The 230686-nt window shown below is 31.7% G+C and carries 238 protein-coding genes, 5 tRNA genes, 1 pseudogene and 2 riboswitches (1 of these 246 cut by a window edge); of the genes and pseudogenes, 160 read left to right on the top strand and 84 right to left on the bottom strand.

Features of this window, described 5'->3' with window-relative positions; all coding sequences use genetic code 11:
* Positions 1-289, bottom strand: the start of a protein-coding gene (locus Q0516_RS05890; RefSeq protein ID WP_365945307.1) for a pyridoxal phosphate-dependent aminotransferase. Its footprint begins 848 nt before the window's first position; the window shows 289 of its 1137 coding nt (coding positions 1-289); the start codon lies at positions 287-289; its stop codon lies beyond the left edge, outside the window.
* 470 nt (positions 290-759) lie between these two features.
* Here Q0516_RS05890 and Q0516_RS05885 point away from each other — a divergent pair, with 470 nt between their 5' ends.
* The 5 genes from Q0516_RS05885 (at position 760) to Q0516_RS05865 (ending at position 5064) form a co-directional block, all read left to right on the top strand.
* Complete coding sequence (locus Q0516_RS05885; protein WP_294464288.1) at positions 760-1803, top strand: GTP-binding protein; 1044 nt, start codon at positions 760-762, stop codon at positions 1801-1803.
* Positions 1804-1811: 8 nt separating this feature from the next.
* Positions 1812-2759 (top strand): GTP-binding protein, encoded by a 948-nt coding sequence (locus Q0516_RS05880; RefSeq protein ID WP_294464286.1) that lies wholly within the window; start codon positions 1812-1814, stop codon positions 2757-2759.
* 149 nt (positions 2760-2908) lie between these two features.
* Positions 2909-4066, top strand: coding sequence for an endolytic transglycosylase MltG (gene mltG, locus Q0516_RS05875; protein WP_294464284.1), 1158 nt, complete (start codon positions 2909-2911; stop codon positions 4064-4066).
* A 2-nt stretch (positions 4067-4068) separates the two neighbouring features.
* A complete protein-coding gene (locus Q0516_RS05870) occupies positions 4069-4710 on the top strand; it encodes an O-methyltransferase (RefSeq protein ID WP_294464282.1) in 642 nt (213 codons plus the stop codon).
* 90 nt (positions 4711-4800) lie between these two features.
* Positions 4801-5064, top strand: a complete 264-nt coding sequence (locus Q0516_RS05865; RefSeq protein WP_007049934.1) for an HPr family phosphocarrier protein — start codon at positions 4801-4803, stop codon at positions 5062-5064.
* A gap of 453 nt (positions 5065-5517) precedes the next feature.
* Here Q0516_RS05865 and Q0516_RS05860 read toward each other — a convergent pair whose 3' ends face one another.
* Positions 5518-6429, bottom strand: a complete 912-nt coding sequence (locus Q0516_RS05860; RefSeq protein ID WP_294464279.1) for a LysR family transcriptional regulator — start codon at positions 6427-6429, stop codon at positions 5518-5520.
* 123 nt (positions 6430-6552) lie between these two features.
* Between Q0516_RS05860 and Q0516_RS05855 the strand changes: the two genes are divergently transcribed.
* Both Q0516_RS05855 and Q0516_RS05850 read left to right on the top strand, forming a co-directional pair.
* Positions 6553-7236, top strand: coding sequence for a DedA family protein (locus Q0516_RS05855; protein WP_294464275.1), 684 nt, complete (start codon positions 6553-6555; stop codon positions 7234-7236).
* A 273-nt stretch (positions 7237-7509) separates the two neighbouring features.
* Positions 7510-9048 (top strand): sodium/proline symporter, encoded by a 1539-nt coding sequence (locus tag Q0516_RS05850; RefSeq protein WP_294464272.1) that lies wholly within the window; start codon positions 7510-7512, stop codon positions 9046-9048.
* Between the two features lie 138 nt (positions 9049-9186).
* On the opposite strand, the gene Q0516_RS05845 is transcribed toward Q0516_RS05850, so the two are convergent.
* A complete protein-coding gene (locus Q0516_RS05845) occupies positions 9187-9621 on the bottom strand; it encodes a GTP pyrophosphokinase (protein ID WP_294464271.1) in 435 nt (144 codons plus the stop codon).
* 185 nt (positions 9622-9806) lie between these two features.
* Between Q0516_RS05845 and Q0516_RS05840 the strand changes: the two genes are divergently transcribed.
* From Q0516_RS05840 to Q0516_RS05790, 11 genes are all read left to right on the top strand, one after another.
* Positions 9807-10973 carry an aminotransferase class I/II-fold pyridoxal phosphate-dependent enzyme gene (locus Q0516_RS05840; RefSeq protein ID WP_294464268.1) on the top strand — a complete coding sequence of 389 codons (1167 nt, stop codon included), beginning with the start codon at positions 9807-9809 and terminating at the stop codon, positions 10971-10973.
* A 125-nt stretch (positions 10974-11098) separates the two neighbouring features.
* A complete protein-coding gene (locus Q0516_RS05835; RefSeq protein WP_257480613.1) occupies positions 11099-11947 on the top strand; it encodes a patatin family protein in 849 nt (282 codons plus the stop codon).
* 265 nt (positions 11948-12212) lie between these two features.
* Entirely contained in the window at positions 12213-13247 is a 1035-nt protein-coding gene (gene vanG, locus Q0516_RS05830; protein WP_294464266.1) for a D-alanine--D-serine ligase VanG, read from the top strand.
* Positions 13248-13249: 2 nt separating this feature from the next.
* The gene (locus tag Q0516_RS05825; protein ID WP_294464263.1) at positions 13250-14002 is read left to right on the top strand and encodes a M15 family metallopeptidase; all 753 of its coding nucleotides are present in this window, start codon (positions 13250-13252) and stop codon (positions 14000-14002) included.
* 1 nt (position 14003) lies between these two features.
* Positions 14004-14486 carry an acyltransferase family protein gene (locus tag Q0516_RS05820; RefSeq protein ID WP_294464261.1) on the top strand — a complete coding sequence of 161 codons (483 nt, stop codon included), beginning with the start codon at positions 14004-14006 and terminating at the stop codon, positions 14484-14486.
* Positions 14486-15025, top strand: a complete 540-nt coding sequence (locus Q0516_RS05815) for an acyltransferase family protein (protein ID WP_294464258.1) — start codon at positions 14486-14488, stop codon at positions 15023-15025. Before Q0516_RS05820 ends, Q0516_RS05815 begins: the two co-directional genes overlap by 1 nt.
* Complete coding sequence (gene vanT / locus Q0516_RS05810) at positions 15018-16139, top strand: serine racemase VanT catalytic subunit (protein WP_294464256.1); 1122 nt, start codon at positions 15018-15020, stop codon at positions 16137-16139. The genes Q0516_RS05815 and vanT overlap by 8 nt, the downstream gene beginning before the upstream one ends.
* Positions 16140-16262: 123 nt before the next feature.
* Positions 16263-17090 (top strand): Mrp/NBP35 family ATP-binding protein, encoded by an 828-nt coding sequence (locus tag Q0516_RS05805; protein WP_257480618.1) that lies wholly within the window; start codon positions 16263-16265, stop codon positions 17088-17090.
* Positions 17091-17100: 10 nt separating this feature from the next.
* On the top strand, positions 17101-17394 hold the full coding sequence (locus Q0516_RS05800; RefSeq protein WP_294464247.1) for a Dabb family protein: 294 nt from the start codon (positions 17101-17103) through the stop codon (positions 17392-17394).
* A gap of 95 nt (positions 17395-17489) precedes the next feature.
* The gene (locus tag Q0516_RS05795) at positions 17490-18191 is read left to right on the top strand and encodes a CBS domain-containing protein (protein WP_294464245.1); all 702 of its coding nucleotides are present in this window, start codon (positions 17490-17492) and stop codon (positions 18189-18191) included.
* Between the two features lie 8 nt (positions 18192-18199).
* On the top strand, positions 18200-18853 hold the full coding sequence (locus tag Q0516_RS05790; protein ID WP_294464240.1) for a trimeric intracellular cation channel family protein: 654 nt from the start codon (positions 18200-18202) through the stop codon (positions 18851-18853).
* Positions 18854-18908: 55 nt separating this feature from the next.
* On the opposite strand, the gene Q0516_RS05785 is transcribed toward Q0516_RS05790, so the two are convergent.
* Positions 18909-19364, bottom strand: coding sequence for a DUF1307 domain-containing protein (locus Q0516_RS05785; protein WP_257480622.1), 456 nt, complete (start codon positions 19362-19364; stop codon positions 18909-18911).
* A gap of 859 nt (positions 19365-20223) precedes the next feature.
* On the opposite strand from Q0516_RS05785, the gene Q0516_RS05780 reads away from it, so the two are divergent.
* The 9 genes from Q0516_RS05780 to Q0516_RS05740 all read left to right on the top strand — a co-directional run bounded on the left by Q0516_RS05780 (position 20224) and on the right by Q0516_RS05740 (position 26382).
* Positions 20224-21339, top strand: a complete 1116-nt coding sequence (locus Q0516_RS05780; RefSeq protein WP_294464236.1) for a helix-turn-helix transcriptional regulator — start codon at positions 20224-20226, stop codon at positions 21337-21339.
* Position 21340: 1 nt separating this feature from the next.
* Complete coding sequence (locus tag Q0516_RS05775) at positions 21341-21550, top strand: PLD nuclease N-terminal domain-containing protein (protein ID WP_257480624.1); 210 nt, start codon at positions 21341-21343, stop codon at positions 21548-21550.
* Positions 21551-22468 (top strand): ABC transporter ATP-binding protein, encoded by a 918-nt coding sequence (locus Q0516_RS05770; RefSeq protein WP_257480625.1) that lies wholly within the window; start codon positions 21551-21553, stop codon positions 22466-22468.
* Positions 22465-23223, top strand: a complete 759-nt coding sequence (locus tag Q0516_RS05765; RefSeq protein ID WP_257480626.1) for an ABC transporter permease — start codon at positions 22465-22467, stop codon at positions 23221-23223. Before Q0516_RS05770 ends, Q0516_RS05765 begins: the two co-directional genes overlap by 4 nt.
* A 97-nt stretch (positions 23224-23320) precedes the next feature.
* Positions 23321-23692 carry a GntR family transcriptional regulator gene (locus Q0516_RS05760; RefSeq protein ID WP_257480627.1) on the top strand — a complete coding sequence of 124 codons (372 nt, stop codon included), beginning with the start codon at positions 23321-23323 and terminating at the stop codon, positions 23690-23692.
* 2 nt (positions 23693-23694) lie between these two features.
* Positions 23695-24537, top strand: coding sequence for an ABC transporter ATP-binding protein (locus Q0516_RS05755; protein WP_294464221.1), 843 nt, complete (start codon positions 23695-23697; stop codon positions 24535-24537).
* The gene (locus tag Q0516_RS05750) at positions 24538-25176 is read left to right on the top strand and encodes an ABC-2 transporter permease (RefSeq protein WP_294464218.1); all 639 of its coding nucleotides are present in this window, start codon (positions 24538-24540) and stop codon (positions 25174-25176) included. It begins immediately after the preceding gene.
* Between the two features lie 152 nt (positions 25177-25328).
* Positions 25329-25691: a DUF4180 domain-containing protein gene (locus tag Q0516_RS05745; RefSeq protein WP_294464216.1), complete on the top strand. Its 363-nt coding sequence runs from the start codon at positions 25329-25331 to the stop codon at positions 25689-25691.
* A gap of 241 nt (positions 25692-25932) precedes the next feature.
* Complete coding sequence (locus Q0516_RS05740; RefSeq protein ID WP_294464214.1) at positions 25933-26382, top strand: Hsp20/alpha crystallin family protein; 450 nt, start codon at positions 25933-25935, stop codon at positions 26380-26382.
* 39 nt (positions 26383-26421) lie between these two features.
* Here the strand turns inward: Q0516_RS05740 and Q0516_RS05735 are convergent, their stop codons facing one another.
* Both Q0516_RS05735 and Q0516_RS05730 read right to left on the bottom strand, forming a co-directional pair.
* A complete protein-coding gene (locus Q0516_RS05735) occupies positions 26422-26823 on the bottom strand; it encodes a helix-turn-helix transcriptional regulator (protein WP_257480632.1) in 402 nt (133 codons plus the stop codon).
* 146 nt (positions 26824-26969) lie between these two features.
* Complete coding sequence (locus Q0516_RS05730; protein WP_294464207.1) at positions 26970-28262, bottom strand: NAD(P)H-dependent oxidoreductase; 1293 nt, start codon at positions 28260-28262, stop codon at positions 26970-26972.
* Between the two features lie 262 nt (positions 28263-28524).
* On the opposite strand from Q0516_RS05730, the gene Q0516_RS05725 reads away from it, so the two are divergent.
* From Q0516_RS05725 to Q0516_RS05715, 3 genes are read left to right on the top strand one after another with little or no spacing between them, the layout of a single operon-like run.
* A complete protein-coding gene (locus tag Q0516_RS05725; protein ID WP_294464205.1) occupies positions 28525-29742 on the top strand; it encodes a S41 family peptidase in 1218 nt (405 codons plus the stop codon).
* Positions 29743-29758: 16 nt separating this feature from the next.
* The gene (locus tag Q0516_RS05720; protein ID WP_294464202.1) at positions 29759-30406 is read left to right on the top strand and encodes an HAD-IA family hydrolase; all 648 of its coding nucleotides are present in this window, start codon (positions 29759-29761) and stop codon (positions 30404-30406) included.
* Between the two features lie 9 nt (positions 30407-30415).
* Positions 30416-31060: an HAD hydrolase-like protein gene (locus Q0516_RS05715; RefSeq protein ID WP_294464199.1), complete on the top strand. Its 645-nt coding sequence runs from the start codon at positions 30416-30418 to the stop codon at positions 31058-31060.
* 30 nt (positions 31061-31090) lie between these two features.
* Here the strand turns inward: Q0516_RS05715 and Q0516_RS05710 are convergent, their stop codons facing one another.
* Positions 31091-31459, bottom strand: a complete 369-nt coding sequence (locus Q0516_RS05710) for a Fur family transcriptional regulator (protein WP_117531622.1) — start codon at positions 31457-31459, stop codon at positions 31091-31093.
* Positions 31460-31675: 216 nt separating this feature from the next.
* On the opposite strand from Q0516_RS05710, the gene Q0516_RS05705 reads away from it, so the two are divergent.
* From Q0516_RS05705 to rpoN, 10 genes are all read left to right on the top strand, one after another.
* Entirely contained in the window at positions 31676-32674 is a 999-nt protein-coding gene (locus Q0516_RS05705) for a stage II sporulation protein P (RefSeq protein WP_294464196.1), read from the top strand.
* The gene (locus Q0516_RS05700) at positions 32674-32898 is read left to right on the top strand and encodes a hypothetical protein (RefSeq protein ID WP_007049994.1); all 225 of its coding nucleotides are present in this window, start codon (positions 32674-32676) and stop codon (positions 32896-32898) included. The genes Q0516_RS05705 and Q0516_RS05700 overlap by 1 nt, the downstream gene beginning before the upstream one ends.
* A 148-nt stretch (positions 32899-33046) precedes the next feature.
* On the top strand, positions 33047-33694 hold the full coding sequence (locus Q0516_RS05695) for a redox-sensing transcriptional repressor Rex (RefSeq protein ID WP_294464189.1): 648 nt from the start codon (positions 33047-33049) through the stop codon (positions 33692-33694).
* 224 nt (positions 33695-33918) lie between these two features.
* Positions 33919-35103 carry an acetyl-CoA C-acetyltransferase gene (locus Q0516_RS05690; RefSeq protein ID WP_294464187.1) on the top strand — a complete coding sequence of 395 codons (1185 nt, stop codon included), beginning with the start codon at positions 33919-33921 and terminating at the stop codon, positions 35101-35103.
* A gap of 37 nt (positions 35104-35140) precedes the next feature.
* A complete protein-coding gene (locus tag Q0516_RS05685; RefSeq protein ID WP_007049991.1) occupies positions 35141-35911 on the top strand; it encodes an enoyl-CoA hydratase-related protein in 771 nt (256 codons plus the stop codon).
* A gap of 70 nt (positions 35912-35981) precedes the next feature.
* Entirely contained in the window at positions 35982-36818 is an 837-nt protein-coding gene (locus Q0516_RS05680) for a 3-hydroxyacyl-CoA dehydrogenase NAD-binding domain-containing protein (protein WP_257480641.1), read from the top strand.
* Positions 36819-36833: 15 nt separating this feature from the next.
* Complete coding sequence (locus Q0516_RS05675) at positions 36834-37970, top strand: acyl-CoA dehydrogenase (RefSeq protein ID WP_257480642.1); 1137 nt, start codon at positions 36834-36836, stop codon at positions 37968-37970.
* Between the two features lie 24 nt (positions 37971-37994).
* The gene (locus Q0516_RS05670; RefSeq protein WP_007049988.1) at positions 37995-38777 is read left to right on the top strand and encodes an electron transfer flavoprotein subunit beta/FixA family protein; all 783 of its coding nucleotides are present in this window, start codon (positions 37995-37997) and stop codon (positions 38775-38777) included.
* A 25-nt stretch (positions 38778-38802) separates the two neighbouring features.
* Positions 38803-39837 carry an electron transfer flavoprotein subunit alpha/FixB family protein gene (locus Q0516_RS05665; protein WP_257480643.1) on the top strand — a complete coding sequence of 345 codons (1035 nt, stop codon included), beginning with the start codon at positions 38803-38805 and terminating at the stop codon, positions 39835-39837.
* A gap of 91 nt (positions 39838-39928) precedes the next feature.
* Positions 39929-41245, top strand: coding sequence for an RNA polymerase factor sigma-54 (gene rpoN, locus Q0516_RS05660; RefSeq protein WP_294464175.1), 1317 nt, complete (start codon positions 39929-39931; stop codon positions 41243-41245).
* Positions 41246-41284: 39 nt separating this feature from the next.
* Here the strand turns inward: rpoN and Q0516_RS05655 are convergent, their stop codons facing one another.
* From Q0516_RS05655 to Q0516_RS05640, 4 genes are all read right to left on the bottom strand, one after another.
* Positions 41285-41644: a heavy metal-associated domain-containing protein gene (locus Q0516_RS05655; RefSeq protein ID WP_294464139.1), complete on the bottom strand. Its 360-nt coding sequence runs from the start codon at positions 41642-41644 to the stop codon at positions 41285-41287.
* A 200-nt stretch (positions 41645-41844) separates the two neighbouring features.
* Entirely contained in the window at positions 41845-43143 is a 1299-nt protein-coding gene (locus Q0516_RS05650) for an acetyl-CoA hydrolase/transferase C-terminal domain-containing protein (protein WP_294464135.1), read from the bottom strand.
* A gap of 93 nt (positions 43144-43236) precedes the next feature.
* Positions 43237-44685, bottom strand: coding sequence for a 4-hydroxyphenylacetate 3-hydroxylase family protein (locus tag Q0516_RS05645; protein ID WP_294464130.1), 1449 nt, complete (start codon positions 44683-44685; stop codon positions 43237-43239).
* 275 nt (positions 44686-44960) lie between these two features.
* Entirely contained in the window at positions 44961-46373 is a 1413-nt protein-coding gene (locus tag Q0516_RS05640; RefSeq protein WP_294464125.1) for a sigma 54-interacting transcriptional regulator, read from the bottom strand.
* A 162-nt stretch (positions 46374-46535) separates the two neighbouring features.
* Between Q0516_RS05640 and Q0516_RS05635 the strand changes: the two genes are divergently transcribed.
* The 6 genes from Q0516_RS05635 to Q0516_RS05610 all read left to right on the top strand — a co-directional run bounded on the left by Q0516_RS05635 (position 46536) and on the right by Q0516_RS05610 (position 49459).
* Positions 46536-46808, top strand: a complete 273-nt coding sequence (locus tag Q0516_RS05635; RefSeq protein ID WP_294464121.1) for a NifU family protein — start codon at positions 46536-46538, stop codon at positions 46806-46808.
* An 8-nt stretch (positions 46809-46816) separates the two neighbouring features.
* Positions 46817-47059, top strand: a complete 243-nt coding sequence (locus tag Q0516_RS05630; RefSeq protein WP_257480908.1) for a hypothetical protein — start codon at positions 46817-46819, stop codon at positions 47057-47059.
* A gap of 74 nt (positions 47060-47133) precedes the next feature.
* On the top strand, positions 47134-47796 hold the full coding sequence (locus Q0516_RS05625; protein WP_294464117.1) for an isochorismatase family cysteine hydrolase: 663 nt from the start codon (positions 47134-47136) through the stop codon (positions 47794-47796).
* 4 nt (positions 47797-47800) lie between these two features.
* Positions 47801-48046, top strand: coding sequence for a helix-hairpin-helix domain-containing protein (locus Q0516_RS05620; RefSeq protein ID WP_257480910.1), 246 nt, complete (start codon positions 47801-47803; stop codon positions 48044-48046).
* A 57-nt stretch (positions 48047-48103) separates the two neighbouring features.
* A riboswitch (TPP riboswitch) is annotated at positions 48104-48202 on the top strand.
* A gap of 37 nt (positions 48203-48239) precedes the next feature.
* The gene (locus Q0516_RS05615; RefSeq protein WP_294464113.1) at positions 48240-48893 is read left to right on the top strand and encodes an energy-coupled thiamine transporter ThiT; all 654 of its coding nucleotides are present in this window, start codon (positions 48240-48242) and stop codon (positions 48891-48893) included.
* A 122-nt stretch (positions 48894-49015) separates the two neighbouring features.
* Positions 49016-49459, top strand: a complete 444-nt coding sequence (locus Q0516_RS05610; RefSeq protein ID WP_294464110.1) for a helix-turn-helix transcriptional regulator — start codon at positions 49016-49018, stop codon at positions 49457-49459.
* A gap of 22 nt (positions 49460-49481) precedes the next feature.
* On the opposite strand, the gene Q0516_RS05605 is transcribed toward Q0516_RS05610, so the two are convergent.
* The 4 genes from Q0516_RS05605 to Q0516_RS05590 all read right to left on the bottom strand — a co-directional run bounded on the left by Q0516_RS05605 (position 49482) and on the right by Q0516_RS05590 (position 53055).
* On the bottom strand, positions 49482-49661 hold the full coding sequence (locus Q0516_RS05605; protein WP_294464106.1) for a DUF6440 family protein: 180 nt from the start codon (positions 49659-49661) through the stop codon (positions 49482-49484).
* A gap of 8 nt (positions 49662-49669) precedes the next feature.
* On the bottom strand, positions 49670-51013 hold the full coding sequence (locus tag Q0516_RS05600; RefSeq protein WP_294464104.1) for a butyryl-CoA:acetate CoA-transferase: 1344 nt from the start codon (positions 51011-51013) through the stop codon (positions 49670-49672).
* A gap of 93 nt (positions 51014-51106) precedes the next feature.
* The gene (locus Q0516_RS05595; RefSeq protein WP_294464102.1) at positions 51107-52051 is read right to left on the bottom strand and encodes an ATP-binding protein; all 945 of its coding nucleotides are present in this window, start codon (positions 52049-52051) and stop codon (positions 51107-51109) included.
* Positions 52052-52053: 2 nt separating this feature from the next.
* Positions 52054-53055 (bottom strand): DnaD domain protein, encoded by a 1002-nt coding sequence (locus Q0516_RS05590; RefSeq protein WP_257480916.1) that lies wholly within the window; start codon positions 53053-53055, stop codon positions 52054-52056.
* A 99-nt stretch (positions 53056-53154) separates the two neighbouring features.
* Between Q0516_RS05590 and Q0516_RS05585 the strand changes: the two genes are divergently transcribed.
* Positions 53155-54108: an OB-fold nucleic acid binding domain-containing protein gene (locus Q0516_RS05585; protein ID WP_294464096.1), complete on the top strand. Its 954-nt coding sequence runs from the start codon at positions 53155-53157 to the stop codon at positions 54106-54108.
* A 2-nt stretch (positions 54109-54110) separates the two neighbouring features.
* Positions 54111-54704 (top strand): hypothetical protein, encoded by a 594-nt coding sequence (locus Q0516_RS05580; protein ID WP_294464092.1) that lies wholly within the window; start codon positions 54111-54113, stop codon positions 54702-54704.
* Between the two features lie 152 nt (positions 54705-54856).
* Here the strand turns inward: Q0516_RS05580 and Q0516_RS10835 are convergent.
* A pseudogene (locus Q0516_RS10835) lies at positions 54857-54946 on the bottom strand (DUF2716 domain-containing protein); the annotation flags it as partial.
* Between the two features lie 25 nt (positions 54947-54971).
* Positions 54972-55091, bottom strand: coding sequence for a DUF2716 domain-containing protein (locus Q0516_RS05575; protein WP_294464090.1), 120 nt, complete (start codon positions 55089-55091; stop codon positions 54972-54974).
* A gap of 472 nt (positions 55092-55563) precedes the next feature.
* On the opposite strand from Q0516_RS05575, the gene mnmE reads away from it, so the two are divergent.
* The 10 genes from mnmE to Q0516_RS05525 all read left to right on the top strand — a co-directional run bounded on the left by mnmE (position 55564) and on the right by Q0516_RS05525 (position 66212).
* Entirely contained in the window at positions 55564-56940 is a 1377-nt protein-coding gene (gene mnmE, locus Q0516_RS05570) for a tRNA uridine-5-carboxymethylaminomethyl(34) synthesis GTPase MnmE (protein ID WP_294464088.1), read from the top strand.
* A gap of 8 nt (positions 56941-56948) precedes the next feature.
* Positions 56949-58823 carry a tRNA uridine-5-carboxymethylaminomethyl(34) synthesis enzyme MnmG gene (gene mnmG, locus Q0516_RS05565; RefSeq protein ID WP_294464084.1) on the top strand — a complete coding sequence of 625 codons (1875 nt, stop codon included), beginning with the start codon at positions 56949-56951 and terminating at the stop codon, positions 58821-58823.
* A gap of 13 nt (positions 58824-58836) precedes the next feature.
* Positions 58837-59619, top strand: coding sequence for a ParB/RepB/Spo0J family partition protein (locus Q0516_RS05560; RefSeq protein ID WP_257479773.1), 783 nt, complete (start codon positions 58837-58839; stop codon positions 59617-59619).
* Positions 59620-59776: 157 nt separating this feature from the next.
* Positions 59777-61180 carry a polysaccharide deacetylase gene (locus Q0516_RS05555; protein ID WP_294464080.1) on the top strand — a complete coding sequence of 468 codons (1404 nt, stop codon included), beginning with the start codon at positions 59777-59779 and terminating at the stop codon, positions 61178-61180.
* A 296-nt stretch (positions 61181-61476) separates the two neighbouring features.
* A complete protein-coding gene (locus tag Q0516_RS05550; protein WP_294464077.1) occupies positions 61477-62421 on the top strand; it encodes a sugar-binding transcriptional regulator in 945 nt (314 codons plus the stop codon).
* On the top strand, positions 62387-62851 hold the full coding sequence (locus tag Q0516_RS05545; RefSeq protein WP_299237537.1) for a transcriptional regulator GutM: 465 nt from the start codon (positions 62387-62389) through the stop codon (positions 62849-62851). Before Q0516_RS05550 ends, Q0516_RS05545 begins: the two co-directional genes overlap by 35 nt.
* Positions 62852-62963: 112 nt before the next feature.
* On the top strand, positions 62964-63488 hold the full coding sequence (locus Q0516_RS05540) for a PTS glucitol/sorbitol transporter subunit IIC (protein ID WP_256146393.1): 525 nt from the start codon (positions 62964-62966) through the stop codon (positions 63486-63488).
* Between the two features lie 15 nt (positions 63489-63503).
* Positions 63504-64496 (top strand): PTS glucitol/sorbitol transporter subunit IIB, encoded by a 993-nt coding sequence (locus Q0516_RS05535; protein WP_256146392.1) that lies wholly within the window; start codon positions 63504-63506, stop codon positions 64494-64496.
* Positions 64497-64539: 43 nt separating this feature from the next.
* A complete protein-coding gene (locus Q0516_RS05530) occupies positions 64540-64911 on the top strand; it encodes a PTS glucitol/sorbitol transporter subunit IIA (RefSeq protein ID WP_256146391.1) in 372 nt (123 codons plus the stop codon).
* A 2-nt stretch (positions 64912-64913) separates the two neighbouring features.
* Positions 64914-66212, top strand: coding sequence for an SAF domain-containing protein (locus Q0516_RS05525; protein WP_257479779.1), 1299 nt, complete (start codon positions 64914-64916; stop codon positions 66210-66212).
* Positions 66213-66290: 78 nt separating this feature from the next.
* Here the strand turns inward: Q0516_RS05525 and Q0516_RS05520 are convergent, their stop codons facing one another.
* Entirely contained in the window at positions 66291-66713 is a 423-nt protein-coding gene (locus Q0516_RS05520) for a hypothetical protein (RefSeq protein WP_294464039.1), read from the bottom strand.
* 254 nt (positions 66714-66967) lie between these two features.
* Here Q0516_RS05520 and Q0516_RS05515 point away from each other — a divergent pair, with 254 nt between their 5' ends.
* Together Q0516_RS05515 and Q0516_RS05510 are read left to right on the top strand one after the other, a co-directional pair.
* On the top strand, positions 66968-68320 hold the full coding sequence (locus tag Q0516_RS05515; RefSeq protein ID WP_294464036.1) for a butyryl-CoA:acetate CoA-transferase: 1353 nt from the start codon (positions 66968-66970) through the stop codon (positions 68318-68320).
* A gap of 43 nt (positions 68321-68363) precedes the next feature.
* Positions 68364-69158, top strand: a complete 795-nt coding sequence (locus tag Q0516_RS05510) for an enoyl-CoA hydratase-related protein (RefSeq protein ID WP_294464033.1) — start codon at positions 68364-68366, stop codon at positions 69156-69158.
* Between the two features lie 53 nt (positions 69159-69211).
* On the opposite strand, the gene Q0516_RS05505 is transcribed toward Q0516_RS05510, so the two are convergent.
* Entirely contained in the window at positions 69212-73768 is a 4557-nt protein-coding gene (locus Q0516_RS05505; protein WP_294464030.1) for an InlB B-repeat-containing protein, read from the bottom strand.
* Between the two features lie 646 nt (positions 73769-74414).
* Positions 74415-74503, bottom strand: a tRNA-Leu gene (locus tag Q0516_RS05500).
* Positions 74504-74801: 298 nt separating this feature from the next.
* Here Q0516_RS05500 and Q0516_RS05495 point away from each other — a divergent pair.
* The 3 genes from Q0516_RS05495 (at position 74802) to Q0516_RS05485 (ending at position 76428) form a co-directional block, all read left to right on the top strand.
* Positions 74802-75341 (top strand): methylated-DNA--[protein]-cysteine S-methyltransferase, encoded by a 540-nt coding sequence (locus Q0516_RS05495; protein WP_294464026.1) that lies wholly within the window; start codon positions 74802-74804, stop codon positions 75339-75341.
* Positions 75341-75649: an MGMT family protein gene (locus Q0516_RS05490; RefSeq protein WP_294464023.1), complete on the top strand. Its 309-nt coding sequence runs from the start codon at positions 75341-75343 to the stop codon at positions 75647-75649. The genes Q0516_RS05495 and Q0516_RS05490 overlap by 1 nt, the downstream gene beginning before the upstream one ends.
* Positions 75650-76008: 359 nt before the next feature.
* A complete protein-coding gene (locus Q0516_RS05485) occupies positions 76009-76428 on the top strand; it encodes a DUF2000 domain-containing protein (protein ID WP_294464021.1) in 420 nt (139 codons plus the stop codon).
* Positions 76429-76727: 299 nt separating this feature from the next.
* Here Q0516_RS05485 and Q0516_RS05480 read toward each other — a convergent pair.
* The 5 genes from Q0516_RS05480 to Q0516_RS05460 form a co-directional block, all read right to left on the bottom strand.
* Positions 76728-76802, bottom strand: a tRNA-Gly gene (locus Q0516_RS05480).
* A gap of 5 nt (positions 76803-76807) precedes the next feature.
* Positions 76808-76883: transfer RNA gene (locus tag Q0516_RS05475), tRNA-Phe, on the bottom strand.
* A gap of 6 nt (positions 76884-76889) precedes the next feature.
* Positions 76890-76966: transfer RNA gene (locus Q0516_RS05470), tRNA-Asp, on the bottom strand.
* A 21-nt stretch (positions 76967-76987) separates the two neighbouring features.
* Positions 76988-77063: transfer RNA gene (locus Q0516_RS05465), tRNA-Val, on the bottom strand.
* Between the two features lie 96 nt (positions 77064-77159).
* Entirely contained in the window at positions 77160-78332 is a 1173-nt protein-coding gene (locus Q0516_RS05460; RefSeq protein WP_294464017.1) for a polysaccharide deacetylase family protein, read from the bottom strand.
* Between the two features lie 357 nt (positions 78333-78689).
* On the opposite strand from Q0516_RS05460, the gene Q0516_RS05455 reads away from it, so the two are divergent.
* From Q0516_RS05455 to Q0516_RS05420, 8 genes are all read left to right on the top strand, one after another.
* Positions 78690-80018 (top strand): RuBisCO large subunit C-terminal-like domain-containing protein, encoded by a 1329-nt coding sequence (locus Q0516_RS05455; RefSeq protein ID WP_294464013.1) that lies wholly within the window; start codon positions 78690-78692, stop codon positions 80016-80018.
* Between the two features lie 142 nt (positions 80019-80160).
* The gene (locus Q0516_RS05450) at positions 80161-80991 is read left to right on the top strand and encodes a GIY-YIG nuclease family protein (protein ID WP_294464009.1); all 831 of its coding nucleotides are present in this window, start codon (positions 80161-80163) and stop codon (positions 80989-80991) included.
* Between the two features lie 80 nt (positions 80992-81071).
* Entirely contained in the window at positions 81072-81386 is a 315-nt protein-coding gene (ylxM, locus tag Q0516_RS05445) for a YlxM family DNA-binding protein (protein WP_294464006.1), read from the top strand.
* Positions 81387-81399: 13 nt separating this feature from the next.
* The gene (gene ffh / locus Q0516_RS05440; RefSeq protein ID WP_257480928.1) at positions 81400-82722 is read left to right on the top strand and encodes a signal recognition particle protein; all 1323 of its coding nucleotides are present in this window, start codon (positions 81400-81402) and stop codon (positions 82720-82722) included.
* Positions 82723-82791: 69 nt separating this feature from the next.
* Positions 82792-83034 carry a 30S ribosomal protein S16 gene (gene rpsP / locus Q0516_RS05435; RefSeq protein WP_007051038.1) on the top strand — a complete coding sequence of 81 codons (243 nt, stop codon included), beginning with the start codon at positions 82792-82794 and terminating at the stop codon, positions 83032-83034.
* Between the two features lie 13 nt (positions 83035-83047).
* Complete coding sequence (locus tag Q0516_RS05430) at positions 83048-83278, top strand: KH domain-containing protein (RefSeq protein WP_007051039.1); 231 nt, start codon at positions 83048-83050, stop codon at positions 83276-83278.
* A 170-nt stretch (positions 83279-83448) separates the two neighbouring features.
* Positions 83449-84306: an AraC family transcriptional regulator gene (locus Q0516_RS05425; RefSeq protein ID WP_294463984.1), complete on the top strand. Its 858-nt coding sequence runs from the start codon at positions 83449-83451 to the stop codon at positions 84304-84306.
* Complete coding sequence (locus tag Q0516_RS05420; protein ID WP_294463980.1) at positions 84303-85637, top strand: MATE family efflux transporter; 1335 nt, start codon at positions 84303-84305, stop codon at positions 85635-85637. The genes Q0516_RS05425 and Q0516_RS05420 overlap by 4 nt, the downstream gene beginning before the upstream one ends.
* Positions 85638-85712: 75 nt before the next feature.
* Here Q0516_RS05420 and Q0516_RS05415 read toward each other — a convergent pair whose 3' ends face one another.
* The 5 genes from Q0516_RS05415 to Q0516_RS05395 all read right to left on the bottom strand — a co-directional run bounded on the left by Q0516_RS05415 (position 85713) and on the right by Q0516_RS05395 (position 89709).
* Complete coding sequence (locus tag Q0516_RS05415; RefSeq protein ID WP_294463977.1) at positions 85713-86090, bottom strand: DUF4186 domain-containing protein; 378 nt, start codon at positions 86088-86090, stop codon at positions 85713-85715.
* Positions 86091-86171: 81 nt separating this feature from the next.
* Complete coding sequence (locus Q0516_RS05410; RefSeq protein WP_294463974.1) at positions 86172-86522, bottom strand: metal-dependent transcriptional regulator; 351 nt, start codon at positions 86520-86522, stop codon at positions 86172-86174.
* Between the two features lie 10 nt (positions 86523-86532).
* The gene (locus tag Q0516_RS05405) at positions 86533-87519 is read right to left on the bottom strand and encodes a cation diffusion facilitator family transporter (protein ID WP_294463971.1); all 987 of its coding nucleotides are present in this window, start codon (positions 87517-87519) and stop codon (positions 86533-86535) included.
* Complete coding sequence (locus Q0516_RS05400) at positions 87428-87940, bottom strand: MarR family transcriptional regulator (protein ID WP_294463965.1); 513 nt, start codon at positions 87938-87940, stop codon at positions 87428-87430. The genes Q0516_RS05405 and Q0516_RS05400 overlap by 92 nt, the downstream gene beginning before the upstream one ends.
* A 179-nt stretch (positions 87941-88119) precedes the next feature.
* Entirely contained in the window at positions 88120-89709 is a 1590-nt protein-coding gene (locus Q0516_RS05395) for a VWA domain-containing protein (protein WP_294463961.1), read from the bottom strand.
* Positions 89710-90282: 573 nt separating this feature from the next.
* Here Q0516_RS05395 and glmS point away from each other — a divergent pair.
* The 3 genes from glmS to Q0516_RS05380 all read left to right on the top strand — a co-directional run bounded on the left by glmS (position 90283) and on the right by Q0516_RS05380 (position 93234).
* Positions 90283-92112, top strand: a complete 1830-nt coding sequence (gene glmS, locus Q0516_RS05390) for a glutamine--fructose-6-phosphate transaminase (isomerizing) (protein ID WP_294463959.1) — start codon at positions 90283-90285, stop codon at positions 92110-92112.
* Positions 92113-92317: 205 nt separating this feature from the next.
* Complete coding sequence (locus Q0516_RS05385; protein ID WP_257480937.1) at positions 92318-92797, top strand: QueT transporter family protein; 480 nt, start codon at positions 92318-92320, stop codon at positions 92795-92797.
* Complete coding sequence (locus Q0516_RS05380) at positions 92797-93234, top strand: nucleoside deaminase (protein ID WP_294463957.1); 438 nt, start codon at positions 92797-92799, stop codon at positions 93232-93234. Before Q0516_RS05385 ends, Q0516_RS05380 begins: the two co-directional genes overlap by 1 nt.
* 26 nt (positions 93235-93260) lie before the next feature.
* On the opposite strand, the gene Q0516_RS05375 is transcribed toward Q0516_RS05380, so the two are convergent.
* The 4 genes from Q0516_RS05375 to Q0516_RS05360 form a co-directional block, all read right to left on the bottom strand.
* On the bottom strand, positions 93261-94538 hold the full coding sequence (locus Q0516_RS05375) for a hypothetical protein (protein ID WP_294463955.1): 1278 nt from the start codon (positions 94536-94538) through the stop codon (positions 93261-93263).
* 104 nt (positions 94539-94642) lie between these two features.
* Positions 94643-94915 (bottom strand): HU family DNA-binding protein, encoded by a 273-nt coding sequence (locus tag Q0516_RS05370; RefSeq protein WP_257480940.1) that lies wholly within the window; start codon positions 94913-94915, stop codon positions 94643-94645.
* A gap of 75 nt (positions 94916-94990) precedes the next feature.
* The gene (gene mazG / locus Q0516_RS05365; RefSeq protein ID WP_294463951.1) at positions 94991-96340 is read right to left on the bottom strand and encodes a nucleoside triphosphate pyrophosphohydrolase; all 1350 of its coding nucleotides are present in this window, start codon (positions 96338-96340) and stop codon (positions 94991-94993) included.
* Positions 96341-97142: 802 nt separating this feature from the next.
* On the bottom strand, positions 97143-97916 hold the full coding sequence (locus Q0516_RS05360; RefSeq protein WP_294463948.1) for a ZIP family metal transporter: 774 nt from the start codon (positions 97914-97916) through the stop codon (positions 97143-97145).
* A 209-nt stretch (positions 97917-98125) separates the two neighbouring features.
* Here Q0516_RS05360 and Q0516_RS05355 point away from each other — a divergent pair, with 209 nt between their 5' ends.
* Positions 98126-98506, top strand: coding sequence for a VOC family protein (locus Q0516_RS05355; RefSeq protein WP_257480943.1), 381 nt, complete (start codon positions 98126-98128; stop codon positions 98504-98506).
* Between the two features lie 77 nt (positions 98507-98583).
* Here the strand turns inward: Q0516_RS05355 and Q0516_RS05350 are convergent, their stop codons facing one another.
* The 3 genes from Q0516_RS05350 to Q0516_RS05340 form a co-directional block, all read right to left on the bottom strand.
* A complete protein-coding gene (locus tag Q0516_RS05350; protein ID WP_294463942.1) occupies positions 98584-98997 on the bottom strand; it encodes a secondary thiamine-phosphate synthase enzyme YjbQ in 414 nt (137 codons plus the stop codon).
* Positions 98998-99088: 91 nt separating this feature from the next.
* Complete coding sequence (locus Q0516_RS05345) at positions 99089-99424, bottom strand: hypothetical protein (protein WP_294463940.1); 336 nt, start codon at positions 99422-99424, stop codon at positions 99089-99091.
* Positions 99417-100142 carry a PspC domain-containing protein gene (locus tag Q0516_RS05340; protein WP_294463937.1) on the bottom strand — a complete coding sequence of 242 codons (726 nt, stop codon included), beginning with the start codon at positions 100140-100142 and terminating at the stop codon, positions 99417-99419. The genes Q0516_RS05345 and Q0516_RS05340 overlap by 8 nt, the downstream gene beginning before the upstream one ends.
* A gap of 186 nt (positions 100143-100328) precedes the next feature.
* Between Q0516_RS05340 and Q0516_RS05335 the strand changes: the two genes are divergently transcribed.
* The 4 genes from Q0516_RS05335 to Q0516_RS05320 all read left to right on the top strand — a co-directional run bounded on the left by Q0516_RS05335 (position 100329) and on the right by Q0516_RS05320 (position 103083).
* Positions 100329-100787: a MarR family winged helix-turn-helix transcriptional regulator gene (locus Q0516_RS05335; protein ID WP_257480947.1), complete on the top strand. Its 459-nt coding sequence runs from the start codon at positions 100329-100331 to the stop codon at positions 100785-100787.
* Positions 100788-101633: a DegV family protein gene (locus tag Q0516_RS05330; RefSeq protein ID WP_294463934.1), complete on the top strand. Its 846-nt coding sequence runs from the start codon at positions 100788-100790 to the stop codon at positions 101631-101633.
* Positions 101634-101753: 120 nt separating this feature from the next.
* The gene (locus Q0516_RS05325) at positions 101754-102398 is read left to right on the top strand and encodes a D-Ala-D-Ala carboxypeptidase family metallohydrolase (RefSeq protein ID WP_294463932.1); all 645 of its coding nucleotides are present in this window, start codon (positions 101754-101756) and stop codon (positions 102396-102398) included.
* A 292-nt stretch (positions 102399-102690) separates the two neighbouring features.
* Positions 102691-103083 (top strand): Rrf2 family transcriptional regulator, encoded by a 393-nt coding sequence (locus Q0516_RS05320; RefSeq protein WP_294463930.1) that lies wholly within the window; start codon positions 102691-102693, stop codon positions 103081-103083.
* 26 nt (positions 103084-103109) lie between these two features.
* Here Q0516_RS05320 and Q0516_RS05315 read toward each other — a convergent pair whose 3' ends face one another.
* The gene (locus Q0516_RS05315; RefSeq protein ID WP_294463927.1) at positions 103110-104288 is read right to left on the bottom strand and encodes a glucosaminidase domain-containing protein; all 1179 of its coding nucleotides are present in this window, start codon (positions 104286-104288) and stop codon (positions 103110-103112) included.
* A 175-nt stretch (positions 104289-104463) separates the two neighbouring features.
* On the opposite strand from Q0516_RS05315, the gene Q0516_RS05310 reads away from it, so the two are divergent.
* Entirely contained in the window at positions 104464-105036 is a 573-nt protein-coding gene (locus Q0516_RS05310) for a hypothetical protein (protein WP_294463925.1), read from the top strand.
* Positions 105037-105407: 371 nt separating this feature from the next.
* Here Q0516_RS05310 and prfA read toward each other — a convergent pair whose 3' ends face one another.
* Complete coding sequence (gene prfA, locus Q0516_RS05305) at positions 105408-106475, bottom strand: peptide chain release factor 1 (RefSeq protein WP_294463923.1); 1068 nt, start codon at positions 106473-106475, stop codon at positions 105408-105410.
* A gap of 226 nt (positions 106476-106701) precedes the next feature.
* Here prfA and Q0516_RS05300 point away from each other — a divergent pair, with 226 nt between their 5' ends.
* From Q0516_RS05300 to Q0516_RS05285, 4 genes are all read left to right on the top strand, one after another.
* On the top strand, positions 106702-107928 hold the full coding sequence (locus Q0516_RS05300) for a M14 family zinc carboxypeptidase (protein ID WP_294463921.1): 1227 nt from the start codon (positions 106702-106704) through the stop codon (positions 107926-107928).
* A gap of 117 nt (positions 107929-108045) precedes the next feature.
* A complete protein-coding gene (locus tag Q0516_RS05295) occupies positions 108046-108306 on the top strand; it encodes a DUF3795 domain-containing protein (RefSeq protein ID WP_294463919.1) in 261 nt (86 codons plus the stop codon).
* 231 nt (positions 108307-108537) lie between these two features.
* Entirely contained in the window at positions 108538-109308 is a 771-nt protein-coding gene (locus tag Q0516_RS05290) for a M23 family metallopeptidase (protein WP_294463917.1), read from the top strand.
* A 142-nt stretch (positions 109309-109450) separates the two neighbouring features.
* Positions 109451-109903, top strand: coding sequence for a small multi-drug export protein (locus Q0516_RS05285; RefSeq protein ID WP_307983356.1), 453 nt, complete (start codon positions 109451-109453; stop codon positions 109901-109903).
* 26 nt (positions 109904-109929) lie between these two features.
* On the opposite strand, the gene Q0516_RS05280 is transcribed toward Q0516_RS05285, so the two are convergent.
* On the bottom strand, positions 109930-112692 hold the full coding sequence (locus Q0516_RS05280; protein WP_294463916.1) for a S8 family serine peptidase: 2763 nt from the start codon (positions 112690-112692) through the stop codon (positions 109930-109932).
* Between the two features lie 259 nt (positions 112693-112951).
* On the opposite strand from Q0516_RS05280, the gene Q0516_RS05275 reads away from it, so the two are divergent.
* The 8 genes from Q0516_RS05275 (at position 112952) to Q0516_RS05240 (ending at position 119307) form a co-directional block, all read left to right on the top strand.
* Positions 112952-113359 carry a transcriptional repressor gene (locus Q0516_RS05275; protein ID WP_257480495.1) on the top strand — a complete coding sequence of 136 codons (408 nt, stop codon included), beginning with the start codon at positions 112952-112954 and terminating at the stop codon, positions 113357-113359.
* Positions 113360-113442: 83 nt separating this feature from the next.
* Positions 113443-113985, top strand: coding sequence for an NADH peroxidase (locus Q0516_RS05270; RefSeq protein ID WP_294463912.1), 543 nt, complete (start codon positions 113443-113445; stop codon positions 113983-113985).
* Between the two features lie 180 nt (positions 113986-114165).
* The gene (locus Q0516_RS05265) at positions 114166-114990 is read left to right on the top strand and encodes an ABC transporter permease (RefSeq protein ID WP_294463910.1); all 825 of its coding nucleotides are present in this window, start codon (positions 114166-114168) and stop codon (positions 114988-114990) included.
* 10 nt (positions 114991-115000) lie between these two features.
* Positions 115001-116380 (top strand): ABC transporter ATP-binding protein, encoded by a 1380-nt coding sequence (locus Q0516_RS05260; protein WP_294463907.1) that lies wholly within the window; start codon positions 115001-115003, stop codon positions 116378-116380.
* On the top strand, positions 116380-117534 hold the full coding sequence (locus Q0516_RS05255; RefSeq protein WP_294463906.1) for a CDP-glycerol glycerophosphotransferase family protein: 1155 nt from the start codon (positions 116380-116382) through the stop codon (positions 117532-117534). The genes Q0516_RS05260 and Q0516_RS05255 overlap by 1 nt, the downstream gene beginning before the upstream one ends.
* Positions 117535-117556: 22 nt before the next feature.
* Positions 117557-118249, top strand: a complete 693-nt coding sequence (locus tag Q0516_RS05250; RefSeq protein WP_294463902.1) for an IspD/TarI family cytidylyltransferase — start codon at positions 117557-117559, stop codon at positions 118247-118249.
* A gap of 8 nt (positions 118250-118257) precedes the next feature.
* The gene (locus tag Q0516_RS05245; RefSeq protein ID WP_294463899.1) at positions 118258-118953 is read left to right on the top strand and encodes an SDR family oxidoreductase; all 696 of its coding nucleotides are present in this window, start codon (positions 118258-118260) and stop codon (positions 118951-118953) included.
* Positions 118954-118968: 15 nt separating this feature from the next.
* Positions 118969-119307 carry a histidine triad nucleotide-binding protein gene (locus tag Q0516_RS05240; RefSeq protein WP_294463898.1) on the top strand — a complete coding sequence of 113 codons (339 nt, stop codon included), beginning with the start codon at positions 118969-118971 and terminating at the stop codon, positions 119305-119307.
* 25 nt (positions 119308-119332) lie between these two features.
* Here the strand turns inward: Q0516_RS05240 and Q0516_RS05235 are convergent, their stop codons facing one another.
* From Q0516_RS05235 to Q0516_RS05210, 6 genes are all read right to left on the bottom strand, one after another.
* Positions 119333-119680, bottom strand: coding sequence for a DUF134 domain-containing protein (locus Q0516_RS05235; protein ID WP_294463895.1), 348 nt, complete (start codon positions 119678-119680; stop codon positions 119333-119335).
* A gap of 184 nt (positions 119681-119864) precedes the next feature.
* Positions 119865-120050, bottom strand: a complete 186-nt coding sequence (locus tag Q0516_RS05230) for a DUF378 domain-containing protein (RefSeq protein WP_007049671.1) — start codon at positions 120048-120050, stop codon at positions 119865-119867.
* A 334-nt stretch (positions 120051-120384) separates the two neighbouring features.
* Positions 120385-121305, bottom strand: a complete 921-nt coding sequence (locus tag Q0516_RS05225; RefSeq protein ID WP_294463891.1) for a serine acetyltransferase — start codon at positions 121303-121305, stop codon at positions 120385-120387.
* A gap of 18 nt (positions 121306-121323) precedes the next feature.
* Positions 121324-122763: a HAMP domain-containing sensor histidine kinase gene (locus tag Q0516_RS05220; protein ID WP_294463889.1), complete on the bottom strand. Its 1440-nt coding sequence runs from the start codon at positions 122761-122763 to the stop codon at positions 121324-121326.
* Positions 122747-123445, bottom strand: coding sequence for a response regulator transcription factor (locus Q0516_RS05215; RefSeq protein WP_257480505.1), 699 nt, complete (start codon positions 123443-123445; stop codon positions 122747-122749). The genes Q0516_RS05220 and Q0516_RS05215 overlap by 17 nt, the downstream gene beginning before the upstream one ends.
* A gap of 15 nt (positions 123446-123460) precedes the next feature.
* Positions 123461-123958 (bottom strand): hypothetical protein, encoded by a 498-nt coding sequence (locus Q0516_RS05210; RefSeq protein WP_294463885.1) that lies wholly within the window; start codon positions 123956-123958, stop codon positions 123461-123463.
* Positions 123959-124123: 165 nt separating this feature from the next.
* Here Q0516_RS05210 and Q0516_RS05205 point away from each other — a divergent pair, with 165 nt between their 5' ends.
* Positions 124124-124906 carry an MBL fold metallo-hydrolase gene (locus tag Q0516_RS05205; protein WP_257480507.1) on the top strand — a complete coding sequence of 261 codons (783 nt, stop codon included), beginning with the start codon at positions 124124-124126 and terminating at the stop codon, positions 124904-124906.
* Positions 124907-125028: 122 nt separating this feature from the next.
* On the opposite strand, the gene lepB is transcribed toward Q0516_RS05205, so the two are convergent.
* From lepB to Q0516_RS05170, 7 genes are all read right to left on the bottom strand, one after another.
* On the bottom strand, positions 125029-125547 hold the full coding sequence (gene lepB / locus Q0516_RS05200; RefSeq protein ID WP_294463883.1) for a signal peptidase I: 519 nt from the start codon (positions 125545-125547) through the stop codon (positions 125029-125031).
* A gap of 70 nt (positions 125548-125617) precedes the next feature.
* Entirely contained in the window at positions 125618-126289 is a 672-nt protein-coding gene (locus Q0516_RS05195; protein ID WP_294463880.1) for a uracil-DNA glycosylase, read from the bottom strand.
* An 11-nt stretch (positions 126290-126300) separates the two neighbouring features.
* Positions 126301-126975 carry a tRNA threonylcarbamoyladenosine dehydratase gene (locus Q0516_RS05190; protein WP_294463878.1) on the bottom strand — a complete coding sequence of 225 codons (675 nt, stop codon included), beginning with the start codon at positions 126973-126975 and terminating at the stop codon, positions 126301-126303.
* Between the two features lie 48 nt (positions 126976-127023).
* Complete coding sequence (locus Q0516_RS05185; RefSeq protein WP_294463877.1) at positions 127024-129357, bottom strand: DUF5317 family protein; 2334 nt, start codon at positions 129355-129357, stop codon at positions 127024-127026.
* Between the two features lie 181 nt (positions 129358-129538).
* Positions 129539-130060, bottom strand: a complete 522-nt coding sequence (locus Q0516_RS05180; RefSeq protein ID WP_007049661.1) for a sigma 54 modulation/S30EA ribosomal C-terminal domain-containing protein — start codon at positions 130058-130060, stop codon at positions 129539-129541.
* Between the two features lie 353 nt (positions 130061-130413).
* Positions 130414-131154 carry a ComF family protein gene (locus Q0516_RS05175; protein WP_294463875.1) on the bottom strand — a complete coding sequence of 247 codons (741 nt, stop codon included), beginning with the start codon at positions 131152-131154 and terminating at the stop codon, positions 130414-130416.
* A 13-nt stretch (positions 131155-131167) separates the two neighbouring features.
* Positions 131168-133381, bottom strand: coding sequence for an ATP-dependent RecD-like DNA helicase (locus Q0516_RS05170; protein WP_294463874.1), 2214 nt, complete (start codon positions 133379-133381; stop codon positions 131168-131170).
* A 117-nt stretch (positions 133382-133498) separates the two neighbouring features.
* On the opposite strand from Q0516_RS05170, the gene Q0516_RS05165 reads away from it, so the two are divergent.
* Positions 133499-133939 (top strand): hypothetical protein, encoded by a 441-nt coding sequence (locus tag Q0516_RS05165; protein ID WP_257480514.1) that lies wholly within the window; start codon positions 133499-133501, stop codon positions 133937-133939.
* A 41-nt stretch (positions 133940-133980) separates the two neighbouring features.
* Here the strand turns inward: Q0516_RS05165 and Q0516_RS05160 are convergent, their stop codons facing one another.
* The gene (locus tag Q0516_RS05160; RefSeq protein WP_294463870.1) at positions 133981-134124 is read right to left on the bottom strand and encodes a hypothetical protein; all 144 of its coding nucleotides are present in this window, start codon (positions 134122-134124) and stop codon (positions 133981-133983) included.
* Positions 134125-134429: 305 nt separating this feature from the next.
* Positions 134430-136133, bottom strand: coding sequence for a B12-binding domain-containing radical SAM protein (locus Q0516_RS05155; RefSeq protein ID WP_294463868.1), 1704 nt, complete (start codon positions 136131-136133; stop codon positions 134430-134432).
* A gap of 208 nt (positions 136134-136341) precedes the next feature.
* Between Q0516_RS05155 and Q0516_RS05150 the strand changes: the two genes are divergently transcribed.
* On the top strand, positions 136342-136725 hold the full coding sequence (locus Q0516_RS05150) for a hypothetical protein (RefSeq protein WP_294463867.1): 384 nt from the start codon (positions 136342-136344) through the stop codon (positions 136723-136725).
* 114 nt (positions 136726-136839) lie between these two features.
* On the opposite strand, the gene ychF is transcribed toward Q0516_RS05150, so the two are convergent.
* Both ychF and Q0516_RS05140 read right to left on the bottom strand, forming a co-directional pair.
* The gene (gene ychF, locus Q0516_RS05145; protein ID WP_294463865.1) at positions 136840-137934 is read right to left on the bottom strand and encodes a redox-regulated ATPase YchF; all 1095 of its coding nucleotides are present in this window, start codon (positions 137932-137934) and stop codon (positions 136840-136842) included.
* Positions 137935-138015: 81 nt separating this feature from the next.
* A complete protein-coding gene (locus Q0516_RS05140) occupies positions 138016-138342 on the bottom strand; it encodes a helix-turn-helix domain-containing protein (protein WP_294463863.1) in 327 nt (108 codons plus the stop codon).
* 157 nt (positions 138343-138499) lie between these two features.
* Between Q0516_RS05140 and Q0516_RS05135 the strand changes: the two genes are divergently transcribed.
* From Q0516_RS05135 to Q0516_RS05120, 4 genes are read left to right on the top strand one after another with little or no spacing between them, the layout of a single operon-like run.
* Entirely contained in the window at positions 138500-139108 is a 609-nt protein-coding gene (locus Q0516_RS05135; protein WP_294463860.1) for a 4Fe-4S binding protein, read from the top strand.
* Positions 139109-139111: 3 nt separating this feature from the next.
* A complete protein-coding gene (locus Q0516_RS05130; RefSeq protein ID WP_294463859.1) occupies positions 139112-140647 on the top strand; it encodes a glycine betaine ABC transporter substrate-binding protein in 1536 nt (511 codons plus the stop codon).
* Positions 140648-141394 (top strand): ABC transporter ATP-binding protein, encoded by a 747-nt coding sequence (locus Q0516_RS05125; protein ID WP_294463857.1) that lies wholly within the window; start codon positions 140648-140650, stop codon positions 141392-141394.
* Positions 141387-142247: a nitroreductase family protein gene (locus tag Q0516_RS05120; protein ID WP_294463855.1), complete on the top strand. Its 861-nt coding sequence runs from the start codon at positions 141387-141389 to the stop codon at positions 142245-142247. Before Q0516_RS05125 ends, Q0516_RS05120 begins: the two co-directional genes overlap by 8 nt.
* 28 nt (positions 142248-142275) lie before the next feature.
* On the opposite strand, the gene Q0516_RS05115 is transcribed toward Q0516_RS05120, so the two are convergent.
* From Q0516_RS05115 to pyrR, 3 genes are read right to left on the bottom strand one after another with little or no spacing between them, the layout of a single operon-like run.
* Positions 142276-143424, bottom strand: a complete 1149-nt coding sequence (locus Q0516_RS05115) for an HD domain-containing protein (protein ID WP_294463853.1) — start codon at positions 143422-143424, stop codon at positions 142276-142278.
* Positions 143425-143461: 37 nt separating this feature from the next.
* Positions 143462-144400, bottom strand: a complete 939-nt coding sequence (gene whiA / locus Q0516_RS05110; RefSeq protein WP_294463851.1) for a DNA-binding protein WhiA — start codon at positions 144398-144400, stop codon at positions 143462-143464.
* Positions 144401-144409: 9 nt separating this feature from the next.
* On the bottom strand, positions 144410-144910 hold the full coding sequence (gene pyrR, locus Q0516_RS05105; RefSeq protein ID WP_117531703.1) for a bifunctional pyr operon transcriptional regulator/uracil phosphoribosyltransferase PyrR: 501 nt from the start codon (positions 144908-144910) through the stop codon (positions 144410-144412).
* A 93-nt stretch (positions 144911-145003) separates the two neighbouring features.
* On the opposite strand from pyrR, the gene Q0516_RS05100 reads away from it, so the two are divergent.
* The 3 genes from Q0516_RS05100 to Q0516_RS05090 all read left to right on the top strand — a co-directional run bounded on the left by Q0516_RS05100 (position 145004) and on the right by Q0516_RS05090 (position 148181).
* The gene (locus Q0516_RS05100) at positions 145004-145843 is read left to right on the top strand and encodes a peptidoglycan-binding domain-containing protein (RefSeq protein WP_294463845.1); all 840 of its coding nucleotides are present in this window, start codon (positions 145004-145006) and stop codon (positions 145841-145843) included.
* A 342-nt stretch (positions 145844-146185) separates the two neighbouring features.
* Positions 146186-147037: an aldo/keto reductase gene (locus Q0516_RS05095; protein ID WP_294463844.1), complete on the top strand. Its 852-nt coding sequence runs from the start codon at positions 146186-146188 to the stop codon at positions 147035-147037.
* Between the two features lie 130 nt (positions 147038-147167).
* Positions 147168-148181 (top strand): C45 family autoproteolytic acyltransferase/hydolase, encoded by a 1014-nt coding sequence (locus Q0516_RS05090; protein ID WP_294463842.1) that lies wholly within the window; start codon positions 147168-147170, stop codon positions 148179-148181.
* A gap of 59 nt (positions 148182-148240) precedes the next feature.
* Here Q0516_RS05090 and Q0516_RS05085 read toward each other — a convergent pair whose 3' ends face one another.
* From Q0516_RS05085 to Q0516_RS05070, 4 genes are all read right to left on the bottom strand, one after another.
* Positions 148241-148570 carry a hypothetical protein gene (locus tag Q0516_RS05085; protein ID WP_294463840.1) on the bottom strand — a complete coding sequence of 110 codons (330 nt, stop codon included), beginning with the start codon at positions 148568-148570 and terminating at the stop codon, positions 148241-148243.
* Between the two features lie 135 nt (positions 148571-148705).
* The gene (locus tag Q0516_RS05080; RefSeq protein ID WP_294463838.1) at positions 148706-149431 is read right to left on the bottom strand and encodes a hypothetical protein; all 726 of its coding nucleotides are present in this window, start codon (positions 149429-149431) and stop codon (positions 148706-148708) included.
* 5 nt (positions 149432-149436) lie between these two features.
* Positions 149437-149832: a hypothetical protein gene (locus Q0516_RS05075; RefSeq protein WP_257480974.1), complete on the bottom strand. Its 396-nt coding sequence runs from the start codon at positions 149830-149832 to the stop codon at positions 149437-149439.
* The gene (locus tag Q0516_RS05070; protein WP_257480975.1) at positions 149783-149941 is read right to left on the bottom strand and encodes a hypothetical protein; all 159 of its coding nucleotides are present in this window, start codon (positions 149939-149941) and stop codon (positions 149783-149785) included. The genes Q0516_RS05075 and Q0516_RS05070 overlap by 50 nt, the downstream gene beginning before the upstream one ends.
* 169 nt (positions 149942-150110) lie before the next feature.
* Between Q0516_RS05070 and ylqF the strand changes: the two genes are divergently transcribed.
* The 16 genes from ylqF to rpmB all read left to right on the top strand — a co-directional run bounded on the left by ylqF (position 150111) and on the right by rpmB (position 166783).
* Positions 150111-150938: a ribosome biogenesis GTPase YlqF gene (gene ylqF, locus Q0516_RS05065; RefSeq protein ID WP_294463830.1), complete on the top strand. Its 828-nt coding sequence runs from the start codon at positions 150111-150113 to the stop codon at positions 150936-150938.
* Between the two features lie 9 nt (positions 150939-150947).
* Positions 150948-152087, top strand: coding sequence for a ribonuclease HII (locus Q0516_RS05060; protein WP_294463828.1), 1140 nt, complete (start codon positions 150948-150950; stop codon positions 152085-152087).
* A 107-nt stretch (positions 152088-152194) separates the two neighbouring features.
* On the top strand, positions 152195-152965 hold the full coding sequence (gene codY / locus Q0516_RS05055) for a GTP-sensing pleiotropic transcriptional regulator CodY (RefSeq protein WP_294463827.1): 771 nt from the start codon (positions 152195-152197) through the stop codon (positions 152963-152965).
* Between the two features lie 770 nt (positions 152966-153735).
* Complete coding sequence (locus tag Q0516_RS05050; protein WP_294463826.1) at positions 153736-154881, top strand: AI-2E family transporter; 1146 nt, start codon at positions 153736-153738, stop codon at positions 154879-154881.
* 70 nt (positions 154882-154951) lie between these two features.
* A complete protein-coding gene (rpoZ, locus tag Q0516_RS05045) occupies positions 154952-155221 on the top strand; it encodes a DNA-directed RNA polymerase subunit omega (protein ID WP_007049513.1) in 270 nt (89 codons plus the stop codon).
* A gap of 19 nt (positions 155222-155240) precedes the next feature.
* A complete protein-coding gene (priA, locus tag Q0516_RS05040; RefSeq protein ID WP_294463823.1) occupies positions 155241-157670 on the top strand; it encodes a primosomal protein N' in 2430 nt (809 codons plus the stop codon).
* 9 nt (positions 157671-157679) lie between these two features.
* Positions 157680-158204 carry a peptide deformylase gene (gene def, locus Q0516_RS05035; protein WP_294463820.1) on the top strand — a complete coding sequence of 175 codons (525 nt, stop codon included), beginning with the start codon at positions 157680-157682 and terminating at the stop codon, positions 158202-158204.
* The gene (gene fmt / locus Q0516_RS05030; RefSeq protein ID WP_294463818.1) at positions 158204-159142 is read left to right on the top strand and encodes a methionyl-tRNA formyltransferase; all 939 of its coding nucleotides are present in this window, start codon (positions 158204-158206) and stop codon (positions 159140-159142) included. Before def ends, fmt begins: the two co-directional genes overlap by 1 nt.
* A gap of 16 nt (positions 159143-159158) precedes the next feature.
* Entirely contained in the window at positions 159159-159839 is a 681-nt protein-coding gene (locus tag Q0516_RS05025; RefSeq protein WP_294463815.1) for a zinc metallopeptidase, read from the top strand.
* A 36-nt stretch (positions 159840-159875) separates the two neighbouring features.
* The gene (rsmB, locus tag Q0516_RS05020; RefSeq protein ID WP_294463814.1) at positions 159876-161228 is read left to right on the top strand and encodes a 16S rRNA (cytosine(967)-C(5))-methyltransferase RsmB; all 1353 of its coding nucleotides are present in this window, start codon (positions 159876-159878) and stop codon (positions 161226-161228) included.
* 28 nt (positions 161229-161256) lie between these two features.
* On the top strand, positions 161257-162285 hold the full coding sequence (gene rlmN, locus Q0516_RS05015) for a 23S rRNA (adenine(2503)-C(2))-methyltransferase RlmN (RefSeq protein ID WP_294463811.1): 1029 nt from the start codon (positions 161257-161259) through the stop codon (positions 162283-162285).
* A 2-nt stretch (positions 162286-162287) separates the two neighbouring features.
* The gene (locus Q0516_RS05010) at positions 162288-163019 is read left to right on the top strand and encodes a Stp1/IreP family PP2C-type Ser/Thr phosphatase (protein ID WP_007049520.1); all 732 of its coding nucleotides are present in this window, start codon (positions 162288-162290) and stop codon (positions 163017-163019) included.
* Positions 163019-164965 carry a Stk1 family PASTA domain-containing Ser/Thr kinase gene (gene pknB, locus Q0516_RS05005; protein WP_294463803.1) on the top strand — a complete coding sequence of 649 codons (1947 nt, stop codon included), beginning with the start codon at positions 163019-163021 and terminating at the stop codon, positions 164963-164965. The genes Q0516_RS05010 and pknB overlap by 1 nt, the downstream gene beginning before the upstream one ends.
* 1 nt (position 164966) lies before the next feature.
* Entirely contained in the window at positions 164967-165845 is an 879-nt protein-coding gene (gene rsgA, locus Q0516_RS05000) for a ribosome small subunit-dependent GTPase A (RefSeq protein ID WP_294463801.1), read from the top strand.
* Positions 165845-166477 (top strand): thiamine diphosphokinase, encoded by a 633-nt coding sequence (locus Q0516_RS04995; RefSeq protein ID WP_294463799.1) that lies wholly within the window; start codon positions 165845-165847, stop codon positions 166475-166477. Before rsgA ends, Q0516_RS04995 begins: the two co-directional genes overlap by 1 nt.
* 117 nt (positions 166478-166594) lie before the next feature.
* Complete coding sequence (rpmB, locus tag Q0516_RS04990; protein WP_117532399.1) at positions 166595-166783, top strand: 50S ribosomal protein L28; 189 nt, start codon at positions 166595-166597, stop codon at positions 166781-166783.
* A 657-nt stretch (positions 166784-167440) separates the two neighbouring features.
* On the opposite strand, the gene Q0516_RS04985 is transcribed toward rpmB, so the two are convergent.
* A complete protein-coding gene (locus Q0516_RS04985; protein WP_294463794.1) occupies positions 167441-168355 on the bottom strand; it encodes a ketopantoate reductase family protein in 915 nt (304 codons plus the stop codon).
* A gap of 163 nt (positions 168356-168518) precedes the next feature.
* Between Q0516_RS04985 and Q0516_RS04980 the strand changes: the two genes are divergently transcribed.
* The 5 genes from Q0516_RS04980 to Q0516_RS04960 all read left to right on the top strand — a co-directional run bounded on the left by Q0516_RS04980 (position 168519) and on the right by Q0516_RS04960 (position 174938).
* Positions 168519-169679: a DUF4430 domain-containing protein gene (locus Q0516_RS04980; RefSeq protein ID WP_294463790.1), complete on the top strand. Its 1161-nt coding sequence runs from the start codon at positions 168519-168521 to the stop codon at positions 169677-169679.
* An 8-nt stretch (positions 169680-169687) separates the two neighbouring features.
* Positions 169688-170581 (top strand): energy-coupling factor transporter transmembrane component T, encoded by an 894-nt coding sequence (locus tag Q0516_RS04975; RefSeq protein WP_294463788.1) that lies wholly within the window; start codon positions 169688-169690, stop codon positions 170579-170581.
* Complete coding sequence (locus Q0516_RS04970) at positions 170554-172122, top strand: ABC transporter ATP-binding protein (RefSeq protein ID WP_294463787.1); 1569 nt, start codon at positions 170554-170556, stop codon at positions 172120-172122. The genes Q0516_RS04975 and Q0516_RS04970 overlap by 28 nt, the downstream gene beginning before the upstream one ends.
* A complete protein-coding gene (locus tag Q0516_RS04965; RefSeq protein WP_294463785.1) occupies positions 172112-172816 on the top strand; it encodes an ECF transporter S component in 705 nt (234 codons plus the stop codon). The genes Q0516_RS04970 and Q0516_RS04965 overlap by 11 nt, the downstream gene beginning before the upstream one ends.
* Positions 172809-172989, top strand: a riboswitch (cobalamin riboswitch). It overlaps the preceding gene by 8 nt.
* Before the next feature lie 122 nt (positions 172990-173111).
* A complete protein-coding gene (locus Q0516_RS04960) occupies positions 173112-174938 on the top strand; it encodes an Ig-like domain-containing protein (RefSeq protein WP_294463784.1) in 1827 nt (608 codons plus the stop codon).
* A gap of 84 nt (positions 174939-175022) precedes the next feature.
* Here Q0516_RS04960 and Q0516_RS04955 read toward each other — a convergent pair whose 3' ends face one another.
* The gene (locus Q0516_RS04955; protein ID WP_294463782.1) at positions 175023-175439 is read right to left on the bottom strand and encodes a PaaI family thioesterase; all 417 of its coding nucleotides are present in this window, start codon (positions 175437-175439) and stop codon (positions 175023-175025) included.
* 290 nt (positions 175440-175729) lie between these two features.
* Between Q0516_RS04955 and gdhA the strand changes: the two genes are divergently transcribed.
* Together gdhA and Q0516_RS04945 are read left to right on the top strand one after the other, a co-directional pair.
* Positions 175730-177073: an NADP-specific glutamate dehydrogenase gene (gene gdhA / locus Q0516_RS04950; RefSeq protein ID WP_294463780.1), complete on the top strand. Its 1344-nt coding sequence runs from the start codon at positions 175730-175732 to the stop codon at positions 177071-177073.
* Positions 177074-177490: 417 nt separating this feature from the next.
* Positions 177491-177979, top strand: a complete 489-nt coding sequence (locus tag Q0516_RS04945; protein WP_294463778.1) for a putative immunity protein — start codon at positions 177491-177493, stop codon at positions 177977-177979.
* Positions 177980-178020: 41 nt separating this feature from the next.
* Here the strand turns inward: Q0516_RS04945 and deoC are convergent, their stop codons facing one another.
* Positions 178021-178713, bottom strand: a complete 693-nt coding sequence (gene deoC / locus Q0516_RS04940) for a deoxyribose-phosphate aldolase (protein ID WP_257480819.1) — start codon at positions 178711-178713, stop codon at positions 178021-178023.
* A 190-nt stretch (positions 178714-178903) separates the two neighbouring features.
* Between deoC and Q0516_RS04935 the strand changes: the two genes are divergently transcribed.
* The gene (locus Q0516_RS04935) at positions 178904-179254 is read left to right on the top strand and encodes a hypothetical protein (protein ID WP_257480818.1); all 351 of its coding nucleotides are present in this window, start codon (positions 178904-178906) and stop codon (positions 179252-179254) included.
* A 117-nt stretch (positions 179255-179371) separates the two neighbouring features.
* Positions 179372-179752 carry a helix-turn-helix transcriptional regulator gene (locus Q0516_RS04930; protein WP_294463775.1) on the top strand — a complete coding sequence of 127 codons (381 nt, stop codon included), beginning with the start codon at positions 179372-179374 and terminating at the stop codon, positions 179750-179752.
* 34 nt (positions 179753-179786) lie between these two features.
* Here the strand turns inward: Q0516_RS04930 and Q0516_RS04925 are convergent, their stop codons facing one another.
* The 4 genes from Q0516_RS04925 to larA all read right to left on the bottom strand — a co-directional run bounded on the left by Q0516_RS04925 (position 179787) and on the right by larA (position 182953).
* Positions 179787-180551 carry an EFR1 family ferrodoxin gene (locus Q0516_RS04925; RefSeq protein WP_294463773.1) on the bottom strand — a complete coding sequence of 255 codons (765 nt, stop codon included), beginning with the start codon at positions 180549-180551 and terminating at the stop codon, positions 179787-179789.
* Positions 180552-180562: 11 nt separating this feature from the next.
* On the bottom strand, positions 180563-181048 hold the full coding sequence (locus Q0516_RS04920; RefSeq protein ID WP_294463771.1) for a prolyl-tRNA synthetase associated domain-containing protein: 486 nt from the start codon (positions 181046-181048) through the stop codon (positions 180563-180565).
* Between the two features lie 18 nt (positions 181049-181066).
* Complete coding sequence (locus tag Q0516_RS04915; protein ID WP_294463769.1) at positions 181067-181552, bottom strand: GNAT family N-acetyltransferase; 486 nt, start codon at positions 181550-181552, stop codon at positions 181067-181069.
* A 105-nt stretch (positions 181553-181657) separates the two neighbouring features.
* Positions 181658-182953, bottom strand: a complete 1296-nt coding sequence (larA, locus tag Q0516_RS04910; protein WP_294463768.1) for a nickel-dependent lactate racemase — start codon at positions 182951-182953, stop codon at positions 181658-181660.
* 307 nt (positions 182954-183260) lie between these two features.
* On the opposite strand from larA, the gene Q0516_RS04905 reads away from it, so the two are divergent.
* From Q0516_RS04905 to hydF, 10 genes are all read left to right on the top strand, one after another.
* Complete coding sequence (locus Q0516_RS04905; RefSeq protein WP_294463766.1) at positions 183261-185423, top strand: BglG family transcription antiterminator; 2163 nt, start codon at positions 183261-183263, stop codon at positions 185421-185423.
* Positions 185416-187800, top strand: coding sequence for a formate C-acetyltransferase/glycerol dehydratase family glycyl radical enzyme (locus Q0516_RS04900; protein ID WP_294463765.1), 2385 nt, complete (start codon positions 185416-185418; stop codon positions 187798-187800). Before Q0516_RS04905 ends, Q0516_RS04900 begins: the two co-directional genes overlap by 8 nt.
* 12 nt (positions 187801-187812) lie before the next feature.
* Entirely contained in the window at positions 187813-188103 is a 291-nt protein-coding gene (locus Q0516_RS04895; RefSeq protein ID WP_294463762.1) for a PTS sugar transporter subunit IIB, read from the top strand.
* Between the two features lie 20 nt (positions 188104-188123).
* Positions 188124-189425, top strand: a complete 1302-nt coding sequence (locus Q0516_RS04890) for a PTS ascorbate transporter subunit IIC (protein WP_257480810.1) — start codon at positions 188124-188126, stop codon at positions 189423-189425.
* 123 nt (positions 189426-189548) lie between these two features.
* Positions 189549-190784 carry a DUF362 domain-containing protein gene (locus tag Q0516_RS04885; protein WP_294463757.1) on the top strand — a complete coding sequence of 412 codons (1236 nt, stop codon included), beginning with the start codon at positions 189549-189551 and terminating at the stop codon, positions 190782-190784.
* A gap of 5 nt (positions 190785-190789) precedes the next feature.
* Complete coding sequence (locus tag Q0516_RS04880; protein ID WP_294463755.1) at positions 190790-191701, top strand: glycyl-radical enzyme activating protein; 912 nt, start codon at positions 190790-190792, stop codon at positions 191699-191701.
* A gap of 2 nt (positions 191702-191703) precedes the next feature.
* Positions 191704-192231: a hypothetical protein gene (locus Q0516_RS04875; RefSeq protein WP_294463752.1), complete on the top strand. Its 528-nt coding sequence runs from the start codon at positions 191704-191706 to the stop codon at positions 192229-192231.
* A gap of 271 nt (positions 192232-192502) precedes the next feature.
* Complete coding sequence (hydE, locus tag Q0516_RS04870) at positions 192503-193603, top strand: [FeFe] hydrogenase H-cluster radical SAM maturase HydE (protein ID WP_294463751.1); 1101 nt, start codon at positions 192503-192505, stop codon at positions 193601-193603.
* Between the two features lie 131 nt (positions 193604-193734).
* Positions 193735-195162 carry a [FeFe] hydrogenase H-cluster radical SAM maturase HydG gene (hydG, locus tag Q0516_RS04865; RefSeq protein WP_294463749.1) on the top strand — a complete coding sequence of 476 codons (1428 nt, stop codon included), beginning with the start codon at positions 193735-193737 and terminating at the stop codon, positions 195160-195162.
* A gap of 9 nt (positions 195163-195171) precedes the next feature.
* Positions 195172-196356, top strand: a complete 1185-nt coding sequence (hydF, locus tag Q0516_RS04860) for a [FeFe] hydrogenase H-cluster maturation GTPase HydF (RefSeq protein ID WP_294463747.1) — start codon at positions 195172-195174, stop codon at positions 196354-196356.
* A 134-nt stretch (positions 196357-196490) separates the two neighbouring features.
* Here hydF and Q0516_RS04855 read toward each other — a convergent pair whose 3' ends face one another.
* Positions 196491-196880 (bottom strand): helix-turn-helix transcriptional regulator, encoded by a 390-nt coding sequence (locus Q0516_RS04855; RefSeq protein WP_257480802.1) that lies wholly within the window; start codon positions 196878-196880, stop codon positions 196491-196493.
* A gap of 208 nt (positions 196881-197088) precedes the next feature.
* Here Q0516_RS04855 and Q0516_RS04850 point away from each other — a divergent pair, with 208 nt between their 5' ends.
* The 7 genes from Q0516_RS04850 to Q0516_RS04820 all read left to right on the top strand — a co-directional run bounded on the left by Q0516_RS04850 (position 197089) and on the right by Q0516_RS04820 (position 204173).
* Positions 197089-197316 carry an LLM class flavin-dependent oxidoreductase gene (locus tag Q0516_RS04850; protein ID WP_257480801.1) on the top strand — a complete coding sequence of 76 codons (228 nt, stop codon included), beginning with the start codon at positions 197089-197091 and terminating at the stop codon, positions 197314-197316.
* Between the two features lie 174 nt (positions 197317-197490).
* Positions 197491-198681 (top strand): Xaa-Pro peptidase family protein, encoded by a 1191-nt coding sequence (locus Q0516_RS04845; RefSeq protein WP_294463741.1) that lies wholly within the window; start codon positions 197491-197493, stop codon positions 198679-198681.
* Between the two features lie 97 nt (positions 198682-198778).
* Positions 198779-199408, top strand: a complete 630-nt coding sequence (locus tag Q0516_RS04840; protein WP_294463739.1) for a CatA-like O-acetyltransferase — start codon at positions 198779-198781, stop codon at positions 199406-199408.
* A gap of 154 nt (positions 199409-199562) precedes the next feature.
* Positions 199563-199784: a PspC domain-containing protein gene (locus Q0516_RS04835; protein ID WP_257480798.1), complete on the top strand. Its 222-nt coding sequence runs from the start codon at positions 199563-199565 to the stop codon at positions 199782-199784.
* Positions 199785-199798: 14 nt separating this feature from the next.
* The gene (locus Q0516_RS04830; protein ID WP_257480797.1) at positions 199799-200020 is read left to right on the top strand and encodes a PspC domain-containing protein; all 222 of its coding nucleotides are present in this window, start codon (positions 199799-199801) and stop codon (positions 200018-200020) included.
* A 579-nt stretch (positions 200021-200599) separates the two neighbouring features.
* On the top strand, positions 200600-203005 hold the full coding sequence (leuS, locus tag Q0516_RS04825; protein WP_294463735.1) for a leucine--tRNA ligase: 2406 nt from the start codon (positions 200600-200602) through the stop codon (positions 203003-203005).
* Positions 203006-203399: 394 nt separating this feature from the next.
* On the top strand, positions 203400-204173 hold the full coding sequence (locus Q0516_RS04820) for a phosphatase (RefSeq protein ID WP_117532476.1): 774 nt from the start codon (positions 203400-203402) through the stop codon (positions 204171-204173).
* 205 nt (positions 204174-204378) lie between these two features.
* Here the strand turns inward: Q0516_RS04820 and Q0516_RS04815 are convergent, their stop codons facing one another.
* Positions 204379-204792, bottom strand: coding sequence for a hypothetical protein (locus tag Q0516_RS04815; RefSeq protein WP_294463729.1), 414 nt, complete (start codon positions 204790-204792; stop codon positions 204379-204381).
* A gap of 303 nt (positions 204793-205095) precedes the next feature.
* Here Q0516_RS04815 and glyA point away from each other — a divergent pair, with 303 nt between their 5' ends.
* From glyA to Q0516_RS04760, 11 genes are all read left to right on the top strand, one after another.
* The gene (glyA, locus tag Q0516_RS04810) at positions 205096-206343 is read left to right on the top strand and encodes a serine hydroxymethyltransferase (protein WP_294463728.1); all 1248 of its coding nucleotides are present in this window, start codon (positions 205096-205098) and stop codon (positions 206341-206343) included.
* 77 nt (positions 206344-206420) lie between these two features.
* Complete coding sequence (locus Q0516_RS04805) at positions 206421-206870, top strand: hypothetical protein (protein ID WP_294463726.1); 450 nt, start codon at positions 206421-206423, stop codon at positions 206868-206870.
* A 21-nt stretch (positions 206871-206891) separates the two neighbouring features.
* Complete coding sequence (locus Q0516_RS04800; RefSeq protein ID WP_294463725.1) at positions 206892-207329, top strand: hypothetical protein; 438 nt, start codon at positions 206892-206894, stop codon at positions 207327-207329.
* An 86-nt stretch (positions 207330-207415) separates the two neighbouring features.
* A complete protein-coding gene (locus tag Q0516_RS04795) occupies positions 207416-207874 on the top strand; it encodes a hypothetical protein (protein WP_294463723.1) in 459 nt (152 codons plus the stop codon).
* Positions 207875-208134: 260 nt separating this feature from the next.
* Positions 208135-208794, top strand: coding sequence for a hypothetical protein (locus Q0516_RS04790; RefSeq protein ID WP_294463721.1), 660 nt, complete (start codon positions 208135-208137; stop codon positions 208792-208794).
* 126 nt (positions 208795-208920) lie between these two features.
* Entirely contained in the window at positions 208921-209598 is a 678-nt protein-coding gene (locus Q0516_RS04785) for a TIGR00266 family protein (RefSeq protein ID WP_294463719.1), read from the top strand.
* 154 nt (positions 209599-209752) lie between these two features.
* A complete protein-coding gene (locus tag Q0516_RS04780; RefSeq protein ID WP_294463718.1) occupies positions 209753-210808 on the top strand; it encodes a helix-turn-helix transcriptional regulator in 1056 nt (351 codons plus the stop codon).
* Positions 210809-210825: 17 nt separating this feature from the next.
* The gene (locus tag Q0516_RS04775) at positions 210826-210972 is read left to right on the top strand and encodes a hypothetical protein (RefSeq protein ID WP_294463716.1); all 147 of its coding nucleotides are present in this window, start codon (positions 210826-210828) and stop codon (positions 210970-210972) included.
* A 133-nt stretch (positions 210973-211105) separates the two neighbouring features.
* On the top strand, positions 211106-211480 hold the full coding sequence (locus Q0516_RS04770) for a GntR family transcriptional regulator (protein WP_294463714.1): 375 nt from the start codon (positions 211106-211108) through the stop codon (positions 211478-211480).
* A gap of 1 nt (position 211481) precedes the next feature.
* Positions 211482-212345, top strand: a complete 864-nt coding sequence (locus Q0516_RS04765) for an ABC transporter ATP-binding protein (RefSeq protein ID WP_294463712.1) — start codon at positions 211482-211484, stop codon at positions 212343-212345.
* A complete protein-coding gene (locus tag Q0516_RS04760) occupies positions 212342-212989 on the top strand; it encodes an ABC-2 transporter permease (protein WP_294463710.1) in 648 nt (215 codons plus the stop codon). Before Q0516_RS04765 ends, Q0516_RS04760 begins: the two co-directional genes overlap by 4 nt.
* A 40-nt stretch (positions 212990-213029) precedes the next feature.
* On the opposite strand, the gene Q0516_RS04755 is transcribed toward Q0516_RS04760, so the two are convergent.
* Positions 213030-213281, bottom strand: a complete 252-nt coding sequence (locus tag Q0516_RS04755) for a kinase to dihydroxyacetone kinase (protein WP_294463709.1) — start codon at positions 213279-213281, stop codon at positions 213030-213032.
* A gap of 265 nt (positions 213282-213546) precedes the next feature.
* On the opposite strand from Q0516_RS04755, the gene Q0516_RS04750 reads away from it, so the two are divergent.
* Positions 213547-214707 carry a DUF3048 domain-containing protein gene (locus Q0516_RS04750; protein ID WP_294463707.1) on the top strand — a complete coding sequence of 387 codons (1161 nt, stop codon included), beginning with the start codon at positions 213547-213549 and terminating at the stop codon, positions 214705-214707.
* A gap of 355 nt (positions 214708-215062) precedes the next feature.
* Here Q0516_RS04750 and mscL read toward each other — a convergent pair whose 3' ends face one another.
* A complete protein-coding gene (gene mscL, locus Q0516_RS04745) occupies positions 215063-215476 on the bottom strand; it encodes a large conductance mechanosensitive channel protein MscL (RefSeq protein WP_294463705.1) in 414 nt (137 codons plus the stop codon).
* Positions 215477-215902: 426 nt separating this feature from the next.
* Between mscL and rny the strand changes: the two genes are divergently transcribed.
* Together rny and Q0516_RS04735 are read left to right on the top strand one after the other, a co-directional pair.
* Entirely contained in the window at positions 215903-217450 is a 1548-nt protein-coding gene (rny, locus tag Q0516_RS04740) for a ribonuclease Y (RefSeq protein WP_294463703.1), read from the top strand.
* A 15-nt stretch (positions 217451-217465) separates the two neighbouring features.
* Entirely contained in the window at positions 217466-218248 is a 783-nt protein-coding gene (locus tag Q0516_RS04735) for a TIGR00282 family metallophosphoesterase (RefSeq protein ID WP_294463701.1), read from the top strand.
* Between the two features lie 154 nt (positions 218249-218402).
* Here Q0516_RS04735 and Q0516_RS04730 read toward each other — a convergent pair whose 3' ends face one another.
* From Q0516_RS04730 to Q0516_RS04705, 6 genes are all read right to left on the bottom strand, one after another.
* On the bottom strand, positions 218403-219542 hold the full coding sequence (locus Q0516_RS04730) for a restriction endonuclease subunit S (RefSeq protein WP_294464930.1): 1140 nt from the start codon (positions 219540-219542) through the stop codon (positions 218403-218405).
* The gene (locus Q0516_RS04725) at positions 219539-221590 is read right to left on the bottom strand and encodes an N-6 DNA methylase (RefSeq protein WP_294463700.1); all 2052 of its coding nucleotides are present in this window, start codon (positions 221588-221590) and stop codon (positions 219539-219541) included. Before Q0516_RS04725 ends, Q0516_RS04730 begins: the two co-directional genes overlap by 4 nt.
* 401 nt (positions 221591-221991) lie before the next feature.
* Entirely contained in the window at positions 221992-222927 is a 936-nt protein-coding gene (locus tag Q0516_RS04720; RefSeq protein ID WP_294463697.1) for a thiamine pyrophosphate-dependent enzyme, read from the bottom strand.
* A 9-nt stretch (positions 222928-222936) separates the two neighbouring features.
* Positions 222937-224118, bottom strand: a complete 1182-nt coding sequence (porA, locus tag Q0516_RS04715) for a pyruvate ferredoxin oxidoreductase (RefSeq protein WP_294463695.1) — start codon at positions 224116-224118, stop codon at positions 222937-222939.
* Positions 224118-224417, bottom strand: a complete 300-nt coding sequence (locus tag Q0516_RS04710) for a 4Fe-4S binding protein (RefSeq protein WP_007049801.1) — start codon at positions 224415-224417, stop codon at positions 224118-224120. Before Q0516_RS04710 ends, porA begins: the two co-directional genes overlap by 1 nt.
* Position 224418: 1 nt before the next feature.
* The gene (locus Q0516_RS04705; RefSeq protein WP_294463691.1) at positions 224419-224991 is read right to left on the bottom strand and encodes a 2-oxoacid:acceptor oxidoreductase family protein; all 573 of its coding nucleotides are present in this window, start codon (positions 224989-224991) and stop codon (positions 224419-224421) included.
* Between the two features lie 352 nt (positions 224992-225343).
* Between Q0516_RS04705 and Q0516_RS04700 the strand changes: the two genes are divergently transcribed.
* Both Q0516_RS04700 and Q0516_RS04695 read left to right on the top strand, forming a co-directional pair.
* On the top strand, positions 225344-225604 hold the full coding sequence (locus tag Q0516_RS04700) for a stage V sporulation protein S (RefSeq protein WP_007049799.1): 261 nt from the start codon (positions 225344-225346) through the stop codon (positions 225602-225604).
* 951 nt (positions 225605-226555) lie between these two features.
* Complete coding sequence (locus Q0516_RS04695; RefSeq protein ID WP_294463681.1) at positions 226556-227326, top strand: TraX family protein; 771 nt, start codon at positions 226556-226558, stop codon at positions 227324-227326.
* A gap of 23 nt (positions 227327-227349) precedes the next feature.
* Here Q0516_RS04695 and Q0516_RS04690 read toward each other — a convergent pair whose 3' ends face one another.
* The 3 genes from Q0516_RS04690 to Q0516_RS04680 form a co-directional block, all read right to left on the bottom strand.
* Positions 227350-227826 carry a hypothetical protein gene (locus Q0516_RS04690; RefSeq protein WP_294463680.1) on the bottom strand — a complete coding sequence of 159 codons (477 nt, stop codon included), beginning with the start codon at positions 227824-227826 and terminating at the stop codon, positions 227350-227352.
* A gap of 20 nt (positions 227827-227846) precedes the next feature.
* Positions 227847-229118: an ArsB/NhaD family transporter gene (locus Q0516_RS04685; RefSeq protein ID WP_294463679.1), complete on the bottom strand. Its 1272-nt coding sequence runs from the start codon at positions 229116-229118 to the stop codon at positions 227847-227849.
* A 90-nt stretch (positions 229119-229208) separates the two neighbouring features.
* Complete coding sequence (locus tag Q0516_RS04680) at positions 229209-230117, bottom strand: hypothetical protein (protein WP_294463677.1); 909 nt, start codon at positions 230115-230117, stop codon at positions 229209-229211.
* Positions 230118-230686: the final 569 nt, after the last annotated feature.

The raw sequence follows: 230686 nt of genomic DNA, 5'->3' as shown, positions 1-230686 counted from the left end.
TGGAAACCATGTTTACTCCCGCCTGAGTTGCAAAGATATTGTAGTTTGTATAGTAAGGTTCGAATGCTATTATCTCATCATTTTCGTTGCACAGAGTTAAAAATGCAAATGAAATAGCTTCGCTCCCGCCGTTTGTAACTATCATATCTTCTTTGGTTAAATCGGTACCGATATCTTTATAATAATCTTCAAAAGCTTCCAAAAGAGAGGGTATACCTTTTGAATTGGTATAAGCAAGTATACTTTCATCGAAGTTATTTACCGCAGAGAAAAATTCCTTCGGGGTCACTATATCAGGCTGACCGATATTGAGCTGATAAACCTTCGTTCTTCTATTCTTTTTTCCTGAATCGGGGCAAATTCTCTGATTGGAGATTGTCCTATAGATGTTACTTTGTTTGAAAACATAACCTTCTCCTTGACTGTCTTTGATTTACTAGATATATACTATCATAAAATAAGGTATAATGCAAGTATTTATTTAGTAAATTAACTATAATTTATTACTTACATTATTATAATATGTAAAAATAAAAAATATGTTAATAAAATAAACAATAATAAAGTTATACCGATATATCCTTAAAATAATAAAGTAAATCATGAAAAAAATTTTATTTTAATCAGTTTATTGAAAAAGATTACAACAGATGATATACTATGTTAGTTAGAACTAACCTAAGTAAAATGTCTTAAATATTGAAATTTTGCTTTGATTGGTATAAAATAGTAATATTTTAAAAAGAAAGAAGGGTATATATGACAAACGTAGATATCATTTCAGGATTTTTGGGTGCAGGAAAGACGACCTTTATAAAAAAACTTATAAATGAAGTTTTTAAAGGCGAAAAAATCGTACTTATAGAAAATGAATTCGGAGAGATAGGTATAGACGGAGGTTTTCTAAAGGATGCTGGCATAGAGATAACGGAGATGAACTCCGGGTGTATCTGCTGTTCTTTGGTAGGGGACTTTAGCAAGTCTTTAAAAGAAGTAATAGAGAAATTTTCTCCCGACAGGATAATCATAGAACCGTCGGGGGTAGGTAAATTATCCGATGTGGAAAAGGCTATTTTGGATGTGAAAGATGAACTTGATATAGTTCTTGACAGCAAGATAACCGTAGTGGACGGAAAGAAAGCCAAGATGTATATGAAGAATTTCGGAGAGTTCTTCAACAATCAGGTGGAGAGTGCAAATGTGGTGGTAATGAGCAGGACTCAGGATATGACGGAAGAAAAGACAGAGGAATGTCTTGAGCTGTTAAAGGAACATAATAAGGAAGCTAACATTATAACCACACCTTGGGACGATCTTGAAAAGGATGCGGTATTAAATGCGGTGACTAAATTTGATGAAGAAAACGAACTTATGGAAGAAGTTTTAAAATCACAATATGAGCATGAACATCATCATAAGCATGAAGAAAAGTGTGATTGCGGACATGAACATCACCACGAACATCATCATGAACACGGTGAAGGGTGCAGCTGTGGGTGCGGGCACGACCACGGTCATGACCACGACGCGGACGAAGTATTTACAAGTTTCGGTGTGGAGACGGTTCATAAATTCAATAAAAGAGATTTAGAAGATGTACTTGAAATCTTATCCGACGGAAGTACGTACGGCGTAGTACTTAGGGCTAAGGGCGTAGTCGAAGGAGAAGATGATAAATGGTACGAATTCGATTTTGTTCCCGGAGAATACGAAATAAGGGAAAGAAAAGCGGATTATACCGGAAAAGTTTGTGTCATAGGCACAGAACTTAAAAAAGATAAACTGGAAAAAATATTTAAATAAGAGGTGAGATGATGAAGACTCCTGTATTTGTTATATCGGGACTTTTGGAAAGCGGGAAGACCACACTGATAAAGAACATGTTTCTTTCTCCCGAATTTAAAGCGGGCGGACCTACTCTTTTGATACTCTGCGAAGAGGGTGAAGAAGAATACGAAAGAGAGTTTTTAACAGAGGCTAATATAACCAAAGTCGTGGTAGAGGGAAGAGAAAAATTCACTCCTTCTTTACTAAAGAATTACGAGGCATTATATCACCCAAGACAAGTAGTGATAGAGTATAACGGTACATGGGAGATGAGTGTGCTTTTAGATACCGAGCCTCCGTCTAACTGGGAACTTGCGAGTATATATTCTCTCGTCAATTCAAAGACGGCAGAACTTTATTTGACGAATATGAGGTCTATGTTTATGGAGCAGATATCTCTCTCAAGCCTTATCATATTCAACAGGTGCGTTGATAATGTGAACAGAGGAATGCTCAGAAGAAACATAAAGGCACTGAATATGGGTGCACAGATAGTCTTTGAAAGGGAAGACGGGAGTATTGTGGAAGAGACTATAGAAGACCTTCCTTTTGATGTAAGTAAGAATGTGATAGAGATATCCGACGAAGACTACGGCGTATGGTTCATAGATACTCTTGACCACTCGGAAAACTACTCGGGAAAGAAAGTTAAGTTCAAGGCTCAGGTATTTTTGGACCCAAATCTTCCGAAGAAGACTTTTGTTCCGGGAAGATTTGCAATGACTTGCTGTGCGGACGATATCCAGTTTCTGGGTCATGACTGCAGATATGAAATGAAGAAGCTTGGTTTTAAGACGAAAGACTGGGTGGACGTGGAAGCGAGGATAGAGTATGAATTCAGCTCGGAATACGGAGAAGACGTACCTATACTTTACCTTGAAAACATTAAAAAGGCGATGAAAGCAAAGGACGAAATAGTATATTTTATGTAAAGATAAAGGGATATATAAGAAAATTATATGTCCTTTTTTAGTGATTTCCCTTGTCGAAATTATGATAAATTTCTTAAAAGAGGGTTAAAAATGTTGAGTTATTTCACAATACAAGATATAATTTAGTATATGTTAAAAGGAGAGGGCATATGGAGAAAAAGAAAAGAGCAGTAAAAGTAAAAAAGAGTATGAAAAAACCTAATATAAAAAAGACCAAAGTAAAGGAAGAAAAAAGCCCCAAGGATAATAAGCTGAAGGTAAGGAACAATAAAAAGAAGACTTTGTTTATGGTAATAGGTGGTATAGTCGTTGTACTCATAGCGGGTATGATACTTACTTATAATATAATGCTGGGAGCGGTGGATAAGTCTAACGGACAGACGAAAGAATTTCTTATAGAAGAGGGATCTTCACTTAGCGGTATAACCGATGCACTTAAGGAAAATAACCTTATAAAGAACGAGACCGCATTTAAGATATACGTTAAACTGACGGGTAAATCAAACGATTTGAAGGCGGGATATTATTCCCTTTCTCAAAAGCTTCCCGCAAGCGAGATAGTTAAATCTCTCGTTAAAGGCGGAACGAGCAAGACTACCTCGATAACGATAAAAGAGGGGCTTGACCTAAATAGGATAGGCAACGAATTTGAGAAAAAAGGTATATTCACAAAAGCCGAATTTTTAAAGGAAATAAAGGATAACGCGGATTATTACAGGAAAAATTACGATTTTCTAAGTAGTGTTCCTAAAGACAGGGAGTATATCCTTGAGGGATATTTATATGCGGATACGTATAATGTATATGTAAAAGCGGTGCCAAGGGATATCATAACGTTGATGTTAGACAGGTTCGATCAGGAATATACGGATGCGTACAAGCAGAGAACAAAGGAAATGGGCAAGACTATAGATGAAATAGTTACCATGGCTTCGGTTGTGGAAAGGGAAGGCATCTTAGACTCGGAACTTCCTACTATTGCGGGCGTATTCTATAACAGACTGGATAAAGGTATGATGTTACAGTCATGTGCAACGCTTCAGTATATATATAAGGATTATCAGTTCTCTTTCACGGAGTCACAGAAGAACATAGATTCTCCTTATAATACTTATAAGTACACGGGACTTCCTGCGGGACCTATATCGAACTTCAGAGCTTCGGCTCTAAAGGCTGCGTTATATCCGGAAAAGACGAAATATATATACTTCTGTACAAAGAATGACGGAACGGGAGCCAGTGCATTTGCAGAGACTTTGGCTCAGCATGAAAAGAATATTCAAAAATACAGCGGGAACTGGGATTAAAAATGATAGACGAAATAACTAAAGAATATTTGAATGGTTTGCTTCACTTAAATAGTGAAGTAAGCCATTTGTCAGGTTTCAGAAAAGAAGCAAAAGAAAACAGGATACCTATAATAACGGAAGATGTAGAGAGGCTCATTGAAATAATATTAAAATCTCACGGAGCGAAGAAGCTCTTTGAAGTCGGTGCGGCGGTTGGTTATTCCGCCTGTGTCTTTGCGGATATAATGGGTGAAGGAAGCTCTGTAAAGACTGTTGAAAGAGACGAGATAAGATATATAGAGGCAAAGAACAACATAAAGAAGTATGGTTACGATGATAATATAAAGCTTATCATGGACGATGCGGGGGAAGTATTAAAAAGAGAAGAAGATATGTACGACGTGGTATTCCTTGACGGCAACAAAGGACATTATATCCATATGCTTGAAGACTGTAAGAGGATACTGAAACCCGGCGGGCTTTTGATATGCGATAACGTACTCTTCAGAGGCATGATAGATAAAAGTTCTCCTCTTATCAGGAGAAAGATAACAATAGTAAAAAGGCTTAGGATGTTTTTGGATGCAATAAGCGAAGACAGCGAACTTACTACCTCCGTTCTGCCTATCGGCGACGGGTTAAGCATAAGTATAAAAAAATAATATTTTATTAAAATTTTACTAGTAATTTATTAATCTTATGTTATAATTGAGTTAATATTGATAAAGATAAAAATTAGGAGGAACTATATAATGTATTCAAAAAATGTAACAATTACAAATCCTACAGGACTTCACGCAAGACCAGCATCTCAATTCGTTCAAACTGCTGCTAAATTCGCATCTGAAATTCTTTTAGTAAAGAACGGTAACGAAATCAACGCTAAATCAATAATGGGCGTTATGGCAGGCGGATTATCTCAAGGAACAGAAATCGAAATCAGAGCTAACGGTGCTGACGAACAAGAAGCTGTAGATACATTAGCTGCATTGATCGAAAACGGATTTGGTGAATAATTAAGTTTTACTTATATAAAAAAGACACATTAGTGTCTTTTTTTATTGTTTATTTACTGATATTTTTATAATGTTTGATGAAAATTTATATAACAATAGCTTTTAAAATTAAAGTATAATTAAATACATTATTATTTATTAACGAACATTCTGATTTGATTATTGCAGGTAATAAATATTTATATTTAGACTTATACCAAATGAAATAGCGATTTTTGTTTATTTTAAGTTTTATTGATTACACTTTTTTATTTATTCAAATACCTTTTTGTATCCTGATTTTTAAATTTGTACTTATCATTATAGACTTTTAATTATCATTTAGAAGTTTATTGATACTATATATTTAAATTCAACGAGGAATGTCTGTACATTTGTTTTAAAAGCATATCACATCTAAATAGATATGTGTAAATATCCTTTTTTAATGTGCTGATATTAGAAAAAGGAATATCAGTATTTATATTCCTTTATATAGTGTTCAAGCTGTTCTATATATTTTTTCGCGGGGATACTGAGGCTCACATTCTTATGTTTTATATATCCCAGCCTTATGACTTCGTCACTTTCCAGAGGTATGGAAACCAGATTGCTCCCGTTCAGCTCGACGCTTAGTATACCCGTGGTTATGGTATAGCCGTGAAGTCCGATGAGTAAATTTGAAAGAGTAGCTCTGTCGCTTACAAGGAGATTTTTCTTATGAGATAAGGTACTTAAAATCTCTTCGGAAAAGTAAAAAGAGTTGTAGGTCCCCTGTTCAAAGGATACTCTCGGATATGGTTCCAAGTCTTCTATTTTGATAGATTTTTTCTTTGCAAGGGGATTATCTATACTCAAAAATATATGAGGTCTTGCATCGAAAAGATGAGTGAAAGTCAACTCGTTGTCTTTAAGTATCTTATTTATGACTTTTTCGTTAAAGTCATTTAGGTATATAACACCGATTTCACTTCTAAGGTTCTTAACGTCTTCAATGATTTCGTGGGTCTTTGTTTCTCTGAGGGCGAATTCGTACTCGTCCTGGTCGAATTCTTTGACGAGATTTACAAAGGCATTTACTGAAAAGGCGTAGTGCTGAGTGGAAACGGAAAAGAGCCTTTTTGACGGAGTCTTATTTAAGTATCTCTGTTCCAAAAGCTCGGACTGCTCGACTACCTGTCTTGCATATCCGAGGAACTCAGCACCGTCTGCGCTGAGGGATATACCTCTGTTTGAACGTATGAATATTTCTATACCCAGTTCGTTTTCAAGCTCCTTTACGGATTTTGAAAGGCTGGGCTGAGTTATGAATAGCCTGCTTGCTGCTTCATTTATGGAACCGCAGTTTACTATTTCTATTATGTATTTTAGCTGCTGAAGTGTCATGATTTCTTTACCTTTATTTTACGTATTTTTAATTTGTATCTAATAAGTTTATTTTATATTATAACATATTACTTAAAATTTGAAGATAAAATATATTTGGGAATATAAATAGGGAGAAGATTATTGGAAGAAAGTTTGATAGGAATAATAAATGCGTACGGTTATCTGGGGATAATGTTTTTGATACTCATAGAAAATGTATTCCCGCCCATACCCTCGGAGGTGGTTTTGCTCTTTGGGGGATATTTGACTGCAAAGGCAGGCATGAACCCCATACTAGTGATACTCGCGGCTACGATAGGCGCAATGCTAGGTGCGGTGATATTATATTCTTTGGGGTATATTTTAAAGAGAGAAAAGTTAAGGAGTCTGTTTTCGGGAAAGTTCGGCAGGGTAATGCATTTGAAGCCGGAATATATAGATTTAAGCTATAAGTGGTTTTTAAGGTATGAAAAGAAAGCGGTTCTGATTTGCAGGTGCATACCCGTAGCAAGGAGCCTTATTTCAATACCTGCGGGGATATCTAAAATGAAGTTTTCTTCATTTATCTTACTGAGTATCATAGGTACTCTCGTGTGGAACAGCTTATTGGTAAGTCTCGGAAATATCATGGGGGAAGCATGGGAAGCCTGCCTTCCGTACTTAAAAGGTTACTCCGAGATTGTTATTATCGGAGGGATAATAATAGGTGTGGTATATGTGATGATGTATATGAGAAGGAGAAAAAGAAGAGAAAAAAAGGTCGGTGATACAAGTGTGCATAATGGGAATGAAGATGTAAATGATGAGTATGATGATATTTCTTAAAAAAAATATAGAAGATACTGATATGGAGGATTGAAGAACAGAAATTTAAGATATTTAATTAAGGGGAAATATCATATATGTAAGAAATTTATTTTAAAATACTCATAAAAACATAAAAAAGCATTATTTAAATTGATTGAATATTCAGTAATCTTGACAAATTTCTCGATTTAATATAAAATATTTAAAAGGTACTATAAGTAGATATAGTACCTTGATTTTTATATGTAAGTATTTTAAGGGATTACATTTATATATTAAGGAGAAATTGTTATGGAAACCAATCAAATCGGCATTTTGCTGGTAATAATCATTTACCTTTTGGGCATGATCGTTATAGGCGCGATGTTTTCAAAGAAAAATGAAACTGCAAATGATTTTTATCTCGGGGGCAGGAGGCTCGGACCTTTTGTGACCGCAATGAGTGCGGAAGCTTCGGATATGAGCAGTTATTTACTTATGGGTATACCGGGTCTTGCTTATATTTCGGGTATAGCGGATGCGGGTTGGACGGCTATAGGTCTTGCTATAGGTACATATGTAAACTGGCTTTTGGTCGCTAAAAGGATAAGGATATACACGGCAGTGTGCAAGGATTCCTTTACTCTTCCTGCGTTCTTTTCAAACAGATACAGGGATAACAAGAATTTATTGATGCTTCTGGCTTCGTTGGTCATTATCATTTTCTTTATCCCTTATACAGGTTCGGGGTTTGCCGCATGCGGAAAATTATTTTCCAGTCTTTTCGGAGTGGATTATACTTTGGCTATGGTGGTAAGTGCGGTGATAATCATTTTATATACGGCTCTGGGAGGTTTCCTCGCTGCCAGTACCACGGACTTTATTCAAAGTATAATAATGTCGATTGCACTGATCGTTATATTTGTCTTCGGTATCGGTGCCGCAGGGGGTATGGACGCGGTAATAGACAATGCGAAAGCCCTTCCGGGATATTTGAGCATGTCTGCCACACATGATATGGCTAGCGGAGCATCTTCGCCTTACGGATTTTTAAGTATCTTTTCTACTCTTGCTTGGGGGCTTGGATATTTCGGTATGCCTCATATACTCCTTCGTTTTATGGCTATCGAAGACGAACAAAAATTAAAAGTATCGAGAAGGATAGCTTCTGTTTGGGTAGTTATATCAATGGGTATAGCGGTATTCATAGGTATAATCGGTTACGGTATGTCAAAAGCAGGAGTGATACCTATGCTGGAAGGGGCAAATTCAGAGACCGTCATCGTACAAATATCACATTATTTAAGTACGCACGGATTTATATTCGCTGTTCTTGCGGGGATAGTGCTTTCCGGTATCATTGCGTCGACCATGTCTACCGCTGACTCACAGCTCCTTGCCGCGTCTTCCAGCGTTTCCGAAAATATAATAGGCGGATTTTTCGGTAAAGAGCTCGATGATAAAAAGAGGATGATAGTTGCGAGAAGCTGTCTTGTTATAATTGCACTTATAGGTATGTTCATTGCAAGAGACCCTAACAGCTCCGTGTTCGGGATAGTATCCTTTGCCTGGGCAGGTTTCGGTGCGGCTTTCGGTCCCGTGGTATTGTTCGCACTCTTTTGGAGAAGAAGTAATAAGTACGGAGCCCTTGCTTCCATGTTATCGGGGGGAGTAATGGTATTCATATGGAAATACTTGGTAAGACCTTTAGGCGGAGCATTCAATATTTATGAACTTCTTCCTGCTTTTATAGTGGCTTGTGTATTTATGGTAGTGGTAAGTCTCATTACCGAAAAGCCTGATAAAGAAATCACGGATGAGTTTGATGAAGTTCAGAGACTTTTAAAATAACATGATAAAATAAAAAAGACCCTTTAGGGTCTTTTTTTGTTGACGGGGCGCGGATTCTGCCGAAGGCAGGCGTAGTGCCCCGCGGTATATGCATTGATAAATTATTTTATTTTAAATAATTAATAGTATTTTTTTTCTTTATTTATTGACAGTTAATATTTCAATAGCTTTTTTATATTTTTCATTTCTTTTTATATCTTTATTTGTTATTTTTTCGAGTCTCGTTAAATCCATATTATGTTTTAAATCAAGTAACTTGATTTTTCGTGCAAGATCATTTTTCTTTATTTTGTAAATATAATCAAAATAATCATACTGCTTTTTTGTTAAAGTATCAATAGCTTCAATTATATAAGTACTGAACCCAGCATTCAGTAAATCTTCTTTTGTAAGATTGCTGTCCTCCAGTGTGTCGTGTAAAAGTGCGGTAATAATTTCATCCTCTTCATTTAGTTTACTTGCTATATAAAAAGGATGCATTATATATGGCATGCCGCCTTTATCTGTTTGTCCTTTATGTGCATTAAAAGCAAGATTAATAGCCTTTTTTATCATAGGTGAATTTATATCCATAGATTTTTCTTCCAATATAATTTTTTTTATTATATCATATTATTACTTTAAATCGTAATAAAGTATATATGTTGACAAGATCCTAACATTATATTTTTAATTGCATATAATAAACAGATGTGATAGACTTTTCTTTGGTTATCACATTATATTTTATAGCAAGTATCAAACTAGGAGGAATATTAATGAAATTTGCAAAAAGAATGGATATGTTCACAGAAGGGATTTTTTCTAAACTTGCTAATTTAAAAGAAGAAAAAATAAAAGAAGGGATACATGTAGTTGACTTGAGCGTGGGTACGCCCAATATACCTCCGGCAGCTCATATTATTGATGCTTTGACCAAACAAGCTAAGGATTTGAACAGCTATTTGTATCCGTTAAACGATAAAGAGGATTTAAAAGAGGCAGTGGCAAAATGGTATAAAAATCGTTACGGCGTTGATTTAGACCCCGATACCGAAGTCCAGTCTTTGCTTGGGTCTCAGGAAGGGCTTGCTCATATAGCGCTTTCCGTCATTGATCCCGGGGATATCGTATTGGTTCCCGACCCTTGTTACCCTGTCTTTGCCGACGGTCCGAAACTTGCAGGGGCAGAACTTTATTATATGCCTCAAAGAGAAGAGAATGGTTATGTAATAGACCTTGATGAAATACCGGAAGATATAAGACAAAAAGCTAAATTTATGATAGTTTCCTATCCAAACAATCCTACAACAGCAATGGCACCAGACAGCTTTTACAAGGATTTGATAGACTTTGCCAAGAAATATGATATTATCGTACTTCACGATAATGCGTACAGTGATTTGGTATTTGACGGCAAAAAATGCGGAAGCTTTTTAAGGTTTGAAGGTGCTAAAGATGTCGGAGTAGAATTCAACTCCTTATCTAAGACTTACGGGCTGGCAGGTGCAAGAGTAGGTTTTTGTGTGGGAAATAAAGATGTGGTAAGTAATCTGAATAAATTAAAATCAAATATGGATTATGGTATGTTTCTTCCCGTTCAAAAAGCTGCCATAGCCGCCATAACAGGAGATCAGTCATGTGTCGAGGTTACGAGAAAGGCTTATGAAAAGAGAAGAAATATCCTTTGTGACGGACTTAACAGTATAGGCTGGGATATTAAAAGATGTTCATCAACAATGTTTGTTTGGGCAAAAATCCCTAAAAAGTATTCTTCTTCAGAGAAATTCTGCTTTGACCTTTTAGATAAAACCGGAGTATTGGTTACGCCCGGAAGTGCTTTTGGTCCTTCGGGAGAAGGGCATGTAAGAATGGCGCTTGTTCAGGATGAAGAAGAAATATTAAAAGCCATTGATAGTATAGATAAATCAAATATTTTAAAATAAATAAGGCTCGGTTTTACCGAGCTTTTTTGATTTGAACAAATGCTTCTTTATATTAAAAGAATATTAAATTATTTTAAAACCCGAGTTTTGGTGGTATAATAAAAAATATTTTATATGGAGGCATTATGTATAACAGCGGACTTATATTGGAAGGCGGCGGAATGAGAGGGATCTATACTGCCGGTGTACTTGATTTTTTTATTGATAAAGATATTTATTTTGAAAACAATTATGGCGTTTCGGCAGGGATATGTCATGCTTGTTCTTATATTTCAAAACAAAGAGACAGAGCTTACAGAGTGAATGTAGATTATCTTGATGATAAGAGATATGCAAGTTTTTATAGCTTAGTCACTACCGGGGATTATTTCGGTGCGGATATGTTATATAATAAAATTCCAAATGAATTATATCCTTTTGATTTTAAAACTTATGATGAATTTAAAGGAAATTTATATGCGGTCATTACCAATATAGAAACCGGAAAAGCAGAATACATTAAGCTTAATGATATGAATGAAGATATTATATATGTTAGAGCTTCCAGCTCACTTCCTCTTTTATCAAGGAATGTACTTATTAACAAAAAAGAATATCTTGACGGAGGCATTACCGACTCTATCCCGATCAGGAAATCTATTGAAGACGGTAATAAAAAAAATGTAGTAGTTCTTACGCAGCCTGAAGGCTATCAAAAAAGTAAAAATAAACTCCTTCCTATGATAAAAATAAAATATAGAAAGTATCCCGAATTTGTAAATGCTACTGCTAACAGACATATCAACTATAATGAATCCCTTAATGTTATAGATAAAGAAGTAAATAACGGCAACGCTTTTGTTATAAGACCCAGCAAAAATATGAATATAGGAAGGCTGGAGAAAGACAGGGATAAACTGAAAGCACTGTATGATTTGGGTTATAAAGACGCGAAAAACAGTTATGATGATTTGATTGGTTTCTTATCAAATTAGGTTATTTATTGAAATGAGCCGGTTAAAGGGACTTTTATTTATTTTAATAGATTGTTAATTATTATTAATACATCATTAAAAGTTGTTAATAAATAAAAAATTATTTTTAATATTATCTTAAACGGGGCTTCAAGATTAAATTGAATAAAAAATATATAATAATATCAAATTTAGTAGTTAATATTAAATTTGATATTTTTTTATAAATAAAATCTTTGCAAAGTATTTAATTTAGTTTTAAAAATAATTTTTAGGAAGTGATAAAATGAGAAAATCAGTATTGGTAATTTTTGGAGGTAATTCACCTGAGTACGATGTATCTCTTAAATCTGCATACTCTGTAATTAAATCTATAAATAAAAATTTATATGATATTAAACTAATCGGGATTAGCCGAAGTGGGGATTTTTATTTATATGAAGGTGATATTGAAAAGATAAATAATGATACTTGGCATTTAGATAAAAACTGTTTTGACGCTATGATATCGGGAAATAAGTCAGAACATGGAATTATTGTCATTAAAAACGGTGAAGTAATAAAAATACATATAGATGCTGCTTTTCCTATATTACATGGGAAAAACGGAGAAGACGGGACTATACAAGGTCTGTTCGAGCTAGTAGGTATACCTATAATTGGCTGCGGGATATTGTCTTCGGCTTTATGTATGGATAAATACAGAGCTCATAAATTAGTTGAAAGCATGGGTATTAAAGTACCTAAATCTGTTTTGATTGATAAAAATATAAAGGATCTCAGTAAGCACATTAAATATTTAGGACTACCGATATTTGTAAAACCATTAAAAGCAGGTTCATCTTTTGGCATTACTAAAGTTGAAGATAAAAAAGACTTATTTAAAGCGGTCGATAAGGCTTTTGAATACGATGATAAAGTAATACTGGAAGAAAATATCGATGGATTTGAAGTCGGATGTGCGGTGATTGGTAATGACAACCCGATAATCGGCGAAGTAGATGAAATAGAACTTTCCAAGGGCTTTTTTGATTATATTGAAAAGTATAATTTAAAAACTTCTAAGATACACATGCCTGCAAGGATAACCAAAGAAGAATCAAACACTATAAAGGAAACCGCTGTAAAAATTTATAAGATTTTAAACTGCAAAGATTTTGCCAGAGTGGATATGTTTATAACTGAGAACAGAGAAATAGTATTCAATGAAGTAAATACTATACCGGGATTTACAGAGCACAGCAGATTTCCCAATATGCTTAAAGGTATAGGAATGGATTTTGAGGATATCGTAAATACATTGATTTCTTTGGCGGTGTAATCATGAAAAGATTGTGTTTAGATAAAAATCAGGTATATAGCGGGGAACTGATATTGGTAAATGGGGATAATCCTATTAAAAAAATGATATCTAATAAAAATATAAGTTTAGTAGATAAAAAAAGTAATGTTTATTTAAATAAAACTGTCGATTATATGTTAAAAGAATTGCTATTCGAAATCGGCAGCAGAGATGAGATTATATATGTAAGCGGATATAGGACACTTGGGGAACAAATAAAAATATATAATGATTCTATTGTTGAAAATGGTGAGTTTTTTACTAATAAATATGTTGCTCTTTCAAATCATAGTGAACATCAAACCGGGTTAGCTATTGATTTAGCGAGAAATGATATAAATATTGATTTTATCAGACCCGATTTCCCACTAGACGGAATATACAAAGAGTTCAGAGAAAAAGCTCCCCATTATGGTTTTATAGAAAGATACTTAAAAGATAAAGAAAATATAACAAAAATATCAGCGGAACCTTGGCACTTTAGATATGTAGGCTTTCCTCATTCTGAGATAATCTCCCGAAATAACTTTGTTTTGGAAGAATATATAGAATATATAAAGGATTTTAAATATAGCAAAAAGCCGCTTACTGTTAAAGACAAAAATTTAAATATAGAAATATCGTATATTTGCTGTGAAAATGATAAAAATTGGATAGCCATTCCGGATAACTCTCCATATACTGTTTCGGGAAATAATATTGACGGTTATATATTGACATTATGGAGGACTTGATATGAAAGCCTTTAAGTATAATGGTATAGATTATTTTAGAATGATAGCCGCATTTTTAATCATTGCCATACACATAGGACCTCTTAGCAGTATAAATATTACATTGGATTTTGGTTTTACATATGTTTTATGCAGGATAGCTGTTCCTTTCTTTTTGATGACTACAGGGTATTTTGTTTTGTATCCCGTAGTTATCAATAATGATGATACCTTAAATTTATTTAAATTTTTAAAGAAGACATTATTTTTATATCTTATTGCCGTAATAATATATCTTCCGGTCAATATTTATGCGGGAGAATTTTATTCAAATATTGGTATTATAGGGATTATAAGAATAATATTTTTAGACGGTACATTTTATCATTTATGGTATCTTCCGGCTGTAATCGTGGGATGTATATTTGTATTTTTATTAAGTAAAAAGTTTAGTATCAAAAAGATATTCATTATTTCTTTATTGTTATATATATATTTGGTTTAATGGGAGATAGTTATTACGGACTTGTGAAGAATATTGGTTTTATAAATGAATTTTATGATGTTATTTTTAAATTGACTTCTTTTACTAGGAACGGTGTTTTTTATGCCCCAATATTTTTGATTATGGGGGTACTCATTAGAAAAATATCATTGAAATCTGAAGCAAAAGAAAATATGATTTATTTTGGTATATCGATGTTATGTATGCTTATTGAAGGTTTGATACTTCATCATTTTGATATCCAAAGACATACGAGTATGTATATATTTTTACTTCCATCAATGTTTTTCTTCTTTCAAATTCTTTTGAGTATTAAAGGTAAACAAAATAAAGGTTTTAGAAATATTTCAATGTATATCTATATAATTCATCCTATATTTATATTGGCTGTACGAATGGCTGTGAAAATATTTGATTTTATGAGTGTTTTTACTGAGAATTCTGTTTTAAATTATACGACTGTCAGTATCTTATCTTATGTATTCGCTATTTTAATAAATATTCTCTTTATTAAATATAAGGAGAATAAAAATGTATGATAAAGGCAGGGCTTGGATAGAACTGGATATAGATAATTTGGAACATAATGTGAATGAGTTTAAAAGAGTACTGCCTAAGGGATGTGAATTAATGCCTGCAGTAAAAGCTAATGCTTACGGACATGGTGATGTAGAAATTGCGAAAGCTTTAAATGAAATGGGGATTTATAATTTTTGTGTGGCAACGGTATTTGAAGGCGTAAAGCTTAGGAAATCAGGGATAAGGGGAGAAATACTTATACTGGGGTACACTCATTTAAAAAATATATACTTAATCAAAGATTACGACTTGACTCAAACAATAATTAATTATGAGTATGCAAGTTTAATAAATGAACTTGGATTTAATATCAAAGCACATATAAAAATCGACACCGGAATGCATAGGCTTGGAGAACATTTTGAAAATATAACAAATATAATCAGGATACTAAGTTTTAAGAATATAGATGTCAAGGGAGTATTTAGTCATTTATGCGTAAGTGACAGCTTGGGTAAAAAAGACATAGAGTTTACAAGGCTTCAAATAAATCATTTTAATAATATTGTAAAGGTACTTAAAGCAAATAACTACTCTGATTTAAAGTTTCATCTTCAGGGGAGTTATGGAGTTCTCAATTACCCCGATTTAAAATATGATTACGTAAGAGTAGGTATCGCACTTTATGGTGTATTAAGCAATAAAAATGATAAAACAGTGCTTGATTTAACATTAAAACCCGTTTTGTCATTAAAGGCTAGGGTAGAGGTAGTAAGGATGATTTTAAAAGGTGAAGCTATCGGTTACGGGCTGGATTTCAAAGCAAAGAAAAAAAGTAAAATTGCCGTTGTATCCATTGGGTATGCAGACGGTATTTCAAGAAGGCTATCAAATAAAAACGGATTTATTTTAATAAAAGGTATTAAAGTTCCCATAATCGCAAGGATATGTATGGACCAATTATTTATAGATGTCACAAACGTTGAAGATGTAAAAAGAGATGACGAAGTCATATTTATAGGAAAATCAGGGGATAGGGAAATCAGGGTAACGGATATGGCTGGTAGTCTCGATACTATAACCAATGAAGTACTAAGCAGGCTGGGTGAAAGGCTTGAGAGGATATATAAATAATGATTATGGTTTATTTCTTTCACTTTATTTGTAATAAAAATCAATATTAAATGTATAAAAATAAGCATAATGGTGCTATAATGTATAGAAAATGTATATTTTTATAATTAAAGAGGTATTGATATGAGTGAATGTTCACATGATTGTTCAACATGTTCTGCTAATTGTTCTTCAAGAGAACAAACGAAAGAAGACTTTTTAGTAAAACCACATAAAAAAAGTAATATAAAAAAAGTAATAGGAGTCGTTAGCGGTAAAGGGGGAGTAGGTAAATCTCTCGTTACTTCGCTTTTGGCTTCCAAGATGAAAAAGGAAGGTTATAATGTCGGGATTTTAGATGCCGATATAACCGGACCTTCCATACCAAAGATATTTGGAGTGAGCGGAAATGTATATGCGACTGAAGAGGGCGCTTATCCAAAAAGCAGTAAAGGCGGAGTAGATATAATGTCTATAAACCTTCTCTTGGATGATGATACAAAGCCTGTCGTATGGCGTGGTCCCGTTATTGCAGGAGCTGTAGGTCAGTTTTGGACAGATATTATTTGGGAAGATATAGATTATATGTTTGTGGATATGCCTCCCGGAACAGGTGATGTTCCTCTTACCGTTTTTCAAACACTTCCTGTTGACGGGATAGTAATAGTTGCATCTCCTCAGGAGCTTGTTTCCATGATAGTTGAAAAGGCTGTTCATATGGCAAATATGATGAATGTAAAAGTTTTGGGTTTGGTTGAGAATATGAGCTATATTGAATGTCCGGACTGCGGTAAAAAGATAAACGTTTTCGGTGAGAGCCATGTAGATGAAATAGCTGAAAAGTATAATTTAGATGTTCTTGCAAATATTCCTATAGACCCGGAAATAGCTGAAAAATGCGACAAGGGCGAAATCGAAGATTTGAATAAAAATTATGTAGATAAAGCTGTAGAAAAGTTAAAGGAACTGTAGGAGGATATATATGATAAAACATATCGTTTGTTTTAAATTAAAAGACAACAGTGAGAAATCATGTAAAATGGCTAAGGAAACGCTGATGTCCATGAAAGGTCATGTGGATATGATCAAGGATATTAATGTGGGTATAGATTTCCTTCATTCCGTCAGGTCTTACGATATTATTTTGGAAGTTGTTTTGGATAATAAAGAAGCTCTTGATGCTTATCAAAATGACCCATATCATGTTGATGTAGTAAAGACTTATATGCATAAAGTAAGAGAAACCAGTGTTTCGGTGGATTATGTAATAGATTAATATTAAAGGGGCCTATAAAGGTTCCTTTTTTTATAATATAAATTTATATATTATTTTATAGATAAGTATGTGTATAATATAGAAAGGAGGAGCTTATGAACAGAACAGAAGAATTCCTGCAGCTTTATAAACGATTGGAACAGACTGCTGTGGTTGAATATAATTTTCCTAAAGACGGGAAGAGTATAAGCAGGCTTATCAATTTAAAATGTTATAAACATATCAGAGGGGAGCTTGAATACTGTAAGGAAATAAGAAATATACTTCAGCATAATCCCAAAGTAAATGATGAATATGCAATTGAGCCCAGTAATTCCATGATAGAGCTTTTAATGAATGTCTTAAAGCAAATAGAAACTCCAAAGAAAGCTATAGAGTTTGCTGTTGGTTATAATGATATTATAAAAGCTTATATAGGAGATAATGTACTTGATTTTATGAATAAAATGGATAGTAAAAAAATCAGCCATATCCCTATAATGAATGAGAATGGGATAGTTAGAGGAGTATTTGGGGAAAACACGGTTTTTCAGTGTGTACTTGATGAGGGTATAGATGAAATAAATGATAAAACCAGATTTTTTCATATAAAAAGATATTTATCACTTGATAATCCAATACTCGAAAAGTTTCTTTTTGTACATAAAAATACTTTAATGATAGAAATAGAAGATATGCTATATAATGCATATAAGAGAAATGACAAAATAGGGGCAATTTTTATTACGGAAAATGGAAAAGAAAATGAAAGATTAATTGGTCTTATTACTCCATATGATGTAATAGGATATAAATAAGGAGAATTATGAATTTTATTTTTACAGAACAGTTTATAAATATATGTGAAATTATTGGAATAATAGCTTTTGCAATATCGGGAGCAATGGTTGCTATAGAAAAGGATTTGGACGTATTCGGTGTTGTCGTTTTAGGTGTTACGACCGCACTTGGAGGGGGGATAATAAGGGATATAATACTCGGTATGTTGCCTCCTAATATGTTTACAAATGGGACATATGCGGCTCTTGCTGCCGTCTCGGCATTAGTTGTATTTATATTTTCTTATTATAATTATAAATATATTGAAGATCATATAAGTTTATTTAATAATGCTCTTAATGTGTTTGATGCCATCGGGCTTGGTGTATTTGTGATACTGGGTATGAACTCGGCTATATTTGCCGGATTTACCTATAATAATTTTCTTCTTGTTTTTGTAGGTGTAATTACGGGGATCGGGGGAGGAATGCTTAGGGATATAATGGTTTCGGATATACCCTTTGTTCTCAGAAAAAGGATTTATGCTCTTGCCTGCATAGTAGGCGGAGGACTTTATTTGGTAATGCTTAAAAATAATGTGAATTCTGATATATCTGTTCTTATAGGTATTTTCTCTATTATATTTATAAGGCTTCTTTCAAGAAAATATAAATGGTCTCTTCCAAAGGTAAAAAAATAATGTGTATTAATTTTCATAAAAAAATGCAGTTAATTTAACTGCATTTTTTAATATATTATTTTTCTAATGTCCAGCCTGCTTTTTGTAAGCTTTCTTTGGTTTTATCCAATGATAATTTCTTTACATCACCGCTTGAACCTGTTACAGGCAGTAATCCCTTTGATATTACTGTTTTTAATGTTTCTTCATCTGTTGGTATAATAATCGTTTCTACAATCTTATCTCCGTTTTCTTCTGCCTTATATGTAATACCCTTAATATTTTTATAAGTCTCTTTTGATTCTTCGACTACTTTTTTTAACTGTTTGATTTGGCTGCTGCTGAAATTTTTTGTATTTATTGTAGATGTTTGGGTTAATTTTGTGATTGTATCACCTTCTGCATCTGCAACCATTTTTACTTCTACACCATTTGAATTTAAATTAAATGTTGCTGATTGTGGTTCTGCACCGCATCCGGTCATCATAAATACAAGACCTAATGCCAGTACTACTTTTAGAAATTTTTTCATTTTTTCGTTCTCCCTATTTTATTATTTCTTATTAATTAAATCGTAATATATAGTATGAAATTTGTCAATTTATTTTTTAATATGTTATTTTAAATTTCTATATATCTTTATGTAAACTTTATTTTGTTTGATTAAATAATCATTTTGTTATATTAACACTTGTGCTGGTAATTGGCAGTAATTTCGTCGATATTGCTTGCCTTATATTTCTTGATTAGTTAGGCTAGTAATTTTTTAACGTATTTAATTTACTTTTTTCTAATTTTTATTTTACACTTTTAATATTTTTATAAGTTTTTTTGATTACTTTATTTAGTAAATCAAGCTGATATGTAATATATTGCTTAGTGTTTATCTTAAAAGTATGAACGATTTTTGTTATTTAATCCTCTTCTGTTTCGATAAACAATTTTACATCCGCACCGTTTGAATTTAAAGTAAATGTTATATATTGTAATTCTGCACCGCATCGAGTCGTAATAAATACAAGATCTGATACTTACATAATAATTTTATAAATTTTTTATGATTTATTTCCTTATTTAATAATTTAATTGTAAGAATATTATAACAAATATTTTATACTTATTTATTTTGCTGTTATAAAAGATAAAAATAGTGTCATAAAATGTAATACATATTGAAATATTTATATAAATACTTCTTAAAATAAGATAATGATTTAAGATATTTATTTTAAAATAAGGTATGGAATTTGTTGATTTATACGGAAATTTATTAATAAAATAAAAATAAATCATTAAAGTAAACTATTAGTTGATTTTATTAACTGAAATTAACTTTAAATCCATTGTTTATATTTTCTTTACAAATATAATAATATTAAGAGGTGAATAAAATGAAAGAAATAAATATTTCAAATATATTGATTAGAAAACGTAGAGAAAAGAAGCTAACGCAGGAAGATGTTGCAAATTATATGGGAGTTTCCAAGGCTTCGGTTTCTAAATGGGAAACCGGAGGAAGCTATCCGGATATAGAATTCCTTCCCAAACTTGCTACATTTTATAACATTTCTTTGGATGAATTACTTGGCTATAATCCTAATCTCACAAAAGAAGAGATAAGAAAGATTTACCATAGTTTAGCTGAGGACTTTGCAAAAAATGATTTTAATACTGTCTTTAATAAATGTGATGAAATAATAAAAGAATACTATTCATGTTTTCCTTTACTGCTTCAAATGGTACTTTTATTAATAAATCATTATACATTAGCCGGCAGTGAAGAAAAATCTCAAAAAGTAATCAATACTATTTTAGAATTATTGAAAAGAATAAAAAGTGAATGTGAAGATATTTCTATAGTAAAACAAAGTGTTATTTTGGAAGCGAATATATATTTAATGACCGGAAAACCCGAACAAGTTATAGAACTTTTAGGAGAAGATATTGTTCCCACAGCTAACAGTGATTCCCTTATATCAAGAGCTTATGAGCTTATGGGAAATTATGATAAGGCAAAAGAAATCACACAAATAACAGTATTTCAAAATTTGATGGACTTGGTTGGGAATATGCTGGTATACCTTTCTTTAAATAATGATAATAAAGAAGTTTTCGAAGAAACATTAGAAAGGCTTGAAAGATTAAATGAAGCTTATCATATAAATCGCTTAAATCCAAATTCTATGATACAAGTTTACTATGCTGCTGCAAAATTATATATGGGTTTTGATGACCCTGACAAAGCAATTAAAATAATCAGAAAATATAAAGATGTAGCTGTAAAAGATTTCTTCCCTTGTACGTTACATGGAGATGATTATTTTAACATGATTGACGCTTGGTTTAAAGATTTCGATTTGGGGGAAAATGCTCCGAGAAGTGAAAAAGCTATTAAAGACGATTTAGTAAATGTAATTGACATGGATTCTGATTTTGAAAGGCTAAAAGAAAAAAAAGAATTTCAAAATATAGTTAATGAACTAAAAATAAATTTAGGAGATAATTAAAATGAATACAATCAGTAATATAGGCGAATATTTACCATTTTTGATCCCGATTATAATTATAGAATTGGTTCTTATGATAACGGCATTGGTGCATGTACTTAGACATGATAACTATAAAATTTTAAACAGACCTGTTTGGGTTATTATAGTATTATTTATTCAAATAATAGGTCCTGTGGTTTACTTTGTTTTTGGAAGAAGTGACGAATAGATGAATAGTTTAATAATAGAAAATTTATCAAAGAGTTTTGGTTCCAATAAAATAATAGACAATATATCTTTTTCTGTGCAGGAAGGATCAATCTTTGGCTTTTTGGGGGAAAACGGAGCCGGAAAGACAACTACAATGAAGATGATTTTGGGTTTACTTAAAAAAGATGACGGGATAATCAAAGTTTGCGGAGAAGAAGTTTATTACGGAGAAACCAAAACGAATAAATACATCGGTTATTTGCCCGATGTCCCCGCTTTTTACGGATATATGAGACCTACGGAATACCTTAAATTATGCGGCGAAATAACGGGGATGGATAGTAAAATATTAAAGAATAGAATTGAGGAAATATTAAATCTCGTAGGACTGGAAAATAATAATAAAAAAATAGGTGGTTTTTCGAGGGGAATGAAACAGCGCCTCGGTATAGCTCAGGCACTATTAAATGAACCAAAGCTATTGATTTGCGATGAACCTACATCTGCACTTGATCCCGTGGGAAGAAAAGAGATATTAGATATTCTCTTAAAGATAAAAGGAAAAAGCACCGTTATCTTTTCAACACATATTTTATCCGATGTTGAAAAGATATGTGACAGTATAGCAATCCTTCATAAAGGCAATATCGCTCTTAGCGGTGAAGTTGAGAAATTAAAGCAAGGTAAACGAAAAGATGTTTTGTCCATAGAATTTATAGAAGAAACTGATTTAGATAAATTTATGATGTTTGAAAAGATACTTAATTATAAAGAGCATATCAATGTGGAAGGAAAAAATGTTTTAATTTCATCAAATAATATAAATAAAGTACAAAGGTATGTGCTTTATGAACTGGGGAAAGAAAATATACTTCCAGCTAAAATCGAAATATTAGAGCCTACTTTAGAAAATCTATTTATGGAGGTGGTAAAATGAAAAGTTTTATGGCCTTTACTAAAAAAGAATTTTTGGAGCTTTTTAGGACATATAAAATACTTATAATTGCGGCAGTATTCTTGGTATTTTCCATGATGAACCCTGTAATTGCTAAACTGACTCCGCTGCTTGTTGAAAATTTTATGCCTGAAGGAATGAATATGACGATACCGGAGCCGGGTGCGATTGATTCATGGATGCAGTTTTATAAAAATCTGCCTTTGTGTCTTATAGTTTTTGTAATTGTATTTTCCGGGATTTTGACTGTCGAGATAAGTAACGGTACTCTCATAAATATGCTGACTAAAGGTTTAAGCAGAACAAATGTTATAATTTCTAAATTATTAACTATGATAATAATGTGGACTTTTTCATATATACTATATTTTGTGGTTACTTATATTTATACGATTTATCTTTTTCCTGAAAGTATAAATAATATTATATATGCTGCTTTGATGTACTATATATTTGGAATATTTATAATATCTGTTATGATATTTGCAAGCAGTATGTTTAATGGCAATTATGGTGTATTGTTGTTTACCGGGGGAGTAACTGTGGTATTATTCCTTATTAATATAATTCCTAAGATACAAAGATATAATCCCTTGAAACTAATCAATGATAATATGTCACTACTGCAAAACAAATTATCGGTTGGAGATTTTAAATTTGCTTTAATAACATTAACTGTTATGTGCATTGTATTTATTATTTCGGCAGTACCTATATTTAATAAAAAACAAATATAAAAATAAGCCTTAAAAAAGGCTTATTTTTTAATATTTTACTTGACATATCTGTTATAACTGTATATACTGTATATATACAGAAAACGAGGTGAGGATATTGGATATAATTATAAGTAATGTCGACGATAAACCAATATATGAACAAATTTATACACAAATCAAGAATTTGATTGTCTCGGGTAAAGTAAAGGAAGGAGATCCTCTTCCTTCTATCAGAAGTCTTGCTAAAGATTTAAGGATAAGTGTAATAACCACAAAAAGGGCATATGATGAACTTGAAAAAGACGGATATATTTATACTTTAAAGGCTAAGGGCTCTTTTGTTAATAAGAAGAACACTAAACTTATCAAAGAAGAAAACCTTAAGAAAATAGAAGAATATATCAAAGAGATAATCATACTTTCAAAGGTGTGTGATCTTGATACTGAAGAATTATTTGAAATGTTTAAGCTTATGGCGGAGGAATAGAAATGAATGCTATTGAAATAAATAACTTGACTAAAGAATATAAAGATTTTAAATTGGATGATATAAGTCTTGCTTTACCAAGCGGATATATAATGGGGCTTATTGGTGAGAATGGTGCAGGGAAGAGTACGACGATAAAACTATTATTAAATGCTATAAATGCTGATAAAGGACAAATCAACATTTTAGGAAAAAGTAATAAAGATAACTTTAAAGCTACCAAAGAGGATATCGGTGTCGTTTTGGATGAAGCTCATTTTCCCGAAGGTGTAAACGCGAAGCAAGTCAATGTGATAATGCGAAATACTTATAAAAACTGGGATGAAAAAGTATTCTTTGAATATATAAATAAATTTTCATTACCTCTTAAAAAAAGTTTTAAGGATTTTTCCAGAGGTATGAAAATGAAGCTTATGATCGCTGTTGCACTTTCCCATGACGCAAAGTTACTAATTTTAGATGAAGCTACGAGCGGACTTGACCCTATAGTAAGAGATGAAATACTGGATTTGTTTTACGATTTTACAAGAGACGAAAGTCACTCGATCTTAATTTCTTCACATATCGTTTCCGACCTTGAAAAGTTATGTGATTATATAGCATTTCTTCATAAAGGAAAATTATTATTTGTGGAAGAAAAGGATATTCTTCTTGAAAATTATAGGATACTGAAATGCAGTAATGCAGAATTCGACGATGTTGATAGAGATGCAATAAAAGGTTTGAGAAGAACAGATTACGGAGTAGAGGCTTTGGTTATAAAGGATATGGTAAACCCTGCTTTTAAACTCGAAAAGCCGAATATTGAAGATATTATTGTATTTATGGCTAAGGAGGTTAAATAAATGAAAGGTCTGATTATTAAAGATTTATATGAGCTTATAAAGCAATGCAGGTTTGTACTTTTATTGTGTTTGATTTATATGATAATATCCATAATGGGTGAAAGCTCGACATTTTTCTTGGCTTTTGCAATAGTATTTATCTCAATGCTTCCTATTACCGTTATGGCTTATGATGAAAAAAGCAAGTGGGATAGTTATGCTATCACGATGCCTTATACGAGAAAAGAAATGGTTTTAAGCAAGTATATATTATCTCTAATTGGTATATTTTCTATGAGTATATTATATTTAATACTCAGGGGAGGAACATTTTTGATTATTGACGGCAACTTATCGATGTTACCGGAAATGATTACTTCTATGCTTCCTATGATATTGGTCGCGATACTATTCAGTTCCGTAAATTTTCCGATTATATTCAAATTCGGAGCTGAAAAGGGAAGACTTGCAATGATAATCCTTTGTGCTTTAGTAGGAGGGATATTCGGAGCTACGGCTGCCGGTGCAGAAGAGAGCGGAGATATCTTTGTTAGGATATTTCCCAGTATACCAAATATAGTATATCCTATTGCAGCAGTGGTTTTACTTATGGTTTCATTTTTGATTTCGGTAAAAGTATATGAAAAAAGAGAATTATAAAACTTTAAAGACATCTTAATAAGGTGTCTTTTTTATGGGGCACTACGCCTCACTGCGTGAGATTTCGCGCCCCATAGTCAACTTGCAATAAAGTATGGATTTTAAAATTAACTCATGATAAAATCTAAATACTATAATAAAGGAGAGAGAATATGAAAATATATAATATAAACAAGAATAATAAAAATATTTCCGTTATCGAAAGTGAGGATATACTTATAAATGATGTTGATTCCGGACTGGACTTTGCTATGGAAGTTTCAAATATGACGGGAATAAGTAATATAATCATAAATAAAGAAGCTGTTGATGATATCCTTTTTGATTTGAAGAATAAAATACTTGGGGAATTACTTCAAAAATATATCAATTATAATATAAAGTTTGCTGTAATAGGAGATTTTTCAAAGTTCAAAAGTAAGGCTTTGAATGATTTTATATATGAGAGCAACAATGGCAGAAATTTCTTTTTCTTAGAAGATATTAATACTGCCGTTGAAAAGATGACTGAATAATCTTCAAGCGTAAACATGGATTATAAGAGATATATTGTAATAATTGTAACGTTTTATTAGAAAATAAAATATAATGATACAAAATAATAAAAATATTAATTAAAATTAGCACTCTCCTCTTGACAGTGCTAAAGAAAAGTGGTATATTATACTTGAACAAAGAGGAGGACCTTTCAAAAAAGATTCAAATCCAAGTAGTTCAAAATTTGGGAAACATTTAATATGATAGGAGGAATGACTTATGATGTTACCTAGAATTTTGTCAGAAAGCTTATTTGATGATTTAATGGACTTTCCTTTAGAAAAAGATTTCTTTGACGGTAAAAATCCTTTATACGGAAAACATGAAAAGAACCTTATGAAGACCGATGTCAGAGAAAAAGACAATAATTATGAAGTAGATATTGATTTACCGGGTTTTAAAAAAGACCAAATTTCAGCTGAATTAAAAGACGGATATCTAACAATCAGTGCCAGTAAAGACCTTGACAAGGAAGAAAAAGACAAAGAAGGAAAGTACATCAGAAGAGAACGATACAGCGGTTCCTGTGCCAGAAGCTTTTATGTGGGAAGTGATGTCAAGGAAGATGAAATCAGTGCTAAATTTGAAGACGGAATATTAAAAATAGTTATCCCTAAGAAAGATGTAAAAGAAATAGAAGGAAAACGAATGATTTCGATCGAGGGATAATATACAAATAGAAAGGACTGTCCTTTGACAGTCCTTTTATTATTCTTTATTTATAAGGGTGATACCAATACATATCAGAGATAAACTTAGAAGTTTAATACTGTCTCCGGTATTCATTTTACCCATTACATTTAGTACAAATGTACCTACGGAGAGTGCAAATCCGACACATTTAAAAATAAGCATTATAGTATCTTTTATATTTGATTTTTTTATTTCATTTTGAGTATCGTTTCCTGAGTTACTTCCAAGCAATTTATTGGGGTCGATATCCAATATTTCCGATAATTTCGGTATCAATGATATATCGGGATAAGAAAGCCCTCTTTCCCATTTTGATACTGCTTTATCCGTTATATTTAATTTATTCGCAAGTTCCTGTTGAGTCATGTTTTTTTCTTTTCTCAGACTGCTTATAAGCCTGCCCATTTCGTTGTCCATTTTAATGCTCCTTTATCTTTGTTTAATTATATTATAAATTATCATTAAAATAAAGGATATCCATACAAAGTAGAAATTGGTAAACCTATGGTTTAGTTCCTATTTATAAAAAAGAAATCCTTATTTGTAAGGATTTCTCAAGGTCATTATTCAAAAATCTTATCTTGTTCTCGTCTTAATTTTACGACAAGAGAATCTTCATCGAGTATAACATCATCGTATGTTACTACTTCGCCTTTTTTAACATCTTTTGCCATAACCGTATTTGAATTTATAAGTCCTATGGGAAGAGCATTAAATTCTTTTGCGATTTCTCTTTTATCTATTGTACCATAAGTAGAAAATCCGCCGATACCATCGATTTTTTCACCTTTCTTAAGGTCTTTTTTAGCAACCGTTATCGTTTCGCATACCAAACCTTTCATAGGAACTATTGTATTTGCTTTGTCCAGTACTGCTCTTGCTATTGTAAGAGGTGTTTCCATTCCGCATAAATGATAAGGTCTGTATAATACATAGTTCGGACCGTCACCTATTCTTAGATATTGAAGTTCGTGATGAACGAATTCAAGGTCTGTTGAGATTATGCAGAATACTCCGGGAGCGATTCCGTTTACCCATTCCACAACTCCGTAATTATTTAAAATACCACCTTCTTCTTTTAAAGATAATATTTTAACCAATTCTTTTATATCGCTCTTTGGTCCGTGACCTCCTCTTACATCCGGAACGAGCCCTGTAGAGTTTGCCATACAGCAAAGTTCAACCATATTTTTTGTTCCGTCCGAGAATGAACACTGCATTTTAGGACTAACGCCTCTGCTTATTGCGTAATCTCTTATACTGTCAGGTGTACATGAGTGATCTACTTCATTGTTTTTACCCTTTCCAATGACTTTGATATCGAATGCTAACGCTTCGCAGAAATCAAACATTTCCTTTACTGCACCCGGTTCGTCTCCGGCACTTCCTGTATAGATAACACCTGCTTTATCCGCTTTTTGTTTTAGTATAGGTCCCACTACCACGTCTGCTTCAACGTCAAGCATTACGATATGCTTTCCGTTATTTATCGTATCTATAGCTATTTCTGCCCCGATATCCGTAAAACCCGTAGCGTCAACTACTGCGTCTGTGCCTTCTACGAATGAAGCTATGCTTTTATCCTCGCTGACAACGATTTTACCTTTATTGATAGCGTCGTTTGCTTGTGATAATTTGTTTGTTATTATGTAGTCATCTTTTGTGATATTTGATTTTGTGAATGCGTATAAAACTTTATCTACATCTATATCACAAATAACGGAAGGTGTCATTCCCTTCATTTTATAAAGCTGACTTATCAATCCTCTTCCCATTTGTCCTGCACCTACAATACCTACTCTTATAGGTTTGTTATTTTCTTGCAGTTCTTTTAATCTGTAATTCATACCTAGCATAAATTTGTTTCCTCTTTCCTCTTAAACTTTTTACAAATCCCCTCAAATTTGTACATATTTAAGCAGGATAATTATAACACCATATTTTATAATTATACAAATTTTAATTAAATTCTAATTAATATGATATATGATAATGCTTTTAAAATAAGCAAAATTTCACTATCTATAAAAAATAAACTTTTGTAATAAATATTGATATTAAAGGGACATTGACATATAATATAATAGTTAAAAAATAGCATTAAAAGGAAACTTATTTATGGAAAATAATAAAAAGAATAAAAGTAAGATTATCGTCATTTCGATTGTAGCTGCTATCGTGATTGTAACAAATCTGCTTACTTTTTTAATAACATCTTCATGTAATCTTGCAATAGGGAATAAAGTTTTAATAAATACGCCTAGCATTACTAGTGCTAAGAATATCACAAAGTTGGTTTCTCTTGAAAAATTACTAAAGGAAGATTACTATACAAATTTAGACGAACAAAAATTATGGGATTATGCGTTTAAGGGGTTATATGCGGGGACAGGAGATCCGTACTCCACTTATTATACCGAAGAAGAATTTACTTCTTATACCGAAGGATTTGACAGTGATTATTCCGGTGTCGGTATACAAATAATGAATAATGAAAACAGTCAAGTAATAGTCGATTCTGTATTTCAAGGCTCCCCCGCGGAAAAATCGGGTATGAAAGCAGGGGATATAATAATAAAAGTAGATGATATGGATACCACAAAAGCTTCAACTTCGGATGTTTCTAAAAAATTAAGAGGTAAAACACATACAAAGGTAACGGTTACCGTTCTTAGAGATAAAAAAGAAATAACTATGGAAATCACCAGAGACAATATTGATATGAAGAGGGTCTCAGGTAAAATGATAGGTGATTTGGGTTATATAAAAATAACTGAATTTACCGATAAAGTCGGAAAACAATTTACCAATTATTATAATGATTATACCAATAAGAATATGAAAGGTCTTATTATCGACTTGAGAGATAATCCCGGCGGACTTGTAAACGAAGCTACCGAAATAGCTAATTTATTATTAAAAGAAAACAGTACTATTATTTCTACGACGAACAAATCCGGAAAGACTCAGACGGTAAAAGATACGACGAGTGAATATGCTAAAGTTCCAATTGTTGTATTAATAAATGAAAATTCTGCCTCATCTTCGGAAATTTTATCTTGTGCATTACAGGATAATAAAATGGCTACGATAATGGGCGTTAAATCATACGGAAAAGGAATAATCCAAGAGGTGAAATCTCTACTTGACGGTTCGGGCGTTACCATAACTTCCGATGAGTACGTTAGCCCTTCCGGACATAAAATTCATAAAAAAGGTATTACGCCTGATGAAACAGTAAAACTTGATAGTAAGAAATCATTAAATCAATTATCTGATAAAGAAGATAATCAACTACAAAGCGCTATAAAATATTTAAAACAAAATATAAAATAATAAAAGGAGCAAGAATATGGGATACAAATATGTAATATTCGATCTGGACGGAACAATCGTTGATTCACAGCTTGGAAGCTGCAAGGGATTTCAAGGGGCACTTAAAGCGTACGGCGTGGAAGAAAGCTTGGAAAACATTAAAAAATTGCTGGGACCTCCTCTTTCAAAGACTATCATTACAAAATACGGTTTTAGTGAAGAAGACGGAAAAGCAGCTATGAAACTTCATTTTGAATATTTGAAAACCAAAGGTATATTTGACGCTGAGTATTACGATGGGATGTTTGAAATGCTGGATAAGTTAAAGGAAAATGGTATAAAAATTGCGATAGCAACCAATAAACCCGAAGAAATATCCATAAAACAATTAGAACATTTAAAATTGAAAGACTATTTTGATTTTATTGTCGGAAATAATGAAGCACAAAATAGAGGAACAAAAGCAGAATTTATTAAAATGGCAATGGACGCTATAGGTGTAGAGGATAAAAAAGAAGCAGTAATGGTAGGGGACAGATATAATGACCTTGAAGGCGGAGTTGAAAATGGACTTGATACCATAGGTGTTACTTACGGATATGGATCAGTAGAGGAAATCGAAGGATGTAATCCTACTCATATCGCTAAAACTCCTTTGGATATTGCCGATATTGTATTAGGATAGGTAGATATTATGGGATATAAATATATAGTATTTGATTTAGACGGAACAATATTAGACTCACATGAAGGAATATGTATATGCTTTCAGCAAGCACTTAAATCAGCCGGTATTGATGAAAGTATTAATAATATAAGAAAACTTTTAGGACCTCCCCTTTCAAGAACCATTATTACAAAATATGGTTTAAGTGAAGAAGAAGGGGCTGCTGCAATGAAAATACATATGAAGAGACTCAAAGAAAAGGGAATATATGAATGTAAAATTTACAAAGGTATTCCAAAGCTTTTAAAGACTCTTAAAGAGAATGGTATCAAAATGGCGATAGCTACTAATAAGCCCGAAGAACCTTCTATTTTACAGCTTGAACATTTTGATTTAGCTCAGTATTTTGAAATCATTATCGGTAATGATTATACTCAAACGAGAGGTACAAAAGGCGACTTTATCAGAATGACACTTGAACATATGGGTGTAGAAGATAAAAAAGAAGCAGTAATGGTAGGGGACAGATATAATGACCTTGAAGGCGGAGTAGAAAACGGACTCGATACTATAGGTGTTACTTACGGATACGGCTCCAAAGATGAAATCGATAAGTGTAACCCTACTCATATTACGGATACGCCGCTTGGTATACTCGATATAGTTTTGTAAAAGAATAAAAAGACCGATTATCGGTCTTTTTTATTCTTGTTTTGTGTTACATTCAGGGCAGACATAATGAATATTTAAGTCATATGATGTTATGTTATCTACCGAGTGCTCTTCTATTATTTTATCAAAATCTTTTATAACGATATCTTTTAATTTACCGCATTCATCACAAATAAGATGGTCGTGATTATTTATATTTTTATCAAATCTGTCCGGAGCGTTATGTATTTCAACTTTTCTTATTTCGCCGTCTCTGACCATTAGATTTAAATTTCTATATATCGTTCCAATAGCGATATTGGGCATTTCTCTTTTTGCCGATTCATATATTTCTTCTGCTGATAAATGTTCTTTGGAATTTGTAATGATACTATAAATAAGCCTTCTTTGTTTAGTCATATTTATATACCTCACTATTTTTGTTTATATTATTATAACATATACAAACCTCTGCATACAATATATTTCTTAGCATTATTATAGGGAATAGATATAAATTTATTTTTTATGTATTAATTATATTAAAATTTTATTAAAAAAAATAACATGACACAGATAAACAAAGTTTTTTATGGAAAAGCTTTATTATTCTATAAAAGGAAATAAGGTGACGAAGTGTTAAGTGGAATTTTTAAAAATAAAGCGTTTATTTTAGCGTGTTTACTTATATTTAATTTTTCTATTCCAATAAGTATAAAAAACCATATAGATGAAAAAACTAAAAATGCAGCTATATATAAAGATATTTTAAAACAAAGTGTTGCGGTGATGAATGATAATGCGGCAAAAGAAGAAAAAAAAGGAAGTTCTTATGGCTTTACAAAAAACATACTTGTATCTGCACTCCCTTTTTTACATTTAAATGAGACAGGCTATGAAGAAGTTAAAATAAAAAAGGATACGACAAACGATACAAAGGATGATACATCTAAACTGGTAGCAGCCAAGAAGAAGATGAATGACAGCACAGCTACCGACAATAAAGCGACAAATAAGCCGCTTGTTTTGATATATCACACCCATGCCACTGAATCTTTTAAAGATAAAACGAATAAAGGGACGTATCGTTCAAGGAATAATAATGAAAATATGGTTGCGGTCGGTAAGGAAATGGTTGACGTACTTAAAAATGAATATGGTATAGAAAGTATTCACGATACATCTCAGCATGATTACCCGAGTTATAACGCCGCTTATGATAATTCTTTAAAGAGTGCGGAGAAAATATTAAAAGATAATCCGAGTATAAAATACGTCTTTGATATACATAGAGATGGTCTTCCATCTTCAAATAATAATATGAAATATAAAGCAAAAGTAGGAAGCACAAATGTTGCTAAGGTGATGATAGTGTTAGGTATGGATCATAAAAATTCCGGCAAGAATTTAAAATTTGCCGATAAAGTAAATAATCAGTTTGACAAAATGTACCCTTCGATTTGTCTCGGGGTTACCAAAAGGGAACCTTATAGGTACAACCAGTGGTTAAGCAGCAATAGTATACTTTTTGAAGTAGGCAGTAATCTTAATAATCTGCAGGATTCGAAAAATACTGCTAAACTTATGGGACGAGTTATCGGTGAAGTAATAAAAAAAGATATGAAAGGTAAATAATGCATAGAAGAAGAAATATATCTTTACCTATTATGATTTGTTTACTGATTATGATAATCACTTTTGCCGGATATTTGGTGTATGATTTAACCGATATGTACTATGATACTTATGAAAATACAAATTCCAATTTGCTTGTAGAAAATAATAATGAAACGGATAAAGTTTTAAATGTTTTCGGATATGAATTTAAAGTTCCCGATTTAGAGGTTTTCACTAAATAATAACCTGTGAAAGCCTCTATTTTATTTCATTTTTTTGCCATTTTTATTTTTAAAATAAAGTTTATTTTTGTTGACATAGTTTGAATAAATCAGTATAATTATACTGATAAAAAAATACTGATATATAAGAAGGGAGCCTATACATAAAATGAAAAAATACTCTATATCAAAACAGGCATTACAGAGATTACCTTCTTATTTAAACTATCTGAACTGGGCAAAAAGAGAAAATGTTAAAAATATATCTTCTCCTACTATTGCAAGCGACTTAAAGCTCAATGAAGTTCAGGTAAGAAAAGATTTGGCAGCAATAAGTTCTACCGGCGGTAAACCAAGACTTGGATATAATGTTGATACTCTTATTTCAGATATCAAAGTATTTCTCGGTTATGATGAAACCGATAAGGCAGTGCTGATCGGTGCGGGGCAGCTGGGAAGAGCGCTTCTATCTTATAACGGTTATGAAGATTATGGGCTTGAAATCGTCGCGGCATTCGATGTTGATGATGCAGTGGTCGGTAAGAAATTTAAAGGGAAGCCTATTTATCATATCGATATGCTTGATAGAGTATGTAAGAAAAATAATATACATATAGGGATTATAACCGTTTCGGCAGAAAACGCACAGGAAGCTTGTGATAAGCTCGTAGAGTGCGGGATATTGGCTATTTGGAATTTTGCACCTTGTCATTTGGTGGTTCCTGATAATATCCTCGTCCAGCATGAGAATACTGCGGCTTCACTTGCATTTTTATCGATGCATCTTAGAGAAAAGATGAAAAATGAAAAAGAATAATAATCAATATTATTTTTAAATTGATTAATTATTAAATATTCATTGTAATGTTTTAGGTATTATTATATAATTATTATATATAATACCAAATAAAATCCTTTATTTATAAAGGGTTTGGTAATTTATTGTTTATAAAAGTTTGGTAATACACCGGCTTATATATATAAGTTCATAGCCTTGCCTTTGCTATGATAAAAAAAGGTTTTATTTTAGGAGGAAAAAATATGGCAAAAAAAGTAGTTTTAGCAGGCGCTTGCCGTACTGCAATTGGTACAATGGGTGGGACTTTAAGTACGACTCCTGCCAGAAAATTAGGTTCAATCGTAATCAAAGAAGCTTTAAAAAGAGCGAATGTACCGGCTGACCAAGTTGATCAAGTATATATGGGTTGCGTAATCCAAGCTGGTTTAGGTCAAAACGTAGCAAGACAAGCGTCTATCGATGCAGGTTTACCTATCGAAGTACCTGCTGTTACAATCAATGTAGTTTGCGGTTCAGGTCTTAACTGTGTAAACATGGCTGCTCAAATGATTAATGCAGGTGATGCTGATATCGTAGTAGCCGGCGGTATGGAAAACATGTCAATGGCTCCATATGCTGATATGAACGGTCGTTACGGACATAGAATGAATAATGCAACATTAGTTGATACAATGGTTAATGATGCATTATGGGATGCATTCAACGGATATCACATGATTCAAACAGCAGATAATATTTGTGTTGATGAAAGATGGAATCTTTCAAGAGAAGAATTAGATGAATTTGCAGCAGCTAGTCAACAAAAAGCAGTTGCAGCACAAGAAGCAGGAAAATTCGATGATGAAATCGTTCCTGTAGAAGTTAAAAAGAGAAAAGAAACAATCATATTTAATAAAGATGAAGGACCTCGTCCCGGAACAACTCCTGAAACATTAGCTAAACTTAGACCAATCAATAAAGACGGAAAAGTTACAGCAGGTAACGCTTCAGGTATTAATGACGGAGCAGCTGCAATAGTTGTTATGAGCGAAGAAAAAGCTAAAGAATTAGGTGTTACACCTATGGCTACATGGACTGCAGGTGCACTTGCAGGTGTTGACCCAACAATCATGGGTATCGGACCTGTTGCTGCAACAAAGAAAGTTTTAGCTAAAACCGGCATGAAAGTTGAAGACTTCGATTTAATCGAAGCTAACGAAGCTTTTGCTGCTCAATCAGTTGCTGTTGGTAAAGATTTAGGATTTGATTTATCTAAATTAAATGTTAACGGCGGAGCTATAGCTCTTGGTCATCCTGTTGGTGCTTCAGGTTGTCGTATCCTTGTAACATTATTACATGAAATGCAAAAACAAGATGCTAAAAAAGGTTTAGCTACACTTTGTATCGGTGGTGGTATGGGTTGTGCTACTATCGTTGAAAGAGACTAATTTAAATTAGTAATTAATTTTAAGGAGATATTAAATAATGGGTTTTGTTAAGTATGAACAAGAAGGTTTTGTAGGTATCGTTACTATTGATCGTCCAAAAGCTTTAAATGCTTTAAATGAAGAAGTATTAAAAGATTTGGAAGCTGCATTTGACGCTATTGATTTAGATACTACAAGAGCAGTAGTTGTAACAGGTGCAGGTAAATCATTTGTTGCAGGCGCTGATATTGGAGCTATGAGCACAATGACAGCGGAAGAAGGCGAAGCTTTCGGTAAATTCGGTAATGATATTTTTAGAAAGATTGAAACATTCCCACTTCCGGTTATTGCAGCAATCAACGGTTTTGCACTTGGCGGCGGAAATGAATTGGCAATGAGCTGCGATATAAGAATTTGTTCTGATAAAGCTGTATTCGGTCAGCCTGAAGTAGGTCTTGGTATCACACCGGGATTTGGCGGAACACAAAGACTCGGCAGAATAATCGGTATCGGTATGGCTAAAGAATTAGTATATGCGGGATATAACATCAAAGCTGATAAAGCTTTAGAAGTAGGTTTAGTAAACGCTGTTTACTCACCTGAAGAATTGATGCCTGCAGCTATGAAATTAGCAGGAAAGATCGCAAAACAAGCTCCTATTGCAGTAAGAAACTGTAAAAAGGCTATGAACGACGGTCTACAAGTAGATATGGATCAAGCTATAGTAGTTGAAGAAAAATTATTCGGCGATTGCTTCAACAGTGAAGATCAAAAAGCCGGTATGAAAGCATTCCTTGAAAAAGGTAAAGCAGAATTCCAAAACAAATAGTTTATAAATAAGTAAAAATAGTCTAGGATCATTCCTAGACTATAAATAATAATTAATACGGAGGATAAGAATGAAAGTAGGTATTATTGGTGCTGGCGCAATGGGTTCAGGTATTGCTCAAGCATTCGCACAAACAGAAGGTTATGAAGTTTGCTTATGTGATATTAATGAAGAATTTGCAGCAAACGGTAAAAAAAGAATCGAAACAGGTTTAAACAAAAGAGTAGCAAGAGGCAAGATGGAACAAGCCAAAGCTGACGAAATCTTAGGAAAAATCACAACAGGTGTTAAAGATATTTGCGGTGACTGCGATTTGATCGTAGAAGCTGTACTTGAAGTTATGTCTATCAAACAAGACACATTCAAAGAATTAGATAAAATTTGTAAAGAAGATTGTATCTTCGCTACAAACACTTCATCACTTTCTGTTACAGAAATTGGAGCAGGTGTAAACAGACCAATCATCGGTATGCACTTCTTCAATCCAGCTCCTGTAATGAAATTGGTAGAAGTTATCGCAGGTTTAAATACTCCGGCTGAAACAGTGGATAAAATTAAGAAAATTTCTGAAGAAATCGGTAAAACTCCGGTAGAAGTTGCTGAAGCTCCTGGCTTTGTAGTAAACAGAATCTTAATTCCTATGATTAATGAAGCTATCGGTATTTACGCTGAAGGCGTTGCCAGTGTAGAAGGTATTGACGCGGCTATGAAACTTGGTGCTAACCATCCAATGGGACCTTTAGCATTAGGTGATATGATTGGCCTTGATATTTGCTTAGCAATTATGAATGTACTTTTCACTGAAACTGGTGACCCTAAATATCGTCCACACACATTACTTAAGAAAATGGTACGTGGCGGTCAATTAGGTCAAAAATCTGGCAAAGGATTTTATGATTATAAATAGGAGGATTCAAAACAAATGGATTTTACATTAAGTAAAGAGCATGAAATGGCGAGAACTCTTTTCAGAGAATTCGCTGAAACAGAAGTAAAACCTCTAGCTCAAGAGGTAGATGAAACAGAAGTTTTCCCTAGTGAAACTGTTGCAAAAATGCAAAAATTAGGATTCCTTGGAATTCCTATGCCTAAAGAATACGGCGGACAAGGCTGTGACTCTCTAACATATGCTATATGTGTTGAAGAATTATCAAGAGTATGCGGTACTACAGGCGTTATCGTTTCAGCACATACATCATTAGGTGCTGGTCCGATCGAAAAATTTGGTACACCGGAACAAAAAGAAAAATATTTAAGACCACTTATCAGTGGCGAAAAACTTGGTGCATTCGGTTTAACTGAACCAAACGCAGGTACAGACGCATCAGGGCAACAAACAAAAGCCGTTTTAGACGGAGATGAATATGTACTTAACGGATCAAAAATCTTTATCACAAACGGTAAAGAAGCTGATACATATGTAATATTTGCAATGACTGATAAGTCTAAAGGTACAAAAGGTATCTCTGCATTTATCGTAGAAAAGGGAACACCTGGTTTCACTTTTGGTACAAAAGAAAAGAAAATGGGTATCAGAGGTTCTTCTACATATGAATTAATCTTTACAGATTGCAGAATTCCTAAAGAAAACCTTCTTGGTCAAGAAGGTAGAGGATTTGGTATTGCTATGCAAACTCTTGATGGCGGTAGAATCGGTATTGCATGTCAGGCTCTTGGTTTAGCTCAAGGTGCTTTAGATGCTACAATCGAATTCGTTAAAGAAAGAAAACAATTCGGAAGACCTATCGCTAAATTCCAAAATACACAATTCCAAATTGCTGATATGGCAACACAAGTAGAAGCTGCTAGAATGTTAGTATACAAAGCTGCTATTGCTAAGGATACTCAAAAGAGATTCTCTGTTGAAGCTGCTATGGCTAAATTATATGCTGCTGAAGTTGCTATGGATGTTACTACTAAAGCTGTTCAACTTCACGGTGGATATGGTTACACAAGAGAATATGACGTTGAACGTATGATGAGAGACGCTAAGATTACTGAAATCTATGAAGGTACTTCAGAAGTACAAAGAATGGTAATCTCAGGAAGCTTATTATAATAAGAGGAAAAGGAGAGAAGTATAGTGAAAATTGTAGTTTGCGCTAAGCAAGTTCCAGATACAAATGAAGTTAGAATTGATCAAAAAACAGGTACTCTAATCAGAGAAGGCGTTCCTGCTATCATGAACCCAGACGATAAAGCCGGTCTTGAAGCTGCACTTCAAATCAAAGATAAAACTGGCGCAGAAGTAACTGTTATTACAATGGGTCTTCCTGCTGCAGAAGAAATCTTAAGAGAAGCTTTTGCTATGGGAGCTGATAAAGGTGTATTAGTAACAGACAGACCATTCGGTGGAGCTGATACTCTTGCAACATCAAATACATTAGCTGCTGCTATCAAAACATTGGATTACGATTTAATCATTGCCGGTAGACAAGCTATCGACGGTGATACAGCTCAGGTTGGACCACAAATTGCGGAACATTTAGATATCCCTAACATTTCTTATGTTCAAAAAGTTGTTGAAGTAACAGATGACAGCATCACAGTTGAAAGACAATACGATGACGGTTATCATGTAGAAAAAGCTCAAATGCCTTGCCTAATCACAGCTCTTGGCGATTTAAACAAAGCAAGATATATGACACCGGGCGGAATTTTTGATGCATTCAAGAAAGACATCCAAATCATTACAAGAAAAGATGTTGATATTGAAGATGAAAAAATCGGTAAAGCCGGTTCTCCTACAAACGTTGCTAAATCATTCCCTAAAGCTGTTAAAGCTGCAGGTGAAAAGGTTGAATTAGATGCTGATGCAGCTTCTGAATACCTTGTAGGAAAATTAAAGGAAAAACATATTATCTAATTAATTAGGAAAGGAAATTGAAATAATGAGTTTTGAAGAATATAAAGGCGTATTTGTCTTCGCGCAACAAGTTGATGGTGTAATCAACAATGTTGCTTTAGAATTAACAAGTGAAGCTACAAAGCTTGCTGCTGCTTTAAAAACAGACGTTACAGCTGTTCTTTTAGGTAAAGACGTAAAAGGATTAGCTGACGAATTAGCTAAATATGGTGCAGATAAAGTATTAGTAGTAGATGATCCTGCTTTAGAAACATATACAACTGAACCATATGCACACGCTATGGATGAAATAATTAAAAATTACAAACCTGACATCGTACTTTACGGTGCTACAGCAATCGGTAGAGATTTAGCTCCTAGAGTATCTGCAAGAGTTGCTACAGGCTTAACAGCTGACTGTACAGTTCTTGAAATCGATGAATTTAAAAATGCACTAGGTAACGTAAACAAAGGTTACGAAGGTAAACTTTTCTTAAACGCTACAAGACCTGCATTCGGTGGTAACTTAATGGCAACAATCGTTTGTCCTGATAACAAACCACAAATGGCTACAGTAAGACCTGGCGTTATGCAAAAAATCGAACCAAAAGATGTAAAAGCTAACGTAGAAGAAGTAAAAGTTGACTTTGCTAAAAACAACAAATGCGTAGAAGTATTAGAAGTTGTTAAAGCTGTAAAAGATAAAGTTGATATTTCTGAAGCTAAGATTTTAGTATCAGGCGGACGTGGTGTTGGCAGTGCTGAAAACTTCAAGTTATTGGAAGATTTAGCTGAAGCTATCGGCGGTGAAGTTTCTGCTTCAAGAGCTTGTGTTGACGCAGGTTGGGTAGCTAAAGATATCCAAGTAGGTCAAACAGGTAAAACAGTTAGACCTAACGTTTACTTTGCTATCGGTATTTCAGGTGCTATTCAACATGCTGCAGGTATGGAAGAATCTGATCTTATCATTGCGATAAATAAAGATGAATCTGCTCCTATTTTCAGCTTTGCTGATTATGGTGTAGTTGGCGATTTAAATAAAATAGTTCCATTATTAACAGAAGCTATTAAAAACGCTTAATATAATCATAAAATCATATAATGAAAAGTAGAAATACTTTTCAGGAAAAGAGGGGTATCTTAGGATGCTCCTTTTTCATAATGGAGGATATATGGATATAAAACAAGAACATAATATATCTCAGGTACAGGTATTATCTCAGGCTCAGGTAATGTCACTAAGTCTTTTAAGTATGGATAATTTGGAGTTGAGTGAATTTTTATATAAGGAATATCTTGAAAATCCTCTTCTTGAGACTAAAAGTGAGAATAATGATGATATCACTTTTGATATAAAAAATATGGATATCCCCAGTACCAGGCAGCATTCCAAAGAAAATATAAATTATCTGGAAACTGAAAACACTGATGAAATTGATATTAAACATTTGATATTATATCAATTGAACTTTAATGATTATTCTAAAAGAGAATTAAAAATTATGGAATTTTTAATCGATTGTCTTGATGATAACGGATATTTTAATTACGATTTAAAAGAGATAGCTGTAATTTCCGGATATAAAGTTGATGAAATAAATAAATGTTTTAATATTTTAAAAGAATTAGAGCCTTATGGAATATTTTCCAGGGATTTAAAAGAATGTTTACTTGTTCAGGTAAAGAAAAATAATATATATGACAAAAATGTAGAAACAATTATTAGTAATTATTTGAATGAAGTGTCTGTGGATAATGTAAGTAAAATTTCCAAAGAACTAAAACTTAGCAGATTGGAAGTCAGAAAATATATTTATGCGATAAAGTGTTTAAATCCAAAACCGCTTATGAATATAAAACTTTCAAAACCTGATTATATAAATCCTGATATTATAATAACTTATGAAAATAATAATTGGAATATAGAATTAAACGATAACTGGATAAATAATTATTATATCAGTGATTATTATTTAAAGCTTATTGATATCAGTGAAGATAAAGAATTAAAAGAGTATTTTAAAGAAAAATTATCTAAATGCAGATTTATTTTAAATTGTATAGAGCAGAGAAGGAATACGATTTTAAATATTACAAAAGTCGTAATAAGCAGACAAGAAAAATATTTCCGAGGAAATGGGAAAATCATGTCGATGACTTTAAGTGAAATTGCGGATGAAATTGATATGAATGTTTCAACTGTGAGCAGAGCTGTGAAAAACAAGTATATAAGTACTCCTATTGGGATTGTAAACATGAGAAATTTGTTTTCTTCTTATAATTCTTATGGTGGGAATATTGACCTAACTTCAGAGGATGTAAAACAGAAGATAAAAGAGATAATATATGAGGAAAATAAGAAAAAGCCTTACAGTGATGATGAGATCGTTAATATATTAAATAACAAAAATATAACTATTTCCAGAAGGACTGTAAGTAAATATAGGAAAGAATTAAATATCCCAACTTCATATAATAGGAGAGAATAAAAGGAAGTAAATTAATAAAATATTACTTCCTTTTTATATTTATATAATTTTTGTTACTATGTATCCTTCATCGGTTATAATTTTTTTTATAATTGGTTCGTCAATCTCTTCTTTCATTAAGATATCTATTGAATTATTATAAAGATTCACCTTAGCCCATATACCATCCATTTCATTAAATTTATTTTCGAGTCTAATTGCATCATTTCTGCAAGATATACTTTTAATTTTAATAAGCCTTTCGTATTTATAATTATTTTTATTTTTATCTTTTACTTCTACTTTTTTTATCATCTCATACTTGTTATCAGTACATTCTGATGTAAGTTTTATTGCGTAATTTTTTATAAATACTATACCTGATAGTATTAAAATAACGAATATAATAAATCGTATCATTGATAATTACCTTACCTTTTTATCCATTTATTAATATAATATGGATAAATTATAATTTTTGTTATAGTTTTATATATACTTAAAAATTATTATAGAAGTAAATAATATTTGGTATTATTAATGTAATTGAATTCCTTCCAATGTAATTTGTCAATAAAATAAAGCACCTACTTTACGTCGGTACTTTATTTTATATAATATTAGAAGTTTTCTTTAAATCTTTTTGCAAATTCAATTATTAATTCATCCCTAAAATTAGGGTCTGCGATATTTATAAGTCTTCTTGCTCTTTCTTTTAATGTTTGTCCTTTTAAATGTGCTATACCATGTTCTGTAACGATATAATCGACATCTGTTCTTGAGGTCGTTACCGCACTTCCTTCTGTAAGGAATGGAACTATTTTGGATATAGTCCCTTTTTTGGCAGTAGAAGGGAATGCCAGTATTGATTTCCCGCCTTTTGAAAAAGCTGCACCTCTTATGAAGTCTACTTGTCCGCCTATACCGCTGAATTGTTTAAGTCCCATTGCTTCCGCACAGACTTGTCCCATTAAATCTACTTGAAGAGCAGAGTTAACAGAAACCATATTATCATTTTGACCTATTACTATAGGATTATTTACATATTCGATATCCATCATGCTTATGGCCGGATTGTCATGGACAAATTCGTATAGTTTTTGTGTTCCCATTAAAAATGCAACGACCATTTTTCCTTTATGTAAATTTTTCTTTTTACAGTTTATTACTCCCATTTCATATAGTTCCATGACTCCGTCAGAAATCATTTCCGAATGAATTCCGAGGTCTTTTTTATGAGTAAGAAATTTTAGTACTGCATCCGGTATTGCCCCTATACCGAGCTGAAGTGTATCACCGTCATTAATAAGTTTAGCACAGTTCTCACCGATTTTCATTTCCACATCCGTAATTTTAGGATTTGGAAGTTCGGGAACTTGTTCATCGTGTTCGACTATTACATCAATGTCATTTATATGTATAAATCCGTCTCCAAGAGTTCTCGGCATTTTTTTATTTACTTGTGCAATTACAAGTTTGGCAGCTTCTGCTGCCGGTTTTGTATAGTCACATGAAGTTCCAAAACTGCAAAATCCGTTTTCATCGGGAGGCGATACCGTAACCAAGGCTACATCAATAGGTAAGCTTGTTCTAAATAACTGAGGTATTTGATAAAAGAAGCATGGAGTAAAATCTCCTCTTCCTTCATATACTGCATTTCTTGTATTTCCACCTAGAAAAAATGCATTTAGTCTGAAGTGTTCTTTCATTTCTTCCTTTGCATATAGAGAATGTCCCATAGGAACCAGCTGAACGATCTCTACGTCTTTATAATCTTTGTGATGTTCAACCATTTTATCTACTACGTAAACAGGCTCTCCGACTGCATGGGCAATCACTACTCTATTTCCGGATTTTATAAATTTAACAGCTTCATCTCCGCTTTTGATTTTAGAGTTATATATTTGTTTTAAATCCATTTTTCTCTCCTTAATAAAAATATTGCACTGCTTTGACATAAGATATTGAGGTTAAATAAATCAAAGCAGTGCCCATTTAAAGAAAAGTTAGCTTTATTCCTTAATTCCTGCTATATCTTTTGCAAGTTCTTTTTTCATATTCATATTGCCCTGTCTTGCAATCATTATTCTCTGAGCCTGAGGTGAACCTGCACCATGAAGCGATTCTGTTCTGTATCCGACTGCTGCTGTTCCTAATGTTAAGTTTTCGATTAATCTTAATATTCTTAGTCTGTTTTCTGTAGATACACTTGATACGCCCTTGAAGTATTTTTCAACATATTTTCCTACTTCAGGAGATTTTAGATCTTTTTCTGAAGGCGCTGTAACCATGATGCCGCCGGCAATATCTTCTGCAAGTCTTGCGATTTCGTAAGGGAACCTCGTTACGTTTTGTTTACATACATTTGCAAGAAGTAAATCTATGATGTAATTTCCCGATTTTGTTTCCTGTCCTTCGGATGAGCAAGCAATACCGCAGCAATAAAGTGTTTCATTAAGATGAGTCATTTCTATTAATTTATCTTTGATGTGTGATGCTCTTGCGGCTCCGTTATACTCTGCTACAAGTGCAGATGCACCGATCAATACATCGCCAACACCAACTTTACATCCGCCGTAAGATTGTCTGTGATATCCTGCAAATCTTTCTACAAGCATTCCTGAAAAGTCATATTCACCGTTCATGAATATCCTGTCATTTGGAACAAATACATCATCAAATATTACAAGCGCTTCCATTCCGCCGTATTCTACATTACCGACATCTATATCTGAATCTTCCAGTTTTCTTGTATCGCAAGATTGTCTTCCTATTACCATTAAAATACCCTTTGTATCTGTAGGTACTGCGAAAGAAACCGCATAATCTTTATCATTTTCTCCCATGCTTACTGTCGGCATTACAAGTACTTCATGCGAATTTATAATCCCTGTTTGATGTGCTTTTGCTCCCCTTACAACAATCCCGTCTTCTCTTCTTTCTACTACTCTTAAATATAAATCAGGATCTTCCTGTGCCGAAGGTGCCAATCCTCTGTCTCCTTTAGGGTCTGTCATAGCTCCGTCAATTACTAGGTCTTCATCCTGACAGTATTTCATAAACTTTTTAAAGTTTTCATGATAATGTGTTCCGTATGCTTCATCTGTTTCATAAGTCGTACTGTAGACAGCATTAAAAGCGTCCATTCCTACACATCTTTGAAAACAAGATGCAGTCTTTTGTCCGCATAGACGCTGCATTTTTACCTTTTTAACTAGGTCGTCGGCACTTCTATGTATATTTGTAAATCTGTTTATCTTTCTTCCGTCATCTAAAGTAACTGTCATTAAGTCTTCATATTCAGGCATTAATGCTAAGTCATATGTAGCTCTTACAGAGTTAAGTGATGGTCTGAGTATTGGATTGTCTACCGGGTTTTCAACTTTTTTACCGAACATATAAACTTGTAAATTTAATTTCCTTATACTTTCTATATATTCTTTTCCTGTCATTAGTGGCATAATATTTACCTTCTTTCTTTTTTATTTGGGGTAGGTTGGTTTTATTTTTCTATAAATATATACAGCAAAACTCGTGCCAAGTAAACATTTAAGGTAAATAAAAGGTTTTGAAAAGTTTTAGTGTGGAAATATCTTGTTTTGTTGTCATATTTCATTGCAATAATGCAACAAAATAAAAATAATTTTAAATAAAAAAGCAGGTATTAAACCTGCATAATATTAATAGTATTTATTTTGTAGTATGACACTATGACTGCTAAGACAGATATCTCGCCCTATTTTGTATATCTCTTTCTCTTTCTTACAAAAGTAGACGGATCCATGTTCAAACTTGCCGCTGCATCTCTTACATTCTTATATTTTTTATATGCTTCATTTATATATTTAAGTTCTATACTTTCAACTAACTTTTTTAAATCTTTAGTTTCATTAAGTTCAATATTTTCAAAAGGGTTACTTTTAGGTGATATATTTAAAGGTAGATCCTTTGCATTTACTTTTTCTTTACTGCAAATAATCAGCCCTCTTTCAACGATGTTTCTGAGTTCTCTGATATTTCCTGGCCAGTCATAATTTTTTAATTTATCCAATGCACTTTCGCTGAACTTCTTGTTAAATCCGTATTTATCATTAAAATTATTTATAAATAAGTTTGTTAGTGGGATTATATCTTCTTTTCTTTCTCTTAGAGAGGGGATATATATAGGGAATACCATAAGTCTGTAATAAAGATCTTTTCTGAATAATTTTTTATCGACCATATCTTCCATATCTGCATTTGTTGCTGCAATTATCCTTACATCTATTTTAATTGGTTTTGTTCCGCCTATTCTCTCTATTTCCTGCTCCTGCAAAACTCTTAAAAGTTTCACTTGCATATTAAGAGGGAGTTCGCCGATTTCATCCAAGAATATCGTTCCTTTATCCGCGACTTCGAACAGTCCCGCTTTTCCGTTTTTATTTGCTCCCGTAAAAGCACCTTTTTCATATCCGAAAAGTTCGCTTTCAACAAGGTTTGGAGATATCGCACCGCAGTTGATTTTTATAAAAGGTTTATCTTTTCTGTTGCTGTTTTTATATATATGATTTGCAAACAGTTCTTTTCCTACTCCTGTGTCTCCAAGCAACATCACCGTTGCATCTAGTCCTGCTACTTTATCGGCAATGTTTAATGCTTCTATGGATTTTTTATCAACGCAGATGATATCGTCAACTATAGTCGGATTATTACTTATCGGACTTAATTTGTGTTCTCTATTTGTGTCTATTATTTGTTTTCTTCCGATTTCTTCTTTTAAATTATATATTTCGGTTAAATCTCGTACATTGGTTACTACCATGATTATGTCTCCGTTATCATCTATGACCGGAGAGCTTGTTATCAAGGCTTTTTTCCCTGTTTTAAATTCCTGCTGAAGTGTTATAGGTTTCTTTTTTTGCATGGCAAGCAATGAACCTGAAACGGAAATAACATTATTTTTTACTAAATCAAGCATATTTTTTCCGATGACTTCTTCTTTTTTTAGTCCTGTTATCATCTCATAAGATTTATTCGCTTTTATTGTATTTGCATTTCCGTCCGTTATATATATTCCGTCAAATGAATTTTCTATAATAGCATCTAACCTGTCATTTGCTTCCTGCAAATTATTAAAAATACTAAAGTTATTTGTGTCATTCTTTCCCATTTTTTTACCTCTGTTTCATTTTAACTCCTTTGTTGCAATAATGCAACTGTATTTTTGTTATAATATTGGTAATAAAAGTCATAATGATGTTTTATCTTTTTTTACTTGATATTATTTTGATATGAATATATAATGTGGTTATATTATCACGGAGGCAGTATTATGATCGATAAAATTGAAAAAGTACTTAATGAAAAAGTCAGACCTTCTCTTAACAGTCATGGGGGAGATGTAGTAATAAAGAGTTATGAAGATAATATACTTAGAATTCAGTTGATAGGAAGTTGTTCGGGATGCCCTGCTGCAAAAACCACTAACGAGGATTTGATTAAAAGCAGCGTCATGGAAGAAATCCCCGAAGTAAAAGATGTTATTTTAATTGAAGAAGTAAGTGAAGAACTGTTGGATTTTGCTAAAAAGATTTTAAAACATTAAGGGTATTTATGAAAGTATTTATAAAATATTGCGGGGGATGTAATCCGAGGTATGACAGGGTAAGAGAGTTAGATAATTTCAAAAGAAAATATAAAGATATTGAGTTTACTTATGATTACGATAATGATGTCGATATTTGTTTAATCGTATGCGGCTGTAATTCTGCTTGTGCAGATGTTAGTTTTATTGATAAGAATATAAAAACATATATTATTAAAAGTAAACGAGAATTAGAAGATATTAAGTTATAATATAAAGCCGAGTTTATCGGTTTTTTTATTATATTGTGATATAATATGTTTAGTTATGATTCGGGGGTATAAAAATGGATAAATATATGCTTTTAAAACTGATTTCTTTATGTGTATTCTTGATACTTTTAATATATGCACCTATATGGCTTACTTGGGTGTTCATAATGTATTTACTATTAAGATTAATAATATTTGTACTTCCGACAAAAGGAAATGATACTTCTATAGTTGGAAAAGAAAGTGCTTTGTTCGTTTTGGATTTACAAAAGTGTAATTCCAAAAATAAGAATGATTTTATAAAGAGAGTCAATAAGGAAATTAAAATTGCAAAGGATTTGGATTATAATATCATTTATATCAAAAATGTATTTGAATATTATGACATACTATTTTCTTTATTCACCATGGGCGGTGGATTTTTAAAAGGAAGCGGTGATACCGAATTTGCTGATAAACTAAATATAAAGAGTGAAAATATATTTATTAAACATAATCAGGATGCATTTACCAATAAAGAGTTATCTTCTTTTCTTGTAAATAATGATATTGGGGATATTTATATCTCCGGTCAGGATGCGAGAGCTTGTGTATTAAAAACAGCTGTCGGAGCAAAGAATAGAGGATATAATGTTAAAATCATAAGAAATGCCATAAATCCTAATGATAATAGTATTATAAATAAAATAGAAAGTAAAAATATTAAAGTAATAAATTCTTTAAAAGATAATAGGTAAAGATATGAGTGAGCTTAGAAAAATTCCCGGAGTTGGAGCTAAAACGGAAAAGGATTTAATAGAACTTGGGTATAGAACGATAAACTCTTTAAAAGGTGAAGATCCCGAAGAAATATACTTAAGGGACTGTGAAAGAAGAGGTTTTCAGATAGACAGATGTCAGCTTTATGTATATAGATGTGCAGTGTATTATGCAAATGACGGAAAAGACAAAGAAAATAAAAAATGGTGGGATTTTAAAGATAAATAGCAATTAATCCCATTTGACTTTTGTTTTATTAAATGTTAGAGTATCAGAGTAATTAAATAAACAAGCTAGGGGAGCCATTAGGCTGAGAAAACAATTTGTTCACCCTTACTACTTGATCCGGGTAATACCGGCGTAAGGAAGCTAAAGAATTTGTTAAACCCCTCCTGTTTATATAAAATAAGGGGGATTTTTTATGTCTTTTTTTATAACTTCTACTGATAATGGATATGTTCTTAACTCTGCGGGATATATAGCTTTAGTCATTTTATTTTTATCGGTTTTATGTATAGCTACATTTTTATCAAAGAAGAGAGAACAAAAAAGAAAAAATACAAAAGAGTTAGTATACTGTGCGATGATAATCGCTCTTGGGACCGTTGCATCATTCTTAAAAGTATATGAATTCCCATTTGGAGGTACTGTTACTTTATGCAGTACGCTGTTTGTATGTTTGGCAGGTTATTTTTACGGACCCGCCACAGGTGTTTTAACGGCAAGTGCATATGGTATCTTACAATTTATAGTCCAGCCTTATATAGTTTTTCCCCTTCAGGTATTGGTGGATTACTTATTTGCTTTTGGCTCTCTTGGTTTGTCGGGACTGTTTTATAAATCTAAAAACGGACTATTAAAGGGTTATTTGATCGGAGTTTTGTGCAGATATATATTTGCGGTGATTTCGGGATTGATTTTCTTTTTTGAATATGCATGGGAAGGTTGGGCAGCTTTACCATATTCTTTAGTGTATAATGGTATATATATCGGTGCGGAAGCTCTTTTGACTGTTATAATCATATCCGTGCCTGCGGTAAAAAAAGGACTTGAGCGAATTAAAATTAATGCATAGAGTATAATTATATTTTTTGATTTTTATATATTTAAAGCACTTACAAGTTGCATTTAGAAACGTCAAGTTGGTTCAAATGAAATGTAAGGATGTTATAATTAAATAGTAACGGAGGTGCTAATATGAAAACAGGAGAAAAAATAGCAAAATCGAGGAAAAATATCAACTTAACGCAGGATCAGCTGGCGGAAGTCCTTGATGTTTCAAGGCAAACTATTTCCAAATGGGAATCGGATATTGCTTATCCTGAAGCAGGTAAGCTTAAGCTTCTATCTGATACTTTAAATGTCAGTATAGATTACTTATTGAATGGTGAAGCAGAGGAAAATAAAGTTCCTGAAATGAAGCAGACATCAAATGGATATGAAGTAGACTGGTCTAAACTTTATCCTATTTTAAATAAATATGAAAAAGAGATAGATATAAATCATTATTTTGATCTCTTTAGTGATTTGATTAAAGAAGCGATGAAAAAATATAATTATTCATTGGAAGATGCAACCTTAGTTTTAAAAGATATTTATTATAAGGCATATCTTAAATTAAAAGAAGAAGAAAATAAATAAAAAGAACCCTTATGGGTTCTTTTTATTCGTCATAAACTGTTGTTATTATTGGTTTTCCTTCTCTGTCAAGTAAAGGTGTCAGTCCTCCGGAATAACCATTTACATGATATAAATAATTCACACCGGTATTTCTGTCTACCCAAATTTCAGTTACAGTCATTGTTCCTTGTGAATAGGTCTTTTTAAATCTTGCTTCTTTCATTTATTTACCTACTTATTACTTCTTCTCCAAATGTTCATGTTTTCAGCGTCTTTTATAAGTTCATCTCTAAAATCAGGATGTGCAATACTTATGAGTGCTTCTGCTTTTTGCCATGTAGAAAGACCCTTTAAGTTGACTTTACCATATTCAGTTACTACATAATGAGTATTGGCTCTTGTATCGGTAACTACTGAACCAGGATGTAGTGTAGGAAGAATACGAGATTTTAGTTCGCCTTGTTTATTTTTAAATGTTGAAGATAAACAGATAAAGCTCTTTCCGCCTTTTGACAGATAAGCGCCAAGAACGAAGTCAAGTTGTCCGCCTGCACCGCTTATTTGTTTTGTTCCTGATGTTTCAGAGCTGACTTGTCCGAATAAATCAATATCTACAGCATTATTTATAGATATGAAATTATCGTGAGCAGAGATGATTCTTACATCATTTGTATAATCAACGGGAGCAGACATACATTCAGGATTGTTGTCTAAGTAATCATATAATTTATTAGTTCCCGCACCAAAAGCGTATGTTTGACGGAATCTGTTTAAGTTTTTCTTTGAACCGTTAATTTTTCCTGCATTTGCAATATCGACAAAACCGTCAACAAACATTTCTGTATGAACACCTAAATCTTTTAAATCTGATTCAGCAATCAAAGAACCTACGGCATTTGGCATGCCACCTATACCAAGCTGTAAACAAGCTCCGTTTGGTATTTCTTCAACGATAAGTTTTGCCACTGTCTTATCAACTTCCGTTGCGGCACCGCCGCCGCCCATTTCTGCCATCGGAGGATTGTCTCCTTCAATTATCATGTCAACTTTGGAAATATGAATTGCTTCTTCGTAACCGCCAAGACATCTAGGTACATTTTCATTTACTTCAACAATGACTTTTTTTGCATTTTCACATGCTGCCATTAGATGTGAGGCACTTGGTCCGAAACTAAAATATCCGTGGTTATCCATCGGTGCAACTTGCATAACCGCAATATCTGCTCCGGGAGTATTTCCGTCTCTGTAGTATCTTGGAAGTTCGGAGTAACGAATAGGTGCATAGAATGAGAATCCTTTTGCTATAGCTTTTCTTTCTATTCCTCCCATATGCCATGAGTTCCATGTAAAATGTTCTTTTGCATTATCTACTTTAAAAATTTCAGGTTCCCACATTAAAATACCACCCCTAATATTTAAGTCTTTTAGGTTTGGCATTATTTTTGCAAGTTCCTTATCAAATGCTACGGGAGTAGTCGTTGTCCATCCGTAGTCAATCCAATCTCCTGATTTTACTGCTTTTACCGCCTCAGCTGCGGTAACTAATTTTTGTCCATATTCTTGTTTAAAATCCATACTAACATCCTTTCAATTATTAAAATGTAAATATATTTTATCATTTATAAGCATTTTCGGTCAATAGTTTATAGGTGGAAAATCAGTAAAATTTTACTGATTTTTTTTCATTTTGCTTGTTACCCTTATATCAGGACCAAAAAATTTTAAATATTTAAAATTGCTTACTATTCTTGAATATATTCTTGATTTGTATTTTTCTCTTATTTCATTTAAGGTAAGATTAGTTGTCATAATCATTTTTTTATTATAAGTCATTTTATAGTCTATTAACTTAAGTATTTCGTTATTCACATAATCACTCTGCGTTTCAATGCCAAGGTCATCTAAAATAAGCAGATCCACATCGAGAATTTCTTTTTTCTTTTTTTCCAAATCGGGATCGTTAAAACTTTTAATTATATCTTCAAACTCTTTTGCCGTTAGGCAAATTACACTGTAACCTTTATTTAACAGAATTTTTCCCGTAGCTGCTGCCAAAAATGTTTTTCCGCTTCCTACTTTACCTGACATTAATAATCCAAGAATATTTTTTTCATCTTCAAATGTATTAATAAATTTAAGAGATTGTTCTTTGTTTTTTATTATATTTTCTCTCGGCGTTATTTGATATTTTCTTTTGTCATTGTCAAATAAGTTTTCATCAAAATTATCGAAACTTCCGTCTCTGAATAAAATACTGTTTTTGTTTTTTCTTTTTTTAAGATATTCTTTTAGGCAAGTACACATTTCATTATTAACATAACCGCTGTCTTTACATTTTTCGCAGTCATATTTGATACTTAAATAATTTTTATCAAAGCCTAATTTTTCAAGTTCTGTTTTTAGCTTATTGTTTAATTCTTTATTTCTCTTTTCAAAAATTTCATTTGATATATCATTCATACATGCATAAAGTCCGTAAGCATTTATTTCATCAATGATAGCTTTTATTGACGGATAATTTTTACACATTATATCTATTTTATTACTTAATTCTTTTTCTTTTACTTTTCTCTTATTATTGAAATTACTTATACTGATTTCTTTATCTTCCATGATTATTCTCCGCTCATCATTCTTTCAATATCTTCTTCGCTGTAATATTCATAATCAAGGTCACTTTGAATAGTTTCTTTTTTACTGTTATTTTGTGTTTTTGCATATTTATTTTGTTTAGGTTTTGTATCTTTATCTGTATTTATGTACATATTATAGATTATTTTATCTACATATTTAAAGCTTGGACGATTTGTTGAGATTGTTTCGTCGCAGGCTTTTAAAATCTGTTCCATGTTTAATTTATATTCATCAAACCATTTGTCAACCAAAGCTTCTTCCGGCTTTGTAATAAAAGAACCTCTGGTATTAAGACCAAGATATTTAAATATTTGCTGATATTCCTGATATCTTTTATCGCTTTTACTAAATTCTGTTGCAGCTTCATCAAAGGTTTTAATTCCCTTTGAATAAAAATCCATAGCGACTGCATTCCAGTATTTTCTCTGTTTTATTTTTCTTTTTATCAAACATGTATTTACTATTAATTTAACCGTTTCGGCACTGAAAGAGTATTCTTCCATCCAGTCGGAAAACATTTCCATTTCCTGATGTGAAATGGGTCTTCCAAGTCCTCCTTCTTCCATTGGAGCTTCAAATTCCTGACTTAAATCTTCGAAAAGATTTTGTTTTTTAGCATTATATTCTATAGTTTCGGAGTATGAACCATTTTTTTTGAATTTTTCCGGAGTAAATATCATTGTGGAAATATTTTTGTATTGTATCACATAATTTCTTTTATCAGTATGCATAAATGTGATAACTTGTTTTTCGTGCCAGTATCTAAATGCTTTTACGACATCGGCTTCGCTCATTCCCAAAGTATTTGCTATTTTTCTGTTTGAAGGCATATCCTCAATAGAATTTTGAGTACACTTTAGTCCGTAAAGATATACTTTGACATAATCCCCCCTTGCCATAGGCATAAAGTGATTGATAAACATATTCTCTACTATTGTTACTCCGATATCATCATTATTATTTACAAGTTCAAATCTATTCATTAAAATTTCTCCAAAATAAAGTAAAACAATTATAGCATATTTTGTAACTTTAGTGTAGAATATATATTGTTATTGTATTTTATTTTTATGAGGTAGAAAATGATTAATGAACTTAAAGTTTCCGATAAGGTCTTTGACAATTTCTTATTGAAAGGCGTCACTCTACGTAAGACTAGAAACGGAAAAGACTATTTGGATATAATATTAAAAGATAAAAGCGGAGAGATCCCTGCAAAGCTATGGAATGTAGATCCTACTATGAAAGACGTTTTTTCGGTAGGAGATACGGTTAAAGTCGGAGGAGAAGTAGACAGTTTTGGTTCTAATCCACAGGTTAAAATCGAGAGTATCGAGAAGGTAGAGCTAAATGATGAAGATATGGCTAAGCTCGTTGAAACAGCTCCTTTGAATTCTGATAAAATGTATGACGATATAATCGATACAATAGAGAATATAAAAAATGAAGATATTAAAATAATTACCAAAACGCTTACGGAAAAATATAAAGATAAATTTAAGAGTTATCCCGCAGCAAAATCTTTTCATCACGCTATGAAGAGCGGGCTTATGTATCATACATATACTATGCTTACGAATGCAAAGAAACTCACCGATACATATAAATTTTTAAATAAGGATTTGGTATTTGCCGGAGTTATCTTACATGATATATGTAAGACTGAAGAAATGGAGTGTAATGATATCGGTGTTGTCGAGTCATACAGCACTGACGGACAGTTGCTTGGACATATAATTCAGTGTGTATGTGAGATAGACAATGTAAGCAGGACATTGAGTATAAACAGTGAAGTTCCTTCTTTATTAAAGCATATGATTCTGTCTCATCACTATCATCCGGAATTCGGTTCTCCGAAATATCCTATGATACCCGAAGCTGAAATACTACATTACTTAGATATTCTGGATTCAAGGATGAACCAAATGGAAACCGCATTTAATAACACAAATGAAAATGAATTTTCAAGCAGAGTAAGAATGCTTGATAACAGAAATATTTATCACTATACACTTGATAATAAGGAGGAAGATTAATTATGACTGTACAAATGAGTGCACTTTTAGTAGTATTCATGATTGGATATTTCGGAATGCTGGCAATTAAGCTTGGAGGTTATATTAAAAATAATAAGAAGCTGGGGAAAATGGTTTATGAGGCTCCAAAGGGGCTTGAAAACACTGATTTTAAACAACAATTATTATATTTGATTTTAATCATAGCAGGTATATTGATTTTGGATTTCTTGCATTTTTTAAATGAGACCTTATTTTTCTATTTGATAGGAATTATAGGTGTCTATTTTGGATTTGCTACATATTCGCTGTTCATGTGCGTTTTAGGCGGCAGAGGTATGTACGAGTGGGGAGTTCGAACAATGACCGGTGCACTTACATATGATAATATGGATTCTTATGAAATCGAACAAAGAAAAAAACATAAAGGTCTTATCGTAAAATATAAACCTAAGTCAGGGTTTTTAAATGCTACGCAAATAATGTTTATAGATTATGACGATAAGGACGAAATAAATAGGATCTCAAGACTTAATGTCGGAAAAGAAAAGGGTAAATCTGCATATGCTTATGCACCGACACCAAACAAGAAAAAAAGAGGCAAACGTAAAAAATAAAGACTGCTATGCAGTCTTTTTATTTTGTCTTTTATGGGAAATGTCACCTGGCTTTACGGGATTTTACACTCCTTTAACTATATAATACTTTAAAGGCGTGTAATCCACCCAAGCTTATTATTTATCTTATAAAATTTTCTAAATAATTTAATTTATAATATCCAAATATTTAAATGCCAGAAATGAGCAAAATATCCAAATCTAAAATTGCAATTTATAAAGAATGAGTAATCTTCATTTGGATAAGAGGGAAACGCGTTCTATGGATTATTCTCTTATAATTTCTTCCTTATTTCTTGGATTAAGTTTAAAACATTCGTGTCGTAAATCCAGCGCATATAATAGGTCTTCGTTCTTTTGTACAATTTCAAAAACCTTCGTAATCATATCATCATCTTTATTTCTAAAATATCCTTCATGTATTTATTTATATTATATATTGTATAGTTTGATTGTAAATGGTCTCACGCTTAAATCAATATTTGGTATAAAGCCCAATTCTTTATACACTTTATTCTAAACTTCATCATATTTATTATTATCTAAAATCATATTTGTTCTCCCAATATTTGATTTAATAATACTATAGCCTACTTTTATTCTGTTTTCTTATTAAAAAACATTTAAAATAAATAATAAGTTCTAAATTAGGGGCGCGGAATCTGCCGAAGGCAGGCGTAGTGCCCCATAAAAATATTTATTGTTTTAATAATTGATTTTAAGTATCAAATTTTTATAAATATTGACAAGCATTTTCTTTACATAGAATATAGCAATTTAATATTCATTATGATATAATTTAAAAGTTAATCGGGAAATATTTATAAATTTTAGGAAATATTTATTTTAGGAGAAAAAAATGTTTAAAGAAGATACAATCGCTGCAATAGCTACACCCTCAGGGTATGGCGGTATTTCTATTATTAGGATCAGCGGAAGTGAAGCATTTAAAGTTTGTGATAGAGTCTTTAAAATGAAAAAAGGTTCTATTTTTGATGTTCCTAAAAATACTATAAACTACGGTCATGTCGTAGATAAAGATACAAATGAAATAATAGATGAAGTCCTCGTTTCAAAAATGTGCGAACCTCATTCATTTACTGCGGAAGATGTCATTGAAATCAACTGCCACGGAGGAATGAGTGTTACAAAAGATATACTTAACTTGGTACTCAAAAAAGGAGCAAGGCTTGCCGAAGCGGGGGAATTCACTAAAAGAGCTTTTTTAAACGGTAGGATAGATTTGGTTCAGGCAGAAGCGATAAGCGATATTATCACAGCTAAAACATCTAATTTTGCAAAGAGCGCAATGAGCTCTCTTAAAGGAGATTTATCTAAGCGTATAGATGATATAAAAGCTGATATTACTAATATGCTTGCGAGACTGGAAGTCACTATTCAATATCCGGAATATGATGAAGAAGATTTAACAAATAATGAAATAGTGGAATTAATAAATTCCATGAAATCTAAACTTAATAAAATTATTGCTACTTTTGAAAAAGGAGAGATTTTAAAAGACGGAATAAATGTCGCTATAATAGGAAAACCAAATGTTGGAAAATCTCAGCTTTTAAATGCACTTATAAATGAAAATAAAGCTATTGTGACCGAAGAAGCCGGTACTACAAGGGACATTGTGGACGAAGTAGTAAATATAAAAGGTGTTCCTATTAAATTTATAGACACTGCGGGAATTAGAAATGCGGACAGTAAAGTTGAAAAAATCGGCATAGATAAATCAATTGAAATGCTTGAAGAAAGTAATATTATTTTATTTTGTATAGATACATCAAGAGCTCTTGACACTGAAGATATGGATATAATAAAAATGCTTCCTGATGATAAGGAAATATTGGTTGTGCTCAATAAAATGGATTTGAATACAAATATGGATACGATCAAAGCATTTGAGAATTATAAAACAGTTGAAATTTCTGCTCTTAAAAAAGAGGGGATAGAAAAAATAGAAAATAAGATATATGAACTTGCCGGATTAACTGAAGATGATGAAGTAGGAAATACACTGGTAAGTAATGTAAGACATAAAAATCTTTTGATTGGGGCAAGAGAAGATTTTGATAATGCTATTAAAATGATAAATGAAGGGCTTGAGGTGGATCTTGCAGAGATAGATATAAATTCGGCTTTAGACAAGCTCGGGGGTATCACTGGAGAGACAACAAGCGAAGATATAATAGATGAAATATTTAAAAATTTCTGTTTAGGAAAGTAGAGGATATAATGAGTTTTTTAGCTGGTGAATATGATGTTATAGTAATAGGTGCCGGACATGCGGGATGTGAAGCGGCACTTGCAAGTGCAAGAAAAGGAAGCCGTACTCTTCTTTTAACACTTAATTTAGATGCTCTTGCGATGATGCCTTGTAACCCTTCAATAGGAGGGACGGGAAAGGGACATTTGGTCAGAGAAATAGATGCACTTGGCGGAGAAATGGGTAAAAACATAGATAAGACTTTTATTCAAACAAAGACTCTTAATACTGCTAAAGGTGTTGCGGTTCAGTCTCTTAGAGCACAAGCTGATAAGAAAAAGTATCAGGAAGAGATGAAATTTGTAATTGAAAACACCGATAATCTGGATTTGAAACAGCAGGAGGCAGTGGAAATACTTACTGAAGACGAAAAAGTAAGCGGTGTCATCACTCATACCGGAGCAGTGTATAAGACCAAAGCTATAGTTATTTGTTCGGGAACATATTTGAAAGGCAGGATTATAATAGGTGATGTAAGCTATTCCGGAGGTCCGAATGGTATTTTCCCTGCGAATAAGTTAAGCGACAGTTTAAAAAAACTGGGATTTAAACTATTAAGACTAAAGACGGGGACTCCTGCAAGGGTAAATAAAAGAAGTATAGATTTTTCAAAAATGGAAGTTCAGTTTGGAGATAAGGAAATAACTCCTTTTTCTTTTGAAAATGAGGATAAAGATTTAGACTATGATGAGCAGCCATGTTATCTTGCTTATACCAATGAAAAGACACATGAAGTTATTAAAGATAATCTGCATCGTTCACCTCTATACAGCGGAAATATCACAGGTATAGGACCGAGATATTGTCCCAGTATAGAAGATAAAATAGTTAGATTTGCAGATAAGGAAAGACATCAGCTATTTGTTGAACCTGAAGGTCTCAATACGAATGAAATGTATCTTCAGGGGATGAGTTCATCTCTTCCCGAAGATGTTCAGGTCAAGTTCTTAAGAACCATTAAAGGTCTTGAAAATGTGGAAATAATGAGAGTAGCTTATGCCATTGAATATGATGCCGTAGAACCGACTCAAATAGCGTTATCCCTTGAAAGTAAAGTAGTTAAAGGATTATTTACTGCCGGACAAATAAACGGGACCAGTGGGTATGAGGAGGCTGCAGCACAGGGACTTATTGCAGGTATCAATGCAAGTAACTATGTTCAAAATAAAGAACCTCTTATTTTAGACAGGGCGAGCAGTTATATTGGAGTTCTTATTGACGATATTACAACAAAAGGAACGAAAGAACCTTATAGGATGTTTACTTCAAGGGTCGAATACAGACTTCTTTTAAGACAGGATAATGCGGACTTAAGACTTACTCCTTATGGTTATGAACAGGGGCTGATAAGTAAGGAAAGATATGAAAATCTTTTGAAATATGAAGAAACTGTGAATAAAGAAAAGGCAAGACTTAAAGAAGTAAAAATCACTCCAAGTAATGAAAATAATCAGAAATTGACTGAAATAGGAACGACACCTTTAAGAAACACCATAACAGTATATGACCTTATAAAAAGACCTAAAATAAGCTATGATGATACAGAAATATTTGATGAAAACAGGGCTGAGCTTTCAAGGCGAGTTAAGCAGCAAGTTGAAATTCAAATAAAATATCATGATTATATTTTAAAGCAGCAAGCAAGCATTGATAAGTTTAAGTCCATGGAGAAGAAAGTACTTCCCGAGGATATAAATTATAATGAAATAAAGAATTTGAGATTGGAAGCAAGGCAAAAACTTGAAGATATAAGGCCGAAAAATTTAGGACAGGCTTCGAGGATATCCGGAGTTTCTCCATCAGATATAAATGTACTTTTAATAGAACTTGCAAAGAATAAATAGTAGGGGGATAGAAGTGACAAACGTAAAAAAAGTTAAAGAACTAGATATATCACTGATTTCAGCAAACAAAGATCAACCAAGGAAATATTTCGATGAAGAAAGTATTAAAGAGCTTTCAGAGTCTATAAAAAGTCTCGGGATAATTCAGCCAATTACAGTTAGACAAAAAGGATTTAATGCTTATGAAGTAGTCAGCGGCGAAAGACGACTGAGGGCAAGCAGACTTGCCGGACTAAGTAAAATTCCTTGTATCATAGTTTCTATCAACAGCGAAGAAAATGATTTGATAGCTTTAATAGAAAATATACAAAGAGAAAATTTAAACTTTTATGAAGAAGCTTTAAGTTATAAGAAAATAATGAGCGAATATGGAATGAGTCAGGAAGAACTTGCAGGGAGGATAGGTAAAAAGCAATCTACTATTTCTAATTTAGTTAGACTTTTAAATCTCGATGAGGAGGTCCTTCAGATAATCATTGAAAATAATCTTACTCAGCGTCATGCCAGATGTTTGCTTTCTCTGCCTGACAGTAATATGAGATTAAAAGCTGCAAAGGAAATTGCGAAGAAAGATTTAAATGTAAAGAACTCAGAGCTTTTAGTTGAAAGATTAAAGCAGGAAGTTGTTATTAATTCTTCTAAAACCAATGTTAAAAATATTTTTAATTATAAAATTTATACAAATACTATAAAACAAGCATATAAGAGTATTTTTAACACCGGACTTGAATGTGATTACAAAGAAAAAGACTTTGATGACAGGATAGAAGTTGTCATTACAATTCCTAAAAAATAAAATTAAAAAGTTACAAAAAGCATGTGGAATCAATCTGTATGCTTTTTTTGTAACTTAATAAAAACTTAATATTTGATTTACTTTATCTTCATTGCTATGATTGTCGAAATTTGTTATAATCTCATCATTACATTGATATATTAAGAGGATAAAAGACATGAATTTAGAAAAATTAAATCAGAAAAAATATATTATAGCTGGAATTGTATTAGTATCGCTTTTCTTAGTGATTAAGATTATTCTTTCTCCGATCATTTTTGCAAGTGGTTCTATGGATTTAGAGATAAACAGTAAGCTTAATGCAAAGGATAATATAAAGATAACCTTTTTTGGTTCTAAAGATGCAGTTTTGATCGATGACAGCGAAGTAGATACAAATAAGATAGGCACATATACTCTGATATATAAATATCGGGGAAAAGAGTATCCTATAAAGGTAAATGTGGTGGATACCGTGGCTCCTCAGTTTGAAACGGTTCCTTTAAAAATAGAATCCGGAGTAAAAATATCGCCGAAAAGTTTGGTTAAAAATATAAAGGATGCTACTAAAACTACTATTAAATTTGATAAAGAATATACATTTGAAGATAAGGGTGAATACAAAGTAGGCGTAGCTGTAACAGATGAATGCGGAAATGAGACTGTTAAATATACTAAAATATATGTAGTTAAAGATGAAACCCCTCCCGTCATCTCTAATATCGAACCTATTAATGTAGTTGAGAGCGGAGCTTTGAATTTAAAAAAAGGAGTGAGTGTAAAAGATGATTACGATCCTGCTCCTAAGTTAATTATAAATGAAAATAATGTAGATATAAAAAAAGCCGGTAGTTATAAAGTAATATATAAAGTTACTGACAGATCCGGTAATATTGATTTAAAAGAAAGAACAGTAAATGTAGTAAAAAAAATAGGGACTACAAAGGAAAGCAAGAAAAAAATAGTATACCTGACATTTGATGACGGACCTTCCGCAAATACAAAGGAAATATTAGATATTTTAGATAAGTATAATGTAAAAGCAACATTTTTTGTTACGGGTAACGGTAAAAAATATAATAATTTAATCAAAGTCGCACACGATAAAGGACATACCATTGCTCTTCATACATATACTCATAATTATAAAAAAGTCTATAAATCAGAAAAAGCATATTTTGAGGATTTAAATAAACTTGAAAATATGATAAAAGGTATAATCGGATATTCTCCTAAATATATTCGTTTTCCCGGAGGTTCTTCAAATACCGTGAGCAGGGCTTATAAAAAAGGCATTATGTCAAAGCTCACAAAGGAAGTCGTAAACAGAGGATATCAGTATTATGATTGGAACTGTGATTCAACAGATGCTTCCGGTAATGAAGTTGCTGTAGGCACGTTAGTAAAAAATGCGACGATGTGTAAAGAGAAAAATATAAATATTCTTTTTCACGATACGGACGCAAAAGATACAACAGTAAAATCTCTTCCAAAGATAATTAAAAAATATAAGAAAAGAGGCTATATATTTAAAGCCATAGATGAAAAATCTTATGCTCCTCATCATGGAGTAAATAATTAATAATTAAAGGACATGCTTAATGCATGTCTTTTTTATTTGTTCCACCGCGAAATATGAGCAAGTATATTATTTAAAAATTATATAATTCTATTTGTTTGTTTTAGTCATAAAAATCATGAAGATATTTGATTATTTTTGAAAGAATTTTTTTGATTTATTTATTAAATAACAGTTGACTTTTTACTCTAATTGGATTATTATAAAAGCGTAATAAGAACAATATTTCAAATACTGAACAAATGTAAAAATAAAATATATAGAAATAAATTTCAATAAGCAAAATAGGAGGAAATTTCATGAAAAAAGTTTTCGATGACACACGATTAATGGTAAAAGTATGTGACCTTTATTACAACAACGATATGAGACAAGAAGAGATTGCACAAAAACTTGAAATTTCCAGAGCTACAATTTCAAGGATTCTTAAAAATGCTAAGAACGAAGGGATTGTAAAAATTGAAGTTATTAATCCACTGAAAAATAATTATTATAAGCTGGAAAAAGCCTTGGAAGAAAAGTTCGGACTTCATGAAGTTATTATAGCTTCCGATGCCGTTGATGTAGCTTATGAACAGGATTATTTAGGAAAAGCTTGTGCCTCATACCTTCAAAGAGCGTTAAAGGACGGCGAGGTCGTCGGACTTTCCATGGGTAAAACGATAAAAACAATTGCTCCTCACATTAGACAAGAAAAACCTAGAAATATCTCTTTCATACCTCTCCTTGGAGGTATGGGGCAAGTAGGTATAGAGTATCACTGTAATCAAGTCGTAATTGATTTTTCGAGAGCATTTGGAGGGGAATATCATCTTCTTCATGCTCCGGCTATGATACTTGATAAAAATTTAATGGATAGCCTTAAAAACGATATACACATTAAGCAGGTCCTCGATTTAATGGATAATATGACTACAGCGGTTGTTGGTATAGGAACGGCGGTTGAAGGTTCTACTATGATGGAGACCGGATATTATAATAATGAAGATATAGATGAAATGAGAAATATGGGCATAGTAGGTGATATATGCCTTCAGATGTATGATATAAACGGAGATACAAACTATTCTTATAATAAATATGTTTTTGGATTTAAGATCGATAATTTGAGAAAAATCAAAAGAGTGGTAGGAATAAGTTCCGGTAGAGAAAAGTTAGATGCGATTTACGGGGCTATAAACGGAAAACTTATAAATGTTTTGGTAACCAATGCAGAAACTGCAAAGTTATTACTCGATAAATAGATTTGAAAGGATAATAAATAATATGTGGAAAATATTTTTAGCTGCATTTGTACTTATGATTTTTAATTCTTTACTTACATATAAACAGGCTAAGAATTTCAGCGTTTCATTTAATGAAGTACATAAGTACGGAAATGTCAGTGTAGGAAAAGATAAACAGTATTTCGTATATGGGGTCATTGTTATACTTGCATGCGATAATAACGGACTTGTTACCAAAGGACAAATGATGAATGGATTTAGTGTGTTTGCAAGATTTAAACCATTTAATGATTTGGTTGGCAGATCTATTTATGAAATAAAAACAGAAGAGCAATTAAAAGTTAAAACTTTTAGAAGTAAAAAAAGAAGAGAAAAAGGAAGTGCTTTACTTCAGGCAGTCAATGGGCTTATAGGAGTTTTGGAAAAAAGTAAAGCAGAAGAAGTATGAGAAGAAAAGCTAATAGGAGGTGATACGGTAGCGGAAAATGCATAGATATATTTTGTATGTTAAGACAAAAGTCTTTCATAGAATATAAAAAATAATAGAAAGGAGAATTTTAATGGAATTCTTAACAAAACTTGCAGAAGGTTTTATCGGATTATTTAATGCAGGAGGAGAGCAATTTATCGGCTGGGTAACCGGAATTATCCCTACACTTATTGTTTTGATAACAGCTATTAACGCTCTTATTAAAATAATCGGTGAAGAAAGAGTTGATAAGTTCATGAAGGTACTATCAAAAAGTTTTATCACAAGATATACTTTGATGCCTATACTTGCTATGTTCTTCTTATGTAACCCAATGGCATATTCTTTCGGTCGTTTCTTAAAAGAAGAACACAAGGTTGCATTCTATGATTCTACGGTTTCATTCTGCCATCCGATAACAGGATTATTCCCACATGCAAATGCCGGTGAACTTTTCGTTTTCTTGGGTATTGCGAACGGTCTAACTAAGTTAAATCTTAGTACTACACCTTTGGCACTACGATATTTCTTGGTTGGTGTTGTTGTAATCTTAATCAGAGGCGTTGTAACAGAAAGAATTTACGCAATCATGAACAAGAAAAGCGTAAACGCATAGAAAGGAGAAATAAAAGTGAGTAAATTTAAAGCCGTTATAATTGAAAAAGGATCACAGGGTTGGGGTGGACCGTTAGTTATACAACCAACAGAAAAGAAAAATAAGATAGCCAGTGTTACAGGCGGTGGTATACATCCCGTTGCACAGTATATAGCCGATTTAACAGGCGCAGAAGCAATAGATGCATTTTCAACAGGGGTACCTGATGATGAAATGGCAGTTGTTGTAGTAGACTGCGGCGGTACTGCAAGATGCGGAGTATATCCTAGAAAAGGCGTATTGACCGTTAACTTGGAACCGGGCGGAGCAACCGGACCTCTTGCTCAGTACATACATGAAGATAATTACGTTTCGGACGTAAGCGAAAAAGAAGTTTCGTTATATGACGGAGAAGTAAAAGTAGACACTCCTGAACCTGAAGTAACAGCTGATAGTTCAGAATCATCTGCAAAAGAAGATGCTACAGGCGGACAAAAGGGATTTATCGGAGTAGTTTCTAAAATAGGTAAAGCGGTTGGCGGAGTTGTAAATAAATTCTTTGCAGCAGGTAGAGATGCTATTGACACGACAATAAGAAATATTTTACCATTCATGGCATTCGTTAGTATGCTTCTTGGTATCATCACAGCATCGGGTATCGGTGATATTATTGCTAAGGCAATCAGTCCACTGGCTGGTTCATTACCTGGAATGATCTTACTATCCGTTATTTGTGCAATCCCATTCTTATCACCAGTTCTCGGACCGGGCGCTGTTATTGCTCAGGTAGTCGGTGTTTTAGTCGGTGCTGAAATAGCAAAAGGAAATATCCCTCCAAGTTATGCACTTCCTGCATTATTTGCAATAGATGCTCAAGTTGGTGCAGACTTTGTACCGGTTGGTTTATCACTTGGGGAAGCAGAACCTTCAACAGTTGAAATCGGGGTACCTGCAATGCTATTCTCAAGACTTATAACAGGTCCTCTTGCAGTAGTAATTGCATACTTATTCTCATTTGGACTATATTAATAATTTGAAATCATAAAAAAATTTACATAAGGAAAGTTAGGGTATGGATTATAAATCAAAAATAATTGGATTTGGCGATATCGCGTTGGATTTTTTGGAAGAAAAAATGCTTATCTTATTTAATGAAGATGCACCATTGGAACTTGCAGAATTATCTGTTCTTCATGAAAAAAAGGAACTTGACAGTGAAATAAAGGTTGGGGATTTTATGTCTTTGGGAGACGATGATTATGTTGTCACAGCTGTAGGAGCTGAAGCGAACGATACATTTAAGATGCTTGGACATTGCTGTTTGGTGTTCGGCGGTAAAGATGAGGTTGAACTTCCGGGACAAATTCAATTAAAAGGTGAAAAACTTCCTGAGTTAAAACAGGGAGATTATATTCAAATAAAATTTTTAGGAGGACATAAATAGATATGTTAAGAATGAATTATAAGCTAGCTGAACTGGAAGAAAAAAATGCTCCTATTATGACCAGTATAATAGGAGCGGGACAAATGGGCAGGGGCATGACCAGTCAAATGATCAGGATGAAAGGTATGAAACCCGCTGTAGTAGCCGACATTAATATCGATAATGTCGTTGCCGCATTTGAAAACTCTGGATTAACCAAAGATGACTATATTATAACAAATAAATTGAGTGAAGCCAATACTTACTTGGAAAAAGGAAAGTATATTGCTACGGAAAATTCTGAAATTGGTGCAAAAGCTAATCTTATTGCTGCCGCAGTAGACGCGACGGGAGTTCCTGAAGTAGGTGCAAAAGTCGCTATCGACTCTATAAATGAAGGCAAACATATCTGTATGCTCAACGTTGAAACCGATGTAGTTATCGGTCCTATGCTTAAAAAATTAGCTGATAATGCCGGCGTTATTTATACCGGAAGTGCAGGGGATGAACCGGGTGCAGTAAAGGAATTATATGATTTCGCAACTGCAGCAGGTTTTGATGTAAGAGTTATAGGTAAAGGTAAAAATAATGCTATAGATTTAGATGCAAACCCTACTTCTTTAGCAGAATATGCAGCTAAGAGAGGCGTTAGTCCTAAGATGCAGACTGCATTTACAGACGGTACAAAGACAATGGTAGAACTTACGGCTATGGCTAACTCCACAGGCTTTATACCTGATATAAGGGGCGGACACGGTCCTGAAGCAGAAGTAAAAGATTTACCGAACTTATTCAGACCTACAAGTGAAGGCGGTATCCTTGAAAACGGATATGGAAAAGTTGAATGGGTCAACGGGATAGCACCTGGTGTATTTGTAATCATTTCAAGTGATCTTCCGTTCGTTAAACATGAAATGAATTACTTAAGCATGGGAGAAGGTCCTAACTGGGTACTTTATAGACCATATCATTTATGTTCTTTGGAAACTCCATTAACAGTTGCTAAAGCTGTTTTAGATAACATTTCTACATTGGTTCCTATGGACGGCGGACTTGTTTGCGAAACCGTTGCTGTTGCTAAAAAAGATTTAAAAGCAGGCGAAATGTTAGACGGTATCGGTGGATATACTGTTTACGGAACAGTTGATACTCATCAGAATATGCTTAATGATAATGCAGTTCCATTAGGCGTTATTACTAAGAATACAAAACTTGTTAAAGACGTTAAGAAGGGACAGACTATTACATATGACATGGTATCATTAGACGATAATTCTTTGATAGTTCAGCTTAGAAAATTACAAGATAGATTCTTCGGATAAAATATAATAAATAATTAAAATTGTTACAACTTGCAAAAAAAGACCTCGGCGTTGAGGTCTTTTTAAATAGATATTATTTTATTCCAGTCTTTCAAAAAGTGCTAAAACTTTTTCATACTGAGGAAAATCACTAGGTAAGATTATTGCATATCCGTTTGCAACCTTAACATTTTCTGTTATATCGCTTCCAAGTGATTCCATTGTAAGTTTCCCGTCTTTTTCTGCGTTTTTATATTGATCACTGTCTTTGTCAAACGCATATAATTCAAGTGTTTTACCGTCTGCAGATAATTTATATCCCGATTTTGCACCTACAAGTTCAAACATTGTTTCTTCCTCTGTTGCTTTAATTCCTAAATTTGCTATTTCTGTCTTGAATTCCTCTGCTGTGATTGGATTTTCCTTAGGCTGTTCACTATCTGTATTACTGCCGCCGCAGGCAACAAAAGAAACCGCCATAAGACCGATTAAAAGTACTGCTATGATTTTTTTTAATTTCATGATTTCCCCTCCTGAATGAAACTATATTTTTATTTGATTTTATCATATAAAGTAGTATATAGCAAGTAATGCATAGCTTATTATTTATAATAATAAATGTATATTTTGATATAACAATTTAAAATAATTTAGTATAAATGACAATATTGTGACTTGTTTTTAACATTGACAGAAAACGTTTTCTAAGGTAATATATAAGTATAAATATAATGTTTTTTGAACGGATAATCGACTAATGAAAGGAAGTGTATATTATGGATTATCAAGCTAAATATAAGGAAAAGCTTACTACTGCAAAAGAGGCGGTAAAGGTAGTAAAATCGGGGGACTGGGTAGATTACAGCTTTTGTGCGAATCATCCTGTAGACTTGGATAAAGCATTGGCTGAGAGAATGAAGGAAGATAGTTCTCTAAGAGATTTAAAATTCAGAGGTGGGATAGCATTATGGCAGCCAGAGGTAACAAAGCTTGAAGATGCACCCGGAAGACTTATTTGGAATTCCATACATACGACGGGGATCGAAAGGAAACTTATTAATTCCGGAATTTGTTATTATGTACCTATTCGTTATTCCGAAGTACCTCGTTATTACAGGGAAAATATCAAGCATGTCGACGTAGCTTTTATTCAAGTCGCACCTATGGATAAGCATGGTTTCTTTAACTTTGGTCTTTCTGCCTCTCATTTGGCTGCACTTTGTGAGATTTCCGATACCGTTGTTGTTGAGGTTAATGAAAATATGCCGGTTTGTCTGGGAGGTTTTGAAGTAGGAGTACATATTGACAATGTCGATATGGTAGTTGAAAGTTCGAACAGACCTATGGCAGAAATGCCTTCAGGTAAAACAAGCGAAATAGATGAAGCCGTTGCCGAATTGATTGTTCCCGAGATACCTGACGGAGCATGTTTGCAGCTTGGTATAGGGGGTATGCCTAATGCAGTAGGTTCTTTGATTGCAAAATCTGATTTAAAGGATCTTGGCGTTCATACAGAAATGTATGTTGACTCATTTGTTGATATAACTATGGCAGGAAAGATAACAGGTAAGAGAAAAAGTATAGACAAAGGACGTCAGGTGTTTACTTTCGGAGCAGGAACACAAAAGCTTTATGATTTTGTGGATGCTAATCCGAGCATTATGGCGGCGCCTGTAGATTATGTAAATGATATCAATGTGATTGCAGGTTTAGATAATTTTATATCTATTAATAATACTGTTGAAGTAGACTTGTTCGGACAGGTTGCTTCCGAAACAGGGGGGACTCGTCATATAAGCGGTGCCGGAGGACAGCTCGACTTTGTTCTCGGTGCATATAAATCTAAAGGCGGTAAGAGCTTTATTTGCTGTTCTTCCACTGTTCCTACAAAAGACGGTTCACTTAAGAGCAGAATAAAACCTTGCATTACCGAAGGAGGTATAATTACGGCTACAAGAGCCAATACTCAGTATCTTGTTACTGAATACGGATTAGTCAATCTCAAAGGAGCTTCAACATGGGAAAGAGCAGAAAAAATTATTTCGGTTTCTCATCCTGACCTTAGAGACGAACTTATTAAAGAAGCTGACGAAATGCATATCTGGAACAGAACTAATAAACGTGTTTAATAATTAGTATATACTATTAAACAATTTGAAAGCGAGAAAAAATATGGAATATAAGAAAAATATTTATACAGTGGAAGATGGTATTGCTACCATTACAATGAATTATCCCGATAATTTAAATGCAATAGATATGGATATGGCAGAAGAACTTCTTGATATACTGGACAAATGTGAAAATGATCCAAGTGTAAAAGTTGTTATTTTGAAAAGCGGAGGAAAAGCATTTTCAGCGGGAGGGGATATAGGATATTTCTATAAAAATATCAAAGCCGGCGGAGATATAAATATGGACGATTTGATTGAGAGAGCCGGATATGTATCCTTGAATATAAAGAAAATGAGCAAGATAGTAATTACATCTGTTATCGGTGCTGCAGCAGGTGCAGGAGCAAACCTTGCATTATCTGGAGATTTTGTCGTTTGTGCGGATAATGTTAAGTTCATACAGGCTTTCATTAATCTGGGTTTGGTGCCTGATACCGGAGGGACTTATTTATTAAGTAAATCTATTGGTATAGCAAAAGCATTTGGGCTTTGTGCTACCGGAAAGCCTTTGGGAGCTGTAGAAGCTATGGAACTTGGAATTGTAAACAAGGTATGTTCTAAAGATGAGCTTGAAGAAACTACAATGGCTTTGGCTAAGAAAATTACCGAGGGACCTTTGATTGCTTATAAAAACCTCAAAAAACAATTTTTTGAAGCAAACTATACAGATTATGAAAAATATTTAAAAGACGGCGAGGTTCCTACTCAGAGAGAATGTATAGCCTCCGAAGATTTTAAAGAAGGTGTATGTGCATTTATAGAAAAACGAAAAGCCGATTTTAAAGGTGAATGATTAAATAATTTTTACTGCATAAAAAAAGACCTCTAAATCAGAGGTCTTTTTAATTAATTATATTTTTTTGCTTTTTGTATCAATATTATCAAGCCTGTCAATGTAAAAATAGATAAGACTATCCAAATACCTAAATGATTGGTATCATTTGTATTTACCGTTGTAATATTATTTTTATTATTGTTTTTTCTGTTTTCCGATGTACCTGTACTATTATCATTTGGTTTTGTTGTTATCTGATTGTTATCACTTAATGATTTCCAGCCGGCATATAGAGTTATATTTTTTGTTACCTTATCTTTTTCAAAGTCCCATAATCTACTACATTGTTTATCTATGTACCAACCTTTAAATTTATAGTTCTTTTTATTGGGATCTTTAGGTACCGTAACTACTCCATTTTCTTCTACTTCCTGTGGTTCGATAAAGCTTCCGCCCATAGTATCGAATTTTACGGTATATGATACGATAGGTTTTGTACCGCTTACTTTGTATACCATTGTGTAAGTTGAAAATTTATTTGTGGATATTGTTACGGTTTCATTGATATTATCTTTATCACTTAATAATATAGAACTATAGGTACCATTTTCAAAATGTGTATGTATCATAGCATATGTGTAGATTAAATTATCTTTTGGTTTTAATTCATCAGGTATTTTAAAAGTTAAATCTACACTTTGAGGCATTTTTGTAATTTTCTCTGTTGCAATAGGGGTACTGTCGTCTTTATTTTGATATTTTTCTTTTGTTACATCTACAATAAAATGTTTTCCTATATTATAATCCGATAATACATTATTGATTTTTTCTTGTTCTTCGTCTTTAGGTTTTTCGATATCATTGATTTCAATGACGATTTTTAATAGCTGCGTATTATTTTCTTTTACTTCCTTTATATCATTTTCATCTAAAGAGTATAGGAAACGTTTCTTTTGCTCTTCATCTATATTTACTATATCGTTTCCTCCTGTTTGTATCTTGATCGCAAGTTCAACTTCTATTTGAGGGATCTTTGATAAACTCTCATGAAGATTATCTGTACTGTTTACATCTACTTTTTTCTTTTCTTCTTCACTTAGCGCTTCATAATCCAGTTTTGCATCAAGTATCTTGTCAATTTCCTCATCTTTTGGAGGTGTTGTTTCCTCTACTTTAGGTAGATTATTTATTATATCCTCCATTGTGTCCTTATCCAAAGGTTTAAATGATACTTCTATTGATGTGTTGATATCCATAGTTAATGAATATATACTGCTTCTTAAGTCATCATGTTTTTTTATATCATTTTTGACACTGACTCCGCCTACTTTAACATCATCTATTTGATATCCGTAATCCGGAGTAAAAGTGAAGTCCGTCGGTTCACCTTTACCTATCATTGTTTTTCCGCCGGGAGTTATGGTTCCATTGTTTGGAGTGTTGGTATTTATTATGATTCCTTCTTTTAATATCCATACAGCTTTATCGGTTCCGACTTCTTTTTTGAGATAGTATTTATAATTCGGGTCGGTGAAATTAACTTTTCCCGTACTGGATTTATCGAATTCAAAAAACTCTATATCTTTATCCAGTGTTCCTGTAGTGTTTAATGTTAAGTTTCCGTCTAGTTTTCCACTGCCTGTTATTTTTCCTCCGCTAGGTATGGTTATTGTTCCATTTCCTGTTAAATTGCCTTTTATAGGAGTATTTTGAACAGATTTTGTAATTAAACTACCTTCTTTTTCAATATCTATATCATTTATATTCATTAAGTGGTACGGAGAGTCTGTGCCTGTATAAGTAAGTGTTAATTCTGCGTTATTATTTATTTTTACATCAGTTTGTTTTGTGTTATCGGTAGAGTAAATTCCGGTTGTGTATGTACTGGTTTTGGTTTCTATTTCATTTCCTGCTTCAACCAATACTCTTCCTGCCGAACATGTTGTGCCGTTTTGGTATGAGAATATATATTTACTGTTTGTTGTTGAACCAAGAAGAGATATAATCGAATCATTTTTTATTGAGCTATGATTTGAACCCAAAGCATAAATATTTGCGTTAATAGTACTATCTTTTATGTTTAGTCTAGCATTTTTTTCTATATCGCAGTAATTAACACCTCCGGTATATATGCCTTCATTTACTTGCGAGTTTTTTATGGTTGTATCTACATTACCTGATATATTTGCTTTTCCCGGGTCGCTTTCATTGTAGGAATAAGAAGCACTTCCCGGATATACACCTTTGATATCTAAATTAGATAAATTATGAGTTATATTGCCATCAATATTTACATTACCGTTGGAAGCGTAAAGTCTTCCTCCTCCCAAGAAATAATTTATATTTCCTCCTTTTAAATTCGTATTTATATTTCCCGTTATTTTAATTTCACTTTTATTCATATTATTTTGAATATATCCACCACATATAAATTGATTTGCCTTAAGTCCGTCTTCAGCAGTTATAACTATTGCGTCTTTTGAATTATTGTTTCCAATATTAGCTTTTCCCGAACCTGCATTTATAAAGCTTCCGCCGTATAACCATTTTCCGTCAAAGTTATTATTTTTGCCATATTTAATATTAATACTTTCTTTAACATCTGTACTGGCATTTATAGCTTCATTAATATATCCTCCTCCAATTATGTTCCCTGAATCTAAGTTTATATTATCTCCGAATTCTAGGTTTGTGCTTTCTACATTTGCAGAAGAATTTTTACAGTTTGATGTTCTTAATACTCCGCCAGCACATATACCTCTTTGGAAATTTAGGTTATCTTCCAATTTTATACTGGTACTTCCTTTTACATCAACATTTGCATTAGGCTGTTCTGTATATCCTCCTCCAATGATATTCAGACCGGTAGTGCTGCCGCTTATTAATGTTGTTCCTTCGTGTATAGTAATATCAGTGCTTCCTACGGTAGCCTCTGATTTGGAACCTTCCGGTGTATATTCACATAAACCTCCTCCTATTATCAGGTTTACGTTTTCGTATTTAGCTATTTGATTATCTATCTTGTATAAATCCAGCTTTATCTTTCCCTCTACATTTGCGGTTCCTCCCCATAAGGCATATCCGCCTCCGGTGAGACCCATGCTGCTTTCCCAGCATGCCCTGGCACTTTTTATAGTTACATTTCCTTCAACATTTAATACAGCGTTAGAATATAGTGCTTGTCCGCCTCCAAAAAATCTATTAAACGCTTGGTTGTTTTCCTGTGAGACTGAGGCATAATTATCTTCAATAGCTTCAATATTGATATTACCTTTTACCGTAAGCGTTGCATGATTGGTGTCAGATTGTGTTCCCATTGCTCTTCCGCCGCCATATAATTCCATTTCATTGTCATTTGCACCTTTTGCGCTTCCGGTAAATATTATAGAAATATTGCCTCCGACGCTGTTGGTACATGTAGTGTTGGTTGTTTTATATACATATGAAGAAGGTCCTGCATGTCCACCTCCGTATACTTCTTCAGATAGTCCTTTTATCAATATATCCACAGAACCCGATACACTGCTTGTGCTTGTTAGTTTTACATCTCCGCTATTAGGGACCGTCGCCATGCTTCCTCCGTAAATATATCTTGCCTGACCGGTTTCCTCGATAGTTATCTTTGCTGAACCGTGCATATTCGCAGTTATATCGGTATTGTCAGCGTTTGCGGAAGATAAACATCCTCCGACTAAATTAGTATATACTCTGCCTTTTACTTTTATATTTGTATTTCCCGTTAGGTCTGCATTTTTACTTCCGCCATATATATTTGTAACGGCAGAATTTTCATTAATCGTTACATCTGCGTTTGAAGATATATCTTTTCCGTTACCGCCTCCGTATATGGTAGATCCCATATCTATATTGCTGTCAAGTGTAAATTTGATCCCATTTAAAAATATGCTTACTCTATCGTATTCATCGACTTTTACTGACGGCAGATCCGTTTTTATGGTTAAAGAAGTTATTCCTTTATTTGTTGGGATTTCCACCGTCTTATAATCATAACCGGTATACAAAGCATCCGTGACGTTGAATATAACATCACCTGCATTATCATCCGGAAGAGCATTTAAAGCTTCTGTGAAATCTTTATAATCTCCGCTTGTACCTATTTTATATTCGTTATCTGCACTTCGTACTTTTTTTGATTTTTCAGATGTATTTTTTGTATTTTTGCTTTCTTCTTTTTTTACGTCTTCATTTATTTTAACTTCTATGGTTGGGATATCTTCTTCTTTTATTTCTTTAGATAATATATACTTATCTTCAAAAATCGGTTTTAATATGTAAGAAGTGTTTTCTTTGTCATATTCCGGACATTCCCATGATACATCCAGTGAGGTTGGATTACTCCCATTATTAAGATAAACATCCACTACGTCCGGTAAATCTAAATTTTCAATAGGTATCTTTTCTTTTAGAATGATTTCTTTTACATCTAAGTCCCCGAACTTAGTTATTGTATTTTCCCCGACATCATCTTCACTTTGAGTTGTTGTGACTGATACATTTTCATTATTATTTTCATTTATAGTCTGAGCAAATATACTTGATAAACCAAAATAAAAACATAACGAGAATATGAGTAACACAATCAAAGATTTTTTTACTGTTTTTTTCATTTTAATCCCCCTTAGCAAAATTATAATAGTAAATTAAAAAACGCTTTTATTGTTATTTAACAATAATTTTAGAATTGTAAATATAGTTTTATTTTTATGGTTATAACTATATAATGTCGCAAAATGTATACATTTTGCGACACTTATGGTATATTAAATATAAGTAAAATATAGCTATTGTTTTTATATTTATATTACAAATTTTTAAAATATATTAAATAAAATGACAAATTATTTTGTTTTTATACTTTTGTTACTTTATTTATAGTTTTAGTAGCGTTTTAAGTCATAAAATTGTTTTATAATTGATGCATTTTAAGTTATATTTATGACTTATAATTATTCTTATATTCTGATAATTAGAGAATAAATTAATTCGATATAAAATAGGGGAGAGAGTTTATATACTCTTTTTTTGATTGATTTATAAAGGAGAAATAAAAAACTTAAATGTGCTTTATGAAAATGTATATTTCTTTTAGTATTCATTTAAAATAGCTCTATTTGAGTTTTTGTGTGCTTGTTAGAAGTTTGTTAGAAAATGAGAAAATTATTACTGTATGTAATTTTAGAAATATAATAGTAATGAGGGATTTAGTGTGATAAAAATAATAAAAAAAGACCTAAAGGTCTTAACATAAAAGGATGGTGCCGAAGACCGGAATCGAACCGGTACGATCGGTAAGGATCGCAGGATTTTAAGTCCTGTGCGTCTGCCAGTTCCGCCACTTCGGCATGGTGTGATATTATCTTAAATAATACCTTGGAACTAAAATGATCAGTTACTAGCTTATTATATCAAATGTTTCCAAATTTACAATAGTTTGTCAAAAAAAAGTAAAAAAATATTATATTGAGGAGGTACTATATAAGCCGATTAGACATTTATTGTTATAAGTTAATATGAAATATAAATATTAAATATAATTTATGGTTATATAATGTTATAATTGATTTAAATAAAGAGATATAATAAAAATGACCTAAAATTTTATGTGATATAAAGTTAATTTTCAATAAGGAAGTGAACCAAATGATTTATACTACACATTATAGATCTCCCATAGGCGATATACTGATTGCATCAAAGAATGATAAACTGATTGGATTATGGATAGAAAATCAAAAATATTATTTAGCCGGATTAAAAGAAGAAATTACGGAAAATGATAACATTAAAATTCTAAATAAAACTAAGAATTGGTTAGATCGATACTTTTTTAAGGAAAGACCCGAAATAAATGAATTGGAATTAGAACCGGCAGGAAGTGACTTTAGGAAAAGCGTATGGAAAATACTTTGTAAAATACCTTACGGAAAAGTTATTACATATAATGATATCGCAAAAGAAATAGCCAGAGAAAAAGGGATAGAGACTATGTCTGCACAGGCAGTGGGCGGTGCAGTATCCCATAATCCGATATCCATAATCATCCCTTGCCACAGAGTAGTCGGTTCTAACGGGAGTCTTACCGGATATGCCGGGGGGATAGAAAAAAAGATAAAACTATTGGAACTTGAAGATGTTGATATGTCAAATTTATTTATCCCAAAGAAAGGTACTGCATTGTAATGGGAAAAGTATTGGATGATGATTTGATATTTCTTGTTCTTTCAATAGTTGAAGAAATCCCAAAAGGAAGAGTTGCGACTTACGGGCAAATCGCAGGTTTGGCAGACATACCAAAGAATTCCAGATTGGTTGGGAAGATACTTTCCATGTCTGAATACTACGGTGAATATCCCTGTCATAGAGTCGTTAATCATAATGGAAGGCTTGCACCTAATTTCCATTCTCAAAAAGAACTGCTTAAAAATGAAGGCGTAACATTCAAAGATGATGAGCATGTTGATATGAAGATACATAAATGGATTATATGATAAAATATGAATTGATAAAATAAAAAACACATCGGTTTAATATGACCATGTGTTTTTTATTTTATTTAAACCTATGGTTTAATACTAATCTAAGAATGTGTTTTATGATTTGAATTATACATGATTTTCCTTGATTCAGCTTCTATATATCAATATTATTATATGACTTTTTGATAATGTATGTAAGATTTTTTTTATTATCAATTTTGTACAATAAATAAATTTCATAAAATGATATTATCTTTTGTAGATTATGAAAAAAGGGAAGAGTATAAAATTTAAAAATATTATCAATATAGTATTTAAATTTTTTTAATGTATACTTTTTCTTAATTAAATTGTTTGGAAAGGACATAAAAATGAATGAAGAAAAAAAATGCGTAATGGTTATTGATGAAACATTACCTCTGGGTTTCATTGCCAATACTGCGGCTATACTCGGTAATACTCTTGGAAGTCATTATCCCGATTTAGTAGGAGTAGATGTGACAGATAAAGATGGAAATGAGCATATGGGTATCATAAGCATACCTATCCCAATTTTAAAGGGGAATAAAGATGTATTAAGCGATTTGATAAATAAACTAAGTGATGAAAAATATAAAGATATTGTGGTTGCTAATTTTTCAGATATTGCTCAGTCTTGTAATATTTACGATGAATATATAGAAAAAATAAGAAAAGTAAATTCAAGTGAGATGACTTACTTTGGCTTAGCGCTCTACGGTAATAAGAAACTTATAAATAAACTGACCGGGAGTATGGGGTTACTAAGATAAATTTTTATTTTATTAGTTTTATCTAAATTTTTATAAATAAAACGATTATTGTATTAATTAAAATAAAAATTATTAGTATAATTTAATAATATTAATATATAACCGAGTAAACAATCATAAGTCTTATTTGATATTAGAAAATATTTAATTTAAGATAATTTGTTTGAAATTATAATATAAAAGGCAAATATCATTTATGACTTTGATTGAATTCAAAATATGTTTATTATATTTGGGGATATATGATTTTAGCAATAAAAAAATCAATCATATTTCAGATTGATTTATGTTTATATTATTGGAGCGAAAGACGAGATTCGAACTCGCGACCCTCGCCTTGGCAAGGCGATGCTCTACCACTGAGCCACTTTCGCATAGATGGTGCCCAAGGGCGGGATCGAACCACCGACACGCGGATTTTCAGTCCGCTGCTCTACCTACTGAGCTACCTGGGCATAAAATGGCGACTCGGAAGGGACTCGAACCCTCGACCTCTAGCGTGACAGGCTAGCATTCTAACCAGCTGAACTACCGAGCCGCATTGTTATTAAATTTTAAATGGTGGTCGCAATAGGGCTCGAACCTATGACCCCCTGCTTGTAAGGCAGGTGCTCTCCCAGCTGAGCTATGCGACCACTTACAGTGCTGATTTATTATATAATAACAAAAGGTTTATGTCAAGTAATATTTGGTATTTTTTTAATAAATTTTTACTGTAAATAAACTAGGTATTATTCGACGGTTTTATATGTTTTTTTATCATAATAAACTGTTTTAAAACTCTTTGTTTTTTCATTGTTTATATTTTTTTTGTAATCAGCGGGGATCGATAAAATCGTATTATCTCCGTCAGATATATATTTCTTTTCTGGGTGTTTTTTATAATAATTAAAATACCAGTACATATCCATGTGCTGACCTTTGTTTGCTATTGCTCTGCTTATATAGTAAGGGTCAAAGTTTTTGTTTATGGGATTTGTAAAATATGGCGGTTCAGGAGCTGCTAGGACCGCACTTTGTATATTATATTTTATTCCCTTATATTCTCCGTTTTTAACAGCTTTTAAATTTTCTTCTTTTGGCTTATCTCCATATGGGTATGCGAGATAGGACGTAGGTATTTTATTATTATTTTTATATACTAAATTATTTACTTTGCCTATTTCTTCCATTATTTCACTTTTGTTCAAGTTATTCATATTATAATGATGATAAGTATGGTTTCCTATTTCATATCCCAAGTCGGTGAGTACTCTGAATTTATCCTGATAATTACCTTCTGTTTTATTATTATAGTAAGCATCATAGTCAAATGGATTTTCCGTTACGTATAGTACACCTCCCGAACCGAAGTCAGGGTGTTCTGATTTAAATTCTTCCAATATACCGACTAACGTATCTTTATTAACGACCAGTTTGCCTTCTTTATTTTTCACAAGTGAAAAGCAGCTTTTTAATCCGTCATCAAATGTGAGGAGAATAGGTGTTTTACCTGCGGGGATATTTATATCATTACTTAAGTATTCTTTCATAGATATTAAAACATATCCGTTTTTATACATATATTCAAGGTCTTCTTTAAATTCTTGTTTATTTCTATGCCATGGGAAGTGTTTTGCTTTATTATCAATACTATGATACATGATTACCATGATATCTCCGGCTTCATTTGGCTTTACTTTTTTATAATCTATACTTTTATCTTCTATTTTATCTTTTGATGCTATATTATTTTCCGTGTTTGTAGATTTGCTAAAATGCTTTACGTTAAATGCCACGATACTTATAATTCCTATTACAAGTACTATTATTATTAAATAATATCTGTTATTTTTTATAAAAAATTTAAGTTTTTTATCCCTATTTGAGAATTCATCATTATGTTTATTTTTGTTTTTAGCCAATGTATTTATTCCTCTCTTTAATAATCTCTTACTATTTAATATATGTAATAAAATGGTCTAATATTTTTATATTGTTGATTTATATTAAAATTATTTCCTTTAGCTATAATACCACTATTTTTGCCAATTAAAACCAGTTTCTTATAATATTAATGAAATTTTAATTTTTATGTTAAAATCATGAAGCAATGATAAATATTTCACATATTTATGATAAATATAAATTATTTAGTTGACAAAACATAATTACCATGTTATCATATAAGCGTAAAGACAGGATTATGTTTTACGAATACAACGTCTTTGCAATAAGGGTAGATGGTTAAACATTATTAAGTTTTGAGGAGGATTTTTAAAATGAAACAAAAGTATAACCCTATGATGTTCCAATGTAGTGAAAGTTTAGATATGAGTAAACATATCGTAGCTACATATTATATGAGAGGTAAAGGTACAAATCCTATGGAACTTGACCTTGCTAAGTTTGCAGAATCAATCGCTGCAGAGCAAGCTACAGGTACATGGATAGATGTTCCTTTTGAAACAGATGATATTGTTGAAAGACATGCTGCAAAAGTTATAGGTATATATGAAACACCTGCTTACGACAGGGAACTTCCTGATGGAATTCAATACAGAGATATGATAGTTAGACTTGCTTTCCCATGGGAAAACATCGGTACTAACTTCCCAATGATTTTTACAACAGCTATAGGTAATATTTCAGCTGCAAGACTTAAATTATTAGATCTTGAATTTCCTAAAGAATATACAGACCATTTCCAAGGTCCTAAATTTGGTATCCAAGGTGTAAGAGATATCCTTGATATTCCTGAAAGACCTCTTACATGTGCTATGATCAAACCTGATACAGGATGGACTCCTGAACAAGGTGGAATAATGGCATATGATGCATACTTAGGCGGTATCGATGTAATCAAAGATGATGAACTTCTTGTTGCTGACCCAGCATGGTGTCCTATTGAAAAAAGAGTTCAAGCTATTACAGATGCAGGTAAAAGAGCTTTTGAACAAACAGGTGAAAAGAAACTTTATACAGTTAATTTAACAGAAGATAGTTTTAAAATCAAAGATTTAGCTTACAGAGCAATTGACGCAGGAGCAAATGCGTTAATGATTAATACATACACAGCAGGTTTCTCTGCTCTTAGACAATTAGCTGAAGATCCAAACATTCAGATTCCAGTTATGTCTCACCCTGACTATGCTGCTGCACAGTCTTACTCTCCTGACACAGGTGTTGCAGTAGCACTGCTTTGGGGTAAATTAGCAAGATTAGCAGGTGCTGATATGGCTATTACAACAAACTATTATGGAAAGATTCCTGTACTTAGAGACTCTTACTTAAGAACATGCAGAGATCTTAAGATGAAGTTCCATAATATAAAAGATTGTTTACCTGCACCAAGCGGCGGAATGTATCAAGGTGTAGTTCCTGATACTATTTACGAAGTAGGTACAGACGTTATGATCGCTGCCGGCGGTGCTGTTCACGGACATAGAAATGGTGCTACAGCTGGTGCTAGAGCTCTTAGACAATCTATTGACGGAGCAATGGCAGGAATTCCGCTTAGAGAATATGCTAAAGATAAACCGGATCTACAAATTGCTTTGGATGACTGGGGATGCGGTGAAAAAGAAGACTTATTCGATATGAAGAAATAAGCGTTTAATTGAATATAAAATATGTTTACCTCTAAATATTATAATTAAAAAATTAACCCCCGACGAAAGTCGGGGGTTTTGTTTTATGATAAATTTTGGTAATATTAATATAGAAATTTTTATTATGAGTTAGGGAGTATGTATGTTTAATAAAAGTGTTAATATATTAATGTTCGATGGCAATCCAAAAGGGATAGTTATGTGTGAATTATCTAATTGGAATGGTCGTGTATATAAATTCTCAAGAACACACTTAAAGGAATTTTTAAAAAGGGATGATTCTGAATATACTGGTGTTTATTTTTTGTTTGGAAAAGATGATATGAATAATGATACTGTATATGTTGGAGAAGCTGAGCAAATTTCAAATAGAATAAATCAACATTTAAAAGATAAAGACTATTGGACAGAAGTAATTGTCTTATTAAGTAAAGACAATTACTTAAATAAAGCTCATGTTAAATATTTGGAGCATTCATTTTATAAAAAGGCAAAAGACGAAGACAGGGCAAAACTTATTAATAATACAGTACCAACCAAATCATCTGTTTCAGAGTATGATGAGTCTATGCTAAAAGAATTTTTTGATAATTCTTTGTTGTTAATAAGTTTGCTAGGAAAAAAGGTATTTGAACATATAGCTGATGAAATAACAACGATTAATAATGAAAGTATGATGTATATAAAGGCTATTAGAGGGGCAGATGCAATGGGTATGCTTACGAGTGATGGTTTTGTAGTTTTTAAAGATTCACAAATTGCTAGTGATACAACTAAAAGCATCTCTTATTCACTGTTAAATTTAAGAAATAAGCTTATTGAAGAAAAAGTAATTGTAGATTATAAATTCACAAAAGATTATTTGTTTACAAGTCCTTCTCTTGCTGCGGCTATTGTTATGGGAAGAAATGCAAATGGAAGAACTGAGTGGAGGACAAAAAATAAAAAAACGATAAATGATTTAGAAAGTTAAAAAACATATTGTCAAGTAAAAACCCTTGACAATATGTTTTTCTTTTGTTATAATCTCTTAGTCAGTATAAGGAGAGAAGTATGGAAAAGTATTTTAAAATGTCATATTTAATAGATATTTATTCATCTCTGCTTACACATAAGCAATTAAAGGTATTGGAATATTATTACGATGATGATATTTCACTCAGTGAGATTGCGAGTATGTTAAATATTTCTCGTCAAGGTGTTCATGATACTTTGAAGAGAGCTGAAAAGATAATATTGGAATACGATGAAAAATTAAATTTACTAAAAAAATATGAAGAAAATATTGAACTGTTAAATAGATTGGAAGAATTGAGTAAAGACAAAGAGTCCTTATCATTAATAAAAGAGATAAGAGAAAACCTATAAGGAGGTATAGACCTTGTTTGAAGCTTTAGGAGATAAACTGCAAGCAACCTTTAAGAAACTTAGAGGAAAAGGTAAGCTTACCGAGAAAGATATAGATGCGGCTTTAAGAGAAATCAGGATGTCGCTTTTGGAAGCGGATGTAAACTACAAAGTAGTTAAGACATTTGCAAATAATTTAAAAGAAAAATGTATGGGAGAAGAGGTCTTAAAGTCTTTAACTCCCGGACAGCAAGTAATAAAGATAGTCAATAACGAACTTATAACTTTGCTCGGAGGCGAAAGCAGAGATATAACCTTTGCCGATAACGGACCTACGGTAATAATGGTTGTAGGGGTTCAGGGCAGCGGTAAAACTACAAGTATCGGTAAAATGGGTAACTTCTTTAAAAATAAGAAGAATAAAAAAGTAGTATTTGTTGCATGTGATATCCATAGAGCCGCAGCTGTCGACCAGTTAAAAGTTCTCGGTGAAGGACTCGACATAGAAGTATTTACACTTGATAAAAAAGATGCGGGTAAGATAGCTAAAAAGGGTGTTGAGTACGGAAAAAAAATCGGTGCGGATATAATCATCGTCGATACAGCCGGAAGACAGCATGTGGACAGCGAAATGATGGAAGAAGCAGTAAAAGTCAAAAAGGCTATAAATCCAAACGAAACATTATTTGTTATAGATTCATTGATGGGTCAGCAGGCGGTTGACGCAGCAAAAGCATTTGATGAAAGTCTGGAAATAACAGGATTTATCCTTTCTAAACTCGATTCCGACGCAAGAGGCGGAGCAGCCCTTAGTGTTACTTATATAACCAAGAAACCTATAAAGTTTTCTGCATTTGGTGAAAAAATGGAAGATTTTGAACCTTTCCATCCTGATAGAGTAGCTTCGAGAATACTCGGAATGGGAGATGTCTTATCTCTGATAGAAAAAGCAGAAACCATTTATGATGAAAAAGAAGCTAAAAAAATGGAAGAAAAAATGAGAAAGAATTCTTTCACTTTGGAAGATTTCTTGGATCAAATGGAAAGCATGAACAAAATGGGCGGGATAGAAGGCTTGTTATCAATGCTTCCAGGAGCGGGAAAGCTTAAAGGTATGGCAATAAGTGAAAAAGACTTGATTAAACAAAAAGCTATTATCCAGTCTATGACGATTAAAGAAAGACAAAATCCCAATATAATAAATGCAAGCAGAAGAAAGAGGATAGCAGCCGGAAGCGGAACAAAGGTAAGCGATGTAAATAAACTTCTTACAGGTTTTGAACAAAGCAAGAAGATGATGAAGCAGTTGAATTCCGGTAAGATGAAATTTCCGGGAATGAAACTTCCGTTTATGTAAAACAGTCAAAAAGAAATTTAATTTCTTTATATATAAAAACATAATAGTACAAATAAAAGGAGAAAAAACATGGCAGTAAAAATCAGATTAAAAAGAATGGGTGCAAAAAAACAACCTTACTACAGAATAGTAGTAGCAGACGAAAGAACAGCAAGAGACGGCAAGAGCATTGCTTTACTTGGACACTATAAACCTGTAGGTGAAAAAAGTGTAGAAATCGATGCTGAAAAAGCAAAAGAATGGTTAAACAAAGGTGCTAAACCTACAGATACTGTTGCTAAACTTTTCAAACAAAATGGTATCACAAAATAGTTAGGAGACCGATATGGTTGAATTAATAGAAACGATTGCAAAGGCTTTGGTAGATAATCCCGACGAAGTTGAAGTAAGACAAGTTGAAAAGGAAAATCTTACAGTCATCAAGCTCAAAGTGTCAAAAGACGATATGGGCAAAGTTATCGGTAAACAAGGCAGAATTGCAAAAGCTATAAGAAGCGTATTAAAAGCTGCTGCAACCAAAGAAGAAAAGAGAGTTGTTTTAGACATCGAAGAATAATAAAAACACCGCAGGTCGGTGTTTTTTTATTTGTTTAATAAAAATATGCTAAAATCATTATTTAAAGAATATTTAAACTAATGAATGATTTAAAATTTATAAAAACAGCAAGATCCATTAAAACTACGATTATTATTTTTGATAAAATTTTATAAGAAAGGAGGCAGAGCATGATCAATAAAATAAAGATAATTAATGAAATCATCGATTATATTGAAAATCACTTATACGAAAATTTGAGTATTGATGATATATCAAAAGTAATGAATTACTCTAAATATCATCTCCATCGTTTATTTTCAAATATCGTAGGCGTAACTATTCATGATTATATTAACAGAAGACGTTTGACAGAGTCTGCAGAATTTCTGGTGTTTACTGATAAACCGATAATAGAAATTGCATTGAACTCAGGGTATGAAAGTCAGCAGGCTTTCTCCAATGCTTTTAAAGATATGTATAAAATATCTCCAAAAAAGTTCAGAGAAAGAAAATCATTCTATCCTCTTCAGCTAAGGTTTTTCATTGGAAAAGATTTTATAAATTTAAAATATGAGATATTTACGCCGGAAGATATCGACATTGTAAGTAAAGATGATATTGAAAAATGTATGGATCTTGTAAAGCTTGTGGTAGACGGGTTTCCGGGATTTGAGCAAGCGCAGTATATGGAAAGTCTTATCGAACACATCCAAAATAAAGAAGCTTTTATTATTAAATATAATGATAATGCTATTGCAGTAATGTTTTATAGTATACAAAAAGGAAATATAGATTTTCTTGCAGTTCATCCTAAATATAATAAAAGAGAGATATTAATAACATTTATCAGCAAAATATTTAATGACTTAAGTTCAAATAGAGAAATGATAAGTATTACAACTTTTAGAGAAGGTGATAAAGCGGACAGAGGTTATAGGGAGTTATTGTTGACTTTAGGGTTTATAGAGAGTGACTTGTTGACGGAATTTGGTTATCCCACCCAAAAAATGATACTTAAGAGAAAAGGGTTTGAGGAACTTTTATGAGTAATGAAAATATGACCAATTCTCGTGAAAATATCCTTTCTCGTGATTTTAATTTATCTTCTCTTTTGAAATTTGCTTTTCCTACTATAATAATGATGATTTTTATGGGGTTATATACGATTATAGATACTATATTTGTTTCAAGGTTTGTAAATACCAATGCTCTTAGTTCAATAAATATAGTTTGTCCCATAATAAATATTGTAGTAGGGATAGGGACTATGATTGCTACAGGTTCGAGTGCAATCATTGCTTCGAAGATGGGGGAGGGGGATTATAAAGAAGCGAGAGAAAACCTTTCTCTTATTGTGATTTTTGGAATTACTATAGGAATAATTATTTCCATATTAGGGATAATCTTCATAGATAAAATAATTTGGAGCTTAGGGGCAAGTGAAATTTTATATAGTTACTGTAAAGATTATTTATTGATAATCCTAATATTTACCCCTGCCGGTATCCTTCAAGTCTTGTTCCAATCTCTAATTGTTACTGCCGGGCATCCCGGATTTGGTATGATTTTATCAATCAGTGCAGGAATGATGAATATGATACTGGATTATATATTCATTGTGATTTTTAATATGGGGATAAAAGGTTCAGCCCTTGGAACGGGTATAGGATATGTGCTCCCGTCCGTAATAGGAATTATATTTTTTCTGACTTCAAAGGGTATGTTATATTTTAAAAAACCTAAATTTGATATAAATATGATATTTAAAAGTTTGTATAACGGTTCATCGGAAATGGTAAGTCAGCTTGCAACTGCCATTACTACGTTTCTTTTTAATTTGGTAATGATGAAACTTCTCGGAGAGAATGGAGTTGCTGCCATTACTATAATTATTTATTCACAGTTTATGCTTTCCACTTTATTTATCGGATTTTCTATGGGTGTTTCTCCGATTATGAGTTTTAATTACGGGAGTAAAAATCATAATAGATTAAAAACTTTGATTAAAAACAGTATTACTTTCATTGGTTTTATATCTATATTGGTTTTCATGATATCTATGTTTTTTGGATATCGTCTGGTAAGTGTATTTTCTCCAGCTGGAAGTGAAGTATATGATATTGCAAGAAATGGATTTTTTATTTTTCCAATTAGCTTTTTATTTTGCGGGTTCAATATTTTTTCTTCCGCACTCTTTACTGCTTTATCCAATGGGAAAGTTTCTGCTATGATTTCTTTCTTAAGAACGTTTTGTTTTATAACGATAGGGTTACTTACTCTTCCCATACTATTTGGCGTAAACGGTGTTTGGCTGGCAGTTCCATTATCTGAGTTTATTACCATGTTTATATCCATATATTTTATTAAAACTATTTAAGAATTTAAATAATTTATTTATATTCATATCATACTCAATCATATTAAGTTTCATAAAGATACTTAGTATGATTTTTTAATGATTATATTCTCTTTCTATCCACGTCATTATGATTTTAACAATATACTCTTGTTCTTCTTTTGGCAGTTCTTTATTCATCTCTATTTTATGCCATTTATATAAACATTTTCTGCAGCATGTGGCAGTGGCATGCTGAGCAATGAAGACAGGATGATTTTTTGTCGGGGTTTGTTTCCCGTCATTTGGTATAATGGCAGGGGATAATCTTTTATATATAAAGTCTCTTGCATGATCATTTATTACATCTAATCCTTTTTTATCAATATAATCCATATCTTTATTTTTTAAATGAAAACTTGTCCTGAACTTTGATTTAGATAACCTTTCAAGAATATTTTCTATTTTCATTGTTTCATATTCCTTATTATCCATTTTTTTCTCCAATGATTTAATAATTAACAATATTATAATAATTATATCACTAAAAAAATAAAAGCGAAATTTTTATCGCTTTTAAAAATTTTTTTTTAGTTTATTGAAAGTCGTACAGCTGATGTTATAAGCAAAACTTGAAGCGTCGCTATCAGCGGTATTTGTATCAAGTCCCATGCCGATAAGTTTATTGTAGAAAAATGAATATTTATCTTCTATTGATTTTGCCTTCTCATATCCTTTAGAAGTCAGGTTTATTTTTCCGTCTTTATCAACTTTAATATATTCATCTTTCTTTAAGTTCTTAACTGCACGGCTTACACTTGCTTTTGAATAGTTCATGTATTTTGCGATATCTATAGCATGTACATTATTACTTTTTATTCTAAGTTTATAAATACTTTGCAAATATCTGCATGCAGAATTTCTCATGTCTTCCTCTTTAAATTAAATATGTTTTTTCTTTGATTTTTATAATTTCATCTACATCTACATAAATATAGGGTTCAAATTTAAACTTATACTTAATTTCATTTTTGATTTTATTTATATCGTCTTTCAATTCTTTATTATCAAAACTTTCTTTTAATGAAATTTGAATAATAGCAATTTTATGTTCCGGACCATAATCGTGGACTTCAAAATCTTTGAGTTTATCGAAAATAGGATATTTCATTATTATACTCTCTATTTTTTTCTCATCTTCTTCATTTGCTCCTTTACCAATCAGTAATATTATATTTTCACTGAAAGCAGGAATACCGCTGTAGAATATTATTATGCTTATAATTAGCCCTAAAATCCCGTCTACGGGAAGAGTTGTAAAAGGGGAGATTATAAATGATATTAGAGTTGCCGATGTAGCTAGTATGTCCGAAGAATAATTTTTTATATTTGCGTTTAGAGCAGATGATTCAATGCTTTTATTTTTGTTTTTTGTATATAATACCAATCCGAGTTTTATTATTATTGATATAATACTTACTATAAACAGAAGTGGGATTATATCCGGCTTTACGGGCTCGATTAAATTTGTTATGGATTTTTTCATTAATAGTATCCCTGTTGACATGATTATTATTGAAATAAAAAGTCCGCTTATATACTCCATTCTCCCGTGACCGTATGGGTGAGTCTTTTCACCTTCCACATCCGAAGCATAAAAGCCTATTACCGCGGTAATTGAACTTATGCAGTCGATTAAATTATCAATTCCTTCCGATAATATTGCTATGCTTCCGCTTAAAAATGATGTGCCAAGTTTTAATATAAATAATATCAAATTCCCGATTATGCCAATAACACCGGTTTTAATAGCCTCATTAGTTCTGGTTATGTTATTTTTCTCTGTCGTTTCTTCTTGTTCTTCTTTCAAAATGACGTTCAAAGTGTCTTCTGTTTCTTTCTGATCTTTGATCGTTTTCGTCATAATTTATATATGCCTCCATTCTTTTGATTATTCTGTCGAGGTAGTCTTCCAGATTGTTTTGTTCTTCTTCGCTCAAATCTGAAAATATTTCATTTATTTCAAATTGATTTTCTCCCGCTTCTTTTCCTTTTTCCGTTAAGTGAATTAACATAACTCTTTTATCTTCTTCTGACGGGGTCCTTTCAATAAATCCGCCTTTTTCCAGTTTTGATAATAACTCTCCGAGGGATTGTGACCTTATATCAAGTAAATATGACAATTCCTTCTGGGATATGTCAGGTTTTAATTGAAGCATTTTTAAAACTCTTCCTTGTCCTCTGTGAGGGTCTGATACTGCTGAAAATCTGTTCATGTTTTTATGGTAGTATCTGTGCATTAACCATTGTATTTTAGAAAATTGTTCATATAGATTTCTATTCATTGTATTACCTCCTAAAATCAGGTACCAATTTTTAAAAGGTACCTTTCTATATTTAGATTATATAGGTACCTTATTGATTTGTCAAGAAAAATATTAAGGTACCTTGTAATACGTTATTATTAACATATTAATTGATCATATAAAAAAATAGCACTTATTTTAAGTGCTATTTTTTTATCTTAGAAGCTCTTTTTTAATTTGTATAAAATACTACCTAAACCAGCTAAACTTATAAGCATTATGATCGAATAAATGTAATTATCATTTGTATCTCCCGTTTGAGGTGTTTTAGTAGTTTTTTCTTTATTTATGATCTCTTTCTTTTGATTTTCAATGTTTTTAGGATTTGTTTTATTTACTATATATTTAATATGCGGTTTATTAAAATATTCTTGTTTTTCTTTTCCGTCAGTAGATGTATAATCTATATAAGCCTCCTCATTTGTATATGCAATATGTTCTCCCTCTTTATCTGATTTGTTTATAAGTTTTACTTGATATTTAAGTTCCAGTTTTTCAGTTTTTTTAACTGGGGTATTTATACTTAATATAAACTTTTCCGGTTTGTTTATATATTCAATTACATAAGGGTATATACCATCTTTGTCTTTATCACCAAAACATATTTCTTGTTTGTCGTTTATAGTGCTTTTTAATTCTTTATTTCCGATATATAGTTTAAAGCTATTTGATATTAAATCAAAATCTTTACCGATCAAATCTGTGATTTTACCTTTTTCAATAGTATATAGTATATCACTTTTAACATTGTCAAACATACCTTCAACGCCGCTTGCATTATCATCATATTTTTTTGAAATACCACCTAAGCTTGATAATCCAAGCATGAAGTTTAGTCCATATGGATGATCTGATAATTGGTCTGTACTTCCATATGAAAAACAGTCATAACCATTATTTACTGCCTTTTCGTACTCTTTGGCTGCTGTATACATAGCAATATCCGTACTATAACCGTTATTTTCTCTATTATCTGCCGGAACGTATTTTTTACTATAATCTTCATCTGGGTTATAGCTGTATAAAGTTTGTCCGTCATATATATCTGTATAAGTTTTAATTGTTGTTTCATAACTTTCTTTATATTTATTCATCCATGATTTACAGTCTTTTAGCTCATCTAGATACGATTCTATATCTTTATGATTTTTCTTTAATTGACCTATATCCGGACCGCAATAAATATTTTCTTCACCCGTATTATTATTTTCATTAAAAACCGTTTTAGGTTCATCTGACCATAGATATGTAACGCCGTCACTGACAATAACAAGATGCTTATTTTTGTTTTCAACTTTATTGTCACTATCAAGCATTTTTCTGCCAGCTCTTATTCCTGCTTCTAAATTAGTGCCGCTTGAAATTTTTGTATTAATTGCCTTTTCGATTGTTTTTAAATTATCATTATTTAATTCTGTTAATTCTAAAATATTATGTGCTTGTTTGTTAAAAATAATTATTCCTACTTTTATCTTGTGATTTTGAGCATTTTTGTTTAGTTCTTGCAGCATTTTTAATGCTTCGTTTTTCACATTTGTACTCGTGGATTTGTCAAGTACAAATACGACATCACTGTAAGTTTTTACTTCATTTGCTTTCAATGATAAAGTTATAGTTGTTTTATCGTTTTTTAGTTCTTCGGCGGATTTGCTTTTATTCAAATAATTATTTTCTGCTGCAAATATACTTGTTTGTGTACTTAGCAGAAAAATAATAAATAGTAAAAAAGAAAGTAAGTTTTTTTTCATTAGAAATCTCCTTTTGTTCATTTTAGATTTAAGATTTCAATGATTTTTTAATATTGAAGATATTAAATAAAGTCTGTTAACAGTATGATGTTACAATATGCTTACTTTTTGTAACATATATGGTATTATTATATATATTTAATTTTATATAATGTTTTATGCTATTTTTACAGTATACATTACTTATTTCAATGATTTTTGTAATATTTTTAAGGCTTAAAGTGATGTCACAATATGTAAATATTATGTTACGAAAAGTAAAGTTTTTTATTATAAATTAAAGTAATTTTCTGAAAATTAGAAAATGATTAATTTAGTTCCACTTTTCTTTTACTTTTGATATAATGTATTAGAATGAGGAGGTTAATGAATAGGAATTTATAATTAAAGCGCCCGAACCGAATTCCTAAATATATATTAAAAGGTTGACGAGGAAAAGGGTTTATCGAGTTTTCGGCGGATGCCCTTTGGGATAAAAGTGTTCCTTAAAGCTTAAAAAAACCTTGGAGTAATCCTTGGGACAAAATTAAGCTTAAACTTTAAGAAATTAAAAACTTAAGGAGAAAATATAATATGTGCGGAATAGTAGGTTATATAGGAGATAAAAAAGCGAGCGATATTTTGGTTGACGGACTTGCGAAATTAGAATACAGAGGCTATGATTCAGCCGGGATTGCAGTATTCGAGGACGGAAAGATCAATATAAGAAAACATAAAGGCAGACTTGATAATTTAAAAGAAAGCCTTAAAAAGAACGATGTTGAAGGGCATGTAGGTATAGGACATACTAGATGGGCTACTCACGGAGAACCGTCTGATATAAATTCTCATCCGCATGCAAGTCATAACGGTAAAATCGTTATAGTTCATAACGGTATAATTGAAAACTATATAGATTTAAAAGAAGAATTGGTAGAAAAAGGGTATAGATTTATTTCTGATACTGATACTGAGGTTGCAGCTCATTTAATAGAAGAGCTATATGACGGGGATTTGCTTTCAACAGTGAAGGAAGCAACTAAAAAACTCTCAGGTTCTTATGCTCTTGCAGTAATGTGTAAAGATAATCCAGATGAACTTATAGCTGTCAGAAAAGACAGTCCTTTGATAATCGGTAAAGGTGAAGGTGAAAACTTCATAGCAAGCGATATCCCTGCGGTACTTAAACACACAAGAGACATTTATCTGCTTGACGATGATGAAATTGCTGTTATTACAAAGGATAGCGTTACAATATACGATGAAGAAGGCAAAAAGGTCGGCAAACAGATACTTAAAGTAAACTGGGATGCTGCGGGAGCCGAAAAAGGCGGATATGAACATTTCATGCTTAAAGAAATTCATGAACAGCCAAGAGCTATCAGAGATACTTTAAGAGGAAGATTAGATGCAGAAAAACATGAAGTAAAACTCGATGATATAACTATTACAAAAGAAGATTTGGATAAAATCAACAAGATTTATATAGTTGCATGCGGTACCGCTTATTATGCAGGTAACGTTGGTAAAAATGTAATAGAAAAATATGCAAGAATTCCTGTAGAAGTTGATATCGCAAGCGAATTCAGATATCGTAATCCTATTATTGATGAACATACACTTCTTATTTCAATATCACAGTCAGGTGAAACTGCGGATACTCTAGCCGCAATGAGACTTGCAAGTAAGCAAGGTGCAAGAGTTTTAGCCGTTACAAATGTGGTAGGAAGTACTGTTTCGAGAGAAGCAAGTGATGTTCTTTATACATGGGCAGGTCCGGAAATTGCCGTTGCTTCGACAAAAGCGTATTCTACTCAGGTTGTAAGTATGTATTTGATTGCATTGCTATTTGGTAAACTGACCGGAAATCTAAGCGACGAACATTTTGAAGAAGTAGCCAAAGGATTGATGGAAATTGATAAGAATGTTGAAAATGTACTTGCAAAAGAAGAAGAAATAAAGAAAATAGCTTACGATCACTTTAAAGTTCATGATGTATTTTTCTTAGGTAGGGGACTTGATTATTTCTTATCTTTGGAAGGTTCTCTAAAGATGAAAGAAATTTCATATGTTCATTCGGAAGCGTATCAGGCAGGTGAACTTAAACATGGTCCTATAGCCTTAGTGGAAGAAGGAACTTTGATTATCGCTATTTGTACTCAGGATGCTCTATTTGAAAAAATGCTGAGCAATATAAAAGAAGTTGTTGCTAGGGGAGCATATATAGTAGGCTTCGCTAAGGAACATAATACAAATATCGAAAAAGAAGCGAATAAGGTAATGTATATTGATAATGTAATTGATGACTTAACTGTCGTACCGACAGTAGTTTATCTGCAAACATTGGCATATTACCTTGCTGTTGCAAGAAACTGTGACGTTGATAAACCAAGAAACTTGGCAAAATCAGTTACCGTTGAATAAATAAGTTAATAATAACAATTTGTATGGGAGGCAAAACCAAGAGAATTTTTCTCTTGGTTTTACTGGTATATGAAACGTCGTGTCTCATGGTATTTCATATACCCTTTAGGGGTACCTAAGGCTGTCATACTGTTATTATCATATAAAATAACAAGCTGCAGTCTCTTTATTTTAAAGAGTTTTTTTGCGGTGGATAGGAGATGTGATGACAAACAGTAAAGTAAAATTTTTGACTAAAGCTGCGATAATAGCGGCTTTATACATTGTGAGCACAATGCTTATTTCTCCGATAGCTTTCGGAGAAAACCAAGTGAGAATTTCGGAAGCGCTTAATGTATTGGTGTATTTTACGCCTTCCGCAATCCCTGGATTATTCGTAGGGTGCATACTCGCGAACTTATCCAGTCCTTTTGGGATAATAGATATAGCTTTTGGTTCTATTGCTACTCTTTTAGCGGCTTTTACCGCAAGTAAGATAAAGAATAAGTATTTGGTTGGAATACCGAGTATTTTATTCAATGGATTATTTGTAGGCTTTATCTTGTATAAAATGGCTTCGATCCCTTTTGTTGCCGGATTTATAAGTGTATCAATAGGACAAGCGGTAAGTCTTTATGTTGTTGGGCTTCCGTTATTATTATTGATAGAAAAAAATCAAAAATTGAGGAGCTTACTTTCGGATTAATGAATACATATATGCTTTTAGCAGTCAAAGAAGCTTTAAAAAGCGGGGAGGATGTCCCCGTTGGGGCTGTTATAGTTAAGGATGATAAAATCATATCAAAGGCTCATAACAGGGTTATAGAAGATAATGACCCCACAGCTCATGCCGAAATATTAGCAATAAGAGAAGCCTCGGGAATTCTTGGCAGTCATAATTTAAGCGGATGCAGTATATATGTAACTCTTGAGCCGTGTCCTATGTGTACAGGAGCCATTATAAACGCTAAAATAGATAAAGTAGTATTTGGTGCGATGGATATGGATTACGGTGCTTGTGGGAGCAGATATAATCTATTAGAGGATAATAAAGCTAAAGGCATTGATGTTTACGGAGGCATTGAAGAAGAAAGATGTTCTGTGATTTTAAAAGATTTTTTTAAGCAAATAAGAAATAAATAAAAGCAAGGGGTACCCACCTTGCTTTTTTAGTTGAATAAATATATTAAAGTTACTATTCCAAGCAGCATTTTATTATTGATCTTATTAAAAACAAGCGTTAACTTAGAATATGTCTGCGGCTTTGCACTGATTAAAATCAAGAAATATTCAATAAAAGTCTCTTTGTCTATATTCACCAAATCTTCATTTCTTTTTATCAGCCTTGATAATACTTCTTTATCCTGAACCTTTTTTATTTGTATAGCTGTTTCTCTCTTAACTATATCTTCTATTAAGTTTTTAAATTCGGTAAAAGTATACTTTTTATTTTTTTCTATTCCGAGTATATTCCCGAGGTTTTCTATCAAAGATAATTCCAGATTTTTTTCTTTTCTGAATTCCGAGTATTTTATTAAATCATCTAATTTTTCTAATATTATTTTTTTATTTAAATGATTAGTTTCAAGCAATATTTTAAGAAGATAATTTTTACTCTCGCTCAACTTTTCTCCGAGATGTGAAGTAAATTTATTAAATTCTATATCATTTACATAATCAATATAATATATTTTCCCGCTTACTTTATTTATTGCTTTTAATGTATCCAAGTATCCTGTGTTTATATGCTTTTTCATCTTAGCACTATTATAACTGTTCTCTATTTCCAGAAAGTCACTGCTTTTTATTACATTTACATTTCTGAAACTTAAAGGTTCTATAGTTTCTTCGCTTGAGAGAATTTTTTGATATCCGTTATCTACCAAAATATTTATTAAATCAGTATTTGAATTGGTAAATAAATTGTTTTTTTTAATAAACCTTGAAATTTCAGGAAAACAAATCAAAAGCAACAGGTATGAATGGAACTGCCCCAAAGGTATTTCATTTATATTTATTACTTCATAATCAAGTGTACTTAGATTAATGCTGTTTAAAAATAAATTTGTATTTGATTTTCGTACTTTATCTTCTTTTATATATTTTTTAAGAGAAAATTTTAAGTCATTGAGTTTTTCGTCTGTAGCTAAAAACTTTGTAAATTCTTTTATGAACTGTCTGTCATTTAATGTTGACCAGTTGGCTTCATATATATTTGCAATCAATTCTGTTACTTTGAACAAATCGGTATTTATAGCCATTGTCCAGAATTTAACCATATTATCAATATCCTGCATAGCTAAAAATGACGCATTAATAACGCCGAACCCTCCAGCACAGATAGCCTCAAAAGTTATATCGTTTTCTATAAAAGCAGAAAAGGAACCTATTTCAAAGAATTTCTTACTGCCGTCTGAATTTAGTATAATAGCATCATATTTTTGCATTATATCACTCCCGGTTCATTAACTTAATTATTATATCACAAAGGGCAATAAAAAAATACCTTCATAAAGGTATCTTTTTTTCTTCATAAATTATAAATTTAATATTAGTTTAAAGAATCTTTTAAAGCTTTGCCTGCTTTGAAAACTGGTGCTTTGCTGGCTGGGATAGTGATTTGTTCTTTAGTTTGAGGGTTGATACCTTTTCTTTCTGCTCTTTCTCTAACTTCGAAAGTACCAAATCCTACTAGAGATACTTTGTCTTCTTTTTTAAGTGTTTCTGTAATAGTTTCAATAAATGCTCCTAGACAGTTATCACATTCTTTCTTTGTAAGACCAGTTTTTTCGCTTAAAGCGCTTACTAATTCTGATTTATTCATTATAATTCCTCCAAATTTATATTTGTTGACTTAACAACTTTCCAACTCTAGATTATATTTTACCAAAAAATATATTTATTTCAATAGTAATTTAGCCTTTTCCCAATATTTTTCCAAAATTTCAGCTTTTAAACCCGTAATATCGTTATTATCGCCTTCAATCAGCTTTTCCATCATCGAAAACCTTAAAATAAACTTATTTGTTGATGCTTTTAATGCTTCTTCGCTGTTTATGTCCAGCAGTCGTAATGTATTTACAACACTGAATAATAAGTCTCCTGCTTCCATAAATAAGTTATCTTCATCATTATTTATTTCATTTTCAAATTCATTGATTTCTTCATGAATTTTATCTAGTGCTTGGTTGTAATCTTCAAAATCGAAGTTTGTATTTTTTGCTCTTGACTGAATTTTATTTGCATATAATAAAGCGGGGAATACTTTTGGAACACTTTCCATAGTCTGTGAAAAGTTAGTATAAGATTTTTCTTCTTTTTTTACTTCATTCCATACTTTACTTGTGTCTTCGCCTTCCAAGATTGTATTATCGAATACATAAGGATGTCTTCTTATTATTTTTGAACTTATACTGTCTATAACATCTCTTTCATCGAATGAACTGTTTTCTATCTCTATCTGACAGTGAAGCGCTATTTGGAGAAGTAAATCTCCCAGTTCTTCTTTTAAGTCTTCTATATTATTTCTGTCAATGGCATCTATTACTTCATACGTTTCTTCCAAGAGATGTTTTTTAAGGCTTTCATGTGTTTGTTTTCTGTCCCACGGACAGCCTTTGTCGCTTCTTAGATAAGCTATTAAATCCATAAATGAATTCAGGCTTCCCTTGATTAAAAGAAAATCTTGCTTTTTGATTATTAAAGTTATTGGGAATAAGGCTTCATCCCCGTCATTTAAGTCCTTTAACCTTATTTTGTCGAGTTTTTCTTTTCTTATTACATAAATTTCAATTTTTTTACTAAAATATTTGATTAAATGCTCTTTTACTCTATTTAAATCTTTTTTATCATTTATATTTATAAATATATTTATGCTTCCATAGTCAGGTATGTCTAAAGAGGGGTTATTTGCATTTATTACTTTATAGCTGTCCAAGTCATTATATAATATATTTGTTATGTTATCGTCTATATTTATTTCAATATTTTTATTCTCAATAAGACTATCCAGTAAATCATTCTTATTAAGAGTATCAAATATCAAACAAATATTTTCTTTATTTGAAAATTTATTTATCAGCTCTTCATAATTATTTATATCGATATATTCTATACTTTTTTTAAAAGGGAATATAATCTTTTTATTATTTTTTTCTACATATATGATTTCTGCATTTTCTATTTTATTTAAGGTTTTTAAACTTAAATCTCCTACATTATTGATATTTACTATAAATATTTTTTTCATTATTGTACCTCTTTAAGTTATATAATTACATTTTATCAGAGAATATATTAAGGAAACAATAGTTTATGCTTTTATTTATCCTCGATTTATGACTTTATTTATTTTTTTATTATACTTTCATCTCCTAAATAATGATGGTTTGTTGTATTATTATTTTCATCAAACTCAAATACCAATGATATTCCCGACGGAATATTTATATCTACATTATAAAATTTCTTATCTAATTTCCGTGAGCGGCTATGAGGACTCTTGTATCCTCTATTATATCTTTCTTTATACTTATTCGTAATATGGAATTACTCCTAATATAGAGTAGCTTACAGACTTTTATTTATGTTTTGAAAGTTAATTTTGGTTATTTCTCTATACCATTATGATATATAGGATTTTTTTCATCATTTTCATTTACTTTTGGCGGAAGAATATCAAATGTACGTATATGTATATCAGCTGGTTATATATGTAATATTTTGCTTGCTGGGTATTGTTATGGCTCATCAAATATTTTATCATTTTTTATTACTTAAATTTTTGATTTTTTTATAACATGAAATTTATACTATATTAAATAATATAACATTATAATCATGAACTATTCTTCTTAGGCAGTGAATATAATTAATATTAAAATCATATTCTTATTCTCATAATATATTTTTTATTTATTACATCATTTTTTCGTTATTTATAAAATATACAATTTTTTACTCGGTAAATAAGTTTTATTCAATCACTGCGATTTTTCCGTTTTAATTAGTAGATATTTTAATTTATTTTCTTATTTAATATGTGGTTGATATTATCCAAGTGCAACATCTAAAATCATCATTATAAGAAATCCTACGGCAAATCCGATCGTAGCTATATTTGAATGTTCGCCTTCGCTTGCTTCAGGGATCAATTCCTCTACTACGACATATATCATTGCTCCTGCGGCAAAGGATAATAAGTAGGGCAGGAAGGGGATTATAACAGATGATAATAATATCGTTAAAAAAGCAGCTATCGGTTCCACTATTCCAGATAAAGTTCCATATATGAAAGATTTTGTTTTGCTTATGCCTTCATTCTTTAAAGGCATAGATATTATAGCCCCTTCCGGAAAATTTTGAATTGCTATACCTATTGAAAGAGAGAGCGCTCCGAGAAAAGTTATATCTGTGTTTCCCGTCATAAACCCCGCAAATACCACGCCTACTGCCATTCCTTCGGGGATATTATGAAGTGTAACGGCTAAAATCAGCATAGTTGTTTTTTTAAGTTTACTGCTTACTCCTTCGACTTCATTGTCAAGATGCATATGCGGGATTATTTTGTCTAAACTAAGTAGAAATATTATCCCGAGTGCAAAACCCACAGCTGCGGGGATAAAAGCCAGTTTATTCATATCAGCCGACATATCCATTGAAGGTATCAAAAGCGACCATACCGAAGCTGCTATCATAACTCCTGCCGCAAATCCCAAGAGAGCTTTTTGTACAGAAGCTTTTATATCTCCTCTCATAAGATAAACCATTGCCGCACCAAGTGTTGTTCCCAGAAATGGTATCATTATTCCAATAAATGTATTCATAATCTCCTCCTTTTAAGTTAGTTTTAACTAACCTGTATGTAAAATTTAAAGGCTTCAAGCCCTTGTTTTCTTAATAAGAATATTACTCTTTCGTTCGAAATATGTCAATATGAATGTAGCGTATATAATATTATATATGAGTAATATTTTAAATTGTTAAAAATATTTAATTGTGATATAATTTTATAATAATAAAGGAGGACGATATTATGGATTTTAGATTTGGACATACTTCTCTTAGGGTATATGATCTTGAAAAAAGTTTGGATTTTTATGTTGGAGCTCTCGGAATGAAAGAAACGAGGAGAAAAGATTATCCGGGAGACTTTTGTTTGGTGTTCTTGAAAGATGCGGCTGATACCTGTGAAGTGGAGCTTACTTATAATTATGACCCCGAAAAGCCATATGAAGTTGGGAATGGGTTTGCACATCTTGGATTTTATGTAAAAGATTTGGAAGCTGCACATAAAGAACTTAAGGAAAAAGGGTATAAGGTTACTGATTTTTCAGGTCTTGGGGGAAATAAGTCAAGTTTTTTCTTTGTGACCGATCCCGATGGATATGATATTGAAATCATAAGAGAGAAATAGAGTAAAAAATAATAGGATATTTATTTTTAAATTTTTAAATTAAATATATAAATAAAAGAGCAGATTATCTGCTCTTTTTATAATTTTGTTTCATCATTACTATTTATTACATTTACAAAAAATCTTCTGTGCCTCGGTCCGTCAAACTCCGTAAAATATATTCCCTGCCATGTCCCGAGAACCAACTGTCCGTCTTTTATTATTATATTTTCACTCGTTCCTATTATGCTTGATTTTATATGAGCAGTGCTGTTTCCCTCATAATGTCTGAATTCCCTCATATCAGGGAAAAACTTATCGAGTGCAAATATCATATCCCTTACGACATCGGGGTCTGCTGCTTCGTTTATGGTTATTCCCGCAGTTGTGTGAGGACAGTAGATCGTACATATACCATTTTTAACTTTACTTTTTTCTACAGCTTCTCTCACTTTGGAAGTAATATTGTGGAAATTTTCACTGTCGGTCCTAAGGTCAAATTCAAATAACATAATAAACTCCTTTTTTATATTGTTAATCCCTATTATAAAGTATTTTATAATTTTAGTCTATAGTAAAAAAGACCTCAAAGAGGTCTTTATATTAATAATCAAAGAAATTGAACGTATCGTGATTGTAATTATCGTTAAAGTTAAATGTAGAATCGTTATGAAATATATTGCGGTAAGAAGAAACTGTAAAATAACATGTTCCCGCTATAAGCAGAGCTAAAAATATACTTATAAATATAGTTCTTACTTTTTTGCTGGATGTGAGCAGATATACACCTATAACAACAAGGAATAAAGGCCATATAAATTCTAAAGATCTAAAAAAACCATTAAATGAAATAATGTGTATATTAAGTAAATCTAGTATATATCCGGCACCGATTAATATAAATAATACTCCTAAGATGATTTTTAAATTTTTATTCATTATCATCACCTTCTTCTTTCATTTTGATTAATTCTTCTTTGGTAAATTCTCCTTGTAAGTCCTCATTGTCTTCATTTTTTTTGTCTTCCGAGTTTTCTTCACTCGTACCCATAAATATGATTTCATCGGAAGTTTCTATAAGTTTTACTTCTTCATCTTTGTTTTCTTCTGATTTGATTCCTTCATTTTGATTTGTGTCTTCTTTTGAGTCAGAAGTTTCTTGAGTATAATTTTCTTTTTGTTTTGTATTGAAATCATCAGCTTTTTTCTTTTTTGCAGGTGCAGCTGAGGTTATAAGTAAAATACCTGCTATTAAAAATCCTATAGGAACTATAAATCTTGATATAAATTCCGGAAGAATCTTACTTAAGAATAGAACGACACCGATTATAACAAGAAAAATACCCAGATTATATTGTCTCTTGTTTTCTTTTACCGGGTTTTCATAATTGTTATCTTTTTTTGTTTGGTAATTTTGATTGTAAGATGAATTCGCGGATTGTTTTTCATTTGTGTTATATGGAGTTATAGGTTCATAAGGGATTAAAAAACATAGTAAAATGTAAATAAGAATTAATACTCCGCTTGTTGCAAATGATAAAAGGATCGTTGCGAGTCTGATAATAGTTGAGTCGATTTCAAAATATTCACCGATCCCCCCGCATACACCTCCGATATATTTGTCTTCTCTGCTTTTGTAAAGCTTTTTTTCGTTCATAACGTCCTCCAATTATTATTTTGTCTTATTATATGTTATATAGTATAGGTATAAGATAAGATATGAATTAATTAAACATTAAAAACAAATTAAAAAGAATTTTATCAAAAAATACTTTATTTGATTTTAATATGAAAACAGAGTATAATTTAAGTAATTTGATAGTCAAAGTAGCTAGGAGCGAACATGAATAAAGAGGAACGTATATTAAATGAATTTTTGGTAGAAAGTTTCAATGAAATTTTAAAAGTAGAAGAGGGAGCTTTAAAAAAAGGAAAATTTAAAAATCTTTCAATCAGAGAAATGCATGTTATCGAAGCTGTTGTAAAAAACGAAAAAAAAGGAAACAATACTTCTTCAAATATTGCAAAAACTTTGGATATAACTCCCGGAACCCTTACTATAAGCGTAAATAGTTTAGAGAAAAAAGGATATTTATTAAGAGAGAGGGATATACATGATAAGAGAGTAATAAATATTTATACTACTAAAGCAGGTAAACAAGTTGAAGAAAACCATGCAAAATTTCATGAAAATATGGTCAAAGAGATGCTTGATTTTTTTCCTGAGGAAAAGAGAAAAATATTAATGGAAGCTGTTGTTGAATTGGAAAAATTCTTTAAAAGCAGAAAGAAGGTAGATTAAATGGTAAAGATTGTTGTTGACAGTACATGTGATTTAAGTAAGGAGCAAATCGAAAGGCTGAATATAACGGTGGTGCCTTTGAGTGTAAGGTTTGACGATGATGAATATTTGGATAGTGTTACGATAAATAATGAAGAATTTTATGAAAAACTCATATTGGCAGGGGATGATATGCCTACAACTTCTCAGCCGAGTCCAAAGAGTTTTGAAAAAGTATTTAAGGAATATGTGGATAAGGGTGACGATGTCGTTGCTATCCTTGTATCATCCAAATTAAGCGGAACACTACAGTCTGCATTCAATGCAAAAATGGAAGTCAGCGAAGATAAAATTTATTTAGTCGATTCAAGGATTGCCAGTTTTGGGACTTATTTATTAATTAGTGAAGCATGTAAGTTGAGAGATGAGGGGAAAAGTGCTTCTGAAATCGTTATTAAAATAGAGCATATGATAAAAAATTTAAAGCTTTATGTTTGCTTAAATACACTTAAGTATTTGGTTTATGGAGGAAGGATTTCCAAGGCAACCGGAGTTGTAGGTACTATGCTTAATATCAACCCTATTTTAGAGGCTGTCGACGGAGAACTCGTTCAGTCAGGAAAAGTAAGAGGTAAAAAACTTTCTTATAAATTCATGTTAGAGAAAGTAAAAGACGATATAGATACTTCATATCCGGTTTCTTTCGGTCATGCTCATGCTCATAAGGCAATAAAAGATTTTGAAAGTTTTATGCTGGAGCATGTTGATATAAAAGATAAAGTAACTGTTTCAATAGGACCTACTGTGGGTACTTACTCAGGTCCAGGAGCTATAGGCATAGCATATATTAAAAAAGAAGAAGAATAAATAATTATAGTTTTCTTTGACTTAAATTCAGCACCTTAGGGTGCTTTTTTATTTTGAACACAATTAATTGTTTTTTCATACTATAAATAGAAGTAATATTCCTGTGTAGGAGGAAAAATAATGAATGTGATTACATATTACAAATCAAAAGACGGTGAGAATGAAGTTCCCGGTGCTACTCATTTTAAAATCAAGGAATTTGCCTGCCATGACGGAACCGATAAGATATTTATTGATATAGATCTTATTAAAAAGTTAGAAAAAATAAGAGTACATTTTAAAAAAGCCGTCCATATAAATTCAGGTTACAGGACTGTAGATTATAACAGAAAAATAGGAGGAGCAAGTGGAAGCTATCATACAAAGGGAAGAGCTTTTGATATATATATCAGTGGAGTTGATGTAAAAACTATAGCAAAATATGCAGAAGCTATAGGATTAAAAGGAATAGGCTGTTATCCGAACGCGAATTTTGTTCATATAGATTCCAGACCTTCAAAGTTTTTCTATTATTATACTAATTATTATCGCTCTGTAAGAACTTTTGGAGGTAACCCTTCTTATTATCCTGTTATTTCAAGGGGAAGCAGGGGAGCGTATGTTAAAAAAGCTCAAAATAGATTGGTAAAAAAGGGATATAAAATATCGGCGGATGGTATTTTTGGTTCATCGACACAAAATGCGGTAAAGAAATTTCAAAATAAATCGGGACTTACGGCTGACGGTATTGTAGGTAAGAATACTTGGAAGTTATTATATAAATAAAAAGGACTTAGATTAGTTCTTTTTTAGTGTTTGAAGTACGGGGCACTACGCCTGCTGCGCAGATTCCGCGCCCCTGATTGAAAGCGAACAGAATATTTATTTAAAATCTGTCAAAAAAAGTTTAAATATAGTAACACATGTAAATATTACAACTGTATTATTATATGTAATAAAATATAGAAATAATATATCAAAATTAGTAAAAATTATTTATATTTTAAATATATCATTATTGTTACAAATTGTAAGAATAAAGTAACAAAATAAAATATTTTAATAACGAGGAACCTTTATGAAATTTGATAATATGACTGATTCAGCAATAAAGATAATAATGTATTTATTAATTGAACAAGAAAACAAAACCTTTGAAGAGATACATAGAGTTATCCCAACAAGAAAGAGCTTTCTATTAAGTGTTATTAATATACTTGTTGAAGCAAAGGTACTGGGAAAAAATAATTTAATGTATTATATTTTAAAAGATGCAGAGGAAATCAGTATATATGATTTAGTCATACTGTTTGAAGGAAGTATTAATATTTTAGATGATATTAATCATCCAAGAGAAACTAAACAATTTATTTATAAGTGCTATATTGATAGGTTTTATAATGAAATAGAAAAGTTTTTAAAAGTTAATATGCAAAATACAACTATTAAAGATATGATATCAAATAAGTAATAAAAAAGAACCTAAATAGGTTTTTTTTATAATTTCTTTAATGCGGATTTTCTTCTTGCACTTATTACAGAATAGTATTTATGCATATTATTTGCTACTTTTGTATCCCATGTAGAGCTTGAAGCATATCTTTTATTTACATCACTTATTGTTTTCCCGCTGTAAAGTCCCGAACCCGGTTTAAGATATCCGTTTCCTATACCGTCTGCTACGTCATATATATTTGCTTCTTTTGAAGGATATCCCTTAGAACCATAACCAAACATGTTATTTGGTTTAAAGCATATAGTTCCGTTTGCACTTTCCAGCGATGCTATTGCTACTAAGAATAAAGCGTTGACTTTATATTTTTTTTCTGCATTTACAAATGCTTGTTCAAGACCTACGAGTCCCTGACTTGTTATGAGTTTTAAATCAGCTGCGGTTACCCCGCTCGGTTTACTCATATCAAGCTTATGGATTTCGGATAATGAATAGCTTGGTATATTTTTTTGTTTTTTTACTTTTTTAGCAGTATGCTTTCTAAGCGCATTTGCAACATTGACTTCTTTTGCTGTTTTTGCAATGTTAGCAATTTTTAAAGCTTCTTTCTCTTCTGCTTTGGCTTTTATTATATAATATCCTCCGGTTGAAGATATTATAGCGATAATAAGCACCGAACAAATTGCAATGATTATATTCCTTTTTTTTGTTTTTTTCTTTAGCTTAGGGATATCTTCTTTTAATTCATTTTCTAATTCATTTAACTCTTTTTTTATTTCATCAACGTCTGAAATAATTTCTTCATCTTTTTCAATTTCATTACTGTTTTCTGATATTTCTTTTAATTTTATGTCATCTATGGTTTCATTTACCAAATGCTCCAATTTATCTATTTCTGTCAATGTCTTTTCCAGAGGATCAGCTTCTTTTTTATCTTTAATATTATTATTATTTGCTTCTTCAAGTTCCTGGAGTAATGATTCTAAAGGATTTTCTTCCGTCGTTTCAATTATATTGATTTCATCTTTTTCCAAGTTATTTTTAAGATTTTCATTATCTTCAGTTGTGTTTTCTATATTGATTAAATTGATATTGTCATTTATATCTTCATTTAAATTGACAGTTTTATGTTCATTGAAAATTTCACTTTCCAAAGAATTAACTTTTTTCTTCTTTACTTTTAATGTTTTTTTTACTTTTATCTTCTTTTTAGTAGTATTCATGATTACCTACCTTACAATCTTTTTTTATTTTATTGTCGTATTTGATGTCAAGTAATTTATTTAATTGTACTTATTTTTGTGTAAAATGTCAAAATTTTATATAATATACTGTATTAACTTGAAAGTATACCTAAATATATATAAAATATATATGAACATGAAAAGAGGAGAAATAATGAAAAAATTATTATCTATATTATTAATAGGTTTGATGAGTATAAGTATATTTGGCTGCAGCTTTGTAAAACCTGAAGATAAGGTATCTGAGTTTTTAAATGCCGTTAAGACTAAAAATGAAGATGTTTTAATAGGATATACAAATAATAAATACGTAAATTTGCTTCTTAACAGTACCGGAGATAAAAAGACACTTGACGGGATTTATAAGAATTTATTTAAAAACTTGTCTTTCAAAATAATCTCTATTACGGAAAATGAAACAGGTGCAGTTGTTAAAGCTGACATTACAAACGTTAGTTTTAAAAAGGTTTTTGATAATTATGAGGATAAATCTTACGATTACATGATATCAAATCTATATTCGGGAAAGCTCAATAAGAAAAAGTTAAATAAAAAATGTTTGGATATTTTAGCTAAAGAAATTTCTTCTGCAAGTAAAAGTAAGAAAAAGATAACTAAAAGTATAAATATAAATTTGACTAAAAATGAAAATTACAGTTATGATTTAAAAGTAGATACGAAGTTAATGGATGCATTAATGGGAGGGCTTATTAGTGGGTATCAATAGACGACATATAGGGTTTCACCCTAAAACCCACCAATATTTGCTCGCCCAAACATTGGATGAAAGGGCTTCACTCAAACGGCGTGATGCCTTTTTACGCAACTGGATTTTCTAAAATTTTCTGCCCGAAATTTTTGAAACAGTTGCTGTCCTTCCTCATATTTACAATGATAATAAAAAAGAGTAACAAAAAGTTACTCTTTTTTATTTTAATTTATTTGCTTGAATGGGGTAGGGTAGCTTTTCTTTCATAAAACGCGGGTAGCGTTTTATTGAAAATCGAAAAGCGTTTTAAGCACCGCGCTTAGCGGGGTCGTTAAATCCAATTTTTGGACAAGCAAAAATTGGCGGGTTATAGGGCGGAGCCCTAGGCTTTACTCATCAATCCCCATTTGTTCAGACTGGTCTTGGACGATTAATGTATCAATAAATTCATCAATATCACCGTCAAGAACGTCATTTAATTTATATAGTGTAAGACCTACTCTATGGTCTGTAACTCTTCCTTGCGGGAAATTATAAGTTCTTATTCTTTCTGATCTATCACCGCTTCCTATCTGACTTTTCCTGTTGCTGGCGATAGCTTCCTGTTGTTTTCTCTGTTCGATTTCAAATAATCTGGCTTTTAATATTTTTAATGCTTTATCTTTATTTTTAAGCTGTGATTTTTCGTCCTGACATGCAACGACCAATCCCGAAGGTATATGTGTAATTCTAACCGCAGAGTCTGTAGTGTTTACACTTTGCCCCCCGTTACCGCTTGAACGATAAACATCAACCCTTAAATCGTTAGGGTCGATATTTACTTCGACATCTTCCGCTTCGGGGAGGACAGCTACCGTAATTGCCGATGTATGAATTCTTCCGCTTGATTCTGTATCTGGAATTCTTTGAACTCTATGTGTTCCGCTTTCGTATTTAAGTCTGGAATAAGCACCTTTACCCTGTATCGAGAATACTGCTTCTTTATATCCTCCAATACCGATTTCGTTTGTAGAAAGCATTTCCACTTTCCATCTGTTTCTTTCTGCATATCGGGTATACATTCTAAGTAAATCTCCCGCAAATAAAGCAGCTTCATCTCCGCCAACTCCCGCACGGATTTCAACTATAACGTTTTTATCATCATTAGGGTCTTTTGGTATAAGAAGTATTTTGATTTCCTGTTCCAATTCTTCTTTTTGTTCGTTCAATGATGAAATATCTTCAAGTATCATTTCCTTAAAGTCATCGTCATCGCTATCGTTTAGCATTTCTTTATTTGACTCAAGCTGTTCCATTACGTCTGCATATTTTTTATATGCGATTACGATTGGTTCAAGATGAGAATGTTCTTTTATAAGTTCGGTATATAATTCTTGATTATTTATAATATCCGGATTAGAGATATCTTCATTAACTTCATTAAATCTTTTTTCAATAGATTTTAATTTATCTAACATATTGCCCCTCCGTTTTCTCTTATGGAATTATACACCAAAAATAAAGGATTTAAAAGTATTTTTTTGTTTTTAGAGGTAATTTGAACCATATTTATGTTAATTGTTATTAAGAAATTTTATTTAATATAAAATCTTTATTTTAAATGGTATAAAAGGTAATACACTATTGATTTATCATCATATATTTAAAAGATAAAAATTTTATTTTAAATCGGAGATATAATTTATGGATAATTTAGATAAGCACATAAAAAAATTTAAAATTGTATTAAAGGTTGGGGATAGTTGTGATATTTTAAAAAAATTAAAAATCAATTTTGAAGAAAATAAAAAATGGGATATAGATGATCCTGAAATAATTAATTTAGATAATAAATATATGATTAGGGCTTTGAAAAAGGGTAGTACATATTTAAAGTTATTTACTATAAATAAAAAGATTTTTGATTATATTATTAAGATAAATGTTTTAGATAAAGAAATTAATACAAATATAAAGGATAAAAATCTTAACATTATAGATATATCCCATAATAAATATTCATATGAGATACTTGATAATGATATAAATAAACTTTGCAGTACATATAAAGATATTTTGAACTATGAAATTTTAGGCAAAAGTTATGATAATAGAAATATTTATTTATTGACCCTTGGAAATAAAAATGCTAAGTATACTTTATTTATTCAAGCTTCCATGCACGGAAGGGAATATATGACTTCAATGCTTGTAATGAGACAAATTGAGTTTTTGTGTAAAAATTATTATACATCTAAATATATGGGAATTAGAGTTTGTGACGTATTAGATAACATAAAAATTTGTCTGGTTCCTATGGCTAATCCCGATGGGGTGGATATTTCAATTAATGGCGCAGAAATAATTAACGATAAAAATTTATATAATAGTATTTTAAAAGTCATTATGGAAAATAAAATAAATCATGAAATATGGAAGTCTAATGCGAGATGTGTTGACTTGAACAGGAACTTTGGCTATAAATGGGAAGATAATTATGATTTTAATGAAAAATCATTTATGGGATATAGAGGAGAGTATCCCGAAAGTGAATTGGAAACTAAGACTATTGCAGACTGGACAAGGAAAAACAGACCTTACATGTGTATAAGCTACCATGCAACGGGAAGTGAACTTTACTGGGATTACGGACAGGAAGGTTTACTGTTAAATAAAAGCATAAGGATTAGGGATCGAATAAAAGATTTAACACAATATGAATTAATGGATAGAAGTGTGGCATATAAAACAGGAGTACTTGGATATTCAGATTGGGTAAGTATGTATTTAAGTATTCCTGCATTTACTGTAGAAATCGGAAGTCCTTTTGTAAATGCTCCTTTAGATAGAGAACAATTTAATGATATTTGGGAAGAAAATAAGTTTATTCCTATAGAGTTATGCAGATATATTTTTAATAATATGGATTAAATTTTTTAAATTATATTTTATTATAAATACAAATAAACTTAATTAAGAAATATTATTAATACTGACATACAGTTGTCATATTTTGTTATATATAATTATATTAAAAAGGAGAAAAATATGATAGAGTCAAGATGTGGTATTAATTGCAGTCAGTGTAATTATAAGGAAGAAATAAATTGTAGAGGATGCATTTTTATTGATATACCTTTTTGGGGGGATTCTTGTCCTTTAAAAGACTGTTGTGAAAAAAAAGATTATATGCACTGCGGTGAATGCAGTGAATTTCCATGTGAAGTATTGAATCAATTTGCATATGATAAGGAGCAAGGGGATAATGGGAAACGTATAGAGATGTGTAAAAAGTGGTGTTCGGAATAATATATTAAATTTATATTACTTAATATATTTAAAAAAAGGCGGCTGATTAGATAATAATCAACCGTTTTTTTATTATCTAAGGTAAATATTAAAATGTATTTGCATTCTTTTTATTATTTATATCAAATATATAAAAATTTATTTATATGTGTTTAAAACATTTTAGAGCGGTAATAATAGAAAATACTAAGAAAAGATAAAGGTCAAGAACTCAAAATAGGGGGTAATAAAGTGGATAATAATAAAAAGATTAAAAAGAAGATAGAAATGGGTAATAAAGAGCAGATTATTTCTAAGGTTTGTATTGCATTTAGTACACTTTTAATTGTTGGAGTATTATTTGCAAGTGTACTTAATAAAAGTAATGTAAATGTAGCTGATGTAAATAAGGATAGAATAAGTGATAAATCGGTAATGAGCGAAGAAGTTAAGCCTAAGGTTGCAGAAGATAATAATGATACAAAGAGTGAAAATGATACAAAAAATAATGAAGGTAAGGATGATATAACGAAAAGCAATGATGAAAATAAAACTAAATCAACATCTTCATCTAAAGCGGTATCAAATGTTACTTCTAAACCTGATATTTCAAATCCCGCAAAACCGGTAAAAAGCGGTGAAATAATAATGGATTATAGTTATAATACTACTCCTGTTTATTCAAAGACATTGAATGAATATTCATCTACTCACACAGGAATTGATTTAAAAGCGGATAAGAATGAAAATGTTAAATGTATTTTAGACGGTGAAGTAAAGAGGGTTTACCTAGATGATAAACTAGGATATACCATTGTGATTGATCATGGCGGTGATTTTTATAGCATTTATTCTAACTTAAATAAAAAGATGAATGTTAAAAAAGGGAACAGAGTAAATAAAGGTGATGTTATTGGAAGTGTTGGGAAAAGTGCTGCATTTGAAATAGCCGATGATTATCATTTGCATTTTGAAATCAAGAATGGTAAATCCTATGTAAATCCAAATACATTATATAAATAAAGAAAATAATCATTAAGCATTAAGAAGCGGTTATTCATTAGGATTAACCGCTTTTATTATATTTTCATTAAAAAGTTTGACTTATATATGGCATATATTGTAATATTAAAATAATCAATTTATATATGAGGGATAAAATTTTTTGAATAGTTTTTTATATACTTTACTAATATCAATGGTACCAATAATCGAATTAAGGGGAGGGCTTCCCGTTGGGATAGCCAGTGGATTAAGCTTCCCTGCTGCTTATATTGCTTCAGTTATCGGGAATTTAATTCCTGTTCCTTTTATAATATTATTTATAAGAAGAATATTTGTTCTTATTAGAAAATATATGCCTAAACTTAGTAGTATGATAGATAAATTGGAAAACAAAGCACATTTAAAAGGACAAAAAGTTAGAAAATATCAAAAGTTTGGTTTGTTTATATTTGTGGCAATCCCTCTTCCGGGGACAGGCGCATGGACCGGTGCATTGGTTGCTGCATTTTTGGATATAAGGCTTAAAGATGCAATACTTCCTATCGTTTGTGGGGTTTTAACTGCAGGTATTCTTATAATGATATTAACTTATGGTGTAACGGCGGTTATATAAATAAAAAAGACTCTTTGGAGTCTTTTTTATTTATATTTAAATTGTTTTGTTTTTATGGTCTTACTTCCATTTTCATTTTTTATGGAAGCTTTAAAATAATATTTTGTTTTTTTAACTTTTTTATTTTTACTTGTTTTACCATTCCATTTAAATTTATATGTACCCGTTTTATAGGTTTTATTTTTAGCTAAAGTTATTATAGCTTTATTTTTATAGTTATATACTCTTACAGTGATTTTTCCGATAGTATTTGTTTTTACTTTTATCGTAGGATTGTTTTTACTCCCCCTTATTTTGTAGCTTGATTTAACTTTACTTACTTTTATACTTGGTTTCTTTTTGACTAACGTAACATAAGCAGTTTTTTTATAAGTATTTCTGCTATTTGTAGCATAAACTGCAATTTTATATTTGCCCGCTTTATAAACATTTCCTTTGGTGCTTTTTAAATTCCATTTAACAGTATGGGTACCTTTTTTCATTACAACGTTTTTCAACGTTTTTAATTTTTTATTTTTTGTCGTTGTAAGTAGTACTTTTATCCTTGCGTCTTCATTTAAATAGAATTTCGTAGAAGTATAATATCCACTTGCTCTTATTACTTTCGATTTGTTCTTAAATTTTGAAATACTTACTTTGTTTGGATTGGTTACTTTAATATATTTTGCTACTTCAAATTTTCCTGATATATTATATCCCGAAATAATCACTTTATATGTTCCCGCAGGTACTAATTTACCTTTAGTATCTTTTAAATTCCAGTATTCTGTATTATTTCCTTTTCGGTTTCCCGAAATATTCTTAACGATTGTACCTTTTGAATTATAAATTTTTATCGAGGTTACACATTGATTATTGATAGTATATTTGATACTCGCTTTATTAAAATCATTTCTCTTTATTGATGATGTGGTCGAAACTTTTGATATCGAAGCTTTTGCAGGTATTGTTATTTTTATATCTTTTGTGTATTCTTTTGTAGTATCACCATTTTTAATAGATATTTTAGATTTATATGTTCCGGATGGTATCAATTTATTATCATCATCCATATAATTCCAAGAAAAATTATGATTTCCTTTGTTAACATTAGCATTATTATATATGGTTTTTATTACATTGCCATTTTCATCATACATTTTTGCAGTTAAATTACAATCCATATTTAGCTTAATAGTTGCAGATAACTTTGTATTTGGGAGCGGAGCATAAGAAGATTGCAGATTTAATACTTCCGCAGTTTTGTTTAATGTAAAATTATAAGATAACTTTGTTGTATCACTATTTTCGGTAAATACTGCGTTTATTTTATATGTTCCTGCATTTACGCTATTACCTTCATTGTCGGTATAATCCCATTTTATTGATGAATTTCTTGTAGAAATATTATTTAAATTAAATGTTTTTATTACTTTGTTTTTGTTATCCGTAATAGTTATTTCAGCATTTACGTTTTCTCCCGTGTACATTGATATTGAAAGAGGAGATGTTGAAAGGTCATAATCACTTCTTTTATTTAGGGATAATAAAGTAGATTTATGTAATGCCTGTAACGGATTTATTTCTCCGTAACCGTAATAATCATCTCTTCCTTTATCACCTAAATCATTTGCTGTAGAATTAATTATATCTACCACTTCTTTTGCCGATAAAGTAGGATTTGCCGACATAATAAGACCTGCCACTCCGGAAACGAAAGGTGCCGCCATACTGGTACCTGAGTCTGTTCTTAATTCTGTTTTTGATTTATTGCTTAATGAATAAATATTACTGCCGGGAGCTGCTATATCCTTATATTTATTATAATCGGAATATTTTGCTCTTGTTGGATTTCCTTTAGAATCATATTGTAAAGCAACAACGGAGTAGCTATTAGGATAATCAGAAGGGTAGGAATAATCAGGATATCCATTTCTACCGTCTCCGTTGCCTGCCGCACAAACAGTGAGAACACTGTTTGCTGATTTATTATAATTAGTATTTATTATATTTTCTAATGCTCTGTCTCCGTAAGTTGCGTCATTGTCATAGCCATATCCTCCAAGGCTCATATTAATAACTCTGCAGCCTTTATTTACAGCCCATTTATATCCGTTAATAATATCAGATGTATAGGCATCATTTCCTCTAAAAACTTTTACAATATATAGATTTGAATCATAAGCAACTCCAGCACCGAGTGTTTTATTATTTCCTTTTGCTGCTGCAATACCTGCTACGTGTGTTCCGTGTCCAATACTGTCGGTTACAGTTGTTGAACCATTTGTTGCATTATAGGTGCCTGCAACATTACTAAGATCAGGATTTGAAATATAAGCGCCTGTATCTAAAATAGCTATTTTTACATTTTTACCTGTCGAATAGTTCCATGCTGTCGTATCATTTCCTGCTATATTTGTATATTTTAAATGCCATTGAAATTTTTCTAAAGATGAATTTATTACATTTGGATCGTTTGTAGTGGATAAAGCCTTATATTTAAAGTTAGGCTGTGCATATAATACTTCGCTTTTTTCATTAAGAGTTTTTAGTGTTTCTTCGACCGTTGAGTATTTGGGTACTTCAACTAATTCTATGTTTTCATTTTTATCAACAGTTTCTTCAATGTTTAAATTCTCTTTAGATAACATTCTAGATTTTTTAGAATTTGAAATATTATCTTTAAAAACCACCAATACATTATTGGGATCATATTTTTCTTCTGTTTTATTTTGTGCATAAACAGTATTTGTAAATAATAGTATTAATAATATTGATAATAATGAGTATATTATTTTTTTGTTTTTCATTGATAATTCCCCTATAAATTTCTATTATTTATATTTTATCATATTTTATAGAAATTAAATAAATAAAATCATCAATATAGATAAATTTTAAATAAACTTATTGTATTTATATAAAAAGAGTTATATAATGATTTTAAATAAATTAGAATGATTATAAATTATTTTAAAAATTTAGTAAAAAACTATTGACAAATTTGGAAAAGTTTATATAATTAAATTATAATCATTCTAATTTATAAAACGTAGAAAGGAGAAAGTCATGGAAAAATTAGATGTAAAAGAAATTATAAGATCTCATGGATTAAAAGCTACACCTAATAGGATTGCTGTTTATGAGTATATGTTAAACAGTAAAGAACATCCCAGTGCCGAGATGATAAAAGAACATCTAAACAGTCTAGGAAATAAATTCTCTCTTGCTACAGTATATAATATTATAGAGGCTTTTCTGGAAAAAGGCGTCATTATAAAAGTCAGGGATGATGAGAATAATATGATGAGATTTGATGCTAATACTGATTTTCATGTTCATATATATAATAGTCAAACAAATGAAATTACGGATTATGAAGATAGTGAGCATACAAAATTTCTAGAAAAGAAATTAAAAGAAATAAAAAAAGAGAATAATTTTGGCGACGAACATAAAATAGTAGCTGAAATGTAATTAAAACAGTTAATGATAGCAATTTGCTATTAAAATATAAAAAAAAGATAAATAAATTTTAAATTGAAAAGGAGATAATTATTATGAAAAAATGGGTATGCACAGTATGCGGTTATGTACATGAAGGAGAAAATCCACCGGCAGAATGTCCACAATGTCACGTTCCTGCTGAAAAATTCCAAGAAATGGGCGGAGACAGATCTTGGGCAGCAGAACACGTTGTAGGTGTTGCAAAAGGTGTTAGTGAAGATATTATTGCAGATTTGAGAGCTAACTTTGAAGGAGAATGCTCAGAAGTTGGTATGTATCTTGCAATGGCAAGAGTAGCTCACAGAGAAGGTTATCCTGAAATAGGTCTTTACTGGGAAAAAGCTGCTTATGAAGAAGCCGAACATGCTGCAAAATTCGCTGAATTACTTGGTGAAGTTGTAACAGACAGTACAAAGAAAAACCTTGAAATGAGAGTAGAAGCTGAAAACGGTGCAACTGCAGGTAAATTTGACCTTGCTAAGAGAGCTAAAGAAGCTAACTTAGACGCAATCCATGATACAGTTCATGAAATGGCTAGAGATGAAGCTAGACATGGTAAAGCTTTTGAAGGATTACTTCAAAGATATTTTGGCTAAAATACATAAAAAACGAAATATAGTTAAAACTAAAAAAGCCTTTATTTAAAGGCTTTTTTTTTGTTTTTTGAAAGTTCAAAATTTGACTTTTTAATATAATTATAGTATTATTAGCTGATACATAATTTAGAAAAAAGTAAATTTATGTATAATATAAAAATTATATGAAAGGAAATTCATATGAATGCAATAAAGAGTTTTATTGATATAGTTAAAATAAATATTAAATATAGAAAACAAACAATAAAAATGGCAACAATGACGACTAAAAAGAGATATTCAGGATCAGCTTTAGGTGTGTTTTGGTCTTTAGTTAAGCCAATTTTATTTATTTTTGTATATTGGTTTGGTATTGAAATAGGTATTAGAGGAGGAAAACCCATTCAAGGAGATGTTCCTTATATATTTTGGCTAATGTCAGGTATAATCGCATGGTTTTTTATAAGTGACCTATTAGGAGCTGGCGGATGTGGTGCAATTAGGAGAGACTCTCATCTAGTTACTAAAGTAGTATTTCCAGTTGAAACTATACCTGTATATAATGTAATATCTTTCTTTTATACTCATTTAATGTTGTTAGCATTAGTAATGGTAACACTTAGTATTTTTGGTTATTTACCTGATATATACTATTTACAATTACTTTTTTATGGCTCTTTTATGTTCTTTTTTTGTTGTGTATTAACAACATTTTTATCTACTTTATCTGTTATCAGCAGAGATTTTGAGCAGTTTATAAAATCTACGAGTATGATTTTTTTCTGGCTTTCTCCAGTTATTTGGTCTCCTGATAAAATAGGAGAAGGTTCTTTACTTATGAGAATACTTAAATTAAATCCTTTTTATTATTTTATTCAAGGATATAGAGATACTTTTATTTTTAAGATATGGTTTTTTGAGAGGCCATATCACACCTTATATATAATAGTTTTTACTATTATATTTACTTTAATTACGGCTTATTTATACAATAAGCTCCATAATGAATTTTCGGATGTTTTATAGGAGGCTTTAAATGGGTAAATTTAGAAATACAAAACATGTAGATATTGATATGCAGGAATTTATTGAATCTTCTAAAGAACTTGTAAATGAAAATTCGTGGAGTGATAATATTCCTAAAGAAAATATAGCTGTTAATGTGGATAATGTTAGCAAGATGTATAAGATATATAAAAAATCTTGGTATAGGATATTAAATGTTTTTAAAAAAGTTAATTATAAAAAATTCTATGCGTTGAAAGATTTAAGTATTACAATCCCTAAAGGTGAAGCAATAGGTATTTTAGGAACAAATGGTTCTGGAAAGTCTACCTTGCTTAAAATGGTGACCGGGGTTGCAAAGCCTACAAAAGGTAGAATTGATGTTCACGGAAGAATAGCTGCTATGTTGGAACTTACGTCTGGATTTGATAAAGAACTTACAGGTTATGAAAATATATTTTTAAAAGCGACAACACTTGGGATTCCTGAATCTGAAATGCAAGCAAAGCTTGATGATATTGCTGCATTTGCTGATATTGGAGATTATTTATATCAGCCAGTAAGAACATATTCTTCAGGAATGAAATCAAGGCTTGGTTTTGCAATCAATGCAAATGTTGATCCAGATATTTTAATAGTTGACGAAGTACTTGCTGTAGGTGACGATACTTTCAAATTAAAATGTCTTTCTAAAATGGAAGAGTTTAGAAAAGAAGGAAAGACTATACTTTTTGTTAGTCATAACTTATTTACAGTTAAAGGTTTTTGCACTAAAGCTATGTGGATAAAAGATGGTGAGCTTATTGTAAAAGGAGATACTGCTACTGTAGTAAAAATTTATGAGGATTATCTAAAAGAAGTTAGGCGATTAAAAAAGATAAATACGATACAAGAGAAAAAAGATGAGGAAGAAATTTTAAGTAAATCTGATATTTTGGAAATCAAAAATTTTCAGTTCATGAATCCAAATAAGAATACCAAAAAAAGAAGAAAATTTGCTTATAATGAACCTATTACCTTAGAAATAGAATATGAAGTAAAAAAAACAATAAACAACCAATTAATATCTTGTTTTGGAATAAGTGATTCTGCTAATGTTGAGATATTTTCAACAAATAAACAAAATCCTAAAAATGAAATTGATAATAGTATCGGAAAGCATGTAGTGAGATTCAATCTTAAAGATTTGAGATTGCTTCCGGGAACTTATAAAGTTGCGGGTGAAATATGGAACGTTGAAGCGGGCATGCACTTTAAATTTGCTAAAGAAAGAACGTTTATTATTTCGAGTAAGCAATATTTAGGTGGAGGTATTTGTTCAATTCCATATGATATTGAAATAGATCAAAAAACTTTGAGAGAAAGAGAATCTGAACAACCTATTATTGATATAAAAAAAGAGGATAAGTAATGAAAAAAATCATTGCAAAGTGGATTTTAAAAATACCATATCTGATATGCTCTATATTTCCGGTTAAAAATAAAATTGTTTTTGCTTCTAATAGTTTAAGCAAGCTTGATAGGAATTTATTGTATATATATAATGAAATAAAAAGACAGAATATTGATATAGATATTGTTTTAAGATTTAATAAACCAAATAAAAATATTTTATCTAAAATAAAAAAGATATTCAAACTGATTATAACAGAATATCATTTGGCAACAGCAAGATTTATCATAATAGATGATTATTATTTTCCGTTATATGTTACAAAGCTTAGGGATGACACTATAGCGATACAGGTTTGGCATGCAAGCGGCGGGTTTAAGAAGATCGGATATAGCGTTATAGATAAATCTTTCGGTGTTGATGAAAAGACAACAAAAACCATAAATATTCATTCAAATTATACTTATTGTTTAATGGGTAGTAAATACAATGCAAAATTTTATGCAGAGGCTTTTAGGACAAGCATAGATAGATTTATTACCGATATCGGTATTCCGAGAACAGATGTGTTTTTTAATGCGGAATTAAAAAATTCTTTACCTTTAAAAATAGGTGGGTTATATAAATTACCTAAAAATAAAAAGATTATATTGTTCGCACCTACATTTAGAGGTAATATAAGATATGAAGCTCATTATAAAGATGATTTAGACTTTAGTATTTTAAAAGAATATATAAGTGAAGAGTTCATAATTTTACTTAAGTTACATCCTTGGGTAACTAATAAATATGAGATAAAAGATAATTTAAAAGATTTTTTGTTTGATGTAACAGATTATCCTGATATAAATGAGCTTATGATCATTAGTGATATAATGATTACTGATTACTCATCTGCAATATTTGAATATTCACTTCTTGAAAGACCAATGTTATTTTATGCAAGTGATTATTTTGATTATATAGATGAAAGAGGATTTTATATTGATTTTCATCACGATTTACCGGGTAAAGTGTATACTGATACGCTTTCTATGGCTGAAGATATAAGAAATCATAATTTTGATATGGATAAAATAAAAGATTTTAAAAATCAAACTTTTGAAGTTGCTGACGGTAAAGCTAGTGAGAGATTTGTAAATAAGTTGATTAAACCTAATATGAAAAAATAAGGATTTTAAGGAGGGGTTTTTAATGTCAACAGGAATGGTTATTTTGGCAGGAGGTATTGGTAAAAGAATGAATAGACCGGTACCAAAGCAATTTTTATTACTTGGAGGAAAACCTATTATTCTTCATGTACTTGAAAAAATTGAACAGATTGAAGAAATTGAAAAAGTTGTAATATGTTCTCCAAAAGAACATATAGAAGAAATGCAGAAATTGATATTCAATCATAACATACAAAAAAATATATTATGTGTTGAAGGCGGGAAAAGCAGACAGGAGTCTACATATATTGGATGTAAAAATCTAAAGGGTGTAGATAGTATTATTGTTCATGAAGCAGTAAGACCTTTTGTAAGTAAAAAAGAGTATCTTGATTTAATAAATGATGAAAGTGAAAATGCCATTTACGGACTTGATATTCCATTTACGGTGCTAAAGCAAGAAGATGGTTACATTAAAGAAAATTTAAAGAGAGATGAATTAATAAATGTTCAATTGCCTCAGAAATTTAATGGGGAATTACTTTTAAAAGCTCATGAAGATGCAGAAAAAGAAGGATTATCCTTTACTGAAGATGCTTCATTATTCTATCATTATAATCCTGATAAGAAAGTAAGAGTATTAAAGGGTTCTTTATATAATGTTAAGATTACTACTCCGGTAGATTTAGTAACATGTGAAGAAATTTATAAAGAATTTATAGTAGGAAAGGAATAATAGTAAAGATGAAGAGTTGTATAATTACCGGTGCGAGCCAAGGAATTGGAAGAGCTACCGCAGTAAAGATGAGCTATGAAGAGGGAATTAAGAATATAGCATTAATAGCCAGAAATGCAGATAACTTAAATAAGACAAAAGAACTGATGAATCCAAAGTGCAATGTAATTGTAGTACCGCACGATATGATGGATTTAGATGGTATAGAAGATGTAGTAGATAATATTTATAAAGAATTCGGTGCAATAGATTTACTTATAAACGGAGCGGGTTTTGTAAATCCAACTGCTTTATTAGATACAACAAATGAAAACTTTGAAAGAACATTTACAATAAACACTGTATCTATGCTTGTAATGATAAGGTCATGTGTAAGATATATGAAGGGAAGAGATGCAAAGATATTAAATATTGCATCAACAGCAGGTTCTACATCAAGACCCGGTTGGGTTGCATATGCAGCGGCAAAAGCCGGAGTTATATCATTATCAAAGACATTGGCGGATGAACTTAGGGGATACAAGATAAAGGTATATTGTATATCACCGGGAAGATGTGCTACAGAGCTTAGAAGGATTTTGGCACCTGAAGAAGATCCTACAACTATAATGCAGCCTGAGGATGTGGCAGATGTAATCGCGAATTTACTTAGCAGTGGAGAAAATTGTTTAGACGGGCAGGATATTGTTGTTAGGCAGAAATAAATAGGAGATATAATAATGAGTGATTGTTTATTTTGTAAGATTATAAATGGAGAAATCCCTTCTACAAAGGTGTATGAGGACGAGAGAGTATATGCTTTTAAAGATATTGAACCTATTGCTCCGTATCATGTACTTATAGTTCCTAAAAAGCATTATTCATCAATATTAGATGTTGAAAAGAACGATGATATCGTTAGTTATGTTTTTAGTATTTGTGTTAAGCTTGCTAAAGACGAAGGATATGATGAAAAAGGGTTTAGGATAATAAACAACTGCGGAGATGATGGTGGACAAAGTGTTCATCATTTACATTTTCATTTATTAGCAGGTAAAAAATTATCTTGGGAAGCATAAAAAAGAGCATATCATATGCTCTTTTTTATTTATCATAATTATTGCATTTGCAGTGAGTACAGTTGCATCCCGAGGATTGATTATCACAAACTTCATAGGTTCCGCCTTCGATTTTTAAACTTGTTCCCGTAGTTAAAAATTCTGCTACTTTTCTTCTGGCACTTGTGTATAAAAGCTGTATCGTTGGTCTTGATACATTCATTTGAACTGCACATTCTTCTTGTGTTAGATTTTCTTTATCCATTAGTCTTATTACTTCATATTCTTCAACATCCATTATGATTGGCTTTAAGTTTTCATTTTTATTTCTGCCTTCAAAATATTTAATATCAGGTAATTTACAAACATTTTTACATTTTCTTGGTCTTGGCATTTTTAAACCGTCCTTAAAACATTATATTATAAATAATAATCATGATTGACTAGTTTGTCAATAAGGGATAAGTAATGAATTATTTAGTATGGAATATATAAATAAAAATAAAGCCGATTTATTTAGTAACCGGCTTTATAATTATGATTCCATATAAATATTATATCTTACAACTTTATAGTAGTTAATCAACCTTATTGAATAAACTAATTGAATAAAGCCCTGCTAGACCTACAACTGCATAAACAATTCTGCTGATAATTGAAGTTTGACCTCCAAAAATTGCTGCAACTAAGTCAAATTGGAAAAATCCGATTAATCCCCAGTTGATAGCGCCGATTATTACTAATAATAAAACAAATTTATTCAAAATTTTTCACTCCTTTAAATTTATTTATATTATATTTTTACCAAAAAATAAAAAAATAAACATTATGCATATTTTCTTTAATTTATAAGCACTTAGTTAAATTATAATTTTAATTTATTTAATTTTAAAAAGGTGATTTATGTTTAAGATAATTATTATTGGATAAGTTATATTGATTAAATGAAATATTTTGTTGAAAGTATGTTGTTGACATATGTTTGTATAGTGAAAATATCGGGATATACATTTTTATACTATAAGCCTTAAGAGTTGATTTATTGAAATGAATTATTAATTACTATAAAAATAAAAAACTGATATGATTATCAGTTTTTTATTTTGCAACTTCAATTAAATTATCCGGGGTATTATTATAAACTCTTGAATTTTTAGGAACGCTTGTTGTAAGCCATACATTACCGCCGATGATAGAGCCTTCACCCACAGTTGTATTTCCTCCGAGAATCGTAGCTCCGGCATATATTATTACGTTATCCTCTATGTTAGGATGTCTTTTCACTCCTTTTACAGGATTACCGTCGTCATCGAGTTCGAAGCTCTTGGCTCCAAGTGTCACTCCCTGATATAATTTTACATTATCTCCTATTACACATGTTTCACCTATAACAACACCTGTAGCATGGTCTATAAAGAAGTATTTTCCTATTTTAGCTCCCGGATGTATATCAATACCTGTTCTTGCATGTGCATATTCAGTCATGATCCTGGGAATTAAAGGGACTTCCAGCAAGAATAATTCGTGTGCAAGTCTTTGAATTGTTATTGCTTCCAAGTATGGATAACTAAGGAGAATTTCTTCGATACTCATTGCAGCAGGGTCTCCGTTGTATGCTGCAACGATATCGGTAGAAAGTATTTCTCTTACTTTAGGTATACTTTCCATGAACTTAATAGTAGCTTCGTCTGCTTTTTTAGTGCATTTATCACAGTTTTTATCTTTTTCCAGTTTATCACACATATTTATAAATACTTCTCTTATTATGCCATTGAGTTCCATAGCTGCCATATTAAGTCTTTTTCTCACATAAATATTTATAAATTCTTTATTATCTAAATCTTTTTCATATATAGTCGGAAATAGTCCAGCTTCTAAATTTTTGATTATATCCGTTACTCTTAATTTAGTTCCAAATCCGCTTATTCCTTCATCTGTAAGTTCTTTTTGATTGATATTCACAACTTGACTTGATATTTCTTTACTTCTGGTTTCAAGCCAGTTTTTCATATTTCCCATGTATGTATCTCCCTTTCGTTATTTTAATAAAGGTAAAATAATGGAAAATTCACTGCCTTCATTTTCTTTTGTCTTAACTCTGATCCTGCCCTTATGGTCGAGAACGATAGCTTTTGCAATGCTTAGACCAAGACCCATACCGCCGGTTTCTTTATTTCTTGATTTATCCGTTCGGTAAAATCTATCAAAAACATTTCTTAAGTCTTCGTCTTTTATACCCATTCCATTATCTTTAATAGTTAGTATAGCATTATTTTCCTGTTTTTGTAAAATTATTTTTAATGTAATATCATCTTTATTTGAATATTTTATTGCATTGTCTACAAATATCCTTACAACTTCTATGATTCTGAATTCGTCTGCCATAATATATACATTATCATCTATAGTGTGCAGAATTGTTATATCCGGATGAGTAACGCTTAAATCTTTTATTACAATACCTATTGTTTCGCTTAAATTGGTTTTCTCAAATTTATAGTTTAAATTCTTCTTATCATATTTAGCAAGGAACAGTAACCTGTTTACGAGGTTTTTCATATTCTCCGCTTCGAATATAATAGAATCAACGCTTTCGTTAAGTATTTCTTCATCTTCTTTTCCCCAGCGTTTCAGCATATTTCCATAACCTGAAATAACAGATATAGGTGTTCTTAATTCATGGGAAACGTCAGATACGAACCTTTCCTGTTTTTCATATGCCTCCTGAAAAGAGTCAATCATTTCATTTGTAGTTTTTGCAAGTTCCTGAAGTTCATATTCCGCGCCTGTAACGTCTAACCTTAAGTCTAAATTTTCAGTAGTTATTTTTCTTGTAGTCCTATTCATTTCATTTATAGGTGAGAGTATCTTACCGAGTTTCATTCTTCCCAGTATAAGCATCATAAATGCTCCTAAAAATAGAACGATACTTACCGGCGGAAGTACTGCTCCAAGTTTGTTTATAAAAGGCATGGCAGGATAAAAAATCAAAAGTTTATAAACTTCGTTATTTGCTTCAATATCTCTGCTGCTGACCAAATAGCCTTTATCAAGAAGTGACGCCCTTGGTATTAACTCAAACCAAAAGTTATTTTTCAAACCTTTTATATAATTATCAATTTTTTCATTTTTATCGAGTAAGTAGTAATTCCCGTTTGAGTTGATTAAGGCTATAACGGAATCTGAATGTTTTTTCTCTATTTTAGATAAGTTGTTTTTTATATACTCTGTATCGTTAAAATTTCCGTTTTTAAGAGTACTTGTGATACTTTTATCTATCTTGCTATTTTCTTTGTATACTTCTTTATATGTGCTTCTAAGTAGGGTGATACTTAATATTATAACTGAAATTATCGCAATTAAAAGATAAAGGTAAGTATACCAAAGAGCTGTCTTTTGTTTTATGCTCTTTGCTTTCTTTACCTTTTTTGCAGTTTGTATTTTATTGTCTTTAGTTTTTTTATTCTTCTTCGTCATCTTTAAACTGATAGCCTATTCCTCTAACGGTTCTAATATAATGTGTATCATATTTTTGATCTATTTTACTTCTTAAATATCTTATATATACATCAGTTACGTTTGTTTCTGATTCATAGTCGTATCCCCAAACATTGCTGACTATTTGTTCTCTTGTAAGTACTATATTTTTATTTATCATCAAGTACTCTAAAAGCTCAAATTCTTTTTTCGTAAGTGAAATTTCTTCATCCTCAAAGTGAGCTGTGTAAGTATTTTTATCGAGAGTAATTTTACCTGCCTTTATAACGGCTTCTCTTTCCTTTGTTTCGCTGATTACTGCCTGTCTTGATAAAATCTTTCTTATTCTTGCTAAAAGCTCTTCAATGGCAAATGGTTTTGTCATATAGTCGTCTGCACCTATATCAAGACCCATAACTTTATCGGAAACATCTGATTTTGCTGTCAGCATAATAATCGGAGTGGTAATCTTATTTGCTCTAAGCCTTCTGCATATCTCGATACCGCTTAAATTAGGGAGCATTAAATCAAGTATTATAAGATCATATTTTTCATCCATTGCCTTGAGTAAACCATCTCTGCCTTCGGTAGCAACAGTTAGATTATATCCTTCATGAGTTAATTCAAGCTGTAAAAATCTTGCTATTTTGAGTTCATCTTCTACCAATAGTATTTCTTTCATATCATTCTCCTATATTTATTTAATGTCTATTATACTGTAGCCTTCACTATCTTTAATGATTTTTGCGTGATTTACAATAGTGGTGTTTTTTTTGTTATTTTTATTTGTCTTTTTCTTAAGTCTTTCTTTTCTCTTAAGAGGTATCGGAACATCTTCGCTGTTTATAACATCCAGTGTTATGGATGAATTTGTTATCATAATGAGTATCATAAGAAGTCCGATAAAAACAGAAGGGACTGGGAGTATTATACAAATAGCTACAGGTATCAATAATGGTATGTCAATAATATTTTCATCCATACTGTTTATTTTGAAACGATAGCTTTTTTCTCCAAAAGTTATTGAAACAACGTGTTTATAAAGTCTTATAAAATATCTGTCATCGTAATTATCGATGTATATAAGTGCTTTATCGTAATTATTCCTGCATTTTAATAGTACTTTCTGACAAAATCCGTAATCTCTGCCCGTTTCTTCCCTAAGCATTTCAATTTTATCCTGATCTAATTTCATAATATTCCTCTTGTTTTCTAAGATACAATTTAATATTAACATAATAAACTAATTATATTAAAGAATTATTTATAAAATATTAAAAACAAATTATATTAACTTGTTTAAAAGTATAAAAAATTGTATAATTAAAACGATACAATAAAGAAAAAAGAGGTATTTTTTATGGCATTTAATAAAAAGAATGTAACCTTAGAATATATAGCCAATGCAGGCGTTTTACTTGAAAATAAGGGAAGAAAAGTATTGATAGATGCAGTGCATACTAAGCTCGTCCCTCCTTATTATAATACCGATGAGAAAGCTTTGAAATGTATGATAGAGGGTAGGGAACCTTATGATAAAATCGATGTAATGATATTTACTCATCATCATAGTGAACATTTTGATGCTTCTGCGGTTTGTGAGATACTTAAAAATAACAGACTTACTCAGTTAATTTGTACATATACAATAAGGGATATGTTAAAAGAGGCACCAAACTTTGACCCAATCATAGTTTCTCAGGTTCATGAGCTTGATATTCCTTATTCTAAGTCTATAGTTATAAGATTAAAAGATATCCCTTTTGAAGCTATATCAATGCAGCATGACGGAAAAAATTATGAAGATGTAGACAACTTTGCTTATTATTTTGAGTTTGGCGGAAAGACTTTCATGCATCTGGGTGACAGTGCACCTGTTATCGAGAACTTTGAAGAAGCGGGTATGTTTGAAAAAGAAATAGATGTTTTATTCGCACCTTTTCCTTATATAGGTCTTAAAGCAGGAAGAGAACTTATAAATAGATTAAACCCAAGAAGAGTTATCGTTGTACACCTACCTAATAAGGAGATGGATAAGGGAAACTGGCTATATAATACTTTTAGAGTGTTTAAAAAATATGAGAGAGAACTCCCTCCTACGGACTTCTTTACAAAACCGGGGGAAGAGATGACAATTAAATAAATTTGAAAAGAAGCTTATGCTTCTTTTTTTATTATAAAGAGTATAAATTTCTAATTGGATATATCTATTAAAATTACAACTACATAATATAAATAATAAAAAAGACCATATTTAATGGTCTTTTAATTTACTTTACCGAATTTACTGAATGGTAGAAGCCTGTAAACTATTTTGGCTTTGAATTGATCTCTTGATATTAAGCCTATTCTGTCAGACCTGCTGTCTTCGGAATTAGGTCTGTTATCTCCCATTACAAAATATTTCCCTTCCGGTACTTTAGTCAAGGGATAATCTTCATATACCAAATCGTCACTTATATATGGTTCATCTATTTGTTCTCCGTTCACGTATACCTTTGAGTTTCTGATTTCAACAGTATCTCCCGGTAGTCCTATGACTCTTTTTACGTAGTCATTGTTTTCATCGATTTTAACGACTGCTATATCCTGAAATTTAGGTTCCCCAGTCAGATAAGATATTTTGCTTGCAAGTACTTTATCCGAATCGTTTAGGGTAGGGTACATACTGGTCTGTTTTACCATTACAGGTTCACATATATATGTTCTTATGAGTAATGCCAATATTACAGCTATGGCAATAGTTATTATCCAACTTAATACTTCTTTTATGCCGCTTTTCATATTTATCTCCTAAAAATAAGTCTTTATATAATATACTGCCATATTTATAAATTGTAAAGTGTTTTTTTGATTATTCTAAAGAAAAATCAATTGGTGTTTGTCCTGTTTGTTCTAAAAAAGCATTTGCTTTTGAGAAAGGTTTACTTCCGAAAAATCCTCTGTTAGCGGATAGTGGACTTGGATGAGGGCTTGTTAAAATCAGATGGTTTGGATTAGTTATAAGCTCTTTTTTTGAAATAGCAAAATTTCCCCAAAGTATGAATACCAGTGGTTTCTCTCTCTCGTTTAAAAGTTCTATTATCCTGTCTGTAAATTCTTCCCATCCGAGACTTCTGTGGCTCGCCGCACTGTTTGCTCTTACTGTAAGCACAGCATTTAATAATAGTACACCTTGTTTTGCCCAGGGAATGAGACATCCGGTCTTAGGCGGTTTTATTCCCAAATCATCTTCCATTTCTTTATATATATTAAGTAGGGAAGGTGGAGGCTGAACACCCTCTCTTACGGAAAATGAAAGCCCGTGAGCTTGTCCCTCACCGTGGTATGGATCCTGACCTATAATACATATTTTAGTATCTTCATAAGAAGTATAATGAAGTGCATTAAATAGATCATACATATCCGGATATATTTTATAATGTTTATATTCGTAGACCAGTTTTTTTCTCAGTTCCTTATAATAATCTTTTTGAAATTCATCTTTTAAAATTTTCTGCCAATCATTTTTAAATTCAATTGCCATAATCTTTCTCCTTAAATTTCTATTAAATCGTTTATTACTTTATAAGCCATATTAATACCGCAAACACTTGGTGCAAATATCATGCTGGAAGGCTCTTTATATCGTTTGTTTACTTCATTCTTAGAATAGCAGACCGTTAAATGTTTGATATCCCTCTTTCTTAGTTCTTTTCTGATTATTTTTGCCATAGGGCAGTACTTGGTTTTATATATATCATCTATTATTATGTTTTCGGGAGATAATTTGTTTCCCATACCCATGGAAGATATTATTTTAATGTCATTGTTATAACAATACTCTATTAAATCAATTTTACTGGTCATTGAGTCTATTGCATCTATTACATAATCAAAATCTTTTGTTATTATATCTTTTAAATTTTCACTATTAATGAATTCTTTTATTTTTATTACGTTGCAGCTTGGATTTATATCTTTTATCCTATCATATAATACATCGACTTTATATTTACCTATATTTGACGATAAAGAGATTATTTGTCTGTTTAAATTGGTGATATCTATAATATCATTATCTGTTATCGTAATATTGAAGATTCCGCTTCTTGCTATTGCTTCGGCTGCAAATCCACCGACTCCGCCACAGCCGATTATCAATACTTTTTTGTTTTTTAGTCTTTCTACATTGTCTTTTCCTATAAGAAGTTCGTTCTTATAAAATCTCATATTATGCTCCTTATAAAAATAACCACGGACCAGCCGTGGTTATACTTTTTATTGATTATCTTTTTTCCAGAACTTAATTTCCACATCTCCGATTTTCATTTCCACTTTTTCATATGGATTTGGAACTTCTCTTCCGCTTTCATCCAAAACAGGTTCTTTAGTCGTTCTTAAAACTTGTTCTTTAGGATAGTTATAACTGTCTTTGTTTGTACTTATTGTTCTTCCGGTAGATGAGTCATTGACTATGGTCATACTAGGTTCTCTTTGTGGTTTAGTATTTATAACCGACTGAGAATACATATCGCTTCTTGGCTTTTCATTTTGAGGTTCTACTCTTCTTGTGAAAGTCGCCTGTGGCTCCGGTCTGAATTGTTCAAATTCCTGTTTATCTTCTACTATTTCTTCTTTTGCTTTATCTATAAAGCTTGGTGTAGATGTTAGATTAGGTATATTAGATTTCCTTACCGGTGTTTTCCTTGGAGTATCTTTTGGTATTTGAGGCTCAACTTTGTCTCCTTTTACCTTTGCAAGTCCGCCTCCGCTCATAACGTATATCCCATTATCATCTATTTCAGGTGATGATAATGCTTCTTCTCTTCTTGATGATGTACCTTTTTTAAATTTGTAATAAGGATTTTCAACAATTCTTCCGTCAGCAATAATGAAAGGACTATCTACATCGACATCAGGCATAGGATTTACAGGATCGGATGTTTTTACTTTAGGTGTTCCGACTCTTCTGAGCATTTCTTTTGCATCTTTTATGTTTTCACTTGATGAAATACTAGGTTTGCTATCTAATAATTCTTCATTTTCTTTTGTAACTATATTAGAAGTATCTTCTTCTTCGTATTCCTCTATTTTGTCATAATCTTCAGCTTCTACTGTTTCCACTTCACTTATATTATCTTCATCGTCTTTAAAGAAGTCATAATCAATACCGCTGTCTTCGTTATCTTCTTCAGCTAAAACTAGTTCTTCTGTGTTATCAGCATCCAATATGCTTATAACATCATCATCTTTATTGGATAAGTTTCTAAGTTCATTTAGAAGTTCGTTGATATCTTCGTCGTCTTCATCGTCTCCAAGAGCTTCATTCAATAACTCTTCAAGGTCAGGTTCTTTGTTATCTTTTTTATTATCTGTCATAGCAAGTCCTGCCGCAGCAAGTCCCGCTGCTCCGGCTATCGGAGCTATATCTTCGAATAAGTTATTATCGTTATTATCGGTTTCTTCAACAGGTTCTATTTGTTCTGCCGGTAATATTTCTTCGGTTTCTTCGCCAAATGCATCATCAAGTAATGAATCAAAAGAATCTTCTTCACTTTCGTTTTCAAATTCATCTTCTGAGAATGCATCATCCATTAGCTCGTCCAATGATGCGTCTTCATTAAATAACTCTTCTTCGTTTTCATTAAATTCGTCTTCAAGTTCTTTTAATAAATCTTCATCTTCTAACTTAGAACCTTCTTCTTCAAGCTCTGATAGTTCTTCTTCATTTATAGCTTCTTCTGCTTCTTCGCTCATATCCTGCTCATTTAAATCATCAAGTTCAAAATCGGCAAAGAAGTCGTCACCGAGTTCTTCGTTAGTACTTTGAAGTGCGTCATCTTTTAAATCGTCAAATGTATGGTCATCGTCGCTAGGTTCTAAAAGCTCTTTTGTTTCATCGCTTATGTTTGTGGTATAGTCAAGGTCATCGTCTGATATATCATCTTTACCTTTAGATTCTTTTTTAACTTCCAAAGCATCGTCAAGAAGAGGGATATCTTTTTTATCTTCACTGCTTAATTCACTCATGTATTTTTCATATTCGTCTTCATCCATATACTGAGTGGTCATAATGCTTTGTATAAACCCAAATGAAGCTATACCCATGACTATGGTTCCGGGAGTTAATACTTCTCCTAAAATCGAAGGTAGGGGAAGAGGTATGATCGCTCCCAAATATTTCCATAAGAATATCGTTGAGTCGGTTGCAACAGCCATGGTTGAACCAAATTTAGTCATATAAGCTCCGACGGCGTTGCCAAGTCCCGCTGTGGCGAGTGCTGTTTCACTTACAGGCATTAGACCTCCGTTTAAAACTATTATAACGAAGTTCATTAACGCTCCGATAAGCAGACCGTAAGCCCATATCCCTTCTAAATTTAAGAATAATCCCACAAATAATAATATGTATGCTGCTATTGTTATCCAGAAGGCATAATCATTTAATGCTGTGACACCTGCCAGAGCCAATACTTTCTGAGACATGAAAAGCACTATGGCTACAAGGAAAATGTACCAGCCTCTCAGTCCTCCGATAAAAAAGTTTTTTATACTTCCTTTTCGTATTAGTCCAACTATTATGGATATAATTGCGATTTCAAGTAAAAACATAATCAATTCCTTTCCTATACCGTAAAAAAGCTAAAGTATTATTAATCTATTCGTTCTAATAAAAATAAATATTTTATACAATTTTCTACCAAATATTGTTGTAGTGCCTATAGCTAAAACCATAGACACTACATTTTAACATTTTTCTGAATAAAAATTCAATACTTTTTAAGAATTTAGTCTAAAATTCTGGCTCAATTAAGCCATATTGACCATCTTTTCTCTTATATATTACATTTACTGCTTCATCATCCGCATTTAGGAATACAAAAAACATGTGTCCGAGTAGTTCCATTTGTAATGCAGCTTCTTCCGCAGACATTGGTTTGATTGCAAATTTTTTGCTTTTAACGATCTTTAAATCTTCTTGTTCTACATCTTCTTCGCTTTCATCATATCTGATAGAGTCGGTTAATTTTCTTTTAAGTTTTTCTTTGTTTTTCTTGATTTGAGCTTCCAATTTTTCTATTGCTTTGTCCGCTGCATTTCTAACATCTCTATCTGATACTTCTACTCTAAGAAATGTAGAGTCAACCGTAACAGTGATTTCAGTTGTAACAAGGCCTCTTATTTCGCTTATCATAATGTTTGCTTTAGGATCTTTTGGAAAATATTTATCTAGTTTAGATAATTTCTTTTCCAGTTCCTTTTCAAGTAAAGCATAGTCACCATTATAATTTTTGAATTTAATGTCAGTTCTCATGTTATTTACCTCGTTTCTTTAATAAATGGTTTTGTACTAGAATATGAATTTAGTCTTTTTAATATTCTAGTAATATCTCTCAACAAACTTATCATTATTAATCAAACATCATCAACTATTTTTTTAATATTATTTCTTTTGATGGTTTAATTACTTTTAGGTAAATTTGTCTTGGTCATATTTGATTTGTTTTCGAACTAATTATGTTTTGGTTTGTTTTTAAATATATTATGTATTTGTATTTATCATATCTACTATATGTAGATTTATTTTCAAGTTATAATATGTATATATAATTATTAATTTATTTATATTATAACACGTTTTCATAAATTTTCTACTTTTATAGTCTTTTAATTGATATTTTTTTTGGAAGTTATGGTTAAAAAGTATATTTTATTTGCATTATGCTCAAGAAGGACTTTACTTATCTCGTTTATAGTTGCACTTGTCGTTAAAACATCATCAACAATTAATATTGTTTTACCTTTTATATCATTATCATTTTTAACACTAAATGCTCCTTTTAAGTTTGCTTTTCTTTCCTTTTCGCTAAGACCGATTTGATCTTTTGTCGCTATTTCTTTAATCACTATATCTTCTCTTAAAGGTAAGGTTCTTTTGTCACAAAAGCCCTTAGCTATTAAATATGCTTGATTATATCCTCTTTTTATAAATCTTATTTTATCCGAAGGGGTAGGGATGACCATATCTACTTCGCTTAGGAAGTCTAAATTTAAAGTATTTTTATATAAAACTTCACCTAAATTCATTGCAAGTCTTTCATACCCTCCGTATTTAATTTTCTTTATAATTCTCTTGGAATATTTATCATAACTCCATAAACTATAACCTGCCGTGAAATAATTTTCATCCTTTTCACAGTTTTCACAAATATTTGAATATCCGTCACTATCCATGGCTCTTCCGCAAATATCACATCTTCTGCTGTGTATCCATTCCATTTTATCATCGCATTTACTGCAGTAAATATCATCTTTATGGATTAAAATCCTATTGCAGACGCTGCATTTGGGATTTCTTGGAAACAATATTTTATTCATTACTTCTTTTATTACATTATTTTCCCTCATTTTTTTGTTTCCTTTATAAAAAGTCGTGCAGCCTTTTGGCAAGTGTAGTTTTTCTTTTATTCTTTTGAACACTTTTGATCATTGATTTAAGTCCGTTGACTTCTCCAATCAAAATGACCATTTCTTTGGCTCTTGTAACGGCAGTATATAATAGATTTCTGTTTAAAAATCCGGAATATCCGCTGAATATCGGTATTATAATGGCTTTAAATTCACTTCCTTGGCTCTTGTGTACGGTAATGGCATAAGAAAGATTTAATTCTTCCATTTGCTCTTTAGGGTATATAACTCTTTTTTCATCATCAAATATGATTTCAAGAGTTTGTTTTTCTTTATCTATTTTTTTGATTATTCCCATATCTCCATTGAAAACACCTTCACCTTTTTTAAGGGTATTTATATCTGTCCACTTGATTTGATAATTGTTTTTTATTTGCATTACCTTATCATTTTCTCTAAAGGTAGTCGAACCGTGCTGTATCTCATTTTTTGCATTATGTGCTGGATTTAATATATCCTGCACCGATTTATTTAGTTCGCTTACGCCTGCAAGTCCTTTTTTTAGTGGAGATATGATTTGAAAATCTTTTAGTAAATCATATTTTTTCAAAGGTGTATTTTTATAGTTGTAAACTATATTTAATATATTTCTTTTGATTTTTTCTTGAGTTATGGTGTTTATAAAATAAAAATCGTCTGCTTCTTTTTTTAGTATCGGCATCTTACCTTTATTGATCCTATGTGCGTTTGTTATTATCAAGCTTTCTTTATCCTGACGATATATAGTATCGAGTTTTGTAACGGGAAATATTTCACTTGATATTAAATCTGAAAGGACATTTCCTGCGCCCACTGACGGAAGCTGATCTATATCTCCTACGAATAGTAACGAGGTTTTAGGTTTTACAGCCTTTAAAAATGCATCAAAAAGAGAAATATCGACCATACTCATTTCATCAATTATTATATATTCGCTTTCTATGGTGTTATCTTCATTTTTACCAAATGACAGAAAGTGTTCGTCTTCCAATGTGTATTCATATTCAAGGAGCCTATGGATCGTTTTTGCTTCGCTTTTGGTGGACTCACTCATTCTTTTTGCAGCTCTTCCCGTAGGGGCTGTCAAGGTATATTTTTTACCTATACTTCCAAGGATATAAATAATAGCATTTATAATCGTGGTTTTACCTGTTCCGGGTCCCCCTGTAATTATAGATACTTTTGATTTTATTGCACTTATTACTGCCTCTTTCTGTGTTTTATCAAGGTTTATCTTGTTTATTTCTTCATACTTTTTAATGAGCTTATCAAAGTCAATTTCCTCATTGTCCTTTTCATTATAAGAAATTAAACTCATAAGGTTCTTGGCACTTTCGATCTCGCACTCATATAATTCTTTTAAAAAACATCTTTCTTCATCTTCCGTAACTTCGAGTATTACACTGTCATCTAAAAATAAGTTAGCTAAATTATGAGATATTATATCCTTGTTAACTCCAAGTATCTTAGCAACTTTTTCTTCGAGTTCATCCTTTAATATATAAGTATTGCCGTCTCTGTAACAACTGCTTAGAGTATATTTGATCCCGCTTATTATTCTGTAAGGGCTTTCCATTTCTATACCCACGCTCATGGCAATTTGGTCTGCCCTTTTAAATCCTATCCCGTATACATCATCAATCAGCGCATATGGATTTGTTTGAATTATGTTTAAAGTGTCTCCCTTATATTCGTCGTATAATTTTTTTGCATAGTTAGGTTTGATATTATATTTAGAAAGTTTTAAGACAATATCTCTCATATTTCCTTGATTTTTATATTCCAGCCCGACTAAAAGTGCAGTCTTTTTCCCTATACCTTTTACTTCTGAAAGTCTCATTGGATCTTTTTCTAAAATTTCCAGCGTTTTATCTCCGAAATGCTCTACTATTTCTTTTGCTTTTTTAGGTCCGATACCTCCGACCATTCCGCTTTTTAAATAGTTATAAATAGAATCGGTATCGGTAGGTATGACTATCTCAAGTTTTTCTACCTTAAATTGTTCTCCGTATTTTATATGATTGATATATTCACCTTCAGCTTCTATTTCTATTCCAGGTTTTAAATTTTCAAAATACCCAACAATGGTGATTAAAATATCGTTCACATCCACATCTGCAATTGTGTATAAGTTATCTGAATTGTGATATATTATCCTGTCTATCGTTCCCTTTATCGTTTCAACCATTTTTTTACCTCATTAATAGAAAAATTATATCATAATTAGTAAAAAAGTTATATAATCTATAGTTAAAAATTAAAAACTGTGATAATATAGGTAAAACGAAAGTTTTGAGAGGGAATTATGAAAAAGTTTTTATGTAGCATGCTTCTTATAATGTTGTCATGTGTATTTTTCTTTTCTTGTTCTTCTGTTAATAAGGCAGAACCGATAGGGGAGTACAGTGATGTACTGAAATCTTCTAATAAAATTGAAGTAATGGATAGAACTAATGATAAAGTTATAAAGGTAATAAGAGATAAAAAACGAATAGCAAAATTTGTGGATAATTTGCAGATAGATAAATGGAAAGCAAGCGATAAATCCAATTATAAACGTAGTGATAAAAGCTCATTTGATAAAGAATACTGCTATGAATACATATTAAGCGATGAAAAAGATACGAACAGCTTTGCTGTTTATAAGGATAAATCTGTCGTTAGATTCAAATCCATAGGTGCCAGATATGATTTTGCTGTACCCGATGATGTTGCAAATTATATGAGAAATGCAAATGAAATTTAAAACCTCACATAATATTTTTATGTGAGGTTTATTTTTATAATTTATTTTAACTCCAAATGAAGGATAGGGATGTGATTTCCCTGTTCGTCGTATTCATCTATTTTAAAGATTTTAAAACCCAGATGTTCATAAAATTCCAATACTTTAGGATTTTGTTCGTTTACATCAACATATTTTACATTCAAATTATTTATGACATATTCAATTAATTTTTTCGTAACCTGTGCCTCTGCTGTTTACTTCTACAAATAACATTTATATTTTATTATTTTCTATACCAATAAAACCTTTGATTTTATCATTATCTTTTATAATCAATAAATGTTGAATTTGCTTTAATGCTTCATTTACCATAGGATTTAAATTTTTAATATCATCTTCTTTTAAAAATATATGTGTAACTTTAACATTATCTTTCCATAAATTAACTAAACAATTTAATTCTTCTTCATTAATTTGGTTTATTTTTATTATATTTATTTGCTTCTTCTTAATTTAAGCAAAAATATTCATTACCAAGTCTGACTTTATTTTGCTTTTTATTTTTTAATAAAATCGTTGTTTCTTTCTTTTCTTTTGTAATAGGGTTTATTGCAAATTTATACAGACTTATTTTTTTATAAAGTTCCTTGTTTGAAAGTTCATTATATTCATTTAAGTATAATTCTCTGAAATCTTTGGATTTTAACATTTCAAAAACTTCTTCTTTGTTTAAAACTCCTATTTTTTCTATAAAATCTTTTTTTGGCTTTCTTATTTTCACATAACTTAAATAATCGAAGCTTAATAAATTATAGGCAATTTCTTCATCGTATGATTTTAGAAAATCATATAAGATTTCATATAAATCATCTTTACTTATACTTCTTTTAAATAATTCATTTTTTATAAAATAATCTTTTAGCATTTCATAAAAATCAAAAGGTGTATTTGCTATCCTATTTACAAAATATTCCAGTGTATTATAAAAATTATTTGAGTTAAAATACCTGTCTACGAGGAATTCTATATTTTTCAAATTAGATATATCTTCATAACTTAACCATTTATTTGATAATATTTCATATGGTGTAAAATCATTATATTTTAAATCATAATCTTTCTTTTTCTTTTCCATCATTGTTCCGTGAAGGATCTTTAAAAACCCAAGCTGAAGCATATGGGGTTTCAAATTATAAGCAAAGTTAAAACTTTCTTTAAATGAATTTAAATCTTCATATGGAAGACCCGAAATAAGATCCAAGTGTATGTGAACATTATCGTTTTTTAAGAGTTTTAGAACATTGATACCTATTTTTTCAGTATCCGTAGTTCTGTTTATTTCCTTTATGGTATGTTCGTTTATAGACTGTAGTCCAATTTCCAGCTGGAACATATCGTTTGGAGCTCTTCCAAGCAGTTCGATTATTTCATCGTCAAGTAAATTTGCACAAACTTCAAAATGAAATTTTGTATGTCTGCTGTTTTTTAGAATAAATTTAATTATTTCTTTTGCTCGTTTATTGTCGGCATTGAATGTTCTGTCAATAAATTTGACCAAAGGTATATCATTATCTATAAAGAACATTATTTCTTCTTTTACTTTATCTAAATCTCTGAATCTCAGGCTTTTATCCAGCTCCGATAAACAGTAGCTGCAGTTATACGGGCATCCCCTTTGGCTTTCATAATATATGATTTTATTTTCAAACTCTTTCATATCTATATTTTTATATGGAAATATGACTTTATTAAAGTCTATATGTTTTTTTATATAAGTGTAGTCTTTGGAATTTTTGTCAAATACATTTTCTATATTTATTTTTTCATTATTATTTAATCCGTCAAGCAGCTTATAAGTTATTTCTTCGCCTTCTCCCGCAGTTATATAATCTATAAAGTCGTAGTTATCAAAGTAATTCTTTGCATTGAAACTTACTTCACTTCCTCCAAGAACGATTTTTGCATTTGTCGTTTTCTTTAGTGACGAAGCAACTTTAAGAACGTACTCTATATTCCAAATATAAGAAGAAAATATGTAAACATCGCTTTTTTCATAGAATAGGTCTTCAATTACATTTTCCTCCAGCATATTTATATTATGTTGCTTTACATTTGCTTCAATTCCTTTTGGAATAGAGTTATTTAAAAGATAGTATACTGCTAAGTTTGTATGTGAATAGGCTGAGTTTATGCCTACTAAAGTTACTTTCATGTTTTTCTCCCTAATTAAAAAGTTATATTTAGAAGTATATCTTTTTAAATTAATAATTTAAAGGCTTTTATTGATTTTAATTGATTTTTAGGTATAAATTAATAAGATTACCATTATGTATATACTTGGTTTAAAGATTTGTATGGTATAATATCTCATAAAAGAGGATGATTATAAAGTTACATATTTTTTAATGAGAGGATTTTATATGAATAAGAAATTATATTATTTGTCACTGATACTATTACCTTTGTATTTGATTTTTGTTCTTCCTTACTTTGAAACAAAGTTGGATTATTATTATGATAGATTTTTAATGACAATGCAAGTAAGATATTGTATGGATATAATTGCCGGGATATTAGCTTCCATTTTTATTTTTATAATTGTTAAATATTATAATGATTATAAAACTGATAAAATAAATAAAATTATTTTGCTGTCGTATATTATATTATTATTAGTTTTATGGGGACTAAGTATATTTATGGTTATTCATTATTTTTTTAGTCCTTATACTTTGTTTTTTATTGTTGCTTTATATTTATTTATGTTTTTTGGTAAAGATGATAAAAAGGATAGTATTGACTGATAAGTTGTATATAAAATTGAAAATTAGAAAAGTTAGGGGCGCGGAATCTGCGTAGAAGGCGTAGTGCCCCGTATTGTTTGATATTAAAAAGAACCTTTGAATAGGTTCTTTTAATTATACGTTAAATCTAAAGAATATTACATCTCCGTCTTCAACGACGTATTCCTTACCTTCTACTCTTGTATATGCAAGCTCTTTTGCTTTTACATCGCTGCCGGCTTCCATGAGCTTATCATATTTAGTCACTTCCGCTCTTATAAATCCTCTTTCAAAGTCAGAATGGATTTTCCCCGCAGCTCCCGGAGCCTTTGTTCCCTTTTTAATCTGCCATCCCTTTACTTCTTGTTTACCAGCTGTTAGGAATGTGATAAGGTCGAGGATCTTATATCCTTCTTTTATTATTTGATCAAGTCCTGATTCCTTTATACCAAGGTCTTCAAGGAACATCTTCTTTTCGTCATCATCAAGTTCGCTTAATTCAGCTTCAATTTTTGCGCATACTTTTATTACTTCTATATTGGGATTGACTCCCTTTACGTATTCTTTTAATGCTTTGACATATTCGTTGTCTTCAAGTAAATCATCTTCACTGACATTTGCTGCATACATGATTGGTTTTGTTGTAAGCAGGTCTTGTGTCTTTAGATATTCACTTTCGTTTTCATCGAATTTATCTAAATTGATAAATTTGCCTTCTTCAAGATATTTTTTAGCTTTTTCAAGTGCTGCAAGCATTAACTTTTCTTCTTTTCTGCCGCTTTTAGCCGCTTTTTGAACCGCCAAAATCCTTTTATCTATAAGTTCCAAGTCAGAGAATATAAGTTCATAATTTATCGTTTCAGCGTCTCTGACGGGATCTATGCTTCCGTCTACATGTGTTATATTTCCGTCATCGAAGCATCTTACTACTTGGAGTATTGCGTGTACATTTCTTATATTCGATAAGAACTGATTTCCAAGCCCTTCTCCTTTTCCCGCATTTTTAACAAGTCCTGCTATATCCACGAACTCAACGGTGGCATAAATTGTCTTTAATGTATCATAAAGTTTACTTAAATTATCTATTCTGTGATCGGGAACATTTACTACCCCTACATTTGGTTCTATCGTACAGAAAGGGTAATTTTCCGCTCCCGCATTAGCTTTTGTAAGTGCATTGAATAATGTGCTTTTCCCTACGTTTGGCAGTCCTACTAATCCGATTTTCATATGTTTCTCCTTAAAATAATCTTTATAAAGTATATAATATATTTTTTCTTTAGTAAAGCCCGATGATTAAAATAGTTTTAATTATTGTTCTATAACGTTTTGTTTGTAATCGCTTCCCCATTTTATCATCGAATCCAATACAGGTTTTAGGCTTTCCCCGGTTTTGGTAAGGGAGTATTCTACCCTGGGCGGTACCTCCGCATATACTTTTCTTTTTATAAGTCCGCTTTCTTCCATATCTCTTAAATTGGAAGTCAACACTTTTTGAGATATGGAACCTATTGATTTTTTTAATTCTCCAAATCTTTTTGTTCCGTCAATCAAGTCTCTGATTATCAAAACTTTCCATTTATTACCTATTAAGGTAAGGGTCGTTTCAACGGGACAAACCGGTAAATCTTTATTCATTTTTAAATTTCCTTTCTAAAAATATCCTTATTATTGTCTTTATTTATCATAATAGTATCTATTGTATACTTTAGTTACCCAAAAGTGCTTACTTTACAAAAGAAGCTTTGTGGAATATTATAGCATTATAAAATAAAAAGTCAACAAGGAGGATATTATGAACGCAAAAGAATTATTAATTGTTCTTCGTGAAATAAAAGATGTTTCTTTTTCAAGTGTCGATAAAAATACAAATCCAAAATGCAGGATAATCGATGTAATGCTGGTGGAAGATGAAAAACTATATTTTTTGACGGCAAGGGGAAAGGATTTTTACAAAGAGTTAATGGCTAATAATAAAGTTGCCGTTACGGCTCTTACAGAAAATTTTGAATCTATAAGACTTGAAGGAAAAGCAAACAAGGTAGGAGATAATAAATACTATCTTGATAAAATATTTGAATGTAACCCCGTTATGAATGAAGTTTATCCTGGGGATAGCAGGGATATCCTGGATGTTTTTTGTATAGATAAAGGTATAATAGAATATTTTGATTTATCAAAACATCCGATTTACAGAGAAACTTTTTCTTTTGGAGGAGAAAAAATAAAAGATAAGGGGTATTTTATCAATGAAACATGTATAAACTGCAAAAAATGTTTTAATTTGTGTCCTCAGAGTGCAATTTATGAATTAAATGGTATAATGAATATAAAAAATGAAAATTGTCTTCACTGCGGTCTTTGTTATGAAAACTGTCCCGTTAAGGCAGTTGAAAGGTGGTAACGAATGAGTGAGATAATAAATTTATTTGTGGAGAGGAAATCTTTTTTTCTCGGTTTACTTCTTGAACATTTAAAGATTTCCATGACTGCAATAGTTGTCGCGGGAATTATAGGTTTGATTCTCGGGGTTTTAATAAGTGAATACCAAAAAAGTTCTAAATTTGTCCTTTCGTTGGTCAATTTTATATATACTATCCCTTCCATATCACTGCTTGGATTTTTGATCCCTTTATCGGGGATAGGGAATACCACGGCTATTATAGCACTTAGCATATATGCACTCCTTCCTATGGTTAGAAATACCTACACAGGTATAGTAAATATAGATGATAAACTTTTGGAAGCAGCAAAAGGTATGGGTAGTACCGATTTTCAAATATTATATAAAATAAAACTTCCCCTCGCTATGCCTGTTATTATTTCCGGGCTTAGAAACATGGCTACAATGACTATAGCATTAGCGGGTATTGCTTCATTTATAGGAGCCGGTGGATTAGGTGTAAGTATTTACAGAGGTATAACAACGAACAATACTGCTATGACTATAATAGGAAGTTTTCTTATAGCTCTCTTAGCTGTTGTGATCGATTTTATCCTTGGCATTATAGAAAAGAATATTACCAAGAGAAGAAATAAAGGTAAAAGCAAAAAACTTGTTATTTTTATTACTGTTTTGATAGTCATCTGTTTCGGAGTTTCAATGTTTAATACTTTTAATAAAAAGACAATAAATATTGCTTCAAAACCGATGACAGAACAATATATCATAAGTGAGATGTTAAAAGAAGTAATAGAAAGCGAAACAGATTTAAAAGTAAACTTGACTCAGGGAGTAGGGGGCGGAACTTCAAATATCCAGCCGGGTATGGAAAATAGAGAATTCGATATGTATCCGGAGTATACCTCTACGGGCTGGAACATGGTTTTAAAGCATGACGGTTTTTACGATGAAAAAATGTTTAATAAATTAAATAAAGAATATGATAAAAAATTTGATTTTACATGGGTTTGTAATTTCGGATTTAATGATACTTTCGGTTTGGCAGTAAGAAAAGATTTAGCCGAGAAATATGATTTAAAGACTTATTCCGACTTGGCAAAAGTTTCAAATAAGCTGAACTTCGGAGCTGAATATGATTTCTTTGAAAGAGTTGACGGTTATGAGGCTTTATGTAAAGAGTACGGATTTGATTTTAAGAAAACTACCGATCTTGATATAGGACTTAAGTATAAAGCAATAAACAATAAAAAAGTGGATGTAATGGATATATTTACTACTGACGGGCAGCTCAGCGTAAGCGATGTCGTGGTTCTTAAAGATGATAAAAATTTCTTTTCTTCCGCTATGTGTATGATGGTCATAAGAAATGAAATTTTAAATGAATACCCTGGAATCAAAATTGCACTTGCAAAGCTTGAAGGCGTACTTGACGATAATAAAATGGCGAAGATGAATTATGACGTAGAGGGTAACGGAAAAGATGCTAAGACCGTTTCTCATGAATTTTTAGTCAAAAATCATATTTTGGAGGATAAATAAATGAATAGTGTAATAGAATTTAAAAATGTATCCAAAATATACGGAGATAATACTGTATTAAAAGATTTTGATTTGAGTATAGAAAAGGGAGAATTCTTGACTGTTATAGGCAGTTCCGGTTCGGGTAAGACTACGATGCTTAAAATGATAAACAGTCTGATTGAACCCAGCGGGGGAGATGTATTCGTAGATGGTGTAAATAATAAAGACGTAGATAAGATAAAGCTTAGAAGAAATATAGGATATGCGATTCAGGGCAGTGTATTGTTCCCAAATATGAATGTTGAAAAAAACATAGCTTATGTACCTAATCTACTAAATAAGAAGGATAAAGAAAGAACTAAAAAAGCTGTGGAAAAGTGGATGGGTATAGTAGGTCTTGAGGATTCGTTCAGAGAAAGATACCCCGATGAATTATCGGGAGGGGAAGCTCAAAGAGTCAGTATTGCAAGGTCTCTTGCCGCAAGCCCGGAAATCCTTCTTATGGATGAACCTTTCGGTGCGGTAGATGAAATAACGAGAATGAAGCTTCAGGATGAAATCCTAAAAGTATATAATAAGACGGATATAACTATAGTTTTTATTACTCACGATATAAAGGAAGCGTTTAAACTCGGTACTAAAATCCTTATAATGGATAAAGGTAAGATTGAGCAGTACGGAACAAAAGAAGAAATACTAAATAATCCGGGAAGCGAATTTGTCAGAAATTTAATAAAGTCGGTTGGGGGTGTCGGTAATGAATAAAAACTTTGCAGATTTTTATGTTGATAATAAAAAGTGCATATCCTGTGGAAACTGTATAAAGGTTTGCCCTGGCCAGTTATTGAATTTTAATGAAGAAAAAAAGATTAAAATGAAGGAAATAAATTGTTTTGGATGGGATGGATGCTGGAAATGCCAGCATTGCCTTGCAGTATGCCCGGTTGGTGCTATTTCTGTTTTGAATAAAAAACCTCAAAATAGTATTCCTGTTCCTGACTATAGCAAGTCAGGTGACATTATGGATTCCATTATGGTTAACAGAAGAGCTCATAGGCGTTATTTAAATAAAAATGTAGATAAAAAAATTATAGAGAATATGTTGAATATTTTGCAGGCTGCGCCGAATGGCGGAAATAAAAGTTTGGTTGAATATGTTTTGATAGATGATAGGGATCAGTTGAAATATTTCCATGATTTGATTTACAAAAAAATGATAAAGCTTGCCCGCAAAGGAATATATGCAGAGGGGTATGATGAGAAGTCTTTTAATCAATTGAAGGTATGGGAAAAGATAGTTCGTCCCGATATGTTGTTTTGCGGTGCACCTCATGTATTAATACCGCATGCACCGATAGGCATAGGATGTTATGTCCAGGATGTAAATATAGCATGTGCATACTTTGAACTTTTATGTGCCTCCAGAGGTCTTGGAGCTATCCCCATGACGTATCCTTTAGATGTTTTGAATTTAATGCCTGAAGAAAAAGCAATGCTTCAAATTCCACAAAATCATTATGTATCTATGTTTATCGGTTTTGGTTATCCTGAAATTAAATATAGCAGGGGAGTACAAAAAGAGGATAATTTAAAAATCAAAATATTAAAATTTATATAATAAAAAAGCACTTACTTTTGTAAGTGCTTTAATTAAATATATTGGTAAGATGTATGTATATCAATTTTTGATATTCTTCATAAGCACGGCTTACTCTCAGTTCATATAATCTTCTCAATACTTCTTCATGATACCATCTATGTTTCTTTTTATCCGTTTCGCTGAAATGCTGCCATATGTTGTCTTTATAAACTTGAAAATCTCTGTCTATTTCTCTTAGCTTGGAGAGTTCATTTGAAAGGATTATGATTTTGATATCAATACATGCATTATCCAGCTTGTAGAGTATATTCTTTTTTGCTTCGCTCCATTCTTTGTCGTTATCTAAGTTATCTTCCATTTGCGTTAAATATAATAGTCTCTTAGCAACATCGAGTCCAAAATATTTTTTTACTTCGATTATATCGACATTTGTATTTTTTATAAGTCCGTGAAGTACGCTTGTTATAAGTACGCTTTCGTCACCGGTAAGAGTTGATGTAATAAGAAGTGTTTCCAGTGCATGGGATATATATGGTTTCCCCGATATCTTCCTTTTCATTCCCTGATAATAAAATGTGGCATATGTTACAGCCTGTCTTATGCTGCTTGTATACCATATATTCAAATCCTGCATAAAGAAGTTTTCAAATGTTTCAGCCTCGTCTCTGGTTATTTCTATGTATTTATCCGGATCTTCCTTTAGTTCATACTCTATATCTTTTCCTATATCTATTTGCCATTCGGTATCATTCAGCGTTATGTAATAGACTGATATAGAACTTACTTCGTATATCCTGTTACCTAAATCGTTGTAATAATATTTTACAAATAAATCTTTATAAAGATTATTTATTTCAATATATAATTCATTGGTATTTCTTTTTTCTGATAATGGATGAAGGATATTTAAAATTTCACTATAGTACCAAATCAGTTCTGTTTTATTTGTATCGTAATGCTTATAAATATTTTCTTTAAATGTTTTATAATCTTCTTTGAATTGTTTTAGCTTCTCTAAAAACTCTTTTGCGATTAATTCTTTTTCATTTAAAGAAGAGCTTTTGATTTTATCCAGTTTACTGAAATACTTGTCTTTTAAATTATCATAAAAAGCTTTTGTTTGTTCTTCTCTAATAGGATTGGTTTTAATATTTGTTAGATGTTTAAGCAGTAATTCTGTGTTAAAATTTCCCATTGTTCCAACTTGCCTTTCATATAAATTTATAAAATTTTTATATACCATCTGCAATTTTAAGGATTTTTTTGAACCAATTATTTATGGTCGAGCGGCTTATGGGCGGATCGAACATTCCCGACAGCTCATTCAAGGATGCGTCGGGATTATTTAGCCTCATTTTTGCTAAGGTAAGTATAGGCTCATCCAAATAATCCATTCCGTATCTGTCATTTATTTTGTTTATTGCATTTATTTGTTTTAAAGCAGTATTTACCGTTTTATCCATGTTGGCGGTTTCACAGTTGAGACGTCTGTTTACATTATTTCTCATTTCCTTTATTACTTTTGTACTTTCTATTTCAAGAACCGCATTATGAGCACCGATATTACCCAGTATTTCCGTTATGGTAGAAGAGTCTTTTGTGTATATTACATACTGTTCTTTTCTTTTTACGTATTTTAAGTTTATATCAATATTTTTAAGTAAATCGATTAGATTTTTGGCATATTCGAATTTATTGAATACGAATTCTATTTGGTATCCTTTTTTCTTCGGATCGCTGACATATCCCGAGGATAAGAATACACCTCTTAAATAATGCCTTATCTCGCTTATCGTAGGAAGTATATCTTCTTTGATGGTATTGTTTATTTCAAAACCGGCGCTGAAATTTATTATATTAAAATAATCCAGTATATTCATAGAATCAGCACTGTCCATTACGATCAAATTATATAAAAAATGCCCTTTTCTTAAATTGTTTTTCTTAGCTGCAATTTCTATATTTATAGAAAATACATCTTTAATAAGCGCAAAAATCCTTCTTGCAACAGAAGGGTTTTCGGTTTCAAATATTAAATTAAGCCTTCCTCTTCCTTTTAAAGAAAGAGAACTTATACAGTGAAGATATCCATATAATTCACATTCTTTTTCATATAAATTGTTTAAAGTTATATGGCACAAGTTATTTTTTATATCGCTGCAGAAACTCATGTGTACTCCTTAATTTATTTCAACAAAAGAATTCTCTCCGTTTATTACAACATTGACATTTTCTTTTATGGACGTAGGAATATTTTTACCTACATAATCCGCTCTTATAGGTATTTGTCTGTGTCCTCTGTCCACTAAAATAGCCAGTTGTATTTTTTTTGGTCTTCCGAAACTGAAAATACATTCGAGGGCTGCTCTCGTAGTTCTTCCGGTAAACAGTACATCATCTACTATTACTACCAGTTTATCGTTTATATCAATGTCCAGCTGTTCTATTTTTTCTGTCTTTTTTTTATCGTCTCTGAAAGGCGTTATATCCGCAAAAGTGACCGGTACTATCGTGTCTTCCATACTGCTTAAATGATTTGCGAGCATTTTGGCAAGAGAAACTCCTCCGTTTTTTACACCCACCACGACCAAGTCTTCCACTCCATGGTTCTTTTCCACAATCTCATAGGCAATTCTCTTAATGCTTCGATTTATATCATTATTAGTCATTAAAATTTTCATTTAAATCTCCAATAAAATATTTTGTTTTAATACTATATTATGTTATAATCATAACATATTTATAAAAAATTGTCCAAATATTGAGGTAATTAAATGAAACAAATCAAATCATTTTTAATATATTTAATAGCATTTATGTTTTTTATATTGCTCAGTGCATCATTTTGCAGCGAGAAATACTTAAACGAATCATATTCTGTAAATCTTTCGTCCAAGACGCTTTATTATGCTTTTGCGGGTAATTTGTCCGATTACCTGGAAGGTAAGATCACGGACGATGATGATTTGAATTTAAATAATGTGGATAAGGATTATTCCAAGACTTTTTCGGAAGGGGAAAGCGGAGATGAGATCTTAAGTTATAAATTGATCCTTTATTATTTGGATTATCTTTCCGATACTCCTAATAATACTTTTGATTCCACGACTACAAAAGCAGTAAAAGAATATCAGACAAGCAGAGGGATAAAAGAAACATCCAAGCTTGATAAATTAACTATGCAGACTCTGGATAATGAAGTTGTGGATTATAAGGCCGGTAAATCCAGTGAAGATATTAAGAAATATAATTATATTTTGTATTATCTCGGCTATCTTCCTAAGGAACCTAACAGTACTTATACTGCCGAAACAAAAGTAGCTTGTGAAAAATATCAAAAAGAAAGAAGCCTTCCTGTTACGGGAACGATGACACCTCAAACAAGAAGAAGTCTCGACAGCGAAACTTTGACTTATAAAGAAGGTCATAAGGGAGATGTCATTAAAGATTATCAGGAAATTTTAATAAGGACAGGGTATTTGAAGGGAACTTCCAGCGGAACGTTTGATGCTAAGACTACTGCTGCGGTAAAAAGTTACCAGACTAAAAAAGGATTAAGTGTAACAGGTAATTTAGATACAAAAACGATGGACTCATTAGATAATGAACATTAATAATTAACATTTAAAAGCACCTAAATATGGTGCTTTTTTGTTAGTGAAATAATGTTTGATATAAAGATGAATTATATGATAAGATTTTTTATATATTATTTGACTATGATATTTAATATACTAAAATGGATTTTAAATAGGCTATAACTGACTATCTAAATAACTATAAGTAGAATAAAAGAAAAATACGTTATGGTAATTCTTATAAAATAAAAGTAATAGTTTAACTACTCCTTTTGTTTTATACGAAATTTAAATTATAAATATTTTAATATGATTTTTATTTACTATATTAAGGTAACAGTGATAAAATAAATATAATATAAACAGCGAGGTGAAATAATGAAAAGTTTAACTGACACATTTAAATTAAATAACGGTTATGAAATTCCGTGTATAGGCTACGGAACATTTCAAACTCCTGACGGTGAAAGTGTTGTAAACGGAGTAAAGGAAGCTATCAAGGCAGGGTACAGACATATAGATACCGCTTGGTTCTATCAGAATGAAAAAGGGGTAGGACAAGCTATAAGAGAAAGCGGAGTAAAGAGAGAAGATTTATTTATTACTAGCAAACTTTGGAACAGTGATAGAGGATATAAAAGTGCAAAAGAAGCATTCGAAAAGAGCATGGATAATTTAGAACTTGAATATCTTGATTTATATTTGATACACTGGCCCGCAAACAAAAAACAGTTTGAAAATGCGGAGGAAATAAATGCAGATACATGGAGAGCATTTGAAGAGATATATGAAACGGGAAGAGTAAAAGCAATAGGGCTAAGCAATTTCTTACCTCATCATATAGATGAATTGATGAAAACGGCAAAAATCAAACCCATGGTAAATCAAATAGAGTTTCATCCGGGATTTGCTCAAATCGAAACGGCAAAATACTGCATTAAAAACGATATTGTCGTAGAGGCTTGGTCTCCTCTTGGAAGAAAAGATGCGCTTAGTAACGAAACTTTGATTGAACTGTCAAAGAAATACAATAAATCAGTGGCGCAGATTTGTATAAGATGGGTGCTTCAGCATAATATACTTCCTCTTCCAAAGTCTGTTACACCAAGCAGGATAATAGAAAATGCAGATGTGTTTGATTTTGAAATAAATAACGAAGATATGAAAGTAATAGATAATATACCATATTGCGGAGGGCAGTGTGCAAAACCTGATGAAGTAGATTTTTAAATAAATTGATTTACGGAGCTTATTAAAATAAGCTCTTTTTTTTAATATTTATTTAGCTGTTGACTTAAAATTTTTATTTGGTTATTCTTTAACTATGAGGCGCGTCTTGAATAATAAAAGGAGATATATCATGTATCATTCAAGATTTAAAAATAGTTATTATGATGCCGGATTTAAGTATGGTAATTTATTATTTAATAATGGGAAATCCCTTAATAAATCTCATATTTTAAATTTGAGCGAAGAGAAAAGAGACTTTACGATTAGGAGTATTGAAATTTACAAAAGGGAATATCCTAAGGTCCTTGAAGAAATAAGAGGGATTGCCGACGGGCAGCGAATGGAGTTTTTAGACCTTGCATGCTTTATTCTCGGTATGTATAATTTTACTTTGGAAAATTACTGCAGCTGTGTTGTCGTCAAAAACGGAGAAGATATTATTTTCGGAAGGAACAGTGATTTTTTAGTCGAATTGGAACATCTTTATGAAAGCTGTTATTATGATTTGGATAACAGTTATTCATTTATAGGAAATACTACGGCAGTAACGCAGATAGAAGACGGTGTAAACGAATATGGGCTTGCCGCAGGACTTACATTTGTTTATCCTACGGTTAAGAAACCGGGAATAAATGCCGGACTTCTAATAAGGTATATACTTGAAAAATGCAAAACGGTTAAAGAGGGTATAGACGCTTTAAAAAATCTTACCATATCTTCAAGTCAAACGATAACTCTTGCAGATAAGTATGGTGATATGGCAGTTATCGAATGTAACTGTAATGAAATGGAAATAATAAAACCAAAAGGAAATGAAAATTTTATTTATACAACAAACCATTTTAACACTGATAAAATGCAAAAATACAATCCTCCAAAGGCTTTTAAAGGGGAAGATCTATTTTCAAAAAAGAGATACGAAGTTTTAAAAGATGTATTAAGTAAAAATAAAAATCAAGACTTTTCATTCATTAAAAACTTGCTTAGCGGAAAATATGGTTTTATGTGTCAGTATGACAGAAAATTGGGGGCAGATACGGTGTGGTCTTCGATATATTTATTGAATAAAAATAAAATATATATATGTGAGGGGAATCCTTCGAGGAAAAAGTATAAAGCAGATGAAAGACTTAAATTTAAATAAATGGAAAAGGACTAGTTTTTGCTAGTCCTTTTCGTTGGGTTTTTATCTATGAAAATAATTTATATCTTGGCTCTCTGTTTAAGGTAATACTCATATTTTGTAATATGCATTTCGATATGATTTATTATAAAATCGTTTAGCGGAACAAATTTTTTAACATAATTTAATTCGCCTTTTAATTTGTTCAGATTATCATATGTCCTCATTACCATATTCAAATCCGTTTTGTTAAGAGAAAGTACATCCATTTCAAGTTTCGATAAAGTTCTTATTAACGAATCTTTAAGTGATGCGATATTCTCATTTGTAATTTCATTTATACTGCTGTCGTATAAATTATCCTGCTTAACTTGTTTTTTGTTTTTGAAATAGTAGTTATTTTTACTCATTTCCCCATACCCCTTTTTATAAAAAAATTATCAATATTAATAAAAACATGTTATGAACTAATTATACTACGGATATAATGGTAAATTTTGTCGGTTTGTTGATATTATATTGCTTCAAAATTGACATTTATTTGATTAGTTACCTATTACAATCAATGTAAGGGCTAAATCACTTCGATAAATTGCTCTGTTTGATATCTTTATAAGTTCGAGGTATATTTTGACTGCACTCATATCAAAGCTTTTTAGCTTAACGGAAAAATCAGAAGAATTTAATATTGGCACAGCAAAAAATACGTTTTCAAAATTTACTTTGCTTTTATCCAGATACTTGGATACTTCAAATATAGTTCTTGATTCCACATCACTTCCTATATCAATAATTGTGTTTATGACAGATATTTTATAACTACCCTGTTCTCCGTCAAAGAAAATGGGAACTTTACTCATATCCAGGTTTATGGAATTGATTGTGCTTTTTATATCATCTATTTTATTATTTGCACTGTCTATTTGTTCTTTGAATATATTCATTGAAGGTGCTTTGGTTAGCTCTGTGGAACTTACATCGTTTGTTATGTAATCTTCGCTTTTTATTTTCTCAAGTTCGGATAATTTATCTTTTATTTTATTTTCTTTATTATCATATTCTTCTTTTGTATAATAATTTTCTTTATCGCTTAATTTTAAATATGTATCATTTGCTTCCTCTTTAGATAATATGTTATTTTGTATATAATTATTTAACATTTCGTTATTTTCTGTGACTACATTGTCCCATGCTGTTTTGGGATAATATGCTTCATATTCGTCTAAGGAATTCTTCTTTGCTTTAAGTGTAAATTTGTTTTCTTTTAACATTTTTATTACATCCTTTCTTCTTTCATGAAAATACTTCTTGTATCATAAGCTCTTGCTTTCATTTCATTTTCAAAATATCTTATATTTTGCTTTTCTATCTCTTTGTTTTTTCTGTTCATTTCTTCGATCAATTTATCGCTGTTTTCTATTCTTGTTTTTAAGCAGTAGTAATAAGTCCTTATGTCTAAATGTTTATAGGGAACTGTAAAGCAAAAAGTTCCCATTTTATTAAATACATTATGCACTTCGTATCTGTTTTTATTGGTATTTAACACTATAAAATAGCCCTCATCGATTTCTTTTAATCTGTTTGAAATATCAAATAAGTCATTTTCTATCAAGATAAAATATTTACTCTTTGAAAACAGCTCTTTTATTTTGTTTTTTATTTCTCTTTTCATCTTTTCTTACTTCCTTATTTTCTTTAAATTCTTTCTTTAAAAAATATGATTTTGTCTTTATCCTGCTTTTATGTTCATATTCTTTTTCTAAATATTCTCTTCCTTTCATCGTTTTCTCCTTAAAAATAATAAAAGACAAGAAACTTCTTTCTCGTCTTTTTTATATTTTAAGTATAATATTACATTTCTTTATATGCAATGACGAGAAATTACACTTTTTTTATTTCTTTTTTTATATATATTTGTGTATAATAGTAGAAAAGTCAGCGAGGTAGATTATGAATATACAGTGGTATCCCGGTCATATGGCTAAGGCTACGAGACTTATAAAAGAGGATCTTAAAAATGTCGATGTTATAATAAAACTTCTTGATGCAAGAGCGGTCATAAGAAGTGAAAATAAAGATTTTAATAAAATAATTAATCAAAAGAAATCTATAAAGGTATTTAATAAAACCGATTTGGCAGATGACAATAAAACTGCACAGTGGATAAAGTATTTTAAAGATAACGATGAAGATGTTTTCTTTGTAGATGCTTTAAATAAAAAAGGACTTAATGATGTTGTTAACTACTTAAACGATATAAAAGTCAATTTCAGGGCAAACAGGGAAGTCAGAGCTATGGTTGTGGGGATACCTAATGTGGGTAAATCCATGTTTATCAATGCGATAACAAAAAAGTCAAATGCGAGAACTGGAAATAAACCGGGAGTAACTTTATCCAAACAGTGGATAAAGGTAAAAGGGGAGTTCTATTTGCTTGATACGCCGGGGGTACTTCCTCCTAAATTTGACAATATCGAAGACGGAGTTTGTCTTGCTTCGATCGGTTCCGTTAAAGAAACCATACTTGACAGGGAGGAGCTTGCTTTAAAGTTAATAGAATTCCTTATAGATAAATATCCAAATGATTTGATGAGCAGATATAAACTTGAAAGCGTGGATAAATTACCTCTAGAAGTATATGAGGATATAGGCAGAAAAAGAGGGTTTTTATTGAAAGGCGGAGAAATCGATTATTTAAGGACGGCGGTAACGATCCTTGATGAATTTAAAAACGGGAATATAGGTAAAATTTCATTTGACAGTGTAAATGATTTATAGGAGATAGTTATGATAGATATTACAGGAATAAGTGTCAATAAGTTAAGAAAGATGTTTTATGATATCAAAGAAGACGAGTATCTTGATTATATAGAAGCTTTTATGAATGACGGAAGAAGAGAAGTCAATAAATTTGGTGAAAGACTTATTAAGAAAAACGAAAAGTACCAAATGGAAATCAAGAGGATAGAAAATATAAAAGCCTTTGAAAATTCTCTTCATGATGACGGGTATAAATATATAGCGGGTATCGATGAGGTCGGAAGAGGACCTTTAGCAGGCCCTGTGGTTACTGCCGCTGTAATACTTCCAAAAGAGAGTAATATCTTATATATAAATGATTCTAAAAAATTGAGTTCTCAAAAAAGGGAAGAACTGGCGGAAAAGATAAAAGAAGAAGCGATAAGTTATGCTATTGGTATCAAAGATAACAATATAATTGATAAAATAAATATTTTAAACGCGACCAAGGAAGCTATGCTTGCAGCTGTCGATAAACTTAGTGTAAAACCGGAAGTTTTATTGATAGATGCAGTGCATTTAAATACCGATATCAAGCAGGAATCATTTGTAAAAGGTGACGAAAATATATACTCTATAGCTGCCGCAAGTATAGTAGCAAAAGTTTACAGAGATAAGTTAATGGAAGAATATGCTAAGGATTATCCATGTTATGGATTTGAAAAGAATAAAGGATATGGTACTTTTGACCATATTGAAGCCATAAAAAACAATGGATTATGTCCTATTCACAGAAGTTCGTTTACAGATAATTTGGTTACGAATACTGTTCAAAAAGGTAAGAACTATGAAAAAGTAGTTTGTAACTATTTGGAAAAGCACGGTTATGACTTGCTTTACAGAAATTATAAATGTAAGTACGGCGAAATAGATATAATTATAAAAAAGAAGAATATAATTGCGTTTGTGGAAGTAAAAGGCAGACATAAAAATTTAATCGAACCCAGAAAATATGTAAATGAAGATAAGCAGAAAAAAATCGTTTTAAGTGCAATGAATTACCTTAAAGAAAAGAATATAGAGGATTGTTCTTATAGATTTGACGTGGTAGAAATTATAGATAAGACCAGAGGTAGCTTTGAAATAAATGTAATCGAAAATGCATTTAATGCGGATGTCATTAAATAATTGTATATATTTCCGGTACTTTTCAAAATATTTAGAAAATTGTTGAATTTTTAGCCGAATTAATGTAAGATGTAAATGATATTATTATTTTGGAGGACGTGTATATAATGGAATCTGTTCTACTGGATAAAATTAGAAAATTAAATGAAATATTAAAACTCACAGCCACGGAAGTCGTATCTTTTGACGCTTTAACAGAGCAGCTAAGCAATATATTGAATGTTAACGTATATATATCAGAAAATGACGGAACTATTTTAGCTTATTCCACAAGCGATAGATTTAAATGCGGACTTACTTATTCTTCTCATGAAGAAACTCATTTCCCTGATAATTTTAACAATAAATTGCTTTCTTACAATGATACTGTAGAAAATGAATATGATGAAAGTCCTATATGTACATTCGGAGATCAAGGTCCTTGTGTTTATAAAGACAGATATATGACTGTAGTCCCTATAAACGGTTTAGGGGAAAGAATGGGTACTTTGCTGTTTTCTAAGTACGGCGGTAAATTTAACGATGATGAAATAATCCTTTGTGAATATTCCGCTGCTATAGTTGTAATGGAACTTTTAAGATATGTTCAGGATCAGCGTAAGAAAAATGATGCAGATGTTGCGGCAGCAAAGATGGCTCTTTCCACATTATCTTATTCCGAAGTGGAAGCCGTAAGGATGATATTTAAAGAAGTCAAAGACGAAGGGCTTGTAGTGGCAAGCAAGATTGCAACCGAAGCTCAGATAACTCGTTCCGTTGTTTCAAATGCACTTAGAAAGCTGGAAAGTGCAGGTATAATCGAAACAAGAAGTCTTGGAATGAAGGGTACTTATATCAAAATATTAAATCAGGAACTTCGAGCTCAGCTCAATATTTAAGACACTTTATTAAGTGTCTTTTTTATTTATAAAGTTTATATAAATAGGATATATAATAAATAAAAAACGACCTCTGCTATAATAGTAATGAGTTTTGAAAGATATATTATTATAGAAGAAATTGTTTTTAATTTAAACTTTATTTTATTTATTTAAAATATGGAAGTTATTTTAAATATGATATAAATTGAGCTAATTTTTTTTTGTTAAAATCATAATAAATACTTTTAATTATATGATTAAAATAGTTATGGAGAATTGCCAATGCTTATAGGTATGGATAAAATTTTTTTGGATTTATTTTATAACTACTAAAAATTATTTATTTAAAATTTATTCTATATTTACTTATAAAAGATATCTCTGACTTTTTTTATATATTTATAATTTTAATGTTAGTCATGTTACTCTATGTTGTTTACAATAACTTTTAAATAACTTTGAATTAATTGATTTACCAGCGTTATATCATACATAAAACTGATTAAAATTTATAGATATTTTTCATATATGTTTTTTATCCAATCACTTAGCCGAAATGAATATAAATTTAACTTTATATTTTACATATAGTATGTTTCTATGTTATATCATATATTTTTCTCGTTGTCTTCTTTGTTTTTTTATATTATTCTTTTATTATGAATTTTACATAAATAATAATTAAAATAAGATTAAAATCGCCTTATATGGCTATAATCTAAAAAGGCAAATATTGACTTTTAAACTTTTATATATTAGTATTAGGGAACAATCATAAAGAGGTTAATATGGATAATTTAGAGAAAAAAGAATTTAAAAAATATATACTGCTGATAAGTTATGCAATCGTATTTTATTATGTAGTAACAAACTTAAGTAAAGTACTCGGAGTAGTCGGAACGGCATTTGGTATTTTATCTCCTTTCATAATAGGTTTTGCACTTGCTTTTATATTAAATAAGCCTTTTGTGTTTTTCAGAGATAAAGTTTTAAGTGTACTTATAGATAAAAAAAAGAAGAAAGAAAGGGTAGGGCTTAGATCCGGACTTGCAATACTAATAGTATATGTCCTTGTTGCACTTTTACTTGTTATACTCTCTTCTTTCGTAATCCCTCAGCTCGTAACGAGTATTTCCGGACTTGTGGATTATATCCCTCAGTATTCAAAAAATTTGTTTGATATGATAGATAATGTGATGGATAAATTCATAATCAACGAAACAATGCTGGATACGATACAAAAGGCAAGCACGACAATTATATCTACTATGAAAACCGTGCTTTCGGGGGCTGTGCCCGCAATAGTTTCATTTGTATCTAATTTTGCATCAAATGTTATAAATATCGCTATTGCCGTTATTGTATCGATTTATCTTCTTATTGATAAAGATCATTTGATTTATCAGTACAGACTGCTTATAAAGGCGTTCTTCAGCGAAAAGAAAGCAAAAAGGATACTTGATGTTTCTGATTTGACAGCAAAGACATTTTCCGATTTTATAGGCGGACAAATTATAGATGCTATAATAATAGGTGTCTTATGTTCTATCGGTCTGGCTGTACTTAAAATACCTTATGCGTTATTAATAGGTACGATAGTAGGCTTTACCAATATCATCCCATACTTTGGTCCTTGGATAGGTTCGATACCTTCGGTCTTGATATTATTTATGGTAAGACCGTTCTATGCTTTGATATTTATAATATTTGTAGTAGTCCTTCAGCAGGTGGACGGGAATATCATATATCCTCATGTAGTCGGTAATTCGGTTGGGCTTGGTGCATTATTTGTTACTTTTTCGATAATAGTCGGCGGCGGTCTCTTCGGTCTTCTCGGAATGATTTTGGGAGTTCCGACTTTTGCGGTATGCTACACATTACTAAAAGAAAAAGCATACAAGAATTTAAAGAAAAAGAATATTACAAAAATATAATATGCCTTGACAAAGGTATGTTAAAAGTTATAAAATATTTATTTAGATAAAGACAAAGGAGATACTTAATATGTTTACTATGATTAATCCCCCTATTAACGAATTACTTGAAAAGGTTGATAATAAATATGTACTTGCAATGTTAGTGGCAAAGCGTTCCAGAGAGTTGTTTGACGGTGACGAACCTATGGTTGATGAATATTTCGTTAATCTGATCACTACAGCTGTTGAAGAAGTATATGAAGATAGAATCGGTTATTATTTAATTGAAGAAGGAGACAGAAAATATAAAGTTCATAAGAGCGTAGATTTAAATGAAATGTTAAACAGTTCTTTATAATTTTCTCTTTTATAAAACAATGATAGCAAATGTTTTAATAGATACATTAGGTGCTATAGGCGATAAAATATACGATTATAAAATACCTGAAAACTTAATAGACGAAATAGAAATAGGCAAGAGGGTTCTTGTCTATTTTGGTAGAGGAAGTAATTTAGTTCCCGCACTGGTCATAGGAATATGTGAAACCAGTGAATATGATAATGATAAATTAAAAGAAATAAGTGAAATATTAGACGATGAAGTGATTGTTCAGGGTTATTTGATAGATATGATCAAATATATGAGGGACAATTATTTTTGTACATATGTCGACGCTTTAAGATGTGTGATACCTTCTCTCGAACAGGTAAAGAGAAAAGAAATATATACTTATATAGAAAATGATAAAGAAATAAACGATGAATATAAAGCTATTATTGACTTAATAATAAAAAGGAAAGGCGAAGCAAGTTTTGATTATATAAAAACTAAGCTTAAAATTTCAAAAGAAGAGTTAAAAGAACATATTTCTTATCTTAATAAAAGAAATATAATAAAAAAGGAAGTTATTTATCATGTAAAAGAAGAAAAAATGGATGAAATCATTTCTTTAAGCGGTAAATATAATACTATAGAAGAATATTTGTCTTGTGTCAGAAAGAATGCAACAAAGCAAGTTTCTGTTCTTAAATCATTGGAAAAGGGACCTTTGTTATACGAGACGTTGATTCATAAGGCAGAAGCAAACCGAGGTATCATAACAAAGCTTGAGGATTTGGAGCTAATCAAATCCGAGTTCAAAGAAAAAAATGATGAACTTGATTTAAGTATCCCCGATGAAGATAAAAAAGTTGAGCTGAACGATGAGCAAAAGAACGTATTGAATACTTATTTAAATGAAGAGGACACAAATAAATTCCTGCTTCACGGTGTTACCGGAAGCGGAAAGACCGAAGTATATATAAAAATGTTCAAAGAGCAGATAAATAAAGGCAAGCAGTGTTTATTTCTGGTTCCCGAAATTGCTCTTACTCCTCAGATGATGAGGAATATATATTATAAATTTGACGGGGACGTTGCCATAATGCATTCTAAGCTTACTATGGCAAGAAGGATAAAAGAATGGGACAAAGTAAGGAGCGGTAAGGCTAAGATTGTACTTGGGGCAAGGAGTGCTTTATTTATGCCTTTTAAAGATTTGGGTCTTATCGTAATAGATGAAGAACATGAAAATACTTACAAATCATCTCAGACACCCCGATATGAAACAATAGAACTGGCTAATTTTATTAGTGACAGGATAGGTGCCAAATTGGTTTTAGGAAGTGCGACCCCAAGCGTAGAGAGTTATTATAAAGCTTTTAAAGGTGAGTATAAATTGCTTGAAATGGAAAACAGAGCCAACGGAAAAGATTTCCCCGAAGTTCAGATAGTGGATATGACCGATGAGATGAGAAGCGGGAACAGGAGTTCAATAAGTAGGACTCTTTCTAAGAAGATAAGGGAAAGACTTGACAGAAAAGATCAGATAATCCTATTTATGAACAGAAGGGGATTTTCAACTTACGTTTTTTGCAGAAAATGCGGATATATAGAACAGTGTCCTAACTGTGATGTCTCCCTTACCTATCATGCAAATACAAATTCTCTGAGATGTCATTACTGCGGATATGAAAAAAGAGCTCCCGAAGTATGTCCGAACTGTGGAAGTGATAAAATAAAAAAAGCGGGAACCGGGACGCAGAAAGTCGAAGCGGCGGTAAGAACACTTTTCCCCGATGCTAAAATACTGAGAATGGATTTTGATACGACGAGAAAAGCGGGGAGTATGGAAAAGATACTTTCGGATTTCAGAGAAGAAAAAGCGGATATTTTGATTGGTACACAAATGGTTGTAAAGGGGCATGACTTTGCGAATGTTACGCTTGTTGGGATACTCCTAGCCGATACCGCACTGAATTTTCCGGATATAAATTCTCCTCAGAGGACTTTTCAGCTTTGTACTCAGGCTTCGGGAAGAGCGGGAAGAGCAAGCAAAGAAGGTGAAGTCGTAATGCAGACTTATATGCCTAAAAACAAGACATTGGTATATTCTTCAATGCATGATTATAAAAGTTTTTATGCTTATGATATCGAGTATAGGATGAAGATGAATTATCCGCCATTTACTGAGATTTTGGGAATATTTGTCGCTAATGAAGACGAAAATAAGAGTGTCCTTCATATTAATCATGTATATAAGAGGATAGAAGAGCTTTTAAAAGGAAAAAACAGAGAAGATGTAAAATTATATCAGCCAATGGACGCTTTTATACATAAACTTAAAAATAAGTATATTATGCATATACTTTTAAGGTATAATAAAGATGATGAAATAAAAAAAGAAATAAGAAATATTTTTAATGATATAAAAAGGGAAGTGGATTCTAACGTTTTTGCGGAAGTTAATCCGGTCACTTTACTATAGGAGGAATATATGGCACTTAGAACAATAAGAGTTACGGGAGACGAAATATTAAGAAAGATAAGTAAAGAAGTTAAAAAAATCACACCAAGGACTTTGGAACTTATAGATGACATGTTTGAAACTATGTATGATGCTCAGGGTGTCGGTTTAGCCGCCGTACAGGTAGGTGTGCTCAGAAGGATAGTAACGATCGATGTGGGAGACGGTCCCGTTGTTTTAATAAACCCAGAAATCATTTATAAAAGTGAAGAAGAATACTTGGAAGCGGAAGGCTGTTTAAGCGTTCCCGGTGAACAGGGATATACTTATAGACCGGAAGAAGTAAGTGTAAAAGCTTTGGACAGAGACGGAAATGAGAGAGTAATCGAAAGTAAAGACAGATTTTTTTCAAAAGCTATTTGTCATGAACTTGAACATTTAGACGGGATTTTGTATACGGATAAAACCGTAACGCCTACAAAAGAACAAATAGATGAAATGATTAAAGAGAGAGAACGCGAACAAAAACGAATTGAAGAAGAAGAGGAATTATAATGAAAGTTGTTTATATGGGAACACCCGATTTTGCGGTAGGACCTTTAAAATCTCTCATTGAAAGCGGTCATGAAGTAAAACTTGTAGTGTCACAGCCTGACAAAAAGAATTCCAGAAGAGGAAATAAAGTTATATACTCTCCCGTTAAACAATGTGCTTTGGATAATGAAATAGAGGTTTTTCAGCCGAACAGAGTAAGTGATGATGAAAGTTATGAGTATATAAAATCATTAAATCCAGATGTCATTGTGGTATGTGCTTACGGACAAATCGTTAAATTAAATATCTTGAATTTAGCAAAGTTTGGATGTATTAATATACATGCATCACTGTTACCTCATTTAAGAGGTGCTGCACCGATACACAGAGCTATTATAAACGGTGATAAAGTGACGGGTGTCACTACGATGCAGATGAACGAAGGTCTTGATACCGGGGATATGCTTTTAAAAGAAGAAATTGAAATCGGTGATGATATGACTGTAGGTGAACTTCATGACAGAATGGAAGCTGTCGGAAGTAAACTTATCGTCGAAACTTTAGATAAGCTTGAAAAGGGTGAAATAACTCCGGTAAAGCAGGATGACAGTAAATCTACTTATGCGAGTAAAATCACAAAAGAAGATTGCCACATAGATTTCAGTGAAAATGTAAAAGATATATATAACAAGATAAGAGGATTAAATCCGTTTCCTTTAAGTTATGTTAACTTAGATGAAAAAAACATTAAAATTTATGAAAGTATCATTAAAAATGAACTATCAAATGAGAAATGTGGTACAATTCTCTCATATAATAAGAAGGATAAAGCCCTTTTTGTAGCTGCCAAGGACGGTATTATAGGGATAAAAGAACTTAAAATGCAGGGAAAGAAAAAAATGGATGCAGCCAGTTTCTATAACGGAAACAGGGATATTATAGGAAAAGTATTTAATTAAAAGGAGATAAGAATAAATGTTTTATTATTATTACGGAGAATACTGGATTTTACTTCCGGCTATATTGCTGACACTTTATGCTAGTTTTAAAGTAAATTCTACATTTAGGAAATATTCTAAAGTAGAAAATTCAAGAGGAATAACAGGTTATGACTGTGCAAGAAAAATCCTTGATTCCAACGGACTTAATGACGTTGAAATTCAAAGGGTAGAAGGAAGTATGACAGACCACTACGACCCAAGAAGCAGAGTATTAAGATTATCTGATACTGTGTTCAATGTGGATTCCATTGCTGCTGTGAGCGTTGCGGCTCATGAATGCGGTCATGCTATTCAGCATCAGCAGGGATATGCGCCGCTTACTATAAGGAATACTATAGTTCCTGCAGTAAATTTGGCTTCCAGCTTCTCATGGATATTGATACTTTTAGGTTTATTTTTCAGTTTTTCAAACCTTATAACCGTAGGTATCATTTTCTTTGCTGCAACAGTTGTGTTTCAGCTTATCACTCTTCCTGTAGAGTTTAATGCAAGTAGCAGGGCTCTAAGGATTATTTCCGATATGGGTATAGTTTACGGAGGAGAAGAAAAAGCGGCTAAAAAAGTACTAAGTGCGGCGGCTCTTACTTATGTAGCGGCAGCTCTTACAAGTATTTTACAATTATTGAGACTTATACTGATATCAAGAGACAATTAATTTAATATAAAACAAAGTAAACGAGGAACTAATTAAATGGCGAAGAACATTAAAATCTCTCCTTCGAGAGTCAGTGCTTATAAAGTATTGAATGCAGTATTGATGACGGGTGCTTACAGCAATATTGCTCTGACGAAACATCTTGCTTCAATAAAAATAGAGGCGGACAGACGTCTTTGTACTAATATAGTTCACGGAGTTATAAAGAAGATAAATAAGCTTGAATATATTTTATCTACTCTTTCAAATACTCCCGTCAATGAACTTGATAATAGGGTTAAGATAAGCTTATATATCGGACTCTATCAAATAATTTACCTTGATAAAATCCCCGAGTATGCTCTTGTAAACGACAGCGTAAATCTGGTAAAAATGTTTGTCGGAAAGAAGACTTCGGGATTTGTGAATGGTATTCTTAGAAATGCACTTAGGAAGAAGAAAGAATTAAAAGAAATTGAATTCAATGATTTCTTTGATATAATGTATTATGAATACGGATTTAAAAGAGCTTTGAGTGAAAAGCTCTTATTGTCATATAATAAGGAAGAATTGATAGAGTATGCTAAGTATTCAATGCTTCCTCCAAACGTTACCTTAAGGGTAAATAATCTAAAGACTAACAGAGAAGAACTTAAAAATAGATTTAAAGAAAAAGGATTTCAGGTAAGAGATACATTTGTTCCCGAAGGGATAGAAATACTTTCTCACTTGAATGTGACTTTACTGGAAGAATACAAAAAAGGCTTTTTCTCTATTCAGGACTGTGCGGGAATGGTTGTCGCTCATACTTTAGATGTCTCTAAAGATATGAAAGTTCTTGATATGTGTGCGGCACCCGGCGGGAAAAGCATGCATACCGCAGAACTTATGAATAACAGCGGGAATATAATTTCCTGTGATATATATCCCAAGAAGCTTGAAATAATGAATTTTAGGATGAAACAGCTTGGTATAAGTAATATCATGACTAAAAAACATGACGGAACGGTTTTTAATGAGGAATATGTGAATAAATTTGACAGGGTAATTTGTGACGTTCCATGTTCGGGTTTTGGAGTTATTAGGAGAAAACCTGAAATACTTATTTTTTATTCAAATGAAAAGATTGAAGAAATAAAAAAAGTTCAGCGTCAGATATTGGAAAACGGTATAAAGTACCTTAAAAAAGGCGGAGTGCTTATTTATTCAACTTGTACCATAAATAAAGAAGAAAACGAAGATATAGTTTATAGCGTATTAAAAGAATATGAAGATATGAAGTTAAGTGAAATAAAACTTCCTTTTGATTTTGATTATGATAAAGATAAAGCCGGTGAGGGTATACTTAATATAAGCGGAGATAAAAACAATATCGACAGCTTTTTCATAGCAAAATTGACTAAAATTTAAAGGTATTATATAATTATACGGAGGTCGTATGACTAACTTATTCGGATTGAATTTAGAAGAAATAGAAAAAATAATAGTCGAAAAATATAAACAACCAAAATTCAGAAGTACACAGATCTTTAAATGGTTATATAATTCTTATGTAAGCAGTATAGATGAAATGACAAATCTTTCTTTAGACTTAAGAGAAAAATTAAAGAAAGAGTTCTATATAAGTCATTTAAAACTTGAAAAAGAATTTAAAGAAGAAAAGAGCAACACGACAAAATTTCTTCTAAAGACCGAAGATGATATATTGATTGAATGTGTTCTTTTAAACTATGAGACGGGTGCTACCCTTTGCGTTTCAACTCAGGCGGGATGCAGGATGGGATGTGTGTTTTGTGAATCCGGTAAATGCGGACTTATAAGAAATCTTACAAAAGGGGAAATTTTAGATGAAATTTATCTTGTGAGTGAGATAGAGGGAATAAGGATTTCCAATATCGTATTAATGGGAAGCGGAGAGCCTTTGGATAATTATGACGAAGTTATCGGTTTTTTGAAGTTAGTAACTGATGAAAATACACTGAACATGTCTAAAAGAAGCATAACTCTTTCTACCTGCGGTATAAAGGATAAGATATATTCTCTGGCAGACAGCGGTCTTGATATAAATTTAGCGTTATCGTTACATGCTCCTTTCCATGAAATGCGGGAAAGTATGATGCCGATAGAAAGGGCTAATCATATAGAAGAAGTTTTGGATGCGACTTTTTATTATCGCAGTAAGACAGGCAGAAGAATTACGTATGAATATTGCTTAATAGAGGGGAAAAATGATACAATAGAATGTATAGATAAACTTTATGACTTATTTAAGGGGACTGATTCTCTTATAAATGTCATAGGAGTAAACGACAGCTCTAAAAAAAGAGTAAATGATAAATATATACATGCTTTTGTGGATAAACTTAGAAATAAGGGAATAAATGTTACAATAAGACGCAGACTCGGCAGCAGTATAAATGCAGCCTGCGGACAATTAAAAAGCAGATATTTAAACGAAGAGGTATAAATATGAAATTAGTTGGAACCAGTGATGTTGGTATGGTTAGAGATATCAACCAGGATAGTTTCTTAATGCTTGAGAATAAAGAAAAAAACATAATTGCTTTCGGTGTTGCGGACGGACTTGGAGGTCATAATGCCGGAGAACTAGCAAGTGCCCTTTGTATGGATATACTAAGGGAATATTTTAATATATCCAATAAAGAATACCAGGATATGAAAAATGAGGTAAAAGGTATCATAGAGTATGCCAATAAGAGGATCCTTGATTTCGCGAATGAAAATGAAGAAGCACAGGGGATGGGTACGACTCTTACTTTATGTATATATCATGACGGTATAGGTTATGTGGTTCATATAGGTGATTCAAGATGTTATAAAATAAATAAAGAAGAAATCAAGCAGATAACCGTAGATCATTCTTTGGTATCTCATATGGTCGCAAGCGGAGAAATAACAAAAGAAGAAGCCGAACATCATCCAAATAGAAATATAATCACGAATGCTCTCGGTACACAGGAAGAATTTTTTATTGATACTTATGACCTCGAACTTGAAAAAGGGGATATAGTTCTTATATGTTCGGACGGACTAAGCGAACACGTTACAAACGAAGAAATAATGGAAATAGTAAATAACAATGATTTAGATGAAGCTAAACATTTACTTATAGATAAAGCCAATGAAAACGGCGGTACAGATAATGTAACAGTAGTATTGTTCGACGGAGGAATAGAATAATGATGATCGGAAGAGTTTTAAACGACAGGTACGAAGTTGTTCAGTTTGTCGGTCAAGGCGGTATGGCAAAGGTTTATTTGGGATTTGATAAAGTTTTAAACAGAGATGTTGCCATAAAAATCCTTCAGGAAGAATTTAACGACAATGAACAGTTTCTAAATAAATTTAAAAGAGAAGCTCAGGCTGCCGGAAAACTGTCTCATCCTCATATCGTAAATATTTATGATACCGGAAATGACCATGATATATATTATATCGTAATGGAATATGTCGACGGCGGTACGCTTAAAGATTATATAAATGCAAAAGGTAAATTAAGTTACAGAGAAAGTATAAATTATGCCTTGGCTATTGCTTCAGCACTAGGTCAGGCACATAAAAACAATATAATACACAGAGACGTCAAGCCTCAGAATATTTTACTTACAAGAGCAAAAAGACTTCCCAAAGTAGCGGACTTCGGCATTGCCAGAGCCATTACATCATCCACTATGACAATGGTAGACGAAACTATGGGAAGCGTTCATTACTTATCACCTGAGCAGGCGAGAGGCGGATATCTCGATGCGAGGTCTGATTTATATTCTCTCGGTATTCTTCTGTACGAAATGGTTACGGGAAAACTTCCTTTCGACTCCGATTCTCCGGTTGCTGTCGCATTGATGCAGATACAAGAAGATATTGTACCTTTAAGGGAAATAGATCCTAATGCACCTAAAGGTCTTGAAGTCATTATTCAAAATCTGACTGCGAAGTCTCCAAATGACAGATATCAGGATACATTGGAGCTTATCGAGGACTTAAAAAAGGTAAGGGCTGATTTTAATGCACATATCAACAGGATAGGTGCGGAAGATACTTCTCCGACAGAAAAAATCCCTATCATCAGGGACGAAGAAATTGAACAGGTGCCAAAGAGAGTCCCTTTGGAAAATAACGATAATTTCGACGAATTAAGAGAAAAAGATAAGAAGAAGAAAAAGAAGGATAAAGGTAAGAAAAAGGGATTTAAAAATTTACCTTTAAAGATGAAAATCTTAGCTATTATCCTGGCAGTCATGCTTGTATCGGGGGGAGTATTTGCGGGTACCAGAATATTCGCAAAAGAAGTTACTGTTCCCAATATAACAAATATGACGCAGCAGCAGGCTGAAGCCGAACTTGCAAAGGTCGGTTTGAAAGCGGCAAGTCCCAAGATGAAAAATTCTGTTGATGTAGAGGAAGGAAAAATCATTTCCCAGTCTCCGAAACAGGGAATAAAAATAAAGACTTATCAAAAAGTGGAAATAGTCGTTTCAAGCGGTCCTGCGGATGTTAAAGTTCCTGATGTAGTAGGAGCACAGCAGGAAGAAGCGGAAAGTAAAATTACCAATACAGAGCTTGTGGTAAAAGTTGTCAGCGAATACAGAGATGACGTTAAAAAAGGCGAAGTCTTTAAACAAGAACCAAGTGCCGGAGAAGAAGTCAAACAAGGAAATACTGTAACGATTTATGTAAGCAAAGGCGAAAATAAGGTTACAATGGAAAGTTTGACGGGGATGTCTCTAAGTGACGCAAAAGCTAGGATCAAAAAGCTTGGTCTCAGTGTTGGTGAAATATCATATGAAACAAGCAGCAGATATTCAAAAGATGTCGTTATAAGTTCATCACCTGAACAATATGAAGAAGTGACAGTCGGTTCAAGCGTAGATTTGACCGTAAGTAAAGGTAAGCTTCAAAAGAAAAGTATGTCTATAGATATAGGTGATTATTCCAACAGTACCGGAAAAAGGGTCAAAGTGGAAATAGTATATGTCGACCCTGACGGTGGGACTTCTACCGCATACAGCGGAAGAGTCAAGGATACGGATATAGTAAATGTAACCTTTGAAGGCTACGGAGTAGGTTACTATAAGGTTTATATCGACGGTTCCGAAAAAGGTAATGGAGGAATAGTTACTTTCTAATATGTTAAAGGGAAAAATATTAAAGGGAGTAGGCAGTTTTTATACTGTCTACTCTTATGAAGATAAAAAGGAATATACTCTTAAAGCAAGAGGTATTTTCAGAAAACAAAAGATAACTCCCACTGTCGGTGATGAGGTTTTATTTACTGCGGTAAATACCGATGAGGGAAGTATAGAAGAGATAATTGAAAGAAAGAGCCTTTTAATCAGACCGAGTATATCGAATGTGGATAATATAATTATTGTCTGTGCAGTTAGGGAACCTGATATAAGCTTTTTTTTATTGGATAAGATGATAATCAATGCCAGTATAAAAAATGTCGATTTGACTATATGTTTTAATAAATGCGATTTGGCAGATGAGGCTTTAAAAGATTATTTAAAGGAAGAATATAAAAATTCCGGTTTCAATTTGATTTTTACAAGCAATGTTACCGGAGAGGGTATATCTGAAGTCAGGTCTTTACTAAAAGATAAAAGCAGTGTGTTTATGGGCGTATCAGGTGCGGGAAAATCTTCACTTATTAATTCTCTTTTTGAAGGATATGATTTAGAAACTTCTCATGTAAGCAGAAAAATCAAAAGAGGCAGACATACGACAAGACACAGTGAACTGTTTATGGAGGATGAAAACACTTTTATTGCAGATACTCCTGGATTTTCATCTTTGGAAGTTTTTGATGTTGAAAAAGAGGATTTGTATCATTATTATAATGAATTTATACCCTATATAAACTGTAAATTTCCAAACTGTGTGCATATAAATGAGCCTGTATGCGGTGTTAAAGATGCTATAAAAGAAGGTAAGATAAGCAAATTAAGATATGATACATATAAACAAATATACGAAGAAATCAAATCAAAGGAAAATAAGTATTGATGAAGTATTTACTTATAAGCGGAGCTGAAGTAGAGGATTATAAATTTTTAAAAAGTGAAATAGAAGACTATGCCCCTGATTTTATAATAGCTGTAGACAGAGGTGCCGATCATTTAAATAAAATAGGTATCAAAGCCGATTTATTGATTGGTGACCTCGATAGTATCAGTGATGATTTAAAAGAAGTATATAAAGACAAGATACTTAAATTAAAAGTGGAAAAAGACGATACAGATACTGCGGTAGCTTTGGATTATGCAGTTAAGAATGATGCTGATGAAATTAGGATCTATGCTTCGGTAGGTTCAAGGTTTGACCATACTCTAGGAAATGTTCTTATTTTAAAAAGAGCATTGGATAATAACATAAAGTGTAAATTAATAAATGAGCAAAACGAGATAGAACTTCACTGTGAAAGCTTTATTTTTGAAAATATGATAGGTTCGACTACATCCTTTTTTGCTATGGATGATGATGTTATTATTACTTTAAAAGGGTTTCATTATCCTTTAAATGAATATAGATTAAATAAATATGACCCTATTGCCATAAGCAATAAAGTTGAAAAAGAGAGAGCCGAGGTATTGTTCACCGGTGGGAATGTTCTTTCTGTCATAGCAAAGGATAAATAAATAGGTAAATTTTTTAAAAAATATGTAAATAAGTTTGCATTTGATATAAAACTTTGCTATAATAATGTGTACTGTGAAGAAGTAAGAAATAATGTTTTAGATATAGGAGGAATCGAAATGCCTAAAGAATGTTATGTATGTGGAAAGAAAATAACTAGCGGTCATCAAGTTAGTCATTCAAATATTCACACAAAAAGAACTTGGAAACCTAACTTGAAAAAGGTTAGAATCGTTGAAAATAATACTGCAAAAAATGTACAAGTTTGTACTAGATGTTTACGTTCTGGTAAAGTTGAAAAAGCTTAGTAGAATTAATTTATTATAAATAAAAAAAGATAGTTATAAACTATCTTTTTTTATTACCATTTATTATGTGTGAAAGTTTCCCTAAATATATTGAAAAAGCAGTAAACAACTCCGGCAATAACTAAGGCATACCAAACCCATTTAGGAAAGACTAATACAAGTAGAACAAATATTATAGCAGCTAGTAAACAATCTATGATCATTCTATCATTCTTACAGTTCATGTTCTTTCTTTCCCTCCTTATTATTTATACTATATAGTATTAAAATTTCGAAAAAGTGTGACTTTGTTTTACAAATAGAAATGCAATATAAATGTTTACTAGATTATAAGAATTAAAATTAAGACTTAGAATATCATAATATATATCTTATATATAAATTGATTTAATAAGCTGTATAAACTATTCTTTAAGTCAAATTAATATTTTTGCTTATAATAGCTTCAATTAAATAATATTTAATATAATGGTATAAAACTTAATTCAGTAATTATTTACTTTTTTATGTTTATATTATTTATACAATTAAAGTTTTAAGGTATTTATGAAAAAGATCATCCGTTTTGTGATTATATAAATGAGAACAAAAAAAGAACATAAAATATTAAATTTATTATGTTCTTTTTTTATTTAACTGATTTTATAATAAAATATATCAATAATTATTCTCTATTTCTCTTATTTTATCATATAAATAATCGTTAAATGGTGTTGGTATATCATGTTTTTTCCCAAGTTTTCTGATCGTTCCCGCAAAAAGCTCTACCTCGGTTTTTCTTTTCGCTTTTGTATCCTGTCGCAGTGAGGGCATGTTTTCGGGATTTAGGGTATCCATCAAATCCATCCAGTCGTTTATTTCATCTTCCGTAAGTATTATCCCTTCCGCTTTAGCGACTTTCGATACTTCTCTCATTGTTTCCATTACCATATCTTTTGCTTTTCCTTCTTTTTGGATACCTCCGTAGCCGGTCTCGAATACCGCACAGACTTGATTGACTGCATCGTTGAGCATGAGCTTACTCCACATTTTATGCATTATGTCAGTTGGTATTTCATATGGAAGATTTGATTTTTTTAATACTTCCTCTACACTTTTTACATCTTCTGTTATCTTATTATCTTTGCTTCCAAAGCAAACTACTCCCGGCTTTGATAAGTATATTTTATTTCCTTCCTTAACCGTGTCCATTCCGTGAACTTCGCAGTATAGAAGATGTTTATCTCCATAGTATTCTTTTATTACATTTTCACTTTCTATCCCGTTCATCACGGAAATAAAAACAGTGTCGTCCTTTAATATATTCTTTAAACTTTTTAAAGCCTCATGAATCCCAGTAAATTTAACTGAGAGTATTATCAAATCTGCTTTTAAAGAAGTATTTTTATCCGAAATAAAATTAAACTCATGTTTATCATCATTTACATAAAATTTTAAACTTTTATATTTTTCTACTCTGTTTTCATCTGCTATTAAGTATACATTTTCTTTTCCCATTCCTTTTGATAGATAAGAAGCATACATAAGTCCCAGAGCACCTGCTCCAGAAATAAATACATTTTTTATATTCATAATAAATCTCCTTTAAGGTTTCATTATTTTAATATTTTAACACAAAAGTAATTTATTTGGTTATGCTTTAGTGTTAATTATAATCTTTACAATGAAGAAATGATAAAGTATAATAAATGAATAGAAATTTTAAGGTAATATATTTAGAAATTTAGGGGACAAGATGAAAAAAAGTAACTTAAAAAAGAATTTAGCTTTTATAATTCCGATAGCGGCAATATTATTTTTTATTGTGTTTAAATTATGTACTATGGATATTTCAGGGGCTACTTTGAAATATGACTTAAAAGATAATCCTGACATGGTCAAAGTTTTGACAGAGGCGAAAACTGACAGTAAAGCTCTTATTATAAACGGTAATAACGATGATTTGAATTATACCTGGACTTATGATAAGGGTAAAATTACAGATACAAAGAAGACTAACCTTGAAATCAAACCTTATACTAAATATAAGAAAAATATAGTTAAAACTCTTGGGACATCTAATATTACCGTTTTTACATACAATAAAGATATAAATTTGAACGGTTCGCCCAGACTTACTTTTAAAGAGGTAAATACAAAGGGGAATGCTTATTTATTTGAACTTAAAAACGGCAAAGTATCATATGTAAAAGATACGGTAAGCAATGATAATGATATTACATTTGATGTAACGAAAACCGACAATATCTATATTTTGGCGAACGGAGTAAACAGTAAAACTCTAACATCAGTAAAGAAAAAAGCGGTATCATTAAAAGCAGAAAATAAAAAAGAAAAAGAGAAAATAGAAAAAGATACAAAAGATAAAAAAGAAGAGAGTAAAAAGACAGCCAAAAAATCTTCTTCAAAAAAAGTAAATAAATCTTCAAGTGATAAAAAGAAAAAAGTTTCTAAGAGTAAGATAAAAAAGAGCAAGGGTTCTCCGATAAATTTGGATGAACAAAAAGTAGATAAGAAAACTACTCTTAGCTGTACTTTAACTGTTGAATGTAGGGATATCCTTGATAATAAAGATAAATTAAAAGAGGGAAAAGAAAAAAATGTTCCAAAGAACGGATATATTTACGGTCCGAGAAAGGTTACTTTTTATGACGGTGAGAATGTATATGATGTCTTGGAAAGAGAAATGCGTAACAGCGGTATACCTTTTGACGCAGACGGTTACACAGAGTATTCTTCGGCTTATGTAAGAGGTATCAATAACCTTTATGAATTTGATTGCGGGAAATCTTCGGGGTGGCTTTATTATGTGAACGGAAGCAGACCGAACTTTGGATGTTCCAGATATGTATTGAATGACGGAGATAATATCCACTGGGAATTTGATGTTAAGTAGGTGCAGATATGAGAGAAAATACTATGTTTTATAATCATAGTGCTTTTGTAAATATGCTATATTTTATAGTGGTTATGGGTATGACTATGTTTTTTATGCACCCTGCCGTATTATTTATATCATTCATTTCTTCATTTTCCTACAGCCTTTATTTAGGAGGAGCAAAAAGTCTGAAATTCAGTGCGGGAGTTTTGCTCCCGCTTTTGATATTTATAATAATATTGAACCCTTTGATAAATCATCAGGGGAGTACTATATTATTTTATATAAACAATAAGATGATAACAAAAGAGGCAATTTATTATGGATTTTTTGCCGGTTTTATGATTATAGATATGTTTCTTATTTTTTCTTCCTTTAATAAAATCATGACCGGAGATAAAATCGTATATTTATTCAAAGGAACTATTCCTAAACTTTCTTTGATGTTCTCGATGACACTTCGTTTTATTCCAAGATATAAAGAAGAATTTAATAAGATAAAAGCTTCTCAGAAATGTATAGGAGAAGGTCTTGATGACGGAAATATTTTCGATAGGATAAGACATGGTGTAAATATTATTTCCGCACTTATTACTTTTGCCCTTGAGGACGGTATCGACAGTGCCAATACAATGGTTGCCAGAGGATATGAACTAAAGGGCAAAAGCAGCTATAAAAATGAAAAGTTCACAAACGTGGATAAAGTACTGCTTATTTTTATGATGATTATAATTGTTATTCTCATTATGGGAATATATAATAATGCTTTTCATATTATATTCTTTTCTGATTTTTCTTTTACATCAATTGGAGGAAGTAATATCATATACTTTATATCTTACTTAATATTTGCGTTCATACCATTACTGATAGAAATCAAGGAGGAAATAGTTTGGAATTTATTGAAGCAAAAAATTTAACATTTTCATATCCCAATTCAAAAGAAGTTCTAAAAGATATTTCCTTTGAAATAAATAAGGGTGATTTTGTACTTCTTTTTGGTAAATCCGGGAGCGGGAAGTCTACATTGCTTAAGCATTTAAGCGTAAGTCTTGCTCCTTACGGAGAAAAAAAAGGTGAGATTTTATATAAAGGTAAAGATATAAATGATTTAAATATAAGGGAAAGATGTGAAAAGATAGGCTATGTATCTCAAAATGTAGAGGCACAGATAATAACCGATAAGGTATGGCATGAGTTGGCTTTTACCTTGGAGAATTTGGGATATGATAAAGTGACTATGAGAAGCAGGATAGCGGAGATGTCAAGTTTCTTTTCTATGTCTCAGTGGATGAACAGAGATACATCTTCACTGTCGGGGGGAGAAAAACAAAAGCTGAACCTTGCATGCAGCATGCTTTCATTTCCGGAGATCCTTCTTCTTGACGAACCTACATCACAGCTGGATCCTGTAATGAGGAATGAATTTATAACTCTTCTTACTAAAATAAACGAAGAGTTCGGGACTACTATCATAATAACAGAGCATTCTCTGAGCGGTATTCTCGATAAAGCAGATAAATGCATTTTGCTTGACAGCGGTAAGATAAAGTTTGAGGGAACCTGTCTTGATATGGTAAAAAATATAATAAATGAAAATGTAGAGTATTATGATTTTTTGCCTTCTCCCGTAAAGCTCGGGAATAAAATTTTTGGTATGAGTGATGTATTGACTGTTAAAGATGCAAAAAAACTCATTGATAATTCTAAAAAGAATTTTAAAGGAATAGAAAAGAAAAGTTTAATAAGAAATAAAGAAATAGTAATCGATTTAAGGCATATATGGTTTAGATACGATAAGAATAGTCCTGATGTAATAAAAGATATGTCTTTGAAAGTATATAAGGGGGATTTTATTTCTGTAATAGGACCAAACGGTGCGGGGAAGAGCACTTTGTTAAATATACTGGGAAAAGTTAAAAAGCCTTACAGAGGAAAAGTAGTTTCAACCGGAAAAATCGCAGTGCTTCCTCAAAATCCGGTGAGCCTTTTTATTAAGAATACTATCAGAAAAGACCTTGAAGATATTAGTGAAGATTATATTTCTTTGGTAAGTGAGATTGGCGGGGAACATTTGCTTGATTCTCACCCTTATGATGTATCGGGAGGAGAAATAGAAATAATGGCGCTTATAAAAGTTCTTCTTACCAATCCCGATATATTGATTTTGGACGAGCCTACCAAAGGAATGGATGTTATTTATAAAGATAAAATAGGTAAGTTATTAAAAAGATTGAATGATAACGGAGTGACTATAATAGTTGTCAGTCATGATATAGAGTTTATATCAAAATATATACCTTTGAGTACGATAATGTTTGACGGGGATATAGTTTCATTCAAAGAAAGCAGGACACTTTTGGGTGAAAACTATTTTTATACCACAGATATAAATAGGATCACAAAAGAAAGACTGGATAATGCCATACTTCTCGATGAGGTAAATGTATATGATGAATAAACTTAAGAAAGCAAATTTAGTAATGATCATATCTATTCTTATCGGAGTACCTTTGGTATTATATGTATCCGTTAAAAGTTACGGCGAAAAAAATTATTTGATACCAAGTTTTTTGATTTTGATATTATCATTTATACCTTTTATAATGATATTTGAAAAAAAGAAAATAAGAACAAGAGAGATAGTCTTGATTTCTGCAATGTCGGCTATAGCTGTGCTCGGTAGAGTATTATTCTTTTTCGCTCCCGAAATTAAAGCAACTTCAGCCATAGTGATAATTTCAGGGATGACTCTCGGAGGGCAAGCGGGATTTTTTATTGGTGCTATATCAGCATTTGTTTCAAATTTTTTCTTTGGTCAGGGCTCATGGACTATGTGGCAGATGTTTGCTTTTGGAATGATCGGGGTATTATCCGGGGTAATATTAAAAAAGAAACATAATAGGATATTCGTTTGCCTTATAGGTTTCTTGCTTGTAATGATAGTTTACGGAGGGATAGTCAATTTTCATTCTCTTGTTATGTTTACAAGCGGGATAACATGGGATAATATCAAATCAATTTATTTACTGTCCATACCCTTTGATTTTGTACATGCTCTTTCAACAACAGTTTTTTTATGGTTTTTAAATAAACCTTTTTTAGAAAAAATTAGTCGAATCAAGGAAAAGTATGGTATGATAGAACTGGAATAAAAATAACTTAAAGTTTATATACTTATTAAATGAAAGGGAAGCAGGTTAGATTCCTGCACAGTCTGTGCTACTGTATTAGAAGAGTAAATATCAAAATGTCACTGTGTAAGCGGGAAGACGATATTTATGATGAAGCTTAAGTCAGGAGACCTATTTAATAAGACCTATAAACTCTACACAAGGATAGAGTAAGGTAATTAGCTATATAATAAATAGCTGTTATATTTAGCTACTCTAAGCCTTATCAAGGCTTATTTTTATTGTTAAAAAACATTAAAAGGAGAGAGGAAATTAAATGAAAAGTTTTAAAACGAAAATTTTAGCGGTTTTACTTTCGCTGATGATGGTGTTTGGTATAGCAAGTCCTGCTTTTGCGGGAACTTTAAATGCGAAAAGTACTAGCAGTGTTAAAAATACATCTTCTGTAACGATTAAAACACCAAGTACTCAAACAAAAATATTAAATGCAGTTAAAAAATCATCTGAGTTTATGTTAAAAAATATAAGTAACCCAACGACCGGAAGTCAAAATGGCAAAGACTGGCAGGTATTTGCTGTTAATCGATCAATTATAAACCTATCAGGATTGAATGATTGGAATAAGAAATATGTCGATAGTTTTTCTGATATGAGTGTGCTTAAATATCCCAGTGACTATGCAAGAGCTATATTAGTATTGTCTTCCATGGGTAAAGATGTTACAGATTTTAATAGTACAAATTTGATTGAAAAAATGTTGGAAAGCAAGGATAATGTGCTATCTAACACATCAAATGCTATATATGCATTACTTGCTTTGGACTGTAAAGATTATTTGATTCCCGAAAGCTGTTCAATAACAAAAGATGATATTATTAATTATATAGTTTCACAAAAAGTAAATGAAAACGGAGAATTTGTAGGTTCTTATGAAGACAACGGACAAACCATTGAATATGTTGATTTAGATACTACATATATGGCAATTCAGGCTTTAGCACCTTATTATGGTACTAAAAATGAGGCTAAAGAATTTGTAAATAAATCATTAGTCTCAATAAATAAAAATCAAGGTAAATCCGGAGTTATCGCTACTTTTGGAACTGACAATGCGAGTACGACTGCACAGGCTCTTTTAGCAGTTGTAGCTTTGGATAAAGATGTAAATAATTATAAAATTGGAACAAAAACTTTAATTGATGGTTTATTATCACTTTATGATGAAAAAAGCGGTGGATTTAAATATTATGGAAGTGTTGATTTAGATTTCTCTACACCTCAGGCTACATACGCATTAGCCGGTTATTTAAGACATCAGCAGGGTATAAATGGGATTTATGATTTTAATAATGATAAAGATATTACATACCCTCCTATGACCACTAAGTTAACACTTAATAAAAGCAGTGTTTATTTTACTAAAGCAGGAGCTACCTATAAAATAGGTATATCTTCTTTATTACCAAATGGTGCAATTAATGAATTTACATTTAAATCAAGTAATAATTCTATAGCTACCGTGAATAGTACGGGTACTGTTACAGCCAAAAATAACGGTAAGACGACTATTACTGTTTCTAGTGCAGACGGTAGCAATGTTAGTGCAAAACTTACTGTAACTGTTGTTATTTCTCCAAAAACCGTAAAAGCGTCAGGCGGACATAAATATGCAAAAGTTGCTTACAGTAAAGTAAGCGGAGCTACCAAGTATGTTATTTATAAATATAACGGCAAGAGTTATGTTAAATATGCTACGACCACAAAGACTTCTTTTACCGATGAGAAAGTAACTTCCGGCAAGAATTATTATTATAAAGTAAGAGCCTATAACGGAGGATACTACAGCGGGTACTCAAAAGCAGTTAAAGCAGCCGTTAAAGTTGGAATTCCTACAAAAGTAAAGGCAAAATCCGGTAAGAAGAAAGTAACTGTTACTTTTAAAAAAGTTAAATACGCAAAGAAATATGAGATATATAAAAAATCAGGCAAGAAATATAAGAAAATAGCTACGGTCAAAAAGAATAAATACGTAGATAAAAAAGTCAAGAAGAATAAGAAATATTATTATAAAGTAAGAGCAGTAAAAGACAGCTCAAATAAGAGTAATTTTTCTAAAACAGTAAAATCAGGTAAAGTTAAATAATTTTATATCTATATTATTTTATGCTTATTTCCCTTAGCGAGCATGATAGATATATAATTATAAAAGCCGCATTATTATGCGGCTTTATTTTATATAATCTTCTATTTTATATTTTAGAGGGTGCATCGTAGCAAGTCCCGTACATATTATATTTTTATTTTCATCTTCTATTGAACATCTGCATACGAATATATTGTGTCCTTTTTTTACGACTTCACCGTATCCGTAAAGTATTTTATCCTTTGTTTTATTTATAAAGTTAGCATTTATATTTACCGTCACACATACATATCCGAAAGAAAGCACAGAAGTCCCCGCAAGGACATCTAGCATTGAATATAAGATCCCTCCGTGAGGATACCCCATAAAGTTACGGTTATTATCATTGATTTTTACTGCTGCCTCTGATTTTCCCTCTGAAATTTTTGTTATTTTAATATTGTTGTTTAATGAAAACTTATCATTTTCATTGAGAAATTTTATAATTTTTTCATAGTTCATATTATTCACTTCCTTATGATTTTTAATATATCATAAAAATGGATTATTTGATAGCTTAAATCAATATGAAAAGTATTGTAAATTTTTTTTATGTAAGTAAGAAATTTTCCTTGTATATGTAAAAAAATTGTATTATAATATGTAAAAGTTTTGAAATTTCAGAAATTTCAAATTAAGAGACGACAGAAAACATAAAGTGTTTAGCTTTATGAAAATACTAGTTAGATATTTTATGTTTTTTTCTTCGTCTCGGTCAAAATTAAATATTTGTTGTTATAGGAGGATAAAAAATGGATTATATTAATAAAGTACTTGAAGAGGTTAAGGCTAAAAATCCCAACGAACCTGAGTTTAATCAGGCTGTAATGGAAGTTTTGGAAAGCTTAAGGCCTGTAATCGAGGCACATCCCGAATATGAAGATATGGGGATTTTAGAAAGATTAACAGAACCTGAAAGAGCTATAATGTTTAAAGTTCCTTGGGTTGATGATAAAGGTAAAGTACAAGTGAACAGAGGTTTTAGAGTACAGTTCAATGGTGCTATAGGACCATACAAGGGCGGACTTAGATTTCATCCAAGCGTAAATCTAAGTGTAGTTAAATTCTTGGGATTTGAACAAGTATTTAAAAATTCACTTACAACGCTTCCAATCGGCGGCGGTAAAGGCGGTTCAGATTTTGATCCACAGGGAAAATCAGACGCGGAAATCATGAGATTTTGTCAAAGCTTTATGAGTGAATTATATCGTCATATAGGTCCTGATGTTGACGTTCCTGCAGGAGATATAGGTGTAGGCGGAAGAGAAATCGGTTACCTCTACGGACAGTACAGAAGAATAAGAGGTGCTTTTGAAAACGGAGTACTAACAGGAAAGGGACTTCCTTACGGCGGTAGTTTAATAAGACCTGAGGCAACAGGTTTTGGTGTAATGTATTACGCTTCAGAAGTATTAAAAGTATTGGGTGACAGTTTTAAAGGTAAGACTATCGTTTTAAGCGGATACGGAAACGTTGCTTGGGGTGTGTGTATTAAAGCGAAAGAAATGGGAGCTAAAGTTGTTTCTATTTCAGGCAGAGACGGATATATTTACGATAAAGACGGTATCAATACAGATGAAAAAATTGATTTCTTACTTCAAATCAGAGAAAGAAATGATGTGAAATTAAAAGATTACGCAGAAAAATTCGGTGCCGAGTTCCACGCAAAAGAAAAACCATGGGGACTTAAAGGTGATATAGCTATTCCTTGTGCTACACAAAATGAAATAGGAATTGAAGAAGCTAAGAAATTAAAAGAAAATGGTATCAAATTGGTGGTTGAAGGGGCTAATATGCCTACAACACCTGAAGCTATGGAATACTTCAAAGAAAACGAAGTTGTTTTGGGACCTGCAAAAGCTGCAAATGCAGGTGGTGTTGCTACATCTGCACTTGAAATGGCTCAAAACTCTATGAGATATTCTTGGACAGCTGAAGAAGTTGATGCTAAACTTAAAGAAATCATGAAGAATATTCATGAAAACAGTAAAAATGCAAGTGAAAAGTACGGACTTGGATATGATTTGGTTGCAGGTGCAAATATTGCCGGATTTGAAAAAGTCGTAGAGGCTATGATTGCACAAGGGGTTTATTAATACATTTAGGGCTTTGATTTATAACCCGCTAGTTTTTCTTTAAAGTAACAAAAACTGGATGTAAATGCTTCCACTGCGCGGAGCATTACGCTTCTTAATTTTCTACAAAATTCTCTCCAAATTTTGTGAAAAAGAAGCTTTCCCAGCCCGAATATTTAATAGAAACTTTAATTATAAAAGCAGCATTAAAAAATGCTGTTTTTTATTTATGAAAGTAAAACGATATTGTAAATATTATATTCAGTTTTAAATTGTTTATGTATATATTTTGTATTAGGATTCTAAAACTTATAAATAAATGTACAGTTCTGGATATCTTTAAAATAACTTTTAGGTTGCTAAACGGTAATTTAAGTTTATATATTTTATTTGTTAATTATGTTATATTATAGATAAAGTATAAAGGTGCAAGAGAAAATGAGCAAGGTTAAAATTAAAATTAATGACGTAGATGAATTAAGAAATGAATTGGATAAAATTTATGAAAGTTCTTATCAAGTAGATCTAGCAAAGTGGTCTATCAGTTTAGCTAAACATATTTTTTATACTATTAAAGTTGATTATAAAAATAATAATGTAGTATTGAATGGTTTTAAAGTTAATGAGGATTGGCAGATAGGTGAGGCTAGGATGTATGATGTAAGATTGGCTGGTTTTAAAGTTCATGAACTGGCGAGGAATGAGAGTGATAGTATAAAAAGTACTGCCTTCAGAGTAGCCGGGCAAGCTGTTGGGAGCGGACATATGAGAGAACATATGAGAGAACATGCAATGGTAGCAAGTGATTATGCTATAAAGGTAATCAATTTGCTTTATCCAAATGAATTAAATCAAGTAAAAGAAAAAAGAATTTGGCAGATTAATAAATTAAAAAATATCAAAAATAAAATAGGACACTACGATTGAGGAAGAAAACGTAGTGTCTTTTAATAATCTAATCTAATAATTTAACCGTTAACTCTTTTTTTTGCTTCTTCTAAAATTGTTCCCGCTGATCTTACTCCAAGACCAAATCTGTTACATCCGATTTCTGCCATAGCAATAAGAGTATCTAAATCTCTTACTCCGCCTGCAGCCTTAATTAACGCATCGTCACCGATAGTTTCTTTTATAAGTTTGATAGTTTCCACTGTTGTTGGTTTTGGTCCCCATCCCGTACCTGTTTTAACGTATGTAACACCGGCTTTTACACATAATTCACTTGCCTTTTTGATTTCATCATCTGTAAGATAGCAAATTTCAATAATTGATTTTACAGGTACTCCGTCTGCTGCTTCTACTACTGCTTTGATATCATCAACGAAATAATCGTATTTACCTGATTTAAGTGCACTGACATTACTTACCATGTCAAGTTCTTCACAGCCCATAGCAATATTTTCTTTAGCTTCTATTATCTTATTTGCTGTTGTTGCAGCACCGCTTGGAAAACTTACGACACCTGTCGTTACTATATCCGGATAATCTTTTAATCTGTCGATAGTATACTTGGTTACCCAAGGCATTGGTGATGCACAAATACAATTGTACTTAATGACTGTATCGATCATTTCTTCAACTTCATCCATTACGATATCAGTTCTTACCGTACTGACATCAATCATTCTGCTAATTTTCTTTAAATCTACTTCTTTTTTCATTATTTAACCTCCGATGAATAAACATCATTATCTTTTATGGTTTTATAATAACAGGTAATTACCTTTTTGTAAAGTATTTTTTAAAAATTCATGAAAAAATATATTAAGGTGGTGATGTTTAAGTTTTTGAAAAAATTTGATATTGTCGAATTATGTGATATAATGTATTTTACATAATAAGGAGGGTATAATGATAAGCTTAATACTCGGGATATGTTTTTCATTTGAATCAGCTTTAGTATTCATATCTTTATTCTATGCTCTTAAAAGGGTGATTTTTAATGGGACTCATCTATTTTTATTATTTTTGATAATTTTTTATGCACTTGCCTGTTTCTTTATAGGTCAATTGTTTTTCTATATTGTAAGAAGAAAATATAAAGTAGATAGCATATTTGATTTGCCGATACTGGATATAAATATTAAAGAAGAAATAAAATTGGAACATATAATTGAAGGAAGAGATATTGCGGGGATAGAGGACGGTAAAATTCTTTATATTGAAGACGAAAATAAAAATAAAGATATAGATACAAATTAGAAAATATTACTTGATTAAACTTCAAGTAATATTTTTTTATTGTAAGTAACTATATAGATACGAGCAGTAACATCAGTATTTAAAATAATTTGTTATAATGTTTTAAGGAGGTTTGTTATGAAATTTGCAGAAAAGTTAAAGAAATTAAGAATAAGTAATGAAATGTTACAGGAGAATTTAGCAGAACTTTTAAATGTATCGCGTTCAGCCATTGCAAAATGGGAGAATGCAAACGGTATGCCCGATTTGGATAATTTAAAGATGATTGCCTCGATATTTGATGTCACTATTGATTCTCTTATCAGGGATGAAGAAGATATCGAAACTACAGAAGAAGGTTTTTGTTTTAAGATTGCGGGTGCAGGTGTAGGAGTAGGGTTAGTCTTGGGATTTTTATTCCCAGATTTTGGAGTAAATAATATGGGAGCATGGGGGTTAGGTCTTGGAATAATCGGGTATATTATAGGTTATGTTATTATTCAAATAAAAAATAAATAAAACTATACATAAAAAAGAAGGAGAAAACCTTCTTTTAATCTATGTAATTATCTATTTTATTTTGTTCGATAACTTTTTTACCCAGAAGTGTTATGGCTTTGGCAGGACAATTAGTTATACATCTGTAGCACATGGTACATTTGTTTTTTGTAATTATTTTGTTGCCTATAATTTCTAAATTGTTAATTGGGCATAAAGAAATACATTTTTTACATTTTATGCATTTGTTATTATCCACTTTAAGCTTCGATGAATATTCCTTAGTTTTATTATAAAACCAAAGTCTCTGTCCTAATAACCCTGCTATATGATAAAATACATTCAGCCCTTCTTTTGTTGTATTATTGTTTTTAAATCTTTGAGCTGAACTGATAATTTTATTTTCTGCTTTTAATATTATTTTTTTATTTTTTTCTTCACTTCTTTTTAATGCCTTAACATCTGCAATACAATCCGGCATTTTTACATGAAGTCCTCCTATAATGTTCGCACCATATCTTTTAAGCAATTTGGCAGAACATCCCGCACCGTCTCCGCTGAATAGTCCCATTGTTGCAACAATAAATACATTCTTGTTATTAAATAATCCCTTATTAATTATGATAAATTCTCTGACTATTTTGGGAAGATTGCTATAATATATTGGATAAGCAAATACTATATCTTTATTTTTTAGTAACTTTTCTTTTATATCTTTGCTTTCTATAGATATAATATCTGAATTATTATCAATATTGTTTATAAATTTATCAATGCAATATTTTGTATTTCCGGTTCCGCTGAAATAAATCCCTATCATATTTGTTTCCCTTATCTTATTTCACTTATAATAATTCTGTTTTGATGATCTTTTATTGACTTTATTAAATCATCAAAAGAAATAAATACTGTAGCTGAATTTTCCATTGGGTGAATTCCTATTATTTTATTTTTAAGTTCTTTGTCAAATACTGAAATCACTTTATTTTCTTTGTCGTTTATTACCGCAATCGGAGTCACACTTCCTGCCGACACTCCTAATATATTTTCAACATCTTTATCGTTTGCAAAGCTTAGTCTTCTGCTCCCGATTTCTTTTCTTAAACTCTTCAAATCGGCTTTTTTATGTCCGGGCAATGTGACAAGGTAATAATTTAACTTTTTATCGTCTCTTAAAAATAAATTTTTAGCTATTTTTTCTTTTCCCGGTATATTAAGATTATCAATTTCATTGATCGTATATACTTTTTCATGTTCCACTGCTTCATAATCTATATTTAATTTATTGAGGTATTCGTATGTTTCCTGTTTATTCATTTTTATTAATTCCTTTTCTTATTTGTTGCTAAAATCGTATCTCATGGGGACATAGTTTGTCTTGATTTCTTTAAATCCAAGTTTTTTATATAATTCATAACCTTCTTTTGTTGAGTTTAGCTCGATATAATCAAGGTTCATATAGCTAACATCTTCTATTAATTTTTTTATAAGTTTCTTTGCAATTCCCTGCCTTCTGAAGTTATCTACTGTAAATACAGTGCGTATCGTTCCTATTTTACCGTTTATAAAATTTACTCCTGAGGGAATATTGGAAATGGAAATAAATGCAGATGAAATTATTTTGTTTTCGTTTAGTGCTATATAAGCATAAAAGTCTTTGTTTAAGTGTTCTTTAAAATATGATAATAATTCTCTCTTTATATTGCTTTCATTATTTTTAATAGTTTCTTTAAATCCGTATTTAAGGAATTTAATTCTTATATCTATAAGTTCTTTTATATCGCTTTTATCGGCTTTTTTATTATCAATGTTATGCTCCAATGTTTAATTAATAAAATTATATTAATTATAGTATTTAATATCCTAAAAGACAATTAACAAATTTATATTAATATAAAAAATCCCTGATATTAATCAGGGATAAAATTATTTTCTTATTTTGGGAAGTGTATTTGCTCCGTGAGGAAGTAATGCTGTTTCCATATCAAGACTGCCTCCGTTTAAGTCTTTTGCTATTTCAAGTGCTTCATCTAATGTTGTTGTTACATATGCTTTTGTATTTTTAAATTCTTCCTTTGGTATACTTGTTACCAGTATCAAATTATATTTATCTGCAAAATCGGCGAATAAGTATCCCACATATGCACCTATGGAAAAATCATTTCTGAGTGCAACTTCTCTGTCGTACATGTTATCATAACCTTTAATTTGTTTTTCGCAGTCTTCATCTCCGAATTTTTCCCCACATTTAAATAATATGATAGCGGTTCCATTGTCTTCTATTATTTCCATAACATTGCAGAGAGTCTTTGAACCTTGATAAAGATTTATATCTTTTGGAAACCCTCCCGCAGTAGCAATAACAAAAGGATATTTTTTATCTACATATACTCCTTCCATTTCATCGACCATTTTACATGCTTCTCTATGGGCTTCAACATAATCTCCGGCAAATGCTTTAATTATATTAAAATCTCCGTCCACTACGACATTCAGTAAAAACGTAGGTTTAAGCATTTCTGCCGCATCCATTAAATCCATATGGAAAGGATTTGTTTCGCTCATGTTTGCACTTCTGACATATGGATTTGAACCGCTCCCAAGTCCCTTATTTAATGATAGTGAATGGTGTTTCATTATTGTTTCTCTTGCTGCAATCCCCGGAACTATACTTTTTCTGCCTCCTCCGAAGCCTGCAAGAAAATGATATACTACTCCGCCGGTTATAATAACCTTATCAGCTTCTACGGCAATTTTATTTAATTTGATTGGTGTACCATGTGAAGTCGTTCCCATATAAACCATGTTTTTATCATCAGTACAAACATGATCTATTATTTCTATTCTTCCGTAAAGTTCGCCTATAAGTTCTTTATGCTCTTCTTCCGTCTGTTTTCTATGTGTTCCCGTTGCACTTAAAATGGTTATATTATCATCTTTTACTCCTGCTTTGTTTAATTCGTCCACCAAAATTGGAAGATACATTTTAGATGACTGCCACTTTCTGGTTATATCGGATATTATAATGCAGACTTTATCATCTTTATCTATCTTTTCATTTAGTTTATCGCTTCCTATCGGATTATTTAAAGCGTCTTTTATATGTTCTTTGGGTGTCTTTTTTATTAGTCCCAAATCGTTGGATTCAAGGACTTCTTTAATATTTTCATCCTTTAAATTTACATCAAATTCTGTTTTGTCATATCTTAATTTGTAGCTCATTTATTAATTCTCCTTACTTATATAAGCTTATTAAAGATTTAATTCTTATTAAAAGTTTAATAAGTTTATATAAAATATTATTTTCACATTTTATCACAAAAAGTCTTTTATTACTATATTTTAAAACGTTTTAATTTTTAAATATTATGCAATCAACAGTTAGATTTTGGAAATCATAAAAGGGAAGGAAATAATAAATTAATTAGACAATTATTTCAGTAAAAATTTGAAAGAAAGTGTTGAAATCGTTTCAGAGAATATATGCTAAGATATATTTAAGGAAGAATCAATAAATAAGGTGATTTAAATGTTTCTAAAAAGAAGAGAACTATTGATACTCAAAAGTTTGATGTTAGCCGATAAAGGTATCAAAATATCGGATTTGACAAATAAATTCAAGGTATCGGAAAGAATGATAAGATATGACATTGATAATATAAATTATTTTCTTAAAAGTATCAATGCTTTTATAGATAAAGATAGAAATGGGAAATTTATTTTAAATATAAAAGAAGAAGATATATTCAAGTTAAAAGAAGAGATAAATAATTTTGCGGTTACGGATGTTTATCTTACGGAAGAAGACAGGTTTAATTATATAATTATAAAACTTCTAACGGCAAATAAACCAATAACGATTTCATCTATAGCCGAAGAACTTTACGTAAGCAGAAGTTCTTTGAATAAGACTATGAAAAAGGTTTATGAATGGTTCGATGAACAAGGTATAAATGTTATAAGTAAAACCAATTATGGGATACTGTTAAATTGTTCGGAAAACAGATGGAGAAAGGCGGTAATAAAATTAAGCAATAACAAAGAACACCGAGGTTACTTTTACAGTCTTCTTCATAAAGTATCCAATGACAGTGACGATAATTATTTAAACCCCACCAATTACATTCTTCCGCTATATAAAGAAGCTTTATTTGATGAAGACGATTTATTTAAAATCATAGATTCGATTTCTTATTTAGAAGATTTACTTGAAACAAAATTTGATGATTCCAGTTATGTATCTTTATTGATACATCTAGCAATAGCAATGAAAAGGCTTAAAAACGGGAACAAGATTTTAATGTCGGATGAACAGCTTGAGCAGCTTAAAAATGAAGATGAATATCCTGTTTCCAAAAGTTTTGCTAAGTATTTAAATACCATTTTCGATATTGATATTCCCGATGAAGAAATAGGCTATATAACCATACATCTTATGGGGGCAAGAAGATTTTTTATTTTGGCAAATGATGACAAAGGGTTAAAAGAAGTTGTAATAAAAATCATAGATAACGTTCAGAAGATTTTAAATAAAAGTATTGATGATAAGTATATCGATGATTTGATAAAAGACTTGACTGTTCATTTAAAACCGGCAATATCAAGGCTTAAAAATTCTTTAATGATTGAAAATCCCATACTGGATACCATAAAAGGAAAATATATGGATATATTTTCGGCGGTGGAAAAGTCATGTTTTATCATAAAAGAAAAATATGATATAGATAATATCCCTGATGACGAGATAGCTTATATAACGATGCATATCGGGGCAAGTTTAGAGAAATCCAGAGTTATTAAAAATAAAAAGATAAAAGCAATAACCATGTGTGCAAGCGGTCTTGGGACTTCCAAAATGCTTTCCAGCAGGATACAAAGGGAATTCCCTATGATAGAAATCATAGGAGAAATATCAATATTCGATGCTTCCAAATATAAAAAAGCAGATGTAATAATTTCAACCATAGATACTTATATAAAAACCGAGATCCCTATTATAAAGGTAACGCCTTTACTTGATAGTAAAGATATAAAAAAAATTGAAGATTTCCTTGATATAAAAAGGGTAGTTCCAAACTATGAAATACTTGGTGATTTAGATAAAAAAATAGACATAATTGTAAAAGCAGCAAAAGATAACAGTACTAATTTAGATGAAATTAAATTTAAAAATGATTTATATGAAATATTAATAGATAACAACAATACAGGAGAGGAGATTTTACCTATGCTATCGGAGTTGATTGACGAAAAGAGAATTTCATTTTATGACGCAAAAAATTGGGAGGACGCGGTGAGGGAGGCCGGGAGACTATTGGTGGATACTAAATGTGCCAAAAACGGGTATGTTGATAAAATGATCGATACCGTCAAGGAACTTGGTTCATATATAGTAATAACAAAGGGGATCGCTTTACCCCATGCAAGACCTGAAGACGGAGCATTGAAAGTTGCAATGAGTCTTGTGATATTAAATAATCCCATAAATTTCGGTAATAAAAACAACGATCCGGTAAAGGCGGTGTTTGGACTTTGTGCCGTTGATAATCATACTCATTTAAGGGCTCTTTCGGATCTTGGAAAGTTTGCCGTTAATGAAGATAACTTTTCAACTTTAATTTCACTTAAGTCTAAAAAGGAAATATCAAAATATATTAAACAAATATGTGAGGAGAGTGATAAGAATGAATGACAGAATCAAAAAAATCAAGAAAAGTGTGGTCAGTGTAAAACCTGAAGTATGTACCGAGAGACTGAGAATAATAACGGAGTCTTATGAAAAATACAAAGATGAACCTATTATAGTTAAAAGAGCATTGTCACTTAGAGATATACTTCTTAATATGAGTATTTATCTGGAAGATGAACAGCTCATCATAGGCAATCAATCCTCGGGAATCAGAAGAGCTCCGTTGTTTCCCGAATATTCTTGGGACTGGATTTTTAAAGAAATAGATGAATTTGAAAAAAGACCAAGCGATGTCTTTTATGTAAGCGAAGAAAATAAAAAAATAATGAGAGAAATATTACCTTTATGGAAAGGTATGACACTAAAAGACAGAGTTCTCAAAACTCAGACAAAAGAAGTTTTGGAAGATAAAAAAGTCGGAGTCCTCGGTTGGGAGGGAAATGTAACAGCCGGAGAAGGACATATAATCATGGACTTTGAAAAAGTGTTAAAAGTTGGATTCAGAGGTATAGTAAATGAAGCCGACGATAAACTTTTAAACCTTGACTATACCGACCCTGATGATTTAAGAAAAGTATCTTTTTATAAGGCTGTAAAAATAGTATACTCCGCTTCAAGCGAATTTGTTGAAAGATATATAGATTTGCTTCAGGAGAAAATTATTATAGAAAAGGACGAACAGAGGAAGAAGGAGCTAAAGCAAATAAAGAAAACTATAGAAAATATTGAATATAATCCTCCTACAACTTTCAAAAGTGCGGTTCAGCTCCTTTGGTTCGTTCAGCTGATTTCTCAGATAGAAGCAAACGGCCATTCAATGTCAATGGGCAGGGTAGATAAATATATTTATCCGTTTTACAAGAGAGATATCGATAAAGGAATTTTAAACAGAGATGAAGCAAAAGAATATATAGAGTGTTTTTATTTAAAACTATTCACAGTAATAAAGATAAGACCTTGGTCTCATACGAGATTTGTTGCCGGATATCCTACATATCAAAATATCATCATAGGCGGTAAAAATATAGACGGAGAAAGTGATTTGAATGAAATGTCGTATATACTCCTCGAAGCACTGGGAGATATCAAATTATCCGAACCTAACTTTTATATAAGGTGTCATGAAGATATGCCTAAAGATTTTGTGGATTCAATGATAAAAGTTATAAAAATGGGATTTGGTATGCCGGCTCTTGTAAATGATGATGTAATCATAAATTCTTTAATCGACAGAGGTGTGAGCAAAGAAGACGCTTATGACTATTCCACAATGGGATGTCTTGAAGTTCAGGTTCCCGGCAAATGGGGATACAGAGCAAACGGTAAGACTAAAGTAAATGTTTTAAAAATAATGGAAATTGCACTAAACGGAGGAGTAGATCCCAGAAGCGGTATAAAGACAATAGAGGGTATTCCCGAATTTACAAAGTTTACTGATTTTGATGAAGTGTATGAAGCTTACTGTAAAGCAATGATACATTATATGCGTCTTCAGGTCACTGCGGATAATATCAATGACATTGCTATGGAAGAACTTGTTCCCGATGCATTTTGCTCGGGGCTTGTAGAGGACTGTATAGGAAGAGGAAAGACCATAAAAGAAGGCGGTGCAGTTTACGATATGATAAGCGGAGCATTGGTAGGCGGTCCTAACGTTGGTAATTCTCTATATGCTTTAAAGAAAGCTGTCTTTGAAGATAAGTTGCTGACTTTGGAAGATGTTCAAAATGCTGTAAGAAGTAATTATGAAGGTATCGAAGGAGAAAAAATAAGGCTGCTTCTTCAAAATAAAATAGACAAATATGGAAATGATAATGATGAAGCGGATGATATGGTCGTAAAGATTTATAAGCCTTACATAGATAATATAGCTTCATATAAAAATACCAGATTTGGCAGAGGTCCTATAGGGGGTATGTTCATTCCTTCCACCGTTACTATTTCTTCAAATGTTCCCGACGGAGCAAAAGTAGGTGCGACTCCCGACGGAAGAAAAGATGAAGAACCTACTGCGGAAGGCGTGTCGCCTATGCACGGAACAGAAAAAAACGGTCCGACCAGTGTTATCAATTCTGTTTCAAAATTGGAAACAAGAAAGATGACAGGGGGACAGCTCTTAAATATGAGATTTAATCCGACTACGGTAAAGACTAAAAAAGATGAAGAAAAATTCTATGCACTGATAGAAGCATTTTTCAAGAAGAACGGATGGCATGTTCAGTTTAACATGATATCCACGGATACTTTAATCAAAGCCCAGAAAGAACCCGAGAAATATCAAGATTTAGTTGTAAGGGTTGCAGGATATAGTGCTTTATTTACTTCTTTGGACAAAATTACTCAGGACGACATAATAAGCAGAATGGAATATGAATTATAGGAGGTTGAAAAGATGAAAATTATTACAGTTTGCGGAATGGGGATGGGTACGTCTTTGATTTTAAAGATGACTATCGAATCTGTACTGAAAAAAGAAGGATTGAGTGCAGAAGTAGTTCATTCGGATTTAGGTTCGGCTAAAGCTTTGAATGCTGATTTATTTGCAATCTCGGTAGATATGATAAGTGCATTTGAAGATTCAGGCAAAAATTATGTTGCCGTACAAAGTGTATTTGATGAAAACGGCGTAAGAGAAAAAGTATTACCTATTGTGAAAAAATTTTTAGAAGAAAATGAAAAATAAAATATAAATAGGAGGTCGAAATGAATTTTTTAATAAATTTTGTAGATTATATGGCAAATTATGTTCTGGGCGTTCCGGCTATTATGATTGCTCTTGTTTCTATGATAGGACTTATTGCTCAAAAAAAATCTCTGCCTGATATATTGTCGGGAACGATGAAATCAGCTATGGGGTATTTGATCTTAAGTACGGGAGCAGGAATACTTGTAAGCTGCATGGTACCCCTTGGGGGCATAATGAACGAAGTATTTGGTTTTCAAGGATTTTTCCCTAACGACGAATCAATAATCGCAGCGGTAATGGGAACTTACGGAAAAGTAGCTGTTCTATCGATGGTAGTATGCTTTATGGTAAATTTAATCGTTGCGAGATTTACCAAATTTAAATATGTATACTTAACAGGTCACATGTTACTATTCATAAATATGTTGGTATGTGTACTTATCGAAGTACAATTAGGTATTACCAGCACATGGCAGATAGTACTGTTAAGCGGTTTGATAAGCGGTATATACTGTCCGTTAGCTATTGCTCTTTGTCAGAAGTACACCGATAAAGTTACAAACAATGCCGGAGTTGGGCTTGCTCATTCATCTTGTTTGCAGGCATTTATAGGCGGTTGGATAGGTGAAAGGTTTGGAGATCCAAGCAAATCTACAGAAGATTTAAAACTGCCTAAATGGGCGAGTATTTTCAGAGATGCAACACTTGCTACCGGAATAACGATGTTTTTGGTATTCTTGGTCGTAGCTTTTATAGCTCCGAAAGATTACATATTAGAGCAGGTAGGCGAACAAGGCAGGTTTATGTGGGCTGTAATGAACGGTCTTAACTTTGGTGCCGGAATAACTATTTTGTTATCCGGTGTTAGAATGCTTATTGCAGAGATCGTACCGGCATTTAAAGGTTTTGCGGATAAAATCGTACCTAACGCCAAACCGGGGCTTGACTGTCCGATAGTTATGCCTTACGCTCCTACTGCTTGGCTTTTAGGTTTCTTGATAAGTTTCCCTATAGGTATTATTTGTACATTGATTTCTGCGGGACCTTTAAGCGTACAGTATGTGCTTATTGCCGGTGTTATCCCTCACTTCTTCGGTTCTGGACCTGCAGCTGTTTACGGTAATGCGACAGGCGGTGTCAAGGGTGCTGTTATTGCATCAATAGTTTCTTCACTTATCCTAAGTTTTGGTATACAGTTACTTATTCCGTTAACGGGAAGCGTATGTATTGGTACCGGACTTACATGGGGTGAAAGTGACTTTGGTGTATGGGGTACATTACTTGGATATATATTCAAAGGTATATCAAGTATCTTTTAAATAAAAAAGGAAATGTTAATATGCGTAACATTCCCTTTATGTCAATCAATATAAGAATATTGAAAGAAATATATTAAATTATACTAATTTTCTAGCTAAAAAACAATCATAAAGAGGTAAATTATGGGAAAAGTAGCATTACTAAAGTGTAAACCGAACCAAATCAAAGACAAAGTACATAAAGCATTAGATTTACTCGGGGGTATTTCTGATTTTGTTAAAATAGATGATATGGTAGTTATAAAACCTAATGTTCTTTGTGCTCAAGACCACGAAACGGGAGCGACAACATCTCCCGTTTTGGTAAAAACAATTGCGGATATGTGTCTTGATGTCGGAGCTAAAAAGGTTATAGTTGCGGAGAGTTCCAACTGGGGAATAGATTCAATGGAAGCAATGAAAGAATGCGGATATGATAAAATTGCTGACGGAGAAAAAATCGTCTTAATGGATTTAAAAAAAGGTGAATTCGTTAAAAAGGATATTGACGGCTTGGTCCTTAAGAGTATCAATATACCGAAGGTATTATGTGATGCTGACGCTGTTATAAACTGTCCCGTGCTTAAAGCACACACCATGACTAAAGTAACCATAGGAATTAAAAATTTGTCTGTAGGGATTTCTTCCGATGAAGATAAACAGCATTCACTTCACAGGATAGGGCTCTATCCTCCTTTAAGCGATGAAATGGAAGAAAACGGTTCTTGGTTAGACCAAGCTATATGTGATATAAACTCGAATACAAAGACTACGCTTACTGTAGTCGACGGCATATATGGTCTTCATGGAAAGGGGGCACCTCTTTTTGGAGATAAAATCAATACTAATTTGATCATGACTTCTCCTGACAGAGTAAGTATTGACAGTGTTGGAAGTAAGATCTTAGGTCATGATGCAGTGGATGTTCATCATATAAGAAACTCTTATAACAGGGGCATGGGAGAAATAGACTTAGATAAAATCGAGGTAGTAGGAGATAAAATATCGGATTTTAAATTTGATATCAATCAGTCCTATAATACTTCCCTTAATGGCATTCCAAGTAACGTTACTGTTATAAACGGATGTAAGAACTGCAAAGCTTGTTTATCGACGATAACTTATGTTTTAAGCAGGCATAAAGATGATATAGAAAAAATGGAAATTCCTATAAATGTGTATGTAGGGAAATATTTTGAAGATAAAAAACATCCGTCTGACAGAAGGATGCATATTTATTACGGTAATTGTGCGGGAAGTCATATTTACGGAGGAGGTTTTGTCCCCGGATGTCCTCCAAGGTCCAGAAGGCAGTTTATTCAATCTATAGGAGCTTTGAATATATACAAACAAGACGAAGGTCTGGATACGGATAGGTAACCAATATGGGAGAAAAATCGGCTGTTATATTTGATATACAAAAATATAGTATACATGACGGTCCCGGTATAAGGACGGTTGTATTTTTAAAAGGCTGCCCATTAAGATGTCCATGGTGTGCAAATCCCGAATCACAATTATTAGAACCTAAAATCGTTTATTTTAAAGATAAATGTATCGGAGATTTGAACTGCAAAAAAGTTTGTCCCAAGGGTGCAATAACCGTTGATAAAGAAGGTATAAATATAAATGAGGATAAGTGTACTAAATGTATGCTGTGTGTAGATAACTGCTACGCTACTGCTCTTAGAGTATATGGCAAAAATTTATCCATAGATGAAATCATTACTAAATGTATGGAAGATAAAATTTTTTATGAAACCTCAAAGGGAGGAGTAACTCTTTCGGGAGGAGAACCTTTATTTCAGTTTGAAGCGGCATATGAAATTTTGAAGAGATTAAAATCCCGTGATATAAATACGGCAATCGAAACGACGGGATATGTCAGTAAAGAAAATATCAATAAAATAATGAAATATGTGGATTTATTTTTGTTTGATATCAAGGCTGTCGATAATGATAAACATAAAAGTCTGACGGGAGTGGACAATCATAAAATCCATGATAATCTAAGATATCTTGATGAACATAATAAAAATATCATTATAAGGGTCCCTGTCATACCTTCTTTAAATGACAGCAAAGAAGATATGTTAAATATCATAAAGCTTATAAAGAGTTTAAAAAATAAATATGAAGTGAATTTACTTCCTTATCATAGACTTGGTTTATATAAATACGAAGTTTTAAAAAAGGAGTATGAACTAAAAGATATAACTCCTCCTAAAGATGATCAAATGAATAGTATTTTAAGGATGTTTGAAGAAAATGATATAGAGTGTCAGATAGGAGGTTAAACATGAATAGCAGGGTAAATATCATTTCCAATGGAAATGAAGTGGATATAAATATTGAAAGTGAACGAAATAAAAAAAAGATATTTATATTTATTGTTGGTATGTCACTAATCATATCGTTAATATTTTTATTGTTTTATTGGTCTTTTAATTATCGAAAGGCTGTATCTCCCGGAAGTTTTGTTGCTTTTATATGGCTTATGGTGATTTTTTATCCTTTATTTAAGGGCTTTATAAGTCAGGTATGCGAAAATGAATACATAAAGATATCAAACGGTGAAATGATTATAAAATCTAATTTTACATCTTATAAAGTTGATAGAAAAAAAGTAAAAAAGATATTTTCAAGTTCTGAAGACTTAATACTTTTTAATTCCTTGGAGCATAACAGATATATATTTTATTACGACAGAGGAAGGATAAGTTTAAATATATTAAATAAGAAAAATAAACTTAGGAAGTTACGTTTTGGAAAGTGTCTTAATAAAGAGGACACTAAAAAAATAATAAGTGCAATAAAACATATTTGATATGTTTTAATAAAATCCTTTAATTAAAATTGTTTAAAGAAGTCTTATATAAAAGGCTTCTTCTTTTTATGCCAAATTATATCCATTGTAAATGAAATTCCTATGTGGTATAATCTTTTTGCAAGTTAGAAGACAAGTTCTGATAATGAGCATTTAAATATAGTTCTAAACCCGAAGCGTTATTCTAAAGGTAAAGATGAAATTTATATAAAATAATTTATGTATATTTATCTCATGCTTTAGGTATGAGATTTTTTATTCGGAGGTATGTTTGATAGAAATAATCGATAAATTATATGATAAACAAACTTTAAAAAAAGATGAATTTATATATCTTATAAATAACAGAAATGAAGAGACAGATGAATATTTATTTAATCTCGCAAGGAAAAGGCGGGAAGAATATTACGGGAAAGATGTCTACATAAGAGGACTTATTGAATTCACCAATTATTGTAAAAATGATTGCTATTACTGCGGTATAAGATGTTCAAATAAAAATGCGGATAGGTACAGACTAACAAAAGAAGAGATACTTCTTTGTGCAAAGGAAGGTTATAAGCTGGGTTTTAGGACTATCGTCCTTCAGGGAGGTGAAGATCCATATTTTACCGATGAGAAAATGGTAGATATAATATCTATGCTTCGAAAATCATATCCCGACTGTGCCATAACCTTATCCATCGGTGAAAAGAGTTATGACAGCTATAAAAAATATTATGACGCGGGAGCAAACAGATTTCTTCTTCGTCATGAGACTGCCGATATTAATCATTATTCAAAGCTTCATCCGGCAAGTCTGTCATTAGAAAACAGAAAAAAATGTCTTTATGATTTAAAAGATATAGGTTATCAGGTCGGTACGGGATTTATGGTGGGGTCTCCTTATCAAAGTGCAGAGAATTTAGCAGATGATTTGCTGTTTATAAAAGAATTAGATCCGGAAATGGTAGGGATAGGACCATTTATACCACACAAAGATACACCTTTTAAAGATAAGGAAAACGGAAGTTTTGAACTTACATTGTTTCTTTTAGGAATAATAAGGCTAATGATATCCACAGTACTCCTTCCCGCGACAACTTCTCTTGCAACAATTGATAAAATGGGTCGAGAAAAGGGGATTTTGGCGGGGGCGAATGTAGTTATGCCGAACTTATCTCCTATGAATGTAAGAAAAAAGTATATGCTTTATGACGGAAAAGTAAGTACGGGAGATGAAGCTGCGGAAAGTTTAAATCATCTTAAGGAAAGTATGAAAAAGATAGGATATGAGGTCGTTGTTGACAGAGGAGATAATGTTAGAGAGCGAGGTTCTTTTGTCCAAAGCCACAAAAGAACCCAAAAAGGCTTTACGTTCAAACGCCACTAGGGCTTGAACGCAACTGGATTTCCTAAAATTTTCTTCCCGAAAATTTTGGAATAGTTGCTACCCCTCCCAGTGTTAAAAAAATAATTTGTAATTTAATATGTAAATATTTAAATGTAAATAAGGAGAAAAATATGAGTATAAAATATGACGTAATGTCACCAAAAGCGGAAGAGTTTATAAATGATGAAGAAATTCAAAAAACTCTTGAGTTTGCCGAAGAAAATAAACATAATGAAAAATTGATTGATGAAATCCTTGAAAAAGCAAGGAAGAAAAAAGGTCTTACCCACAGAGAGGCTACGGTATTGCTTGACTGTGATATCGAAGAAAAGAATGAAGAGATATTTAAGCTTGCTAAGGAAATAAAAGAAGAATTTTACGGTAACAGGATAGTTACTTTCGCACCTTTATATTTATCTAACTACTGTGTGAACGGATGTACATATTGTCCATATCATTATAAAAATAAACATATTTGCAGAAAGAAGCTTACTCAGGAAGAAATAAGAAGAGAAGTAATCGCTCTTCAGGATCTAGGGCATAAAAGACTTGCTCTTGAAGCGGGAGAAGACCCTGTAAATAATCCTATAGAATATATTTTGGAAAGTATAAAGACTATTTATTCCATAAAGCATAAAAATGGTTCTATCAGAAGAGTAAATGTAAATATTGCCGCTACTACCATGGAGAATTACAGAAAGCTTAAAGAAGCGGGTATCGGTACATATATTTTATTTCAGGAAACTTACAATAAAGAAGCTTATGAAGAGCTTCATCCGACAGGACCGAAGCATAACTACGCATATCATACCGAAGCAATGGACAGAGCAATGGACGGAGGTATAGACGATGTGGGAGTAGGAGTTCTTTTCGGACTTAATCTATATAGATATGACTTTACCGGAATACTTATGCATGCCGAGCATTTGGAAGCGTATAAAGGAGTGGGACCTCATACGATATCAGTTCCGAGACTTAGAAGTGCAGACGATATAGACCCTGATGATTTTGATAACGGAATTGATGACGATACATTCGCCAAAATAGTGGCTTGTCTGAGAATAGCGGTTCCTTATACTGGAATGATAATATCTACCAGAGAAAGCAAGGAATGCAGGGAAAAAGTTTTAAATCTCGGTATATCTCAAATAAGCGGAGGAAGCAAAACCAGTGTAGGAGGGTATGCGGACGACGAAGATGAAGACGAAAACTCGGCTCAATTCGAACTCAGCGACAACAGACCTCTCGATGAAGTCGTAGACTGGCTTATTGGTATGGATTATATCCCAAGTTTCTGTACCGCTTGTTACAGAGAAGGCAGGACGGGGGATAGGTTTATGCAGCTTGTAAAAAGCAAACAAATAGCAAACTGCTGTCAGCCTAATGCGATAATGACTTTGGTCGAGTATCTTGAAGATTATGCAAGCGAAAAGACAAAAAAAGACGGTTATGAACTTATTAAGAAAGAAATAGAAAAAATCCCAAATGATAAAATGAGAGAACTAGTAAGAAAAAATTTAAAGAACATAAGAGAAGGCAAAAGAGACTTTAGGGTATAGGAGTGTTTTATGGGACTTAATGATACACCAAAGGGAGAGAGAATTCATATAGGTATATTCGGAAAAAGGAATGCAGGGAAATCCAGCATTATAAATGCAATCACCAATCAAAATTTGGCAATAGTTTCCGATGTGAAAGGTACTACCACAGACCCGGTAAGTAAAGCAATGGAGCTTCTTCCTTTGGGACCTGTTGTTATAATCGATACTCCGGGGCTTGACGACATCGGAAGTCTCGGAGAAAAGAGGATAGAAAAGGCTTATCAGGTTTTAAATAAGACGGATATAGCATTGCTTATTTTGGACAGCGAATATGGACTTACAGATGTAGATGAAGAACTTTTAAATCTCATAAAGGAAAAGAATATCCCTTATATCGTCGTAATGAATAAAGCGGATATTTTAAGTGATGATAAGAAAAATAATGAGTTTATATATGTAAGTGCAAAGACCGGGGAAAACATAAAAGAACTTAAAGAGTTGATTGCAAAGAAAACTCCTAAGGAAAATGAAAAGGTAATCGTATCGGATTTAATAAATAAAGGAGATAAGGTCATTTTAGTCATTCCCATAGATAAGGCGGCTCCGAAAGGAAGACTTATTTTACCTCAGCAGCAGACCATAAGAGATATACTGGATAAAGGCGGGGTTTCTATTATGTGTAAGGAAGACGAGCTTAAGACTACGATTAATTCTCTAAAAGAAAAACCCGCACTTGTAATAACAGATTCTCAGGCATTCAAAAATGTGGATAAAGATACCCCAAAAGATATCCCTCTTACCTCATTTTCAATCCTTTTTGCTAGATTTAAAGGAGAAATAGATGTTTTGATTGACGGGGTTAGAAAGGTAAAAGACCTAAATGACTCAGATACCATTTTGATTAGCGAAGGGTGCACTCATCACAGACAGTGCGGAGATATCGGAAGCGAGAAGATACCTAAATGGCTTAAAGAGTTTACGGGTAAAGACCTTAATTTTGAATTTTCAAGCGGAACGGAGTTCCCGAGAGATTTAAGTAAATATGCTCTTGTCATTCACTGCGGAGGGTGTATGCTGAATGAAAAGGAAATGAAGCATAGGATAAAATATGCTGTTGATAATGATGTAAATATAGTTAACTACGGGATTTTGATTGCATATTTGAATGGGATACTTAAAAGAGCTGTAGAACCGCTGGGGATAAAAATATAAGTCGCTTCTTTAAGCGACTTTTTTATTTTAATATTTAGAGTTTTAACTAAATAATAATCCTATAAATTTCAGTCACTAAAGTCTCACAAGTTTATTGCTTAGTTTTATTATAAGTATTTATTATACATACTTACTTATCTGTTGTGCCATTTAGGCTTTCTGCTATTTTGTATTTCTTCTATAATACATTCGGGAAATTTATTGTTTTGTAAATAAATCATATTGTTTATTAATAGATTTCTTTGTTTAATATTGCAGTTTCTAAATATTTTGTTTATTTCTTCCAACGTTATGTATAAGGACTTTTTATTTAATTCAATATCCAATACTTCATCCATACTTACATTTAGTACATTGACTATTCTAATAAGTGTATTTAATGAAGGTTTTGTTGTTCCGTTTTCTATATGGCTATAATGGCTTGTGGAAATATCTGCAAACTCTGCAATATTTTCTTGTGTGTATCTTTCTCTTTTCCTTATTTCTTTTAGTCTATTTCCTATATTTTTTAAGTTTGTGTCCATAATTTTACCTCTATATTAAAATTAAGTAATAAAATATAATTAATATTTGTAATATTAATCAAAAAAATGTTATAATACACGGTATAGTAATATTTGTTTTTTTATAGTTTTATCTTACACTATAATGAAACAAAAGTCAATACTTAAATAGATAAAAATATACGTTTAAGTATAAAATTATATACTATAGTTTAGTAGAGGTGCTAAGATGAATAATGAAGAAGTAAATAATATAAGAAATGAAATTAAATCTTATATTGCAGCAAGTGGGTGGACTCTTACAGATGTAGCGGATGAAATGAATAAGAAAAATCCTGACGTTAATGTAACTCCTCAGAATATTTCAAATAAACTTACCAGAGGTACAATTAAATATAAAGAAGTCAAAGAAATTGCCGATATTATTGGATTTGAAATTAAATGGACAAAAAAATAAATTAAAGAACCTTAGAGGTTCTTTTTTGTTTATTTGCATTTTTTTATTTACTATAATATTTAATTGTTCATAATTTATTTATATACTTTCGGTATTGCAATAAAATAAAAGAATAGTTATAATAAAACAAAATTTTCATAATATAACATTATAAACAGTGAAGTGAGATTATTTATGTACGAATTATTACCTAAAGAAGAAAGCAAAAACAGAATAGATAAATTTTTAAATATGATGGATGAAATAGGGGATTGGGATAATGTTATTATAATCAACAGAGTTCATCAGTATTACTTTACGGGAACGATGCAGGACGCTCTCTTGATATTTAACAGAAAATCAAGAAAGCCGTACTTATTCGTAAGAAGAGATTATGACAGGGCAAAAGATGAAGCAGTCATCGAAGAAGTTCATAAAATCAAATCATATGGCGGTATACTTAAATTTTTTGGCAGTAATTTAGGTGTAACTTATATCGAAATGTCTCAAATTAGTATGCTAGTCATGAACAGGATAAAGAAATATTTTGATATAGAAAAGCTTTTTGACGCGGACAGTATACTGGAAAGATTACTGAGCGTTAAGAGCGAATATGAGCTTGCATGTATAAAAAAATGCGGAGAAATCCATAGTCATGTTTTAAATGAGGTGGTTCCAAAGCTTTTAAGAGAGGGGATAAGCGAAAGAGAATTTCAGGGAGAGTTGTATAATGAATTTATTAAGGCAGGTTCTCACGGTCTTTTAAGGTTTTATAATCCATATAACGAAGGTTTTATGGGACAATTCGGTTTTGGAGTAAACTCTCTTTATAATACAAATCATGACGGTCCGGGAGGAATGAAAGGGTTAAGTCCTGTTATTCCCATTGTAGGTTCAGAGGATAAACTGAATGCAGGTGAGCTCGTCTTTGTGGATACCTCTCCGATATATAAAGGATACCAAACGGATAAGGCTCAGATTTATAATTTTAAAGGAACAGTTTCAAATGAAGAGAGCGAACTTCATCATGAATGTATGGAAATACTGGACAATGTAAGTAAACTTCTTACTGTGGGAATGATACCAAGAGAGATTTATAATGAAGTCATAAATGGTATAAGCAATGATTTAAAAAAGAATTTTATGGGTTATAAAGATAGAAAAGTATCTTTTTTAGGACATGGCGTTGGGTTGTTCCTTGACGGTTATCCGGTTATTGCAAATGGGTTTGACGAACCTCTTAAAGAAAATACGGTCATCGCAGCAGAGCCTAAATACGGAGTGGAAAACCGAGGAGTAGTCGGTGTCGAAGAGACTTTTATAGTAACTAAAAACGGCGGAGAATGTGTCACCGGCGGTGCGAAAGATATAATAGATGTTTTTTGATAAACTATTTAGTGAATGGCTTATGATATAAATATATTTTATCATAAGCTATTTTTATGGTAAAATCAAATATATAATATTTTTTAGAGGTAAGGTCATGTCAAATAATTACAGAGAAGTTGATTTAAATACTTGGGACAGGAAGATGCATCATGATATTTTTAGAAACAGTGTAGAACCCTTTTTCTGCGTTAGTTTTGAAGTTGATATAACAAAGTTTTTAAGTATGGTAAAAAGTAATAATTATTCTTTTACCATTGCTTTTATTTATGCTTTGGCAAAGTGTGCAAACGAGATAGAAGAGTTCAGGTATAGATTTTTAGACGAAAAGGTTGTCATATACGATAAAATAGATACTTCTTTTACATATTTGAATAAAGAGACAGAGTTATTTAAAATGGTAGATATGGAGCTTACCGATACAATGGATGAATACGTTAAAAAAGCAAATAAGAAAGCAAATGAACAAGAAGAATATTTTGTATCTCCTCCGGGGAATGATATATTTCAGTTTTCTCCTTTCCCGTGGATTTCTTTTTTAAATATATCTCACACAAATTCAGGAAATAAAAATAATGCAGTACCTATTTTTGACTTTGGTAAATATGAGTTAAAAGGGGATAAAGTAATTATACCAATGTCCGTCCATGCTCACCACTCTTTTGTTGACGGTTTACATGTAGGTAAGTTTTATGAGTTACTGACTGAATACTTAAATTCGTTTTAATATGATATTATAAAATATTTCTGCTTTAATGCCTTTATTACTTTGTACATCAAAATATATGCTTGTTTTAATAAAATTTTAATGATATAATAATCACCAAATAATGTATATTATATATTATGACAGTATAAGATAAATAAGGATTAGGGAGTCAATGAAGAAAAAGCTTTACAAAAAGAAAAACGGAGCTATGATATGCGGGGTCTTAAACGGCTTTGCGGATTTTTTAGGCGTAGATGCGTCAGTTGTGAGACTTATTTATATAATTCTTGGATTGTTTGTTCATAGTTTTCCTGCGATTATTTTGTATATCCTTTTAGCTGTTATTATGCCAAGCTCTAATGAAAGCGGATATACTGACTATGATATTATGTAAAAAAGAGGGTAGAAATGAATAAAAAACTTTATAAAACAAAAAACGGAGCTATGATAAGCGGAGTACTTAAAGGTATCAGCGAATATTTGGAAGTTGATGTGACTTTGGTAAGGGTGATTTATGTTTTCCTAGCTGTAGTAACCACGGGATTTCCATTTTTATTGCTTTATATAATACTTGCTTGTATCATGCCTGATAAAAATACTTTGGGCTATGATGATTATGAAATCAAGTAAATACCGTGCTTTTAAACGATTAAAAGCACCAAAAATCGCCACTAGCCGTGGTGGCAAATATTCGACCGGATTTTTAAAATTAAAAATTTTAAAACGGTCTCATTATTTATAATGATATTCAGATGATAAAAGCACCTTTAAAGGTGTTTTTTATTTTATTAAATATCACATAAAAAACTGTTGTTTAGACTTGTTACTTACATTGAAATATATTATATCTAACAAAGTATATATATCTTAGAATAAAGAGAAAATAAAGTTTATTATATTCTTTAAATAGGATTTTGAAAGATTGTAAATTGGTTTATTTACAAGACAAAAATTATTATAAAATGATTTTAGAATTATAACTGACAGTACATTTGAAAAAATAAAGTTTAGCCTTAAAAAAATAAGATGAGTGTTATATTAAGATTTTTCTTTATTAAATAGTTTTAATATGATAAGTTTATGAATAAATAGAATAAAAAGGCAGAATTAACTGTCTTTTTTAATTTATTGGTTGACTTAACTACCTAAAATTAACTATAATAAAAATGTTAATTTAAATTCGAAATAGTTATAAATGAGGAGATATAAATGGAAAATTATAACTTTAAAGACATAGAAAAAAAATGGCAGGAAATTTGGGACAAGGAACAATGTTTCCATGCTGTGACGGGGGAAGATAAACCTAAATATTATGCATTGGTAGAGTTTCCTTATCCTTCGGGACAAGGTCTTCATGTAGGTCATCCGAGACCTTATACCGCTCTTGATATCGTTTCGAGAAAGAAGAGGATGGAAGGCTACAATGTACTTTTCCCAATGGGTTTTGATGCGTTCGGACTTCCTACGGAAAACTATGCCATAAAGACAGGTGTACATCCCGCAATTGTTACAAAGAATAACATAGATAATTTCAAAAGGCAGCTTAAATCTTTGGGGTATTCTTTTGACTGGCAAAGAGAAGTTGATACTACAGATCCTAAATATTATAAGTGGACACAGTGGATTTTCCTTCAATTATTCAAAAAAGGCTTAGCATATAAAAAAGAATTTCCTATTAATTTCTGTACAAGCTGTAAAGTAGGTCTCGCAAACGAAGAAGTAGTCAACGGTGTATGTGAGAGATGCGGGGGAGAAGTAGTAAGAAAAGTAAAAAATCAATGGATGTTAAAGATTACTGAGTATGCGGATAGACTAATTGATGATCTTGAAGATGTTGATTTTATTGACAGAGTCAAAACGAGCCAAATAAACTGGATAGGCAGGAGTTACGGTGCTGAAATCAATTTTGATATAAAGGACACAAACGAGAAGCTAACTGTTTACACAACAAGACCGGATACTATATACGGTGCGACATATATGGTAATTTCTCCGGAACATCCTGTAATAAATACTTTAAAAGATAAAATTTCTAATTTAGATAAAGTTCTTGAGTATAAAGAAGAAGCAGCAAAGAAATCCGATTTTGAAAGAACCGAACTTAATAAGGAAAAGACAGGTGTCAAGTTAGAGGGTATATCAGCTATTAATCCTATAACGGGAAAAGAAATAAGTATTTTTGCTTCTGATTATGTTCTTATGACTTACGGAACAGGTGCAATTATGGCTGTTCCTGCTCATGATACAAGAGACTATGAATTTGCGAAAGTATTTGATTTACCTATAATCGAAGTAGTAAGCGGCGGAGACATTGAAAAAGAAGCTTACACAGGAGACGGTAAGATTGTAAATTCTCCATTGATCGACGGACTTGGAATCAAAGAAGCAAAAGAAAAAATGACTCAAATCGTAGAGGAAAAAGGTATAGGTAAGAGAAAGACCAATTTTAAACTTCGTGACTGGGTATTCTCTCGTCAGCGTTACTGGGGAGAGCCTATTCCTATCATAAATTGTCCTCACTGCGGTTTTGTCCCATTGGATGAAAGTGAACTTCCTTTGACACTTCCTGATGTTAAAGATTATAAACCGACGGATGACGGTGAAAGTCCGCTTAAGAATATGCCTGAGTGGTATAATGTTAAATGTCCTAAATGCGGTGCGGATGCACAGAGAGAAACCGATACTATGCCTCAGTGGGCAGGTTCAAGCTGGTATTATTTAAGATATACGGACCCTGATAATGATAAAGAGCTTGCAAGCAAAGAAGCTATTGATTACTGGATGAATGTTGACTGGTATAACGGAGGTATGGAACATACCACACTTCATTTGCTTTATTCACGTTTCTGGCATAAATTCTTATATGATATAGGTGTAGTCAATACTAAAGAGCCATATCAAAAGAGAACGAGTCATGGTATGATTTTAGGTGAAAACCATGAAAAAATGTCTAAATCCAAAGGGAATGTTGTAAATCCTGATGAAGTTATAGATGAATTCGGTGCGGATACTTTAAGGACCTATGAAATGTTCATCGGAGACTTTGAAAAGGTAGCTCCATGGAGCGAAAACGGAGTTAAGGGCTGTAAGAGATTTTTAGACAGAGTTTCTAAAATGGAAGATATGCTCATTGACGGTGATGAATATTCAAAGGAACTTGTTACTTTAATGCATCAGACGATAAAGAAAGTAAGCGAAGATTTTGAAACTTTAAAATTCAATACAGCTATTGCACAGTTGATGAAACTTACAAACCAAGTTTACGATAACGGTAAAATAAACAGAGCTGAATTTAGGACTTTCCTTATTCTATTAAATCCGGTAGCTCCTCATTTGACGGAAGAGTTATGGCAAAGAGCGGGTTTTGAAGGATATCTTCATGACGCTAAGTGGCCAAAATACGACGAAGCAAAAACCGTTGCGGATGAAATTGAAATTCCTATTCAAATCAACGGTAAGTTTAAAGGAAAAGTTTCTGTAGGAAAAGAAGCCGGTGAGGAAGAAGTTAAAGCTATAGTTCATAAGCAAAATGCGGTTTTAAATATTCCCGAAGATAAGAAAATCGTAAAAGAAATTTATGTTAAGGGAAGAATTTATAATATTGTTGTTAAATAGATTAATATATAGGGCTTTGCCCTATAACCCACCAAATATTTGCTCGCCCAAATATTTGGAATAAAAGGCTCCGCTAAGCGCGGGGCTTTTTTACGCTTCTAAATTTTCTACGAAACGTTACCCACGTTTCGTGAAATAGAAGCTACCCCGCCTTTTATACATAATTACAGAATTGTTAAGTCTCTAAACTTTAAAGTTATTTCAATTCCATAAAATTTTATATATTTTATATTTCTGTCATTACAATATTTATTATTAATCATAAAAACATTTGATAAGCTCTTTATAAAATAGATTTTAATTTTGTTAATAGAATAATTCTTTTATTGAGAAAAATATAAATTAGTATTATAATTAAGATATAAATAAACGTAAAGAAAGTAGGGTGATAAAAATGAATATAGTAGCGGATTTACATACACATACAAGCGTATCTCATCATGCTTATTCTACCATCGTTGAAATGTGTAAAGGTGCAAAAAAAGCAGGGCATATAGCTCTCGGGACTACCGACCACGGACCTGCTCTTCAGGACGGTGCTCATCAGTGGCATTTTCAGTCTCTGGAAATGTTTATTCCAAGGATATTGGAGGGGGTATATGTTTTAAGAGGTGCAGAAGCTAATATTTTACAGCCTGACGGCAGGCTTGATATTCCCGACCATGTGCTCGATACCCTTGATTATGTGGTAGCTTCTATTCATAATGAAACATTCCTTGAAAGGGATCCCGACAGGATCACTGAAATAATGTTAAAGGTTCTCGAAAATCCAAGAATAGATATTTTGGGACATTTAGGGGCTCCTATCTTTAAATTTGATTATGAAACATTGATCTCAAAATGCAATGAATATGATAAAGTTGTTGAAGTAAATAATAATTCTTTCTATGCAAGAAAGGGCAGTAAAGAAAATTGTCTCGAAATAGCCAAGCTTTGTAAAAAGTATGATGTGCCTATTTCCGTTAATTCCGATGCTCATTTCTGTCTCGGTGTGGGTAAAATAGACAGAGCTCAGGGTATTATTGAAGCGGCTGACTTCCCCGAAGAACTTATAATCAATGCAAGTGCCGAAAATCTACAAAAATATTTTATGAGAAAAAAAGGTCTTGATATTTTAGGTGAAATTGAAAAAGCAAAAGAAAGCGGAGAATTTAATACTTTGGATTAGATAAAGTATTATAAAAAATGTGAAATATAAAAATATTGTAAAAAAGAACCTATAAACTAGGTTCTTTTTTGTTTTGTTAATGTTATGTAAGGGGCGCGGAATCTGCGTAGCAGGCGTAGTGCCCCGATAGATATTAAAAAATATGCTATTATTATAATATTGAATAGTTTATAAAATTCCAAGTATTATTAGGTATTATTTTTTATTATTGTTTCAAACTCTTCGGTACTTCCGATTTTGTCAAGTATAAACTTCCCAGCGTATCGTGAGATATGACCAGTCCGTTTTCATCATTAGTCACCGCATATGTCAGTACATTATCATTACCTTGTTTTATAACTAAAAGAATTTGATTATCTTCTTCCTTAATTTCATATGTAAAATCAGTCTTAACATCTTCAAAAATAATATTTCCGGTTAAATCATTATTAAATACATAGTAAAAATTAAGGTTTGAATAATCAACTTCTTTTTTGTCGACAGTTACTTTTTCCAATTTGTATTCTCCGGTGATATCAACGGTATTATCTTTCTTTAGTCCAGAGAAAACTGCAAATGCGGCAAGGATTATGACTAAAACTACTGTGATTATTATAAACCAGATGTTCTTCTTGTTCATTCTAAACCTCCAACTTCTTTATATTTAAATGTATGAAGGTTTAATGTTAAGTATGCTTTATCTTGTTTAAAATAAAATCAGAATTTATTTTAAATCAAGTAAAATCTATTGGAGAATTTGTTTTATAAGAATATATTGATTGGTATAGTGAAAATAATATACAAGATATTGTTTTAATAATTTGATTTATATACAATATATTCCGGTAAATTGTTGATTTTTGTATATTTTATTATAAAAGTGTTTGCAAAACATATAAAAAATTGTAAAATAGTTATAATACATTTTAGGAGGATTAGTTTAATGGATGTAGAAAAGAATATAAAAGACCTAATCGGATATGACGAAGAAGTTGGAAACAGTATTTTAAAGGAATATAATCGTCAGTGCAGGAACATAGAGCTTATTGCATCAGAGAATGTAGTATCTCCCGCAGTAATGGCTGCAATGGGTACGGTTCTTACAAATAAGTACGCGGAAGGATATCCCGGCAAAAGATATTACGGCGGATGTAAATGTGTAGATGAAACGGAAAATATAGCAATAGAAAGAGTATGTAAATTATTTGGTGCTAAGTATGCCAATGTTCAGCCTCACTCGGGTGCGCAGGCAAATATGGCTGTTTATCAAGCTTTATGTGAAATTGGCGATACTGTTATGGGGATGAGCCTTGATAACGGAGGTCATTTGACTCATGGTTCACCTGTAAATCAATCCGGATTATTATATAATATGGTTTCATACGGAGTGGATGATGAAACTCATATGATAGATTATGATGCAGTCAGAGAACTTGCTAAAAAAACTAAGCCTAAAATGATTATAGCAGGTGCTTCTGCTTATCCAAGAGAAATTAGGTTTGATATATTTAAAGATATAGCTGAAGAAGTAGGTGCATATTTATTTGTGGATATGGCTCATATTGCGGGACTTGTTGCCGGGGGATGTCATATGAACCCTGTAGAATATGCAGATGTAGTTACTACCACGACACATAAGACTCTGAGAGGTCCTAGAGGCGGGGTAATTTTAACCAATGATGATGAGCTTATTAAAAAGTTCAATAAAGCTATTTTCCCCGGAACTCAAGGGGGGCCTTTAATGCACATTATAGCGTCTAAGGCAGTTTGTTTCGGTGAAGCTTTAAAATCTGAATTTAAGGAATATGCCAAACAAGTAGTTAAAAATGCAAGTGTTCTTGCTGATGAATTGATTAAACTGGGTATCGATCTTGTATCAGGAGGTACCGATAATCATTTGATGTTGGCTGACCTTACAAAAGTAGGTGTTACGGGAAGAGAACTTCAGCATAGACTTGATGATGTGTATATAACAGTCAATAAGAACACTATCCCAAATGATCCTCAAAGTCCTTTTGTTACCAGCGGGGTAAGAATAGGTACTCCTGCAGTTACTTCAAGAGGATTTAAAGAAAGCGAAATGAAAGAAATCGCGGAATATATTTATTTGGCGGCTACAGACTTTGATAATAAAGGTGATTATATCAGAGAAGGTGTTGAAGCACTTACGAAGAGATTTCCTCTTTATTAATATTAAATTAAAATTTATAAAATCACTGGTTCAGCCGGTGATTTTTTTATATAATTAAATAAAAAAAGGAGTGCGATATGAGAAAGTGTATTGTTATTTTAATAGTTTTTCTTATGGTATTGTCTTTTAGTGCATGCAGTATAAATATAAATATCGGTGATGATGATAAAGATGATATTACAAATCAAAATACAAGCATAGCAGAGACTGATAAAGATTTAGATGAAATCGATAAAAATATTAAATCATTTACTGATAAAGTCAATAAACTTGTTAAGGAGGCTGATAATGCAAAAGTGCAGTCTACAAGAGAAGAAAGTCTTAAATTATATAGAAAAATAGACAAAAAAATCAATGATTTGGATCATGAAATTTCATCATATGAAGATAGTTTGGAGAGGATGTATGAAAATAAAGAATTGACTTTAGCTACATATGAGAAAAAAGATAAAGAGCTTGATAATTTAGAGAATAAACTTGATCATGCCGAGGAAAATTTAGAATTTAACTTTGGTATAGATGATTAGACTTTAAGTGAAGGAAAGCCAATGAAAAAGAAACTATTTTTAATTTTAATTTTTTTATTTTGTTTTATATCAATATCGGGATGTAATATAAATAGTAACAAAAAAGGTTCTTCTGCACAAAATGAAATATCTGAAGAAAACAGCTCCCCCGAATTAAAAGAAATAGATAAAAATATTAATGAATTTCAGGAAGAAGTAAATGATATAAAACTCGGCATAAGTGATTTATATCCAAGCGAAGATGAAGAAGAAAATGATGATGTCATATATGTTTATGATTATAATATTAGCGAACTTAGTAAAAAAATTGAAGTTTATAAGAGTACTGTTGAGAAATCTTATAGAAAAAAAAGTATTTCTATTGAAGAGTATCATGATAGGATAGAAAAATTAAATAAATTAAAAAATGAACTTGATAAATCGGTTAAATCTTTGGAAAAGACATTTAATTTGAAATAGAAAAGAGAATTTTAACTTCTCTTTTTTTATTATATATAATTGTATATTTTAAGTAAAAAAGAAAAAAATATTTTAGAGGTGATAATATGAAAAATAAAATTATTGGAATTATACTATGTTCTTTTTTACTTGTAGGTATTGTGGGCTGCGGTAATAGTAATGATACTACACAAAATACTACTACTACCGAACAAACAGAACAGAATAGTTCATTAAAGAATTCAAATGATACTTCAAGAAAAAATAATATCGAAAAATTAAATGACATTGAAGGCAGGATAAATAGTTTCAAAGAAAAGGTAGATAAGCTGAAAGTCACTAAAGGTGATAAAAATAATAAGGCAGCTTATACTGATTTAAACGAAGAACTTGAAAATCTTGATAATGAACTCGATATTTTGGAAGATGATTTGGAAATTCTTTATAAAGAGGATAAAATTACAAGAGATGAATATAGTGTGAAAGAAAAGAAAACCGACCATCTTGAAAAAGTTCTCGACAGAGCTGAAGAAAGACTTGAAGATATGTTCGGTTTTGATGATTAAAAGAGGAGTAAAACTTCTCTTTTTTATTGTAAAAGGTTTAATGTAATTTTATATTTAACAATTTTCCAATAATTTTCATCTTTAATATATAAATATTCATAATTATTCCTCATTTCAACAAATAATACTATTATATATACACATAGCGGTGAGAACTTATTGAATTTTTTGTGTTTTTTGATTTTTCCCTTTTTATTGCATTAAAAACTTGTTAAAATACTAATTGTATTATTAAAAATTATATTGAAAGAGAGTTTATTATGGAGACAAAAAACAAGAAAAAGAAAATTACATCAAAAAGTTTAAGGGTTTATGCCATTATATTTTTAGTGGTAGGTGCTGTTTATATATTAAGTGGTATTTATTCATTCTTTACAACAGTAAACGGATATATATCTCAGGGATATGCAACGTCGGAAGTCCTTACATATCTTCTTCCTTCACAGTTCCTTCCAACGGTAGTTGAACCTCTTGCTATATTCGGCGGTTTTGCACTTTTATTATTTGGTGTATCCGAAGTGTTATCAAGGCTTGTTTCAGAAGATGAAGAGACTGTTAATGAAATTGAAGTTAGCGAAGAAACTGTAGACACTGAAGTAATAGAAGATGTACAAGAAGAGATTAAAGATGAAGAAGAAAATGTTAACGAAGATAACAAGTCAGAAGAAAATAACGAAGAAATCGTTGAAGATGATGTTATAGAAGAAAATACTGAGACATCTGACGAAGAAGCAGTAGAAGATATTGATGATACTGACTCTGCGGAAGACGAAAAATCTGAAGAGAATGCGGCAGACACTGAAGTGGAAATCAGCGAAGAAGCTGGTGAAGAAGATAAAGAGACAAATGAAGAAGATACTGATGACAGCAACGATGATTCAGTTACTTCAGCTAATGAAGAAAAGAAAGACGAAGAATAAATATATTTATTTTAAAAGAAGGGTGAGCCCTTCTTTTTTTATGAAGGTGAGTTTATTTATGATATAATAATAAAAATATATTTAAGTTCAATTTAAATAAAAAATAATATATAAAGGAGGAAATATATGGATTATAAAGTTATAGGGGATACTTTTCCTGCGGTTGTAATCACCTTAAATCAGGGAGAAAAAATAGTAACACAGTCAGGAGGTATGTCATGGATGAGCGGGAGTATTGAAATGACAACTTCAACGAGAGGCGGTCTTGGTAAGGGTGTTAAAAGAGCTTTAGCGGGAGAAAGTTTATTTCAGGCTACTTATACCGCAAAGAAGGATAACGAACAAATCACTTGTGCCGCTACAATGCCGGGAAAAATAATAGATTTACATTTAGACGGTGAAAGAGAATACATAGCACAAAAAGGTGCTTTTCTTGCAGGAGAAGAAAGTGTAAATATGGACATGTTCACCGTAAAGAAAATTTCAAGCGCATTGTTTGGTGGAGAGGGGATATTTTTACTTAAATTAAGCGGTAAAGGAACTGCCTTTTTAGAAATAGGCGGTCACTTGGAAGAATATGATTTAGGTATAGGTGAAGTAATAAAAGTAAATACCGGCAATGTTGCTTTTTTTGAAAGCAGTGTAAATTATGAAGTTGAAACCGTTAAAGGCGCAAAAAACGTATTATTCGGAGGAGAAGGTCTATTCCTGACCAAACTGACCGGTCCGGGCAAAGTTTATCTTCAAACGATGAATATGGGCGAACTTGCCGGAGCATTAAGTTCTTATATACCTACGACTTAAGATATGATTATAAAGGAAGCTATTTATTAGCTTCTTTTTTTAACTAATGATTAATAATCTTTATTGAATAATTAACAATGCTTCAATTGCTTTTATTTTATATCTTATATACAATTAAAGTATGAAAAGGTCTTTAAAAATAAGGAGCAGTGAAATGAAAATCAATGAAATCATTAAAAATAAAAGGATAGAAGCAGGGCTTACTCAGGAAAATGTAGCATATTATTTGGGAGTATCGACTCCCGCTGTAAATAAATGGGAAAAAGGCGTAAGCTATCCTGATATAACCCTTCTTGCTCCAATTGCCAGATTATTTGATATAGATATGAATACTTTACTTTCTTTTAATGAAGATTTAAGCGAAAAGGAGATAGGAAATATATTAAATAAAATTGCAGGAGTGATGAAAGACGAGGGATTTAAAGCAGGGTATGAATATGCTATGAGTAAAATCAGAGAATATCCTAACTGCAGCAACCTTATTTTAAATATAGGTTTTTCTTTGGAAGGCGGGCTTGTCATGTTCAATACTTTGGATAAAGAAGATGAGGAGTTTTACAGGTCTGAAGTTATAAAATTATATGAAAGGGTCTTAAACAGCAATGATGAAAAGACCAAGGTCCATGTTTCATATATTATGATACTTAGATATATTAGAGAGGGTGAACTGGATAAAGCTGAAGAACTTATGAATAATATCCCCGATTATAATTTCGATAAGGATATTCTCAAGGCTAATTTATATATTAAAAAAGAAGAAAAGGATAAGGCGTATGAGATTTTGGAAAGAAGACTGATGGGTCTTGCAAATGATATTCAAACTATCCTTCTTAATATGATAGAATTATCTCTTGGAGAAGATAAATATAATGAGGCAAAGTTTTTTTCTGAATTATCCGGGAAAACCTCCGAGATGTTTGACTTATGGGAGTATAATAAATATGCGTCGGATTTTCAAATTTGTATTGTTAAAAAAGATATCGAAGAAACGATTTTGCTTCTTGAAAAAATGTTGCCGGCAATGCTGGCAAAGTGGGACGTAAGTTCATCTCCATTATATAGACATATAGTAAAAAAAGCGAACAGTACGGAATTTGCGGAAACACTTCTTGAAAATTTCATTAATGAAGTAAAAACTGATAAAGAACTTTCATATTTAAATGAAAGTAAAAAGTTTTGGGATTTGATTAAAAAGTATTATAATAAATAAAAAAGGAGATGGATATTATGGAAGATAACAGACCTTGCAGTAATAAGTATAAAGGTGAATGTCCTTGTACATATCCATGCGAAAATCATGGAAGGTGCTGTGACTGTGTTGCTCATCACAGGGAATACGGGGGAATGGTAGCCTGTCTAAAAAAGAACAAATAAAAGTACACTTTTAAGTGTGCTTTTTTTATTGTACATAAAAATATAAAATTGTACTTATTAGGTATTGACAATATATATAATATTATATATAATGTACTTAGTTGGTAAGTACATTAGTTTAGGAGGTGCTTATGTGGAAATTATTTTGAAAAGTAACAGTGATAAGCCTATATATGAACAGATTACATCTCAGATAAAATCGATGATCATAAAAGGAGAATTAAAAGAGGGAGATGCGCTTCCTTCAATGAGGAAGCTTGCAAAGGAACTTCATATAAGCGTGATCACATCGCAGAGAGTCTACGAAGATTTGCAAAGAGACGGGTTTATTCACTCCAGTGTAGGTAAAGGTACTTTTGTTTCCGCACAGAATAAAGACTTTATAAGAGAAGAAAATTTAAGAAAAGTGGAAACTATGCTGGAAGAGGTCGTTCATATCAGCAAAGAAAATAATATAACAAAAGAAGAGTTGATAAAGACATTAAATTTATTTTATGAGGAGGAATAAAATGGAATATGCTTTGGAAGTAAAAAACCTGACAAAAGAATATAAAGATTTTGCCGTTAAAGATATTTCTTTAAAAATCCCGAGGGGGAGTGTCGTAGGTCTGATAGGGGAGAACGGAGCGGGGAAATCTACGTTCATAAATTCCATATTAAATATAGTGAAACCTAATGAAGGTGAAATTACTATACTCGGAAAAGATTTATATACATATGAAAAAGAGATAAAAGAAGAGATAGCAGTTATATTCGACAGAAGTCATTATAATGAAAATTTTAAGCCTTCATTTGTAGGAAAGATGTTATCTAAGATTTATAAAAATTGGGATAATGAAAAGTTTTATGATTTGTTAAAAGACTTTAATATACCTGTTGATAAAAAGATAAAGCAATTTTCAAAAGGAATGAAAATGAAATTTGAATTCGCCTGTGCTTTGAGCCATAGTCCGAAATTTTTGATTTTAGACGAGTCTACAAGCGGTTTGGATCCTGTTTTCAGGGATGAGATCCTTGAAATACTAAGAGATTTTACGATGGAAGAAGAACATTCTATACTGATGTCGTCTCATATAACCAGTGATTTGGACAAGATTGCTGATTATATAGCATTCATTCATGACGGGAAAATGCAGTTTATCAAAACTTATGAAGATATCCATGATAATTATGGTGTGATATCTTGTAAAAAAGAATTTCTTGAAAATCTTAGCAAGGAAGATATAGTTGCATATAAAAAAGAGACTTTCGGATATAAAGTTTTGATAAAAAACAGAATGGAGATAATGAAAGTTTATAAAGATTTGATAATCGAAAATGCTTCTATTGAAGATGTAATGTTATTTTATATAAGAGGAGAAAAGGCAGCATGAAAGGAATAATATATAAAGATTTTTTCTTGGGGTTCAGACTTACTAAAAATTTACTCAGCTGGGTCGCAGCTGTTATAATGATGACTTTGATAGTCATATTTATGGATGGTATGTTTGGATTTATTACAATTTCAGGTATCACGCTTCCATTGGTAGGCTCTTCACTTATGCAAGTTACCGTGGAGCAAGACGAGTTGACGGAATTTGATAAGATGCAGCTTACATATCCAATGACTAAAAAAGAAATAATATTATCAAAATATATCGGAGGTCTTATAGTAGAAGGGGTATGTATTCTGATTAACTTCTTATTATGTATGCTTTATGTATATGGATTTAAAACGATACCTTTTATAGACGCCATGTATATACTATTAGCAGGGTCTGTGATAGGACTTATATTTTTTGCTATAAGTTATTTTGGATTTATACTTCTTGGAAATAAGAAGGGTATTATAATATATATGATCATGATAGCATTGATAGCAGGATTTTATGGATTTACTTCCTTAGATATAGATTATATTTCCCTAATTAAAAATAATGCTATGCTCATAATAGGAGCCGGTTTTATTGTAAGTATCTTGAGTTTAATCGCAAGTTACTTCGCATCTCTTAAAATATATACAAGAAGATATTCGTAATATAAAAAAAAGAAGTATAATGAATATACTTCTTTTTTGTTTAACCTTTTAATCCTTTTGACTGTCTTTCCATATTTTCTACAACGACGTCGTGAATATCTCCTATGGAATCACAGTACTTTAATACTTCCCATGGTTCGTTTGTGTGAAAATGTATCTTTATTAGGTTCTCATCTCCCACAGCGAGTAAACAGTCTCCCTTAAAATGTTTTACAAAATATTCGTATATTTCATCTTCAGATAGATCTTCACCGGCGATAAGTAATTGTGTATCAAATTTATATTCAATCATTTTATTTCTCCTTTTGATTTTTTATGAATATAACGAGTTAGATTTTGCTAACTTTTTTATTAAAGTATATATCTTTATATTTATTGTGTCAAATTAGTAGTAATAATATAAATATTATTATCTATTGCATATAAAATCTTTACATTATTTTTTTATTTTAGTAAATCCTAAGTGTAGATTATGTTAAATCGTATTATAAATTTTGCAATTGTTTGCATGAAAGGATAAAATATGATAAAATTTTCTTATATTTAGGAGGGGAATTATGAAAAAAAGAATTATAGCAATTTTGATGTGTGCGTTTTTATGTTGTTCATTCCTATATGGATGCGGTAAAGAAGAGACAGTAAAAAAGAAAGCCGATGTGAATTTACTTACCGGTATGGAAGGTATCTCCAAGGAAGCCGTAGGGAAGAGACCTATAGCTGTTATGGTAAATAACCATAAAGAAGCTATGCCGCAGTATGGAATAAGCGATGCGGATATTATATTCGAGATACCCGTAGAAGGCGCGATAACAAGACTTATGGCTGTTTACGGAGATTATACGAAAGTTCCTAATGTCTGTCCTATCAGAAGCTGCAGATATTACTTCCCTATTTTTGCAGATAGTTTTGATTCTATCTATGTCCACTGGGGAGGCAATCAATATGCTACGGATACTCTAAACAGACTTAAAATAGATAGATTTAACGGAATGTCTTATGGTTCCAAATTATTTGCCAGAGATGATGAAAGACTGGGTAAATATGCTTTGGAACATACTGCTTATTTAAAGGGTAAAAATTTACCCGAAGCAATAAAAAGCGATAAAATGAGAATAGATTTAAAAGAAGATAAAAAGAAACCTATCTTTAATTTTGAACCTTTGGTATTGGAAGAAGACAAAAAAGAGGATGAAGAACCGGGATTTTTCGATAAGTTATTTGGTAAAAAAGAAGAAGAAAAGAAAGTTATCGAGACTACAAAATTGACTGCTTGTCCAAAGGCTACACTGAATTTTTCAAATGAATATTATTCTACTTTTACATTTGATGAAGCTACTCATACCTATAAGAAACAGCACTGCGGAAATAAGCAGATGGACGGTAAAACAAATAAGCAATTGGAATTCACGAACGTATTTGTTTTGGAGACCGATATTGGTATGCTTGGTATAAAAGAACTAAGAAAAGTTGATTGGACCGGCGGAAGCGGATACTATTTATCAAACGGTCGAGTTCAAAAAATTAAATGGTCAAAAGATTCAGAAGCAGGAGATTTAAAAGTAACTACTCCCGAAGGAAATGAATTAAGCGTATATGAAGGCAAAAGCTATATAGGAGTTATCAATAAGAAACAAACGAAGCTTAATACAAATAAAGATGATGTTCAGACCAAAGAAATATATGCTCCCGTGACTGATGAGAATAGTACCGAAAAATAGTGCTATTTAAATATTAAGTAAAATATATCATTTTGCGAACCCCAAGCTTACATTTTTTTAATTATTTAAAATCCTTTTATTTAGCGGGTTTCAAAATTTACGGATTTTAGTGTACTATTTTATAAACTTCTGTAATAGGCTATTTGAAAGGATTTGTAGTGTCGCACCTCGCAGGAGGTGCGTGGATTGAAACTTTCTATTGAGGTAATAAGTTCTGCCATTTCCTGTCGCACCTCGCAGGAGGTGCGTGGATTGAAACGTCGCTCAAGATATGGCAAGGGGAAAATTTTGAAAGTTATTTCATGAGATAAGTAAATAATAAGCAAATAAAAAAGAGCATATGCTCTTTTTTATTTTATTCACTTAGTTCTGATGTACAATGTGCACACTTTGTTGCATTTATAGGGATTTCACTTAGACAGTAAGGGCATATCTTAGTCGTAGGTTCTTCTGGTACATCATTTTTCTTCCTTCCAAGATCGGCAAGTTTATTAAGTCCTTTTATTAGCATAAATATAATAAATGCCATTATGACAAAGTTTATTACGTTTGTTATGAAAGAACCATATTTTATGTTTACTCCAAGTATATTTACAACCAAATCATTAAAGTCAGTTTTTGCAAAAAGACCTATTAAAGGCGAAATTATATCTTTAACCAATGAGTTTACTATTGCTTGGAATGCGCCCCCGATAATAACCCCAACGGCTAAATCCATTACATTTCCTCTTAGTGCAAATTCCTTGAATTCCTGAAAAAATTTCTTCATATTTTCACCTCTGAGAATTTATTCGACATTATTATACATTATTTTGAGTATATCTTCAATACTTGTAAAAAAATGTTAAAATAAATAAAAAAATGAATATCAAAAATAATTATCACATATAATACTACCTTTTTAAACATAATTATTATAAAGGTCTTAAAATTTATTAAAACCTTTTAAATTTTTTATTGACTTAATAATGAAAAAACATTAAAATTAATAAGTAGTATGTATTAATGAGATAATTAACTAAACCTGTTTAGTTTTTATATATAAATAATAATGTTTCAAATTTTTGATATTATTTTTATTTTTCAAATTCTAATATTTTAAACGTAGTATTGTTTTGTTTAGTTTATTTTATTTCCTCTACATACTGAATTATTAATTTAATAAAATGTTAAATCAAAATACAAGGAGGAGAAAATGGAATTATCACTTCCAGTAGTGCTAGTTATAGCAGCTGTAATTGGGGTAATTTGCTTTTTCGTTGGTGGATATTATAAACAGTCATCAGGTGAAGGTAAGCTTAGAAATGCCGAGCAGACTGCCAATAAAATGGTGGAAGACGCATTAAAAGAAGGCGAAAGAATAAAAAAAGAAAAGCTTATCGAAGCTAAAGATGAAGTATTCAACTTAAAAAGTGATTTTGACAAAGAAGCCAGAGCCAGGAGAGAGGAACTTCAATTAGTTGAAAAAAGAGTTCTTCAAAGAGAGGAAATGGCAGATAAGAGAAGCGAAGCTCTTGACCATAAAGAAGAAAAACTTATTAAGAAAAGCGATGAATTAGTAAAGAAAGAAGAAAAATTAGAAAAGACACATCAGGAGCAAATCAAGGAACTTGAAAAGATTTCAAAACTGACTTTTGAAGAAGCCAGACAATTATTGTTAGCTGATGTAGAAAAACAAATTTCAAGGGAAACTGCATTACTTATTAAAAATAAGGAATTGGAAGCAAAAGAAGAAGCCGATAAAAAGGCTATGGAAATCGTATCTTATGCTATACAAAGATGTGCGGCTGACCATGTTGCGGAAACTACGGTTTCCGTAGTAAACCTTCCTAACGATGAAATGAAGGGAAGGATTATCGGTAGGGAAGGAAGAAATATCAGGACTATCGAAACACTTACGGGTATCGATTTAATAATCGACGATACTCCGGAAGCTGTTATACTTTCCGGTTTTGATCCTGTTAGAAGAGAGATTGCCAGAATATCTCTTGAAAGACTTATTGTGGATGGAAGAATTCATCCTGCAAGGATAGAAGAAACAATTAAAAAAGCTGAAAAAGAAATCGACACTAAAATCAGAGAAATGGGTGAGCAAGCATTATTTGATACGAATGTAATCAAGCTTCATCCCGATTTGACCAAGCTTATAGGTAGACTTCATTATCGTACGAGTTACGGACAGAATGTGTTGAAACATTCAATAGAAGTTGCCAATTTGGCAGGTATCATGGCTGATGAGCTCGGGGCAAATGCAAAACTAGCAAGAAGAGCGGGTATGCTTCACGATATAGGAAAGGCTATCGACCACGAAGTGGAAGGAAGTCATGTAAGTATCGGTGTAGACATGCTTAAGAAGTATAAAGAAAATAAAGAAGTTATCCATGCGGTCGAAGCACATCATGGAGATGTTGAACCTCAAACCGTAGAAGCTGTTCTCGTACAGGCAGCTGATGCGATTTCAGCGGCAAGACCGGGAGCAAGAAGAGAAACTTTACAAAGCTATACAAAACGTCTTGAAAAGCTTGAACAAATCGCAAACTCATTTGAAGGTGTGGATAAATCATTTGCAATTCAAGCGGGCAGGGAAATCAGAGTTATGGTTAAACCTGAACAAGTAGACGATTTACAAATGGTTCACGTAGCTAAAGAAATTGCCAATATGGTTGAAAATGATCTTGAATATCCGGGTCATATCAAAGTAAGCATGATCAGAGAAACAAGAGCTACGGAATATGCAAAATAGTTAAGAGGTATAAAATTGAAGATTTTAGTATTTGGTGATATTTTTGCCAAGTATGGAAGAAAGCTCATCGTTGATGAGCTTTCAAACATTAAGGCGGAATATAATGCTGATTTTGTTATTGCAAACGGAGAAAACTCGGCAAATGGAAAAGGTATAACAAGAAAAGTTTACAATGAACTTATAGACTGTGGGATAGATGTAATAACTTCGGGAAATCATATTTGGGATAATAAAGATGTATATAATTTTATTCAAGAAGAAGATAGGATTTTGAGACCTTCCAATTATCCTTCACCTTGTCCCGGAAGAGGCTATGAAATATATCGTGTTGGAAAAGTTAGGGTAGGGGTCGTGAATTTATCTGGAACGACATATTTAAATCCGTTAGATAATCCTTTTGATGAAGCCGAGAGGATTTATGAGGAAATAAAAAACATTACTGATATAATCATGCTGGATTTTCATGCTGAAGCTACCAGCGAAAAGATTGCAATGGGATATTTTGTGGACGGAAAGTTCTCGGGGGTATACGGAACTCATACACACGTTCAGACAGCCGATAATATGGTTCTTAGCGGCGGGACCGGATATCTTACCGATGTCGGTATGTGCGGCAGTGCAGACGGCGTTATAGGTGTTGACAGGGATTTTATAGTAAAGAAGTTTAAAGTTCAGCGTCCGGCAGGTAAATATGCCTTAGCTGAAGGCAGAAGACAGATAAACGGTGCCGTATTTACTTTTGATGATGAAACTTTTAAATGCACTGATGTAGAGAGGATTTATAAAATATATGATTAAGACAGTTGATAACTGTCTTTTTTTATTTTAGATGTTACATTTTTATTTATAAATGCTACGTTTTGTTTGAAGTACTCTAAGACTTTTATAAAAGGTGCAGCAGAGAATTACCTCACTGCCGCACACCTTAAATAGTTATTTTATTTTGTTATAGTTAATTTTGTTGCTTGTACCTTTTTCCCGAATACTCGACAACATCTTTAATAACAAGTTTTTGTATTGCTGAAACCAATTTTTCCATAAGCTTAAAATCGATTTGATTATCTCTAATTGGAACTTGAATGTACTTGTTTTGAACAATGTTCCAACCGCCAAGTTTGTTTTTATATGAATATATCGCCAAGTCAGTTATTTTATTGATACATGAAACAAAGAATAAATACTGCTGTGGCGTAATATTGGTATTGGAAGATTTCCATTTTATTGCATAGGCATCTGATAAAACCGTAAATTCTCTAGATTGGAAATATGCTCGGTAAACATCACTGTTGGAAGGAATTGAGATTACATTCTTTAAAATTGTAGCTCCATCTTTTGGTACAAAATAGTTTAATCCTTGATTATTGAAACTTGAGGTTAAACACGGCAATAAAAATTGCCCCTTTGATTCTTTCGGTAAATTTTTTGCTTTATATGGTAATTTTTTTGTTTTAACTCTATCGAATAATTCTCCGATTCTATATGTATCCCATTGGATTTTATCAAAATCCAGTAAAGCCTGTTCTTCTTCGAGGGACAGGTGCGTATCTTTTAGTCCTGTGACTGAAAGATACGCCTCAAGTTCAGCGACACGCTGAGCCTCAAGTTCAGCGACAAAGCTTTCCATAAATTCGAAATCAATTTGACCGTCTTTAGTTGGTAGTTGAATTTTAGTTTTACGCATTGCGGCACGATTGTATTTGTTTCCGTAATCATACTGATTTGATGTAGAAACTCGGCAAGCGGAAATTATCGTCGATGCAATCTCTTTATTAAACGGTTTGAATTTTGGTGTTAAATTCTGTATATGAGAGTATCCTATAAAATCATCCGCTTGATAAAACATTGTATCTGCACCTAACGTTGTATCGGAACAGGTTATTGTATTTCCTTTATTATTAGCTTCTAGATTTGAAAATCCCATAACACCGTTATTGGCAGATGAGTTTGATACCATTGGAACAGTTCCGTTTTTTGATAAAATTTCTTCATTTGACAAGTGATACCATTTAGTTGGTTGTATTTCAAATAAATCTCCTAATTTATATTCGCCCCACTTAACACTTTGGAGTTTTTCGTCAAGTGAGGCATCTATTTTTTTAAGCGTTCGTCCTCCGTATTTTGATTTTTTAATAGAGTTGACACTTCCCAGGCAAGATAGTCACTAACGGTCTTTTTAAAATCATCAAGCGTAGGCTTGGTATCAATCGGTGCGGTTTGATTCCAATCTGCACCGTTTTCTGGGTCGATATGTCCCTCATAATACTCTTTTTCGGTTAATATATTTAATTTGTGCTTACCAAATCGAACCAAATCCACAACCTCCTGATAGCGTTCCTTTGCTCTGTCGGTATCACGAAGATTTATGCTTGCTTTTTTACGGTTTGATCTTGTATAGCCATCATTGGAAAAATCAATAAATTTAACTATATCATCTTTTTGGTGTGCTTCCCCGACTTTAAATACATACACATTTGTCTGTACGCTTGATTTGCCTATAAATATATCTATAGGCATTTTAATGCTCGCAATAAGTGTGCTGTGCTTTAGGATTGTTTTGTTGTATTCTGTCGCTTTACCCGAACCCGCTGAATTTTGAATAATAATAGCGGCATATCCTTTTTGCATCATAGACAAGGCTTTTTCAACAAAGTTCATACCATTGCCGTTTGCGGAATACGGGGGATTAAGAACAAACGCATCGGCGGGGAATTTTTTAGCTGTATCACCAAAGCCATATTTACCGTTAAAATCGGTTAATGAATTCTTATTTAAAATATTAGAGCTGCCGTCACCCATTAAAATCATATTTAGAATAGCGAGCATATATACACTTGGCAACAATTCTATACCAAGCAGCTGATATGCTTTTATTTCCGCCTGCTTCTTCAGGATTTTATCAGGAGATGTTTCAGTGTTCTTTAGGTCTATGAGCATTTCATTCATTGCCGCAACCAAAAGACCGGCTGATCCTGTTGCAAAATCCCATACGAACGAATCTTTATTTACTCGTGCCAATTTAACAAGCAATGTGGCAACATACGAAGGAGTAAGCACAACATCATTGAGCTTATCTTGTGAAAATCCCAGCCAGCTATACATTTCATTAAATAATTTCCCTGTAAAATCCGTTGTCAGTCCTATTTTATAATAGATTCCTAAATCATCAATGATTTTAACAAAAACTCTTTTTAACTGACTTTCTCCGTTTTCGGGCTTATTGATATTATCATTAGATAGAGTATTTTGCAGAGTTCTGACAATTAATTTCTGCTTTTCTTTCGGTAAATTCTTTTTACTCAAAAAAGCTTTGATTTTTCTGATGATAATATCTCCGTCTTTATTTCCTTCCTCTAAAGAGGATTTTAAATCACTTTTTTCAAGGGGCGCAACCTCGTTAGGGATACCGAGAGTAGCAATTATAGACGCGGCAACAAGATATACTCTGTCATTTTCACCAAGACCTTTTTCATTTTGAAATATATCATTATTCAGCTTTACAAGGCTTGCGTTGATTTCCTGTTCTCGTTTTTCCTTTAATTTATCTAATTCTTCTTGAGTTAGCTGTAATGCTTTTACTTTTTCAATAAAGGCATCAAAATTATTGGCTCTTAAAAACGATAAATCAGTATAATCATCTACTTTTTGTCCTATACCGAAATTAGCTTTTGAAACATAGTACACTCCAATAGAATGATGTAATTTACCGCTTTCATCTTTGTGTCCCGTAACACCGATTGCGATAATATCAGTATAGCTTGTATGATGAAGTACTGCATTTGCATAATGCACAGCACCGTTAACCGCGTAATAATTTATATTTTTGAATATAGGTTCTCCCTTAGTATTTTTATTTTCAACTTGACCTTCTGAATTTAACTTTACGAGCTTATCTTTATAGCCTTTATATTCAATCAAAATGGGATAATAATGATTATATTTATCTTTAAGTAATACTTTAGCATCAGGTCTGTTACCACCAATACCACCATTTTTAGAAAAATAATCATCAAGTGCTTTGTCTATTTCTGGATTTAAGGATTCTTGTTCTAATTTGTAATTAAGTTCATATGATTTTAACCAACCATTTACTAAATCAGCTATATTAGGTTCAACTGACTGTACAGATTTTTTATTTGCCATTAGTATTACTCCTATTTTCTTTCTGAATTTTTAAGTGCTCATTAGCTGCTTTATTAAATAAGTCAGCTATATTATATATATTATCATGTTAAATAATAGAAGCCAACTGCTTTTACTTTTTTGAGTTCTATTCTGAATTGCTCATGTAGTGTGCAGTTTGTTCTATTTTCTTTTTTCCCAACAATGCCTCAAAATGGTATTATTTAATCGTGATATTATGATATTATTATACAGTGTAAAAGTCAAGATATTCCGCTAATCGTTCGCCTTTCAAACAATCTATCAAGTGTAAAAAATGGTGTAATCCTCATCATTAAGGGTTACACCATTTTTTTATAAAGACTTCCATACTCATTGAAAATTACTTTCGACTGTTTTTTTATATTATGGCTAAATAATATTTACTTACATTTTTTTAAAAGATTTTCCCATCTTTTATCTACTTCTTTTTGGAACTGAACGATTAAATCTTCATTTCCTTTTTTAAACAGATGTTTAAACCTTCCCTGTGGCTTTAAGAAATCTTCAATCGGAAGTTTTCTTTTAGGCTCATAATTTAATATCCATTCTCCGTTAATCACTTCAAATAAAGGCCAGTAGCATGTTTCAACCGCAAGGTTACATATTTCTATTATATCAGGAGTATCGTATCTCCATCCTCTCGGGCAGGGAGACATTACATTCAAGAATGAAGCTCCTTTTGTGTAAATTGCTTTTTCAGCTTTTATATGTAGATCTTTAAAGTTTTGTACGAATGTAGTTTGTGCAACATAAGGAGCATTGTGTGCTACCATGATTTCTGTAAGGTCTTTTCTGTTTTGAAGTTTCCCGTTGCTTTTTTTGCCTACAGGGGTAGTAGTAGTATCCGCATACATAGGAGTAGCGGAAGAACGCTGAATTCCTGTATTCATGTATGCTCCGTTATCATAACATACATATGTAAAATCGTGATTACGCTCCACTGCACCGGATAATGACTGAAATCCTATGTCATATGTACCGCCGTCTCCTCCGAATGCAATAAATTTAAACTCGGTATCATCTTTTAGTTTACCTTTTCTTCTAAGAGCATTGTATGCTCCTTCAACACCGCTTATCGTTGAACCGGCGTTCTCAAAGGCATTATGTATATAACTGTCTTCCCATGAAGTGTAAGGATACATATATGTTGAAACTTCCATACAGCTTGTGGCATTTACGATCACTGCTTTATCTTCCGCTTTAAGTCCTCTTAAAACATTTCTTGCAGCTATCGTTCCTCCGCATCCCGCACACATTCTGTGCCCCGGTGCCAAACGTTCAGGTCTATTCATTATTTCTTTAAAATTATAACTCATCTCGCACCTCTACTCTCTTACACCCATAAATCTGTAAGTTTCAAAGTCTTCATCAGATTTATCTATTTCTTCAAGTGTTTCAAATACTTTTCTCATATCATCTACCGTTACATCTCTTCCTCCGAGACCGTAAACGTAATTTATTGCTTTTGAACTATTATTTGCTTTATATAAACTTGACATTACTTCCGCACCTAAAGGTCCGCCTTGAGTATTGAAGCTTTCTGCTCTATCCATGATAGCTACAGATTTTACCTTTTCAAGTGCCTTTGCGATTTCTTCTCCCGGGAAAGGTCTGAATACTCTTATTTTTAATAGTCCCACTTTCTTTCCTTCTTGTCTCATTTCGTCAATCGTATCTTTTGTGGTTCCTGCCGCAGAACCTATTATAACTACAGCGTAATCCGCATCTTCAAGTTTATATTCTTCAAATAAGCCATATTTTCTGCCTGATAGTTTTTCAAATTTCTTTGCTACTTCCAGAATGGCTTGTTTTGCATTCTTCATTGCATGAGCCTGTGCTACTTTTGCTTCCATATAATAGTCTGTTACGGAATAAGGACCTACCGCCAAAGGTTTTTTAGCATTAAGAAGATAATTTTCAGGTTCATATTCTCCCACAAATTTTTTAACTTTTTCATCTTCTAGTAATTCAATATTTTCAACTGCATGAGATGTGATAAAGCCGTCCTGACATACCATTATAGGCAGTAATACATCTTTGTTTTCAGCAATAGGGTAGGCTTGTATCATATTGTCATATGCTTCCTGATTATTTTCAGAGTATATCTGTATCCATCCTGAGTCTCTTGCTCCCATACTGTCCGAATGGTCGCAGTTGATATTGATAGGACCTGATAAGGCTCTGTTTACAAGGGCAAGTAAAATAGGAAGTCTGTCAGACGCCGCAACGTATAACTCTTCCCACATAAAAGCAAGTCCGCATGATGACGTTGCTGTAACACTTCTTGCTCCCGCAGCTTCTGCACCTATAGCCGCACTCATGGAAGAGTGTTCGCTTTCTACAGGAATAAACTCACTGTTTACTTTTCCGTCGGCTACAAAAGAAGCAAAATACTGCGGTATTTCTGTTGATGGTGTAATAGGAAAAGCGGGGAAAACATCGGGATCGATTTGTCTGAGTGCATATGCTGCCGCTTCATTTCCTGATAATCTATCTTTTTTTGCCATTATTTTACTCCTTTCATTTTTATTGCGCCGAACGGGCAAATTTTCACACAGATACCGCATCCTTTACAATGATTGGTATCTACTTTTACTCTTTCATTTTTTGTTACCGGAATCGCACTGTCCGGACAAGCCTGTGAACATAGAAGACACTGTCTGCATTCCTCTTCTATGACTGTAGGTTTTTCACTTGACCATTCTCCGGTGTTAAAAAGCTTTGAAGTTCCGCCTTTATTGATTGTCATACCGGTAGTAAGTTCATGCCAGGCAGGTTTTCCGCTGAGTTTCTTTATATCTGACATATTATTTTACCTCCTTCAAAGCCATTTTTAATGCTTTCATATTTCCGTTTACCACTTCCGGCTTACTCGAAAATTTATGTTCAAATGATGATTTCATTTCACTTAAAAATAGTTTTTCATCCATAATATTAGATACTTTTACGATAGCAGCTAACATAGGTGAGTTTGGGAAGTATTTTCCAAGGCACGCTATTGAAACTTTTTTAGCATCTATCGTGTAAATATCTCCTTTATAATCATTTAAAAGATGTTTTATATCTTCTTTTTCTTTTGTTGTATTTACGACTATAGCTCCGTCTTCCTTAAGTCCTTTTGTTACATCAACACTGGATAGTAAGCTTTCATCCACTACTACCACGTACTGCGGTGTGTATATATTTGAATGTACTCTTACCGGTTTATCACTAATACGATTATAAGCCGTTATAGGAGCTCCCATACGCTCCGGACCGTATTCCGGAAAACCCTGTACATATTTACCTGTTTGAAAAGCGACATCGGCGAGTAACAAAGCTGCTGTTTTGGCACCCTGACCGCCTCTGCCGTGCCATCTGATTTCTACACAGTCATTCATATTCTTTCTCCTTTTTATATCCAATTTTAAGTATACCAAAAAATTATATCAGAATCTTCTGAATATTGCAAACTATTATAAAGAAAATAGTAAAATAATTTAGAATATTGTTGAAATTTAATATTTTATTATTATTTTAATGTTAATCAATTCGACAAATTATACGAAAATTCTAAATTTCATTGTGCTATTATAATTCTAGATTTTCAAAGTAAACTAAATAACAGAAAGTCATTATGGATAAAATTAAATTAATTGAGCACATATTTATTGAATTAATACATATTAATTAATGATAGACTTGTAAAAGTTACGCAGTTATCCATAACATACAAACCAGGAGGAAAACATTATGGAAGTATTAAAAGTATCATCAGGTTCAAACCCCAATTCAGTTGCTGGGGCATTAGCAGGTGTGATTAGAGAAAGTGATCAGGCAGAAGTTCAGGCAATAGGTGCAGGAGCATTAAATCAAGCTATAAAAGCTATAGCTATAGCAAGAGGATATGTTGCACCGGGAGGTCATGACCTTGTTTGTATCCCGGCTTTTACGGAAGTTGAAATAAACGGAAGTGACAGGACGGGAATTAAGTTAATAGTTAAAAGCAGATAATTACACCGCTTAGGCGGTGTTTTTTTATTACTCACTATTCGTTAGAATAGGTAAGTTTTACTTTAGTAAAACTTATGCAATCGTTAGATTGCTGAGTAATATGAGCGAATTTTAGAATAAAATTTGCGAATAAATGTAATATATATAATTTTAATTATAAATTTTACGAAACAATATGAAAGAGTTTTTATAAAAATTCTTGAATTAGAAGTAAGTTATGTACAGATAAACTTTGGAAATAGAAGCGAAAAAACAAGATAAAATTTTCAAAGAAAATGTATGAATAGAAGTAATATATAATTTGAATTATAATCTAATAAATAATATGAGAGAATTTGTTATAAAAAATTCTCGTATGAAAAGTACCAATATGAAGTAGTCTAAAATAAAAGCTAAGAAATATAAGCAAATTTTTGAAGGAATTTCTTTACAGACTTTTAATTATAAAAGTACAAAGTGATATTAAAGAATAAAAAAGATTAGAAAATAAACTTATAAATAGATATATTATAATATGAACAAATTTTTTACATTTTTGATTTAGATTAAGTAATTTATATTGGGTAAGATATTAGCAAAAAGATTAAATTTTAAATAATATTGGATATTATCACGTTACTATTAATTAAGGAGATAATATAAGAAATGTTTTAAGAGAATTATTAAGTAAAAAACTTTGAGGTGATATTAAAATTATGAAGTATTTTAGTAATGAATGCTGGAAATAAAAGAAATTTTAATTAATATGATATACAATAAATTAAAAAATTCTGATATCAAACTAGAATGGTAAAATCAAGAATTATTTATTAATGTAAAATATTATAAAGTTTAAAAAAATAAGACAATAACGTGAAAAATGATTATGTAAAAATAAAATTCAAAATATTTTATATATCTCATTATTTATATTATAATAATATTAATAAATGATTTAACAGGAACATGCTAATGAAACAAGAAAAAACTAAAACATTAAGTTTAAGCGGCAATATGCTTAAATTGATCGCCATGATAACGATGATAATAGACCATATCGGAGCGGTTATTTTAGAGCCCGGAGTAATGCAGTATCAAAATGAAGCGGTGAATAATGTTATTATGTCTACTTCATGGGGAAATACAATGAATACTATAACATTTATAACAAGGATGATTGGAAGGATTTCTTTTCCCATATTTTGTTTTTTGATTGTAGAAGGGTTTTTACATACAAATAATATAAAAAAGTATTTATTTAGGATTGGTTTATTTGCATTTATTTCACAAGTACCTTTTTCCATGGCTTTATTTAATACATATTTTGATTTATCTTATTTAAATGTATTATTTACATTTTTTATAGGAATTGTAATGCTTATATTTCTTAAAAAATTTGAGAAGAATTATTTGATGCAGGGACTTATAGTTTTTTTAGGCGGTGCTTTGGCATATCTTTTTAAGACCGATTATGATTTTATAGGTATACTCTTCATTGCAACATTTTATCTTTTCAGAGGCGAAAATAATAAAACTCTTATGATGCTTATTCTAACTATACTTTGTATATATGAATCCAAAGTATTTTTCTATACTGCTGTTTTATCTTTGATACCTATATATTTTTATAACGGTAAAAGGGGAAAGCTGAATTTAAAATATGTATTTTACTGGTTTTATCCGGTTCATTTATTAATATTTACATTGTTTAGGATATTTATATGTAATATACCGATATATTAAAAAAGACATCTAATTGATGTCTTTTATTTTTCTTCTTCAATTTTGATTGGTCTATATGCTTCTTTGCAGTTATGCATTTGGATTGCTTCCATGATTTCTTTTATACCTATTTCAATGTTATCCATCATTTCTCTGTCAACGTTGTAATTTAAGAATAAATCTTCCATATACTGTGCAATATATATACTGCTTTGTGCTATTTCTATAAATTTATTAAAGTTTTTACTGTTTGTTGCATTTTTGAATTTATCAATATCTTTCTTTATAAATTCAACTATCTGCTGAACGTTTGAATATTTCTCTTCACTTAACGGATATGGTTTTATCCTTTGAAGATAAAATTTATCTTGATTTGTTATTGTGAATATATAAGACACTACGCAGTCTTCGCTTATATCAAATTCCACAAGGTGCATTTGACTGTTGAACTGGCTTACTTTACCGCCCAGCTGTCTTAGGTTTAAATCTATTATATCGCCGCTTACTGAATTTCTGTTCATTTTTTATTCTCCTTTTAAATTTATGCAAATCTTATTAATAAGTATCCGGTACATATTATTATAGAAACTATCATCATCGGAAATCCCACTTTGAAATAATCTTTAAAAGTTATCGGATATCCGTTTTTATTGCTTATGCTTGAAAGGACTACGTTAGCAGACGCACCTATAAGTGTTCCGTTACCTCCGAGACATGCTCCGAGAGAAAGTGCCCACCAAAGTGGCATTACATCTATCCCGCCTGCTTGCTGCATAGTGATAATCAATGGGATTAATGTTGCTACAAATGGGATATTATCAAGGAATGAAGATATTATCGCAGACGCCCAAAGTATTATTATCATGGTTAGGACCATATTTCCGTTCGTTGCATTTATCAGCATATTTGCAAGTTTTTCTATGATTCCCGTTTCTTCTAATCCTCCGACTACTATAAACAGTCCGATAAAAAACAGTATTGTAGACCATTCGACGCTTATAATAACTTCCTCTGCGTCCTGACCACCGAATAGAAGCATTATTATTGCAGCTGTTAATGCAATTGTGCATGATTCCATACCAAGCTGAGAATGGAATACAAAGGCTACTACGACGAGTATTATCATTATAATACTTTTTACCATTAAAGATTTATCTTTTATAGCTTTGTTTTCGTCCATTTTCATTATATTATTTATTGCACTGTCTTCGACCTTCATATGCTTTTTATATAAAATGAGGAAATATCCTATTGCGGCTATAAGAGTTATAACTGCAGGTACACCTGTGTTTAAAATAAAATCCGTGAAACTTAGGTTTGCGGCACTTCCTATCATTATATTAGGAGGGTCACCTACGAGTGTTGCGGTACCGCCGATATTGGAAGCCATGATTTGAGTTATCAAAAATGGTACAGGACTTATATCCAGTATTCTTGTTATAGCTATAGTCATAGGTCCTACAAGTAGTACGGTAGTTACGTTATCGAGGAATGCAGAAAGGACTGCTGTGATGATTATGAATATTATCATAATATTGACCGGTTTACCTTTTGCTATCTTTGCGGATTTTATCGCTATGTATTCAAATATCCCCGAGTTCTTAACTACTGCTACGAATAACATCATCCCGACAAGCACTCCGATAGTATTCATATCCACATATGATATACTTTTTTCTATAGTTAAAATGTGAGTTACTATAAGCAGTATAGCTCCTGCAATGGCTGCTACGGTACGATGTACTCTTTCTGTCATGATTGCAGTCATTGTGATAAGAAATATAATTACTGAGATAATTTGTGTTGTAGTCATTCTTATACACCCCTTTAATGAAAAAATATTAATGAAAAATATTGTATTTAAACAAATATTTCACAATTATATATTAATTAAAGAGGTAAATCAATAATTTTGTTTTGCTTCATATATCTCCACTATGCCATAATTTCCACCATTTATGATAAAATTCTGCACACTTGTAGTAAACTTTTCTTCGCTCTCATCGTCTCCCATTGTACTCAGGGATATACTAGTTGTATTTAGATTGACCCCATGAGAAATCTCTTTGCTATCAAAAGTTCCTTCCTCTATGATAACGGTTCCGCTTCCATCAAACATTCCCTGTGTCAGACTCAGCTGACTTTCCCATTTTGTCCTGTCAAAGACATCATTTTCTAAGGTAACCACCGCTCCTTCTTTGACCTCTTTGATATGCAGTTTTCCACTGACAGCAAACAGTCCACGAACATATTGTTTACCAGAATAATCAGTCTGTGTCGACTGACCACTGATCGCCACATTGCCGTCAATATAGAGATTGGCTGTTCCGTTGATCACAAATGGATTGACTCCTAATGTAGACCTGGCGTAACCACAACCCCAAACATAGTTTGCATCATCGTTGTTGATTGAGAATCCATCTGCTAAGATGATATTGACTTCTACGCCTTCCGGAACTGTGATCTGCGTATCGATATAGGACTCATTGATATAATTGCTGCCCTCTAAAAGATAAGTTCCCGGTGTATCTAATACAATGTTGATCTGCATACTACCCCAAACCTCTTCCGGTGTCTGTTCGCTGATATTGATCTTCGTCACATTCTCTTTGCTGATGCTGAGTGTCTCTGCCGCCTGTACCACGGATACATTTCCTGTTCCGGTTAAATAAGACGCTAATCCGGCAACTGCCGGACATGGATTTACTGCCATCCCTGCTGTTAAGGTAGTTGCTAACAGAAGTCCTGCCTTTGCCTTTCTGCGCTGATTTTTCATTCTTTTTTCGTAACTGTGTCTGGTTGGTTTATACATATGTTCCTCCTTGTGATTTCATTTCGTCACTTTTGTCTGAAACCATTTATGCCTTTATGTGTGTTTGTATTTTTGTGTGTTCATACTGCATCGACTCTCGCACCTATGACTGTGAAAGGAACCTAGTTGTTCTAAATGCTCTGTCAGTGATCAGGAATTTTCGGGCAGGACGCCCGAAAAAAATGCAGTTGAGCCATGGATGGCGAATCTGCATCGGTTCCGTCCACAGAAAAGAACATACCAGAGCATATAGAACAACTTCGTTCCTTTCAGGGAATGGGTGAGGGAGTCGATGCAGTATGATCTACGCTAAACACAAATTTCTGCACAAAGGCATGAAATGGTTTCAAGACAAAATCATACCTATATTATGGGAATCCTGAATGTAGGTATGATTTTGTATATCAAAATTTTGATTTCCAATTTTCATCTTAATTGCCTCTGTCCTTTCTGCTTCTTCCTAACCGCGGATCTCGCGGTTTCGCTTCTCCGGCTTCCAGTTGCACTGGCTCTGCGCTTCACAGACAAAACAATTCCGTGAAGCTTTGTCCGCTCTGTAAAGAAGCGCT

It is taken from the genome of uncultured Anaerofustis sp. (assembly GCF_938029165.1).
Classification (GTDB): Bacteria; Bacillota; Clostridia; order Eubacteriales; family Anaerofustaceae; genus Anaerofustis.
This window is presented reverse-complemented; position numbering and strand designations above follow the sequence as displayed.

Bases quoted from the DNA above. Each gene is read 5' to 3' on its own strand.
- Q0516_RS05775 (WP_257480624.1), top strand. From the start codon at position 21,341: ATGAATACAATCAGTAATATAGGCGAATATTTACCATTTTTGATCCCG.
- Q0516_RS04895 (WP_294463762.1), top strand. From the start codon at position 187,813: ATGAAAATTATTACAGTTTGCGGAATGGGGATGGGTACGTCTTTGATT.
- Q0516_RS05740 (WP_294464214.1), top strand. From the start codon at position 25,933: ATGATGTTACCTAGAATTTTGTCAGAAAGCTTATTTGATGATTTAATG.
- Q0516_RS05520 (WP_294464039.1), bottom strand. From the start codon at position 66,713: ATGAAATTAAAAAAAATCATAGCAGTACTTTTAATCGGTCTTATGGCG.
- Q0516_RS05075 (WP_257480974.1), bottom strand. From the start codon at position 149,832: ATGAAAAGAGAAATAAAAAACAAAATAAAAGAGCTGTTTTCAAAGAGT.
- rsgA (WP_294463801.1), top strand. From the start codon at position 164,967: ATGTTAAAGGGAAAAATATTAAAGGGAGTAGGCAGTTTTTATACTGTC.
- Q0516_RS05010 (WP_007049520.1), top strand. From the start codon at position 162,288: ATGAAATTAGTTGGAACCAGTGATGTTGGTATGGTTAGAGATATCAAC.
- Q0516_RS05665 (WP_257480643.1), top strand. From the start codon at position 38,803: ATGAGTTTTGAAGAATATAAAGGCGTATTTGTCTTCGCGCAACAAGTT.
- pyrR (WP_117531703.1), bottom strand. From the start codon at position 144,910: ATGAAAATTTTAATGACTAATAATGATATAAATCGAAGCATTAAGAGA.
- Q0516_RS04900 (WP_294463765.1), top strand. From the start codon at position 185,416: ATGAATGACAGAATCAAAAAAATCAAGAAAAGTGTGGTCAGTGTAAAA.
- Q0516_RS05575 (WP_294464090.1), bottom strand. From the start codon at position 55,091: ATGATTACGAAGGTTTTTGAAATTGTACAAAAGAACGAAGACCTATTA.
- Q0516_RS04925 (WP_294463773.1), bottom strand. From the start codon at position 180,551: ATGATAGGGATTTATTTCAGCGGAACCGGAAATACAAAATATTGCATT.
- Q0516_RS05225 (WP_294463891.1), bottom strand. From the start codon at position 121,305: ATGGGAAATATGAAAAACTGGCTTGAAACCAGAAGTAAAGAAATATCA.
- Q0516_RS05315 (WP_294463927.1), bottom strand. From the start codon at position 104,288: ATGAATACTACTAAAAAGAAGATAAAAGTAAAAAAAACATTAAAAGTA.
- Q0516_RS04700 (WP_007049799.1), top strand. From the start codon at position 225,344: ATGGAAGTATTAAAAGTATCATCAGGTTCAAACCCCAATTCAGTTGCT.
- mscL (WP_294463705.1), bottom strand. From the start codon at position 215,476: ATGAAGAAATTTTTTCAGGAATTCAAGGAATTTGCACTAAGAGGAAAT.
- Q0516_RS04850 (WP_257480801.1), top strand. From the start codon at position 197,089: ATGAATAATGAAGAAGTAAATAATATAAGAAATGAAATTAAATCTTAT.
- Q0516_RS05195 (WP_294463880.1), bottom strand. From the start codon at position 126,289: ATGGCAATTGAATTTAAAAATGATTGGCAGAAAATTTTAAAAGATGAA.
- Q0516_RS05550 (WP_294464077.1), top strand. From the start codon at position 61,477: ATGAAAAAAGTTTTCGATGACACACGATTAATGGTAAAAGTATGTGAC.
- Q0516_RS05340 (WP_294463937.1), bottom strand. From the start codon at position 100,142: ATGAACGAAAAAAAGCTTTACAAAAGCAGAGAAGACAAATATATCGGA.
- Q0516_RS04720 (WP_294463697.1), bottom strand. From the start codon at position 222,927: ATGAGTTATAATTTTAAAGAAATAATGAATAGACCTGAACGTTTGGCA.
- Q0516_RS05185 (WP_294463877.1), bottom strand. From the start codon at position 129,357: ATGTTTTTACTTGAAATCGCAATTATATCCATAATAGTTGGACTAATA.
- Q0516_RS05735 (WP_257480632.1), bottom strand. From the start codon at position 26,823: ATGGACAACGAAATGGGCAGGCTTATAAGCAGTCTGAGAAAAGAAAAA.
- Q0516_RS05655 (WP_294464139.1), bottom strand. From the start codon at position 41,644: ATGATACGATTTATTATATTCGTTATTTTAATACTATCAGGTATAGTA.
- Q0516_RS05395 (WP_294463961.1), bottom strand. From the start codon at position 89,709: ATGAAAAAAAACTTACTTTCTTTTTTACTATTTATTATTTTTCTGCTA.
- Q0516_RS05495 (WP_294464026.1), top strand. From the start codon at position 74,802: ATGATTTATACTACACATTATAGATCTCCCATAGGCGATATACTGATT.
- Q0516_RS05405 (WP_294463971.1), bottom strand. From the start codon at position 87,519: ATGACGAAAACGATCAAAGATCAGAAAGAAACAGAAGACACTTTGAAC.
- Q0516_RS05555 (WP_294464080.1), top strand. From the start codon at position 59,777: ATGAATTTAGAAAAATTAAATCAGAAAAAATATATTATAGCTGGAATT.
- Q0516_RS04875 (WP_294463752.1), top strand. From the start codon at position 191,704: ATGAATAGCAGGGTAAATATCATTTCCAATGGAAATGAAGTGGATATA.
- Q0516_RS05880 (WP_294464286.1), top strand. From the start codon at position 1,812: ATGATGAAGACTCCTGTATTTGTTATATCGGGACTTTTGGAAAGCGGG.
- Q0516_RS05300 (WP_294463921.1), top strand. From the start codon at position 106,702: ATGGATAATTTAGATAAGCACATAAAAAAATTTAAAATTGTATTAAAG.
- Q0516_RS04805 (WP_294463726.1), top strand. From the start codon at position 206,421: ATGAGAAAGTGTATTGTTATTTTAATAGTTTTTCTTATGGTATTGTCT.
- Q0516_RS05210 (WP_294463885.1), bottom strand. From the start codon at position 123,958: ATGAAATTAGATCAGGATAAAATTGAAATGCTTAGGGAAGAAACGGGC.
- Q0516_RS05730 (WP_294464207.1), bottom strand. From the start codon at position 28,262: ATGCTAGGTATGAATTACAGATTAAAAGAACTGCAAGAAAATAACAAA.
- Q0516_RS05275 (WP_257480495.1), top strand. From the start codon at position 112,952: ATGGAAAAATTAGATGTAAAAGAAATTATAAGATCTCATGGATTAAAA.
- Q0516_RS05710 (WP_117531622.1), bottom strand. From the start codon at position 31,459: ATGACTAAACAAAGAAGGCTTATTTATAGTATCATTACAAATTCCAAA.
- Q0516_RS05280 (WP_294463916.1), bottom strand. From the start codon at position 112,692: ATGAAAAACAAAAAAATAATATACTCATTATTATCAATATTATTAATA.
- Q0516_RS05835 (WP_257480613.1), top strand. From the start codon at position 11,099: ATGTATAACAGCGGACTTATATTGGAAGGCGGCGGAATGAGAGGGATC.
- Q0516_RS04785 (WP_294463719.1), top strand. From the start codon at position 208,921: ATGGATTATAAAGTTATAGGGGATACTTTTCCTGCGGTTGTAATCACC.
- ylxM (WP_294464006.1), top strand. From the start codon at position 81,072: ATGGAAAAGTATTTTAAAATGTCATATTTAATAGATATTTATTCATCT.
- Q0516_RS04930 (WP_294463775.1), top strand. From the start codon at position 179,372: ATGAAATTTGCAGAAAAGTTAAAGAAATTAAGAATAAGTAATGAAATG.
- Q0516_RS05115 (WP_294463853.1), bottom strand. From the start codon at position 143,424: ATGGGAAATTTTAACACAGAATTACTGCTTAAACATCTAACAAATATT.
- whiA (WP_294463851.1), bottom strand. From the start codon at position 144,400: ATGAGTTTCTGCAGCGATATAAAAAATAACTTGTGCCATATAACTTTA.
- Q0516_RS05675 (WP_257480642.1), top strand. From the start codon at position 36,834: ATGGATTTTACATTAAGTAAAGAGCATGAAATGGCGAGAACTCTTTTC.
- Q0516_RS05505 (WP_294464030.1), bottom strand. From the start codon at position 73,768: ATGAAAAAAACAGTAAAAAAATCTTTGATTGTGTTACTCATATTCTCG.
- rsmB (WP_294463814.1), top strand. From the start codon at position 159,876: ATGGCGAAGAACATTAAAATCTCTCCTTCGAGAGTCAGTGCTTATAAA.
- rpoN (WP_294464175.1), top strand. From the start codon at position 39,929: ATGGATATAAAACAAGAACATAATATATCTCAGGTACAGGTATTATCT.
- Q0516_RS05490 (WP_294464023.1), top strand. From the start codon at position 75,341: ATGGGAAAAGTATTGGATGATGATTTGATATTTCTTGTTCTTTCAATA.
- Q0516_RS04690 (WP_294463680.1), bottom strand. From the start codon at position 227,826: ATGAACAGAAATTCAGTAAGCGGCGATATAATAGATTTAAACCTAAGA.
- Q0516_RS05640 (WP_294464125.1), bottom strand. From the start codon at position 46,373: ATGGGAAAGAATGACACAAATAACTTTAGTATTTTTAATAATTTGCAG.
- Q0516_RS05170 (WP_294463874.1), bottom strand. From the start codon at position 133,381: ATGGTTGAAACGATAAAGGGAACGATAGACAGGATAATATATCACAAT.
- Q0516_RS05690 (WP_294464187.1), top strand. From the start codon at position 33,919: ATGGCAAAAAAAGTAGTTTTAGCAGGCGCTTGCCGTACTGCAATTGGT.
- fmt (WP_294463818.1), top strand. From the start codon at position 158,204: ATGAAAGTTGTTTATATGGGAACACCCGATTTTGCGGTAGGACCTTTA.
- Q0516_RS04815 (WP_294463729.1), bottom strand. From the start codon at position 204,792: ATGAACAAGAAGAACATCTGGTTTATAATAATCACAGTAGTTTTAGTC.
- Q0516_RS04830 (WP_257480797.1), top strand. From the start codon at position 199,799: ATGAATAAAAAACTTTATAAAACAAAAAACGGAGCTATGATAAGCGGA.
- Q0516_RS05375 (WP_294463955.1), bottom strand. From the start codon at position 94,538: ATGCAAAAATATGATGCTATTATACTAAATTCAGACGGCAGTAAGAAA.
- codY (WP_294463827.1), top strand. From the start codon at position 152,195: ATGGAATCTGTTCTACTGGATAAAATTAGAAAATTAAATGAAATATTA.
- Q0516_RS05620 (WP_257480910.1), top strand. From the start codon at position 47,801: ATGAGTGAGCTTAGAAAAATTCCCGGAGTTGGAGCTAAAACGGAAAAG.
- Q0516_RS04680 (WP_294463677.1), bottom strand. From the start codon at position 230,117: ATGTATAAACCAACCAGACACAGTTACGAAAAAAGAATGAAAAATCAG.
- Q0516_RS05825 (WP_294464263.1), top strand. From the start codon at position 13,250: ATGAAAAGATTGTGTTTAGATAAAAATCAGGTATATAGCGGGGAACTG.
- prfA (WP_294463923.1), bottom strand. From the start codon at position 106,475: ATGTTAGATAAATTAAAATCTATTGAAAAAAGATTTAATGAAGTTAAT.
- Q0516_RS05190 (WP_294463878.1), bottom strand. From the start codon at position 126,975: ATGAGATTTTATAAGAACGAACTTCTTATAGGAAAAGACAATGTAGAA.
- Q0516_RS04725 (WP_294463700.1), bottom strand. From the start codon at position 221,590: ATGGCAAATAAAAAATCTGTACAGTCAGTTGAACCTAATATAGCTGAT.
- Q0516_RS05605 (WP_294464106.1), bottom strand. From the start codon at position 49,661: ATGAAAGAAGCAAGATTTAAAAAGACCTATTCACAAGGAACAATGACT.
- Q0516_RS04710 (WP_007049801.1), bottom strand. From the start codon at position 224,417: ATGTCAGATATAAAGAAACTCAGCGGAAAACCTGCCTGGCATGAACTT.
- Q0516_RS04695 (WP_294463681.1), top strand. From the start codon at position 226,556: ATGAAACAAGAAAAAACTAAAACATTAAGTTTAAGCGGCAATATGCTT.
- Q0516_RS05685 (WP_007049991.1), top strand. From the start codon at position 35,141: ATGGGTTTTGTTAAGTATGAACAAGAAGGTTTTGTAGGTATCGTTACT.
- Q0516_RS04890 (WP_257480810.1), top strand. From the start codon at position 188,124: ATGAATTTTTTAATAAATTTTGTAGATTATATGGCAAATTATGTTCTG.
- Q0516_RS05770 (WP_257480625.1), top strand. From the start codon at position 21,551: ATGAATAGTTTAATAATAGAAAATTTATCAAAGAGTTTTGGTTCCAAT.
- Q0516_RS05135 (WP_294463860.1), top strand. From the start codon at position 138,500: ATGAACGCAAAAGAATTATTAATTGTTCTTCGTGAAATAAAAGATGTT.
- Q0516_RS05860 (WP_294464279.1), bottom strand. From the start codon at position 6,429: ATGACACTTCAGCAGCTAAAATACATAATAGAAATAGTAAACTGCGGT.
- Q0516_RS05255 (WP_294463906.1), top strand. From the start codon at position 116,380: ATGAAAAAAATCATTGCAAAGTGGATTTTAAAAATACCATATCTGATA.
- Q0516_RS05150 (WP_294463867.1), top strand. From the start codon at position 136,342: ATGAATAAGAAATTATATTATTTGTCACTGATACTATTACCTTTGTAT.
- Q0516_RS05345 (WP_294463940.1), bottom strand. From the start codon at position 99,424: ATGAATAAAAATTTAAAAATCATCTTAGGAGTATTATTTATATTAATC.
- mltG (WP_294464284.1), top strand. From the start codon at position 2,909: ATGGAGAAAAAGAAAAGAGCAGTAAAAGTAAAAAAGAGTATGAAAAAA.
- Q0516_RS05850 (WP_294464272.1), top strand. From the start codon at position 7,510: ATGGAAACCAATCAAATCGGCATTTTGCTGGTAATAATCATTTACCTT.
- Q0516_RS05215 (WP_257480505.1), bottom strand. From the start codon at position 123,445: ATGAAAGAAATACTATTGGTAGAAGATGAACTCAAAATAGCAAGATTT.
- Q0516_RS04845 (WP_294463741.1), top strand. From the start codon at position 197,491: ATGTACGAATTATTACCTAAAGAAGAAAGCAAAAACAGAATAGATAAA.
- deoC (WP_257480819.1), bottom strand. From the start codon at position 178,713: ATGAAAAAAGAAGTAGATTTAAAGAAAATTAGCAGAATGATTGATGTC.
- Q0516_RS05425 (WP_294463984.1), top strand. From the start codon at position 83,449: ATGATCAATAAAATAAAGATAATTAATGAAATCATCGATTATATTGAA.
- Q0516_RS04980 (WP_294463790.1), top strand. From the start codon at position 168,519: ATGAAAAAAAGTAACTTAAAAAAGAATTTAGCTTTTATAATTCCGATA.
- glmS (WP_294463959.1), top strand. From the start codon at position 90,283: ATGTGCGGAATAGTAGGTTATATAGGAGATAAAAAAGCGAGCGATATT.
- rpoZ (WP_007049513.1), top strand. From the start codon at position 154,952: ATGTTTACTATGATTAATCCCCCTATTAACGAATTACTTGAAAAGGTT.
- Q0516_RS05800 (WP_294464247.1), top strand. From the start codon at position 17,101: ATGATAAAACATATCGTTTGTTTTAAATTAAAAGACAACAGTGAGAAA.
- Q0516_RS05410 (WP_294463974.1), bottom strand. From the start codon at position 86,522: ATGAGAAATTCTGCATGCAGATATTTGCAAAGTATTTATAAACTTAGA.
- Q0516_RS05585 (WP_294464096.1), top strand. From the start codon at position 53,155: ATGATTAATGAACTTAAAGTTTCCGATAAGGTCTTTGACAATTTCTTA.
- Q0516_RS05600 (WP_294464104.1), bottom strand. From the start codon at position 51,013: ATGGATTTTAAACAAGAATATGGACAAAAATTAGTTACCGCAGCTGAG.
- Q0516_RS05510 (WP_294464033.1), top strand. From the start codon at position 68,364: ATGGAATATAAGAAAAATATTTATACAGTGGAAGATGGTATTGCTACC.
- Q0516_RS05060 (WP_294463828.1), top strand. From the start codon at position 150,948: ATGATAGATATTACAGGAATAAGTGTCAATAAGTTAAGAAAGATGTTT.
- Q0516_RS05635 (WP_294464121.1), top strand. From the start codon at position 46,536: ATGATCGATAAAATTGAAAAAGTACTTAATGAAAAAGTCAGACCTTCT.
- hydF (WP_294463747.1), top strand. From the start codon at position 195,172: ATGGGACTTAATGATACACCAAAGGGAGAGAGAATTCATATAGGTATA.
- Q0516_RS05270 (WP_294463912.1), top strand. From the start codon at position 113,443: ATGAAAAAATGGGTATGCACAGTATGCGGTTATGTACATGAAGGAGAA.
- Q0516_RS05250 (WP_294463902.1), top strand. From the start codon at position 117,557: ATGTCAACAGGAATGGTTATTTTGGCAGGAGGTATTGGTAAAAGAATG.
- porA (WP_294463695.1), bottom strand. From the start codon at position 224,118: ATGGCAAAAAAAGATAGATTATCAGGAAATGAAGCGGCAGCATATGCA.
- Q0516_RS05050 (WP_294463826.1), top strand. From the start codon at position 153,736: ATGGATAATTTAGAGAAAAAAGAATTTAAAAAATATATACTGCTGATA.
- Q0516_RS05100 (WP_294463845.1), top strand. From the start codon at position 145,004: ATGAAACAAATCAAATCATTTTTAATATATTTAATAGCATTTATGTTT.
- Q0516_RS05370 (WP_257480940.1), bottom strand. From the start codon at position 94,915: ATGAATAAATCAGAATTAGTAAGCGCTTTAAGCGAAAAAACTGGTCTT.
- Q0516_RS05090 (WP_294463842.1), top strand. From the start codon at position 147,168: ATGTATCATTCAAGATTTAAAAATAGTTATTATGATGCCGGATTTAAG.
- Q0516_RS05420 (WP_294463980.1), top strand. From the start codon at position 84,303: ATGAGTAATGAAAATATGACCAATTCTCGTGAAAATATCCTTTCTCGT.
- Q0516_RS05795 (WP_294464245.1), top strand. From the start codon at position 17,490: ATGAACAGAACAGAAGAATTCCTGCAGCTTTATAAACGATTGGAACAG.
- leuS (WP_294463735.1), top strand. From the start codon at position 200,600: ATGGAAAATTATAACTTTAAAGACATAGAAAAAAAATGGCAGGAAATT.
- ylqF (WP_294463830.1), top strand. From the start codon at position 150,111: ATGAATATACAGTGGTATCCCGGTCATATGGCTAAGGCTACGAGACTT.
- Q0516_RS05695 (WP_294464189.1), top strand. From the start codon at position 33,047: ATGAAAAAATACTCTATATCAAAACAGGCATTACAGAGATTACCTTCT.
- Q0516_RS04840 (WP_294463739.1), top strand. From the start codon at position 198,779: ATGTCAAATAATTACAGAGAAGTTGATTTAAATACTTGGGACAGGAAG.
- Q0516_RS05680 (WP_257480641.1), top strand. From the start codon at position 35,982: ATGAAAGTAGGTATTATTGGTGCTGGCGCAATGGGTTCAGGTATTGCT.
- Q0516_RS05805 (WP_257480618.1), top strand. From the start codon at position 16,263: ATGAGTGAATGTTCACATGATTGTTCAACATGTTCTGCTAATTGTTCT.
- Q0516_RS05785 (WP_257480622.1), bottom strand. From the start codon at position 19,364: ATGAAAAAATTTCTAAAAGTAGTACTGGCATTAGGTCTTGTATTTATG.
- Q0516_RS04755 (WP_294463709.1), bottom strand. From the start codon at position 213,281: ATGATTGAATATAAATTTGATACACAATTACTTATCGCCGGTGAAGAT.
- Q0516_RS04965 (WP_294463785.1), top strand. From the start codon at position 172,112: ATGATGAATAAACTTAAGAAAGCAAATTTAGTAATGATCATATCTATT.
- Q0516_RS05220 (WP_294463889.1), bottom strand. From the start codon at position 122,763: ATGACGAAGAAGAATAAAAAAACTAAAGACAATAAAATACAAACTGCA.
- Q0516_RS04995 (WP_294463799.1), top strand. From the start codon at position 165,845: ATGAAGTATTTACTTATAAGCGGAGCTGAAGTAGAGGATTATAAATTT.
- Q0516_RS05595 (WP_294464102.1), bottom strand. From the start codon at position 52,051: ATGGAAGATAAAGAAATCAGTATAAGTAATTTCAATAATAAGAGAAAA.
- Q0516_RS05175 (WP_294463875.1), bottom strand. From the start codon at position 131,154: ATGAGGGAAAATAATGTAATAAAAGAAGTAATGAATAAAATATTGTTT.
- Q0516_RS04855 (WP_257480802.1), bottom strand. From the start codon at position 196,880: ATGGACACAAACTTAAAAAATATAGGAAATAGACTAAAAGAAATAAGG.
- Q0516_RS05455 (WP_294464013.1), top strand. From the start codon at position 78,690: ATGAAACAAAAGTATAACCCTATGATGTTCCAATGTAGTGAAAGTTTA.
- Q0516_RS05700 (WP_007049994.1), top strand. From the start codon at position 32,674: ATGCATAGAAGAAGAAATATATCTTTACCTATTATGATTTGTTTACTG.
- Q0516_RS05125 (WP_294463857.1), top strand. From the start codon at position 140,648: ATGAATAGTGTAATAGAATTTAAAAATGTATCCAAAATATACGGAGAT.
- priA (WP_294463823.1), top strand. From the start codon at position 155,241: ATGATAGCAAATGTTTTAATAGATACATTAGGTGCTATAGGCGATAAA.
- Q0516_RS05780 (WP_294464236.1), top strand. From the start codon at position 20,224: ATGAAAGAAATAAATATTTCAAATATATTGATTAGAAAACGTAGAGAA.
- Q0516_RS05085 (WP_294463840.1), bottom strand. From the start codon at position 148,570: ATGAGTAAAAATAACTACTATTTCAAAAACAAAAAACAAGTTAAGCAG.
- Q0516_RS04775 (WP_294463716.1), top strand. From the start codon at position 210,826: ATGGAAGATAACAGACCTTGCAGTAATAAGTATAAAGGTGAATGTCCT.
- Q0516_RS05430 (WP_007051039.1), top strand. From the start codon at position 83,048: ATGGTTGAATTAATAGAAACGATTGCAAAGGCTTTGGTAGATAATCCC.
- Q0516_RS05380 (WP_294463957.1), top strand. From the start codon at position 92,797: ATGAATACATATATGCTTTTAGCAGTCAAAGAAGCTTTAAAAAGCGGG.
- Q0516_RS05725 (WP_294464205.1), top strand. From the start codon at position 28,525: ATGGAAAATAATAAAAAGAATAAAAGTAAGATTATCGTCATTTCGATT.
- rny (WP_294463703.1), top strand. From the start codon at position 215,903: ATGGAATTATCACTTCCAGTAGTGCTAGTTATAGCAGCTGTAATTGGG.
- larA (WP_294463768.1), bottom strand. From the start codon at position 182,953: ATGAGCTACAAATTAAGATATGACAAAACAGAATTTGATGTAAATTTA.
- Q0516_RS05745 (WP_294464216.1), top strand. From the start codon at position 25,329: ATGAAAATATATAATATAAACAAGAATAATAAAAATATTTCCGTTATC.
- Q0516_RS05240 (WP_294463898.1), top strand. From the start codon at position 118,969: ATGAGTGATTGTTTATTTTGTAAGATTATAAATGGAGAAATCCCTTCT.
- Q0516_RS05155 (WP_294463868.1), bottom strand. From the start codon at position 136,133: ATGAAAGTAACTTTAGTAGGCATAAACTCAGCCTATTCACATACAAAC.
- Q0516_RS05530 (WP_256146391.1), top strand. From the start codon at position 64,540: ATGGATTATAAATCAAAAATAATTGGATTTGGCGATATCGCGTTGGAT.
- Q0516_RS05070 (WP_257480975.1), bottom strand. From the start codon at position 149,941: ATGAAAGGAAGAGAATATTTAGAAAAAGAATATGAACATAAAAGCAGG.
- vanG (WP_294464266.1), top strand. From the start codon at position 12,213: ATGAGAAAATCAGTATTGGTAATTTTTGGAGGTAATTCACCTGAGTAC.
- rpmB (WP_117532399.1), top strand. From the start codon at position 166,595: ATGCCTAAAGAATGTTATGTATGTGGAAAGAAAATAACTAGCGGTCAT.
- Q0516_RS05885 (WP_294464288.1), top strand. From the start codon at position 760: ATGACAAACGTAGATATCATTTCAGGATTTTTGGGTGCAGGAAAGACG.
- vanT (WP_294464256.1), top strand. From the start codon at position 15,018: ATGTATGATAAAGGCAGGGCTTGGATAGAACTGGATATAGATAATTTG.
- Q0516_RS05645 (WP_294464130.1), bottom strand. From the start codon at position 44,685: ATGCCACTAATGACAGGAAAAGAATATATAGAAAGTATAAGGAAATTA.
- Q0516_RS04800 (WP_294463725.1), top strand. From the start codon at position 206,892: ATGAAAAAGAAACTATTTTTAATTTTAATTTTTTTATTTTGTTTTATA.
- Q0516_RS04765 (WP_294463712.1), top strand. From the start codon at position 211,482: ATGGAATATGCTTTGGAAGTAAAAAACCTGACAAAAGAATATAAAGAT.
- Q0516_RS04955 (WP_294463782.1), bottom strand. From the start codon at position 175,439: ATGAACTATGAAAAAATTATAAAATTTCTCAATGAAAATGATAAGTTT.
- Q0516_RS05355 (WP_257480943.1), top strand. From the start codon at position 98,126: ATGGATTTTAGATTTGGACATACTTCTCTTAGGGTATATGATCTTGAA.
- Q0516_RS05540 (WP_256146393.1), top strand. From the start codon at position 62,964: ATGGAATTCTTAACAAAACTTGCAGAAGGTTTTATCGGATTATTTAAT.
- mazG (WP_294463951.1), bottom strand. From the start codon at position 96,340: ATGAAAAAAATATTTATAGTAAATATCAATAATGTAGGAGATTTAAGT.
- Q0516_RS05235 (WP_294463895.1), bottom strand. From the start codon at position 119,680: ATGCCAAGACCAAGAAAATGTAAAAATGTTTGTAAATTACCTGATATT.
- Q0516_RS04780 (WP_294463718.1), top strand. From the start codon at position 209,753: ATGAAAATCAATGAAATCATTAAAAATAAAAGGATAGAAGCAGGGCTT.
- Q0516_RS04835 (WP_257480798.1), top strand. From the start codon at position 199,563: ATGAAGAAAAAGCTTTACAAAAAGAAAAACGGAGCTATGATATGCGGG.
- ychF (WP_294463865.1), bottom strand. From the start codon at position 137,934: ATGAAAATCGGATTAGTAGGACTGCCAAACGTAGGGAAAAGCACATTA.
- Q0516_RS04760 (WP_294463710.1), top strand. From the start codon at position 212,342: ATGAAAGGAATAATATATAAAGATTTTTTCTTGGGGTTCAGACTTACT.
- Q0516_RS04945 (WP_294463778.1), top strand. From the start codon at position 177,491: ATGAGCAAGGTTAAAATTAAAATTAATGACGTAGATGAATTAAGAAAT.
- Q0516_RS04905 (WP_294463766.1), top strand. From the start codon at position 183,261: ATGTTTCTAAAAAGAAGAGAACTATTGATACTCAAAAGTTTGATGTTA.
- rpsP (WP_007051038.1), top strand. From the start codon at position 82,792: ATGGCAGTAAAAATCAGATTAAAAAGAATGGGTGCAAAAAAACAACCT.
- Q0516_RS05330 (WP_294463934.1), top strand. From the start codon at position 100,788: ATGGTAAAGATTGTTGTTGACAGTACATGTGATTTAAGTAAGGAGCAA.
- Q0516_RS05580 (WP_294464092.1), top strand. From the start codon at position 54,111: ATGACTGTACAAATGAGTGCACTTTTAGTAGTATTCATGATTGGATAT.
- Q0516_RS05840 (WP_294464268.1), top strand. From the start codon at position 9,807: ATGAAATTTGCAAAAAGAATGGATATGTTCACAGAAGGGATTTTTTCT.
- Q0516_RS05515 (WP_294464036.1), top strand. From the start codon at position 66,968: ATGGATTATCAAGCTAAATATAAGGAAAAGCTTACTACTGCAAAAGAG.
- Q0516_RS04935 (WP_257480818.1), top strand. From the start codon at position 178,904: ATGATAAGCTTAATACTCGGGATATGTTTTTCATTTGAATCAGCTTTA.
- Q0516_RS04820 (WP_117532476.1), top strand. From the start codon at position 203,400: ATGAATATAGTAGCGGATTTACATACACATACAAGCGTATCTCATCAT.
- Q0516_RS05820 (WP_294464261.1), top strand. From the start codon at position 14,004: ATGAAAGCCTTTAAGTATAATGGTATAGATTATTTTAGAATGATAGCC.
- Q0516_RS05360 (WP_294463948.1), bottom strand. From the start codon at position 97,916: ATGAATACATTTATTGGAATAATGATACCATTTCTGGGAACAACACTT.
- Q0516_RS05715 (WP_294464199.1), top strand. From the start codon at position 30,416: ATGGGATATAAATATATAGTATTTGATTTAGACGGAACAATATTAGAC.
- pknB (WP_294463803.1), top strand. From the start codon at position 163,019: ATGATGATCGGAAGAGTTTTAAACGACAGGTACGAAGTTGTTCAGTTT.
- Q0516_RS04795 (WP_294463723.1), top strand. From the start codon at position 207,416: ATGAAAAATAAAATTATTGGAATTATACTATGTTCTTTTTTACTTGTA.
- Q0516_RS05870 (WP_294464282.1), top strand. From the start codon at position 4,069: ATGATAGACGAAATAACTAAAGAATATTTGAATGGTTTGCTTCACTTA.
- Q0516_RS05545 (WP_299237537.1), top strand. From the start codon at position 62,387: ATGCAGAAACTGCAAAGTTATTACTCGATAAATAGATTTGAAAGGATA.
- Q0516_RS05140 (WP_294463863.1), bottom strand. From the start codon at position 138,342: ATGAATAAAGATTTACCGGTTTGTCCCGTTGAAACGACCCTTACCTTA.
- Q0516_RS04705 (WP_294463691.1), bottom strand. From the start codon at position 224,991: ATGAATGACTGTGTAGAAATCAGATGGCACGGCAGAGGCGGTCAGGGT.
- Q0516_RS04750 (WP_294463707.1), top strand. From the start codon at position 213,547: ATGAAAAAAAGAATTATAGCAATTTTGATGTGTGCGTTTTTATGTTGT.
- Q0516_RS04960 (WP_294463784.1), top strand. From the start codon at position 173,112: ATGAAAAGTTTTAAAACGAAAATTTTAGCGGTTTTACTTTCGCTGATG.
- mnmE (WP_294464088.1), top strand. From the start codon at position 55,564: ATGTTTAAAGAAGATACAATCGCTGCAATAGCTACACCCTCAGGGTAT.
- Q0516_RS05720 (WP_294464202.1), top strand. From the start codon at position 29,759: ATGGGATACAAATATGTAATATTCGATCTGGACGGAACAATCGTTGAT.
- Q0516_RS05335 (WP_257480947.1), top strand. From the start codon at position 100,329: ATGAATAAAGAGGAACGTATATTAAATGAATTTTTGGTAGAAAGTTTC.
- Q0516_RS05080 (WP_294463838.1), bottom strand. From the start codon at position 149,431: ATGTTAAAAGAAAACAAATTTACACTTAAAGCAAAGAAGAATTCCTTA.
- Q0516_RS05265 (WP_294463910.1), top strand. From the start codon at position 114,166: ATGAATGCAATAAAGAGTTTTATTGATATAGTTAAAATAAATATTAAA.
- Q0516_RS05590 (WP_257480916.1), bottom strand. From the start codon at position 53,055: ATGAATAGATTTGAACTTGTAAATAATAATGATGATATCGGAGTAACA.
- Q0516_RS05610 (WP_294464110.1), top strand. From the start codon at position 49,016: ATGAAAACAGGAGAAAAAATAGCAAAATCGAGGAAAAATATCAACTTA.
- Q0516_RS05130 (WP_294463859.1), top strand. From the start codon at position 139,112: ATGAGTGAGATAATAAATTTATTTGTGGAGAGGAAATCTTTTTTTCTC.
- Q0516_RS05845 (WP_294464271.1), bottom strand. From the start codon at position 9,621: ATGGATATAAATTCACCTATGATAAAAAAGGCTATTAATCTTGCTTTT.
- Q0516_RS04790 (WP_294463721.1), top strand. From the start codon at position 208,135: ATGGAGACAAAAAACAAGAAAAAGAAAATTACATCAAAAAGTTTAAGG.
- rlmN (WP_294463811.1), top strand. From the start codon at position 161,257: ATGACTAACTTATTCGGATTGAATTTAGAAGAAATAGAAAAAATAATA.
- Q0516_RS05180 (WP_007049661.1), bottom strand. From the start codon at position 130,060: ATGAGAACTGACATTAAATTCAAAAATTATAATGGTGACTATGCTTTA.
- Q0516_RS05450 (WP_294464009.1), top strand. From the start codon at position 80,161: ATGTTTAATAAAAGTGTTAATATATTAATGTTCGATGGCAATCCAAAA.
- Q0516_RS05120 (WP_294463855.1), top strand. From the start codon at position 141,387: ATGAATAAAAACTTTGCAGATTTTTATGTTGATAATAAAAAGTGCATA.
- Q0516_RS05350 (WP_294463942.1), bottom strand. From the start codon at position 98,997: ATGTTATTTGAATTTGACCTTAGGACCGACAGTGAAAATTTCCACAAT.
- Q0516_RS05245 (WP_294463899.1), top strand. From the start codon at position 118,258: ATGAAGAGTTGTATAATTACCGGTGCGAGCCAAGGAATTGGAAGAGCT.
- Q0516_RS04885 (WP_294463757.1), top strand. From the start codon at position 189,549: ATGGGAAAAGTAGCATTACTAAAGTGTAAACCGAACCAAATCAAAGAC.
- Q0516_RS04985 (WP_294463794.1), bottom strand. From the start codon at position 168,355: ATGAATATAAAAAATGTATTTATTTCTGGAGCAGGTGCTCTGGGACTT.
- lepB (WP_294463883.1), bottom strand. From the start codon at position 125,547: ATGAAAAGCGGCATAAAAGAAGTATTAAGTTGGATAATAACTATTGCC.
- Q0516_RS05815 (WP_294464258.1), top strand. From the start codon at position 14,486: ATGGGAGATAGTTATTACGGACTTGTGAAGAATATTGGTTTTATAAAT.
- Q0516_RS05485 (WP_294464021.1), top strand. From the start codon at position 76,009: ATGAATGAAGAAAAAAAATGCGTAATGGTTATTGATGAAACATTACCT.
- Q0516_RS05385 (WP_257480937.1), top strand. From the start codon at position 92,318: ATGACAAACAGTAAAGTAAAATTTTTGACTAAAGCTGCGATAATAGCG.
- Q0516_RS05310 (WP_294463925.1), top strand. From the start codon at position 104,464: ATGAAAAAATTATTATCTATATTATTAATAGGTTTGATGAGTATAAGT.
- Q0516_RS05415 (WP_294463977.1), bottom strand. From the start codon at position 86,090: ATGGATAATAAGGAATATGAAACAATGAAAATAGAAAATATTCTTGAA.
- Q0516_RS05650 (WP_294464135.1), bottom strand. From the start codon at position 43,143: ATGGATTTAAAACAAATATATAACTCTAAAATCAAAAGCGGAGATGAA.
- hydG (WP_294463749.1), top strand. From the start codon at position 193,735: ATGAGTATAAAATATGACGTAATGTCACCAAAAGCGGAAGAGTTTATA.
- Q0516_RS05260 (WP_294463907.1), top strand. From the start codon at position 115,001: ATGGGTAAATTTAGAAATACAAAACATGTAGATATTGATATGCAGGAA.
- Q0516_RS05765 (WP_257480626.1), top strand. From the start codon at position 22,465: ATGAAAAGTTTTATGGCCTTTACTAAAAAAGAATTTTTGGAGCTTTTT.
- Q0516_RS05165 (WP_257480514.1), top strand. From the start codon at position 133,499: ATGAAAAAGTTTTTATGTAGCATGCTTCTTATAATGTTGTCATGTGTA.
- gdhA (WP_294463780.1), top strand. From the start codon at position 175,730: ATGGATTATATTAATAAAGTACTTGAAGAGGTTAAGGCTAAAAATCCC.
- Q0516_RS05025 (WP_294463815.1), top strand. From the start codon at position 159,159: ATGTTTTATTATTATTACGGAGAATACTGGATTTTACTTCCGGCTATA.
- Q0516_RS04975 (WP_294463788.1), top strand. From the start codon at position 169,688: ATGAGAGAAAATACTATGTTTTATAATCATAGTGCTTTTGTAAATATG.
- Q0516_RS05615 (WP_294464113.1), top strand. From the start codon at position 48,240: ATGTCTTTTTTTATAACTTCTACTGATAATGGATATGTTCTTAACTCT.
- Q0516_RS05750 (WP_294464218.1), top strand. From the start codon at position 24,538: ATGAAAGGTCTGATTATTAAAGATTTATATGAGCTTATAAAGCAATGC.
- Q0516_RS05790 (WP_294464240.1), top strand. From the start codon at position 18,200: ATGAATTTTATTTTTACAGAACAGTTTATAAATATATGTGAAATTATT.
- Q0516_RS04685 (WP_294463679.1), bottom strand. From the start codon at position 229,118: ATGACTACAACACAAATTATCTCAGTAATTATATTTCTTATCACAATG.
- Q0516_RS05095 (WP_294463844.1), top strand. From the start codon at position 146,186: ATGAAAAGTTTAACTGACACATTTAAATTAAATAACGGTTATGAAATT.
- Q0516_RS05630 (WP_257480908.1), top strand. From the start codon at position 46,817: ATGAAAGTATTTATAAAATATTGCGGGGGATGTAATCCGAGGTATGAC.
- Q0516_RS05865 (WP_007049934.1), top strand. From the start codon at position 4,801: ATGTATTCAAAAAATGTAACAATTACAAATCCTACAGGACTTCACGCA.
- mnmG (WP_294464084.1), top strand. From the start codon at position 56,949: ATGAGTTTTTTAGCTGGTGAATATGATGTTATAGTAATAGGTGCCGGA.
- Q0516_RS04880 (WP_294463755.1), top strand. From the start codon at position 190,790: ATGGGAGAAAAATCGGCTGTTATATTTGATATACAAAAATATAGTATA.
- def (WP_294463820.1), top strand. From the start codon at position 157,680: ATGGCACTTAGAACAATAAGAGTTACGGGAGACGAAATATTAAGAAAG.
- Q0516_RS05295 (WP_294463919.1), top strand. From the start codon at position 108,046: ATGATAGAGTCAAGATGTGGTATTAATTGCAGTCAGTGTAATTATAAG.
- Q0516_RS05625 (WP_294464117.1), top strand. From the start codon at position 47,134: ATGGATAAATATATGCTTTTAAAACTGATTTCTTTATGTGTATTCTTG.
- Q0516_RS05400 (WP_294463965.1), bottom strand. From the start codon at position 87,940: ATGAATAGAAATCTATATGAACAATTTTCTAAAATACAATGGTTAATG.
- Q0516_RS04920 (WP_294463771.1), bottom strand. From the start codon at position 181,048: ATGAATAAACAGGAAACATACGAATACCTCAATAAATTAAATATAGAT.
- Q0516_RS05325 (WP_294463932.1), top strand. From the start codon at position 101,754: ATGAATGTGATTACATATTACAAATCAAAAGACGGTGAGAATGAAGTT.
- Q0516_RS05755 (WP_294464221.1), top strand. From the start codon at position 23,695: ATGAATGCTATTGAAATAAATAACTTGACTAAAGAATATAAAGATTTT.
- Q0516_RS05205 (WP_257480507.1), top strand. From the start codon at position 124,124: ATGGCATTTAATAAAAAGAATGTAACCTTAGAATATATAGCCAATGCA.
- glyA (WP_294463728.1), top strand. From the start codon at position 205,096: ATGGATGTAGAAAAGAATATAAAAGACCTAATCGGATATGACGAAGAA.
- Q0516_RS05525 (WP_257479779.1), top strand. From the start codon at position 64,914: ATGTTAAGAATGAATTATAAGCTAGCTGAACTGGAAGAAAAAAATGCT.
- Q0516_RS05320 (WP_294463930.1), top strand. From the start codon at position 102,691: ATGAAATTTGATAATATGACTGATTCAGCAATAAAGATAATAATGTAT.